Genomic DNA, 223,166 nt, shown 5'->3' with positions numbered 1-223,166 from the left:
GATCCTCGACGCGCACGGTCTGACGATGTGGGCGTACTCGGTGCTGCTGCACCTCGACGAGACACCGATCCGCACACAAGCGGCGCTGGCCGAGGCCATCCGGGCGGACAAGACCCGCATCATCGCCGTGCTCGACGACCTGGAGGCACGGGAGCTGATCTGCCGTCAGCCGGACCCCAAGGACCGGCGGGTACGCCTGCTGTCCCTCACCGCAGCGGGCCGACGACTGCGGGATGCGGTGCAGACTGCGATCCAGCAGGGCGAGGAGCGACTGCTCACCCAGCTGCCGGCTGCCGACCGCGCGGGTTTCCTCAAGGGGCTCCAGGCATTGTCCGAGCTGCCGGAACTGCAGCCTGGACGGGGCTCGCCGCCGTCCTCGTCCGGCTCCGACGCCGCCCGAAGGCGCAGACCCTAGCGGCCGGCCGCACCTGGCAGGGGGCTTCCCGAAGATCCCTTCACGGGCGGCTGCCGAGCACCGGCCCCACCGCCGGTGGCCGCGTCATGGCCCGCAGTGGACGTCTGTCCCCCTCCGGGCCCGGTGCCCATGCACCTATCATGGTGATCGCCAGGGCACCCGCGCGAGAGGTGACGGAACGATGCAGCGGCAACCCGTACTTGTCTATGACGGCGACTGCGCCTTCTGCACGTCCTCGGTGCGGTTCGCGGAGCGGCGTCTGCGGCCGCGCTGTGAGGCAACGCCCTGGCAGTTCACCGATCTCGCAGAGCTCGGCATCGCTCAACAGCGCGCCGAGCACGAAGTGTTGTGGGTGACCCCGGGCGGCGCCGTGCACGGTGGCGCCCAGGCTGTCGCCAAGCTGCTGATGAGCGCACGGGGCGGGTGGCCGGTGGTGGGCGCACTGCTCACGCTCCCGCCCGTGCGGTGGCTCGCCCACGGTGCGTACCGCGTCATCGCCAACAACCGACGGCGGATGCCGGGCGGTACGGCTGCCTGTGCGATGCCGTCCGCCCCGAGTGCCCAGAAGCGGGCGTAGCCGGTTCCGGCCGGACGGAGCCGGTCGGCGTGACGACGGCAGGGCGCCCGGTGGCATTCCCGCCATCGGGCGCTCGGCCCCCCCCCCCCGCGGCGGCGCCCGGCGCCCCCGGTCCGGGGCTCAGGTACCGGACTTACGGCCGTAGACGTAGACGTCGTCACCGTTCTTGAGCAGGGACCAGTACTTCTTGGCGTCGTTGCTGCGCATATTGACGCAGCCGTGCGAGCCGGGGGCCGACCAGACGCTGCCGCTGATGGAGTGGAACGCCTGACCGCCGTCGAAGAACTGGCTGTACGGCATGGCCACGTGGTAGATCGTCGAGACATGGTGCAGGTTGCGCCAGTAGATCTTCTTGGCGCCGGTGCGGGTCTCGTAGCCGTCGCGGCCGCTGCGGATCGGCACCGGCCCGAACACCAGCTTCGATCCGTCCTGGATCCAGCTGAGCTGACGGGTCAGGTCGACACAGGCGATCCGGCCCTTGTCGGTGGGGCACTTACGGGCCTTGTCGGGGTTGCTCCCGGCCGCCTTCTGCTGCGCCACGACGCTCATCACGCCCCAGGTGACGGGACCCGCGTAGCCGATGTTCGGGGTGATGCCGTGGCTGGTCTGGAAGGCACGGATCGCCCGGCAGTCGGCCGCCGACTGCCGGCCGTCCACCGGAAGCCCGAGGAACTTCTCGGCCTGCTTCTGGTAGGGGCCGCGGCTCGCGGTGCACGAGGACGCGGTGGCCGCCTGGGCCGTGGAGCCGAAGGCCACCGTCAGCGGGATGGTCAGCGCCGTGAGGGCGAGCGCCGCGCCCGCCCGGCGACCGGCGCCGGACCGCCGTATACCCACGTTCAGTTGTCTTTTCATGCCCCGTAGGACTGTTTGCCCGACCCGTCGGTTGCAGGCGTGACCGACCCGAAATATCTGATACGTCGCCACGGGCCGGCCGGGCGTGCCACCCCGGCGGACGGACGGGCATCCGGTCCGGTCCGCCGGGGCGACGACCGCGGCTCACAGCACCACGACGGTCTCCTGGCGCGCGTAGCTGAATCCGTCGTCGTCGAAGTAGAAGACAGCCACCTTCACCTTCTCGCCCTTGTCGAAGTGGGAACCGAGGGCGGTGCGCATGGTGATCTGGGCCGCGTGACTGTTGTAGTCACAGGTGAGCTTGTCCGTCTTGAGGGTGCCGGCGGCGACCGGCTCCTCCGGACCGGGCCGGCCAGTCTTGATTGCGTTGGCGACCAGCTGATGGTTCATGCCCGGGTCGCAGGAGTAGGTGACCTTCACCTGTAGGTCGGGCGCGTGCATCGCGACCTTGTTGATGGTCAGGAGGTTGGCCTTGGCGACCGCGGACGGCGCGGCGGCCAGTGCACCCGCGCCGACCAGGACGGTGACGGCTGCGGTACCGGCGAGGCGATGCCGGAGACGGGACGACTTCATGACGGTTTCCTTCCCCCCTGCGCCGCCACCCGGTCCGGTTCGACGGAGGAATATCCGCCTGTGGGGGTGACTGCGACAGTTATTCACTTTGGAGCGCGATCCTATGTGATATCCCTCATGAAATCGCACGTCTTTTCGCCTTAACGGCCTGCCGGTGCTCCACATCACCCCCCTGGCCCGCCACCGCTCCCCATGAGACGGACCCCGAACACGCCACCCCTCGATGACACTCCGCAATCCCGTCGCAACTTACTGTGCTCATGGCGGGTGGTCGCGGCACCCCGCGAACGGCCGCCTCCCCGGGCTCCGCCGGGAGCCACACCTCCGGAAGGACGACGCATGATCAACGATGCCCTGCGTGCCGAGTACGAGCACCGCTTCTCCCTGTACGACACCGATGGCGACGGCTACCTGACCGCGCAGGACTTCACCGAGCGGGCGCGCGCGCTGACGGAAGCGGTGGGCGAACCGGAAGAGTCCGCCAAGGCGCAGGCCTTGCGTGCGGGGATGCGCAACACCTTCGACGAGCTCGCGGCCCTGGCGGAGGTGGACGGTGCGGGGCGCCTGGACCGGGAGCAGTTCATCGCAGCGTTCGCGCGGGCCGGTGAGTCGGGGGCCCTCGGCAGGGTCGTGGGGCCGTCGGTCGCCGCGACCATCGCCCTGGCCGATGCCGATGGGGACGGTGTGGTCAGGCTGGCGGACTTCGCGACGGTGCACCGCGCGGCAGGGTACTCGGACGCCCAGGCGGCGGCGGCTTTCGCGGCGCTGGACCAGGACGGCGACGGGCGGCTGATGGTGGACGCATGGCAGGGACCGTGAACACGTAGGCGTCAGCGGCGTCGGCGGGCTCCGCTCCCCGGCCCGACGGCGGGACGAGGCGACAGCGTGCCCCTCACCCCCTGGCGCTGAGGCTGCCGTCAGCCGGCCGCCGGCAGCCGGGGGTCTGCCGCTACGACCAGCCGTACCCGTGCGAAACGCGCCGTTGCACCAGGGCACAACGGGCCGTTGCACTGCCGGAGGCCCGTGCGCGGTGCATGCGGACCTGCGCAGCGCGTGCATCGAGTGCGCCGGGTGCGCTCGGCGGACACCCCCGGGCCGGGCACATGATCGGCGGACTCGGGGGTGCGATGCGCCTGCGGGGCGAGGGGTGCGCCCCTGCCCGTCTGAACAGGTGCGGATACACCAAGCACGGCCGCGCTCCGACGGCAAGGGGGCAGGCCGGGCCGCGGCGGCGCTACCGCGCGCTCTGCCGAGGCGAACTCTCGGCATGGTTGTCTCTTCCCCGTCAAATTCATGGCGCCGCACGGAAATCGCGGTTCGAGCACCATTCGAACGCGAACACCGCAAACGCGTCAGGTTTCTTGAATGACCGCCAGGAAACTGTGCGGCGAGCGACGGGAGTAGACGCATGGAAATTCCGCAGGTTTCGGAATCGCCTGCCCGGAGTGAATTCCGGGGTTACGGTGTCCGGGGCATCACGGCAGCAGCTGTCCTGCTCGCGGCCGGCGCGCTGAACGTGGCGTCCGGGCAGCCCGCCGAGGCCCGGGGAGGCGGGACCTGGGACCGCCTGGCCGGGTGCGAGAGCGGAGGGAACTGGCGTATCGACACCGGGAACGGATTCTCCGGCGGGCTCCAGCTCGCCCACTCCACCTGGCACTCCTTCGGTGGCGGAGCCTACGCGTCACGGGCGGCGCGGGCGAGCCGGTCCCAGCAGATCCGGGTGGCGGAACGGGTACTGGCACGTCAGGGCTGGGGCGCCTGGCCGGCCTGCTCGTCCTCGCTGGGACTCAACTCGGCCACCGCGCACCGCACTCCGCGGACCACCGCCCCGCGCTCCGCGCCGCAGCGGCAGGCGGACCCGTCGGCCCGGGCGCGGGCCCGCCATCCGCAGTCCCACGAGAAGCGATACAAAGTGGGACGCCATCGGAGTACCAACGGCTCGGTCGTCGTCAACGCCGGCGACACGGTCAGCGGCATCGCCTACGCGCACGGCCTCGGCTGGCGGGAATTCCACCGGCTGAACCGACGGGTGATCGGGTCGAATCCGCACCTGATTTTCCCCGGCATGCGACTGGCCGTGCCTCGTTCCGGAGCTCACTGAACTCCTCACGGAATAGCGGGAATTCCCTGGTCCACCCCAGGGGAATACCGCTGATACTCCGCTCTTTCACGCTGCGGTGGCCCGTCGGTGGGGACGGGCCACCGCGGGGCGTGGCGGCGGGGCCGCACATGTGACGGCCGGTGCAGCGCGGCCCTACGGGGCGGCGGTCTTCCCGCCGACCCGCGTCATGCAGAGGTTCACTGTCTCGTAGTGGCCGTTGAGTTGCCGGTAGCCGGTTTCTCCGGGCTTGCATTCGGACTGTGCCTCGGTCTTGGCGACCTTGTACTTCGCACCCGGCTTCGCGCAGTCGATCAGCCTGAGGACCGGCTCGTCGTCCGTACCGCCCGTTTGCTCCAGACAGTCGCCGACCTTGGCGAGGCCGACGCTGCGCGGGTCGACCTTGGGGCGCTTGTGGGCCTCGGCGTTGTACTCGTCCTGGTGCAGCACCACCCATGCGGCAACCCCACCGAAGATCAGCAAGACGACGAGGGCGCGGACGAAGCCGGGTATGCGCACCTGCCGCGGCGGCCGGCCGCCGGGGCCACCGGACACGGGGCCGCCGCCGGACGGCATCGGGCCACCGGGGTAGCCGCCCTGCTGCGGCATTCCGGGCCCGCCGTACGGGGCCTGCGGCGGCTGGCCGTAGGGCGCCTGGCCCGGCTGCCCGTAGGGCGCCTGGGGCTGCTGCCCGTACGGAGCCTGCGGCGACTGCCCGTACGGCGCCTGGGGCGGCTGGCCGTAAGGGGGCTGACCGCCCTGCGGCGCGTTGTAGCCACCCTGCGGCGGGGAGGGCATGGACACAGAAGAGTCCCTTCGTCATGGCGAATCCGAGGAGGTGCCCAGAGCTGTGGGCGAAAAGTTGATCACCGCAGGTTAACGGGTGGGGCCACCGCCCGCCGCGGTGGCCCATCGGTCGAAGGGGTCGTCCTCGGTGCCTGCCTGCCGTCGCCCGGACAGGCACCTCAGCCGGCGGTCGCGTACACCCGGCTGACGAATTCCGCGATCTGTGCGTCGCTGAGGTTCTTGGCGAGGTTGGCCTCGGTGATCATTCCCACCAGCCGGTGGCCGCCTTTGACGTCGATCACCGGCAGGCGCTTGATGTGTTGCTCCTCCATGGTCCGCAGGACCTCGGAGGCGTCCGCGTCCGCATCGATCCAGTGGACCTTCCCGCCCATGGAACCGGCCTGCACCGTCATCGGGTCGACCCCTTCGGCACAGCAGGTGATGACGATGTCGCGATCGGTGATCATGCCCATGAGCCGGTTGTTGTCGCCGCAGATGGGCAGGCACCCGACACCCAGATCCCGCATCATCTTCGCCGCATCCATCAACGACTCATGTGCACCCACACAGTGCGCTCCGCCGGACATGATGTCTCGGGCTCGCAGCTTGCTGGCCATGATTCCTCCTGCACAGGAGTATTTATTGCTTGCCTCGCTTCGATGACACCACGAATGGCCGCACGACGCTCACCGGGAAGGGCCCGGAAGACCGGGCCGCGGCAGGAGCGGGAGCACTCGTCATACGGCGGGTGCTCCCGGGACGGGACGACGCGTGAGGTCGCGCCCTCGTGCCCCGGCCCGCCGCCGGACATTGCGGGAGGCAACCACCCCCCGCACACCGGCGTGATGGGGCGACTGCGGGACCGGGCATCGCCCCCGGGCGTAGTCTCGGCCCTTGTGACGACGTCCAACCCTTTCTTCGAGCCGAGTGATCTGCCCTACGAACTGCCGCCTTTCGCGCGGATCCGGAACGATCACTTTGCCCCTGCCTTCGCCCGTGGAATGGCCGACCAGCTGGACGAGGTGGCGGCGATCGGTGCCTGCGCCGAGCCGGCGACCTTCGAGAACACCGTGGAGGCGCTGGAGCGCAGCGGCGCGGTTCTGGGCCGGGTGCGCCGAGTGTTCTTCAACAAGACCGCGACGGACACCGACGAGGAGGTCCAGGCGCTCGAGGTCGAGATCGCTCCGCTGCTGGCCGCCCATGACGATGCGCTGCTGCTCGACGCCGCCCTGTTCGCCCGGCTGGACACGCTCTTCGAGCGGCGCGAGCAACTCGGACTGGACACCGAGCAGTTGCAGCTGCTGGAGCGCCACCACACCCACCGGGTCCGGGCCGGTGCGCGGCTCGGCCCGGAGCAGCAGCGGCGGCTGCGCGAGCTGAATGCCGAGATCGCCGCCCTGTGCACCGAGTTCGGGCAGAACCTTCGGTCGGCCACCGCGGCCGCCGCTCTCGTACTGGAGCGTGCCGAGGAGCTGGCCGGCCTGCCCGAGGACCAGATCGCGGCCGCCGCCGCGAACGCCCGGGCGCTGGGGCACGAAGGCAAGTTCGTGGTCAGCCTGAAGAACTTCTCCTGCCAGACCGAGCTCGCCTCGCTCGACGACCCTGCGCTGCGCGAGCGGCTGCTCGCCGCCTCCCTCGGGCGCGGCATCGAGAGCAACGGGCCGGTCGCCGTCGGCCTGGCCACGCTGCGTGCCGAGCGCGCCGCCCTGCTCGGTTACCCCAGCCATGCCGCCTGGGAGGTCGCGGACCGGACGGCCGGCACCACGGACGCGGTCGAGGAGCTGCTCGGCCGGCTGGTCGCCCCCGCCGTCGCCAACGCCGAGCGGGAGGGCGCGGCCCTGGCCGAGGCGGCCGGGGTGGCGGAGATCCGCGCGGCGGACTGGCAGTACTACTCCGAGCGGGTGCGCAAGGAGCGGTTCGACCTCGACGCGGCGGCGCTGCGGCCCTATCTGGAGCTGGAGACCGTGCTGCACGACGGTGTCTTCCACGCCGCCGAGCTGGTCTACGGGATCACCTTCACCCGGCGCCCCGACCTGGTGTCGTACCACCCGGACGCCCACATCTACGAGGTGCACGACACCGACGGCAGCCCGCTCGGCCTGTACATCGGCGACTTCCACGCCCGCGAGTCCAAGCGGGGCGGCGCCTGGATGGACGCACTGGTGCCGCAGTCCCACCTGCTCGGCCACAAGCCGGTAGTGGTCAACAACCTGAATGTCGTCAAGCCTCCGGCGGGCGAGCCGGTGCTGCTGACCTGGAGCGAGGTCCACACGCTCTTCCACGAGTTCGGGCATGCGCTGCACGGCCTGTTCTCCGATGTGCGCTATCCGCTGCTGTCCGGCACCCGGGTGCCGCGCGATTTCGTCGAGTTCCCCTCCCAGGTCAACGAGATGTGGGCGGACTGGCCGGAGGTGCTGGCCCACTACGCCCGGCACCACGTCACCGGCGAGCCGATGCCGCCCGAACTGCCGGTCCGGCTGCGCGAGGCGGAAAACTTTGGTGCGGGCTTCCGGATGGTGGAGCACCAGGCCGCCGCGGTGCTGGACTGGGCCTGGCACACCCTCTCCGCCGACGGCGAGGCACCGGGGACCGACGAGGCCGAGGCGTTCGAGGCGGCCGCGCTGGAGCGCTACGGCCTCGCGCCGGCCGCGATCCCGCCGCGCTATCGCACGGGGTACTTCGCCCATATCTTCAGCGGCGGCTATGCGGCCGGTTACTACGGCTACCGCTGGGCCGAGGTGCTGGACGCCGACACCGTGCGCTGGTTCCGCGAGAACGGGAAGACCATCCGCGAGAGCGGGGAGATCTTCCGCCGGGAGCTCCTCAGCAAGGGCGGCAGTGTCGACCCGCTCGGGGCATTCCGCGCGGTCATCGGGCGGGACCCGGAGCTCGCGCCGCTGCTGGCACGCCACGGGCTGGACGGCTGATCCTCGCCGGCGGTGCCGGGCCCGAGGGCGCCGGGCCGGGGGCTGCGCCGGGCCGGCTGGCCCCCGGCGGTCGTGCCGTGCGGGTCAGCCGGTGACGAACTGCTGGTGCCGTTCACCGTGCAGGCGGCCGGGCGGGAGCTTGCGGCCGAACGCGACCAGCAGCAGATCCTGGGCCGCGCCGGACAGCGGCGTTCCGGTGCCGAAGGACCAGTCGAGGTCGTCGGCCCGGAGCTCGGTACCGCCGAGGTCGGCTCCGAAGAATGCGGCGGACTTGCGGGTGACCTTCTCCAGGAGGATGCGCACCCGGTCCTCGGGAACCCGCCGGTCGAGGCCGAGGGCGACGGTGATGTCCAGGCCGTGGACCACGTCATGCCCCAGCGCCGACGTGATGCCGCCTACCGGCGGCTTCCAGGGGTGGTGCGCATTGTCCCGGAGGTGGTCGGCGAGCTCGCCGGTCGAGGCGGCGGCCGCGTCCCTGCGGGCACACCGGTCGGCCATCCGGTGAATGTTCCCCCTCGCTCTGAAGAGTTCGGCGGCCATCTTGGGGAGCGAATAGCGGAACCCCATCGACATATGGGCTGCGACATCCCGCACCCGCCACCCCGCGCACAGTGTCGGCGCCTCCCACTGCCCGTCCGTCAGGCCGTCCAACAGGTCCGCCAGTTCCCGGCGTTCGGCCGCGATCGCCGCTTCGACAGTCCTCTGCGTCATCCGTGTTCTCCTCCCCCAGGGCATCCGGCTCTCGAACTTCCCCTGATTGCAAGGATCTTGCGCCCTTCGCCATAAGTCCAAGAGCTGGCTGTTCTCCTCTTTAGAATCAGGAGTTATGGAACTTCGGCAGTTGCAGTACTTCGTCGCCGTGGTGGAGGAGGCCAACTTCACCCGTGCCGCCGCTCGGCTGCATCTGGCGCAGCCCGGGGTGAGCGCTCAGATCCGGCAGCTGGAGCGGGAGTTGGGGCAGCCGCTCCTGGACCGCTCCGGCCGTTCGGTGACCCTGACGGAGGTGGGCGAGGCCGTCCTCACGTATGCGCGGGCCGCGCTCGGCGCCGTCGAGGAGATACGGCAGACCGTGGACGAATTCAGCGGGCTGCTCCGCGGTCGCGTCCGGGTCGGCCTGGTATCGGGGGCCAGCACCCGCAGATTCGATCTGGCTTCCCTGCTGGCCGACTTCCACGATGAGCACCCGCAGGTCGAGATCTCCCTCACCGAAGACACCTCCGAGCGGATGCTCGCCGCCCTGCACGACGGTGACCTCGACATCGCCGTGCTCGGCCTCGCGGCCGAGGAACCGCCGCCGGGCGTCTCCTGCCAGGTCGTGGTCGACGAGCCCCTGGTCGCCGCCGTCGCGCCGGGCGACCCCCTCCTGGCGGCGCACGCGGACCGTACGAGCGTCCCGCTGGCCGCCCTCCGCGAGCGCCCGTTGATCAGTCTGCCGCGCGGTACGGGTCTGCGCGGGGTGCTCGAACGTGCCTGCGCGGAAGCGGGGATCCGCCCCCGTATCGCCTTCGAGGCGGCCGCCCCTCATGTGCTGGCGCGGCTCGCGGCCCGGGGCCTCGGCGTGGCCGTCATCCCAGTGCTGCCGGCGGCCGAGGCCTCAGCGGCCGGTCTGCGGATTCTGGAGATCACCGCGCCGCGGCCACGCGGCCGGGTCGCCCTGACCTGGCGGACGGAGGGGCCCGCCGGCCCCGCCGCCAGAGCCCTCCTGGGAAGGCTGCGTACCAGTCTTCCCGTACCGGGAACCGGCGAGGAGCCGCCGGTCGGACCGCACGCCGGGAACCCCCTCCGGCCTGCGGCGACCGGCGGTCCGGATCACCAGGCCGCGGGGGCGTAGTCCTTCAGGAAGCAGCCGAACAGATCCTCGCCCATCTCGCCGCGGACGATCGGGTCGTACACCCGGGCCGCCCCGTCGACCAGGTCGAGGGGAGCGTGGAAGCCCTCTTCGGCCAGTCGCATCTTGTCGGGGTGCGGGCGCTCGTCGGTGATCCAGCCGGTGTCCACGGCCGTCATGAGGATGCCGTCGCTCTCCAGCATCTCCCGGGCGCTGGTGCGGGTGAGCATGTTCAGCGCCGCCTTGGCCATGTTGGTGTGCGGATGGCCCGCGCCCTTGTAGCCGCGGCTGAACTGGCCTTCCATCGCCGAGACGTTGACCACGTACTTGCGGCGTGCGGCGGCCGCGGCCATCGCCGGGCGCAGCCTGCTCACCAGCAGGAAGGGCGCGGTCATATTGCACAGCTGGACTTCCAGGAGCTCGACCGGGTCGACCTCGTCCACCTTCTGGATCCAGGTATTGGTCGCGTGCAGATCCGGTACCAGGCCGCCGGCGTCGATCGCGGTACCCGCCTCGATACGGGCGGGCGAGGTGGAGCCGGTGGTCAGGGCGAGGGCGGTGATGTCCTCGGCAGTCAAGGTGCTGTGTGTGGCGGATGCGGCGGTGAGGGCGGCGGGGGCACCGCTGCCGAAGTGGCCGAGGACGAGGGAGGCGGGCAGTTCCCCGGCGGGCAGCGGGGCGGACTCGGCGGCGAGCAGCTGCCCGTACGCCTCGGGCGACCGGCGGACGGTCTGGGCGGCGTTGTTGATCAGGATGTCCAGGGGGCCCTCGGCGCTCACCGCGTCGGCGAGCCCGATGACCTGGGCCGGGTCACGGAGATCGATGCCGACGATCTTCAGTCGGTGCAGCCACTCCGCGCTGTCCGGCATCGCCTTGAAGCGGCGGATGGCGTCACTCGGGAAACGGGTGGTGATGGTGGTGTGGGCGCCGTCGCGCAGCAGGCGGAGGGCGATGTACATGCCGATCTTCGCCCGGCCGCCGGTGAGCAGCGCGCGCCTGCCGGTGAGGTCCGTGCGGGCGTCGCGGCGGGACCGGTTCTCCTTGGCGCAGGGCGGACAGAGCTGGTGATAGAAGGCGTCGACCTCGACGTAGCGGGACTTGCAGGTGTAGCAGGACCTGGGCCGCTCCAGGATTCCGGCGATCTCCGTGGTCACGGAGCTGGTGAGGGCCAGTCCCTGTGTCTCGTCGTCGATCCGGTCGGGCGCACCGGTGGCCGTGGCCGCGGTCACGGCCCTGTCGTTGGCGGTCTTGGCCGCCCGGCGTTCCTGGCGGCGGCGCTGCTTCACCGAGCGGTAGATACCGGCGGTGGCGCGCCGTATGGCGATCGCGTCCGGGTGGTCGACGGGCAGCGCGTCGAGCTCCTCGAGCACGCTCAGACAGACCGCCATCCGCTCCGAGTCGATACCCGTGCCATCGGCCCGGCCTGTTTCGGTCACCGTCATTGCCGCTGCCGCTTCCCTGGGATCGTGTGTTCTATTCAAGCTTCGGCGGAACTTTACGTAGGGCGGGGCGGCAGCGCCAAACCCGGTGGGGGCGCCCGGCCCGGGAGCGGGGTGCCGCGGGTGCTCCGGCGCCCTGTGCGATAGGCCCCGCGTGCCGGCCGGTCACGGGTGAGGGGCCCGCCGCGCCTTCCCCGCCGGGCCCCTCACCTGCATCGTTCGCCGTTCGTCAGCTCGCCGGGTCGTGGCTGAGCTCGATGTCGAACGCGCTCTGTCCGGCAGCCCCCACATGCAGCGGGGCGGCGACCGGCGGATAGCCGGCGGCGATCAGGGTGTACTCACCGCTGTCGAGGTCGGTGAAGACGTACTCCCCGTCCTGACCGCTGGTGGCGATGGCGACCACGTCGCCTGCCGGGTCCAGCAGGGTCACCCGGGCGTCGTCCACCGGTCCGCCGCGTGCCGTCCGGACGGTGCCACGGACCTGGGCGCCGAGCGTCAGCCGTACCTCGTACCAGTTGCGGTTGCCGGTGGTGACCTCCACCTGGAGGGCGGACGGGCGGTGGTGCTCGGCGCTGACGGCCAGGGTGTAGCTGCCCGGGGTCAGTTCCCCGAACGCGAAGCCGCCGTCCTGGCCGGCCACGCCCGAGGCGACGACCTCGCCGCGTACGTCCGTGGCCACGACGAGTGCGCCGGCCACCGGGTCGTCGCCCTTCTCCTCGCGGACCTCGCCGGAGAGACCCGCCGCACCGCTCAGGGTCAGGTCGAACGAGACGGGCTCGCCGCCCACCACCACGGTCACGGCCTGCGGCCTGCGGGCCCCCGCGGAGCCGATCAGCACATAGGTGCCGGCACCCGTCGTGGGCAGCGCATAGCCACCGTCGGCCCCGGACGACGTACGGCCGAGCTGCCGGCCGCCGACGCTGATGAGGGTGACCGCGGCCTGCGCCACCGGCCTGCCGTCGCCGTCCCGCACCGTCCCGCGGATCACCGGACCGGTCGCACCGGTTCCGCGGTCCGCGGAGCCCGCGGGCATCGCGGCGAGGACCGGCACGGCGTCGGCGACCGGGACATCGGCCGGCTCGGCCGCCGTCCGTGTGTCCGCGCCCTCCGCCGTGCCCTCCGCACCGTGCGCCGCACCGTCGACGGCGCCTGCCGCGTCCTTGGCGGACTCCGCCTCGGCGTCGGCCTGCGCACGGGCCTGCAGACCGGAGATCTGCCGCAGCGGCACCTCCTTGATGAACCACATCAGCAGGAAGGCCACGGCCACGACGATCGCGCCCATGAGGAACACGGTGTGCATCGAGTCGGCGAAGCCGCGCTTGAACGGCTCGGCCAGCCGGGGGTCGAGGTGCTGGATGAACGACGAATCGCTGAGCACACCCGAGGAGTTGCCGTTGCCAGGGTGCTTGAGCATGTCCAGCACGGGCTTGTTGGCGGGGTCGTGCAGCACCGCGGGGTCGTGCAGCGCGGCCTGGAAACGCTCGGTGGAGGCGGCGTCCTTGAACGCCGCGGAGATCTTGTCACCGACCGTGCTGAACAGCACCGACAGGAAGATCGCGGTACCCGCGGTGGCACCCATCTGACGGAAGAACGTGGACGAGGCGGTCGCCACGCCCATGTCCCGCGGGGGCACCGCGTTCTGTACGGCGAGCACCAGGGTCTGCATACAGCCGCCCAGGCCGAGGCCGAAGACCAGCATGTACGCCATGGTCTCCCACAGCGGCGTGTCCCACTGGACCCTGAAGTGGAAGAGCAGCATCGCCGCGATCATCAGCGCGGTGCCGATGATCGGGAAGATTTTGTAGCGGCCGGTCTTGGCGGTGATCTGGCCCGAGGCGATCGAGGCGATCATCATGCCCGCCATCAACGGCAGCATTTCCAGACCCGACTTGGTGGGGCTGGCGCCCTTCACGATCTGGAGGTACTGCGGGATCATCAGCATCCCGCCGAACATGCCCATACCGATCAGCACGGACAGCAGACTGGTCTTGCTGAAGGTGCCGTTGCGGAACAGCCGCATCGGGATCAGCGCGTCATCGCCGATCCACCGCTCGACGAAGATCCAGGCGATGATGCCGACGACACCGATGCCATAACAGGCGATCGACCGGGACGAGTCCCAGCCCCACTCCCGGCCCTGCTCCGCGACGAGCAGCAGCGGAACGACGCCGAGGGAGATGGTGAACGCTCCCCACCAGTCGATGCGGTGATCGCGCCGGGTGTGCGGGATGTTGAGCACCTTCGCGACCACGAACAGCGCGACGATGCCGATCGGCACGTTGACCAGGAAGACCCAGCGCCAGCCGGTGATGCCGAGCAGCTGGTCCTGTCCGGCGAGCGCCCCGCCGATCAGCGGCCCGGCCACGCTGGAGGTGGCGAAGGTGCCCAGCATGTAGCCCTGGTACCGGGCACGTTCCCGCGGCGGGACGATGTCACCGATGATCGCCAGTGCCAGCGACATCAGTCCACCGGCACCCAGGCCCTGAATCGCCCGGAACGCGGCGAGTTCGGTCATCGAGGTGGAGAACGTGCACAGCACCGACCCCGCGACGAAGATGGTGATCGCGGCCAGGTAGTACGGCTTGCGGCCGTACAGGTCGGACAGCTTGCCGTACAGCGGAGTGGCGATCGTCGAGGTGATCAGGTAGGCGGTGGTCGCCCAGGCCTGCTGGCTGAGGCCGTGCAGATCGTCGGCGATGGTCCGGATGGAGGTGCTGACGATGGTCTGGTCGAGCGCGGCGAGGAACATCCCCAGCATCAAGCCGCTGAGGATGGTGAGGATCTGACGGTGGCTCAGGATTCCAGGTTCGGGTATCGCCTCGGCTCCCGCGGCGGGCGGGGAGGTGGCTGTGCTCATGTACGTATGTCTCCCTGCTCCACGGCGGCTCCCTGGTCTCCCCCGGGCGTCAGCCGTGTGTGTTGTCGTCCTGCCATGTCCTCGTTGAGACGGCCCAGCAACCGGATCAGGTCGGCCCGGTCCTGGGGCGACCACGGTTCGAGGAGCCCGGCCAGTTCGGCGTCGCGCTGAGCCCGGTAGTGCGCAAAAGCGGCGCGCCCCGCCCCGGTCGCCGCCAGCAAGGACCCACGGCGGTCTTCCGGATCGGGGCGACGGGCCACCAGGCCCCGCTCGACCAGCGAACGCACCTGACGGCTGACGGTCGACAGATCGAGGAACGCGTCGGCGGCCAGATCGGTCGCCCGCTGGTCCCCGCCGACCACCAGCCTGGCCAGCAGCACCCGGTCGGCGGCGCCGCCGTCGGTCTTGGCCCGCTGCTTCCATGCCGCGATCAGCCGCGAGAAGCGGACGATCTCGGTCCCCAGCCCGGCGGCCGCCTCGTCCAGCCTCGACGAGGCGGTGACCTGCGCGGCAGCCCGGTCGCATGCATGGACCGTGCCCTTACTCATCGTCGTGATCCTTCGCGGTGATGTCGTCGTTCCGCCGAATACATTGCTTGTATCCAGCAAGCATAGCGGCTGGATACAACTGCTGCGCGCCACCCAACACCGGGTCACCGGTGCGGGAATGGGGTGGGAGTGCAGCTGCCCACGGCACCCGGGGAAGAGGACGGCGGACACGAGACCGCGGCCGGCAAGGTCCCGCTTCGGGGCCCTGTCCGTCGGGCCCCTCCCGCGCGCCGCCCGAAGATCACGGCGCGGACCAGCCCGTATATGCTCCACCACGCCCCTCACGAGCAGCGCATGAACACCCGGCGGCACAGGAGCACCACACCGCCGCCGCTCCGACCGGCCGGGAGACCGTTGTGCACCTTCCCTCTGAACTTCTCGCCCTTCTGCGCCGGCCGAGCACCTGCTTTCTGGCCACCTCGATGCCCGACGGTTCCCCTCAGGTGACCCAGACCTGGGTCGACACCGACGGCACCCATGTGCTGATCAACAGCGTCCGGAGCCATGTGAAGACCCGGAACATCGGGCGCGACCCCCGCGTGGCCGTCGCCGTCTCCGACCCGGACAACCCCTCGCGCTACTTCCAGGTGCGCGGCCGGGTGGTGGAGACCACGACCGAGGGCGCGGTCGAGCACATCGAGCAGCTCGCCCAGAAGTACCTCGGCAAGCCCTACCCCTGGTACGGGGGCCGCGACGAGGAGCGCGTGCTCTTCGTCATCGAGCCGGAGCGCATCAGCGGCACGGGATAAGGAGACGTCCTCCGCCAGGAGATGTTTTCTCCAGGGGAGCCTTCCTCCAGGGGGTGTCTCTCCCCTGGGGCGCGTATCGAAAGCGCACCGTCACCCGCACGTCAGCATGACCTTGCCGAACTTTCCCGGGCCGGCGAGCCGGGCGTAACCCTCGGCGTACCGGTCGAGGGAGAAGGCCGTGTCCACGGGGACCCGCAAGCGGCCTTGGGCGAGCAGGGGAACGACCGAGGTGCGAACGAGGTCGGCGAGCAGCACCTTCTCCGCGTGTGTGCGGCCGCGGAGGGTCGTTCCGATCAGATGGCCGCGCACCAGCATGAGGTCGAACATCCGCAGCGGGACCGTGGCGCCGGCCTGCACCCCGACGATGAGAACCTTGCCGCGGCTGCGCAGCAGGGTGACCCGTTGCAGGCAGTCCTGTCCGCCGACGAGTTCCACGATCACGTCGTACGGCCCGTGCTGCGCCTCATCGGCGGGAGTGACGACGTCGACGCGTGCACCGTCCGGGGCGAGCGCCCTCACCTGGTGGTGAAGCTCGGGGCGGCGCACACTTGCCACGGCATGCGCTCCGGAAACCGCGGCAACCTGCACCATGGCCGTTCCCACGCCGCCTGCCGCTCCGGTGATCAGCACCCGGTCGCCCGCGCGGACCTGGGCCTGGGTGACCAGCGAGTCCCAGGCGGTGCTGAAGGCCTCCGGGAAGCCGCCGGCCTCCTGCCAGGACAGGGCATTTGGCACCGGAAGCAGGAGATCGGCAGGGACGGCGATCCGCTCGGCGTGACCGCCGCCACCGACCAGCGCCATGACGCGGTCTCCGGTGGAGATCCCGGTAACGGCGCTCCCCACGTCCTCGACTTCACCGGCGATTTCCAGGCCGGGCACGTCGGCCGGCCATCCCGGCGGTGCCGGATAGTCCCCCCGTGCCTGCTGTAGGTCGGCGGCGTTGAGACCGGCGGCGCGCACGCGGACCACCGCATCTCCCGGTCCCGCCACCGGGTCCGGGCGTTGCTCCAGATGTAAATGTCCAGCAGAGTCGATCACTACAGCTCGCATGAATCGTCCCCTACGGCCAGGCCCTGAGGAAACCGCGAGCGGGACGTCAGACAGTCACAGCCACTCGTCGGTGGCAGCGACGAGGACCGTCGCCTCGTAGCGGGAGGCACACGCCTTGCCGGCACGCATGCGATCGGGCCTGGTACGCGGCCGGCCCGGCCCGGTGCGGGGCACGCGGACCTTCTCCAGGACGGGCGCGAACTGCGGGGAGCCCCCGCTCAGCCCGGCGTGCCGGCCTCGCCCCCGCTCAGCTCCTGCACCGCCTCGTCCGGGTCGGTGAGCAGCCACGTCCACCGGGCGACCGCCGGATGATCCCTGCGGAACTCCGCCACCACGGCGGCCGCATCCCGCAGCGTGCATCCGTCGCGGCCGGACAACTCCCGGGTGAGGACGACCGTGTTCTCGAACCCGATCCGCCGCTCCAGCAGCAGGTCCTGCACCGCGTCCATACCTCGCTCGGCAAGAACCCCGGCGCATTCCGCGGTCAGCGACGCGAACCAGGCGGCCCGCTGCCGGTATTCGGCGGTGGCGCCGCTGCCGTCGTCGCAGGCGAAGGTGGGCTCCAGGGCCGTCACGAGACGATGGACGTACCGGTGCTCGCCATAGGGATCCGCTGCCACGGTCCCGGCGAGCGGCGGGTACTCCTTGCGGAACTCGGACCAGTCGCGTTCGATCTCGGAGATGGTCCGCAGCAGCACCGGAGAGCGGTCGTAGCAGCCGTCCTCCACACCCCGGAACACCTCGCGCAGCAGGGCGAAAGGCAACTCGGTGCTCTCCGCGAGCAGGACGGCGTCGTAGAGGTCCTTGCCCTCGGGGTGCCTGTCGCTCACCAGCCACAACACCTTCCAGGCGAGCGACAGCGCACGGGTCGCCGCTCGGACCACCACAGGTGCCGTGCCCTGGGGCCCGCGGATCTCGGCGGGCTCCGCGGGCGCGGGGAGGCGCTCGTTGAAGACGAAGTCGAGCTGCACGCTGCCCGCCGGGACGCCGTCGGCTTCGGCCGTCCACGGGATGACCAGCCGCCGGCCCGGCACCCGGTCGTACGACCAGATCTCGTCGCCGACGGCGGCACGCGCGTCGAGGCGTACCGGGCCGCCGCGGTGGGACAGCGCCTCGGCCGCGGCGGCGATGCCGTCGAGCATCCGGTCCGTACGGTCGTCCTCCAGCTGCCAGTTCTCGGGTACCACGACGAAGTCGAGGTCCCCCGGCTCGCGTGCCGCGTCCCCGAACCACTCCTTCAGCAGCATGCTGCCGCGGAGCACGAGATGGCCGGCCCAGGGGGACTGCGCGAGCGCGGTGAGTACGTGATGCAGGGCATGCCGCCGCGCCTCGTACCACCGCTCGCCGACCGCCGTGTCCGCGAAGCCGGGCTCACCCAGGCGCATCCCGAAGGCATGGTGGGTCGCCGCGGGGTCGAAGACCGGTCGCTGCACCACACCGTCATCCGGTACGGGAAGCAGGGTGGTGGGCAGATCCATCTCGGCCCGCGTCGCCTCGTCGGGCCTGGCCCGCGGCACGACCTCGGTGTCCGCCCACGGTCCGTACCGGAACGCCTGCCACTCCGACGCCGCACCCGTCTCGTCGGTCCCTGTCACGAGCCGATCCCCTCCCCCGCCATCGCGAACTCCCCGTCCAGCCAGCCGGCGTCGAGCGCCGGATTCCCGTCGTGCACCACGAACTCCCGCTCGACGGAGGCGAGCTGGTATCCCGCGGCGCGCAGCTGCGCCGACAAGGCGTCCAGCCGCCGCCCTGCGGTCGCCAGGCCCACCATCCTGCACCGTTGTGTCACGAACCGCTCCGCCCTGCCGTCGGACCGCACCCGGCGTGCGTTCCGCGAGAGGTGCGCACCGTGCCCGACGACGACGGCGAGCAGGGAGTCGAGGGGAGCGGAGCGCGCGAGCACCAGCTTGAGGTGATGCTCGAAGTAGTACCCGGGGCCGAGCCCCGCGGCCTCGTCGTCCGTGCCGGGTACGCCCGCGGTCCACGGAGTCGCCTCGATCTTCGTCCGCACCACGTCGAAGCCCGCGGCGCGCAGCCCGTCCGCCCGTGCGGCGGCTTCGGTCCGGACCTTCGCGTACGTCCCGGACCCGTGCAGGGTCAGCATCGGTTGCGAGGGCACGTCCCCCTGTTCCAGGAGGATGTGTACGCACGTGAGGCAATGGGCCGCCGCGTATGCGGCCAGCGCCCCGGCCGCCCCGCGGCCCCCGTCGTCCCGGACCGTGAGATGTACCTCGAACTCCCCCACGAAAGCAGGGCCCTCGGCCGCTTCCGTCCCGTACCCGGGCACTGCTGCCCCGCCACTCGCACTCATCCCGAGATGATCACACGGCTTCCGGCAACAGCGCCCCGGTGGGTCTGCCGGGCGGGCTTCAGGCGGTTGCGGCGGTACGGGAGTCCTCGGTGAGGTCCATCTTCGGCGGCGGCCTGCGGAAGCCCTTCGTGAGGTACGTGAGGTAGCAGACGCCCACGGCCAGCCAGATCAGGCCCAGGAGTTGGGCCTTGGAGTCGAGATGGGCCAGCAGCCAGATGTCGACGGCGGCGCCGAGGACCGGGGCGATCACATAGGGCAGCACGCGGGGTCGGCCACCGGCCCGGCGGCTGCGGAGGTAGGTGGCGAGAACGCTGAGATTGACGAAGGTGAAGGCGGTGAAGGCGCCGAAGTTGATGAAGGACGTGGAGGTGGCCACGTTCATGCGCAGGGCGATGAGGCCGACGGCGCCGGTGAGCAGGATGTTGAAGACGGGGGTGCGCAGACGGGGGTGGATCCACCCGAAGGTCCTGCGCGGGAGGACCGAGTCGCGGCCCATGGCGAGCAGCAGCCGGGAGGTGCTGGCCTGGGCGGAGATGCCGGAGGCGAACTGGGCGACGACCAGGCCGGCGAGGAAGACCGACGCGAAGACGTCCCCGCCGATGACCCGGGCGATCTCGAAGGCCGCGGAGTCGGCATCGGTGAAGACGCTGCCCGGGTGGACCAGCTGGGTCGCGTAGGCCACCGCGACGAAGATGCCGCCGCCGATGAGTGCGACGAGGAGGATGGCGCGGGGCATGGTCCGCTTCGGCTCGATGGTCTCCTCGGTGAGGGTGGTGACCGCGTCGAAGCCGAGGAAGGAGTAGGCCGCGATGGCGGCGCCCGCCGAGATGCCGGCCAGGGTGGTGGCGTGGTTGGCGAAGGGCGTGCTGTCGGCGAGTGCGCCTGCTCCGCCGAGCTGGACGACATGCCGCAGGGACAGCAGCACGAAGAACGCGATCACCAGGAACTGGAAGACCATCAGCAGGTCGTTGACGCGTTCCGCGGTCTTGATGCCCCGGACGTTCAGCGCCGTGGTCAGCACGATGAAGCCGAGGATCCACACCCAGAACGGGACGTCGGGGAACTCCGCCTGGAGGTAGGCGCCGCCGATGAGCCAGATGACCATGGGCAGGAAGAAGTAGTCGAGCAGCGTCGCCCAGCCGACGAGGAAGCCGACGCGTCCGTCGATGGCTTCCCTGACGTAGGTGTACGCCGACCCGGCGACCGGGTATGCGGCCGTCATCTTCCCGTAGCTGTGCGCGGTGAACAGCATGGCGCACAGGGCGAGGAGATAGGCCGTGGGAACGGCACCCCCGGTGGTGTCGGCCACGACGCCGAAGGTCCCCAGGACGATCAGCGGGGTCATGTACGCGAGCCCGAACAGGACGACGGACTTGAGGGTGAGGGTGCGGGCGAGCGTGTGCTCGGAGGGGTCCATGGGTGGCTCCGGGGGATGTGCCGCGATACGGGGTGGGAAGGGGTCGGGCGGTCAGCTGCCCGTGCCGCGAGGGAACGGGGCGGGGCCGGCGGGCCGCCAGCGGCGTGGGTCGATGCGTCCGTCGTAGAGCGGGAGTTCCAGCGGAGCGTCGGTGTCGGTGAACTGGTCCCACATACGGTTCAGCCCGGCCGTACCGAACTCCCGTACCCGGGTGACGTCGTCGAGGTCCAGCACATCGGTGAGGACGGCGGGCCCCTGGTCGGGGGCCTCGGTGCGTACCCGGCCTTCGGGGTCGACGACGAGACTGCGGCCGGTGCCGGTGGGTCCCGCGGTGTTGACGCTGAGCACGAACACCTGGTTGACGATGGCGTTGGCGCGGGCGAGCACCAGTTCCTGGGCGCGGTCGGCAGTGGTGGTCATGACGGGGTTGATGATCACCTCGGCGCCCATCCAGGCGAGGTGGCGGGCCACTTCGGGGAACCAGGCGTCGTAGCAGATCGAGAAGCCGACCCGGCCGGTCCCCGGCAGGTCGAGAACGACGAAGCGGTCCCCGGCGTCGTAGGGCTCGTGCGGCCGCCACGGGAAGATCTTGCGGTACGAGGCGGCGGGACGGCCCTCCGGGGAGAAGGCCAGCGCCGTGTTGAACAGTTCGCCGTCCGGTCCCCGCTCGCAGACGCTGCCGGGTACGAGCCAGATGCCCAGATCGCCGGCGAGCTCGGCGAGCTGTCTCGCGCGGGGACCGTCCAGCGGTTCGGCCGCCGCCCGCAGCTCGGCCTCGGACCCGTCGGCGCCCCCGGTCACGCCGCACAGATGGAGCTCGGGATAGACGACGAGCCGGGTCTGCGGGAAGCGCGCGATCAGCTCCCCGACCTCCGCGGCGAAGCCGGACAAGGGCGCCGTGGCCGGGCGGGGCGGTGCCTGGACGAGGGCTACGGGCAGGGGTCGGGACACGGGTCTCACCTGCGTTCTCAGTGGCCGGACGGCGGTGTGGCCGACGGGCCGCGGGGGTGGACTTCAGGACCCGCATGAAATTAGAGCAAGATGAGCTCTTATTCAAGAGATCTCATAATGAGATGTTTGTTAGAGTGAGTCATGCCCGGACACCTTCCCGACGCCACGGACGCCGAGGCCGCGGTGCGGGGCCTGAATGCCCCGCCACTGGGTGGCATCCAACGGCTCTCCGCCCTGGACACGGTGCGCGCCCGTATCGCCCTCGCCGTCGAGCTCGGCCTGCTGGCACCCGGCGAGCGCCTCCCGCCGACCGACGAGATCGCCGCGGCACTGGGCGTCGGGGACATCACCGTCCGCCGCGCACTCACCTCGCTGCACGCCGACGGCGTGCTGGAACGCCGGCGCGGCCGGACCGGCGGCACCCTCGTCGCCGAGCGGCCCGCGAAGGGGACGGTCACCGAGGCCGCGGCCTACCGGGCGGCAGCGGCCGAGGTCCACCGGCTGATCGACCACCGGCTCGTCCTCGAATGCGGGATCGCCCATCTGGCGGCCCTCCAGGCAGGCGAAGCCGCCCTCGACGTCCTCGACCAACTGGTCGGCGAGATGGACGCGGCCGGGAGCTGGACCGAGTTCCGCAGCCACGACGAACGGTTCCACCTCGCGGTGGCGGACGCCACGGGCGTCGCCTTCGCCGCCGCACCGTACGGCGCGGTGCTCCAGGACCTCTACCGCTACTACCTGCCCTATCCGCTCGACACCCTCCAGCGGTCCAACTGCGAACACCGCGCTCTGGTCGACGCCCTGCGCCGCGGTGATCCGGTGGGCGCGACCGAGGTCGCCCGGCGGCATGTCGACCAGCTGCACCGGACGATGTTCGTGGGCCTGATGGACGACGCCGGTGCGGAGGCCGCCGGCTGAAGGGAGCCCGCCGGCGGGCACGGCATGACACGCTGGCGGGCGGACGACGAGATCAGGGCCGACGGAAGGACGTAGCCGATGAGTTCGGGCAGTGGCGCCCCGGCACGGGCAGTGCTCGGGACATGGCCGACCCCGCTGGAGCCGGCGCCACGGCCGGCCCGCGCGCTCGGCCTCGGGCCGGACGACTTCTGGGTCAAGCACGTCATGCTGTGAGGCGACAGCGTCCGGCCGCGACCCTGTCCAGGGGTGCCGCGGGGCGCCGCACGGCGCTCACGTATCCGCCGGTCCGGGCTCCGCACCGCTCTCGCGGGCGGCCGCGGGCGTCTTGTCCTGAACCCCGGTCAGGTCCCGGGCCAGCGCGACGCGGGAGAGCAGCACGGCGCCCCACAGGACCAGCGCGATGCCGAGGCATTCGGGGATCAGCCACCAGGCGGTCCGGACCCGTTCGTCGTAGAGGGTGACGCCCAGCGACAGACTCACCAGCGCGTCTCCGAGGGTGAGGACCGGCTGCGAGGCGGTCAGCGGGCCCGACTGCATGGCGTTCTCCAGCAGGAAGAGGGCCGTCACCCCGGCGGCGGCGAAGCCGTAGGTCTGCCACGCCGTGAAGAACGCGGCGGGGCCGCCGGTCTGCCAGGCGTGGGTGGCGTCCTTCATCAACGCCGCGGTGAGCGCGTAGGCGACCGCCGTCGCCCCGGCGAAGCAGGCCGCCCGTACACCGCCCTCGCCACGGCGGAGTGCGGCAGCGGCCGCCGTGGCGATCACCGCGGCGCAGACCACGAGCGCGGGCACCCAGCTGCTGAACGCGGCATGGTCGGTGCCGATGGTGGGCGCGGCGGCCGCGAGGGCGCAGCCGAGGCCGACGACGAGCAGCGCCACCCCCGTCCATCCACCGCGGGAGATGTGTCCGCCGAGGATGACCCGTCCGATGAGCAGGGCCAGGGGGAGTTCCAGGACGAAGAGGGGCTGCACCACCGACAGCGCTCCCTGCGACAGGGCCAGCGCCTGGAAGCAGGCCGCGGCGATGACCGCGAGCATCCCGCCGAGCCAGACGGCACGGTGCAGCAGATCGACGAGCAGACCGAGGCGCAGCCCGGTGGACAGCGGGACCGTGCGGGCCGCGCGTCGCTGGAGCACCGTGGCCAGCGCATTGCTGGCGGCCGCGAGCAACGCGAACACCACGGCCGCCACGCGCCCACCTCCTCGTCGGCCGCCCGGCACCGCGGCGGGGCCCGCTCCGCCGGTGGCCACGCCTGCTCGGCGGCGGCGCCGGGCGGTGCGGCTCGGGTCGGGGCGGCGTTGTACTGGGCTTCGACGCTATCCGGAGGTCGGCGCGGACCGCCCGGCGACACGGACGCCGGACGGCCGCATTCGCTGGGCCGGACGGCCGCATCCGCGGTGCCGCGGAGCAACCGGAAAGGCGGCCGCGGGAGTATCGGAGGGTCGGCGCGGGGGTTCCGGGCGGCCGTGTCCGGGGTGGCAGATCTTGCCGCGGCAGCGCCGTACTCCCAGGTCACAGCCGCCGTTCGCACGGCGGTAGGTGGCGCAATACTGCGGCAACACCACGGGCCGGATCCGCTCGGTAGGGTCCACCGCATGCCAGCCGAACGCACCCGCCAGCACACCACTCCGGTAGCCGCCGCGCGCCGTCGCCGGCTCCGCGCGGACCGCGCCCGGCAGCTCGCCGACCTGCTGCGGCACCAGGTGCTCGGAGGCCTCTTCCCCGATGGGGTGCTGCCGCACGAGGAGGTGATCGGCGCGGACTACGGCGTGTCCCGCAACACCGTCCGCCAGGCCCTCGACCTGCTCCGTGCCGAGCAGCTCGTGGCGCGCCAGCCGGGCGTGGGAACGGTGGTGGTGGGCCAGAAGTATCCGCATGCGCTCGACCGGTTGATGGGTCTCGCCGAGACCCTGCACTCGCACGGCCGGGTCACCAACGAGGTACGCACCATCAGCCCGGTCGCCGCACCGGCCCCGGTGGCGGACCGGCTGCGGATCCCGCCGCGCGGCGAGGTGCTCTACGTGGAACGGCTGCGCAGGCTCGACGGCCTGCCCCTCTCCCTGGACCTCACCTATATCCCGATGGACATCGGGCTGCCCCTGCTCGACGCCGATCTGGAGAACAACGACGTTTTCCGGCTGATCGAGGAGACGGCGGGACAGCCTCTGGGCACCGCCGAGATCACCCTGGAGGCCGTCAACGCCGATGCGCACTCCGCCGCCGTACTGGAAGCGCCGCGCGGCACGGCCGTGCTGATGCTCGAACGCCTCACCCATCTCGCCGACGGGACCCCCGTCGACCTGGAGTTCATCCGCTTCCGCGGTGACCGTCTCACCATGCGGGGCCTGTTGCACCGCACGATCTGAGCCCCCGCGCCCGCTCCGCCCCGACGACCGCCTTCCCTCCCCGCCCTCCCCTACCCCGCCATGCCCTGGAGACCGCCATGCCTCTTGCGCCCCAACGCACCGATGTGCCCGTGACCATCGACGAATCCAAGTGCATCGACGGCTGCACGCTGTGCGTCGACATGTGCCCGCTGGACTCGCTCGCCATCGACCCGGCGAGCAGCAAGGCGTACATGCACGTCGACGAGTGCTGGTACTGCGGGCCGTGTGCCGCGCGCTGTCCCACCGGCGCGGTCACGGTCAACATGCCCTATTTGTTGCGATGAGAGGCCCCCGTTCATGAGCTCCCGACCCACGGGCTCCCCGTTCGTGCCGTCCCCCTCCCCCTCCCGGCGCCCGCCCGCCCCTTCTTCCGCCACACCCCGTGCCGCTCGCCGCAGGGCGCTCGCCGCGGCGCTCCCGGCCGTTCTGCTGGCGGCCTCGCTCAGCGGCTGCGGCAGCGCCGCGGACGCCTCGGACGACAAGACCGTCACCGTGACCGTCGGCTACCAGTCCAAGACCATCAACACCGTCACCGCCGGTACCCTGCTGCGCTCGCTGGGCTTGTTCGAACGTGCGCTGCGCGCCCAGGGCAAGCGCGACGGCAGAACGTACAAGGTGCGGTGGCAGGACTACGCGACCGGTGCACCGATCACCGCACAGATGGTCGCGGGGAAGGTCGACATCGGCTCGATGGGCGACTTCCCGCTGCTCATCAACGCCGCCCGTGGCAGGCAGCTGCACGCGCCGACCCGGCTGGTCTCCGTCACCGGCTACAACCTGCGCGGGGCGCTCAACACCATTGTGACCAAGCCCGGTTCCGGCCTGCGCTCGCTTGCGGACCTGCGCGGCAAGACGGTGTCCAGCAGCGTCGGCTCGGCCTCCGACGGCACTCTCGTACGGGCCCTGCGGCAGGCCGGGATCGATCCGGAACAGGACATCCACAAACTCAATCAGCAGCCGGCCGTGGGGGCCTCGGCACTCCAGTCGGGCAGCGCGGACGCCCTCTCCCAGTTCGTGGCCTGGCCGGGGCTGCTCGCCTTCCAGGGCAAGGCGCAGGCGCTCTACGACGGGGGCGCGCTCGACCTGCCCACCTTCCACGGTGTGACCGTACGCGACGCCTTCGCCGCGCAGCGCCCGGCCGTGGTGCGGGCGTTCCTCACCGCGCAACGGGAGGCGACGCGCTCGTTGCAGACCCACCCGGTGGATGCCGCCCGGCGGGTCGCCGAGGCCACCGGTCTGCCGCCCGAGGTGGTCTACCTCTACAACGGCGCCGGCGGCCTCGCCACCTTCGATCCGACCCTCAAACCGCAGCTGGTCGCCGCGCTGAAGAAGGATGTGACCGTGCTGCGCGCGGCCAAGCTGACCGGGCCGGTCAATGTTGACTCCTTTGTCAATGACCGTTACGTCAAACAGAGTTACGGCAGCGGGTACGCCAAGGCCCGGAACAGCACCGCCCACCCGTCGCCCGACGAGGTGTGGCTGCGCGGCGAGGACCGTACCCACTCCTTCACCGGCCCGGACGCCCTGCTGCGGTTCGCCGCCGCCCACCACGGCAAGGTACGGGCCGCGTATGTGGCCGACGCGACGACCGGCACCCGCTGGTTCGCCGACAAAGCCGTCTGGGTCCGCGACGGCGCACGGCTGCTGCCCTTCGCCGCACGGGCCACCGCCGACGCCTGGACGCGCAAGCACCGTGGTGCGCGCCCCCTCAGCTACGCCGCCGCTCTGGAGCAGGCCCGGTGAGCGCGCCCACCACCACGGCCGTCCGGACGGGACGGGCGGGCCCGCACCGGCGGGCCTGGGCCCGCCCCGCCCGGCGCACGGCAGCGGTCCTCGCGGCGCTCGCCGTATGGCAGTTGCTCGCCCAGTTCCGGGTGAACCTGTGGCTGCGGTTCTCCCAGTTCCCGACCGTCACCGAGACGGCCCACGAGTTCGCCCGCCGGCTCGGCACCGCCGCGTACTGGCAGGACGTCTCCGACAGCGTGACCCGGATCGTCGGCGGCTTCGCCCTCGCCGCCGTCCTGGGCGTGGCCGTCGGCACCGCCGTCGCCCGCTCCCCGCTCGCCTCCGACCTGCTCGGCCCGCTGCTCGAAGTGCTGCGCCCCATACCGGCGATCGCGCTGGTACCGGTGGCGATCCTGCTGTTCCCCAGCAACGAACAGGGCATCGTCTTCATCACGTTCGCCGCGGCGTTCTTCCCCGTGACGGTCTCCACCCGGCATGCGGTGCGGGCGCTGACGCCCGTCTGGGAGGAGGCGGTCCGCACCATGGGCGGGGGCCGGTGGCGGGTGCTGTGGTCGGTGGTGCTGCCGGGGGCGCTGCCGGGCATCCTCGGCGGGCTGTCGGTGGGCATCGGTGTCTCGTGGATCTGTGTGATCTCCGCCGAGATGATCTCCGGCGAGTACGGCGTGGGCTACCGGACCTGGCAGGACTACACCATCGTCGACTACCCGGGGGTGTTCGTCGGCATGGCCACGATCGGTCTGCTCGGCCGGCTCACCTCCACGGCGGTGGAACTGCTGGGGCGGCGCGTGACGCGGTGGCTGCCGCGGACCGCGGACGACCCCTCTCCGCCCACGGGCGGCCGACTCCGGTGGCGGGTGGCCCGCACGGCGATCGGAGAGCCCTCATGACCCGTACCGAGATCACCGCGGCGGTTCCGGCACAGGAACCCGCCCCGGGCCTCCGGCTGGTCCTCCACGACGCCGTGCTGGGCCGGCCCGGTGCCCCCGTTCTGGACGGCCTGGACCTCGATGTCGCCGCCGGTGAGATCCTCACGGTCGTCGGGCCGTCCGGCTGCGGCAAATCCACTCTGCTGCGCACTCTGGCGGGCCTGCTGCCGCTGCTCGGCGGCCGGCTGAGCCAGGACGGCGATCCGGTCGGTGGGCCCGCCGCCGACCGTGCGCTGATCTTCCAGGAGGATGCGCTGCTGCCCTGGCGCACGCTGCGGGCCAATGTGGAACTCCCGCTGGCCATCCGGGGTGTGGCGCGCGCGGAGCGCCGCGCGCGGGCGGACGACTGGCTGGCCCGGGTCGGACTCACCGAGCACGCCGCACGGCTGCCGCACCATGTCTCCGGCGGCCAGCGGCAGCGCAGCCAGCTGGCCCGTGCGCTGGCCGGGCGGCCGCGTGCGGTCCTGATGGACGAGCCGTTCGGGGCGCTCGACGCACAGACCCGGGCCGGCATGCAGGACTTGCTGGTGACGGCGCTGCGCGGTACCGGCGCCACCGTCGTCTTCGTCACCCACGACGTGGACGAGGCGCTGTTCCTGGGCGACCGGGTCGCCCTGCTGGGCACCGGCCGGGTGCTGGACGTACCGCGGCCACGGGCACGGGCGGCACATGCCGATCCGGCGACGGTCGCGCTGCGCCGCGAAGTCCTCGCGTCGCTGGGTGACCGGCCCGGCCCCTGACCCGGTGTCGAGACCCCGGGATGACCCACGACATGACCGATGTGACGGGCGCGTCATACGACGTGACCCGGCAACCGAAAGGCACCGCCATGCCGCAAGGCACCGCCATGGAGACCACGGAAGCCATGGAGATCCCCTCCCTCGACACCGCCGAGGAGCTGTCCTGCGACGTCCTCGTGATCGGTGGCGGCACCGCCGGGACCATGGCGGCGCTCACCGCCGCCGAACACGGCGCCTCCGTCCTGCTGTTGGAGAAGGCACATGTCCGTCACTCCGGTGCGCTCGCCATGGGCATGGACGGGGTCAACAACGCCGTCGTCCCGGGCCGCGCGGAACCCGACGACTACGTCGCCGAGATCACCCGCGCCAACGACGGCATCGTCGACCAGTCCACCGTCCGCCAGACCGCGACCCGCGGCTTTGCGATGGTGCAGCGGCTGGAGTCGTACGGCGTGAAGTTCGAGAAGGACGAGCACGGCGAGTACGCGGTCCGCCAGGTGCACCGCTCCGGCTCGTACGTGCTGCCGATGCCGGAGGGCAAGGACGTCAAGAAGGTCCTCTACCGGCAGCTGCGCCGGCGCGAGATGCGTGAGCGCATCCGCATCGAGAACCGCATCATGCCGGTGCGGGTGCTGACCTCCGGCGGCCGGGCGGTGGGCGCGGCGGGCTTCCACACCCGTACGGGGCGGTTCGTCACGGTCCGGGCCGGCGCGGTGATCCTCGCCACCGGTGCCTGCGGCCGCCTCGGCCTGCCCGCCTCCGGCTACCTCTACGGCACTTACGAGAACCCCACCAACGCGGGCGACGGCTACGCCATGGCGTATCACGCGGGCGCCGAACTGACCGGCATCGAGTGCTTCCAGATCAATCCGCTGATCAAGGACTACAACGGCCCGGCCTGCGCCTACGTCGCCAACCCCTTCGGCGGCTACCAGGTCAACCGGCACGGCGAACGGTTCGGCGAATCCGACTACTGGTCGGGGCAGATGATGGCGGAGTTCGCGGCCGAGGTCGCCTCCGAACGCGGTCCCGTCTATCTGAAGCTCAGTCACCTCCCGGAGGAGTCCGTCTCCGCCCTGGAGACGATCCTGCACACCACCGAGCGCCCCACCCGCGGCACGTTCCACGCCGGCCGCGGCCACGACTACCGCACGCATGACGTGGAGATGCACATCTCCGAGATCGGCCTGTGCGGCGGTCACTCGGCGTCGGGCGTACGCGTCGACGACCATGCCCGCACCACCGTGCCGGGTCTGTATGCGGCGGGTGACCTGGCCTGTGTCCCGCACAACTACATGATCGGCGCGTTCGTCTTCGGCGATCTCGCGGGTGCGGACGCGGCCCGCCACCGCGCGTATGAGGGCGAGTTGCCCGCCGACCAGCTGCACGAGGCCCACGAACTGGTCTACCGGCCGCTGCGCAACCCCGACGGCCCGCCGCAGCCGCAGGTCGAGTACAAGCTGCGCCGCTTCGTCAACGACTATGTCGCCCCGCCCAAGAGCGGCGCCCGGCTGTCGCTGGCCGTCGAGCACTTCGAGCGGATGCACGCCGATATCGCCGCCATGGGCGCCCGCACACCGCACGAACTGATGCGCTGCGCCGAGGTCGGCTTCATCCGCGACTGCGCCGAGATGGCCGCCCGGTCGTCGCTGGCCCGCACCGAGTCCCGCTGGGGCCTCTACCACGAGCGCACGGACCACCCGAAGACCGATGACGACGACTGGCTGCACCACCTCGATCTGCGCAAGTCCGCCGCGGGAGCGATGGAGTTCACGGCCAGGCCCGTGGCGCCGTATCTCGTCCCGGTCGACGAGTACGCCCCGGTGGGCGGCACCCCCCGGTTCCTCGGCGAGGTCCACCCGGAGCAGGTCGCCACGGCCGGGCGGAGGGACACGCCGCCGGTGGGGTCCACGGGCGCGGGCCCAAAGGGGGTGAGCGCTGCGGCGCCGGACGGCGCGGCATCAGGTGACGGCGCCATGGCCGGGAACCCTCCCGCGACCGGTCCCGTGCCCGGCCCCTCCCCCCGCATCCTCGAACTCCTCGCCCTCGCCGAGGACCAGCCGGACCTCCCGACGCTGCGCCCCTACCTCGCCGACCCCGACCCGGCCGTCCGTCGCGCCGCCGTCGACGCGCTCACCGAAAGCGTCCCGCCCGGCACGGGCCGGGCCCTGGCCGCCGCCCTCGCCGATCCCGACCCGGCCGTACGGGCCGCCGCCGGTGCCTCGCTGCGGGAACTGATCGAGGTCCTGACACCGGAGCCCGACCTGCGCACGCCGCTGGCCGCCGCCGTGCACGGCCCCGACGCCGTCGTCCGCTCGGCGGCCGTGGAGGTGCTGCGCACGCTCCGCCTCGGCGACCGGGCCCTCTTCGTCACCGCGCTCACCGATCCTGCCGTGGAGGTGCGGATCCAGGCCGTCCGCGCCCTGGTCTCCGTCGACGCCTCCGACGCTCTGCAACGCGCTGCCGCGGACCCCTCGCGCGAGGTCCGGGTCGCCGCCGCGCACGGCCTCGGCACGGTCGGCGGCCCCGACGACCTGGCGGTGCTGCTGCACGACGAGGATCTCCTCGTACGGGCCGCGGCGCTCGCGGCGCTGGCCACCACCGGCTGCCCACCGCCGTACGACACGGCGGCCGTCGCGGCGCTCGGCGACCCGGCCTGGCAGGTCCGGGCCGGTGCCGCCACGGCACTGGCGGCCGCCGGCGCCGAACTCGCCGTGCCCGCGCTGCGCTCCGCGCTCGCCGACCCGCACGCGGATGTGCGCAAGGCCGGGGTGCTCGCGCTGCGCCCGCACTCCGGCCGCGAGGAGGCCCGCCAGGCCTGGGCCGCGGTCGCGGACGACCCGGACGCGGATGTCCGTGCCCATGCCCGGCTCGCCTCGAAGGAGTGACACACGTTCGGGCGTCCGGGGTGCCGGTGGCCGCAGGCTGTGGGCCGAGTGCGCACGGCGGGCGGCCCGGCCGGCATCGCCCGACCACCGGAGCGCGCTGTATAAATCGGCCCGGAACAGGCATATTCCTGACTACCCGACATGGATGGCTGGTCAGGAATATCTATGCCTTCTTTCTCCCCACGATGGCCCCGATACGTCGAGTTCGCTCCGAGCGTCCTCGTCGCCGGAGGGCTCGTCTGGGACGCGTTCTCGCCGGCGGACTACTGGGGCGACCCGATGCTGACGGCGGCCAGCGTGACGGCCGGTGCACTGCTCTCCCTGCGGCACACCCTGGCGATCGGCGCCGCCATCATCGTCGGCGTCTTCGCGCTGACGGTGAAGGACGGCACCGCCGACATCCTGGAAGGCCATCTGGAGCTCATCAACACCCTCTTCGCCGCGCTCATGGGCGTCGGGGTCAACCGGGTGATCGCCCGTCACGGACGCCACCTGGATGTCGTCCGGTCGGTGGCGGAGGCCGCCCAGCGCGCCGTGCTGCCCGCGCCACCGGACCGCATCGGTCCGCTGACCATCGCCGCCCGCTACCAGGCCGCGCAGAGCGAGGCCCGGATCGGCGGTGACGCCTACGCCGTCCAGCGCACCCCGTTCGGCGTCCGGCTGCTGATCGCCGATGTGCGCGGCAAGGGACTGGGGGCGGTGAGCGCGGTATCGGTGCTGCTCGGCGCGTTCCGTGAGGCCGCCGAGCAGGAGCCGGAGCTGACGGTGCTGGCCGACCGGATGGAACACGCCCTGTTGCGGGAGAGCGAGCACACCTCCGAGGAGAACCGGCTCGAAGGCTTCATCACGGCCCTGATCTGCGAAATCGCCCCGGGTGCCACGGCGCTGCGACTGCTGAACTGCGGCCACCCCGCGCCGTACCTCTGCCACGACGACGAGGTGCAGGCACTGGAGGTCGGTGATCCGGGCCTTCCGCTGGGGATGGGCACGCTGGGCGCGGCGCGGACCGGCCCCACCGCCTGGCCGTTCCCGGCGGGCAGCACACTGCTGCTGGTCACCGACGGCGTGACGGAAGCCCGGAACCATGCCGGAACGTTCTACGACCCCGCGGCACAACTGGCGGACCACGGGCCGTTTCGGGGGCCCCGGGAATTGATCGACCGCCTGGTGGGGGAGGTCGAGCGCTGGAGCGGCGGGCCGCGCGACGACGATATGGCGGTCCTCGCGATCACCCGGCAGGTGGAGGGCCGCAGAAGAGGCGCACAGAGTGTGCGGAGCGCCGGGCGCTGACCCGTCCTGTGACCGTCCGCCGGCTGTTCGCGGACGCGACGGGATAGCGGAGCTACGACTCGCCGAGACCCGGATGTTCCGCTCGGGCATCGCCCTTTTGCGATATCGGACCGCCTGGCGCCCGGTCCCTGCAAGGCGTTCGGGGTCCGCCTTCTCTCCTCGGCCATAACACGACCCAGAGGCCATATTGATGCTTTCCGTCCCCCTTTCGGAATTTTCTCGCGTGCTGCCGAAAATCCAGGGGGTGAGATGAGAAGATCAGTTAGAGCATCAGCATCCGCACCGAGCGATTCATCGCTCCCGCGCAGATCGGAGTTGATGTGTCCGACAACAGATCAACCCTGCTGAGTCAGCGCGCCGCCGTCATTTTTCTGCTCGGCGCCCTCACTGCTATCGGCGCCGGTGTGCTCACCTTCTTCAATGGGGGAACACCGGCTTCCGCAACCCTCGTCGGCGGCGCTGCCTTCGGCGCCGCCGTCACCTTCTTCCATACGGTCATCGACTGAGATTCCGCCGGGGATTTTGGTCGGATGGCCCGCCCGGTGGCTCGCCGTGGCAAGGACAGCCGTCACGGTCCCGGTCCGCTCGATGACCCGTGCGGGCCGGGACCGTACTCCCCTACGGATGCGGTGCGTCACGGGCGCGGTGCGTCCGGAAACGCCCCGGTGAGCGAGCCCGGCCGACTGTGCGAGGTCATACTCGATGACGAGCACGGTGTTGCCCAAGTCCATGAGTCGACACAGCACTTGGAAGGCGGGCGGCGTCGACGGCCGCGTACCGGCGACGATGACGCCCCTGCCCTCGGGGCGGCGCGTGCCACGGCAGTCCGGGCAGGTCTTCTTGATCAGCGCCTGCCCGGCCTTTTGGCGGTGGGCGCCGTCGTCGATGCGCCGGGCGCAGCGCCGCATCATGGTGGTGACCGCGCCTCGAAACGTCCACAGGTGACCGTGGCGGGCCGGCGGACGGCCAGGCACGGACGGTGACCGATGCACATCCACCGGTGAGCGAGTCGACCAAGGCCTGCCGAGCTGACGGAGCCGGAGACCAGGCGCGGCAAGTCGTCCACCGTCTTTTCCGGAATCCGCGCCACCGCATGCGGTGCGCTCCCGCACCTCAGGTGCCAAACTTGAGACACCGCGCCCGGCCGCCGGCCGGGGCCCTTGTCGCCGAGGGGAACATCATGACCTGGGCATCTTGGACCACTGTCGGGATCCACGCCCTACCCGGCGCGGTTCGCACCGCGGAGATCGGCGTGATCAACGGCGACCTGACCATCCACACGACCTGGTCGGAAGACCTGGCGCATGTAGCTGTGCAGTACACCGGAGCCACGGACTGGTACACCATGGCCGGCAGCCCCGTCCCGTGCCACTCCGAAGAAGCCAGCCGCACCTTCCACCAGGCCGTCGTCGAAGCCGTACGCGGCGGCGAACGCGCCGACGCCTCCCTTGAGGAACTCTTCCACCCGCAGCCCGGCGCCCTCTGATCCCGACGCCGCGATCCCCGGCACCGACCCGGGCACCGGCCCCGGCTTGAGGGACCTTGCGAGCGGCCCTGCCGTGTCGTGCGGATTTACCTCGCCGACGGACTGACCGGCGCCCGGCCCCTCCCCCCCCCGGTTCCGCGCCCGGCAAGGCGCGGCGATCCTCCGGTGCTGCACGACATCGCCTTCGGCGCACCTTCCGAGCAACCATTTCGCGCCACTCCATGTCTCTTCCCATGGAGCACCGTTGGTCACCTTCTGGCTACTTAAAGCTGACCAATTGTTAAATTTCGACCAGGAATCTTGAATCCTGATCATTTCGCTTTACATGCCCATGCCAGACATACCAGGGTTTGCGCGGGGCCCCGCGGCCCCCGTGGTGCACAACAGCACCGCGCGTACGGGCGGTTGGCCAGCCGACCGCCCCCGCAGCGCTAAGGACCCCCAGTAGTGCGTAGACCCCACATACGCAGACACCGCCTGGCCATCGCCGTCGCAGTGACGACGGCCGCAACCCTCACTGCGGGGGTGGCGGGCAATGCCTCCGCCTCCCCCGCGGCCTCGCCGGTCGCTGCCTCCCCCTCCTCCCCCTCCTCCTCAACTCCCGCCCTCCAGAAGGCCGTTGATACGACCCGCGCCGCCGCGTACGCCCACGCCTCGGCCACCGGAGTCGGCAAGAAAGACACCCTCAAGGCCACGGATGCGCTCGTCGACCCCGACGGCCGGCAGCATGTCCGTTTCGTGCGCACCCACCGCGGACTGCCGGTTCTCGGTGGTGACCTCGTCGTCCACCTGACCGCCGAGTCGGCGTACGAGAGCGTGACCCGGGCCTACCGTCACCAGCTCGACGTGTCCGACACGGACCCGAAGCTGTCGGCCGCAGAGGCCCGGACGAAGGCGGCCGCCGTGGCGAAGGGCCACGCCGGTGACGCCGAACTGGTCGTGGATGCCCGCGACAACCGGACCACGCTGGCCTACCGGGTGCAGGTGGCCGAGAGCCGTACCGCTGAGGCCGAGGGCGCCCGTACGGTCGTCATCGACGCGGCCTCCGGAACGGTGCTGAGCAACGTCCTGGCCAACGACTCGTTCCTGTCGCCCGCCCTCCAGGCCAAGCTGCGGGCACGGGGCGAGCGGCTCAACCCCTCGACCAGCCTGCTCGCTCCCACCGCGCCCGCCACCGACAAGGCGGCCAAGGCCAACGGGTTCCCCTCCGCGGCCACCGGCTCCGGCGCGTCGTTCTTCGTCGGCAGTGTGCCGCTGTCGACCACCCGGACCGCGAAGAAGTCCTTCACCCTCAAGGACTCCACCCGCGGCAACACCGAGACCCGGGACGCCGGCGACAAGGAGCTGGAGAAGTTCGCCGACGGCAAGGCGTTCACCAGCACCACCAACCGCTGGGGCAACGGCACCACGAGCAACCGGGCGACCGCCGCCGTCGATGCGCAGTACGGCATCGCCGGCACCCTGGACTTCTACAAGAAGACCTTCGGCCGCAAGGGCATCAAGAATGACGGCCGCGGGGCGCGCGCCCTGGTGCACTTCGGCAAGAAGGTCGGCAACGCCTACTGGTCCTCGGACTGCGGCTGCATGCTCTACGGCGACGGCGACGGCAAGACGTTCGCCAAGCCCCTGGTCGTACTGGACGTCACGGGCCATGAGCTCACCCACGGCGTCGTCGACGCGACGGCCAACCTCCAGCCCACCCGCGTCGACGCCGAAGGGAACCAGTTCGGCGAGCCCGGCTCCCTCAACGAGTCGCTGGCGGACATCTTCGGCAGCGCGGTCGAATTCTCGACCAACAACCCGAAGAACCCGCCGAACTACCTGATGGGCGAGAAGCTCGGCCTGGAGCAGAAGTTCCTGCGCCGTCTGGACAAGCCGTCCCTCGACAAGCTCGAAGGCACGGTCGACTACTGGTCGAAGGCGTCCTACGACACCGAGGTGCACGCCGGCTCCGGTGTCTCCTCGCACGCCTACTACCTTCTCGCCGAGGGAAGCGGCAAGAAGACGATCGGTGGCGTCACCTACAACTCCCCCACGTACAAGGGCTCCAAGGTGACGGGCATCGGCCGGAGCAAGGCGACGGCCATCTTCTACCGGGCGCTCACCCGGTACATGGTCTCCACGACCGACTTCCATGACGCCCGGACCGCGACCCTGCGCGCGGCCAAGGACCTGTACGGCGCCGGGAGCACCGCGTACAAGACGGTGGACAAGGCCTGGGCCGCGGTGAATGTGACGGCGGCCAACACGCCCTCCGCCAAGCACTGATCCGCTCCGGACCAGGCACAGCGTGGTGCCCCCGCCGCTCGCGGGAGCACCACGCCCGGCCCACCCACGGGTCAGGGGGTGTCTCCCCGGCCTCCGTGGAAACACTCCCTGGTCCCCCGCCCGCGGGTCCCTCCAGGGATTCTCGACGGCACGGCCCACGGGACCTACGTTGAGACCATGATCAGCGATCGCACGAGTGGCAGGCGACGACTCGGCTATCCGGTGGCGGCGGGCGTGTTCGCGATCGGCATGGCCGGGACGACCCTGCCCACCCCGCTGTACGGGCTCTACCGCGAGCAGCTCGGGTTCTCCGAGCTGATGGTGACCGTGGTCTTCGCCGTGTACGCGCTCGGCGTCATCACCGTTCTCCTCCTCGCCGGCAACTTCTCCGACGAGGTGGGCCGGCGCCCGGTGCTGTTCTGCGCACTGGGACTGTCGGCGGCGAGCGCACTGTGTTTCGTGTTCGAGGGCGGGCTGCCGATGCTGCTGCTGGGGCGGGTGCTGTCGGGGTTTGCCGCCGGGTTGTTCAGCGGTGCGGCCACGGCGGCCGTGCTGGAGCTCGCGAAGCCCGGCCAGGAAGCACAGGCGGGGTTCGCCGCCACCGCCGCGAACATGGGCGGCCTCGGCTGCGGCCCGTTGCTGTCGGGGCTGCTGGCCCAGTACGCGCCCTGGCCGTTGACCCTGCCGTTCCTGGTGCATCTTGCGCTGGTGGGCGTGGCAGCCGTGGCGACCTGGCGCTTGCCGGAGACCGTCGAACATCCGCACCGCCCCCGGAAACTACAGCCCCAGCGCCTGCGGCTGCCGCCCGAAGTGCGGGGCGTCTTCGCCCCCTCGGCCGTCGCCGCGTTCGCCGGTTTCTCCCTCCTGGGGCTGTTCACCGCGGTCGCGCCGAGCTTCGTCGGCCAGACCCTGGGCGTGCACAACCTGGCGGTCGCCGGGCTCATCGTCTTCACGGTCTTCCTGGGATCGACCGCCGGTCAGTCCCTCACGGAACGGATCGGCGTACGCAGGGCCCTGCCGGGTGGCTGTCTGGTGCTGGTGGTGGGGCTCGTGCTGGTGGCCACCTCGCTGGCCGTGAGTTCACTGCCGGTACTGGTCATCGGCGCGGTGTGCGGCGGAATCGGCCAAGGGCTGGCGTTCCGGGCCGGCCTGACCGCCGTGGGCCACGCGGCACCGCCCGAGCGCCGCGGCGGCACCATCTCGGCCTTCTTCCTCGTCGCCTACCTGGGCATCTCGCTGCCCGTGGTCGGCGTCGGCGCGCTCACTTTGGTGCTCGGGCTGCGCGGCGCGGGCCTGACCTTCTCCGCCTGCGTCATCGTGCTCGCCGTGACCGTCGGCCTCTACGTACTGCGCAGGCCGCCGACGGCCGACGCCTGACCCCTCCGGCTGCCCCACGAACGGCCGGGGCCGGACCTCACCACTGCGCCCGGACCTTCCCTCCTCCCTCTTGACCTCCTCCTGGCGCATCACGGTGCGGACCTCACCGTCCGGATGGGTGAGGGGCAGGTGGCGTGCTGCGGGCTCCCGTTCCCTCACCAGGCGTGAGCCGCACCTGGAGCCGCGCCGGGCCCCGGGTGAACACCCCTGCGTCGGGGGGTGCCGTGTCCCCGGCGAAGTCCATGGCGGGGAAGGCGTCGAGCAGTTGGTTGACGCCGACCTCCATCTCGGTCTTGGCCAGCAGAGCGCCCACGCAGAAGTGCCGGCCGAGGGCGAAGGCCACGTGGTCGGCGGCGGCGCTGAAGGCCGTGGCGGGGGTCAGGTCGGTGCGGAGGACGTTGAATGCGTCGGGCCGGGCGTAGTGGCGCTCGTCGCGGTTCGCGGAGCCGATCAGACAGGTGACCGTGGCGCCCGCGGGGACCGTGCCGCCGCTGAGGGTGACGTCCGCATCGGGCTGACGCATGATCATCTGGACCGGCGGGGTGTAGCGCAGGGTCTCGGCAAAGGCCGCGGGGACCAGCGACCGGTCGGCGCGCACGGCGGCGAGCTGGCCGGGGTGGGCCAGCAGGTTACGGAACAGGGAGCCGAGGGCCTTGTCCGTGGTTTCACCCCCGGCGGCCAGCAGCAGGCTGACGAACGACGTGATGTCCTGGTCGTTCATCCGGGTGCCCTCGACCTCCGCGGTGCAGAGGGTGGAGAGCAGATCGTCGCCGGGCGCGGCTCGCCGTTCGGTCAGGACCGGCCGCAGGTAGGCGGAGAGCTCTTCGCCGGCGCGCAGGCCGGCGGCTGCGACCCCGGGATCCTGGCTCAGGTTGCCCAGGAATCCGACGACGGATTCGTACCAGCCGTGGAAGCGGTCGTGGTCGGCCCGGTCCAGGCCGAGCATGTCGACGATCACGTTGATCGGGAAGCGCGTCGCGAACTGCGCCACCAGATCGACCTCCGCGTCCTCGCGGAAGGCGTCGATCAGCTCCCGCGCGTTGCGCTCGATGACCGGCAGGAACTTCTCCCGCAGCTCCCGCCCCCGGAAGGCGGGGGCCACCAGGGCCCGGCGTACGGAGTGCTCGCGGCCGCTCATCTGGGGCAGCGTCCGGCCGCCGTGCGCCGGTTCGATCTGCCACTCGTAGTTGTCGCTGGTGAACACCGGCTCGCGGAAGGCCCGTGCCACGTCCTCGTACCGCGAGAGCAGATAGCTGTCGGTGCCCTTGTCGTGGAAGAGCGGGTAGTGCTCGCGCAGGATGCGGTACGCGGGGTACGGGTCCGCCGCGAACTCCGGTGACAGGATGTCGGGCGGCGGAGGGATGGTGGTCACAACGCGTCCTCGGCTTCCCTGGGTGGAAATCGGACTCGGACGGTGGTGCACGGCTGGCTTGCGACGCTAAGGCACGGCATCGTGCCCGTCCAGAGCGCCTCCGCGGGAGAGCGCGTGCCCGCAGGTGTCCGCTGCGAGGGGCGGCCGACCAGGACGGGGCCCGGCCTGCGCAGGTCCGCCGGGAAGCCCCGCACGGCCGATCACCACTCGGATGGTCGGCCGTCTTCACCCTTCTGCCTCTCACGACACGCTCTTCCGGCCGACGCCGGAAACGCTGGGATCCACCGATCCTTCGACCCAGCAGCCTCCTTGTCGAGGCGGAGAAGTGAGAATCGCATGGCCGCACCACCCGCCCCGGGCTCGCCGAGCCGCCTCCGCCGTGGGTATGCCGTCACCTTCCTGCTCATCGCGTTGTTCTTCACCACCGCCGGGCCGGCCGCCGCCCACGGCGGTGCCGCCGGGCCGACCGCACCACCCGCCCTGGCGGCGGCGAGCACCAAGCCCCTGGTGTTCATGGGGCTCGGCACGATTGCCGGTCTGGCCGTGGTCGCCGGAGCGGGGCTCATCGCCAGTGTCCGCAGACGGCGTGGCACCGCCGCTCCGCCGACGGACCGCTGCTGACCGTCCCGAGAACAACCGCCTCCCGGCCCCCACGGCCACGTCCCGCACACCGGTGAACGGCAGGAAGGACCGACCGCATCATGGGCACCATCACCACCACCGACGGCACGGAGATCTACTACAAGGACTGGGGGGCCGGCCAACCCGTCGTGTTCAGCCACGGCTGGCCGCTGAACGCCGACGCCTGGGACGACCAGATGCACATGGTCGCCTCCCACGGCTTCCGGGCGGTCGCCCACGACCGCCGCGGGCACGGCCGCTCCGGCCAGCCGTGGCACGGCAACGACATGGACACCTACGCGGACGACCTGGCGCAGCTGTTGGAGGCCCTGGACCTGCGGGATGCCGTGCTGGTCGGGCACTCCACGGGCGGCGGTGAAGTGGCCCGCTACATCGGCCGTCACGGCACCGGCCGGGTGGCCAAGGCGGTCCTGCTCGGCGCCGTCCCGCCGCTGATGCTCAAGACCGAGGCCAACCCGGAGGGGCTGCCCCTCGAGGTCTTCGACGAGATCCGCGCCGGGGTCGCCGCCGACCGGTCACAGTTCTACAAGGACCTCAGCGAGAGCTTCTACGGTGCCAACCGGCCCGGTTCCGCCGTCTCCCAGGGAGTCCGCGAGGCGTTCTGGCTCTGGAGCATGCAGATGGGGCTCAAGGGGGCGTACGACTGCATCAAGCAGTTCTCGGAGACCGATTTCACCGAGGACCTCAAGCGGTTCGATGTCCCCACCCTCATCGTCCACGGTGACGACGACCAGATCGTGCCCTTCGTGGCCGCCGGCCAGAAGTCGGCCAAGCTGGTGCAGAACGCCACGCTCAAGGTCTACCCGGGTGCGCCGCACGGCCTCTCGGCGGTCGGCACGTACAAGGACGACTTCCACGCCGACCTGCTGGACTTCCTCAAGGGCTGACGCACGGGCCCGGGTGTGCGGCCCGCACATGCAGCCGGTGCCGGCCGATCGGACCTGTGGTCGTATCGGCCGGCACCGGCTGGACAGCTTTCTGGCTTACCTCCCGTTGCGGCCGCGGTCGCCCCAGCCCCAGCCGCCGTTCTCGCAGCCCTCGCTGAAGACCGGGCCGACGTGGTCGAGGACGCCCGCGGAGAGCCAGCAGGAGCCGTAGTGGCCGTGGCCGTGGTGGTGCTTGTAGTGGTGGCCGTGGTGCTTGTCCTTGTGGTCCTTACCGTGAGCCAGGGCGGCGCTCGCACCGCCCAGGACGATAGTGGTGGCCAGGGCGCTAGCTGCGATCGCGGCGCGGATGCGCATGTCTGCTCCTCAGGAGGATCAAAGGGGTATATCGACCTTTTCAGGGATCACCTTCACGGAACCTCCCAAAACCTTGCTCCTCGCCAATTGCGCGAGTCGGAGTAACCGTCCGCCGGACCGACAAGAAGAGTGCGCCCGGCCACCGCGGCATCGTCCGGGCCCCCCCACCGAGCCCTCATGCACCCAACTCGCAGACGTGATCGTCCTGTTCACCGTCGGTACGGCGGCCCGACGCGAGGGGGAGCGGGCGCCGCTCCCTGCGCCGGGACCGTCTTCCAGGAATTCCCTTACGGATGTCGACCGTTCGAGGTGACGACCGGCGGCGGAACCGCGCCCCTTTACCTGACCGGACGTCGGCCGGGTGGGCACGGGCGCGGCGGGACCGCCGGCGGGACCGCCGCTGAGCCGAAACGGGCCCGCCACCACTGGGTTGATGCCGCGTCAGCCGTGCGCCCGCTCAGGCCTTCTCCGGCGCCTGTCCGGCCACCTGGGGTACGGGGCGCGCACTCGGGCGCAGCCCCAGTGTCACCAGCGCCACGGCCACGGCGAGGAAGGCGGACAGCACCGCGAAGCCGGTCACGCTGGACCCGGTGACGTCGGTCAGCCAGCCGACCAGGTAGGGCCCGGCGAAGCCGCCGAGGTTTCCGAGGGCGTTGATCAGCCCCATCGCCACGGCCACGACTTCGAAGCGCAACAGCTGGCCGGGGATCGCCCAGAACGGCCCGTACGGCGCATAGACCGCGGCGGCCGTCACGCACAGCAGCAGCATCCGGGGCAGGGCACCGTCCACCGCCTGCCCCAGCAGCAGCGCGGCGATGCCCACGACGAGCGGGACGGCCACCGCTTGGCGCCGTCTGCCGGTGCGGTCGGACCAGGCGGCGTTGGCGATCATCACGATGAGTGCGACGGTGAACGGGATCGCGGTGAGCGCTCCCACCTCGGTGGGCGATCCGTCATGTGTCAGCTCCTTGATGACCGACGGCAGCCACAGGTTGAAGCCGTAGAAGCCGGTGATCCAGAAGAAGTAGACGCCGATGAGGACGAGGACCGATTTCTGCTTGACCGCGTCGAGGTACGAACCGCTGCCCGCCGACGGTTTGGCGGCTTCGTCAGCGGCGATCGCGCCCTCCACATGGTCGGCCTCGGCGCGGGAGATCCACCGGGCCTGGGCGGGCCGGTCGGCGACCGCGAACCACCAGACCACCGCCCACACCAGGGGCGGGATGCCCTGCATCACCAGTACCCAGCGCCAGGTCCCGTGGTCGAGCATCCACCCCGACAGCGGCGCCATCAGCACCGAGGAGAGCGGCAGACACGCCATCCACAGCGCGTTGGCACGGGCCCGCTCGCGCAGCGGGAACCACGAGGCGAGCAGGATGAGGACGGCGGGCCAGACGCCGCCCTCGAAGACGCCGAGTACGAAGCGGGCCACGTAGAACTGCGACTTGGTCTGTACGAGACCGGACAGCGACGCGGCCACGCCCCACGCCAGCATGAGGATGAGGACGGTCTTCCGGGCGCTCCAGCGCTGGGCGAGGATCGCGGCCGGGATCTGGAGGAAGACATAGCCGACGAAGAAGATGCCGCCGACCAGCCCCTTGTCGGCGTTGGACAGCTCCAGATCGCCGTGCATGTACGGGAGGATGACGGAGACATTGTTCCGGTCGAGGTACGCCAGCATGTACATGATCGCGGCGACCGGGATGACATACATCCAGCGCCTGGCGGGGGGCGCAGGCGACGTCTGCGGGATCGACTGCGGATTCGACTGCGGATTGGCGTCCGTCACCGGGCGGCCGCCGTTCCGTACGCGGCCCGGATCCGGTCGGTGAAGCGGCTGAAGCCGGCGGCGGCCCGGAAGGCCGCGGCCATCGTGCCGTGCGAGGCCCGGCCGCTGCCGGCGATGTCGAACGCGGTGCCGTGGTCGACGGAGGTGCGCAGGATCGGCAGGCCCACGGTGACGGACACGGTGCCGTCGAAGTCGACGGTCTTGGCGGGGATATGGCCCTGGTCGTGGAAGTGCGACAGCACTCCGTCGAAGCGGCCTTCGAGGCCCTGGTGGAAGACCGAGTCGGCGGGGATCGGTCCCACGACCCCGAGGCCTTCGGCGGCCGCCTTCTCCACCGCCGGGCGCAGGACGGTGATCTCCTCGTCGCCGAAGTGGCCGCCCTCGCCGCCGTGCGGATTGATCGCGGCGACGGCGAGCCGGGGCTCGTCATGGCCGAAGACGCGCAGTGCGGTGGCGGCGTGACGGATGCTCGCGGCGACCCGTTCCTCGGTGATCTGGTCGAGCGCCTTGCGCAGGGCGAGATGGCGGGTGGTGAAGAAGATCTTGAGGCCGCGGACCACGAACATGGTGTCGAAGTGCGCGGCGCCGGTGAGTTCGCCGAGCATCTCGGTGTGGCCGAGGTGCTGTGAACCGGCCGCCCAGATCGCCTCCTTGTTGACCGGCGAGGTGACGACGCCGTCGACCTCGCCGGCCAGCGCGGCGCGGGTGGCGGCCTCGATCGCGGCCACGGCGGAGCGGCCGGCGACCGCGTCGACCGTGCCCCAGGGGAGGTCGGCGGGGGCGATGCCGAGGTCGAGCACATCGATGGTGCCGGGCTCGAAGCGTGCCTCACCGGGTGTGCCGACGGCGTTGACCTCGACGTCCAGACCGCAGACGGCGACCGCGCGGCGCAGTACGGCGGCGTCGCCGACGGCGAGTCCGCGGCCGAGTGCGGTGGTCGCCGGATCGGCGAGGGTGCGAGCGGTGATCTCGGGGCCGATCCCGACGGGGTCGCCGAGGGTGACGGCGAGGAGCGGCAGCGGGCCGTCGGAGGCGGGACGGCCGGTGACGGCCGTCCGGTCGTCGGTCGCCTGCTGAGGGTGGGTCATGGGGTCGCCTTTCGGGGTGCCGTGTTCAGGTCGTGCTCAAGGTGGGGCCGAGGGTGTGCCGGGTGCAGGCCGCGCGCAGGTGTTCCAGGCAGTCGCGGGCGGCGTCGGGGCCGCCGATGAGACCGCCCTTCGTGGCGAAGAGCAGTCCGTCGTGGGGGCCGCCCACCAGGTGCCCGGCGATGGCGAGCGGCAGCACCTCGGCCTCGATGGCGAAGCCGTCGGCGCCCAGTGCCGAGGTGACCGCCGTGGCCACATCGCCGCCCGAGGCGTAGAGGCCGCCGGGGCACAGCTCGACGACCGCGCGGCGGGCGATCTCGGCGAGCGCGTGGAGGATGCGCTCGGCTGCCCCGGGGTCGGGGGCGGATCCGGCGGTGGTCAGCGGGGCGGGGGCCACCCGGACGCCGAGCACCGTGGCCCCCTCCCGCGCCGCCGCGCACAACTCCGCCAGCACCGCGCCGGGGTCCGGCGCGGCGGGGTCGGGCTCGGCCCAGCGGGCGCCGAGCGCGGTTTCCGTACGGGCGAGCTGGGTGCGGGTGCGGTCGGTGACGCTGCCCACGACCGCCAGGATGCGGGCGGGTGCGCCGCCTTCGGGCCGCAGGCCCAGCTCACCGGCGAGGGCCGCGCCGAACGGTCCCGAGTCCAGCGCCACCCAGCGGATGCGGTCCTCGACGGCGAGGCGGGCGGCGGCCACCGCGACCGTGCGCAGATGAGCGTTCTCGGTGGCGTCGCAGACCACGGTCTCGGCCGGGATCGCCCGCAGCGCCGCGGCCACCGCGTCGGGGCCCCGCTCCACCACGTCCAGGGTGAGTTCGCCCGTGCTGCGCCGGCTCTGTACGCCGAGCACGGCCGCGACCCGTGAGTGCCGGACGGGATCGAACGGATCGCGGGCCACGGCCGTGCGGGTGAGCGGGACACCGTCGACGAGGTGCAGACCGCCCACCGTGCTCCGGCCGGCGTCGGGGAAGGCAGGAACGGCCAGCGTCCGGATCCGGGCCGAGGGCTCGCGGGCGGCGAGGACGTCCACCACCGCGTCGAGTTCGCTGCCGGGGTTGCCGCGCAGGGTGGTGTCGACCCGCTTGACGATCAGGGGTGCTGCGCCCGCTGTTTCGGCGGCGGCCCGGACGGCCGCGTGGGCGCGGTCCGGGGACCAGTGCCGCGAGGCGGTGTTGACGACGAGCACGTCCACCCGGTCCGCGTAGCGCTCCACTTGGGTGAGCGCGCCGACGGTGACGGCCCGCAGGCCCAGGCGCGCATAGAGCGCGCCGGTGGCATTGCTGCCGGTGAGGTCGTCTGCGATGACGAGCACCTGGGCCACGAGGTCTCCTCCTGTCGGCTCCGGTGCCGCCTGCGACCCCGAAGTGACCGGACCACGCATAATTAATTGCGCGGTTCACGCAATTCAGAGTGGCTACTCGGCGAACGGGCTGTCAAGAGGTGTGCACTCAGGCGGTCTCGACGGGCGCCTGGGCCCGTCCGCGGCGATGCGCACCGACCACCCCGCCGCCGTGAACGCGGCCACCTCCGGCTCGTCACCGCCGGAGATCAGGCCCGTGCCGGCCGGCATCGCCGCCCAGTAGGGGAAGCCCCCTCCCCCGCCGAGCTTGGAGTGGTCGGCGAGCACCCAGGCGGCACGGGCACACCCGGCCATCGTCTCCTTCAGCGCGGCCTGTTCGGGGTCGGGGCAGTTGATGCCGCGGCGGGGGTCGAGGCCGTCGACGCCGAGGAAGGCGATGTCCGGGGTGAGCCGGCGCAGCGCCTGTTCGGTCCGGGTGCCCAACAGCGACTCGTTGGGGCGCCGCAGCCGGCCGCCGAGCACCACGACCTCCACCTCCGCGTCCGCCAATTCGACGAGCGTGGACAGGCCGTTGGTGACGACGGTGAGGTCGCTGCGGTCCCGCAGCTCGTGTGCCACCCGGGCGACGGTGCTGCCCGCGTCGAGAAGGACGACGTCACCGCTGCGCACCAGCGCGGCGGCGGTGCGGGCGATGGCGTCCTTCTCGCCCGGCTGCTCGTGTTCCTTGTCGTGCCAGGAGCGTTCCACCGCGCGGTGGTCGACCGCGCCGCCGTAGGTACGGGTGATCCGGCCGAGCGCGGCCAGCGTCGCCAGGTCGCGGCGGACGGTGGACAGCGACACATCGAACTCGGCGGCGAGATCGTGCACGCTGATGTCGCCGGCGCCGAGCAGTTCCACCATCCGCTCCCGTCGGCGCCGGGTGGCCGAGCGTTCCCCAGTGGTCACTTCACTGCCCGCCTCTGTCTGCCGTCGTCCGCCCGAAACACCGTTCAGGGGCGCCCCTCAAGTTGCGCGTTCCGCGCAATTCGAGGTTAGCAGTCGAGGCGACAGCGGCGGGGGTGACCGCGTCACAGTGTCCGCGGTCAGGCGAGGATCTTCGCCTTGGCCTTCTGGAACTCCTCTTCCGTGATGTCGCCTTGGTTCTTCAGGTCGGCGAGCTTCGCCAGGGAATCCGCATGGTTCGTCCCCTCCCCGGTCGCCACGGTGTCCCGGAGGTAGGCATGAAGCTGCTTCTGCTGCCGCTCGGCCTGGGCGACCTCCCGTTCACTCATCCCGTGGCCGCGCGCGATCACATAGATGAAGACGCCCAGGAAGGGCAGCACGAGCACCAGGATCAGCCACCCCGTCTTGGCCCAGTTGTTGAGGTCCCGGCTGCGGAAGATGTCGCCGATGATCCGGAACAGCAGGATCAGCCACAGGACCCACAAGAAGATCAGGCACATGGTCCAGAATGCATTGAGCAGCGGGTAATCCATCACAGCCTCCTCATGCGCTCGGGGCCCCCGGACTCATCCGTCCCTCAGCTCAAGCATCCTCGTCGTCGTCCTCCACCCCGACCACGTCGATGCCGGTGAGCGCCTGCTCCGTCCAGATCACCTTGCCGCTGGTGGTGTAGCGGGTCCCCCAGCGTTCGGCCAGTTGGGCAACCAGGAAGAGGCCGCGGCCGCCCTCGTCCGTGGTGGCGGCCTGCCGCAGATGCGGCGAGGTGCTGCTGCTGTCGGAGACCTCGCAGATCAGGGAGGTGTCGCGGATCAGCCGCACGCGGATCGGGCCGGAGGCGTACCGGATGGAGTTGGTGACCAGCTCGCTGAGGATCAGCTCGGCGGTGAACGCCTCCTCCGCCAGGCCCCATTCGATCAGCTTGCGGACCGAGGCGGCCCGTATCTGGGCCACGGCCGAGGGGTCGGGCGGCACCTCCCAGTCGGAGACATGCGCGGTGTCCAGCACCCGGGTGCGGGCCACCAGCAGCGCAATGTCATCACTGGGGCGCTCGGGCAGCAGCGCGTCGAGCACGGCCTCGCAGGTCTCCTCCGGCGTCCGGCCGGAGTGCTCGGCCAGCGTGTGGCTCAGCAGCCCGATGCCCTCGTCGAGATCCCGGTCCCGGTCCTCGACGAGCCCGTCGGTGAAGAGCACCAGCCGGGTCTCCTCGGGCAGTTGCCGCTGCCAGGTCTCGAAGGGCAGCCCGCCGAGCCCGAGGGGCGGGCCGCCGGGCACATCGACGGTCTCGGCAGTGCCGTCCGGCAGCAGCAGCATGGGCTGGACGTGCCCGGCGCGCGCCATGGTGCATTTCCCGGACGCCGGGTCATAGATCGCATAGAGGCAGGTGGCTCCGGTGACCGAACCCTCGGCTTCCTCGGCGCCCTCGTCCTGGTCGATACGGGTGACGAGTTCGTCGAGGTGCCAGAGGATCTCGTCGGGCGGCAGGTCCAGGGTGGCGAAGTTGTGAACGGCGGTGCGCAGCCGGCCCATGGTGGCCGCGGCGTGCAGTCCGTGCCCCACGACATCGCCGACGACGAGCGCCACCCGGGCACCGGGCAGCGGGATGATGTCGAACCAGTCGCCGCCGACGCCGCCGAGCCCGCCGCGCCCGGCCTGTGCGGGCAGATAGCGGTAGGCGGCCTCGACGGCGTTCTGCTCCGGCAGCCCGCGCGGCAGCAGACTGCGTTGCAGGGTGACGGCCATGGTGTGCTCGCGGGTGTAGCGGCGGGCATTGTCGATGCTCACCGCGGCGCGGGCGGCCAGTTCCTCGGCGAGGGAGAGTTCCTCGTCCTCGAACGGCTCCGGTTTGTCCGAGCGCCAGAAGATCACCACGCCGAGGATGACGCCACGGGCGCTCAGCGGCACCGCGATCCTCGAATGGATGCCGTGCGCGACGATCTTCCTGGCCCGGCCGGGACTCTGGAGATGCCAGCCGGAGAACGCCGCCAGATCCGCTTCGAGGGCCGCTTTGCCGCTGGTGAGGCTGGCGCCGAGGGTGGTGGCCGGCTCGAAGCGGATCAGCTTGCCGACGGGGTAGAGGCCGCTGTCCGCCGGGGCGCCGCTGGTGGCCGTCCGCCGCATCTCGATGGCCGCGCCGGTGGGAGCCGTCGGCTCCTCGCCGATCAGCACGTCCTCGGCCAGGTCGACGGTGACGATATCGGCGAACCGGGTGGAGCCGAACTCCGCGAGTTCCTCGCAGGTGCGCACCACGTCGAGAGTGGTGCCGATCTCCGTGCCGGCGTCGTAGAGCAGCTTCAGGCGGCCGCGGGCCACATCGGCGCGGCCGGTGAGCGCCCGCAACTCGGTGGTGTCCCGTAGCGTCGTGACGCTGCCGGGCGGCCCGCCGGCCTGGTCCGTGGAGCGCTGGTTGATGGCCAGCAGCCGTTCGCCGACCGGGTGGACCTCGTCGGTGACGACCCGGCCGGAGGCCAGCAGACGGCCGGTGGCGGGGTCGAGTCCGAGATCGGCGACCGGGCGCCCCTCGACGTCCGACGGCAGGTCGAGCAGCCGGCGCGCCTCGTCGTTGGCGAGCAGCAGACAGCCGTCGCCGCCCACGATGATCACGCCTTCGCGCACCGCGTGCAGCACCGCGTCGTGGTGCTCATACATCCGGGTCATCTCGGCGGGGCCGAGACCGTGGGTCTGGCGCCGCAGGCGCCGGCTCACCAGCGCCGTACCGCCGGTGGTCAGGAGGAGGATGCCCGCGGCGGCGCCGAACAGCAGCGGGAACTGGTCGTCGACGACGCCGCTCACCCGGTTGACGGTGATACCGGCCGAGACGAGGCCGATGACCTTGCCGTTGTCCTTGCCGCTGTGGCCGTAGACCGGCACCACGGCCTGGACGAGGGGACCGATGGTGCCGGTGATCTTCTCGGTGACCACGTGGCCGGACAGTGCCGGTTGCAGGGTGCCGACGAACTTCTTGCCAATCCGGTTGGGGATCGGGTGGGTGTAGCGGATGCCCTGGGTGTTCATCACGACGATGAAGTCGACCTCGGAGCTCTTGCGCGCGGCCTCTGTCCGCGGCTGGAGCACCAAGGTCGGATCGGCGCTCTTCAGCGCCGTCTCGATGCCCGGAGCATTGGCGAACGCTTCCGCCACGGCGACGGACCTGTTGCGGGCTTCGCGGTCTCCGTCGGCCCTGGATTGCAGCACAAGCGCCGCAATGGCGGCGGCGACGAGCAACACCACGATCGCCACCTGCAGGAGAAAGACCTGACCTGCGACAGTTCGCATCCTGAGAACCGAACGCGGGCGGCCGTAGCGTCCGGCCATGTCCTCTTTCTACACCTCCCGCATACGGTGGGCGAGCCGCGCGATGCGGAGCGCAGCAGCGGTCAGGGCCCGCGCTGCGCCGGGCGGCCTCGCGGGCTGTCCGAGGATGGTCCCGTGATCCGGGGCCGGGCGCCAGAGGGCGGGAAGACCCCCGGGTAGGTTTTACGGCTACGCATATGCGACTGTATTTGACGAAGGGGACATACGCGGCGGCCGCTTCGCGCCACGGCACTGGGTACAAATCGCCCAGGGGCCGCATGGTTCGTGTAACTCTTCCCACAGGCCCGGCGGCTTGCCTGACAGGTGTCTACCCGTCGGGTGAGTTCGGCGCCGGCGCAACATGCCTGGTCAGCCGCTTCGTCCGAGGGACCGAGCCGGCCCGGGGACGGCACCGGCGTCCTCTATACCGTCGTCGGGCCCGGCGCAACGGTATGAGACGTTCGTGGGCATGCATGTTCCCGAGGAGATCCGAGCCGAGGCGGCCGCGCTCATCGACCACCACGCGCTCGGTCTGTGGAAGCCCCACGACGCCGACCGGCGAGCCGCCGTGGCGTTGTACCGCTTCCTCGAAACCGGTCAGCCGCTCACCGGCGAGCAGATCCGGTCCGTCCTGGCGCACGCGGAGCCGACGGCCGACATGAACGAGCGGCTGCGGGAGCTGCTGCACGGCACCGCCGGGCTGCTCGACGACACAGCGATGGCCGAGGGCCCCGACGGGCGGGACGCCGTCGACCACGTATGCCTTCTTCTGGACGCGCTCGCGCTCGCCGCGCTCACCGGCCGGTAAAGAAGAAGGCCCGCCCGGGCCGGGGCCGGGGCGGGCGGTTCCGGGGCCTTCAGGGCCCTACGCAGGCAGCGAGGCCGCGGACGGCGTCTCGACGGGAGCCTGCTCGTCCTCGGGTACCGAGATCACCCAGTGCGTCTCCTGGCGCGAGCGGAGGTAGCACGCCCAGTACAGCGCGGCGACCGCCACGATGACGCCGGTGATGATCAGACTCTTCGCACTCTGCTGGTACAGCACCCAGGCCAGCACCACGATCAGCAGCGCCGGGACCGTCGGCCACAGCGGCATCCGCCAGGCCGGCCGGTGCTTGTGCTCGCCACGGCGCGAGACCAGGGCGCCCAGGGCGACGAAGACGTACATCGCGGCGACGGCCACGCCGGTGACCTCGCTCAGGGTGTCGAGGTTGACGAAGCACAGGGCCGCACCGGGAACGCCGACCGCGAGGGTGGCCGCCCAGGGGGAGCCGAAGCGCCGGCCGACGTGCGAGAAGACCCGGTTCACGGCCGTCGGCCAGGCCGCGTCACGCGCCGAGGCGAAGACCACGCGGGAATTCTGGATCACCATCACGATCGCCGCGTTGATGATCGCCAGGGCGATACAGAGGCTGACGAACGTGCCGACCCCCGAGTTGCTCCAGTCCTGCACCATGCCGGCGACGTCCCCGGCGCCGAGGGTCTTCAGGTCGGGAGCGCCGAGGGTGATCGCGACCACCGGGACCAGCACGACGGCGACGCCGATGCCGAGGGTCCACAGCACGGTGCGGGAGACGTTGCGGCGGGGGTTGTCCATCTCCTCCGCGAGGTACACGGCGGTGGAGAAGCCCTGAAGGATGAAGAGCGCGGTGGCCAGCCCGGTCACGATGAGACCGGCGGTGACGGCGGTGCTGTGCCCGTGTCCGGCGTCGATCACGGGGTGCACGAGCACGGACGCGGACCGCTGGGTGTGCGTGAAGCCGAGAAAGGCGACCACCGCGCAGGCGACGACCTCCAGCACCAGGAAGATGCCGGTGATCCAGGCGTTGGCGCGCAGATCCAGCAGGCCCATGGCGGTGGCCAGCAGCATCACACCGGCGGCGGTGAGCTGCGGATCGAGTCGGACGATCGGTGCCAGATAGTCGGCGGTGCCCAGGGCGATGATGGGCGGCACGATCATGACGACGATCAGCGAGAGTATGAAAACCAGCCACCCGGCGAGGCGCCCCATGAGCGTGCCGACCATGGCGTATTCGCCGCCCGAGCTCGGTATCAGCGTGCCGAGTTCGGAGTAGGTGAAGGCCACCCCGATGCACAGCAGAGCCGCGACGGCGATGGTCAGTGCGGTGCCGGTGCCCAGACCGGCGAACGAGTCCGGCACGATCACGAAGAGCGAGGATGCCGGGGTCAGACAGGACAGCGTGAGCAGGGTGCCACCGACCACGCCGATCGACCGGGTGAGTTTGGGGGAGGTGGAGGCGTCCCCCTCCGTCGCACTACGGGTGTCCCGCTCCGGAGCTGCGGGGGCAACAGGCGTGTAGGGCATATCGGTATCCGTATCCCATCAGTGCTGGCGGCAGAAGGGGCGGCGCCTGGGGAAGAACGCCGTAAAGCGGCCTGAACCCGGATATCCCGCAGGCCTCGCTTTGGTGACCGAATACAACCCCCGCCGACGACTCACGTCAAGGTCTTGTTAAGGCCCGCGGACAACGAAATCCGTAGCCCTCGAGGGCCTTTGGAGCGCTTATCCACACCGCAGCCGCTGAAATAAGCGAATTCCGCGGCCGAACGAGCACTGCACGTCCCTGCCGGGACACCGCCGAATCCGTTGCGGTCCCGCCGGATCCGCTGCCCGTTGATTCAGTCCTCGTGTGCGTGCACGCGGGCGATGAGCAGCGCCACGTCGTCGTGGTCGTGCTCATCGCGCAGCGCGCCGAGGAGGCGGTCGCAGAGGTCCTCCAGATCCCGCTCGGGCTCCGCCAGCAGCTCCAGCAGGATGTCCAGACGGGCGTCGATGGGCTGGTCCCGGGTTTCGATCAGCCCATCGGTGTAGAGCACCAGCAGGTCGCCGTCGCGGAGCGCAACCGTGGTCTGCTCGAAGGGGACGCCCCCGACCCCGAGCGGCGCCCCCGTGGGCAGATCGAGGAGTTCGGGCGGCCGGTCCGGGCGGACCACGATGGGCGGCAGATGCCCGGCGACGGCGATCCGGCACAGGGTGCGGTGCGGGTCGTACACGGCGTACAGACAGGTGGCGAAGGCCGGGTCGAGACCGACCGCGATGTGGTCGAGGTGGCGCAGCACCTCGGCCGGATCGAGGTCGAGGTCGGCCAGCGCGCGGGTGGTGGTGCGCAGTTGGCCCATGGTGGCGGCGGCGTTGATTCCGCTGCCCATGACGTCGCCGACCACCAGCGCGGTCTTGTCGCCGGCCACCGGAATGGCGTCGAACCAGTCACCGCCGACCTCGCTGGCCGCCTGGGCGGGCTGGTAGCGGTAGGCGATCTCCATGGCCGTGGGCTGCGGCGGCCGGTGGTTCATCAGATGGCGCTGGAGGGTGAGCGCGGTGCGGCGTTCGCTCTGGTACGAGCGGGCGTTGTCGATGCAGACCGCTGCCCGGGCGGCCAGCTCGACCGCCAGCACCGCATCGTCCTCGTCGAACGGCTCCTGGTTGCGGACGCGGTACAGCGACAGCGCGCCGAGGACCTCGCCGCGGGCGATCAGCGGTACGGCCAGATAGGAGTGGAGTCCGGCCTTGCCCAGGAGGGCGGCGCCCTGCGGGTCCGCGGCGATGTGCGACAGATCGTCCGGACCCACGTGGGCGATGCGCACCGGACGGGCTTCGGTCACACAGCGGGTGATCAGCCGGTCGGCTTCGTAGGAGGCGATCTGGCCGGTGGGGTCGGCGGCGCGCACGGCCTCGGTGGAGTAGGCCGTGGCCACGGCGAGCGCCCGGAAACGGGCCGGGCCGCCGCGGGACAGCGAGGTCGGGCGGCGGCCCGCGAGCACGGCGTCGAGGACATCGACCGCAGCCAGGTCCGCCAGCTCGGGCACGATGACGTCGGCCAGTTCATGGGCGGTCTGGTCGACGTCGAGGGTGGTGCCGACGGTGGCGGAGGCGTCGGCGATGACGGCCAGCCGCCTGCGGGCGCGGGCGGCCTCGGTGGCGGCGCGGTGCTGCTCGGTGACGTCCACGACGGACGTGGCCAGCCCCAGCACCCGGCCGTGGGCGTCCTCCAGCCGGTAGTACGACACCGACCAGGCCCGGTCCGCGTGGGGGTCGGAGGCGGTGCGGCCGACGGTGAACTGGTCGAGCAGCGGTGTCCCGGTGTCGAGGACCTCGCGCATTCTGGACACGACGGTGCCGGTGTCCAGAAAGGACAGGGCCTCCCCGACGTCGCGGCCGATGTGCTGGTCGGCGGGCAGCTCGTTGATGCGCTCCAGCGCCGGATTGACCATGACGAAGCGCAGCGCGGTGTCCAGGACCGCCAGGCCGATCGGCGACTGGGCGACCAGGCGCACCGACAGCGCCAGATCCCGCTCGACCCGCCGCAGCACGGCCTGGTCGGTGGCGATGCCCAGGGCGTACGACTCCCCGCGCTCGTCCAGCAGCCGCATATTGCGGAACTCGACGAGCCGGGTGCTGCCGTCCTTGTGCTGGACAGGGAAGACCCCCGCCCAGCTCTCGCCGCCCGCCATGACCTGGGAGAAGAGACTCAGCACCAGATCGAAGTGCTCCGGTCCGACCAGCAGCTGCGCGGCGGGCCGGCCGAGTGCTTCCTCCGCGCTCCAGCCGAAGAGCTGCTCGGCCTGGGGGCTCCACAGGGTGATCCGCCCGTCCGCGTCCAGCATCACCGCGGCCACGCCCAGCACGTCCATCAGGCCGCCGGGCTGCCCCGGTGTGGCCCCGACAGGGGGAGCACCCTCGGGGAACGCGTCGGTCGCACCCATCCAGGTACTCCTTCCGCCGGTCACCGCAGACCGACAGCCGTGGCGCTCTCCGTGCATCGGCCGATTCTCGCTGTGCTTTCGTTGCTCTCCATCATCTCTCGCCACGGGACGGACCCGCAGGGAGAGCGAGATCCGCAGGGCATCGGCGCCCCGTGCGCGAGGGAGCATTATCCGTCGCTGTTCCCGGGTCGGCGAGCGCGTTGGCGATATTCGGGGCGATGATTCCGGACGCGCTTGCGAGCGAGGCCGGCGGGGCAGTGGCCGGACGCCGCAAGGGCTGTGCCCCTGCGTGACCGCCGGGCCTCTCCCGGGCGTCACCGTCCGACTTGGAGATGTCGATCTACAGCGACTACCCTGACTTTAGTTGCCTCTAGCAACTAAATACATGCATATCGCATCCGGCGTAGCGGACTGCGCCCGCCGGTGTCAGGAGGAAGCCTCACATCATGCCCACCGCCGCCCGGACATTCCGTACCTACGTGGAGGAGAACCTCGATGTCCTTAGCGCCGACCCGGCGCGCGAAGCCCTGGTCCACCAAGGCCGCCGCGTCACCGCAGGTGAGTTCCGTTCACTGGTCCACCGCATGGCACGTGCCCTGCGCGCCCGCGGCGTCGACCGCGGAGCGACCGTCACGCTGCTGAGCGGCAACCTCCCGGAGATCATCGCCGCCCGTTACGCGGCCAACCTGATCGGCGCCCGGGTCAATTACCTCTACAACAAGCTGTCCGCCGAGTCCCAGGCCGCCATCGTCCGCGATGTCGAGACCCGCGCCCTGATCGTCGACCCGCGCCATGCCGAACGCGCCGCCGAGGTCATCGAATTGGCACCGGTGCCGGAGGTCCTCGTACTCGGCCCCGCCAAGGTGGGCACGGATCTGCTGGAGCTGGCGGCCGGGCAGTCCGACGAGCCGTACGCGAGCCGGGCCCGGCCCGACGATGTGTGCACCATCCGCCACACCGGCGGTACGACCGGCCACCCCAAGGGCATCTGCACCACCTTCGACCAGGCGCGCTGGTTCCACGGCGTGATCCAGCAGGAGCCGGAGTCCGCCCGCCGGCAGCTGGTCTGCACCACCCTCGCGCACGCTGCGGGCCTGATGGCCGACAGCACCCTGCACGCGGGCGGCACCGTCGTCCTGCTCGACGACTTCGACCCGGGCACCGCACTCGCCGCCATCGAACGCGAGCGCATCACCGACCTGTTCCTGCTGCCGCCGCTGCTCTACCAGCTGATGGACCACCCCGACGCCCGCCACACCGACACCTCCAGCCTGCGGCTGCTGACGTACGGCGGCTGCCAGGCCTCCCCCGCCCGGATAGCCGACGCGGTACGGGCGTTCGGCCCGGTGCTGATGCAGGGTTACGGGCAGAACGAGGCCGGCGGCATCAGCGTGCTCACCCAGGAGGACCACGACCCGCAGCGGCCCGAGCGGCTGCGGTCCGCGGGGAAGGTGCTGCCCGACGTCGAGGTGGCGATCCGCGACGAGTCGGGCCGCGATCTGCCGGCCGGCGAGCACGGCGAGGTCTGTGTGCGCTCCGACATGATCATGAAGGGGTACTGGAAGCAGCCCGAGCTGACCGCCGAGGTGCTGCGCGAGGGCTGGCTGCACACGGGGGACATCGGATTCCTCGACGACGAGGGCTACTTGACGATCGTCGACCGGCTCAAGGACATGATCGTCGTGGTCGGCGGCCATGTGTACACCACCGAACTGGAGGACCTGCTGAACTCGCACCCGCAGGTACTGCAGAGCGCCGTTTTCGGTGTCCGGGACGCCGACCGCATGGAGCGGGTGCACGCCACGGTGGTGCGGGCGCCCGGCGGCACCGTCGACGAGCAGCAGCTGCGCGAGATGGTCTGCGCGGAACGGGGCGCGATGTACGAACCGGCCCGGGTCACCTTTGTCGACGCGCTGCCGCTGACCGACGCCGGGAAGCCCGACAAGAAGGAGCTGCGCCGGCGGGCCGAGCAGGAGGCCGGCACCGTGGCATGACAGCGACGAGCCGCCGCAGCCCAGGGCTGCGGCGGCCTGTCAGTGCTACTGCCGGTCAGAGGATGCCCAGCAGGCCGAAGGGGAAGCCCCCGAAGCCGTAGCCGTAGTTGCCGTAGCCGCAGCCGCCGAAGCCGTTGTAGCCGTTGTAGCCGCCGAAACCGCCGAAGCCGCCGAAGCCGCCGAAGCCGTTGAAGCCGTTGAAGCCGCCGTTGTGGTGGCAGTGGTGCCTGTAGTGGTGATGACCGTGGTGGTGACGACCGTGGTGGTCGCCCTTTGACGATGCGGCCGGCGCCTGCGGGGTGGCCGAAGCAATGCCGGCGAGCGGGAGGACGGTAGCGGCGGCAAGGGCCGCGGTGGCCACGGAGCGGCCTATGAACTTGCGCATTGCGTTTCTCCTGTTTGGCAGGAAATCTGACATTCGATGAGTACCGCGCCCCACCGAAAACCCTGCAGACACGGCGTACAGCCACTCCAACGGCCCCAAGAATTGCTCCACTCGCGGCAATGAAACGGCAAAGCGTCCTGGTGAACGGCCTGATCAGAGTCGGATGATGACGAGGGCCGCATCGTCGGTGGCGCCGCCGGGCGGCAGCAGATCCGCCAGCAGCGCGTCGGCCAGCGTCTCGGCGTCGGCGCCCCGATGCCGGGTCAGCGCCTCGGCCAGCCGCGCCAGACCGACGTCGATGTCCTCGTGACGGCGCTCGATCAGCCCGTCCGTGTAGAGGACCAGCACGGCATCGTCGGCGAAGGCGACCTGCGCCTCCGGGCGGTCCACATGCTCGGGCCGCGCCCCCAACGGCGGGTCGGTCGCCCGGTCCAGCAGTTCCACGGTGCCGTCCGGGTGCAGCAGGGCCGGCGGGGGATGACCGGCGCTGCTGTAGGAGAGGGTGTGCGTGGACCAGTCGATGACGGCCTGCACCGCGGTGGTGGACTCCGCGCCGTCCACGGAGCGGGCGTAGATCCCCAGTACCTCCAGCGCCCGGGCGGGGCCGTCGGCGACCCGGGCGGCGGCGCTCAGCGCGCTGCGGAGCTGTCCCATGACGCAGGCGGCGGCCAGGCCGTGGCCGACGACGTCGCCGACCGCCACCGCCATCCGGTCCCCGGGCAGATCGGCCAGGTCGTACCAGTCGCCGCAGACATTGAGCGCGCCGACCGCGGGCCGGTAGCGCACCGCTGCCCGGTGGTGCCCCACGGGCCCGGGCGCGGGGAGCATCGCTTCCTGGAGCGCCAGCACCACCTCCCGCTCCCGGACCCGGGCCCGGCGGAGTCTTTCGTTGACCTCCTGGAGATCCTGGGCGCGGGTGAAGAGCTCGGCCTCCATCCGCACCCGGTCGCCGGGATGGTCACCGGCACCGGCCCGGACGATCTCGGTGACCTCCTCCACCCGGTGCACGATCAGCCGCACCCGTCCGTCGGCGTCGAGCACGGGCACATTGACCGGGCTCCAGTAGCGCTCCTCGAACGTCCCGGGCCGCCCCGGCGCCTCGATGTCGTAGCGCTGCAACGCCATGGAGTCGCGCGCGCCGGTGGCCACCACGCGTTCCAGGGAGGCCCGGAGGTTGCGCATACCCGACGCGCCGGGGTCGTCGGGATTGTCGGGGAAGACGTCGAAGAGGGGGCGCCCGATCAGTTCGTGGCGTTCGCGCCCGGCCCGCTGCAGCAGGGCCGCGTTGGCATCGGCGATCACGAACTGCGGGGTGAGCAGCAGCGCTCCGCCCGGCAGCGCCTGGAAGACCGCCGCATAGTCGATCGGGAATGCGCTCACGTGCTGCCTGCGTCCGGCGAAGGGTGCCGCGTCATCCGGGTCCCCGGACACAGAGGTGCGTGCTGGTGGTCCGCCTCCGGTGCCTTCCTGTCATGCGCCACGTGCGGAATGTTCCCGCGCGGACCGGGCGCGCGCATGCCGGGGTACGGGGACCGGGCGCCCCGTCGGCATACGAACGGCGAGGCCGGTCCCGCCCCGTGACGGCCACGGCCGGTACCCCCGTTCGGGTCGATCGTCCCCGCGCGGCCGGCGGTGGGCGCGCCGGACCTGCGGGCGGTCGGCCGCCTCGGCCGGCCCGGCCAGTCCAGGCGGACTGGCCGGTGCTCTCGGCGACCCTCACCTCGCGGGACCGCTCGGAGGTGACACCGGCCGCCCACAGCTCCATCCGCCCGGCCAGCGGCGGCAACAGCAGAACCTCGTGCTTGCCGTGGGTGGGCCGCCGGACGCGGTGGCCGGCTGCTTCCTCCGCATCGCGGTCGCCGACCATGCCGCCTACGAAGCCTTCCTCACCGGCAAACTGAGCGGACTGCCCGCCGTCCTGCGGCTCGAATCCCCCCTCACCATGAAGAAGATCAAGGAGAAGGGCTGAACCCGGGGGCGGAGCAGCGGAGCAGACGGAGCCGCCCGTTGACCACGTACCTCGCCGCCTTCAGCCCCCAAGGTCGGATGCCTAGCGCTTACGGGCCCGGCTCGGCTGGACCCTGGAAGGCTCCCCCGGCATCTTCGGGTGGTCGGGCGGATACGGCATATCACCCAGTCCTTCGTCCGCCTCCTGACGGTCCGCGAGCTCCAGGACGGATTCCAGGCCGAAGGCATGGTCCGCCATGTCCGCATGCACATCGCCGAGTTCGGCGAACCGCGGGGGGACCGTCCGCAGATCGAAGTCCTCGGGCGCGGCGTCGGGCAGCTCGTCCCAGCGCAGCGGTGTGGAGACGGTCGCGCGAGGCCGGGCGCGCAGCGAGTAGGCGGAGGCGATGGTCCGGTCCCGGGCCATCTGGTTGTAGTCGACGAAGACCTTCGCGCCGCGTTCCTCCTTCCACCAGGCCGAGGTCACCAGCTCCGGCATCCGGCGTTCCAGCGCCCGGGCCAGGGTGATCGCGGCCCGTCTGACCTCGGTGAACGTCCAGCGGGGCTGGATCGGGACATAGACGTGCACGCCACGGCCACCGGACGTCTTGGGCCAGCCGCGCAGCCCGTGCTCCGCCAGCAGCTCGCGCAGGAGGTGGGCGACCCGGACGGCATCCGCGAAGTCGGTGCCGGGCTGCGGGTCGAGGTCGATCCGCAGTTCGTCGGGGTGCTCGGTGTCACCGCGGCGGACGGGCCACGGATGGAACGTCAGACATCCCAGGTTGGCGGCCCAGAGGACCGCCGCGGGCTCGGTGGGGCACATCTCGTCGGCGAACCGTCCGCTGGGGAAGGCGATACGGGCGGTGGGCAGCCAGTCCGGCAGTCCTTTGGGCGCCCGCTTCTGGTAGAAGAACTCGCCCTCGACGCCGTCAGGGAAACGCTGCATGGTGGTGGGCCGGTCCCGCAGCCCCCGCAGCACCCCGTCGGCGACGGCGAGGTAGTACTGCGCGACGTCCAGCTTCGTGAAACCACGCTCCGGGTAGTACGTCTTGTCGGGGTGCGACAGGCGCACGGTGCGCCCCGCAACGTCCAGCTCCACAGCTCCGGCTCCGGCCATGACTCCACGCTAGATTCCGGGCGCCGCCGCCGCGCGCCGGGAAAAACGACGGCCGGCCGGGCGGCCCCCGGGGTTCTGGTCCCGGCGCGCGGGAAGCGGCCTCAGCCTTCAGGATCGGGACCATGGACCTGCCCGTCATGCCCCCGGTCTCCCCCATGCTCGCGAAGCTGGTGACCGACATCCCCGCCGGCATGCAGTACGAGGCCAAGTGGGACGGCTTCCGCGTCATCGTCTTCCGGGACGGCGAGGACGTCGAGATCGCCAGCCGTACGACGAAACCGCTCACCCGCTACTTCCCCGAAGTGGTCACCGCGGCCCGGGCCGAGCTGCCGCGGCGCTGCGTCGTCGACGGCGAGATCGTCATCGCCCACGGCGGCCGGCTGCACTTCGAGGAGCTGCTGGAGCGCATTCACCCGGCGGACTCCCGGGTCCGTACCCTCGCCGAGCGGACGCCCGCCTCGCTGGTCGCGTTCGATCTGCTGGCGCTCGGCTCCGATGCGCTGATGCACGAGCCGCAGTCGGCCCGCCGGGAAGCCCTGGTCGCGGCGCTGCGCCCGGCTCGGGCACCGGTGTACACGGCGCCCGCGACGACGGATCAGGAGCTGGCGCGCAGCTGGTTCACGCAGTTCGAGGGGGCGGGGCTGGACGGGGTGGTCGCCAAGCCGCTCGATCTGCCGTACCGGCCCGGCGACCGCGCCATGTTCAAGATCAAGCATGCCCGCACCGCCGACTGTGTGGTGGCGGGCTACCGCCTGCACAAGAGCGGGCCGGTGGTCGGCTCCCTGTTGCTGGGCCTGCACGACGACGACGGGCAGTTGCAGCACGTCGGGGTGTGCGCCTCGTTCCCCATGGCCAGGCGGCGTGCGCTGGTCGAGGAGCTGGCGCCGCTGCGGATGGACGATGTCTCCGGCCATCCGTGGGGCGCGTGGACCGACGAGACGGCGCATGCCTCGCGGCGGATGCCCGGCGGGCCCAGCCGCTGGAGCGGCGGCAAGGATCTGTCGTGGGTGCCGCTGCGCCCGGAGCGGGTGTGCGAGGTCGCCTACGACCACATGGAGGGCAGCAGGTTCCGCCATACCGCCCAGTTCCGCCACTGGCGCCCCGACCGTACGCCGGAGAGCTGCACCTATGCCCAGCTGGAGGAGCCGGTGGGCTACGACCTGGGGCAGCTGCTGCCGGGCTGACCGGACGGGCCGGCTCGCCGGTCGTCTCGGGGCGCCGGGTCAGGTGTGGTCACCGTCCGGCGGCCAGCGGCGCCGGCTCTCCCCCGGCGCGAGCCGGTCCACCACGTCGGCCAGTTCGCTACAGGCCTGCTCGATCTTGCGGCGGATGCTGTTCTGCTCGGTGACGATCGCCGACAGCAGCAGCGCGGTGAGCGCCGCGGACGCGTTGAGGGCCTGGAGATTGACCATCGCCTCCAGAAGGCTCTGGCCCTCGAACGGTCCGGTCCGGGCCTTCGCCGCCGCGATGACCAGGACGGACACCAGCAGCACACAGGGCGCTGCCCCCGCCAGCTGGAAGCGCAGGGCGGCCCACACGATCAGCGGAAAAACCAGGAAGAGCAGCGACAGCCCACTTCCGATCGCCACGAGCGTCACCATCACCGAGACCACCGTCAGGGCTGCCGCCTCGGCCCACCGGTAGCCGGGGACGCCCCGGGGCCACCGGATCGTACGGCAGGCGAGGACGAGCGGAGTGATGACGAGGATGCCCATCGCATCGCCCACCCACCACGCCGCCCAGGTCGGCCAGAAGCCCCCGGCCGGCAGGGCGCCCTTGAGGAGGAGCATCGCGCTGCCCAGCGTCGCGCTGATCAGCATCCCGGCGAAGGCGCCGAGGGCGACCAGTGCCACCCCGTCGCGCAGCCGGTCGAGTTCGGCCCGGAAACCCACCCGGCGCAGCATCAGGAAGGCGCAGACCGGGGCCAGGGTGTTGCCCGCCATGATCCCGAGGACCGAGATGTCGAGCGGGCTGATCGTGGCCACGACCAGGAGGGTGCCGAGGGCGATGCCCGGCCAGGTCCGCAGGCCCAGGAGGAGCAGACAGCTCAGGGAGATGCCCGTCGGCGGCCACAACGGTGTGACCACGGCACCCGCGATGACCACCTGGTCCAGCAGACCGATCCGGGCGGACGCGTAGTAGATGCCGGCGAGGCCGAGGATCGTCAGGGCCGGTGCAAGACGTCGGAGTTCCCCGGTGCGCACCACGTCGGCCATCAGACAACGCCGAGGGCCGGGCGTCGGCTGCGACACGCGTGCCCGTGCCGCGCTTCACCCGGCTCCGGGCGCGGTCGCGTCGAAGCGCAGCACGATCACCGCGGCGTCATCGGTGTGCCCGGTGAACTCGGCCACGCTCATCACCGCGTCGGCCACCGTGGCCGGATCGCCCCCGGCGTTGGCGCTGACCAGCCGCTTCACCTGCGTCAGCCCCGCCTCTATCGGGAAGGACGGCCCCTCGACCACCCCGTCGGTGAGCAGCACAAAAGCCCCCGCAGTGGCGAAACGGCGGCGGGTGACCGGATATCTCTCGCCCGGCACGATGCCGAGCGGCAGGCCGCCGGGGTCATCGGCGAGGCCGGACCGGCCGTCGGTGGTGGCCCAGATGCCCGGTACATGGCCGGCCCGGGCGCTGGACAGTTCCCAGGCGACCGGGTCGAAGCGGACGAAGGTGCAAGTCGCGAAGAGCCCGCAGTCGACCGAGACCAGCAGGTCGTTGGCCCGGCTCAACACCTCCCCCGGGTCCGCGGCATGACCGGCGACCGCGCGCAGCCCGAAGCGGATCTGTCCCATGAAGGCGGCGGCCTCGACGTCGTGGCCCTGCACATCGCCGATGCAGAAGGCCAGCGAGCCGTCGGGCAGGGTGAAGCCGTCGTACCAGTCGCCCCCGATGTCCAGGCCGTGCCGGGCGGGTGCGTAGGTGGCGGCGGCGCGCAGCCCCGGTGTCCCCGGCAGCACGGCCGGCAGCATCTCGTGCTGAAGCGCCTCGGCCAGCTCCACCCGGGCCCGCTGCTTCTCGGCACCTTCCCGCGCCTGGGCGGTCAGCCGTCCGAGCGTGGTCAACAGGTCGTCAGCGCTCGCGGACCGCGGGGGACGACGCCGAAGCATGGACCGCTCCAAGGTGCATCGGTGTACCGACCAGGGAGCGTGCTCCCGTACGGCAGTCCGCGGTGGCCGCCCGGCCTGGCCTCTCGGGGCTCCCGGGGAGCCCGCCTTTCCCGATTCATCTTATTTCCGGCGGGTGGCTTCCGCTTGACGGCGGCGTGGTCGGCGGGCGGCCACGCGCCCGATGGTGCCTGCCGGTCGTCGGCGTGCGCGGGGGTGCGGCGAGGGGCGCCCCCGCCGCGCCTCCCCGTGATCCCGCCGGGGACCGGCACCCTCCGCAGTCGGATGTGCGTGCGGAGCAGCCCCTTGCTGCGCCTCCCCCTGAGCCCCGGCCGTGCCGCCCGCTGCGCTTCCTCCCGCCGCCCCGCGGCCGGGCTCAGGCGTCCGCGGCCGGGGACACCGCCAGGTGCCGGACGCCGGACCGTACGGCCCAGAAGAAGACCGCGAACGCGAGGGCGGCCACGGTGATCGAGTCGTACGGTGCCGGCAGCCGGCCGGAGCCCTCGAACGTGCCCAGCCAGGAGAGCACGGTCAGCGCGATGAGGTAGACCACCAGCCAGGCACCGGTGCGGAGTTCGGCGCCGAGCGAGCGGTTCCGGCCGGCGCTGTCGCTTTCGTCGTGCGCCCCGGGGCGGCGCATGGCCAGGAAGATCAGCAGCCCCCCGAGCACGAGCGGCAGCGCGAGGCGCAGGTCGTGCCAGCCCGACCAGTAGACGAACTCGCTGGCCACCACGAAGCTGAGCGGCGCGATCCAGCCCAGCCCCGGGATCCAGTCGGCGGTGTGGCCCCCCGGCTCGGCCCGGAACACCGCGACCGCGACCGCGGAGGCGGCGTAGATCAGCAGATACATGTCGCCCATGACGCTGACGATGTCCTGCCAGCCGCCGAACGGCAGCAGGAAGATCATGATGACGACGAGGTTGATCGCCAGGGCCCGGCGCGGGATGCCGAACCGCTCATTGACCTTCATGAAGAACCGGGGAATGGTGCCGTTCTTGGCGAGCGCGTAGGTGTGCCGCGCGTTGATCGCCACACCCACGTACGCCGAACCGCCGGGCGAGATCACCGCGTCCGCGTAGAGCAGGCTGGACAGCCAGTGCAGATTGAGGATCAGGGCGAGCTGGCCGAACGGCGAGTCGAAGGAGACCCCCTTCCAGCCGTGGCCGAGCAGGTTCTCGGGGACGGCGAAGAGGAACGCCAGTTGCAGGGCCAGGTACATGATGACGGCGAGGCCGATGCCGGTGAGGACCGCGGCGGGGATGGTCCGGCGGGGGTTGCGGGTCTCGCCCGAGAAGTCCAGCGGCGCCTGGAAGCCGTTGACGGAGTAGACGATGCCGCCGCCGGCCAGCGCGGTCAGACAGGCGACATAGCCGTACGGCGCGAAGCCGCCGTGGTCCGTCAGACGGCCGGAGTGCCAGCCGGACGCGATCAGTGCGATCACGGTGACCACCGGGACCACGATCTTGAACACCGAGACCAGGTTGTTGAGTTGGGCGAACATCCGCACCGCGAACCAGTTCAGCGCCGTCAGTACGACGCTGAGCCCGGCGGCCAGCGCCAGCCCGGGGAGGGTGAGGGTGTGCCCGTTGTAGATGCCCGGCAGGTAGTGCGCGGCGTACTGCATGATCGCGCTGATCTCGGCCGCGGTTCCGCCCACCGACAGCAGGGTCGACCAGCCGATGAGGGTGCCGACGAGCCGGCCGCTGGCGAACAGCGGCCAGCGGACCGTGCCGCCGCCCTCCGGCCGGGACGCGCCGAGTTCGATCATGACCAGGGCGACCAGGCCGCACAGCAGACCGGCGCCGACCCAGGAGAGCAGCGCCGCGGGGCCGGCGACCTGTGCCGCGTACATCGCGGCGAACAGCCAGCCGGAGCCGACGATGTTGGAGAAACCGATCCCCGTCAGGCCCCAGAACCCCAGATCACGGCGCAATCGGCGCTCCTGCGCCAGCACTTCCGGCGCGCCGGCCCCGTCGCCCCCAACTGACACCTGACGCTCCGACACGGAAACGGCCTCCTTGATTCTCTGTTACGGCTCGCCGGACCCTACTCGACGATCGCCGAAGCGGAATCTTCCGCTCCATCAACGGACACTTCATGCACGCAGCGCATTGATCACGAACTCAGCGCAGTGGTGAGGCGCTCGCCGGACCTCGCCCCCGGCTCCGGCCGACGGCGACGCCGAGGAGCGGGTCCGGATGACGACGCGGCCGCCCCGGGGCGGCCTCAGTCGACCTGGTCGCCCCGGACGCCGAACGTCGTCGCGAGGCCCTCCCGCCCGGCGTCGGTGAGATGGACGACGCGGCGGTACTTCCCGTGCCGGAGCCATTCCAGGTCGAACAGCCGGGCGGTGAGGGCGGCACCGAGCGCGCCCGCCAGGTGGTGGCGCTGCTCGGCCCAGTCGACGCAGTAGCGGACGGACGCCCGGCGGCGGGGGAGGCGGTCCGTCTCGACGCCGAAGGCCGCCAGCTCCTGCCGGCCGTGCGCGGTGAGGACGTAGGCGACGTCGAGCGATCCGGCACCCGCGCCGCCGGCGCCGGCCTCGGCATCGGCATCCGGGGAACCGCCACCGCTCCCCGTCCGCTCGGCGGCGAGAATCTCCCGCTCCTGGAGGGCACTCATCACGGCGACACCGAGGCGGCCCGCCAGGTGGTCGTAGCAGAGTCGGGCGCGCAGCAGGGCCTTGGCGCGGGTGTCCGCGTTCAGGGACCGCACCGGCAGGGGACGGGCGATCAGGGCGAGCTGTTCGAGGGCGCGGGCGACGTCCGTGGTGGCGAGCCGGTAGTAGCGGTGGCGGCCGTCGAGTTCGACGGTCAGCAGCCGGGCATCGAGGAGCCTGGCCAGATGGCCGCTGATGGTGGAGTTGCTGACACCGGCCTCGGCGGCGAGTGCGCTGGCCGGCAGCGCGCCGCCCCCGGCGAGGGCCAGCAGCACCTTGGCACGGGAGGGGTCACCGATCGCCGCCGCGACATGGGCCACGTCGGTCTCGGTCCGGGCGTCCATAGGCCCGACGGTACGCCGATCACGCTTCGGCGGATGGCGAAACGTTCTCCCGCTGCCGCCCCGTATGGCGAGAACGTTTCGGCATCTGCCGAACGGATCCGGCAGAACACTGACCGTATGCCCACGATCTCCACGCCCACCACGGCACATCGGACCGCGCCCCGGCTGTCGCCGCTGCCGCTCGCTGCCGTGTGCCTGGGCTACTTCATGGTCATCCTGGACGTCACCGTCGTCACGGTGGCACTCCCGGCGATCGGCACCGCCCTGCACACCGGGGTGACCGGACTCCAATGGGTGGTGGACGGCTACACCCTGGTGTTCGCCGGGCTGCTGCTCTTCTGCGGCGGGCTCGGCGACCGGCTGGGCGGCAAGGTGGTGTTCCTCGGCGGCTTGCTGGTGTTCACCCTCGGCTCCGCCGGGTGCGCGCTGGCTCCCACCGCCACGGTCCTGGTCCTGGCCCGGCTGGTGCAGGGGCTGGGGGCGGCGCTGATGGTCCCGTCCTCACTGGCGCTGCTGCAGACGGCGTACCAGGACCAGGCGGCGCGGGCCCGCGCCTTCGGCGTCTGGGGCACCGTCGCGGGCCTCGCCGCCGGGGCCGGTCCCGTCCTGGGCGGCGTCCTGGTGGCCGGGCTCGGCTGGCGGTCGGTGTTCTTCCTCAATCTGCCCGTCGGCCTCGCCGCGCTGTTCCTCACCCACCGCCATGTCCCGGCCTCCCCCGCCGACCGCACCCGCCCCGGCCTGGACGTGCCGGCCCAGACCGCCGCGGCGGTGTGCCTGGCCGCCCTTGCCACCGGCTGCATCGAGGCCGGGGCACTGGGCTGGACGCATCCGGCCGTGCTCGGCGCCTTCGCGGGCTGCCTCGCCGGACTCGTCGCCTTCCTGGCGCTGGAGCGGCGCTCGCCCGCGCCGATGCTGCCGCCCGTCCTCTTCCGTACCCGTGCCTTCGCGGCCTCCGCGGTCATCGGCGTGCTGCTCAACACCGGCTTCTACGGGCTGCTGTTCCTCGCCCCGCTGTACTTCCAGCAGGTCCACCACTACAGCGCACTGCGAACCGGCTTCGCGTTGCTGCCCGCCGTCGGCGTGGTGGCCGTCGGCTCCGCGCTGGCCGGGCGGCTCACGGCCCGCACCGGGCCGCGGCTGCCCATGGTGGCGGGCCTGGCCGTGGGCGCAGCCGGTCTGGCCGGCTGGCTCGTCGCCGGCCCCGACACGCCGTACCTCGCGCTGGTGGCCCCCCTGGCCTGCGCCGGCTTCGGTACCGCGCTGACCATGCCGGCCTCCCTCGCGGCGGTGATGGAAGCCGCGCCGGACGAGCGCAGTGGCGCCGCCGCCGCGGTGTTCCACGCCGCGCGCCAGATCGGCAGCGCCCTCGGCGTCGCACTCTTCGGCACGCTGACCGCCACCGGCCTCGTGGCGGGCCTGCACACCGCGGTGGGCATCGCCGCCGCGGGGTTCCTGACCGCGGCGGCCCTCGCCGCCCGCTGCATCCCGGGCAGCGGGCGGCCGGGCCACCGGAGGCGGCGGGAAAGGAACGCGCGGGAGCGGAACGCGCGGGAGCCGAGGGGGCGGGAGCCGAAAGCGCGGGAGGGGAAGGCGCGGGACCGCACGCGGCGAGGCCGCACGGCTCGGCGTACGTGATGCCGCGCCCGGGACCGTACATGGCACTGCGTCATGCCGTGGGCCCCTCGCCCGACGTGCTCTTCCCCGGAGGTTCCCGCGGCCGGGCGGATTCAGCCGCAGGACCAGCAGCCCGACCAGCATGCGGTGTGGCGGGCGTGGTGGCGTCGGCCGGCGGGCCGCTCCTCGGTGGGGCCGCACTCGGCGAGGGCGCGCAGGCGGGCGAGTTGGGCGCACAGCACGACGCTGATCGCGGCGATTTCCTCGGGCTCGGCATGGCCCTTCTCGATGCGCAGCCAGGATGCGGGCAGCTCGTCGGGCGGCGTACTCCCGTCGGGGGACACGACGGCATCGACGGTTGTGCACTCCCCGGCGGCCGTGCCCTCGTCGGTGCCGGCGTCCGCACCGGCGGGTGCGGCGTCGCCGAGGCCCGTGCCGTCGGCGCCGAGCGTGTCTGCGCCGACGGCGGTGCCCTCATCGGTCGAGGGACACTCGCCGAGGGCCGTGCTCGCCTCGGTGGTTGTGCCGTCACCGACAGGTCTGGCCTCGCCGATGACTGTGCTCGCGTCGGTGGATGTGCTCATGTGTGGGGGTCCATGGGCTCGGTGGCGGTGCGTGGTGCGTGACGGGCTGCCCCGGCATGGCGCTGTGCCGTGTCCGGGCAGGTCACAGGGCCGACGCTAGAAGCGCGCCGGGCCCCTGTCGCGCGGGAGGCGCTCCGGCTGCGCCATTCGGACGACCGGCCCGCGGCCAAGGCGTGATATCCGGCGCCGAGGCCGTGTTGCTCCCTGCCGACGCGACATGGGCGACGAGCATCGCGCACAGGTTTGTGCAGGCACGCGGCTGCCGGACGATGCAGTCAGGATGGGCGGGACCATGAGATGTGATCAGGCCGGCGACGAACGTGCCCCTGAGCGGGACGACGGGCGCCGGGGCTTTCTCAAGTGCGCGGCCGGGATCGCCGGTGTGGCGGCCGCGACGGGGCTCGGCAAGGAGGCGGCGGCGGCTCCGGCGGACCGGCCCGTGGGCGGCTTCCGCAACAACGCGGGGCTGCTGCCCGACCGGGTTCCTTTCCATGGACGCCATCAGGCCGGCATCGTGACCCCGATGCAGCTCTTCGCCGGATTCGTCGGCTTCGATGTGCTGGTCCATGACCGCGAAGGCCTGACCGATCTGTTCCAGAAGCTCACCACACGCGCACGGGTGCTGGCGGCCGGGGTGAAGCCACTGGACGAGCAGATCGCCTCGGAGCAGCCCACCCCCGACTCCCTCACCATCACGCTCGGCGTGGGCGCCTCCCTGTTCGACGACCGGTTCGGGCTCTCAGGGCACAAGCCCCGGCATCTCAAGGCCATGCCGGCCTTCCCCGACGACCGGCTGGAGCCGTCGCGCTGTCACGGTGACCTCTCCCTCCAGATCTGCGCCCAGCACCCCGACGCCATCGTCCATGTGCTGCGCGATCTGGCGCGGGAGACGGACGGGCTGCTGCGGCCCCGCTGGCGCGCGGACGCGTTCCTCAACCCTTCGCGGCCCTCGGGCTCGCCGCGCACCTTCGTCGGCTTCAAGGACGGGATCGTCAATCCGGACACCGGCTCGGCCAGGGAGATGAACCGGCTGCTGTGGGTGACCCCGCCCTGCGGGGAGCCGGACTGGGCGCTGGGCGGCAGCTATCAGGTGCTGCGGCTGATCCGCTTCCACATCGAGAAGTGGGACAAGGTGCCGGTGGCGCGGCAGGAGAAGATCTTCGGCCGGCGCAAGGCGAGCGGTGCGCCCCTGGGCAGCCGGAACGAGACGGACCCGCCGAGGTACCGCGACGATCCGCACGGCAGGACGATCCCGCTCGACGCGCACATCCGACTGGCCAACCCGCGCACCGAGAAGACCGACGACTCCCGTTTCCTGCGCCGGAGTTACAACTACGACCGGGGCTACGACCACTCCGGGCGGATGGACCTCGGGCTGGTCTTCTGCGGCTACCAGCAGGATCCGGAGCGGCAGTTCGCCACCGTACAGCGGCGCCTGCGGCACGAGCCGCTGTCGAAGTTCATCACCCCGCTCGGCGGCGGCTACTTCTTCATCCTGCCCGGGGTACGGGACGCCGACGACTGGTTCGGGTCCCAGCTGTTGAAGAAGGTCTGAGCAGCGGCACACGGAGCGAGAGCGGCCCACGGAGCGAGGGCGGCGCCGGAACGGGCGCCGCCCTCGGACGTGTGCCGGGAGATCCGCTCAGCAGATCCGCGGCAGCTGCTCGCCAAGCGGCAGATCGACGACGCGGGTGCCGCCCAGCGGCGTGCGGGCCACCACCATGCCGGGATGGGTCGCAACGGCCTCGCCGATGATCGCGGCGCCGGCGCCCAGAGGGTGCGCACGCATGGCGTCCAGGACGGCATCGGCGTGCTCCCGGGGGACGAAGGCCACCAGTTTGCCCTCGTTGGCGACGTACATCGGGTCCAGGCCGAGGATGGCGCAGGCGTTGGCGACGGCCGGCGGGACGGGGATGGCACGTTCCTGGATGACGATGCCGGTGCAGGAAGCGGTGGCGATCTCGCACAGGGCGGCGGCCAGGCCACCGCGGGTGGGATCGCGCAGCACATGCAGGTCGGGGGTGACCGCGAGCATCGTCTCGACGAGACCGCCGAGGGCCGCGCAGTCGCTCTCGATCTCGACACCGAATTCCAGGCCCTCGCGGACGCTCATGATCGCCACGCCGTGGAGGCCGATGTCTCCGCTGACGATCACCACGTCGCCGGGGGCGACACGCTGCGGGCGCAGATCGACGCCCGCCGGGATCAGCCCGATGCCGGCGGTGTTGAGGTAGACACCGTCACCGTGGCCCGCCTCGACGACCTTGGTGTCGCCGGTGGCCACCTCGACCCCGGCGGCCCGCGCGGCCGCGCCCATGGCGTCGGCGACACCGGCGACCACCGGCATCTCCACACCCTCCTCCAGGATGAAGCCGCAGGAGAGGTAGGCGGCCCTCGCGCCGCTCATGGCGAGGTCGTTGACGGTGCCGTTGACCGCGAGGTCGCCGATGCAGCCGCCGGGGAAGAAGAGCGGCCGGACGACATAGGAGTCGGTGGTGAACGCGAGGCGTACGCCGCCGAGGGACACCGCCGCGGAGTCGCCGAGCTGGGCGAGGATCTCGCCGCCGAAGGCGGGGGCGAAGATCTGCTGGACGAGTTCGGCGGACAGTGCGCCGCCCCCGCCGTGCCCCATGACGACGCGGGGCTGGTCGCGCAGCGGGGTGGGGCAGGTCCAGCCGGAGATGTCGACGGTGGGCAGGCCGCGGTCGGCCGGTGTGGGGCCGCCGCGGGTGGGGCCGCCGGGAGTGGGGTGGATGGTGTCAGACAACGGGGCTCGCCTCCTGTGGGGTGGGCGTGGTGCCGAGTCGGCGGTAGAGGTAGTAGGCGGCGCAGGCGCCCTCGCTGGAGACCATGGTGGCGCCGAGCGGGGTGCGCGGAGTGCAGACGGTGCCGAAGGCCGCGCACTCGTGCGGCTTGATCAGTCCCTGGAGGACTTCCCCGCTGCGGCAGGCGGCGGGCTCCTTGGTGGTGATGCCGTCGACGGAGAAGCGGTACTCGGCGTCGTATTCGCGGTAGCGCTCCGACAGCCGCCAGCCGCTGGCGGGGATGGTGCCGATGCCGCGCCAGGCACGGTCGGTGACCTCGAAGACGTCCGCGAGCATGGCCTGGGCGGCCGGGTTGCCCTCGCTGCGCACCGCGCGCGGGTAGGCGTTGTCCACGGTGTGTTCGCCGCGCTCCAGTTGGCGGACGGTGCGGCGGATGCCCTCCAGGATGTCCAGCGGCTCGAAGCCGGTGACCACGATCGGCACCCGGAAGCGGTCGGCCAGTTCGGGGTACTCCCCCATGCCCATCACACTGCACACGTGTCCGGCGGCCAGGAAGGCCTGGACCCGGCAGCTGGGCGACGTCATGATCGCCTCGATCGCGGGCGGTACCCGGACGTGCGAGACCAGCAGGCTGAAGTTGCGGATGCCGAGCTTGCGGGCCTGATGGACCGTCATCGCATTGGGCGGTGCGGTGGTTTCGAAGCCGATCCCGAAGAACACCACCTCGCGCTCCGGGTTCTGCTGCGCGATCTTCAGCGCGTCGAGCGGGGAGTAGACGACCCGTACATCACCGCCGCGGCTGCGCACCTGGAACAGATCCCGGTCGCTGCCGGGTACGCGGAGCATGTCGCCGAAGGAACAGAAGATCACGTCGGGGCGGGAGGCGATCTCCAGGGCCTTGTCGATGACCTCCAGCGGTGTCACACAGACCGGACAGCCCGGACCGTGGATCAACTCGACGTCGGCGGGCAGCAGTTGGTCGATGCCGTGCCGGATGATGGTGTGGGTCTGACCGCCGCAGACCTCCATCAGGGCCCAGGGCCGGGTCACCGTGGAGCGGATGTCGTCGAGCAGCCGGCGGGCGAGCTCGGGGTTCTGGAATTCGTCGAGGTACTTCACCGGTTCGCCTCCCGCGCTCCGTCGCCGACCGCGGCCGCGGGTGCGGATGCGGATGCGGATGCGGATGCGGAGCCGGGGGCGGCGCCCGCCCCGGCGCCCGCCTCGTCCCACCCCGGGGGCGCGCCGGCCGCCTCCCATGGGTCACCGAACTCCTCCTGAAGCAGGCCCAGTTCCTCGAAGAGGGCCAGGGTCTGCCGGGCGGATTCCTCGTCCAGCCGCTGAAGCGCGAAGCCGACATGGACGATGGCGTACTCGCCGACCTGTAGGTCGGGGACGTACTCCAGGCACACCTCCTTGACCACGCCGCCGAAGTCGACGGTGGCCATACGGGTGCCGTCCCGTTCTTCGATGTCCAACACTTTGCCGGGTACCGCCAGGCACATGGGGGCCTCTCCTCGTCGTGGGTACGTTGCGTCTGCCGCGCGGGGGCGCCGCTCAGCGCGCGGCGGCTCCTGCGGTGCGCGCCGCCACGACGATCTGGCCGAGCGCCAGTCCCCCGTCGTTGGGCGGGACGCGACGGTGGCGCAGGACGGTGAAGCCGTCCTGCCGCAGGAGGCGGGCGGTGGCCTCGGCCAGCAGGGTGTTGGCGAAGACGCCACCGGTCAGTGCCACGGTCGTCAGGCCCGCGCGTTCCCGGGCCAGCACGCAGCCGTGCCGGACGAGGTCGGCGACCGCGGTGTGGAAACGGGCCGCGATCAGCGCCGGGGCGGTGCGTGCGCGCAGGTCCGCGACAACGGCGGTGAGCACCGGCGTGGGGTCGGCGACGATGTCGGCGCCCGCCTCGCCCGGCGGTGCGGCGCGCAGCGCGAACGCATAGCCGGGTCCGCGGTCCTCCTCCGCGGTCAGGGCCGCGGCTTCGAGTGCGACCGCGGCCTGGGCCTCGTATCCGGCCTGGTGGCAGATCCCGGCCAGGGAGGAGACGGCGTCGAAGAGACGGCCCATGCTGGAGGTGGGCACACAATTGAGGTGGCGTTCGAGCTGCCGTGCCAGCAGTCGTCGCTCCTCCGGCGGGCAGGCCGCCACCGGGGGCAGGTCCTCGGCCCAGTCGATGCCGGCGGCGCGCAGATGGGCGAGGGCCATGCGGTAGGGGCGCCGTACGGTCGTGTCGCCGCCGGGCAGCGGGACGTAGGCGAGCTGTCCGAAGCGGCGGTATCCGTCGTAGTCGGCGAGCAGGATCTCGCCGCCCCAGACGGCCTGGTCGTCGCCGTAGCCGGTGCCGTCGAAGGCGACGCCGATGACGGGGTGGCCGTCCTGCAGGCCGTGTTCGGCCATGGCCGCGGCGATATGGGCATGGTGGTGCTGCACGCGTACCAGCGGCCGGCCGTCGGTGTGGCGCTGTGCCCACTGCCCGGAGCGGTAGCCGGGGTGCCGGTCGGCGGCGAGGAGCTTCGGGCGCACCCCGGTCACCGTCTCCAGATGCGCCTCGGCCCGCTCGAACGCGAGCTGGGTCGCCAGATCGTCCATGTCGCCGATGTGTGCGGACAGCCAGGCACGGTGCCCTTCGGCGAGACAGAGCACGTTCTTGAGGTCGCCGCCGGCCGCCAGCGCGGGCTGCACCGGCACCGGGAGGTCGATGGGCAGGGGCGCGTATCCACGGGAGCGGCGGACCAACAGCGGTTCCCCGTCGCTGATGCGGACCACGGAGTCGTCGCACGGAATCCTGATCGGCCGGTCGTGGGTGAGCCAGGCGTCCGCCAGGTGCGCCAGACGCGCTACGGCTTCGTCGTCATCGGTGACGATCGGTTCGCCCGCGACATTGCCACTGGTCATGACGAGCAGCCGGGGTCCGTGGGGGTCCCCCCGCTCGAGCGATGCCGGGAGTGGGGGAGGGTCACCGGGCAGCCCGAGCAGCAGGTGGTGCAGCGGTGTGTACGGCAGCATGACGCCCAGGTCGGGGCTGCCGGGGGCGACGGCGGCCGACAGCACCGGCGCGTCCGGGGCGGGCGCGGGGACCGGGAGGCGGCGCAGCAGGACGATGGGGCGTACCGGCCCGGTGAGCAGGGCGCGTTCCTCGGGACGGACGCGCACCAGATGCGCGATGTCAGTGAGCTGACGCGCCATCAGGGCGAAGGGCTTGTCGCCGCGGGCCTTGCGGCGGCGCAGCAGGGCGACGGCGTCGTCGTCGGAGGCGTCACAGACGAGGTGGTAACCGCCGAGTCCCTTGACCGCCACGATCGCGCCCTCGGCGAGCAGCCGGCGGGCGTCGGCGACCGGGTCGGGGCCGGGCGCCGGCCGCGGTGGGCGGGTGCGGTCGGCCGGGTCCGCGGTCAGCAGCCGCAGGCGGGGGCCGCAGTCGTGGCAGGCGATGGGCTGGGCGTGGAAGCGCCGGTCGGCCGGGTCCGCGTACTCCCGTGCGCAGCGGGGGCACATCGGGAAGCGGTCCATGGTCGTCAGCGCACGGTCGTAGGGGACCGCGGTGACGATGGTGAAGCGCGGACCGCAGTGGGTGCAGGTGAGGAAGGGGTGCCGGTGGCGGCGGTCGGCCGGGTCGGTCAGCTCGGCCAGGCAGGCGTCGCAGGTGGCGGCGTCCGGGGAGACCAGGGTGCGGGAGAGGCCGTCGGCGCGCGAGGGGAGGATGCGGAATCCGGCGTCGCCGGTCGGCGCGATGTCCTCGCCGTCGACGGCCTCGACCACGGCCAGCGGTGGCGCGTCGGCCCCGATCCGCCGGGCGAAGCGGGCGAGCGCCGCGGGGGCGCCCTCGACCTCGGCGACGACGCCCTCGCCGGTGTTGGTCACATGGCCCCTCAGACCCAGTTCCGTGGCGAGGGTGTGGACGAACGGGCGGAAGCCGACGCCCTGGACGACGCCGCGCACGGTGATCCGGCGGCGTGCGGCGGCCGTCGCGGGCGCCGTCGCGGTGACCCCGCCGACCTGCCCTGTGGTCATGAGCGGCTCGACGCCACGGTGTCGGAGTCGGTCGTGTGCGCGTGGCCGCGGTCCTGCGCCCGCGCGGCGTGGGCGTGCTCCCCGTGGTGGGTGTGGCCCTCGTCGTCGTGGGTGTGCCCCTCGTGGGTGTGCCCCTCGTGGGTGTGCCCCTCGTGGGTGTGCCCCTCGTGGGTGTGCCCCTCGTGGGTGTGCCCCTCGTCGTGCGGCTGGCCGTCCTCGGCGTCGTGGACGTGGTGGGACTTGCGGGTCATGACCGGGATGTGCACCGGCGCGCCGTCGCGCGCGGCCAGCGCCCGGTCCAGCAGCAGACCGTCTCCCTCACCGCCGCGCGCCGAGGTGAGGACGACTTCCACGCCCGGGTTGATGCGTTCGACGTTGGCGCGGAACTCCTTCTCGTCGAACGAGACCGCCTCGGCGATATCCATCTTGGTGACCACGACCAGATGGGCGAGCCCGAAGGCGGTGGGGTACTTCAGCGGCTTGTCCTCGCCCTCGGTCACCGACGCCAGCACGATGCGCAGCGTCTCCCCCAGGTCGTAGGAGGCCGGGCAGACCAGATTGCCGACGTTCTCGATGAACAGCAGCCGGGTGTCCGCGGGGAGCCAGCCGTGGAGGTGGCCGCCCAGCATCTCGGCCTCCAGGTGGCACAGCCCGTCGGTGAGCACCTGTTTGACGGGCACTCCGGAGCGGGCCAGCCGTACGGCGTCGTTCTCGGTGGCGAGGTCGGCGGTGAGCGCCGCGACGGGGATGCCCCGGCTGCGGGCGAGGGTGAGTTCGCGCTCCAGGAGGGCGGTCTTGCCGCTGCCGGGACTGGAGAGCAGGTTGACGACCGCGGTGCCCCGGGCGGCGAGGTCCTCGCGGAGGGTGTGGGCGCAGGCGTCGTTCTTGGCGAGGACCGCCTGTTGCAGGTCGACGACACGGCACATGGTTCAGCGCTCCTCGTGCATAGGGACGTGTACCGGGGCGTCGTTCCAGCACACACTGACGATCTGCAGTTCACGGCCGGTCAGCAGCTCCGCCGTCGCCCCGCCGCATCCGGGGCAGCTGAGCTGTGGCGGCATGCCCACCCGCCAGGTGTCCGCGCAGGGGCCGCAGCGGGCGCGGGCCGGGACGGGTTCGGTGACCAGTTCCGCGCCCTCCAGCACCGTTCCGGCACAGGCGAGTTCGAAGGAGAAGGCCAGCGCGTCGGAGACCACCCCGGCCAGTTCGCCGACCTGGAGCCGGACGCTGTTGACGGTGGTGGCCCCGGTGGGCCGGGCCGCGCTCTCGACCTGCTCCACGACCGCGAGCGCGATGGACATCTCGTGCATCGGTCCCTCTCTGGTGCGGGGACGACCGGGGGCCTCTCGGCTTCATTAGACGGCGTGTCCGGAGGGCCGCCGCGGTGCCTCGCCGCGGCGGTGCGGTGGCGTACACCGTTCGGTGCAGCGCCGCCCGGTCACATGGAGCGGATACGCATGTAGCGCTTGAGGTCGGGCAGTACGGCCTTGAGGGCGAGGGCGAGCGCGGCGGCGAACGCCCCGCTCAGGGCGAGCTTCAGCATGGTGTCGTGTTCCTCTCACTGGTGTGCGGTCCGGCGGCGGACGGTGCCGGCTCCGCCGCGCCGACCAGCCGCAGGATCAGCCCCACGGCCTCGTCGACCGCGGCGTCGACCGGTTCGCTGAGCCCGATGCCTTCGGCGACATCGGCGGGTTCACAGCCGACGACCAGGACGCGCTCGGGGCGCCGGCCGTCGGTGCCCGCGCTGAGCGTGTCGAGCAGCGCGAGCACGGCATCGGGGGTCATGTGGTGGCCGTCGAGCGCGGTGTCCGGCGGGCGGGTGCCGGCCGGAGTGGTGGCGTCGAGGAGGTAGACGGTGCCGGGTTCGCCGCCGCGCGCGGAGGCGTCCACGAGGAGCACCGTGTGGTAGCCGTCCAGCATCTGGTAGGCGAGGTGTACGCCGCGTACGCCGATGTCGACGACCTCGACCCCGTCGGGAAGCGGGTGCTCGCCCAGCCGGCGGACGGCCTCGACGCCGAAGCCGTCGTCGCCGAGGAAGATGTTGCCGACCCCGGCGATCAGGGTCTTCGCGGGCGGCCCGGCGACGGGTGCGGCGGCGTTCACGCGTCCTCCAGCGGAGCGATCTCGTCGGGTTGGAAGTACAGGAAGCGGCCCTGCTCGCGACGGATGTCGGCACCCGGGTCGCCCTCCACGGTCACCGCGAGGTGCACTCCGCCGTCGACGTCGTGCAGGACGGCCTCCACCTGGGCGGTGCGGCCCTGGAGGAAGAGGTCCTGGGCGTCGGTGCGCCGCAGACCGGGCCGCAGCAGCACCCGGCTGCCGGCGCCGACCGAGTGCCCGTCGACCGTGATCCGGTCGCGTACGGGATCGACGCTGCGGTCGCTCGCGGGGTCCCACCAGGGGGTGTCGGGGCGCAGTCCCGGCACGTCGGGGGTCAGGTCGTCGGGGGCGGCCGGACCGGGCCCGGTGACCTCGCGCAGTGCCCGTACGGCGCCGTGCAGGCGCTCCAGCACCTCGGGCGGCATGGTGTCGGCGAGCTCGATGACCTCGGCGGCGCGGGGGTCGGTGCCGCGGGCCTCGCGCTTCTCCTGGTCGGTGAGGGCCGCGGTGCGCAGGGCGAGGATCTCGTCGATCTCCAGGGCGTCGTAGAGCGCGCCGGGGCTCTCGGGGGCGATGGCCGGGTGGTCCTCCAGGATGATCGGGGAGGACAGGACCACGTCGGCGCGGCCGTCCGCACCGGCGAGCACCGGCCAGGCGTGTTCGTTGCGGCAGGCCGCGACGGCGCCTCGGGCCCACTCCGGCGGGTCGGTCATGGACACGAACGAGCCCGCGCTCAGGCCGAGGAGGAGATGGGCGCCGACCAGGGAGTGGGGCAGCGCCGCATCACGGTCGGCGCCGGTGGCGTCCGGCTGCCAGCCGCTGGTGTTCTCGACGGTCGCGGCCAGCCGCAGCGCCGCGTAGGGACCGTCGAGTTCGCTCGCGGAGAGCCGTACTTGTCCCCTGGCCTCCGCGCAGCGGCGCACCAGCCGGCCGACGAGCTTCCCGTCGGCGTCGTGCACCGGCTCGGTCTCCTCCCGCGCGGGCCGGGTGAAGGGGACGGTGACGCCCTCCCCGGTCAGCTTGGAGATGTCGGCCACGAGCGTGACGCGCTCCTCGGAGCCCTCGTCCCAGGGGACCAGTACCCGGTCGGGCAGTTCGAGTTCCTCGACGGTCTCGAACCCGCCGCCCGGGCCCAGGCGTTGGACGGTTCGCCGCTGGGCGTGCAGAAACCGCAGCTCGGCCGAGAGCCGGGCGCCGGACCGGGGCTCCATGAGGCATTCGGTGCGCTGGAAGGAGTGCTCCGCGCTCTCGGCACCCCAGTGGGGCGGTACCAGGACGCCGAACTGCCAGCGGAGTTTGTTCTTGGCGGCGGAGGCGCGGTACGGGTAGAGCACATAGCCCTCGAACAGCACGGCGTCGGCCACCTGGCGGGCGGTGGCGAAGTGGTCCGCCGTCTCGTCGGGCAGGACGCTGGTCGTCACGGCGCGGTCCTTTCGCTGACGGGGCGGGCGACGGCGCCGGGGAAGAGGCGGGCGCGCGGCGCGGGCGGTTCGGGGTCGCCGGCCGTGGCGAGCAGCGACTCGACGGTCGCCTGCCAGGAGGGCAGGGCGTGCCGGGAGCGATAGGCGAGCAGCGCATCGAGGGTCTCGCGGGGCAGCCGGAGCCAGCCGCAGCCGGGGAAATGCGTTTCGGTCATCTCCTGCCAGACCGCCACCGGCATCCGCACGGACGCCTCCTTGCTCCAGGGCACCGGCTCGACGTGGAAACCGCCGGCGCCGGCGAACACCGTGCCGGAGAACAGCAGCAGCAGCGGGACCTCGCCGTCGCGCAGCGCATGGAAGTAGCGGCCGACCGCGACGTCCAGGTCGTAGCTGCACGGGACCGGGAGGTCCACCTCGGTCTCGCCGGTGAAGCCGGGGACGACCAGGGAGACCTGGGCGAACTGGAGGGGGTGCAGGGTGCTGCCCCAGCGGGACCGCTCGCCGAAGAGGTCGGACAGCGCCTCGGCCTCGTCGGACCGGTAGCCGCGCCGGGCCGGTTCGATGCGGAGCTGGCAGCGCAGCGCGAGGGCGTGCACCCGGTCCGCTGCGGCGGCGGTGATGCGCAGCCGGAAGAGGAGGGTGGGGGCGGCGGCGTAGCGGTCGGCGCGTACACCGGTGCAGATGAAGGACAGGTCGGTCACGTCCGGTCGTCCTCCTTCGGCTCGCGGGCCCGGCGGGCGACCTTGGTGAAGAAGTCGGAGAGTGCGGCGCGCGCCTCGGCGCCGCCGTCGAAGCCCTGCCACAACAGGCGCATCCGGCCGACGAGTTCGTAGCAGATGTCGACGGGCACCAGATAGCAGTCGATACGACCCTCGGAGCGGCGCAGCAGCAGCGCCTCCACATCGGACCGGAGGAGGCCGGCGAGCCGGCTGGCGGCGAGCACGGCCTCCCAGGTCGACGGGTCGAGTTCGCTCTCCGTGGCGCCGGCCGGGCTGGGGTAGAGCGCGACCAGCCGGTCGAGGTCGGCATTGCGCAGGAAGAAGGCGACGCCGACGGGGATCTGGAGCAGGTCCCAGGCCGCGTCGTCGAGGGTGTGGCCGGAGTCGACGAGATAGCGGTCCGGAACCGTACGGAACTGTCCGGTGCCGGCGCCGGGCCGCTCGAAGAGCAGCGCACAGGGGATGCAGGCGCAGGCCAGTGCGCGGCGTTCGGTGTGGACCAGGTGGCGGTGGTTGTGCTCGCCGAGCACCACGCCGCACAGCTCACAGCGTTCCGGAGCGGGGGGCACCGGTGCGCGGAAGCGGCGCAGGCCGCGGTGGGCGGTCGACGGTCCGAGCCGCGGGGGCGCCGTCTGCCGGGCGCTCACGAGGCGGTGGCGGCGGTCGGCGGGCGACGGGAGATCTGAAGCAGCGCCGGTTCGGTGCCGGCTCCCGCCGCCTCCCACTGCACCGAGGTCACCTCGGGCGCGAAACAGGACACGGCGGCCTCGACGGCCTGTTGGGCCTGCTGGTTCGTGCTCGGACAGCCGCAGCCCCCGGAGTCGCCGGAGCGCAGTCGCAGCACCCCGCTGTCCGCGTCGAACGCCGCCACCTCGGCGGGGTGTTGCCGGCGGACGCTGTCCAGGGCGCGGCCGATGCGTGCCGCGGTGTCCTCCGGGTGCAGATCGTGCAGCACCAGCAGGCTGGTCACCAGCTCGTCGCGGAGCAGCGCCGACCGGGGGCCGCCGTCGTCCGTGCCGCTGCCCAGGAGGTGCATGATCCGGGCGAGTCCCGCGCCGTAGAAGTCCATCAGGACGCGGACGAGCTCCTCGGCGGCGGCGCCGGCCTCGCGGTCGTCGCGCTGTGCGAGGCGGTCCAGTACCTCTTCGACGCGCCGGCCGGTCGCCTCGGCGTTGGGGGCGGCGGCGTCGGGCGCGGCGGCGTGGGGTGCGTGGGGCGCGCCTGCCTGCCCGGTGGCGGCCTGCGGTGCGTCGGCCGGTGCGGCGGCGGCCGGTGCCGCGGTGGTCCGGGCGCTCATCCGGACAGCCCGCTCAGGCCGGTGGGCACATGCATCTTCTGTACGGACTTGCCGTTGCCGACGTACATGTGGACGCCGCAGGGCAGACACGGGTCGAAGCTGCGCACCGTGCGCATGATGTCGATGCCCTTGAAGTTCTCCGGGGAGTTCTCCTCGAAGATCGGGGTGTTCTGGACGGCGTCCTCATAGGGGCCGGGGGTGCCGTAGGTGTCGCGGGTGCTGGCGTTCCACGGGGTCGGCGGGTATGGGTGATAGTTGGCGATCTTCCCGTCCCGGATGACCATGTGGTGCGAGAGGACGCCGCGTACCGCCTCGGTGAAGCCGCAGCCGATGGACTCGTCGGGAACCTCGAACTTCTCCCACGTCTGGGTGCGTCCGGCGCGGACCTCTTCGAGCGCCTGCTCCGCGAAGTGCAGGGCCATGGCGGCCGTGTATGCCTGGAAGTAGGTGCGGGAGCGGTTGCGTTCCAGCGCGTTGCTCCACTTCGGGATCTTCCACTCGAAGCGGGTCGCGGGCTTGGTCATGCTGCGCGGCAGGTCGATGACGACGCTCTGGCCGGTGGCCTTGACGTACGGGGTGTCGACGAGCCCGGACAGCGCGGTGGACCACAGCCGGGCGATCGGGCCGCCGCCGGTGTCCAGCGCCAGGTGCTCCTTGCCGTCGAACCAGCGCGGGGACATCACCCAGCTGTACTTGTCGTTGAAGTCGCGTTTCTGCGGGGCCGGGATGGTGTGCTGGTTCCACGGGTGGCGGGGGTCGACGGGGTTGCCGAGCGGGTCGTGGGTGACGAACTGCTCCTGGCCCTCCCAGTCCTGGTAGTAGGAGCTGCCCAGCAGGATCCGGATGCCGAGGTTGATCTCGGTGAGGTCGTTGGTGACCAGCTTGCCGTCGACGATGATGCCGGGGGTGACGAACATCTTCCGCCCCCAGTCCGTCATGTTGCGATAGGTGAAATCGCAGTGGTCGGGGTCGTTGAGCGCGCCCCAGCAGCCGAGCAGCACCCGCCGCCGGCCGACTTCCTCGTATCCGGGCAGCGCCTCGTAGAAGAAGTCGAACAGGTCGTCATGGAGCGGGACGACACGCTTCATGAACTCGACGTAGCGCATCAGCCGGCTGAGGTAGTCGGTGAACAACTGGACGCTGGCGACAGTGCCGACGCCGCCCGGGTAGAGCGTGGAGGGGTGCACATGGCGGCCCTCCATGAGGCAGAACATCTCCCGGGTGTAGCGGCTGACCTGGAGCGCCTCGCGGTAGAACTCGCCCTCGATGGGGTTGAGGGAGCTCATGATGTCGGCGATGGTGCGGTAGCCGTGGTCGGCCGCGTGCGGGGCCTCGGTGCGCTGGGCGAGTTCCCAGACGCCGGGGTTGGTCTCGCGGACCATCTTTTCGCAGTAGTCGACCCCGACCAGGTTCTCCTGGAAGATGTTGTGGTCGAACATGTACTCGGCGGACTCGCCGAGGTTGATGATCCACTCCCCCAGATGCGGGGGCTTCACCCCGTAGGCCATGTTCTGCGTGTACACCGAGCAGGTGGCGTGGTTGTCACCGCAGATGCCGCAGATCCGGCTGGTGATGAAGTGGGCGTCGCGCGGGTCCTTGCCCCGCATGAAGACGCTGTAGCCGCGGAAGACGGACGAGGTGCTGTAGCACTCGGCGACCCGCTTCTGCTTGAAGTCGATCTTGGTGTGGATACCGAGGCTGCCCACGATCCGGGTGATCGGATCCCAGGACATCTCCGTCAGACCGCTGCCGTCACCGGCCGCCTTTGTCTTCGGTGCCATCGTGAGTGCCGTGCCCTTCTGTTGCGCGCGGAGGTGGGGTCGGACGGAGGTGGGGTCGGACGGAGGTCCGGGGGGGCCGGACGCCTACCGGCGGGGTGCGCTCACCACGGCTTGCGGTAGCCGGTGGTCAGTTGGTCGCCGCGATGGCGCCACTTGGGCTCGTGGTCGACGGTCTTGGCCGTGATGTCCCGCAGCCTGCGGATGACGCTGCCGTACGCGGCACTGGCGGTACTGGAGATCTTGCCGCCGGGCGGCTCGTCCATGAACGGCATGAACTTGTCGGGGAAGCCGGGCATGGTGCAGGCGATACAGATACCGCCGACGTTCGGGCAGCCGCCGATACCGTCCATCCAGCCCCGCTTGGGCACGTTGCATTTGACCACGGGGCCCCAGCATCCGATCTTCACCAGACACTTGGGCGAGTCGTAGGTGGTGGCGAACTGGCCCTGTTCGTAGTAGCCGGCCCGGTCGCAGCCCTCGTGCACGGTCGCCCCGAAGAGCCAGGTGGGACGCAGCTGGTCGTCCAGCGGGATCATCGGGGCCGAGCCCACCGCCTGGTAGAGCAGATAGACCAGCGTCTCCGAGAAGTTGTCCGGCTGGATCGGGCAGCCGGGCACACACACGATCGGGATCCCGGCCTTGGACGTCCAGTCCCAGCCCAGGTAGTCGGGCACACCCATGGCTCCGGTCGGGTTGCCCGCCATCGCATGGATACCGCCGTACGTGGCGCAGGTGCCGATCGCGACAACGGCGAGCGCCTTGGGGGCGAGCCGGTCGATCCACTCACTGGTGGTGATCGGCTGACCGGTCTCGGGGTTGTCACCGAAACCGCACCAGTAGCCTTCCGGCTTGATGGACTCGTTGGGGATCGACCCCTCGATGACCAGCACGAACGGGTCGATCTCGCCACGTTCGCCCTTGAAGAACCACTCGATGAAATTGTCCGCGCCCTGGACCGGGCCGCACTCGAAATCGATCAGTGGCCAGTGGACGGCGACCTTGGGCAACCCCGGCAGCACACTGAGCGCGATCTCCTCAATGCTCGGCTGGGTCGCGGCGGTGAGCGACACGGAGTCGCCATCGCAGCTCAGGCCGGCGTTGATCCAGAGAATGTGGATCGGGGACTCGTCCTCGGCGGACGGCTTTCCGTTCGCAGCGGCCTGGTCGGCCACGCTCGAAGCTGCAGACATGGGGATGTCTCCTAGGCAGATACGCAACGAAAGCGCTCATTCAACGCTTCCATCCACCTTGGTAACACCGATCAGGAGCGACGGGGCGGTCGCAAGGGGCCGTTGTGGTGACACACCACCCGAGCGCCCGCTCCGAGGAGCGCCTTCCTCCCGACGGACAACGCAAGGAGCCGGACAACCGCCCTCGCGGCCGCCCGGCTCCCGTGTCGCCGTGGCGCGGATCAGCCCAGCGCCCCGGCCTCCACCGCGGTCACATCGAACCGTCCGCCGCACACCCGCAGTCCGTCGCTGCCCGTGGTCATCGACTCCTTGGAGCCGGGCGGGTAGACGAAGACGAGCTGCGAGCGGTCCCAGCACGGGGTGTCCGAGACGCCGTCGTTGAGGGTGTGCAGCAGGGCGTGGGCGCTCTGCCCCGGCTGGAGCCGGACGACGGGGCCGGAGCCGCCCTCGCGGGTGGCGGGCTTGCCGACGGCCGAGCCGTCACGCTTGATGAGCGAGACCCCGGGGAAGCCGCGCAGCGTACAGGCCTTCTTGCCCTTGTTCGTGAAGACGAGGGGGTAGCGGATGTTGCCCGCACCGATGTCGGAGCGCCCCAGGCGCAGCGACATATCGGCGGCGTTGCAGCGGTCCGAGGCCGTCATGGCGGAGGCCTGGGACTGTGCGGCGCTCGGGGTCTTGTCCGTCGGCTTGCCGCCGGGGGATGCCGCCTTCGCCGGCGCCGACGGCCGCTGGCCGTTCGCCGAGGACTGCGGCTTCGCGGCGGACGACTGTGCGCTGCCACCGGCCGACTGTGCGCCGTTGCCGCGCTCCGTGTCCTGGGACGTGACGGGTGCGGCGGCCGACGAGGGGCGGGATGCAGCGTCGGGCCCGCCCTTGCAGGCGGTGAGCCCGAGCGCCGCGACGGCGATCAGCGATCCCGCGGCGACACGACGGCCGCGGCCGAGTGTCTTGGTGGTGAGCGACATAAGTGTCCCCCTCGTCTGGTAGGTGCGAGCTCTCGTCGTGGGTGTCTACGGTCCGTGCGGTGCTCCAGCCAGCGTGGCCCCGGGCACTGCCGGTCCGCTAACGAGGCACTAACACACCACTAACGACCCGGTGCGCTCGGCACGCCGGTAGCCCCGGCAATCGGTGTGACCAGCCGGTATTCGGGGCGTGTCGCTCAGAATCGCAGAAAATTCCCGAGTTGCGGATGCGGCACCGCCAGGTTCGGCCGTTCCGTCGATCGAGATCACCTGCCCCGCGCATCGCTGCAGGCCCACCGGCCCCGGTGGACCTGCCGGTCGCGTGACCCGCTACACCCCGTGTCCCTGATCGGCGCCGACGTCCGGCGGGTCGCGGACCGGATGGCCGTGGAAGTCGCAGTCGCCCCCCGGGACGGGCACGCCCCGCCCAGCGCCGGGGAGCCGGTGCGCAGCCGCACGCCGTGCCCGGGGGCGGCTGCGCACCGCGGATCGGCGCGCACCGCGCCGGTGTCCCCCGCAGGAATCCCCGCGATGCGGGCGTAGAGATTGATGCGGGCGAAGAGATGGCGGTCGTAGGCGTGGCGCGGATCGGCGATCGGGAGCGCCTCCGGGGGCCGACGAAGATGTTGTTACGGAACGTGACGCCGCCGGGGGCCGTTGCCGCTGACCATGGCCGGGCCCGGGGCGTCGATGATGAGGGTGTTGTTGTACCACCGGGGTACGGGCTGCGGGCCCGCAGACGACCGAAACGACGCCATCGGGCGCGGAGGTGTTGCGGTCGTTGACGCTGGCGTTGTAGCGGACGGTGTGGCGGTCCGACACGATCCCCGCGCCGACGTCGCGCACGGTGTTGTGGTGGCCCCCCCGCACAAACACCCGCCGATTACCGCTGAGCCGGCGGTTTCGACAGGATGGGCGGATGACCGAGATCCGCACCCCCCGCCTCATCCTCCGCCGCTGGACCGACGACGACCTCGCCCCCATGGCGGACATCAACGCGGACCCGGTGGTCATGCGCTGGATCGGCGACGGTTCCGTCCTCGACCTGGACGGGACCGCCGAGGAGATCGAACGGTGGGAGGAGGAGTGGGACGACGAGGGCTTCGGCCTCTTCGCCGTCGAACTGCTCGCCTCGGGTGAACTGGCCGGCTGCGCCGGTCTGTCCGTCCCCGAATTCCTGCCGGAAGCGCTGCCCGATATCGCGATCAGCTGGCGCTTCGGCCGGCAGTACTGGGGCCAGGGTTACGCATCCGAAGCCGCCCAGGCCGTGCTGGAGTTCGCCCTCCAGGACCGCGGCCTCGACCGCGTCATCGCCATCAACCGGCTCGGCCATGAGTCCTCGGAAAACGTGGTGCGCAAGCTCGGCATGGCCTTCGAGCGGGAGGCCACGCATCCGGAGTACGGCCATGCGCTGACCGTGCACAGCATTGACCTCACGGAGTACCAGGGCTGAGAGGGACCGGCGGCCACGCCCCCTTCCCCGGGGATCCCACCCGGGGAAGGGGCGCCACACGTCCGGAAGGCGCCGGCCCGGGCACGCGGCACCATGAGCGCGCCGCACGCCGACAGGTACGCGCCTATGCCTCCGTGCCCGTCACGCCTCTGTGCGTGGACAGCTACGCGCAAGTCAGCCGGTGGACACCGACGGCTGGGCGAGGTCCAGGTCGAGGATCTCGTGGGCGCCGCCGGCGAGGGATATCGGGACCGCGTGTGGCGGGTAACCGGCTGCCGTGAGGGTGTAGTGAGGGCCGCTCAGGTCGGAGAAGGCAAAAGCACCGTCCGGGCCGGTGACGGTATGCGCCGTGACCGTGCCGTCCTCGACGAGGGTTACTGCGGCGTCGGCGAGCGGCCCGCCGTTCGGGCCCCGGACCGTTCCGCGGACGGTGGCGGTCGGCTGTAGGCAGGTGTCCTGCCGTTCCGGCTCGCCACCGGACAGTTCGACGGCGCGGGCCTGCGGCTGGTGGCCGGGGGCGCTGAGGACCAGGGTGTACGGGCCGGGCGGCAGCGGGGCCGTCTCCCACCTCCCGTCGGTGCCGGAGGTCGTACGGGTCACCACTTCGCCCTCGGCGTCGGTCAGGACGATGCTCCCGCCGGCCAGCGGGGCGCCTTCGAGGCCCCCGAGCAGCACGCCGCCCAACCGGCCGGTGCCCGCGAGGATCAGATCGACGTGGGACGAAACGCCCTCGCCGCGGTACATGGCAGAGGCGGCATACGGGGTGTGGCCGGGCGCTGCGCCCGTAAGGACGTAGGTGCCGGCCGCGGGGGCGGCGAGCGCATAGTGCCCGTCGGGGCCGGCCGTGGTGACGTCGGCCTGGCGGCCCTGCCGGTCGATCAGGGTGACACTCGCGCCCGGGACCGGGGTGCCGGAAGCATCCAGGACGCGGCCGGCAAAGCCGGACGGCGCCTCGGCCGGTCCGGTCGTGGTCGCCTCGGCGGGCGTGGAGGGTAGACGGCCGGCCTGCGCTTCGGTGGCCGGCCGGGCCCAGGACGGCGCGGACTTCACGAGCCCGGCCGGCCCATCGGCCGGTGGGACCGCCGCTCCGTCGGCGCCGGCGTCAGCGGCGAGCACCTCCTCGGCACCGCTGTCCGTGCTCTGCGCGACCAGGGTCGGACGGGACACCTTGCGCTGCGACGGGAGGAAGGACGCCAGGACGACACCGACGAGGACCGCGGCCGTGGCGATCAGGAAGGAGACCCGGAAGCCGGCCATCGTGGGCACCGTGACCGTCCCGACGCGCTGGGACATATGGGCCAGCACCATGCCGATCACGGCACTGGACACCGAGGTGCCGATCGAGCGCATCAGGGTGTTCAGCCCGTTGGCCGCGCCGGTCTCGGACGGGTCGACGGCGCCGATGATCAGCGCGGGCAGCGAGGAGTACGCCAGGCCGATGCCGGCGCCGACGACCACCGCGATGATGACGGTCTGCCAGGGGGCGTTCATCAGGCCGATGCCCGCGCCGTAGCCGATCGCGATGACCAGCATGCCGAGCAGCAGCGTGACCTTGGGGCCGCGCCGGGCGGCGATGCGCGCATACAGCGGGGCGACGAACATCATCGTCACGCCCAGCGGCGCCACGCACAGCCCGGCCACCACCATGGACCGGCCGAGGCCGTAGCCGGTCGACTCGGGCAGTTGCAGCAGCTGCGGCAGCACCAGGGAGATCGCGTAGAAGGCCACACCGACGGTGATCGAGGCGAGGTTGGTCAGCAGCACCTCGCGCCGGGCGGTGGTCCGCAGATCGACCAGTGGGTCGGCGATGCGCAGCTCCATCACGCCCCACAGCACCAGGATCAGGGCCGCGACGCCGAACAGGCCGAGGGTCGTGGGCGAGCCCCAGCCCCAGTCGCTGCCCTTGGTGATGGGCAGCAGCAGGGCGACCAGCCCGGCCGACAGCCCGAGGGCGCCCACCACGTCGAAGCGTCCCTGGGCTCGTACCGCGCTCTCCGGTACGACGAGGAGGGTGAGCAGCATCGACAGCACGCCGAGCCCGGCGGCGCCGAAGAACAGGGTGTGCCAGTTGGCGTGTTGGGCGACCAGGGCCGCGGCCGGCAGCGCGAGTCCGCCGCCCACGCCGATCGACGAGCTCATCAGGCCCATGGCCGAGCCGAGCCGTTCGCGCGGCAGCTCGTCGCGCATGATGCCGATGCCGAGCGGAATGGCGCCCATGGCGAAGCCCTGTAGCGCCCTGCCCACGATCATGGTGATCAGGTCGCTGGTGAATCCGCAGATCAGCGAGCCGACGACCATGATCGCGAGGCTGGTCAACAGCATCCGCCGCTTGCCGTAGAGGTCGCCGAGCCGTCCCATGATGGGCGTCGAGACGGCACCCGCGAGGAGGGTGGCCGTCATGACCCAAGTGGCATTGCTGGGTGCCGTGTTGAGCAGCACCGGCAGGTCCTTGATGACCGGCACGAGCAGCGTCTGCATCACCGCGACGACGATGCCGGAGAAGGCGAGAACCGGGACGAGGCCGCCGCGGGTTCTGTGGCGCCCGCCCGCGGCCGGGTCGGGCGTCGGGGGCGCGGCAGCGGTGGCCGCCGCCCTTCCGGGAAGCTGGTCCGTCGTCGTCCGGGTCATGCGTGCGGCCTCCAGGGCGGCAGAGGGTGAACGTCAGGGAGAGTGGGGTGAGCGTGTGTCATGAGGAATGGCGGAGCAGGGGTGAGCAACGGGCGTTCGAGGTGCGGGCATCGCCCACGGGCATCGGCACGATCAGGCCATTGATACGTGCATGCCGAACGTTTTATCTCGCGGGCCTATTCCGGCGCACCGGCCGGCGTCTCCCTGCAACGGTCGTGATCTGCCTCACGCCGCCCCGCTCCTGGCTCCCCTTCACCCCGTTCATCGGGCCTCCCCCGGCCTCGCCTTCGATGCGGAATCCGCTGAACCCGCCGAATCCAGTGAACAGCACGCCACTGACAATCCGGCCCGGGAATGACCGCCGTAGACCGTTGCCACCGCTCACGGCGTATCGCTCACCGCTTCCACCGTCAACGGCGAGAGGCGCCGCGGGCCCACCGCGACGCCTGCGGGAGGCGTTCACACACCATTGGCCTGCCCGCGCCCACCCCACCAATGAACACCGTCTGCGCGGTATGTTTTCCCTCCGGGATGCCGCGGATAATCCCCGTTGCCCGGCTCCTGCCACCCGGCGCATTCGGATCGACCCGGCTCGGACCGGTCAACTCACTGCGACATCGGCCCCTGCGTCCGCCAGGGCCTTCCCCTGGAGAGCGGCATCGAGTTCCGCGCCGCGTTCCGGATCAAGTTTGAGCTTGGCGAGCACGGCCGGCACCGCGATGCTGGGGAGGGTGTGCTCGAAAAAGATGGTCAGCCGGTGACTGAGGTCGGCCTGGTTGGTCAGGGCGTTCGACATCAGCTGGAGGCCGGCGAACGCTCCGACGAAGAGCTCGGCGGTCTCGGTCACGACGACACTCTCCAGGACCTCGCCGCGATCCCTCGCCTGATTCAGCAGCTTCTCGACGAATCGCGTCCACGCGATCATCGACTGCTTGCGGTCAAGGTGATTGGAGCCCTGCTCCACCGCAAGCCGGGCCGCCCCGCGCTGGATCGGGTCACTGCGCAGGCGGTATGCCAGCACCTGCCCCGCGTCGACGAACTCCTGCAACTTGATCTTCTGCGGCTGCACGGCGATGTCCAGTACGTGCTCATCGAGCACCGCCAGCGCGAGCTGTTCCTTGGACGCGAAGTGGAAATACAAGGCGCCCTTCGTGACGCCGGCACGGTCGAGGACTTCGGCGATGGTCGCGCGGTCGTAGCCGAGGTCGTCAAACACCGAGGCGGCTGCCTCCAAGATCAGTCGCCGGGTCCGGATCGCGCGGTCCTGTTGTGGCACAGGACGCCTCCTGTCTCTCGTGTTTTCCATTTCCGCATCAGTTAGCTACCGCTCAAGTCGCCTCTGGGTCAGCTACTTACTCCAATTCACCGCCCGGCATTGAAAATAAAACCGGATGGTACGTATCTTAACAGCGATGTACCTCATCCCGTAGAGACGCCTGGGGGCACTCATGAGCGACACGATGCAGGTCAGCGGCACGGTTCAGCCCAGAGCTCCACTCCAGACGCGGTCGAACCGGAACCAGCGCACCACCACCGGGCATCACGGCAAGCCCGGCGTCCCCCAGGAGTTCGTGCACCGCCCCTTCGTCGACGACATTCTGGTCACCTCATGGCGCCGACTGGACGACTCCCGCTTCTCCCTGACCGCCCAGTGGCCACACGATCACGGGTACTTCACTCCGGTGCACGGCCACCACCATCTCATTCTCACCGGCGAGACCATTCGCCAGGCCGGGCTGCTCCTGTGCCACACCGAACTCGGCGTACCGGTCGGCCACCACTTCATCCTCGGCGACCTGGTGTACACAACCCACCCCGAGCACCTGGCCGTCGGCAGCGGACCCACCCGGCTGACGATCGACGTCACTTGCAGCAGGATCCGTATGCGGGCCGGCACGCTGGCCGGCGGGCACTTCCACATGACCATCCGCAAGGCGGGCCGGATCGTCGCGACGGGCTACTCCGACGTCACCGTCACCTCCCCTGCCGTATACCGCCGGATCCGCGGCGAGCGGCTGACCGCCCGCCGCACCCTGGGCCCGCTCCCCCTACCCGTCCCGCACCAGCAGACCGGAAGCGCCAAGGACCGCGATGTCCTGCTCTCCCCCACCGACCGGCCCGATCAGTGGCAACTGCGCATCGCGCCCGGCCATGCCGCGATGGTGAATCCGGCGAACGATCACATTCCAGGAATGCTGTTGCTCGACGCCGCGCAGCAGGCCGCCCGAGCTCTGACCACCCCTCAAGTCTTCGTGCCCTACGCCTTCGGCACCGAATTCCGCCGCTACGCCGAGCACGACATGCCCTGCACTATCGTGGCCCAGCGCGTCCCGTCCGCGCTCCCTTCCACCACAACGGTCCAGGTCACCGGCTCCCAGGAGGGCAAGCCGGTGTTCGTCTCCACCCTGACCGCACTGGACGCCCGGCGCTGAGCGCGCAGCTCACGGCAACGCCCTTCTCGACGGGCACGCACACCTCACAAGCCACCGGACCGCGCGACATGAGCACGTAGTGAGCGACAGCAGCTCGTGAAGCATGGGCAGCCGGCATCCGGCTGCCGGAAAACATCACAGCAATCGACAGCAACCGGCGGCAGCACGCCCCAGCAGGAAACTGAAAGGCCGAACGAGCATGGGTGACCTCAACGGAAAGACCGCGCTAGTGACGGGATCCAGCCGCGGCATCGGCCGGGGCATCGCCCGGCGCCTCGCCGAGGACGGTGCGCTGATCGCCGTCCACTACGGCAGTAATGACGTCGCGGCAAAGGAAACGGTCGAAAGCATCACGAGCGCGGGCGGCCGGGCCTTCCCCATCCGTGCCGAACTGGGGGTTCCCGGTGATGTCGAAGCCCTCTTCACTGCCTTCGACACCGAACTCGCCGCCTGCGGTGCGGAACCGGGCCTCGACATCCTCGTCAACAACGCGGCGCTCAACTTCCCCGCGCGCATCGATGCGGTGACCTACGAGGAGTTCGACCGCACCATCGCGGTCAACACCAGGGCCCCGCTCTTCATCATCCAGAACGGTCTGCGCCGGATGCGGGACGGCGGACGCATCATCAACATCTCGTCAGCGGTGACGAGCACGGCGCACCCGTCGCAGATGGCCTACAGCATCTCCAAGGGTGCGGTGGAGACCCTCACCCTCACCCTCGCCAAGGACCTCGGTGAGCGCGGGATCACGGTGAACACCATCGCCCCCGGCTGGGTCGAGACCGATGTGACCGCGGCGCGGCGGGCGACGCCCGAGGGGCGGGCCGCGCTGGCGGCCTATTCGGTGTTCAACCGGATCGGCCGCCCCACGGACATCGCGGACGTCGCCGCGTTCCTGGCCTCGGACGACTCCCGCTGGATCACCGGTCAGCGCTTCGACGTCACCGGCGGCTCCATGCTCTGACCCGGCGGGACGGCCCTGGGCGCGGCGTCGTCAGGCGTCATGGAAGACCAGGCCCAGGGAGTGCCGTCGGCCCGAGCGGACGGTGCTCACACCGTGGCGTACCGGGCCGGCCGACCAGCCGCGGGCGGAGCGCACGGGGCGGTCGCGGGTGGTGAAGATCAGGCCGTGGCCCTGCGGCAGGACGGTGGTGGTGCCGCGGGACTGTGCGCGGGGCCGCTGCTCGACGAGCAGGAACTCACCGCCGGTGTAGTCGGTGCCCTGCTCGTCCAGGCCGATGACGACCTGGAGGGGGAAGACCATGTCACCGAAGATGTCCCGGTGCAGCGCGTTCCAGTCGCCCGCCCCGTAACGCAGCAGAATCTGCGAGGACTTGGCCTGCCCGGCCTCATGGCACAGGGTGAGCCACTCCCCCAGGGTGTCCGGCCAGGGCGCCGGTCTGCCGAGCTTGTCCGCCCAGTCACGCGCCGTCCGCAGCAGGTACGGGTAGAACGCCTCGCGCAGGGCCCGGACCGGTTCGGGCAGCGGGTCGGCGAAGTAGCGGTACTGGCCCGAGCCGAAGCGGTGCCGTGCCATGTCGATGGTCGAGCGGAAGCGGGAGGGCCGGTCGTACAGCGCGATGAGGTCGCGGCACTCGGCCGGGCTGAGCAGACGAGGGGTCAACGCACAGCCCAGCGCGTCGAGTTCGTCGGCCAGCGCCGCCCAGTCGGCGGCCCCGACGCGCTCGGCGAGCCTGGTAGTGCGGGCTCGGCGCTTGGTGGTCGTGGTGGTCGTGGTGGTCATGGTGTGCTCCAGGGGGGCTTCGGGCGGGGCGGTTCACGAGGAGCGGGGGCGCGTCCCGTACAGCGGGCTCAGCCGGCGTCCGGCGCGACACCCTCGATGCCGAGGAGTTGCCGCTTACGGACGGGGCCGGCCGCGTAACCCGACAGGGACCCGTCCGCGGCGATCACACGGTGGCAGGGCCGGACGACGAGCAGCGGGTTCGCGCCGATCGCCGTGCCGACGGCGCGCACCGCGCCCCGCGCCGCACCGACATCGGCGGCAATCGCCCCGTACGTGGTCGTGCTGCCGTACGGAACGGCCTCCAGAGCCTTCCACACGCGCCGTTGGAAGTCCGTGCCCCGGGCCGGTGCGTACTCGATGCCGAAACGGGTCAGCTTCCCGTCGAAGTAGGCGCGGAGCTGGCGGGCGATCTCGGCGAAGGCGTCGGGGTCGTACGTCCAGCCGTCCTGGACGGTCGCACCGCCCTTCTGGCCGGGCACGGTCAGCGAGACGAGCGCGGTACCGCCCGGTGCGGTCGCCGATTCCTCGCCCACCAGCAGGAGTTCGCCCAGCGGGCTGTCGAGGGTGGTGTAGAGCGTCATGGTCCTGTGCTTTCCGTGGTGGAGGGGCGGGTGCGCGCCGGCTTGGTGGCCGGCACGTTCCAGAAGTGGTGCATGGCGTAGGAGCGCCAGGGGCGCCAGGTATTCGTCCGCGCTGCCGGACCGGCCGTCGGGACTCCGGCCCGGCGCATGCCGGCCCGTACGGCCACATCGCCGGTCAGCAGCACGTCAGGGTCCCCGAGGGCTCGCATCCGGATGTAGCCGGCGGTCCACGGGCCGATGCCGCGCAGCCCGAGCAGCGCGCGCTCGGCCTCGTCCCGGTCGGCTCCGGTGTCCAGCGTGACGGTGCCGTCGGCGAGTGCGGAACCGAGGGTGCGCAGGGTCGTCCGTCGGGACTCGGGCATGCCGAGTTCCGCGAGCGAGGCCCCTGCCAGATCGTCGACGCGAGGGAAGAGACGGGTGAGCGCGCCGGCCGGCTCCGGCAGCGGTTCGCCGTACGCGGCGACCAGGGCGGCGCCGAGTGTGCGGCCGGCCGCGACGGAGACCTGCTGGCCGAGTACGGCACGGACCGCGAGCTCGTCCGGGGCGGCGGCGCCCGGGGACCGCAGTCCGGGGCGCTCGGCCACCAACCGTGCCAGGACGGGGTCCTCGGCGAGCCGCTCGGCGACCGCGTACGGGTCGGCGTCCAGGTCGAAGAGGCGCCGCACCCGCTGGCCTGCGGTGGTGAGATCGCGAAGTTCGGTGAGGCGCAGCCGGCAGTCCAGCCAGCCGTCGCCGGCCGCCTCGTCGACCTCGGCGATACCGGGGCCGTTCGGCAGCCGCAGGGTGCGCCGGTAGGTGCGGGCGCCGGGCCCTCCGCTGACCTCCTCGACGCCGGTGATGGCGCGCCGCTGGAGGTGGTCGAAGAGCTGCCGTGCCGCGTACGGACCGCGGAAGGCCAGCCGCAGCGGCAGCACCCCGGGCAGGGTATGCGGCGCCACCGGGCCGTATCGGGCCGTCTTTCCGGGGCGGGCGGCGCGCAGCTCGCCCGGGGTCAGTGCGTAGATCTCCTTGATGGTGTCGTTGAACTGCCGCACGCTGGCGAACCCGGCCGCAAAGGCGATCTCGGCCGCCTGCAGACCGGTGGTCTGGAGCAGGATCCGGGCGGTGTGCGCGCGCTGTGCCCGCGCCAGTGCCACGGGACCGGCGCCCAGCTCGGCATTCAGCTGCCGCTGCACCTGCCGGGCGCTGTAGCCGAGCCGGGCCGCCAGCCCGGAGACCCCTTCCCGGTCGACCACGCCATCGCTGATCAGCCGCATCGCCCGCCCGACGACATCGGCGCGGGCATTCCACTCCGCGGAGCCGGGCACCGCATCGGGACGGCAGCGCCGGCAGGCGCGGAAGCCGGATCCCTGGGCGGCCGCGGCGGTCGGGAAGAAGGCGACATTCCGGCGTCGGGGCGTGGTGGCGGGGCAGCTCGGCCGGCAGTAGATCCCGGTCGTGGACACCGCGAAGAAGAAGGCGCCGTCGAATCTGGCGTCCCTGCTGCGCACCGCCTCGTACCTGCTGTCCTCATGCATCACAGAGTCCACTGTGCAGCAGGTCAGACGGCGACGCTGGCGGAAATCGGACGGAGCGTTGGGCAGCCCGGAGAGCCTTGGCACGGGGGTAGGGGACGCGGGCGTCGGTTAACGGGCAGACGGGTCGCGGCCGGACCGGACGGGGGCACGGGACATGGCGGTGCTCGGGGTACGAAGTCCCCGGCGGTCGACCTCAGTTCCGTGGAGAAGGCCGGGCCGGAACGTCCCGGCGCGGCGCACACTCGCGCCAGGCGGCCTGTGCGGGACGCCCTACGACGCTATCGCTGCCACGACCACCAGGAACACGACCAGCGCGAACGTCTCCCAGCGCATTGCCCTCCGCAGGACGCTCACGCTCGGGAGGCTGCTCGACGACGAGCTGCGGCTGCTCATACCGTCGTCACCGTAGCCGCTGTCCCCCGAGTCTCCGCTGTCACTCACGCCGTACTCCCGCCCTCTTCTGCCGCACCTCATGAACTGACAGCCTTTCGACCGCCACGCAGCAGCGTATGCCTTGCGACCAGCACTGGTTTCAGGAGGTGCGGCTATGGCTCCGCTCCGGCTCCGGACGGTGGCTACGGCTACGGCTACGGCTAGCTAGGACTACGGCTACGGACGGTGGCGTACCCGTCGTGGCCCGTCCGTCCGAGCCTCGGCCCCGCCGACCGCCCCGCCGACTGCCCTGCCGCTGCCCGGAGGCACGGCACGCCGCGTCAGGCGGGCGGCATCGGCCAGTCGTCCAGTGAGCCGCCGCGCCACTCGACGAGCTGGGGGTCGTCCAGCGCAATGTCCTCTGCCTGGCCGGCGACGCCCGCGCGGCGGAGGAATTCGGCGACATCGCCACGACCGTGGGCCAGGCCGACGATCTGCCCACGTACGGTCACCCGTCGGCCACCGGAGGGCGTCGGCGGGTGCACGATGACGGGCGGGTGCTCGGTCATGCATCCAGCGTGCGCCGGGCTCCGCGCTCGCGCATTTCGACAGCCGCCGTGAGCATCAGTAACCGCCGTGCGCACCCATCCTTGCCCCTGCAAGCATTCACTAGGCTGGCCGGGTGGCAGGGGCATGGAGCGGGCGGGCGGTTGGTCCGTGGGGCCCCGGAACCTACCTCCCGCGACGAGGAGCAAGAGGCCGACCGTGAACAACCCCATGGACTCAGCGGAGTTCTCCCGGGACCCGTACCCGCTGCTCGCCGCCCTGCGTTCGCGCGGCCCCGTGCAACAGGTGAGGACGGGCAACGGCCGTACGACATGGGTCGTGACCGGATGGGCGGAGGCCCGGTCCGCGCTGGCGGACGCGCGGCTGTCGAAGGACACCGCCCGCTACTTCGCCGACCGTCCGGGCAAGCGCAACCTGGCCCCCGCCGTCAGCCGGACCATGCTCGCCACCGATCCACCGCACCACGGCCGGCTGCGGAAGCTGGCGATGAAAGCATTCACTCCGGCGGCCGTCGCACGGCTGGAGCCCCGTATCCGTGCGATCGCGGAGGAGCTGGCCGACGCACTGGCCGCGCGCGGGTCGGCGGATCTGGTCGAGGAGTTCGCCGCGCCGCTGCCGATCGCGGTGATCAGCGAGCTGCTGGGGGTACCGGAGCCGGACCGTGCGGCGGTCCGGCGCTGGTCCCATGACCTGTTCGCCGCGGCGGCCCCGGACACCGTGGACCGCGCGTCGCACGCCCTCAGCGACTACATGACCCGGCTGATCGCGGCCCGGCGCCAGGACCTCGGGGACGACGTTCTCAGCGGTCTGATCGCCGCCCGCGACGAGGCGGACCGGCTGTCCGAGACCGAACTCATCTCCCTGGCCGTGCTGTTGGTGGTCGCGGGCCACGAGACGACGACCCACCTCATCGGCAACGGGATGCTGGCACTGCTCCGGGACGACGCGCTCCGCTCCCGCCTCCGTGCCGATCCCGGCCTGCTGCCCGCCGCGGTCGAGGAGTTTCTGCGTCACGACGCCCCGATCACCCTCGCGACCTTCCGTTTTGCCACCGAACCGATCGAACTCGGCGGCGCCCGGATCGGTGCGGGAGAGGTGGTTCTGGTGTCCCCCGGAGCCGCCAACCGTGATCCGGCGCAGTTCTCCGCGCCGGACGAGGTACGACTGGACCGTCACGTCCGTACGGCGCACCCGGACCGTCCCGAGCGCCCGGGTGGACATCTCTCGTTCGGACACGGTCCGCACCACTGCCTCGGTGCACCGTTGGCCCGTATCGAGGCCCGGATCGCCTTCGAGGTGCTGCTGACGCGTTTCCCCGGCATCCGTCCGGCGGTGGCCAGTTGGGAGACGCTTGAGTGGCGGCGCACGCGTTTGATGCGCGGTCTGGCAAGCCTTCCGGTGCTCCTCGGCCCGTGAATCGGGCCGTACGCGAAAGTCCCGGCCGTCGAGCCGCCCCACATCGCCCCGTCAGGCAGCCACGCAGCATCCCAGCAAACCGCCGCCACACATCGCCCCACCGGGGCCGTTCCCACCGGCCCCGCAAGTGCCCTCCCCGTAGGTGCCTCTCCGGGCAAGTGCCCTCCCGGCAAGGGGCGCCCCACAGCAGACCGGCGCCGCGACTGCGGGTACGGCAGTCGCGGCGCCGGCCGATCCCGTGCGGCAACGGAGCGGTCCCGCGGAGCGGTTCAGTCTTCGGTGGTGTGTCCGGAGAGTCGTTCGACGCCGCGCAGGAGGGCGGAGTGGTCGAGGCCGCCGTCGCCTTGTGCGCGCAGGGAGGCGACGAGGTTGGCGACGAGGGTGCCGACGGGGAGGGCGGCGCCGACGGTGCGGGCGGCGTCGGTGACGATGCCCATGTCCTTGTGGTGGAGGTCGATGCGGAAGCCGGGCTGGAAGTCGCGGTTTTTGAAGTTGTCCTTTTTGCGGGTGAGGACGGTGGAGCCGGCGAGGCCGCCGTTCAGGACGTCGAGGGCGGCGGTGAGGTCGACGCCGGACTTTTCGAGGAAGACGACGGCTTCGGCGCAGGCTTGGATGTTGACGGCGACGATGAGCTGGTTGGCGGCCTTGACGGTCTGGCCGGCGCCGTGGGGTCCGCACAGGACGATGGTCTTGCCGAGCGCTTCGAGGATCGGGCGGGCGGCGTCGAAGTCGGCTTGGTCGCCGCCAACCATGATGGACAGGACGGCTTCGACGGCGCCGGCTTCGCCGCCGGAGACGGGGGCGTCCAGGACGCGGATGCCCTTGTCGGCGGCGGCCTTGGCCAAGTCGATGGAGGTCTGGGGGGTGATCGAGGACATGTCGATCAGCAGGGCGCCGCGCCGGGCGTGGGCCAGGATGCCGTCGGGTCCGTAGGCGATGGCCTCGACGTGGGGGGAGGCGGGGACCATGGTGATGATGATGTCGGCGTCGGTGACGGCTTCGGCGGCCGAGGCGGCCGTGGTGCCGCCGGCTGCGGCCAGGCGCTCGAGTTTGTCGGCTTCGAGGGTGTAGCCGGTCACCGTGTAGCCGGCCTTGATCAGGTTCTCGGCCATGGGGGAGCCCATGATGCCGAGACCGATCCACGCGATCTTGGGCAGATTGCTCATGAGGGTGCCTCTTTCGAAAAGCTGTGGGACGTCAGGAGCGGGCAGCACACGCAGGGATGACGGAGAGGTCGGGCGCGAGGACCGAGCGCACCCGGCTCATCGGCGAACCGGAGCCGGTCTCAGACCTTGAGCGGCTTGATCGCGGTGGGCGCGTGACCCGGCTCGGTCGCGATGTCCTCCCACTCGTTGACACTGGCGATATCGGAGCCACTCATCGAGATGTTGGTGATCCGCTCGAGGATGGCCTCGACGACGACCGGGACGCGGTGCTCGGCCGCCAGCTTCTTGGCCTCCTCGAAGGCGGCGCCCAGCTCGCTCGGGTCCGTGACGCGGATGGCCTTGCAGCCGAGCCCCTCGGCGACCTTGATGTGGTCCACGCCGTAGACGCCCAGCTCCGGTGCGTTGATGTTCTCGAACTCCAGGTTGACCTGGAAGTTGATGTCGAGGTTGCGCTGCGCCTGACGGATCAGGCCCAAGTACGCGTTGTTCACCAGGACATGCACATACGGGATCTTGTGCTGGGCGCCGACCGCCAGCTCTTCGAGCATGAACTGGAAGTCGTAGTCGCCGGAGAGCGCGACGACCGGCGTCTCGGGATCGGCGGTGGCCACCCCCAGCGCGGCCGGGATGGTCCAGCCGAGCGGGCCGGCCTGGCCGCAGTTGATCCAGTGGCGCGGCTTGTAGACGTGCAGCATCTGCGCGCCGGCGATCTGGGAGAGACCGATGGTGGTGACGTAGCGGGTCTCCGGGCCGAAGGCCTTGTTCATCTCCTCGTAGACCCGCTGCGGCTTCATCGGGATGTCGTCGAAGTGCGTACGGCGCTGCAGTTGCGCCTTGCGCACCTGGGTGGCGGCGGCCCAGTCACCGCGGTCGGGCAGCTTGCCTGCGGCCTTGAGTTCCTTCGCCACCTCGACGAACAGCTCCAGCGCGGCCTTGGCGTCCGAGGCGATGCCGTAGTCCGGGGCGAAGATCTTGCCGATCTGGGTCGGCTCGATGTCGACATGGACGAACTTGCGCCCCTGGGTGTAGACGTCCAGCTTGCCGGTGTGGCGGTTGGCCCAGCGGTTGCCGATGCCCAGGACGAAATCGGACTCCAGGAAGTTCGCGTTGCCGTAGCGGTGCGAGGTCTGCAGGCCGACCATTCCTGCGTTGAGCTCGTGGTCGTCGGCGACGATCCCCCAGCCCATCAGGGTGGGGACGACCGGGGTGCCGGTCAGCTCGGCGAACTCGACCAGCAGCTCGGAGGCGTCGGCGTTGATGATGCCGCCACCGGCGACGATCAACGGGCGCTCCGACTCGTTGAGGAGCGTGAGCGCCTTCTCGACCTGGGCGCGGGTCGCGGCCGGCTTGAAGGCCGGCAGCGGCTCGTACGTCTCGGGGTCGAAGTCGATCTCGGTCAGCTGGACATCGATCGGCAGGTCGATGAGGACGGGGCCGGGGCGTCCCGAACGCATCAGGTGGAAGGCCTGCTGGAAGACGCCGGGGACCTGCGCGGCCTCCATCACCGTGGTGGCGGCCTTGGTGACCGGCTTGGCGATCGAGGCGATGTCGACGGCCTGGAAGTCCTCCTTCTGGATCACCGCGGTCGGGGCCTGGCCGGTGATGCACAGGATCGGGATCGAGTCACCGATCGCGGAGTAAAGGCCGGTGATCATGTCCGTGCCGGCCGGACCGGAGGTGCCGATGCAGACGCCGATGTTCCCCGGGTGGGTCCGGGTGTAGCCCTCGGCCATGTGCGAGGCGCCCTCGACATGGCGGGCCAGCGTGTGGTCGATCCCGCCCGCGCCCTTGAGGGCTGCGTAGAACGGGTTGATCGCGGCACCCGGCACCCCGAAGGCGTTGGTCACGCCCTCACGCTTGAGGATCTCCACCGCGGCGCGGGCGGCTGTCATTCGAGGCATCGAGTACTCCTGCGTCGACCTGTCACGGGCAAGCTCCGACGAAGGGCCGGAGGTACTTAATTCCGCATCATGGAATTAATGTTTTGCTTTATGGAAGGAACGTAGAACGCGGCGCCCCCTCCGTCAAGGGGATGCCGGGCGGCTGGCACCGGAAGGTCCGCGACGGGGGCAGGCGCGGGCGATGCCGCGAGGGCACGCGAGACCCGCAGCACGAGGGAGTGAGGGAGCGGCCCGGGGGCGAGGCGTGCCCCACCCCCGCGGACGGCCCGGCGGAAACCGTCGACGGCGCAAACGGGCACCCCATGACCGGAGTTGTCCCGGCGTTGCCCGGACCGCACCACGAGGCACGACAAAGCCCCACCACACTCGCCTTGCGGTGGGGCCCCTTCACCGGCGGTCAACAGGTCCCGCTGACGGGAATCTCTCCCGCCTCGCCCCAAACGGCGACCATGACCAGCCCGTTCTCCGAGTGCTGCCATTCAGGGACGGCAGCACGCCAGACAATTGGCTGTCACCCCCACCAAGACCGAAGTCCGCCGATGCGGTCGGTGCACATCCCGAGCGGAGGGCAAGATCCCGCTTACCTCGTCGGCCAAGGCGACGCGGAGCCGGCCGCTATGCACTGATTGAACGTTGAATGAGCACTTTTCGACAACGCCCCCCATCGTTGTCGACAACGCCCGCCATCGTTCTCGACAACGCCTGCCATCGCTGTCGGCGACCTCTGACATCGCTGTCAGCGAGGCCGGATCGGCGGCACACGGAAGCGCCGCGCCCGCCGGGCCTTCCGCGCTTCGACATCCACCTCCACGGCGCCCGGCCGGCGCCGCCGGGCCCATGCGGCAAGCGCGTTCCGGTCGTGGCGGCGGGGCGCCGTACCCCGCCATCGAGGGATCTTTCCAGTGCGCCGCAGCCGTCGAATCGAGCTTCCGCCTATCTCCGAAAACCCGTTTCCAGGGTGCGACAGGAACAGGAGAAGCCCCGCCCGGTAACCGAGCGGGGCCCTATGCAAAAAACCGCTACACGCGTCCTACTGCACGCATCCCTCAGCGGATCGGCATTCCCGAAAGCGTACGAGCGATCACCAGTCGCTGGATTTCGCTGGTGCCCTCGAAAATGGTGTAGATGGCGGCGTCGCGGTGCATCCGCTCGACCGGGTATTCACGGGTGAAGCCATTTCCGCCGAGGATCTGTACGGCCTGAGCGGTGACCTTTTTGGCGACCTCGCTGGCGAAGAGCTTCGACATGGAGCCCTCGGCGGAGGTGAAGGGCTTGCCGGTCACCGCCATCCAGGAGGCGCGCCAGACCAGCAGGCGGGCGGCGTCGATCTGGGTGCGCATATCGGCGAGCTGGAAGGCCACGCCCTGGTTGTCGATGATCGGACGGCCGAACTGGGAGCGGGTTTTCGCGTACTCCAGGGCCTCTTCGTAAGCCGCGCGGGCGGTACCGACGGCCATCGCGCCGACGGCCGGGCGGGAGGCCTCGAAGGTGGCCATGGCGGCGTTCTTCACCCTCCCCCCCTCTCGGCTTCGCTCGAGCGAGGGGACCCCCACGCCACCGCTCTTGGCCTTCTCGTGGGCACGGGCGAGGCGCTCATCGAGCTTCTCCTTGCCGCCGAGCAGACAGTGGCCGGGGACCCGGACGTCTTCCAGGACGACCTCGGCGGTGTGCGAGGCGCGGATGCCGTGCTTCTTGAACTTCTGTCCCTGGGAGAGGCCGGGGGTGTTCGGGGGGACGATGAAGGAGGCGTGCCCCTTCGAGCCGAGGCCGGGGTCGACGGAGGCGACGACGACATGGACGTTGGCGATGCCGCCGTTGGTGGCCCAGGTCTTGGTGCCGTTGAGCACCCACTCGTCCTTGGCCTCGTCGTAGACCGCGCGGGTGCGCATCGCGGCGACATCCGAGCCGGCGTCCGGTTCCGAGGAGCAGAAGGCGGCGACCTTGACATCGTTGGCGTCGCCGTACATCTGCGGGACCCAGGTGCCGATCTGCTCCTCGGTCCCGTTCGCGAGCACCCCGACGGCGGCGAGCCCGGTGCCGACGATCGACAGACCGATGCCGGCATCCCCCCAGAAGAGTTCCTCCATGGCCATGGGGATGCCGAGGCCCGTGGGGTCGAAGAACTGCTGGGCGTAGAAGTCCAGGGAGTACAGACCGATCTTGGCGGCCTCCTGGATCACGGGCCAGGGGGTCTCCTCGCGCTCGTCCCATTCGGCGGCGGCGGGGCGCATGACGTCCGCGGCGAAGCCGTGAACCCAGTCACGGACTTCCTTCTGCTCGTCGTTGAGCTCCATGGTGAACTCGGCCATGTCCCCTCCAGTGCTGCACGCATTACGATGTTACTAGCGGTAACCCGCAGTGTGTTACTCGCGAGTAAGCTATGTCAACTCCTCTGGCGACATTCACGGAGGAGTTCGGGTGTTACGTTGCGCGAGCGCCACGGATTCACAAGGGTGGGGAGCACGACCATGGAAAGCACAGAACATCGCGGCCGCCAGCAGACGGCGACCGAGCGCAGACGGCGGGAGTTGTTGGAGGCCGCCGAGCGCATTGTGCTGCGCGACGGCCCGGACGCGTCGATGAACGCCATCGCCGCCGAGGCCGGTATCACCAAACCGATCCTCTACCGGCACTTCGGCGACAAGGGCGGGCTGTACCGCGCGCTCGCCGTACGGCACACCGATGCCCTGCTGGCCAATCTGGCGACCGCACTGGACGCACCCGTCCTGCGCCGGGACCGGGTCGAGGCCACCCTCGACGCCTACCTGCTCGCGATCGAGGCCCGGCCGCAGGTGTACCGCTTCCTGATGCACCCGTCGGACGGGGACAACGCGTCCGAGTCCGGCTTCGACGTGGGACGGCACTCCGCACCGCTGCTGCGCCGGCTCGGCGAGGAGCTGGCCAAGGTGATCACCGACCGGCTCGACCTGGGGCCGGGCGGCGAGCTGACGGCACGCGTATGGGGACACGGCATCGTCGGCATGATGCACGGCGCCGGCGACTGGTGGTTGCGGGAACGCCCTTGCACGCGCGAGCAGTTGGTCAAGCAGCTGGCCGACCTGCTCTGGGGTCAGCTGGTCGCGGTCGAGGACCGCGCGGACGGCCCGGGCTTCTGAGCCGCGGACCATGATGCGGCGGGAGGCGCCGCCCGCTCAGCGGCCGGACGCCCCCGCCGTCGCCGCCCACGGGGCCTTGGCCGCGGCGCGCAGCGCCCGGCGGCGGCGCAGCCCGGTGAGGCGGTCGACGTACAGCCCGCCGTCGAGGTGGTCGCACTCGTGCTGGAGGCAGCGGGCGAAGAAGCCGGTGCCGGTCACCGTCCTGGGCTCGCCGGTGACGCTGAACCCGGTCACGACGGTGTGGTCGTGGCGCGGGGTGCCGGCCTCGATGCCGGGAACCGAGAGACAGCCCTCGGGACCGCGGACGACCGGGCCGTCGACCTCGACGAGCCGGGGGTTGACGAGATGCCCGAGATGACGGCGGTCCTCGTCGTCGGGGCAGTCGTAGACGAACACCCGCAGCGGGACGCCGATCTGATTGGCGGCAAGGCCCACACCGTCCGCGGCGTACATCGTCGCGTACATGTCCTCGACCAGCCGGGCCAGCTCACCGTCGAAGGCGGTGACCTCCTGACAGGGCCCGGTCAGGGCCGGATCGCCGAGCAGGCGCAGCGGGCGGGGGCGGCCGGAACTGCCGGGGATGGTGCGGGGAGACATGAGGGCAAGGGTACGGTCCGGCGCGCCCGGGATGTCGCCGGACGGGTGGCGGGGTTCGGGCCCGGGGCCGGATCTCGATAGGCTGATCCCCGACCGAAGCCTCGGCCGGTCATCGGCTGCGGAGGAAGCGTTCCACCGGCAGCCTCAGGGCAGGCGGGCGCCGGATGCAAGGAGGATCAAAGACGATGGCAGGCAACACGGAGCCGCTGTCGCCGCGGGCCAAGCTGGCCGTGACGGCGGGCAAGGCCGCGGCGGCGGTGTCGCGCGCGGCGGGCCGCGGCAGCGGATCGGTGATCGGTGGCCGGGTGGCGCTCAAACTCGACCCCGACCTGCTGGCGCGGCTGGCCCGGCACTTGGACGTCATCCTGGTGTCGGCGACCAACGGCAAGACGACCACGACGCGGCTGATCGCAGAGGCGCTGCGGGCCAGCGGTCCGGTGGTCTCCAACGCGCTCGGCGCCAACATGCCGGCGGGCATCACGTCCGCGCTGGCCGGTGGATCGGACGCCCGCTACGGCGTCATCGAGGTGGACGAGAAGTACCTTTCCGGCGTGGCACGCGATGTGACGCCCAAGGCCATAGCGCTGTTGAACCTCTCGCGCGACCAGCTCGACCGCGCCGCGGAGACCCGGATGCTGGCCGAGCACTGGCGCGAGGGCCTGGCCGGTTCCAAGGCCCTGATCATCGCCAACGCGGACGACCCGCTGATCGTGTGGGCGGCCTCGTCGTCCGCGAATGTGGTGTGGGTCGCGGCCGGGCAGGAGTGGAAGGACGACGCCTGGTCCTGCCCCTCGTGCGGTGGCGTGATGCAGCGGCCGAGCGACGACTGGTTCTGCGGCGAGTGCGGCTTCCGTCGCCCCACGCCGAGCTGGGCGCTCTCCGGCGACCATGTGCTCGACCCGCACGGCAGCGCGTGGCCGATCAAGCTCCAGCTGCCGGGGCGCGCCAACAAGGCGAACGCCACCACGTCCGCCGCGGTCGCCGCCGCGTTCGGGGTGCCGCCGCAGGTGGCCCTGGAGCGGATGTACTCGGTGCAGGCAGTGGCCGGCCGCTACGACGTGGTCACGTTCATGGAGCGGGAGCTGCGGCTGCTGCTGGCGAAGAACCCGGCCGGCTGGCTGGAGACGTTCTCGCTGATCGACCCGCCGCCGACCCCGGTGATCATGTCGGTGAACGCGCGCGGCGCGGACGGCACGGACACCTCCTGGCTGTGGGACGTCGACTACACCCGGCTGGCCGGGCACCCGATCTTCGTGCTCGGCGACCGCAAGCTGGACCTGGCGGTGCGCCTGGAGGTCGCGGGACTCGACTTCCATGTCTGCGAGAGCCTCGACGAGGCGGTGGGCATGGCGCCGCCCGGCCGGATCGAGGTCATCGCCAACTACACGGCCTTCCAGGACCTGCGCCGGCGCGTGGGCAACTGAGTGTGGTCCACCGACGCTACGGACAAGGACGAGCGAGCATGAGTGACAACAGCCTGCGCCTGGTGTGGATCTACCCGGACCTGCTGAGCACGTACGGCGACCAGGGGAACGCCCTGGTGGTGGAGCGGCGGGCGCGCCAGCGCGGTCTGGACGTCCAGCGCCTGGACGTACGGTCCGACCAGCAGATCCCCACCTCCGGTGACATCTACCTGATCGGCGGCGGCGAGGACCGGCCGCAGCGGCTGGCCTCGGAGCGGCTGATCCGCGACGGCGGGCTGAGCCGTGCGGTCGCCAACGGCGCGATCGTCTTCTCGGTGTGCGCCGGCTATCAGATCCTGGGGCACGAGTTCATCAATGACCTCGGGGAGCGCCAGGAGGGCCTGGGGCTGCTGGACGTGGTCAGCACCCGCGGCGAGGCCGAGCGCTGCGTCGGCGACGTACTCGCCGATATCGACCCGCAGTTGGGGCTGCCGCCGCTGACCGGCTTCGAGAACCACCAGGGCGTGACGCATCTGGGCGAAACCGCCCGGCCGTTCGCCAAGGTGCGGTTCGGCAAGGGCAACGGCGTCGGGGACGGCTACGAGGGCGCGTGGAACGACACCGTCTTCGGTACGTACATGCACGGGCCGGTGATGGCGCGCAATCCGCACATCGCCGATCTGCTGATCAAGCTGGCGCTGGATGTCAATGCGCTGCCTCCGGTCGAGGACCGCTGGTACGAGGCGTTGCGGCAGGAGCGGATCGCCGCAGCGACCCAGCCTGCTTGATACCGCTTCCTCCCGGTTCAGGCGGTTCGTCGATATACGTCATCCGCCGGAATTCAACCCTTTTCGTACGCCCGCAGTCCGCACTGCGGGCGTACGTGTGCCCGGCGGCCCCGCGCTTGTAGGGTGAGCGGAATCCAACCGGACGACGGGGTCCGGGCCCCCGGTTGAGTTGCAGAGGGTTTTTCGAGCAATGCGTATTGGTGTACTCACCTCCGGCGGAGACTGCCCCGGTCTGAACGCCGTCATCCGCTCCGTCGTCCACCGTGCCACCGCCGATCACGGCGATGAGGTGATCGGCTTCCGTGATGGCTGGAAGGGCCTGCTGGAGTGCGATTACCGCAAGCTCGACCTCGACGCCGTCGGCGGCATCCTGGCGCGCGGCGGCACCATCCTCGGGTCCTCGCGGGTGCAGCCCGCGCATCTGCGGGACGGCGTCGAGCGGGCCCGCGGCCATGTCGCCGAGCTGGGCCTGGACGCGATCATCCCGATCGGCGGCGAGGGCACGCTGAAGGCGGCGCGGCTGCTGTCGGACGCCGGGCTGCCGATCGTCGGCGTACCGAAGACCATCGACAACGACATCGCCGTCACGGATGTCACGTTCGGCTTCGACACCGCGGTGGGTGTGGCCACCGAGGCGCTGGACCGGCTCAAGACCACCGCCGAGTCCCACCAGCGAGTGATGATCGTCGAGGTGATGGGGCGGCACACCGGCTGGATCGCGCTGCACTCGGGCATGGCGGCCGGTGCGCACGCGATCGTGGTGCCGGAGCGGCCCTTCGACATCGACGAGCTCACCGCACGGGTCTCCGAGCGCTTCGAGGCCGGCAAGAAGTTCGCCATCGTGGTCGTCGCCGAGGGCGCCAAGCCGCGCGAGGGCACCATGTCCTTCGACATCGGCGGCAAGGACATGTACGGCCATGAGCGGTTCGCCGGCGTCGCCCGGCAGCTCTCCGTGGAGCTGGAGAACCGCCTCGGCAAGGAGGCCCGTCCGGTCATCCTCGGGCACGTCCAGCGCGGCGGCACCCCGACCGCCTACGACCGCGTGCTCGCCACCCGCTTCGGCTGGCACGCCGTCGAGGCCGCGCACCGCGGCGACTTCGGGATGATGACGGCGCTGCGCGGCACGGACATCACGCTGGTGCCACTGGCCGAGGCCGTCGAGACGCTCAAGACGGTGCCCGTGGAGCGCTACGCCGAGGCCGAGTGCGTGCTGTGACCTCGCCGCCCGCGGCGTGATGGTCCGCGCGCCACGAACCGCCCCCGGCCGCTCTCTCGGCCGGGGGCGGTTCTAGTCTTGTCGCCGGAGCATTGGTACGAATCAGGAGCGAGCGGATGGATCACAGCGGGCACGGCATGGACGGCATGAACATGGATCTGCCGCCGTTCACGCTCGCGCGAGGCCTGGAGTTCGGTGGTGATCCGTTCTTCCTCGTCGGCTGCCTGCTGGGGCTGGGGCTGTACGGCTGGGCGGTGGTCCGGCTGCGACGGCGGGGTGATGCCTGGCCGGTGGGCCGGACCGTCGCCTGGGCCGTGGGCGTGCTGTCGGTGGCACTGGTGATGTGCACGGCGCTCAACGACTACGGCATGGCGATGTTCAGTGTGCACATGGTCCAGCACATGGTCATCAGCATGCTCTCGCCGATCCTGCTGCTGCTCGGGGCACCGGTGACGCTGGCGCTGCGCGCGCTGCCGGCTGCCGGGCGCGGCCGCAAGGGACCGCGTGAACTGCTGGTGGCGCTGCTGCACAGCCGCTACATGCGGATCATCACGCATCCGGCGTTCACCATCCCGCTGTTCATCGCGAGCCTCTACGCGCTCTACTTCTCACCGCTGTTCGACTTCCTGATGGAGTCCCGGGCCGGGCACATCGGGATGATGGTGCACTTCCTCGCGGTCGGCCTGGTGTTCTTCTGGCCGATCATGGGCGTCGACCCGGGCCCGCACCGGCCGGGCTATGTGATGCGGATGCTGGAGCTGTTCGCAGGGATGCCGTTCCACGCCTTCTTCGGTATCGCGCTGATGATGGCCTCGGAGCCGATGGTCACCACCTTCGTGCACCCGCCGGCCTCGCTCGGGATCGAGGCGCTGGCCGACCAGTCGGCCGCCGGGGGCATCGCCTGGGCCTTCAGCGAGATCCCGTCCGTAGTGGTGCTGATCGCCCTGGTCTTCCAGTGGTACAAGTCCGAGGAGCGTCAGTCGCAGCGCGCGGACCGGGCCGCCGACCGCAACGGCGACAGGGATCTGGCCGACTACAACGCCTATCTCGCCTCGCTCAACGCACGGGGGCAGTGACGGCGCGTCGCGACTCTGGCGGTACGGGCCGCGGCCGGGGACGATGGTCCCATGGCCGCGGCCCGTGGCGTTGGTGTTCCGGGCCGCCGTGAGGAGGTTGCGGGTATGCCCGGATCTGCTAGGACGATGGCCGTGTGCACGGTGGGCGGACTGGTGGTGGCGACCGCCTACACCGTGGCGATGGGCGCCAATGGCTGGCTCTGGTTCTCCTGGGTGGTGCTGGCGCTGGTGACGATCGGCGTGGTGGCGGCGCGGCCGGTCTGAGAGTTCCGGTGCGGCGGCGGTGCCGGGGCCTCGGAACGCGGTGCCTCAGAAGCGGAAGAGCGGCCCGGTCGCGGAGTCCATCGAGCAGGCGTTGGGGAACTCCTTGTGCCAGTTCACCTGGGCACCGCGATAGGTGCCGGTCGCGGTCGCGGTGACCGGGTCGAACTCCCTGGTGCAGGTACGCGGCTCGCCGGGCAGGGCGTCCAGGTCCCCGCGGGCCCAGGCCAGCGCGTTGCAGGCGGCACCGGCGTGCGGATGTCTGCCGTGGATGTCCGGGCAGCTGAGCCGCACCCCGCGGCTCCAGGTGTTGCCGGTCCCGGACACCGTGAGGAGCAGGCCCTGATCGGCGGACGGCGGCTCGTCGGCGTGGGACGGGCCGACGGAGAGGGTGCCGAGCAGGACCCCCGACAGGGCGGCAAGCACGCTCACGGTCATGGTCACGGTGGCAGGGGTGGATCGGCGTCGACGGCTCACGGGCATCGATGTCTCCTGGGAACACTCGGTGGGGTCGCATGCGGGAGCCTGACAAGGACGCGCGGCGCCCGGTGGCCCCAGGCCACCTCGCCGGGCCCCGGCGGGCAAGCGGCCACGCCGTGAGGTCGCCCGTACGGCCTGCGGCTGCCACCCCGGAGACAAGGGTGGCCGGCAGCGGAGGAGGCGGCACCGCTGCCGGCCACCGGACCGGGGCTACCCCACGCGCTCGATCCGGGCGTTGCGGATCAGGAACTTCCCTGCCTCACGCACCTGTTCGAATGCCGCGTTGTTGAGCAGTGCGCAGCTGCCCGACGTCGAGGTCACGGAGACGGTCGTCGACTTGTTGTTGTCCAGGTTGGTCACCTTCAGTTTGGTCCCGGTGGGGAACTCGCTGCTGGATGCCGCGGGGGCCCCGCCCTCTCCGGAGAGGGTCACCGTCGAGCCGGCGCAGACCACCTCCCCGTCGGCGGCGGGCGGGTTGTCCCCTGCGGGCGGGGCCGCGGAGGCGGAGGAGTCATCGGACGCGGGCGGGTCGTCCGATGCGGGCGGCTCCGCCGACCCTGACGGGGCGCCGGAGGCGGGCGGCTCGTTCGCCGCCGGTGGAGCGCCCGCGGCGGCGCCCCCGCCTTCCCCGCCGGAGCAGCCGGCGGCTTTCTGCTTGTTCTGGATCTCCTTGATCACGGCTTGGCGGTTGGCGATCCGGGCCTCTGACTGGGCATCCGGGTTGGCCTGCTGGTCGGCGATGAACTTCTCGTTGTTGCTCAGGGCGGTGGCCAGTCCGTCGCACGCCACGGAGGCCTGGCTGGTACCCGCGGTGGCGATGGCGATACCGCCGACCAGCGCGCCGGCACTGACACAGATGATGATCTTCTGACGCCGGCCGACTCTCTTCTTCCGGGACATCTCGCACTCCAATCATCGGCCTGGACCCTGGGCTCAGGCATGGTTGCCGGGCAGTACGCCGAGTGAACCCGCCCTCGTTCAAGGCGAGTTGAAAGTTGTCCACGGATGCCAAAGCGGATACCGAAAGGAAACACCCGCCTGCGATGATGTTCCGGTGCGCGTGCTGATGCCGGTCCCCGACCGCGATTTCGATGTCACCGAGGTGGCGGTGCCCTGGCGGCTGCTCACCGACGCCGGCCACCAGGTCGTCTTCGCCACCGAACGGGCCGGCACCCGGCCCGCATGCGACCCGCGGCTGCTGACCGGTGTCCTCTTCGGCCGGCTCGGCGCCGAGGAGGAGCCCAGGCGCTTCTACCGAGAGCTCACCCGCAGCGAGGAGTTCACCGCGACCGTCAGCTGGGCGGAGCTGGTTCCGGAGGAGTACGACGGGCTGATTCTGCCGGGCGGACATGCTCCCGGAATGCGGCAGTACCTGGGCTCGGAGGTGCTGCGGCAGCAGGTCGCCGGGTTCTGGGCGCTGGACCGGCCGGTCGGAGCGATCTGCCACGGCGTGCTGGTGGCGGCGCGGGCACGGGAGGCGTCCACCGGCCGCAGCCTGCTGGCGGACCGGCGTACGACCTGTCTGCCGAAGTACATGGAGCGGTCGGCGTATCTGGCCACGGCCTGGCGGCTCGGACGCTACTACCGTACGTATCCGGCCTATGTGGAGGACGAGGTCAGGGCCGCACTGGCCGGTCCGGGCGCCCGCTTCGAGCGGGGGCCGAGGGTCCTGGCCGCGCGTGGCACCGCGACCGACGACTCCGCCGCGTTCGTCGTACAGGACCGCCGCTATCTCTCGGCGCGCTGGCCGGGCGACGCCTACCTCTTCGGGCGCCGGTTCTGTGCGCTCCTGGAAGCCTGATAGGGGCCGCCCGGCGAGCAGGTGCGGTCAGCGGCACAGGGCCCTGTCCACCAGACGCTCGACACGCTTCATGGCTGCCTCGTCGGTCGGCTGCATGGTCACCGCGACGTCGGCGGCGCGGCCGTCGTCGGTGGCACCGCCCCGCGTCTCGTAACCCGGGAGGCTGCCGCCGTGGCCCCAGGAGACACCGCCGCACGACAGTGGCTTGCTCACGAGACCCAGTCCGTAGCGGGCGCCGGAGCCGAAGTACGGAGCGGGGACGGTGGTGCGCATCTGGGCGAGCTGGGCCTCAGGGAGGAGGCGGCCGGCCAGGAGCGCGGTGAAGAACTGGTTGAGGTCGGAGTTGGTGGAGATCATCTGGCCTGCCGCCCAGCCCCAGGAAGGGTCCATTTCCGTGACGTCGCGCAGAGGGGCGCCCACTGAATCCCTGTAGTAGCCCTGGGGATGGGGTTCTCGGATGGTCATGTCACCGGGGGCGGGGAAGTAGGTGTGGCGCAGCCCGATGCGCTGGATGACGCGCCGGTGCATCTCCTCGGCGAGGGGCCGGCCGGTGACCTTCTGGATGATCAGGCCGGACAGCACGTAGTTCGTGTTGCTGTACTCCCATTTCGTCCCGGGGGCGAAGCGGGCCTTGTGCTGGAGGGCGATGTCGAGGAGGTCGCGGGGTTCGAAGTACCTGACGTCGTCGCCGAGGTATGCGGTGTAGTTGGGAAGCCCGCTGGTGTGCTGGAGGAGCTGACGGACGGTGATGCGGCGTCCGTCGATGCCCTCCCCGCGGACGAGCCCCGGCAGATAGGTGTCGACCGTGGCGTCGAGACCGATCTTCCCTTCACCGACCAGTTGCAGCACGACCACCGCGGTGAACACCTTGGTGTTGCTGCCGATCCGCACCTGACCGTCCCTCGGCACCTTCGAGCCGGTGGCCAGGTCGCCCACCCCCGCGGTGTAGGTACGGGTGCGGCCCGCACGGTCCTTGACGCTCGCCAGCGCAGCGGGCAGGCCATCGGAGCGCACCAGCGCGCTCAGGCCCTGCTGGACGGTATCCGGGCCGGTGGCAGCGGACGCCGCGGGCGGCGCCAGGACACCCATCGTCATCACGCCCACGGCCACCGCGGCCGCGGCCGGAACGGCTCTGCGCCGGCCGCCCGGCCGCCGCCCGGAAGAACGAAACCTCTGCCATGCCTGCTCACGCACGGGCCAACTCCTAAGGAAACATGGGGAAACCAGCAAAATGTGCCGGGTCCAGCATTTCCGGAGGCGACCGCCCGGGACGATCCTGCTACCCGCCCGGCCCGGGTGGGGCCAGCCCCCGGGTGCGCGCAGCCGATGGGGAACAGGGGCGAGCAACAAGTGAACCCGGCCCTGCGTCACGTCAAACACAGGCTCTCCCCGGCAACGGATGCTCCGGACGGCGACGTGATCGCCCCACGCACCCCACGGCAGAGCGAGTCGCGCGGCACCGACGCCACGACCAGCGAAGCGGAGTGACCTCTCGGCTTTACCGCACGCAGTACGGCACAGCGCGAGCGCGGCGGTGGTGCCCTCCTCGCCTTGCGTACCAGGCGGCGGCGCTCACCTCACCTGCCTCGTGCGTGGCCGGGACCGGAAAAGAGTCAGCATCGATCCGGCCGAAGGTGGTTACCCGCGAGGGCACTTGCCCATAAACTCACTGGCCGTCCCCAGGGGCCCTTGTGACCTGGAACGATGTGGCCGCCCGGGCGAGCCGACGGAATGGGGAGCTGCCCTGTGCTCTACCAGGTGCTGAAGTACCTGCTGCTCGGGCCGTTGCTGCGGCTGGTGTTCCGGCCGCGGATCGAGGGGCTCGATCATGTGCCGGAGGAGGGCGCGGCGATCATCGCGGGCAATCACCTGTCGTTCGCCGATCACTTTGTGATGCCGGCGATCCTGCCGCGCCGGGTGACGTTTCTGGCCAAGGCGGAGTACTTCACCGGGCCCGGTCTGAAGGGGCGGCTGACCGCGGCGTTCTTCCGGGGCGTCGGGCAGATTCCGGTGGACCGCTCCGGAGGCCGCGCCTCGCAGGCGGCCATCTCCTCGGGCCTCTCCGTCCTGCGCAAGGGCCGGCTGCTGGGCATCTACCCGGAGGGCACCCGCTCGCACGACGGCCGGCTCTACAAGGGGCGTACCGGAGTCGCTTCGATGGCCATCAAGGCCGGGGCGCCGGTGGTGCCGTGCGCGATGATCGGCACGTTCGAGGCGCAGCCGACGGGCCGGCGGCTGCCGCGCATCACGCGGATCACCATCCGCTTCGGCGCACCGCTGGACTTCTCGCGGTATGCGGGGCTGGAGGACGAACGCGCCGCCCTGCGCGCCGTCACCGACGAGATCATGTACGCGATCCTCACCCTGTCCGGCCAGGAGTACGTCGACACCTACGCGGGCGAGGCCAAGGCCGCGGCGCAGGCCCAGGCGCGGGCACACGGACGGCGTGGGCACGGGAAGGGGGCCGCGGGCTGAGCCGCCGGCCCGGGTCCGCGCCCGGTGGTCTCCTTGCGCTGTGGGCGAATCGTCCTGCCGCCGTCGGATGACGGTCCGTAGGGTCCGGTCATGACCTCAGGCAGTGCAGTGGTGATCGGGGCGAGCGGGCAGATCGGGCGTGCGGCGGTGCGGGCCCTGGCGCGGAACGGCTGGGAGGTGCGGGCCGCGTCCCGGCGCGGCGGGCGCGATGACTCCTGGCCCGGCGAGGTCCGGACGGTGGCGGTGGACCGGGAGGACGACGCGGCGCTGGCCGGGCTGATCGGCGAGGGCTGTGACGTGCTGCTGGACTGTGTGGCGTACGGGACGGCGCACGCACGGCAGTTGGCGGCGCTGGCGGACCGGATCGGTTCGGCCGTGGTGGTCTCCAGTTGTGTGGTGTACGAGGACGACCGGGGGCGCAGCTTCGCGACGATGGGCGAACCGGACGGCTCCCCCGTCTATCCGCTGCCCGTCCCGGAGTCCCAGCCGACCGTGCGGCCCGGCGACGAGAACTACGGCACCCGCAAGGCCGCCCTGGAACGGGCGCTGCTGGCGCTGGGCGACCGGCTGCCGGTGACGCTGCTGCGGGCCTGCGCCGTGCACGGCCCGTACAGTCCGCTGCCCCGTGAGCTGCACTTCGTCAAACGGGTGCTGGACGGGCGGCGGGTGCGGGTGCTCGCCTACGGAGGCAGCAGCCGTTTCCATCCGGTGCATGTGGACAACATCGCGGAGCTGGTCCGGCTGGCGGCCCGCCGGCCGGGCTCGCGGGTGCTCAACGCGGCCGATCCGCAGGCGCCGACGGTGGCCGAGATCTCGGCGGCGGTGGATGCGGCGATGGGCGCGCCGGAGAGCGAGATCGTGCGGATGGACGGCGCCCCGCCGTCGTCCGGCGTCGGCGACACCCCGGTGGTCGGTCCCGCACCCCCTCGTCTACGACATGACCGCGGCGGAGCGCGAGTTGGGCTATCGCGCGGTGACGACGTACGAGGAGTCGCTGCCCGCGACGGTGGCCTGGCTGGCCGACCGGGTCAAGGGGCGGGACTGGTGGGAGGTGTTCCCCACGATGGCCGGCTTCTATCCGGACGAGAAGCTGTTCGGGTATGCGGCCGAGGACCGGTGGCTGGCGGAGCGGGGCGGGAAGCGCTGAGGCCCGCGGCGGGCGGGCGGCGATATCCGCTCGCGGGGCGCGCGGCCGGGCCCGTACCTTGATCGCTATGAAGCATCGGATACGGGGGTGCCGACGATGAGCGCCCGGCTGCGTGGCATGGCACAGGAAACGGAACGGATCGTCGCGGCGGGTGCGTACCACGCCCCGAGCGGACGCCTGGTGGAGATCGCGGCAGCGGTCGGACGGGCGCGGGCCGCAACCCGGCTGTACGGCCCGGAGCCGGTCGCCGTGGAGCAGCCGTCGCCGGGAGCGCGCACGGTGTTCGAGGTGACGGGGGAAGGCAGCCTCACGGCGGGGCGGCGGCTGGCCGAGACGGGTGAGGGGCCGCTCGCCGTGCTGAACTTCGCCTCCGCGCGCAATCCCGGCGGCGGCTATCTGAACGGCGCGCAGGCCCAGGAGGAGGCGCTGTGCCGGGGGTCGGCGCTCTACACCTGTGTGCGCGCGGCCCCGGACTTCTATGCCGCGCACCGGGCCGGGCCGAGTCCCTTCTACAGCGACCGGGTGATCCTCTCCCCCGGTGTACCGGTGTTCCGCGACGACCGCGGCCGGTTGCTCGAGGTGCCGTACGAGGCGGGCTTCCTGACGGCCGCGGCGCCGAACGCGGGAGTGATCGCGCGGCAGCGGCCGGCCGAGACGGGCCGGGTGGCGGCGGCGCTGGCGGCGCGTGCGGAGCGGGTGCTGGAGGTCGCGGCGGCCGGCGGGCACCGTCAGCTGGTGCTCGGTGCCTGGGGCTGTGGGGTCTTCCGTAATGAACCGGCCGATGTGGCCGGGGCGTTCGCGGCCGCATTGCTGGACGGGGGCCCGTTCTGGGGCTGGTTCGACCGCATTGTGTTCGCCGTGCTGGACCGTCGCGAGGACTCCCCCACCAGGGCCGCCTTCTCCGAGGCGTTTCCCGCGTAAGCGGCGCGCGGAGGAGCACTGACGACGACAGGGGCGGCCGGGAGGATTCCCGGCCGCCCCTGCGTGCCGTCACTTCCGTGCCGGCATGTTCAAGGCGTCACTAGGGGGCGACCGGAAGGATGGAGGCACCCTTGGCGGCGGCCTTCGCCGTCGGCTTGGCCGGCTGGGGCGTGGCGTGCGGAGCGCAGGTCACGTCCTTGGCGTCGGTCTTCCCTTCCAGGAAGTACGCGTCGACCCGGTTGTTGATGCAGGGGTTGACCTGACCGGTGACACCGTGCGATCCGGCGTCCCGCTCGGTGATCAGGCGCGAGCCCTTGAAGCGGTGGTGCAGCTCGACCGCGCCGCCGTAAGGCGTCGCCGCGTCACGGGTGCTCTGCACGATCAGGACGCTCGGCAGACCCTTGCCGGTCTTGACGTCGACCGGTCGCTGCTGCTTGACCGGCCAGGTGGCGCAGGGCAGGTTCATCCAGGCGTTGGACCAGGTCATGAACGGTGCCTGCTGGTGGATGCGGGTGTTGTCGCGGTCCCACTTCTTCCAGCTGGTGGGCCACTTGGCGTCGGTGCACTCGACGGCCGTGTAGACGGCGTTGCCGTTCTCCGCGGAGGCGTTGCCGGCGAGGTCCAGGAGGTTCGGCCCGGCGTTCTCCACCAGCGGCTTGCTGTTACCGGAGAGGTACGCGCTCCAGACCTCGGCGACCGAGGCCCACATCGAGTCGTAGTACGGCGCGTTCTGGAAGAAGCCGGTGAGCTCGGCGGGGCCGACCACACCGCTGATGGGGTTCTTCTTGGCGGTCGCCCGCAGCTTCTCCCACGCCGCCTGGACCTTCTCGGGCGTGGCACCGATGTGGTACGTGGCGTCGTGCTTGGCGACCCACTTCTTCCAGTCGCCCCAGCGGGTCTCGAAGGCGATGTCCTGGTCGAGGTTGGCCTGGTACCAGACCTTCTCGCGGGACGGATCGACGACGCTGTCGACGAGCATCCGGCGGACATGGTTCGGGAAGAGCGTCCCGTAGACGGCACCCAGGTAGGTTCCGTAGGAGACGCCCAGGTAGTTGAGCTTCTTGTCACCGAGCGCGGCACGAATCACATCGAGGTCGCGGGCGGTGTTCTTGGTCGTCATGTACGGCAGGAGGCCGCCGCTGCGCTCGGCGCAGCCGTCGGCGTACTCCTTGGCGAGCTTGCGCTGGGCGCGCTTGTCGGCCTCGCTGCCCGGTACCGGGTCGGCCTTAGGGGCCTTGACGAACTCCTGCGGGTCCATACAGGAGATCGGCGCGGAGTGGCCGACACCCCGGGGGTCGAAGCCGACAAAGTCATACGCCTTGGCGGTCTTGACCCAGAGGGGGCTCTTGGTGGTGATACGGCTCGGGAACTTCATGCCCGAACCGCCGGGGCCACCGGGGTTGTAGACGAGGGAGCCCTGTCGCTCCTTCTTGCTGCCGGTGCTGACGGCGCGGTCCACGGCGATCTTGATGGTGCGGCCGTTGGGCCGGGCGTAGTCGACCGGGACGGTGACATAGCCGCACTGGATGGGCGACTTGAAGCCCCAGTCGGCGGGGCATTCCTGCCAGTCGATGCCCTTCTTGGCCGCGCGCGCGGCGGCGGTCGCCACACCGCGTGCTTCGGCCGAACCGCGCTGGTGCTGCTCGCCCGCGCTGGCGGGCGTGGCGGATATCGCTCCGGCGAGGAGCGCTCCGGTCACCATGGTGCCGGCGGCGCCGAGCGCTGCTGTTTTTCTCACGTGGTTAATTCCCCCTGCATGGTGTGCCACTTGTGGCGGCGTTGATCACAGGCTTACGAAGGGATCCTGACGTGTGGCGTCCCCTCTTGAACAGGTTCGACCCACACTTCTTTACCAAGCTGTAGGTTTCCGGCCGCGCCGGCTCCGGCCTGTTGGAGTGCGGCAGACCGCGCAGCCGTGGACGCGCGCGGGCGCGACGACGGAATACGGCGGAATACGGGTGGCGCGGAGGGAGAGCCCCGTAAGCCTGCCGGTGAACGGCCGGACATCGCAGCGGAACCTCACGATTCCGGCCAAGGCCGCCGGACAGTGCCGCACGCGCCCGCGTCACACCAGCCACACTCAGGAGGAGCATCAACTTCGCCCGCAAGAGGAGCAGTTGACGAGCCCTTAAAGCACCTCACACCCGGTCGGGACGGCGCGGCGGAGAGGTTCCCGCCGTGGCCGGCCCGGTGGAGTGCGGCACGGCGCGATGGCTCCCGGAGGGGCGCGCAGGGGCGAGAATACGTCAATTGCCGTAGACCTGCCCTTCAGGCATGTGCCAGCCGCACACCTTCAGTAACCTTCCGTGAAGGCTCTCCCACTCACCGCCACAAGGGAGGGCTTCGGCGTTTTCGCGCCCCGTCCGAGCCGTCGCGAAGGAGATCCGAAGTGCCGGGTATCGATCAGGTGTTGTCCCAAGCCATGGGGATCCCCGGCGTTCGGTGTGCCGGACTGATCGACTGGACCAGTGGTCTGACACTCGGCACGGCGGGGCAGGCGCCGCACGACGATCATGACGCGGCCGCCGCGGACACCGCGGAGGTGGTGCAGGCCGTGGTGCGCAACGCCACCTTCGACACCACGGGCACCGCGGGCCCGGCCCTCGAAGACCTCATCATCACGGCTGCGGGCTGCTACCACCTGATCCGTTTTGTGCACACGGCCTTCGACAGCCAGACCTATCTCTACCTCTGGCTGGACCGCACGCAGGCCAATCTCGCCGTCGCCCGGCTACGGCTGCGCGCGCTGGCCGCGGAGCTGGTCGCGTCCTGACGGCGCCCTCCGCCACACCGCACGAACGGTAAGGGAACCAGCCATGGGCCTGCCCATATCTCCTCACCCGCCCGCCCCGGCCGGGCTGCTCGACCACTGCGCCGCCGAACGCGTCACCGGCACCCTCAGCGGCCCGCACGGCTGCTTCTACCTTCTCGACGGTGCGGTCTACTGCATCGAGGGCACCGCCGCCCCTGGGCTCGACATACGTCTCACCGCGGCCGGCAAGCTGCCGCCGCGGGGCTGGCAGTACGCCGCCGAAACGGCAGGGCCGCAGCAGAGCGGCGGCCGATTCCTGGTCAGCGAGGGCTGGTTGACGCAGGGCGAACTGGAGATATGCCATCTTGCCGCCCTGCTCGACGCCGCGTTCTTCGCCCTTCCACTGGCGCCGGAGGCCACCTCCTTCACCCCCGGGACCGGGCACTGGCTGGGTGTCATACGCCCCATCAGCGCCACCGCCCTCCAGCAGGCGACGGCCCGCCGCCGGATACTGCTCGACCGGCTGCACCCCTGGGCGGCGGTCGACTCCTCCCCCGTCGTCCCCGTCCGCCCGCGCACCTCGGCCCCCACCACGGGCCGCCAGCGGCGGCTGCTCGACCGCGCCGACGGCCGGCACACTCCCCAGGAACTGGCCCGCGTGCTGGGCCAGTCCGCGTTCGGGACGCTGCTCGACATCCGCCGCCTCGCCGCCGCCGGCCTCGTCCACGTCCCCCGGGCACCGGCAGCGCTCCCCCGGCGTCATCCCGGCGCCTGCCTGGACGGTCCCGCCCCCGTGCCCGAAGCGGGCCCCGCCGCGACCTGGCAACTACCGGTACCGGATGTCCTCGATACCGCCGATCCGGATATTGCCCTCCTTGTCCGACTGCGTACGGCGTTGGAGGAAAGCCTGTGAACCCTTGCGCACGAAGACCGTGCACCCCATGAGGCGCGTCATCAGAAGGCACGCCTCGAAAAGGAGACTGATGACGATCGAACCCCGGATACGGGAGGAATTGCACACGCTGCGCGACCAAGTACGCCATTTCCAGGGCGGGATGGTGGCGAGCGTGGACGGCATGGTGATCGCCCATGATCTGCCGGATATCGAGCCGGACGGCCTGGCCGCCCTCACCGCCGCGGCGATCGGCGTCGCCAAACGCCTCACCGATGCGACCGGACAGGGCGACTTCGAGGAGTCCCTGACGCGTGGCGCGGACGGCTATATCGCGGCCTATTCGGCCGGACGCCGCGCGGTCCTGACCGCCGTGGCCAGCCCCGACACCAACGTGGGCCGGCTTCATCTGCAGGCCAGAAGGGCTGCGGCCCGGATCGGCGCCCTCGTGGACGCACAGCCCCACCGGTAGGAGACCTCCCCCACGCACCCGCGGAACACCACCCGGAAACCCGGAAACCGAGAAACACCGTCAAGGAATCGAAAGGTCTGAACCCCTCATGGCTCAACTGGAATCCGCTCTCGCCGACGCGATGTCGACCATCGAGGGCGCGGTCGGCGTCGCCCTGGTCGACTACACCAGCGGAATGGCCCTGGCCACCCTGGGCGACAAGCAGGCACTGGACCTCAATGTCGCGGCGGCCGGCAATACCGATGTCGTACGCGCCAAGATGCGCACCATGGAGATGCTGGAACTCCAGGGCGCCATCGAGGACATGCTCATCACTCTGACCTCGCAGTACCACATCATCCGCCCGGTGACGGGCAAGAGCGGTGCCGGCCTCTTCCTCTACCTGGTGCTGGACCGCAAGCGCGCCAATCTTGCGCTGGCGCGCCTCCGCCTTTCCCGGCTGGAGGCCGATCTGGAGGTATGAGGCGGTGCGGCCGCCGTCACCCGGCGGCGGCCGCCACGGCGGCCTCGTCCAGAAGGCGCCGCAGCCGTAGCGCGTCCGGGGCCACAGCGGTGGCCAGGGCCCCGGGGCCCGCAAGCGGCGCCAGTACGCCCTGTCCCGCGCCGCCGTCGGAGCGCTCGCCCGCCGCGGCGCCGAGCAGCCGCACCTCGGCCGCTCGCGCCTCGGATGCCGGTCCGATGAGCAGGAGTTGACCGACGGCCCGGTGCCCGCCCAGGACGGCCGGGGTGTCCCAGCCCGGGGCGCCGGGCCCGTACGCGGTCTCCTGGTCGAGCAGCGTACGGCCGGCCCGGCGGACGATGAGGCGGCTGCGCAGCGCGCCGGTCTCCTCGCCACTGCGTCCCAGAACCTGTTCCTCGCGGAGCACCAGGCGTGCGGTGGGGGCCAGTTCGACGGTGGTGGTCATCCGCAGGTCGCTGCCCGCCGCGGAGATCAGCGGTTCGGGCAGCCAGTCGAGCCGCGCGCCGTCGCCCACCGTCAACCGCACGTCGTAGCGGGCGGGTTCGCCCGTCCGGCCGGGCAGCGCGACGGTCGCGGCGGCAGCGGTGAGACGCAGCGCGCTGCCCGCCTCGGCGGTGGCTTCGACGGCCAGCAGGTCGCCGCCGAGCGGGGCGCTCATCGCACCCACGACACAGACCTTGGCCTGGTTGCCGTGCGCGCGCAGGCGGCGCAGCGCGAACGGGCCGTCGCCGTCGAGGACGGGCAGCCGGGTGGTGCCGTGGGCATCGGTCCGCGCGAGGATGCGGGCGGTGGCGCGCAGCCCGGCGGCGGAGCGGGCGTCGGCCCGCGGTGCCGCCGACGTCGGGGGTGCGAGGGTCATGCCGGGCCCGCGGTCCAGTCCGCCAGCCGCTCGCGGACCCAGTCCGCCACGGGGCGGACGCCGTTCTCCGCCTTCAGGGCGGTGAAGGCGACGGGGAGTTCGCCGCGCTGCGCCTTGGCGTCGCGGGCCATGCCTTCCAGGTCGACACCGACGTACGGCGCGAGGTCGGTCTTGTTGATGACGAGCAGGTCGGAGGTGGTGACGCCGGGGCCGCCCTTGCGCGGGATGTCGTCGCCGCCCGCCACGTCGATGACGAAGATCTGGGCGTCGACGAGGCCCTTGGAGAAGGTGGCGGTCAGGTTGTCGCCGCCGGATTCGACCAGCACGAGGTCGAGCGGGCCGACCGCTTCCTCCAGGTCCTCGACGGCTTCGAGGTTGGCGGAGATGTCGTCCCGGATGGCGGTGTGCGGGCAGGCACCGGTCTCGACGGCGGCGATCCGCTCGGCGGGCAGCACGGCCGCGCGGAGCAGGAACTCGGCGTCCTCACGGGTGTAGATGTCGTTGGTGACCACGGCGATGGACAGCTCGTCGCGCAGCGCCCGGCACAGCGCGGCGACGGTGGCGGTCTTGCCGGTGCCGACCGGGCCGCCGAGGCCGATGCGCAGCGCGCGGCGGGTGCCGCTCCGCCGCACTCCGTCCCGGCTCTCCTGTTGGTGCCCGGAGGCCGCACCGACCCGCTGCGGGCCGGCGGCGCTGTAGGTGTAGCGCTCGGGGAAGGGGTCCTTGTGGTCACGGTGCATGGTTACTCCGGTGGTGAGTACGGCGGCGGGCGGCGCGGGGCCGCCGGCAGGGTCAGGACGCGAAGAGCCGGACCGGCCAGGCGGCGTGCTGTTGGGCGGTGATGTCGAGCAGTGGCGCGGAGGCGGCGGGCAGTGCGTCGGTTCCTTCGGCCGCGATGCGCAGCGCGGCTTCGGTGGCCTGTTGCGCCACCTCGTCGAGCTCGGCGGCGAGCCGGGCGAGCACGGCGGTGGCATCGAAGGGGTCCAGGCTCAGCAGGCGGACGGCCGCCGTGGCCGGGCCGCTGATGTTCTCGTAGGCCACGGCGTACGCGGCATCGAGCGGCGGCAGGCCCGCGGACCGGGCGGCCAGGCCCAGGACGACGGGCTGGTGGGCGCCGCGGGGGCGGGCCGCGGCGAGTGCGTCGAGGGCGGCGCTCGGCCAGGTCGCCCGGGCGGCCCGCATCATCTGCCGCCCCAGCTTGCGGGCGGTGGCCCGCAGTGCCGGTACGGGGGTACGGGCGTCGGCCGCGTCGTCCAGGAGCAGCGGGTCGTGACCGGCCGCGGCCGCGGCGGCGAGCCCCGCGGCGACCAGGCCCGCGGTGTGCAGCCGGCCCCGGCAGAAGGTCTCCAGGGTGGCGGCGTCCTTGATGCGTCCCGCGGTGACGGCCGGTTCGGCGCCGCCCGAGTGGGCGTGCCCTCCGGCGGGGAACCGGCCGTCGGCGAGGACGAGCAGCGCTGCGCGGCTCATCGGTGGTACGTGCCCTTCATCGGGGTGTTCATCGGCGACCTCAGAAGAGGAAGTACCGCTGGGTCATGGGGAGTTCGGCCGCGGGATGCGGCTCGACGACCTCGCCGTCGATGGTCACGGTGAAGGTGTCGGGGTCGACCTGGACGCGCGGCAGGGCGGCGTTGTTGCGCATATCGGCCTTGGTGATGCCGCGGGTGCTGTGGATCGCCTCGAAGGACTTGGCCAGCACCAGGCGCTCGGGAAGCGCGTCTTCCAGGGCCTGCCGGGAGACGAAGTTGACCGAGTTGCTGCCCGGGGCCTTGCCGGTGGCGCCGAACATCGGACGGGGCAGCACCGGCTGCGGAGTGGGGATGGACGCATTGGCGTCTCCCATCTGCGCATACGCGATCTGGCCGCCCTTGATGACCAGCTGCGGCTTGACGCCGAAGAACGCCGGGTCCCACAGCACGAGGTCGGCGAGCTTGCCGTCCTCTACGGAGCCGACGACATGGTCGATGCCCTGGGCGAGGGCCGCGTTGATGGTGTACTTCGCGACATAGCGGCGGGCGCGGTGGTTGTCCGCACCGCCGTCGCCGGGGAGGGCGCCGCGGCGCCGCTTCATGACGTGCGCCGTCTGCCAGGTCCGCAGCACGACCTCGCCGATGCGCCCCATGGCCTGGGCGTCGGAAGCCATGATCGAGATGGCGCCGAGGTCGTGCAGGATGTCCTCGGCGGCGATGGTGGACGGCCGGATCCGGGACTCGGCGAAGGCGAGGTCCTCGGGGACGGCCGGGTTGAGGTGATGGCAGACCATCAGCATGTCGAGGTGCTCCTCGACGGTGTTGACGGTGTGCGGCCGCGTGGGGTTGGTGGAGGCGGGCAGCACATTCGGCTCGGAGACCATCGCGATCATGTCGGGGGCATGGCCGCCGCCGGCGCCTTCGACATGGAACGCGTGGATCGAGCGGCCGGCGATGGCGGCCAGGGTGTCGCCGAGGAAGCCGGCCTCGTTGAGGGTGTCGGTGTGGATCGCGAGCTGGGCGCCGCTCTCCTCACAGACGGTCAGACAGGCGTCGAGGACGGCGGGCGTGGCGCCCCAGTCCTCATGGATCTTGAAGCCGAGGATGCCTGCCCGCAGCTGGTCGCGCATCGACGCGAGGGAGGTGGTGTTGCCCTTGCCGAGCAGACCGACATTGACCGGCAGCGAGTCCATCGACTCGAACATCCGGGCCACGTGCCAGGCGCCGGGGGTGATGGTGGTGGCCTTGCTGCCCTCGGCCGGTCCGGTGCCGCCACCGATCATCGTGGTGACACCGGAGGCCAGCGCCTCGTCCGCCTGCTGGGGGCAGATGAAATGGACGTGGGTGTCGATGGCGCCGGCCGTGAGGATCTTGCCGTTGCCGGCGATGATCTCGGTCTCGGGGCCGATGACCAGGTCGGGGTGGACGCCGTCCATGGTGTCGGGGTTGCCGGCCTTGCCCAGGGCGGTGATCCGTCCGTCGCGGATGCCGACGTCGGCCTTGACGATGCCCCAGTGGTCCAGCACGACCGCGCCGGTGATCACGGTGTCGGGGGTGCCCTCGGCGCGGGTGGCGCGGGACTGGCCCATCGATTCGCGGATCACCTTGCCACCGCCGAAGACGGCCTCGTCACCGGCCCGTCCCGGCCCGCCCGAGCGGTCCTCGGTGATCTCGATGACCAGGTCGGTGTCGGCGAGCCGGATCCGGTCGCCGGCGGTCGGGCCGAAGAGATCGGCGTATGCCTGGCGGGTCAGCTCAGCCATCGAGAGTTCCTCCGGTCTCGCCCCGCAGGCCCATGACGATCCGCTTGCCCCCGAGGGGAACGAGTTCGACCTCGGTGGGGATGCCGGGCTCGAAGCGCACGGCGGAGCCGGCCGGAACGTTCAGCCGCTTGCCGTGCGCGGCCACGCGGTCGAAGTCGAGGCCGGGATTGGCCTCGGCGAAGTGGTAGTGGGAGCCGACCTGAACGGGGCGGTCGGCGGAGTTGAGAACGGTCATCCGCGTGCAGGGAAGGCCTTCGTTGAGGCGCACCGGCTCGTCGGCGTGGAGGATCTGTCCCGGGATCATTGTCTGCTGTCCCCGTTCAGTTGATGGGTTCGTGAACGGTGACGAGCTTGGTGCCGTCGGGGAAGGTGGCCTCGACCTGCACGTCGTGGATCATCTCGGGCACGCCGTCCATGACCTCGTCGCGGGTGAGCACCTTGCGGCCGGAGGACATGAGCTCGGCGACGGTTCGGCCGTCCCGCGCGCCTTCGAGGATGTGCACGGTCAGCAGTGCAATCGATTCCGGGTGGTTCAGCTTCACCCCCCGGGAGCGGCGTTTTTCAGCCACATCTGCCGCCACATGAATCATCAAGCGTTCCTGCTCATGCGGGGTCAGTTGCATACGATCCACCTCACAGTCTTCCCGCCCGGACACATTCGCCCAGGTCGCAGGCGTGGAGACACCCGTGACGATAGATGTACCACGCAATAATTAAAGGAGGAGCAAACCGACTTCCAGCACTTGGCCATCAACAGCCCCACTATCGGAGACTAGTTCGGCGGGATTTCGTCGGCGTTACAACCAGGGACACATCAGCGTCCCCTCTTACGCCTGATGTAACGCGGCGTCACTACCGCCCGTTACGGCACGGCAACCGACCCCCGTGACGGCCCCATCCCGCCCATTTCCCCAAAAGTGCCCGGAATCCGAGGGCCGGATCCGCACCCCGTGGGCCGGCGACACCCGGGGAACAGAGGCGCTTCATGCACCATCAACCGCCCTGATCGCCGCAAACCAGACACGCCCCGCTCGGCGAACTCCACTGTCCGGTATGCGCTCTTGACGGTTTCCGCGGTGATCGCAATTCTCGTGTGCGCGTTAAACATGTGCGCGTCAAAGCAGCTCCGCGCCATTCCCCCCACACCAGTATCGGAGCCACACAGTGCCTCGTTCCACACGAATACGCCGGGCCGCGCTGGCCACGGGCGCCGTCACCGCCCTGGCCGCCACCGTCTTCACCGCGGCCGGCGCCTACGCCGAGTCCGCGCCGGCGGCCGCCCCGGACATCGACGTCAAGGCCGTCAAGGCCGACCTCGACCAGTTGCAGTCCATCGCCGACGCCAACGGCGGCAACCGGGCCCACGGACAGCCGGGCCACAAGGCGTCCATCGACTTCCTCAAGGGCAAGCTGGACAAGGCCGGATTCACCACCAAGGTCCAGGAGTTCGACAGCAACGGCACCAAGGGCTACAACCTGGTCGCCGACTGGCCGGGCGGCGATGAGGGCAAGACCGTGATGGCCGGCGCCCACATCGACTCGGTCCCCGACGGCCCCGGCATCAACGACAACGGCTCGGGTTCGGCCGGCATCCTCGAGGTGGCGCTCGCGGTCGCCAAGGCGGAGCTCAAGCCCGCCAAGCACCTTCGGTTCGCCTGGTTCGGCGACGAAGAGGACGGCATGGTCGGCTCGCAGGCCTACGTCGACAAGCTCGGCGCCGACAAGTCGAAGATCGACGCATATCTGAACTTCGACATGATCGGCTCGCCGAACCCGGGCTACTTCGTCTACGACGACGACACCCGTCTGGAGAAGGTCTTCAAGGACTGGTACGCCAAGAAGAACATCGCCACCGAGAAGGAGACCGAGGGCGACGGCCGCTCGGACCACGCCTCCTTCAAGGATGCGGGCATCGCCGTCGGCGGTCTCTTCTCCGGCGCCGACTACAAGAAGACCGAGGAGCAGGCGAAGAACTGGGGCGGCGAGGCCGGCAAGGCCTTCGACGCCTGCTACCACCAGGCCTGCGACACCTCGAAGAACATCGACGAGAAGGCGCTCGACACCAACAGCGACGCCATCGCCCACGCGATATGGGAGCTCAGCTCCTGAGCCACCCGCCCCGCCGCACGGTCAGCACCCGCTGAACCGTCAGCTCTCGCGACCCGGCCGCCGGTCCCCGGCAGCCGGGTCGCGGTGTTCTGCGGCGATACCGAACCGCCGCCGTTCGCCCGGAGCGGACGGGAGCGGCCGCACGGTGGAGACCGTGCTGATCACCTGCTCGTCCTCCGCGCCCTGTTCGCGCCGCCCCAGCTCTTCAAGTAGCTCCAGGTCAGCGGCAGATACCAGCGCCACCAGCGGCTTGCCGTGGCGAGTGACGACCACCCGCTCGCCGCCGTAGACAACGCGGTTGATCAGATCGGCCAGCTCCGCACGAGCTTGCGTCACCGGAATTTCGTAGGCCATGCTCCCATTCTAACTGGATGTACATCCTGTACATTTTGTACGGAGGAGAGGAGCAGACATGCTGCGACCGACGGCCCGCTATGTCCTTCCGGAGTTCACCGAGCGCACCTCACAGGGGACGCGCACCATGGACCCGTATTCCAAGCTGCTCAGCGAGCGCATCGTCTTCCTGGGCACCCCGATCGACGACGCCTCCGCCAATGACGTGATGGCGCAGTTCATGCACCTCGAACACGCCGCGCCCGAGCAGGACATCTCGCTCTACATCAACTCCCCCGGCGGCTCGTTCACCGCGATGACCGCCATCTACGACACGATGCACTTCGTGTCGTGCGACGTGGAGACCGTCTGCCTGGGGCAGGCCGCCTCCTCCGCCGCGGTACTGCTGGCCGCCGGCGCGCCCGGAAAGCGGCTGGCGCTGCCCGGGGCCCGGATCCTGATCCACCAGCCGTCGTTCAGCGAACCCATCCAGGGGCAGGCCACCGATCTGCAGATCCAGGCGGAGGAGATGCTGCGCACCCGCGACGTCCTGGAGGAGATGCTGGCCAAGCACACCGGGCAGCCCCGCGAGCGGATCGCCGCCGACATCGAGCGGGACAAGATCTTCGACGCCATCGCCGCTCAGGAGTACGGCCTGATCGACGGACTCACCCGCAACCGCAAGCAGTCGGCCCACCTGCCCGTGGCGCGGTGAGCCCGGTGCTGCCCCCCGAACCGCCGCCGCTGCCCGCGCTGACCCGCGCCGAGGGCGAGCTGATCGACAGCTATCTGGAGGTGATCGACCTGCTGGGCCGGATCAACCCGACCCGCTGCGGTGGCACCTACAGCGGACTGCGCGCCGCCCAGGCACTGGTGGGCAAGGCGACCCGTCTACGGGACGCGCTGACACTGATGCACAGCCGGGGCGAGAGCGAAGTGCACCGCGGAACACTGACCCGGGCACTGCGGGTGCTGGACGGCGAACGCCGGACCGGGCTCGTGACGGTGCCGCCACCCGAGGAAATCTGACACGACACGCGCCAGAGGCTGCACATACGGCGTAGCGTCCGCGCCCGATGTGGGGAGGTGACGAATTGCGCGGGGCGGATACATTTTCTCCGGCCCTTGATGTTTCGCCCCTGGTCCGGGGGGTGCAAGACCCCGCGCCGCGGCACCTGAGGGAACAAATCTAACCATTCGGGTCAATTGTGACCCATCTCACATACGGCATTTTCAGCTCGGAATTCGGGTCCCGAGTGCGTGACGATCCCTTCGACGACAAGACCCCGCCACAGCGACGGGGCGGTCCGGACGGGCGCCTAATCCCGCCGCCGTGCGGATGTCCGGTCGACGATGTGGATCGGCGGGAGCGGAGGACCCGAGCAGAGCGGGGTCCCGGCCTTCACGGCCGAGGGCTCCTTGGGGTGAAGCCGTACATACGGCCGGGCATCTTCGCCTGCCCGAACCCGACAGGTCTTCCTTCGCAGGCGGCTGACGAAGGGTTTGCGCATGACCGTGCGCATGCATACGCCGAATCTGCTGGCACGCGCCGGCACTGTCACCGCTCTGACGCTGGTCACCCTCGGCGGGACCACCATGGCTCCAGGAGCGGCCGGGAACGCCGAAGCCGCCTCCGTATCCGTCCATGCGCTGCGGGTCGCGGCTTCCAAGGGAGGATCTCCCTACCGGTACGGCGCCCAAGGGCCGCACGCCTTCGACTGTTCCGGGCTGACGCTGTACTCGTTCAAGCGCGCCGGGCGGGCCCTGCCACGCACCGCCGCCGCGCAGTACAGCCGCACCCGGCACATCTCGGCCGCCTCGCGCCGCCGCGGTGATCTGGTCTTCTTCTACTCGCGCGGCGGCATTTACCACGTCGGTATCTACGCGGGCCGGGGCCGGATGTGGCATGCGCCCAAGGCCGGGAGCGTCGTGCGGCTGGAACGGATCTGGAGCCGCTCGGTCTGGTACGGGCGGGTGCACTGACCTGACCATTCCTCTCACGATCGGTCAATTGCCAGTAGGTTTGGGCCATTTGGCCGGGTGACTTCGCGACTGGGCGAGCTGCTGATGTCCGCGGCCCGCGGGAGCTTCCCGCCCACGGACGGAGCGGTGACCGTGCATTCTGGCCGCCGGGCTCGTGCCGGTGGGCGCCAAGGTGCCGAGGGTGCCGCACGGCGGTCGCGGCTGAGGCGGAGCGGCCGTAGAAGGTTCTGTGGGCGCCCCTTCAGGCGAGCGCCAGTTCCACCAGCAGGATGCCTCCAAGCGCCGTGAGCAGCGCTCCGGTGGTGGCTTCCAGGGCACGGGCCGCCCGCGGGCGGCGCAGCCAGACGCCCAGCCGGTCGACGAGCAGTGCGACGGCGGGGAACCACACCAGTGCCATGGCGACGACCATCGTGGCGAGCAGCAGCGTCCGGGGCAGCGCGGGCTGTCCCGCCGGGACGAACTGCGGGAGCAGGCTGAGGAAGAGAACAGGGGCCTTGGGGTTGAGCGCATTGGTCAGAAAGCCCTGACGCAGGCTCTGTGTGGTGCCCAGGAGAGCGACGGGCCGGGGGACGTCGGCCGGTGCGGTGGCGGCCGGGCCCGCGGTGCGGTCCGTGGTGGCCACAGGGCGGCGGAAGGCCGCGGCCAGGGCGCGGACACCGAGGTACAACAGGTAGCCGCCGCCGAGGAGTTGGACGGCTCCGAAGAGCGTGGGCACGGCGACCAGCACCGCCGCGAGCCCGGCCACCGCCAGCGCGGTGTGCACCAGCAGCCCGCCCGCGACTCCGACGGCGGTCGCCACCCCCGCCCGGCGCGAGTCGAGCGCATTGCGCACCACGACCGCGAAGTCCGCGCCCGGCATGGCGACCATGCCCGCGGCGACTCCGGTGAAGGCGATCAGCTGTCCGTCCATGAGAGCAGCATCGCCGGTCCGAGCCTTTAATAGGTATTGGCAATGTTCTTGGAGAGCCTAAAGAGATTCTTATGTACGATCCCACACGGCTGGCCGCCCTGGTAGCGGTGGCGGAGGCCGGTTCGATCACCCGGGCCGCCGCCCGGCTGGGCTACACCGCTCCCGCGCTCTCCCAGCAGCTCGCCAAGCTGGAGCGGGAGGCCGGAACGGCGCTCCTGGTGCGCCACCATCGCGGGGCTCGGCTGACGGCCGCCGGTGAGCTGCTGCTCGTACGGGCCCGGCGGGTCCTCGACGAGCTGGATCAGGCGCGGCACGAGCTGTCCCGGCTGGCCGGGCTGTCCGGCGGCCGGCTGCGGGTCGGCACGTTCATGACCGCCGGTACGCATCTGCTGCCGCCCGCGCTCAGCGCGTTCCGGCGGGCGCACCCCGATGTGGAGCTGAGCGTGACGGAGTACGTACCGCCACAGGCGACCGCGGCGGTGGCGCTGGGCGAGGTCGATCTGGCGCTGACGCATGAGTATGTGCCGGGCGAGGCGATGCCGGCGCCGGAGGGGGTGCGCCTGGAACCGCTGCTGACCGAGGAGCTGGTGCTGGTCACGGCGCCCGGCCATGCCCTCTCGGCGGGCTCCGGACGGCTGCCGCTCGCGGAGCTGGCCGGTCAGCCGCTGGTCAGCATGGCGCCGGCCAATCCCAACCGGCGGGAGGTGGAGGCGGCACTGGCGGCCGCCGGGGCCAGTGAGGCGGTGCGCTGTGAGTCGCCGAGCTATGCCGTGGTGTGTGCACTGGTGAGCGCGGGGCTCGGAGTGGCGGTGGTCCCGGAGATGGTGGCGGAGGGGGCGCTGACACCGCTGGGGGCCCGCCGGCTGGACCCACCGGAGCTGCACCGCCGGATCTCGGTGGCCTACCGCCTCGGCGGCACCCCGGCCGCGGACACCTTGCGGGCCCTGCTGCGCGGGGCCTTCACCCGCCACTCCCCCGCGCCATGACGGCGGACGGCCGCGGCGGACGGCCGGTTCCGTGGACGGCGGCCTGCCAAGGGGCCGGCCGCCGTACCGCTCCGCACGGTCGCCGGCTCAGCCCGTCGGCGCTGTGGCCACGATCGTGCCGACCGCCCGGTCGAGCTGAGCGTCCGTCAGGTCCGCGCGGGCGGTGAGCCGCAGCCGGGAGATTCCGTCGGGCACGGACGGCGGCCGGAAGCAGCCGACCGCGAGTCCGGCCGCACGGCAGTCGGCGGCCCAGCGGAGCGCCGCTTCCGGCGAGGGGGCACGTACGGAGACCACGGCCGCGTCCGGGCGTACCGCCGTCAGACCCGCCGCGGTGAGCCGCTCGTGCAGCCCCTGAGCGATCCGGACGGCCCGGGCGGCGCGTTGCGGTTCACGGCGCAGCAGCCGTAGCGCGGCGAGGGCGCCACCGGCCGCCGCCGGGGCGAGACCGGTGTCGAAGATGAACGAACGGGCGGTGTTGACCAGATGCTCGATGACCCGGGCCGGGCCGAGCACCACACCGCCCTGGGAGCCGAGCGACTTGGAGAGCGTCATGGTGGCCACCACATCACCGTCACCGGCGAGCCCGGCCGCCGACAGCGCGCCGCGGCCGCCTTCGCCCAGCACCCCCAGGCCGTGTGCGTCGTCGACGAGAAGCCCGGCTCCCCGGGCCCGGCAGACCTCGGCCAGCGCGGGGAGCGGCGCGGCGTCCCCGTCGACCGAGAACACCGAGTCGGTCACGGCGAGCGCCCGGCCGTCGTGGCCGGTCAGCGCGGCACGTACGGCCTCCGGATCGGCGTGCGGGACCACTTGGGTACGGGCCCGGGAGAGCCGGCAGCCGTCGATGAGGGAGGCGTGGTTGCCCGCGTCGGAGACGATCAGGGTGCCCGTGGCGGTGAGTGCCGTGACGGCGGCGAGATTTGCGGCATAGCCGGAGGACAGCACCAAAGCGGCCTCGAAGCCGCAGAATGCCGCGAGTTCCTTCTCCAGCAGGGCGTGCAGCTCGGTGCTGCCGGTGACCAGCCGGGAGCCGGTCGCGCCGGCGCCCCAGCGGTGTGCGGCGCGGCCCGCACCACGGGTGACCTCAAGATGCCGGGCGAGTCCGAGATAGTCGTTGCCGGCCAGATCGAGCAGCGGGGAGTCGGCGGGGCGGGGGCGCAGGGTGCGGACAAGTCCGGCGTCCCGGCGCTCGGCACAGGCCGTATCGAGCCAGTCGAAAGCCGCGTCGTACGCCGCACGGGCGGGCTCGGCGGAGGGCTCGGTGAGCCTCGCCGGGGAGGTGTCGCGAAGCAGCGACGGGGCGGAGTCCTGCGGCATCGGCTTCCTTCGTCTGTCGGCCTCGATTGTGGGCTGTCGATAGACGTTAGCGGTCGTTCCGCAGGCGCACGGTGTGGCGATACACACACCTCGATCGCAGCTCGTTGTGGGAATCCTCCTTTGCCGGGAGCGGTGACGTGCGTCAGGATCAACGCCATGGACCTGCTGAACACACTGGTGGACAAGGGACTGCGGCGCGAGTTGCCGACCCGTGAAGAGGCACTGGCTGTATTGGCCACCTCCGATGACGAACTGCTCGATGTCGTGGCCGCGGCCGGAAAGGTGCGCCGCCAGTGGTTCGGGCGGCGGGTCAAACTCAACTATCTCGTCAACCTCAAGTCGGGGCTGTGCCCCGAGGACTGCTCCTACTGCTCCCAGCGGCTGGGGTCGAAGGCCGAGATCCTCAAGTACACCTGGCTCAAGCCCGACGACGCCTCCAAGGCGGCCGCCGCCGGGGTGGCCGGCGGCGCCAAGCGCGTCTGTCTGGTGGCCAGTGGCCGGGGCCCCACGGACAAGGACGTGGACCGCGTCTCGGAGACGATCTCCGCCATCAAGGAGCAGAACGAGGGAGTGGAGGTCTGCGCCTGCCTCGGTCTGCTCTCCGACGGCCAGGCCGGCCGGCTGCGTGCGGCGGGCGCCGATGCGTACAACCACAACCTCAACACCTCGGAAGCCACATACGGCGACATCTGCACCACGCACGACTTCTCGGACCGGGTCTCCACCGTCCAGCAGGCCCAGGCAGCCGGTATGTCGGCCTGCTCAGGGCTGATCGCCGGTATGGGCGAGAGCGACGCCGACCTCGTCGATGTGGTCTACGCGCTGCGCGAGCTGGACCCTGACTCCGTCCCGGTGAACTTCCTGATTCCGTTCGAGGGCACCCCGCTCGCCAAGGAATGGAACCTCACCCCGCAGCGCGCGCTGCGCATCCTGGCGATGGTGCGGTTCGTCTGCCCGGACATCGAGGTACGGCTGGCCGGCGGCCGTGAGGTGCATCTGCGCAGCATGCAGCCGCTCGCCCTGCACCTGGTCAACTCCATCTTCCTGGGCGACTACCTGACCAGCGAGGGGCAGGCCGGCCAGGACGACCTCGCGATGATCGAGGACGCCGGCTTCGAGGTCGAGGGCACGGACACCACCACACTGCCCGAGCACCGCAGGCAGGGCTGCGACGGGGCGGCCGACGGGGCCGCTGCCGACGCAGAGGCGCCGGCCGCCACCGTCCCGGCACCGTCCGACGAGACCCGCCGCGACCTGGTCTCGGTGCGCCGCCGTGGCGCCGGTACCGACCTGCCCCCCAATGCCTGAGCCGCTCACCCCCGGCGAACTGCTCGCGCTCGACCGGCAGCATGTGTGGCATCCCTACGGGCCGATGCCCGGCAAGGCCGCACCGCTGCTGGTCGAGTCGGCGTCCGGCGTCCGGCTCCGGCTGGCCGAACCGGTCGAGGGCCAGGACGAGTTGGTCGACGGCATGTCCTCCTGGTGGTCGGCCGTACACGGCTACAACCACCCGGTGCTCAATGACGCCGCGCGTGGTCAGCTGGATCGGATGAGCCATGTGATGTTCGGCGGGCTCACCCACGAGCCCGCCGTGCGGCTGGCGAAGCGGCTGGTCGACATCAGCCCGGAGCCGCTTCAGCACGTCTTCCTCGCCGACTCCGGTTCGGTGTCGGTCGAGGTCGCCGTCAAGATGTGCCTCCAGTACTGGCGCTCGCTGGGAAAGCCGCGCAAGCAGCGGCTGTTGACCTGGCGGGGCGGCTATCACGGCGACACCTGGCAGCCGATGTCGGTCTGCGACCCGGACGGCGGCATGCATGAGCTGTGGCAGGGGGTGCTGCCGCGGCAGATCTTCGCGGACACGCCGCCGGCCGGCTTCGATGCCGCGCCCGACGAGGCGTACACGGCACATCTGCGGGAGCTGATCGGCCGGCACGCCGAGGAGCTGGCGGCGGTGATCGTGGAGCCCGTGGTGCAGGGGGCGGGCGGGATGTCGTTCCACTCCCCCGAATATCTTCGGGTGCTGCGGGAGGCCTGCGACGAGCACGGCGTGCTGCTCGTCTTCGACGAGATCGCGACCGGCTTCGGCCGTACCGGCGCGCTCTTCGCCGCCGAACACGCGAGTGTCGCACCCGATGTGATGTGTCTCGGCAAGGCACTGACCGGCGGTTATCTGACCCTGGCGGCGACGCTGTGCACGACGGCCGTCGCGGACGGCATCTCCCGCGGCGCGCTGCCGGTGCTGGCGCACGGCCCCACCTTCATGGGCAATCCGCTCGCCGCCGCCGTCGCCGACGCCTCGATCTCACTGCTGCTGTCCCAGGACTGGGGACAGGAGGTCAAGCGCATCGAGGCGGGGCTGCGGAACGGTCTGGCACCGGCCGCGGACCTCCCCGGGGTGCGCGAGGTACGCGTACTCGGCGCGATCGGTGTCGTCCAGCTCGACCACGAGGTGGACATGGCGGCCGCGACCCGGGCGGCCGTCCGGGAGGGCGTGTGGCTGCGCCCGTTCCGGGATCTGATCTACACCATGCCGCCGTACATCACCGGCGACGACGACGTGGCGCGCATCTGCGCCGCGGTGTGCGCGGCGGCACGGGAAGGCTGAACGCACGGGCGGCGGTGGCCGGTCGAGGACGCTTCGGCCCGCCACCGCCGCTCCCCCTCCCCCGCACGAACCGCTCCCGCACGAGCCGTTCACCCAACAACCATTCGCCGTAACCGCGCGGGATCGGCCGCGCAGAGTCGGAGGCACACCATGTCGGTGCTGTTCGTGACGGGCACGGGCACGGAGATCGGCAAGACCGTGACCACTGCCGCGATCGCCGCGGCGGCGCTCGCCCAGGGGCGTTCGGTGGCGGTGCTCAAACCGGCCCAGACCGGTGTCACGGCGCACGAGAGCGGCGATGCGGCGGAGGTCGAGCGGCTGGCCGGCCCGGTCACCACGGCCGAACTCGCCCGCTTTCCCGACCCGCTGGCGCCCTCGACGGCCGCGCTGCGGGCCGGTCTGCCGCCGGTGCTCCCCCACGAGATCGCCGAGGCGGCCGCCAAACTGGACGCCTCGCACGATCTGGTCCTGGTCGAGGGGGCGGGCGGACTGCTCGTCCGCTTCGACGCGGACGGCCATACCCTCGCCGATGCCGCGCGGCTGGCTGGCGCCCCCGTGCTGGTGGTCGCGCAGGCGGGCCTGGGCACCCTCAACGCCACCGCACTGACCGCGCTGGCGCTGCGTTCGTACGGGCTCGACTCCCCGGGCGTCGTCGTCGGCAGCTGGCCGGCCGAACCCGACCTGGCCTCCCGCTGCAATCTCGCGGACCTCCCGGACGCCGCCGGCGCCCCGCTCCTCGGCCTGATCCCGGAGGGCTCCGGCGGGCTCCCGCCCCGGGCCTTCCGCGCCGCGGCCCCTGGCTGGCTGGCGCCGGTGCTCGGCGGATCGGGCGCGTTCCGTATCCCCGCGTGACGCCGGCGCATCCTTTCGCGTCGGCGCATTCCCTTGTGGCGTCGGCAGCGCACTGCCGCGATGGAGGAACACGCGGAGGAACACGCCTACTCCGGTGCGTCTCGACGCATGGCCACGCACCCAGGACGTGAGCTGCGCAGCGCACCCGCGGCGGTCCGCTCGGATCCCGCCGTCAGCTCGTACAGATGTCCGCACGGCGGATGAGTGCGCTCGTGGCGGCTGGCGGTCCGCCCGGTGGGGAGACTGACAGCAGGAGCGGGCATCGTCGGCGAAAGGGTCGGTCATGTGGCAGCGCAGGAGAGTTCCGCAAGGCAGCGTCCATCACCCCGTGTTCGCCCGCTTCTATGCGAGCTGCTGTGGTCCGGCGGCGGACGCGCGGGCGGGTGTGGCCGCGCTCCGCAGGGAGTTGCTGGCGGGCGCCACGGGGCGGGTCATCGAGGTCGGCGCGGGCACCGGGCTGAATTTTGCGCACTACCCGGGGACGGTCTCGGAGGTGGTGGCGATCGAACCGGAGGCCACACTGCGGGAGGTGGCCAGGTCGGCGGCGGCGCGTGCGGAGGTGCCGGTGGATCTGGTGCCGGGCGTGGCGGAGGCCCTGCCGGTCAAGAGCGAGGCGTTCGATACGGCGGTGGCGTCGCTGGTGCTGTGTTCCGTGCGAGAGGTGCAGCGGGCGCTGGTGGAGCTGCGACGGGTGTTGCGTCCAGGCGGTGAGCTGCGGTTCTTCGAGCACGGGCGGGCCGCGGGGCGCGGGCTGGCGGCGGTGCAGTGGTCGTTGGACCGGACGGTCTGGCCGCTGCTGATGGGCGGCTGTCACACCGGCCGGGACCCGCTGGGCGAGATCCGGACGGCCGGGTTCGAGGTGCTGCGGGTGCGCCGGCTGAAGGTTCCGGAGCGCGGGCCGACGCTGCCCACGTCACCGGCGGTGCTGGGCGTGGCACGGCGGCCGGCCGACTGAGCGGGCCTCGCTACGGCGGGCTGACGGAAGGCCCCCGCGGTGGCCGACCGACTGCCGGGTCCTCGCCACGGCCTTCACACCGTCCAGGTGCGCAGCTCGTCCGCGATGGTGTGGACGTCGGCCGTGCCCTCCTTGACGAGGCGGGCGAGTTCGCGGACCTGCTCGGGAGAGGTGGCGATCTTCAGTCCGCTGGCGACGAGATAGCCATAGGCGACGGCGGTCGCGAACATCGCATTCGAGCGCTCCAACGCCGGTACCTGAAGCAGGAGTTGAAGGAGCGAGGCGGCGCGGTCCTGTGGTTCGGTGTAGACGGGGACGCCGAATATCTCGGCTTCATGGCGGCTGACGGCGGCCACCAGAGCGCCCCAGTCGGTGACCTGGGGGTCTCCGGGGGTGTGCTGTTCGGCGATCAGAAGGAGCCAGGCGAGGTCGATGCGCAGCGTCACGTGGTGCCCGGCAGTCCTTCGTGGTTGGTGGTGGTCGCGGCGCGCGGGGCGCCGCCTGGTTCCAGGCCGAATTCCTCGGCGAAGACGCGCTCGTACTGCTTCATGAAGTCGGAGGCGGCCTCGACGAAGGTCTGGCCGACCTCACCGGCGTCCTTGAGGACGAGCTCCTCGATATAGCGATTCATGCTCACTCCCCGCTGTAGGGCACGCTCTCGCGCCGCTTCGGCGGTGGCCTCGTCCACGCGGACGTTCAGCTGCGTCTTCGCCACCCCTCCAAGCTAGCGCGCATCCGCTAGCAGCGGCAAGCTTCGCAGGTCTGCGCCCGGCCCGAAGAATCGCGCGGGTCAAGGGCCCGGATGCCCGGGGGCGGGGGCCGGAGCAGATCCGGTGTGCGCGCGAGCTGCTCGCGCGGCCCGTACCACCGACCCTGCACACAGCAACTCCGCTCCCCCTTACGTGAGTTGGCACCAGGCCGGGCGTCCAGCCGGTCGTCATGATCCCCGCGCCGTAGCCGGGGCCGCCCGCGACCCCCGCGTGCCGTTGCCGACGCCGCCGAAGCGGATGCCGCACGATGTGTCCGTTGTGCGGCGGGGGCCCACCGGCGGGCTCAGCGACTGACCGGACCGCCCACGACCGCTCGGCCCCAGGAGGACCACCGCAGTGTCCGTCCCAGCCCCCGTCCCGCATCTCAAGCGCAGCCTGCGGCGCTTCGACATCATGGCGATCGGCGTCGCCGCCGTGATCTCCTTCGATGTGATCGGGCAGATCGCCGCCGGCGGTGGCGAGGCCGTCACCTGGATCGCCGTGATCGCGGTGGCGTTTCTACTGCCCTATGCCCTGGTCTTCGCCGAGACCGGAGCCGCGTTCCCGCAGGAAGGCGGGCCCTATGTCTGGGTGGAGCTGGCCTTCGGCCGGCTGGTGGCCGCGCTGACCACCATGTTCTATTGGGTCACCAATCCCGTCTGGCTCGGCGGCTCGCTGGTCTTCGTGGCCGCGCAGGCATGGGACGGGTTCGTCTTCCCGCTCGGCTCGGGCACAGTGGCGGACCACGCCTTCAAGCTGGTCTTCATCTGGGCCGCCATTCTCACCGCGGTGGTCTCGCTCCGCCGCGGCAAATGGATCACCACGGCCGGCGCCGGTGCCAAGGTGTCGGCGCTGGCGTTCTTCACGGGTACGGCGGTGGCATACGGCATCCAGCACGGCTTCCGCGGACTGGCGAGCGCCGGCTTCTCCCCCACCGGGGCGGGATTTCTGGCGCTGGTGCCGGTGTTGCTGTTCGCCTTCGTCGGCTTCGAGGCGCCCAACGCGGCGGGGGACGAGATGCTGGACCCCCAGCGCGATGTACCGGTCGCGATCGGGATGTCGGGAGCCATCGCCACCTGCTGCTATCTGCTGCCGGTGCTGGCCATTCTCTCCGCCGTACCGGCCGGCCATATCACCGGCGTCGGCGGCTTCATGGATGCCGCCCGGCTGGTCTTCGGCATCTACGGGAGCTGGCGCGGCCCGCTGCTGACCGGTGTCGCCGTGCTGTTCGTGGTGGCGTTGCTGACGCAGGGCAGCGCCTGGATGATCGTCGCCGACCGGATGCAGGCCATGGCGGCCGCCGACGGCGGGTTCTTCAGCCGGGGCCTGGGCGCCTTCCATCCACGGCTGGGCACCCCGGTGCGGATGAACCTGCTCTCCGGTGTCACCGCCACCGCCTTCATGGCGGCCGCGATGAACCTGGCGAACGGGGATGCCTCGGCCGTCTTCGGCGTGGTGCTGGCCGTCGCGATCACCACCCTGCTGCTGTCCTACCTCGCCCTGGTCCCCTCCCTGCTGGCGCTGCGGCTGCGCCACCGCGAGGTGCCCCGGCCGTACCAGGCCCCGTTCGGCACCCGGGGCTTCGCCGTCGCGACGCTGCTCGTCTACGCGTGGATCCTGCTCGGGTCGTGGGTGGCCCTGTTTCCCGGCACCCTGGAGCAGCTCTTCGGGATCCCGTACGACTTCCGGGCGATCTGGGGCGTCTCCCGGCTCACCTTCGAGACGTTCACCCTCGGCACCGTCGTCCTGCTGCTCGTGGTCGCGGCTGCCGGTTACCTGATCCAGCATCTGCGCGCCCGGCCCCGCGACGAGGGACACAAGGGTGGACCGGGCCGACGGCGCCGGTACCGGAGGAGCTGACGGGCGGTCGGCTCCGGCGCGTCGGAGCCAGGGGGTCGGGGCCGGGGGTCGGAGCGGGGGGCAGAGCCGGGGGGTCGGAGCCGGGGCGTTCGCACGCGTAGACGGTTTCCACGCCGCGTTCGGCCCGGTGAGAGATCCGCGTCCGGGGCGTGGCCCGATGCTCTCGACGGGCTCAGTCGTCCAGGCGCCGCTTGCCGAGCCAGTCGGCGATCTCCGGGTCGCGGTGGTCGAAGAACAGCGACGTTCCGGTGTCCAGGGTGGCGATGGCCGCCATCTGGTCGTCGGTGAGCGCAAAGTCGAAGACGTCGATGTTCTCCGCCATGCGCTCGGCGCGGACCGACTTGGGGATCGCGACGATGCCGCGCTGGATCAGCCAGCGGAGCGCGACCTGCGCCACGGACTTGCCGTGCTTCTCGCCGATCCCGCTCAGGAGCGGATTCGTGAACAGGTCGTTCCTGCCCTCCGCGAACCCGCCCCACGACTGAATCTGGACCCCGCGCCCGCGCATGACCTCCTGGTCGGCGGTGCGCTGGAAGAACGGGTGGGTTTCGATCTGGTTGACCGCGGGGGCGACCTCGTTGTTGATGATGAGGTCGACGAGCCGGTCGGGGTGGAAGTTGGCGACGCCGATCGCCTTGATGCGGCCCTCGCGGTGCAGGTCCTCCATGGCGCGCCACTGGCCGTAGACGTCGCCGTAGGGCTGGTGCATCAGGTACAGGTCGAGGTATTCGACGCCGAGCTTGTTCAGCGACGCCTCGAAGGCGCGCCGGGTGTGCTCCTGAGCGGGAGCGTCCTGGATCCACAGCTTGGTGGTGAGGAACAGCTCCTCGCGCGGGATGCCGCTGTTCCTGAGGGCCCGGCCGACGGCCGCCTCGTTCTGGTAGGCGGCGGCGGTGTCGAGCAGCCGGTAGCCGGCCGCGAGGGCCTCGGTGACGGCCTGCTCGGTCTGCTCCGGCGGAATCTGGTAGACGCCGAAGCCGAGGATCGGCATCTGGACGCCGTTGTTCAGGGTGACGTGCTGCATGGGATTGCCTTCTGCGCGGGATGAGGGGGATGGGCGGTAGGGGCGGGGTCAGCGTTCGAGCAGGTGCAGGCCCGCTTCCGTATGGGTGGCTCCGGCTGCCGGAGGGAGGCCGGTCAGCCTGTCGCGCTGTTCGGCGGTCAGCTGGACGGCGTCGGCTGCGGTGTTCTCCTCGACCCGGTGGACGCGTTTGGTACCGGGGATGGGGGCGATGTCGTCGCCCTGAGCCAGCAGCCAGGCCAGGGCGACCTGGGCCGGGGTGGCCTCGGCTTCGGCGGCGACGGCCTGGACCTCGTCGGCGATGCGCAGGTTGCGCCGGAAGTTCTCGCCGGTGAAGCGCGGGTTGCCGTGCCGGAAGTCGCCCTCCGTGAAGCCGTCGGTGGAGCGGACCGTGCCGGTGAGAAAGCCGCGGCCCAGGGGCCCGAACGGCACAAACCCGATGTTCAGCTCGCGCAGCAACGGCAGCACCCGTGCCTCGGGATCGCGGGTCCACAGGGAGTACTCCGACTGCACCGCGGTGACGGGATGGACGGCGTGCGCACGGCGGATGGTGTCGGGCCCGGCCTCGGACAGGCCGATGGCGCGGACCTTGCCCTCGGCGACCAGCTCGGCCAGCGCCCCGACGGTCTCCTCGATCGGGGTCTCCGGGTCGACCCGATGCTGGTAGTACAGGTCGATGTGGTCCGTGCCGAGGCGTTCGAGGGAGCCTTCGACGGCGGTGCGGATGTTGGCCGGACTGCTGTCCAGGGTCCACGCACCCGCGCCGGCACCGCCGTGGGAGACGAGGCCGAACTTGGTCGCCAGCACGACCTGGTCACGGCGTCCCTTGAGGGCCCGGCCGAGCAGTTCCTCGTTGGCGTAGGGGCCGTAGATCTCGGCGGTGTCGATGAGGGTGACGCCCAGGTCCAGGGCGCGGTGGAGGGTGCGGAGGGATTCCGCCTCGTCGGTCCCGGAATCGGTGTACCCGTGGGACATCCCCATCGCGCCGAGACCGATCCGGGAAACGTCCAGGTCACGCAGTTTGATGTAGCGCATCAGTATTCTCCGGTTCCTTGCCTCCGGGCGGTTCCACTCTGGCTTGATCACCCTGTGACCGCTCGCTGTGGCGCACGCTGGGACTGCTCACCGTGGGCGCACGGCGTGCGTGCCCGCTCGTGCAGCCGGCCGGCAGCCCTTGCATCTGTCCAGCTCACGATCCCTCCGCGGTGGTACTCGCGGACGGTGCGAGGGCGTCGTGAATCCACCTTCGCGCGGTTTTCGCCCCCGAGGCAGGCCGGGCTCTTCGGGGGTAATGGCAGGGCCCCCCACGGTGCTGCCGCGCAGGCCGGTCCGGTGTGACACTGAAGCCATGGCACCAGAGCGCACCCCCACCAGCGGTGGAAGCGGTGGTATGGAGCTGGGCCGGTTCCTGCGTGCCCGCCGTACCCAGACCACTCCGGAGCAGGTCGGCCTCGCCGTCGGCGCCGGGCTGCGCCGCACCCCGGGGCTGCGCCGGGAAGAACTGGCCACCCTGGCCGGGATCAGCATCGACTACTACGTACGCCTGGAACGCGGCAAGGAGACCCGCCCCAGCCCCTCCGTCCTCGACGCTCTCGCCCGCGCCCTGCACCTCGACGACCAGGAGCACCACCATCTGCGGGAGCTGGCCGCCCGCGCCGCCCGGTACGCCCCCGAACCGCCGCCCGCACCGAGCCGCACCGTGCGCCCCCACCTGAAGCTGCTGCTGGAGTCGATGCGCCCGAACCCGGCCTACATCATCAGCCGCAGCATGGACTTCCTCGCCTGGAACCCCGGCGGCCTCGCCCTGTACGCGGGCCTGGACGACTGGCCCGCCAAGCAACGCAACCTGGCCCGCTACCTCTTCCTCCACCCCACCGCCCGCGAGCTGTTCCCCGACTGGACACCCAGGTACGCGCCTGCGTCTCCCGCCTCCGCGCCATCGCCGGCACCGCGCCCGACGCCCCCGACCTGACCAACCTCGTAGGCGAACTCCTGCTCAAGAGCCCCGACTTCGCCAAGCTCTGGGAACGCTACGACGTGACCGGACGCAAACCCGCGCACAAGACCTTCCACCACCCCCACGTCGGCACGATCACCCTCACCGCCCAGGCCATGCACCTGGAGGGCAACCCCGGGCCAGCGCCTCGGCGTCTACGTCGCGGACCCCGGCACCCCCGACCACGACGCCCTGCTCCTGCTGGACCTGACCGCACCGCAGCCGGCTCCACGACCCGCGGAGCGAAACCCGGAGCAGTCCCACAGACCGTCCTGACCCCGGACGCCGTCAGGCTGTGCGGGGGCTCGCCGGTCAACGCGCCGACCTTTGCTGAGCGTCTGAGCGTGTGCGGACCACCTCGGTTGCCGTTATTGAGGTGATCGCGGCGGGGGTGGCCGGCCAGACTGGCGCTGTGATGCACGAGGAAGAGCAGCCGTTGACCGGTGGGAACGTCAGCGGCGGCGTCGTCCAACCTCGTGGTCGGCGAAGAGAGCGAGTGGGCCTTCATCGACTGGGACACGGCCGCCCCGGGATCCCGGCTGTGGGATGTCGCGTATGCCCTGCACGGCTTCATCCCGTTGTCGGCGCATCCCGGCCGACGGCGCACCGATGCCGGGGGCCGGCTGCGGATCTTTGCCGACGCTTACGGTCTCGACGAGGCCGAACGGCGTCAGCCCCTCTGCTGGGGCGCCGTACGCGCTCCATGCATGACTTCCTGCGGGATCAGTCCACCCTGGGCAACCAGCCCTGGGCGACCCTGTGGGCACAAGGTCACGGCGACGCCTGGCGAAGTGACGCCGAATACACCGAGCAGCGGGCAGAACGATGGGCGAGTGCCCTGCTCGCCGGCTGACGAGCCGGCTGACGAGCCGAACCTGCCGCAGGATCAGGAATCAGGAATCAGGAATCAGGAATCAGGAATCAGGAATCAGGAATCAGGTGGAGTGTTCTCACTGGGCGCGCAGGTGGTCGTGCATGGTCCGTGCGACCTGGGCCATGACCGCTTCGGCGGCCGGTTGAGTTGCCGCCGGGACCATGGACTCGGTCAGTGCGGCGATGGCGAAGGTGCCGCCGTCGTCGTGCTCGACCACGCCTGTTTCGTGGCGGAGGTTCAGCAGGGTGCCGGTCTTCGACGACCACTTCGAGGCGTCCGAGCTGAAGTCGGGCGCCAGTCGGTGCCGGATCACGTTGTGGCCCATGAACGAGCGCACCTGCGCGGCAACGCCGGGCGGAAAGCGTGCCGAGAGCCACAGGGCTTCCAGAAGGTCGACGAAGGCGCGCGCGGAGCCCGAGTTCGCTCTGCTCACATCGAGTTGTGGGATCGGGTGGCCTCGTCCTGCCGTACGTGATCCGATCGCGAGCGAGTGGGCAAGGTGCACGTCGCCCGGGTCGAATTGCTCGGCCGGGGTTTCGACAAGGTCACGCATGCGGTGCCGAACTGCGATGCCGCTGATTCCGGTGGCGCGCAGGGTCCGGGTGACCTCGGTGGGCGAGACCAGGTCGAACAGCGCGTCCGAGGCGGCGTTGTCGCTGAGCGCCGTACTGAGGTAGAGCAGGTCGTCGACCGCGATCCGCGCGGGGTGACGGAATCTGCTGAGTCCCACCGGCCCCGGGGACGCGATGCGCCCCGGCTCGACGTCGATCATCGCGGCTCCGTCGATGCGCCCGTCGTGGATGCGGTCCAGCACGGCGACGGCGAGCGGCACCTTCACCAGCGATGCCACCGGGAACTCGATATCGGGATCGATGCCGATCTCCTCGCCGGTGGACAGATCGCGTACCAGGAAGGAACCCGACAGGCCCGCTGTGGCAAGAACACCGCGGAGTTCCTGTGTGAGTCGCTCGGCGCTCATGCACGCTCCTTTGTATCCGTGGGCGCTCCCAGGGCGCGGGCCACCTGCGTCCAGAGGCCGGCCTGCACCCGGTCCGCATCGTCACCGGCCACCGCTGACACGCTGTAGCCGCGGGCAACGGGCGCTCCCGCCAGCCGGCGCCAGCACAGCCCCAGATCATCCGCTTGCGCCGCCGAGCACAGGAGAAAGTCGTCCGTGTGCATCGTCGCGGCCACGGCGGCGGTCAGCGATGCGGCGACCGCGACCTGTGCAGGCACGAGCGCGACACGATGACCGGTCTGCGCCAAACGGTCCCGGATATGGGGAACATCGTCTTCCGGCTGGATCCAGATGCGCCGGAACGAGCGTTGCGCCCTGCCGGGCCGCAAGGTCTCGAGGTGGAGCGGCCCCCTGCCGCTGTCCGCCGGGGAAGCGACACCGAGCGGCACCGTCCAATCGGCGCCTGCCGGTGGCACCGCGACGAGGGCGGCCCGGACTTCGCGGGACCGGAGCAGTTCCGTACGTTCCGCCGGGCCGGCGGTACGGAAGTCCAGGACGGTGTCCTCGTCGCGAGCGGCCGCGTCGAGCATCGCCAAGTGCCGGACCGAGCAGGTCTCGGGCACCGCGAGACCGAACGGCCGGAGCTTCGCCTGCTCGGCGTGGTACTCCAGCGCCTCCGCCAACTGCACGAGCCGCTTCGCCGACGGAAGCATGTCGCGCCCGAACGCGGTGAGCGCCGCCCGCCGCGTGGAGCGATCGAACAGCCGCTCCCCGAAATGCTCCTCGAGCGCGGCAACCCGTCGGCTCGCCACGGACTGCGGCACGCGGACAGCCTCGGCGCCGAGGGTGAAGCTGCCACGCTCGCCCACTTGTACGAACACCCGACACGCCGCCACCAGATCCACAACCGTCACCGTATGCCAAAACAGCATGCGAAGGCACGTTTGCGTCTTTGACCGCATGAACTGCTGCCGGAAAGGGTGTCGGACATGATCTCTTCCAAGCGCAGGACAGCCCTCTCCGCAGCCACTCTCGTGCTCGCATCGGGCCTGCTGAGCGGATGCACGGGGAGCAGCGACACCGGTCCGGCCGGGCCGGCGTCCTCAACCGCCTCGGCATCAACCGACTCGGCCCCCTCGCGGGACCGCGCCGCCAAGGCCCTCGCGCAGGTCGAGCGCCGATTCCATGCCCGCCTCGGTGTGTACATGCTGGACACCGGGACGGGCCGCACGGTGACGTACCGAGCGGGCGAGCGGTTCGCGCACGCCTCGACCTTCAAGGCCCTCGCTGCCGGGGTCGTGCTCAAGCGCAGCACGGACGACGAGCTCAACCGTGTCATCCGCTACAGCGCCTCGGACCTCGAAGACTACGCACCGATCACCAAGCGGCACGTGGACCAGGGAATGACGCTGCGCGACCTCGTCAAGGCCGCGCTGCAGTACAGCGACAACACGGCCGCCAACCTGCTCCTGGACCAGCTCGGTGGGCCTGCCGGGCTGCAAAAGGCGCTCCGCGCGATGGGAGACGCGACGACTCGGGTCAACCGGACCGAACCGACGCTCAATGAAGCGAAGCCCGGCGACACCCGGGACACCAGCACTCCGCGCACTCTCGGCACCGATCTGCGCGGGTTCGTCCTCGGAGACGTGCTGCCCGAAGGCCGGCGGCAACTGCTCACGGGGTGGCTCCGCGGGAACACGACCGGGGGCCCCTACATCAGGGCAGGAGTCCCCTCCGGATGGAAGGTCGGTGACAAGACGGGCAACGGCGGGTACGGCACGCGCAATGACATCGCGATCGTCTGGCCGGCCAGCGGGGCTCCGGTCGTCGTCGCCGTCCTGTCCGACCGCGGCTCCAAGGACGCGGCCTCCGATGACGCCCTGATCAAGGACGCCACGAAGGCCGGCCTCGCAGCCCTCCGCTGAACACCCGCCGTCGAGCACCCGCCCGCCGCGCACCCTCCAACGGCCGGCCCCGGCCCGTCTGCCCACGTGGCCGGGACCGCGTCAGTCGCTCTCCGGTGACCCTCCCGGTTCATGTCGCCGCGCGAACCTGGCACGAGCCGCGTCGTGGGCACCGCGCAGAAGCTGCAGCACCGTGTCCGTGTTCTTCTCGCCGGGATTGACGACAGCGAGCCAGCCGAGTGCCCCGTATACCGGATGCGGCATCACCGTGTCGGCGGCGGTGTAGTCGCGAGGTCGGGTGAGGCTGCGTGGCTCCTCAGCCGTGAACTCCCGGAACGTCGCACGCTCGACGTGGATGTTCACCCGCCACCGTCCCGGAGCGTCGAGGTCGCAAGCGGTGTCGTCGGGGTAGTTCTTGACGACGATCGTTCCGTAAGGCTGAACGTTCTGCGGAAGCTGACCGTCGGGGGCGAAGTAGAAGAAGGCGTCGCCCCACGCGAGCTCGGGAAAGTCGCCGCCCGGCTCCGGGACGACCACGAGCGCGCCGTCGAAGCCCCGCACGGTCGCAATGATCTGTTCCATACTCATGGTTCAAGCATCACCTTCAAGTGCTTATGTGGGGTTGGCCGATGGGCGAGCTGGTGAGCGGTTCGCCACGCGTACCGCTCCGAACCGTCGATGTCGCCAGAGAGTCGGGGTACTCGGTACAACAGGTGCGCGACCTGGAGCGGCTGGGAGTCATTCCCGCGGCCGCTCGATCGAGCAACGGCTACCGCTCCTACACACCGCTTCACGTGCACGCTCTTCGGGCCTACCGAGGACTCGCGGGTGCGGTGGGGCCGGTCGCGGCCCGGCAGTTGCTGGCGGAGCTGCGAACGGCGACGACCGCGGAGGCCGCGTCGGCGGTCAACACGGTGCATGTCCGGCTCGCCCGGGAACGCGAGGAGGTTCTGCGCGCTCAACGGGCCTTGCGGGCGATCCAGGCCGAAGCGGACACCAGCGAGTTCGAGCAGGAGAGGGACGCGATGACGATCACGGAGCTCGCCGAAGCGCTCAACGTACGACCCTCGACCCTGCGGTTCTGGGAGCAGGAAGGACTTGTCACCCCCGAGCGGGTGACGTCACTGCGCGCCCGCCGCTACGGCCTGTCAGCCATCGGAGCGGCACGCATCGTCGTGGCTCTCCGCGGCGCCGGCTACGGCATTCCCGCAGTGCGCGAGGCCATGGACTCCCTGCAGCGGCTCGACGGCCTGGAAGAGACCCAACGCATCCTGCGGCACCGTGCGGACCAGATCGCCACACGCACCATGGAGCTCCTCCGTGCGGGCTCGGACCTGGCCACCGTCGTTGCGTCGGCCCAGGATCCCGCGACCACCTAGGGCCTGATCCAAACGGCAGGACCTGGGCCATGGGGGCGGTGGGGAATTGCTCACGGCATTCCGTCACGGCGTCCCGTCACGGCGTCCCAGGGAACATTGGTTTCCGCAGGTCAGAGGCGCTACGAACGTTCCGGTGTCCCATTTTCCGCGTCGGCCGTGGCAGCCGGGACGGAGGGCGCCGCAAGCTGAGGTCAGCAAGCAACCACGACCTCATGCCGAAGGAAGAAGTCATGCGGATCCGCTTCGTACGCCGCCGGTTCCGCAACGCCGATGTCGCCGATGCGGTGGCTGTGGCCGTGCTCGCCGCATCAGCCGCGACCGTCTTCCTCCTGGTCGTCAGCCGTCTTTGACGGCACGCATTCCGACCCCAGCCAACCGAACAGAAGGCACCCACTCGCCATGCGCACCACCCGTCGCGCCACCCATGTCGTCGCCTCCGCCGCCGCCCTGACGGCGGTCCTCGCACTGACCGCCTGCCAGAACGACACCAAGGACACCGGCAGCCCTGCCCCGTCCGCGTCCTCCCAGTCCGCGGCCGGTGGGCAGGGTGCCCCGTCCCCCTCGGATGGGAAGGGCCCGGCCGAGGGCGGTCACGCCTCAAAGACCGCCGCGGCGGGTGCCGCCGGCAACGGGAACGCCGGCAAGAAGGGTTCGGGGCAGCCCTCCGGCCAGGGCTCCGGAAGCCGGACCACGACCGTCGCCTGCACCGGTGCGCACGTCAAGGTCACCGTGACCAAGGTCAAGCGCCCCCTCAACCACATGCTGCTGACCGCGACCAACACCGGCTCCGCGCCCTGCAACGCCTACGGCGCGCCCTACCTCCGCTGGGACGACGCCCAGGCCGCCACCACGTTCCTCGAGGCGTCCAAGCCGCAGGCCGTGGTCACGCTCGCGCCGGGCGAGTCGGCGTACGCGGGGATCATGTACCAGTCGGCGGACGGCTCGGGCAACAGCGGCCACACTGCCCGCACTCTGGGCGTCCTCTTCGGCAACCGGGCGGGCAACGGCTCCACCGGCCCGGCTGTGCAACTCCCCCTGCCCAACGGAGGCGTCCTCACCGACAGTTCGGCCTGGGTCACCTACTGGCAGTCCCGCGCCCAGGACGCGCTGACCTGGTGAACGATCGCCACTGATCGCTGACCTGGTGAACCCGTCACTGATCACGGCCGGAGCCTGACCACGGCCGGGAACCTGACCACGGCCGGGAACCTGACCACGGCCGGAACCTGGCCCCGGTAGCTGCCCGGGGCCGGGTTCAGCCGTTCTCCTTCGGAGTGGGAATCCATTCGTTGCCGCCCAGCGGGTAGTCGTACTGCGGCCGGCCCTCCATCCCAGCGGTGTGGAACGGCTCCCCGTTGTCGTCGATGCGGAGCGTGCCGTGCCGGTTGCCGCTGGACCACTCCAGCTCCATGTACCAGCGCACCGCTCGGGCCCCCGCCCGCGCGGTGACCTTGAAGACCTCGGGGTCCCGCTCGGTCACCTTGTAGGGGAAGTCCCGCTGTCCGCCCTCCGGCGCGACCCTCGGCTGCGCCGCGGCCAGGGCCACCCCGAACGTCTTCGGGGTGATGCCGCCCCCGCAGCCCACGCCCATGCTGAAGGCGTTCCAGGCGGGCGGCGCGGAAGTACTCACCACCCGCACCCGCAGCGCATGCAGCACCACGGTCCCCTCCCCCGCGCCCTGCACCGACACCTGCACCAGCTGACTGCCCGCAGAGACCGCCCCCAGCGCCGCAATCCAGCCCCGGGCGTCCTGTTCGGGGGGCGGCGGAGGCATCTTGCCCGGTTCCCGGTCGACCAAGTAGCGCTGGCTGCACGGGTCCTCCCAACGGTACGGGCGGACATCCACACTCACCGGAAGCCCGGCCCGGTCGGCCGTGCCCGGAGTGGTCGCCCGGCCGCCGCCGGACGCCTTGCCTCCAGGCGTACGGGACGGGGACGGACTCACGCTCCCCCTCCCGGTCGGCTTCGCGGACGACGACGGCGACCGGCCGTCCTCGGTCCTCGCCGCCTCGTGACCGCTCTCCGGGCTCGTGGTCCGCCCCACTGCCGCCTTCCGGCCGGGCCCGCCCCCGTCGGCGACCAGTCCGGCGGCCAGCGCGGCGGACGCGGCCACGGCGGCCACGGCGATTCCGGCCGCCAGTGCGAAACGCCGCCGGCCGCCCCCGGGCCCCACCTGGGCCACGGGCCGCCCCTCGGGGCGGATCACTGCGCCCCGGCCGGGGGCGGATACGGAGGCGGCGTCGGAGTCGGAGTCGGTGTCGGATCCGGTGTCGGTCGCGAGGGGAGCCGTTGGCGGCACGGGTGCGGCCTCGGGCTCGGCGTCGGATTCGGGTGCAGGCTCAGGCCCGGAGTCGGGCTCAGGCCCGGACTGCTGCTCGGACGCAGGCTCGGCCTCGCGCCCGGCCCCGGGCCCGGCAACCATCCCTGCCCCCGCGGCAACACCCGCCCTGTCGCCGCCCCCTTGCTTACGGTCCCGCTCCCGGCGTCGCGCCTCGTCCGCCAGGATCCACTGCCGGTGCAGCTCCACCAGCTCGTCCGGCGTCGCCCGGCACAGCCGTGCCAGCCGCTCCAGCGGAGCGTATTGCGTCGGTACCGCATCACCGTTGCAGTAGCGGTGCAGCGTCGACGTGCTCATGTGCAGCCGCTTGGCGAGCACCCCGTAGCTTTTCCCGGAGCGGTCCTTCAACTCCTTGAGCAGCGACGCGACGCCGGACGTTCCCTCAGCCCCCTGCACTGTCAACTCCCTCCCCGCCCATGCGCACCGCGCACGGACCATTCACCCGACACAACCGCCCCGAGCCTCCCCGAGCCGCCCCCACATCGCCAACTTCCCTCCCATTTTCGGACTCTCCAGGCGGCGGGCCGGCAGCTGACCGGGCGGGCCGCTGCGGGCCTCCGACGTCCCCTACGTGAGGACCATGATCGCGCAAGCCCGACCGGATCGGTATGTGACGCCATCACCGTGCTCTGGCCCCCGCACCGGCCGACGCTCCCCCACCGCGGTCCTGGGCACCGGCTCCACGGGACTCAGGGGCGGGCCGTCCAGTACCGCTTGAACACTTCCATCTGCAGGGAGCATTCCAGGGAGGTGACTTCCTCGCTGCCCTCGAAACCGCCGGTGAGGAAGTCGGCGAGGTGCTCTCGTCGCGAAAGACACCTCCGTAGGTGAAAACCGAAGCGGCTGCCGTGAGGGCGAGGAACCGCGTCGCCGGGTGATCCGCGAGGGAGGCGGCGAGGCGCCGTACGGCCCCGGGGCGACAGCCGATGCTCAGCACCACCTCGACCGCGTAGCCGATGTCCCGTGGGTCGACCTCGACGCGGGGACGCAACAGGCCGGATTCGAGCAAGGCGGCGACGGTGCGGCGGGCGCGGGACTCGGTGATGTCGAGGGTGCGGGCAAGGGTGGAGAAGGGCATCCGGGCGTCGTGGCGCAGGACGGCGACGGTGTCGCGTTCCAGGCCGGTCAGCGGGGTGTCGCGCGGGTGGGCGGAATACTGGACGGTGTTCTGCCCGGCGAGCGCGTCGATTTGACCGGACGTCAGGCGAGGTAGTCGCCAGGCCGAAGTGCTGGTGAGCCGGCGCAGCATCCACTCGGTGCGCAGAGTGCGGGCCCCCGGCACCGCGGGCAGTTCGGTGGTGAGGGCCCGGGTCGTGTCGGCCCGGGTGGGGCCGTGCAGCATGCAGAAGACGTCTGCCGCTCCGGACGCGAGCGCCACGAAGGGGGTGTCGGCGCGCGCGGCGAGGGCTCGTGCCACCTCGGGGGCCCGCCCGGGGGCGGTGCCGATCCACACGGTGGCGGGCAGGCCTTCGGCCAGCAGCGACCACTCGATTTCGCAGATCACCCGCATCGCCCCCTCGTCGACGAGGCGGGCGTAGCGGCGGGCGACGGTGCGGGCCGGAATGCGGCACGGACGGCACGCCATGCGCATGAAAACGGCACGCAGCGCAGTAGGGCTGAGGCCGCGCCGACGGCCACCACCACAACCGCGGCAAGCGCGGCGGCTGCGTCCCGCGCCTGCCGCCACCTGCCCCGGAGAACTCATGAATGCGATCACCCTCGGAGACGTCTCGGTGCTGCGGACGGTGGAGTACGAAGGCACGACCCGGCTGCCGGAGGAGATGTTCGGCGACATACCGGGCGAGGCCTGGGAAGCCCACCGGCCCTGGCTCTCCCCCGACTTCTGGGACGTGCGGACGGGACTGCTCAGGTCGTGCGTGCAGACCTGGGTGCTGCGCACCGCCGGCCGGACGATCCTGATCGACACCGGGCTGGGCGACGCCAAGGAACGCCCCGCCATGCCGGCCTTCCACCGGCTGAACACGTGATACCTCCCCCGCACGCCGACCGCACGCCGACTGCCTTGCCGACGCCCCGTCAGTTCCGCCCGGAGGGCCCCGGTCTCGTCGGCCGGAAGGGCGTCGTTCCAGAAGGTGTGCCACGAAGGCGTCCCAGGAAGGCGTTCCAGGCAAAGGGCCTTTTCGCAGGTCAAAGCCCATCTCGGCATTCCAGCGTTCTTAGTTGGCCCGGAATCGTTGCCGTGCGGACCACCCGCCCCGCAGGCTGTCCACGGCATTGCCGAACGGGGAGCCGCGCCGCGCAGCCGCATCCGTCCCCACTACGTACCCACTCCGTGCCCGCTTCCGCATCGACGGCTTTCTCGCCCTCGCCGCCATCACCGGCAGTGCCGACCCGCTCGCCAACCGCTCAACCGCCACCGAAGTCCCACGGGGAGACGTACCACCATGCACCGCAACCGCAACTCCGGGGCCGGAGCGTTCAGACACGGCACCGGACTGACGGGACTTACTGAACCAGCGGCTCCAGCGGCTCCAGCAGCTCCAGCGGAACTGGCTTGACGAGTTGGACTAGTCGGACTGTGCGGGCTTCTCCGCAGGATTCGTGAACGATTCGCAATATTCCCGATTCAGCGGGTGTGGGAGACGCCCACCGCCCGGACCGGGCGCGGCGGCCCCGGGGCGGCGTCCCGGCAGGCAGCTCTTGGGCCTCTCGCCATAGCGGCGCGCCGGAGGGCGGGCGGGGCAAGGCCGGAGTCGGGGGCTCCAGGAAACGAGGTAACCCATATGCACACGACCGAGCACCAGAGCGAACCGAGGATATCCGTCGTCGTCCGCGCGCCGGACCCGATCTCCCTGGCGGGCGTGACCAGCCAGCTCAGCCAGCAACGGGGAGTGCGGGTGGTGGAGGGCGGCGGGGAGTTCCGGGCCCCGGTGGCCGTTGTTGTCACCGCAACGATGGACGACTCCACGATCGCTCAGCTGCGCCGTCTCGTCCGGATCGACGGGGCACGGGTCGTGCTGGTGGCGGACCAGATCCGGGAGGCCGAGCTGCTCGCCGTCATCGAGTGCGGCGTCGGAGCGATCCTCTGGCGCCACCAGGCCACCCCGCGCCGGCTGTACCGGGCCGTGCTGGCGGCCTCCCGCGGGGAAGGGGACTTACCCTCGGATCTGCTCGCCCGGCTGCTCCATCAGGTCGGACAGCTCCAGCGCAGCGCCGACGACCGGCCCGGCACGCTGGCAGGGCTGGCGCCGCGCGAGGTCGACGTCATCCGTCTGATTGCCGAAGGCCTGGACACCGCGGAGATCGCAAGCAAGCTCTCGTACTCCGAACGCACGGTCAAGAACGTGCTGCACGGCATGACCACCCGGCTCCACCTGCGCAACCGCGCCCACGCCGTCGCCTATGCGCTACGGGAGGGCCACATCTGACCGGCTTGCGGGGGGGGGAGGCAGGGGGCACGAGCCGGCCCGGTCCGGCCCCCACCACACGGCCCCATCGGCCCGGATCGGCCCGGCCGTCACCCCCGATCCCGGTGAGGAGCTGCGGCGCCCGGATAACGGGCCGGTCCGGTGGGCGATGCGGCGCGAACCGCGCCGCCCGCCCGGCCGGCGCCCAGAAGGTGCTGGTCACAGCCGCTCGTTGACGACTGCGGACCAGAACCATCGCTTCGTGGCCGGGTGTTACTTGCCCAGTTTCTTGGCCAGGGCGGCACGGCGGGCGAACTTCTCTTCCTTGGACTCGGCCATCTCGCGAAGGGCCGCCTTCCGCTCCCGCTGGGCAAGCCGGTCCAGATACAGGCGACCGTGAAGGTGATCCGTCTCGTGCTGTAGGCACCGTGCGAAGTACCCCCTGCCCTCGATCACCAGTGGCTCGCCGTTCTTGTCACGGCCTCGTACGACGGCACGGTCGAGACGGGGCACCACCCGGTAGGGGCCGGGAACGGACAGGCACCCTTCGGGTTCTTCGACCAGCCTGCGCTGCTCGGCCGGCACCTCCGCCAGGACGGGGTTGGCGATGTGCCCGACATGACGCACCCCCCAGTCGTCCGTGATGTCCCACACGAACAACTGCAGATCCACGCCGACCTGATTGGCGGCCAGCCCCGCGCCTTCCGCCACCTGGTTCGTGGCGAACATGTCGTCCACCAGCCGCGACAGCTCCGGTGTGCCGAACTGTGTGACCTGCCGGCACCGGCGTCGCAGGATTTCCTCCCCGGCGACGGTGATGCGGCGCACCGAACCCCGTTCCACCTCCGGCGCGAGCCGCGGATAGGAAGCGACGGGGTGTCCCAGCACGCGCACCCGGCGGTCCTGCGAGGTGTCACCGAACCCGACCGTCATGGAATATCAACGCCTTCCGCACATGTCCGGACGGACAGGGCTGAAGGCCCCGGCCGACCCGCGCCCACCTTGACCGAATGCTTTGCAAAGTAGCACCCTTTGCAAAGTGAGAGACGAAAACCGTGCAGCCTCGTCCGCGGCCCCGCTGCCGCATCGCAACCGGCAGCCCCTTCCCGACCACTCCGTGCGCGTCGCCCTGCTGGACCTGCTCGCCGAGGTCGGCACAGTCACGTCCACCCAGGCGGCCGCCCGCCTCGGCCACAGCTCCGGCCTCTGCTCCTTTCATCTGCGCCAACTCGCCCGGCACGGCCTCATCGAAGAAGCGCCGCACAACGGCGGCCGGGCCCGGCCCTGGCAGCTCCGCTGGACGCCCTCCGGTCCGCCGGAAGGGGAAGCGCCCGCAGAGTTCGCCGCGCTCGCACGGGGACTGGAAGATGAGAGCTATCAACACTGGCTGGCGCACCGGGAGCAGGCACCGAGCGAGTGGCAGCACGATGAGTCCTTCAGCGCCGTGCTCCACCTCACGCCGGCGGAGATGACCGAACTCGCCATGTCCATCCGCGGCCTGCTGGCCGACTACCGCGAACGGGACCAACGCCCCGCCACGCGCCCCGCAGGCACCATGGCCGTAGCCGCGGTCACCCGGCTGTTCCCGCTCCTCGGCCAGTGAGCCTGGCGGCAGCCGTGCGGGAATCGGGTGTCCAGGCCGCACTCCGGCTCGGCAGGGATCCGTCCTGGTCGGCTTCGTCAGCAACCACGGAAACCGTTCGCCGGCCGGACCGGCTCTCTGCTTGGCTCGCCCCATGAGCGATCTCCACATCCGCCACGCCACCCTCCCGGACATCGACACCGTGTTGCAGTTCTGGCGCGAAGCCGCGGAAGGAACGAGCATCAGCGACGACTACGACGGAGTGGCCCGGCTGGTGACACGAGACCCCGAGGCCCTGCTCCTGGCAGAGTGCGACGGCGTCCTCGCCGGGACCGTGATAGCCGGCTTCGACGGGTGGCGCTGCCATCTCTACCGGCTGGCCGTACATCCCGGCCGCCGCAGGCAGGGCATCGGCGGCGCGCTGCTGACGGCCGCCGAGGAGCGGTTCCGTGCGCTGGGCGGCCGGCGCGGCGACGCGATGGTGCTGGACCGCAACGAACCGGCGCGGCAGGCGTGGCGCGCGGCGGGTTACGCGCCCGAGCCGCAGTGGAGCCGCTGGGTCAGGCACCTCGACGGCTGAGCGACGACCCCGAAGCACGCCATGAGCCCGCCCCAGTGAGGGGCGGGCACTTCCCTGACCACCAACTTTGCTGATCCTTTACCATGGAGTCTCCTCTCCCCCAAGTGAAAGGTGTGTGAGCGTCCAGCCATGGACGAGCCTCCTAGTTGTCGAGCACCCTCCCGACAGAGCGCGAACCTCCCGATCCTGTTCGATCATGGGACGGAGGTGACTCGATGACCGACCTGCTCTTTCTGGGCGTGGCGCTCCTCCTGACCCTGGCCTGTGGTGTCTTCGTCGCCGCCGAGTTCTCGTTGACGACCGTCGAGCGCAGCGACCTCGAACGCGCCGCCGAGCGCGGTGACCGGGGCGCGGACAGCGCCCTGAAGGCAGTGCGCAGCCTGACCTTCCAGCTCTCCGGTGCCCAGCTGGGCATCACCGTCACCGGCCTGGTCATCGGCATGCTGTCCAAACCGGCGATCGCCACCCTGCTGGCGGGGCCGCTGGACGCGATGGGCCTGTCGCGCACGGTGGCGGATTCGGTGGCCGTGGTTCTCGGTACCGCGATCTCCACGGTCGTGCTGATGGTGGTCGGCGAGCTGGTCCCGAAGAACTGGGCCATCTCCCATCCGCTGGTGATCGCGAAGAAGGTCGCCACCGCCCAGCGCGGCTTCAGCGCCGCCTTCAAGCCGTTCATCCGGCATCTCAACAACACCGCGAACCACATGGTCCGCAGGATGGGCCTGGATCCCGCCGAAGAGCTGGCCTCGGCGCGCGGCCCGCAGGAGCTGGTGGCGCTGGCCCGGCACTCCGCCAAGGAGGGCGCGCTGGAGCCCGACACCGCCGAGCTGTTCGTCCGCACCCTCAATCTCGCCGATCTGACCGCGGAGAACGTCATGACGCCGCGGGTGCAGGTCATCGCGCTGGAGGTGCAGTCCACCGCGGAGGACGTGGCCAATGCGACCCGGGCAACCGGGCTGTCCCGCTTTCCCGTCTACCGCGGCAGCCTGGACAGCGTCGTCGGGGTGGCGCACATCAAGGACGTCCTGACCGTCCAGGCCGAGCGCCGCCCCCGGCACCCGGTCTCCGAGCTGGTGCGCGAGCCGTTGCTGGTGCCCACGACGCTGACCGTGGACCGGCTGCTCGACCGCCTCTCCGGCAGGCGCACGATGGCCGTGGTCATCGACGAATACGGCGGCACGGCCGGTGTGGTGACGCTGGAGGACATCGTCGAGGAGGTGGTCGGCGAGGTCCGCGACGAACACGATCCGATGGAGACCCCCGACCTGGCGCCGGCCGGCACCGACACCGAGGGGCGCAGCGTCTATCAGGCCGACGGCGCCGCCCGTACCGACCAGCTGAAGCGGATCGGCCTGTGGCTGCCGGAGGGCCCGTACGAGACCCTCGCCGGGCTGATCGCCACCGAACTCGGCCGGATACCGGTCGCCGGCGACACGCTGGAGGTGGCCGGCTGGCGGATGGACGTGCTCGACGCCGCCGGCCATCGCGCGGCCCGGGTGCTGCTGCACGCCCCCCGCCCCGGCAGCACCGACGAGCAGGAGAAGGAGGCCCGCCGATGACCGCGCTCCAGCTTTTCGTGGGCCTGCTGACGCTGGTCGTCAACGCCTTCTTCGTGGGCGCCGAGTTCGCCCTGATCTCGGTGCGCCGCAGTCAGATCGAGCCGTACGCCGAGCGCGGTGACCGCCGCGCGACCAGTGTGCTGTGGGGCCTTCAGCATGTCTCGGCCCTGCTCGCGGCCGCCCAGCTGGGCATCACGCTGTGCACCCTGGTACTGGGTGCGGTCGCCGAGCCGGCCATCGCGCACCTCCTGGAGCCGGTGTTCCATGCGGTGGGGATCTCGGAGACGCTGATCCACCCGATCTCGTTCGTGATCGCACTGTCGCTGGCCACCTATCTGCACATGCTCTTCGGCGAGATGGTGCCGAAGAACATCGCGCTGGCCGAGCCGGTCCGCAGCGCTCTGATGCTCGGTCCGCCGCTGGTCGCGCTGACCCGGGCGCTGCGCCCGGTGATCTTCGCGATCAACGCACTCGCCAACGCGCTGCTCAAGGTGCTGCGCGTGGAGACCAAGGACGAGGTCGCCGCGACGTTCTCCGACGACCAGCTGGCGAAGATGGTCGAGGACTCCCGGGCGGCCGGGCTGCTCGACGAGCGGGCGCAGGAGCGGCTGCGGGACGCCCTGGAGCTGGGCCGCCGCCCGGTCAGGGACGTGGTACTGCCGGTCGAGAAGGTCGTCTCCGCACGGATGGGGACGACCCCCGAGGAACTGGAGCAGCTGGCCGCCGATTCCGGCTTCTCCCGCTTCCCCGTCGTCGACGACACCCGCCGCATCCTCGGCTATCTGCACGTCAAGGACGCGCTGGACGCCTCCCCCCGCACGGTCCCCTTCCCGGTGTCCGCACTGCGCCCGATCGCACGGGTCAAGGCCTCGACGCTGCTGGACGACGTCCTGACGGCGATGCGCGGGTCCCGCACGCATCTGGCCGCGGTGATCGGCGAGGACGGGCGGCTGGCCGGGCTGGTGACGATGGAGGACGTGCTCCGGGAGTTGGTGCTCCAGCAGCGGCCCGCGGCCTGACGCGGGGTTTCGGGAGCGACGGCCTGACCGATCGGTTAGATTACTGACCGATCGGTCGGGCGCGTCGCGTCCTCGCCGGTCGCCATCGCATTCGTGCGCGAGGAGGGGGCAAGGGCATGGAACGCACCACCTGCTGCATAGCGGGCGGCGGACCCGCAGGAATGATGCTCGGGCTGCTGCTGGCCAGGGCCGGCATCGAGGTGACCGTGCTGGAGAAGCACGGCGACTTCCTGCGCGACTTCCGCGGGGACACCGTCCATCCGTCGACCCTGCGGCTGCTGGACGAGCTGGGGCTCGGCGAGGCGTTCGCGCGGCTGCCGTTCGCCGAGCTGACGGAGATGCGGGCGCAGATCGGCAGCACCACGGTGGTCATGGCCGATCTGCGGCGCATCCCCGGCCGGCACAAGTACCTCGCCATGGTCCCGCAGTGGGACTTCCTCGATCTGCTCGCCAGGGCGGCGGCCGAGGAGCCGTGCTTCACGCTGCGGATGCGGACGGAGGTCCGCGGGCTGCTGACCGAAGACGGCCGCATCACGGGGGTGCGGTTCCTCGACGAGCACGGCACCCCGCGTGAGCTGGCCGCGGATCTGACGGTCGCCTGCGACGGCCGGGACTCCGTGGTGCGGCAGGCGGCCGGGCTGCGGCAGCAGCTCTTCGACGTACCGATGGACGTCTGGCAGGTGCGCGTGGACGCTCCCCCAAGCTCTCAACTGCTCCCCCACTCTCGGCTTCGCTCGGGCGGGGGGACCCCCATGCGCAGGGGGGATCCCCATGCCGACACCCTCAAGGACGGCCGGGTCTTTGCACGCTTCGGCGGGGGCCAGGCAGCGGTCACCATGGACCGCGGCACGTATTACCAGACCTCCTATCTGATCGAGAAGGGCCGGGACGCGGAGCTGCGCGCCCACGAGATCCAGTGGCTGCGCGACCGCCTCGGGGCGCTGTTCGACTGGGACGACGAGGTGACCGCGGCGATCGGCTCGTGGGACGACGTCAAGCTGCTGGAGGTGACCTTCGGGCGGCTGCGGCACTGGTAGCGGCAGGGTCTGCTGTGCATCGGGGATGCGGCGCACACCATGTCGCCGGTCGGCGGCGTGGGGGTGAATCTGGCACTCCAGGACGCGGTCGCGGCGGCGCGGATCCTGGCGGCACCGCTGCGGCGCGGCACGGTCGGGACGGCCGAGCTGGCGCGGGTGCAGAAGCGGCGGCAACTGCCGGTGAAAGTGGTGCAGCGGTCCCAGCAGGCCGAGCACACGATGATCCGGGACGCGCTGGCCGGCACGCTCGACGGCGATCGGCTGCCGGTGCCGATGCGTCTGCTGCGGAGGGTGCCGCCGCTGCGGACGGTGACCGGCTATCTGGGCGGGATCGGTGTACGCCCCGAGCGGGCCCCCGCCTTCGCCCGCGTCAAGCCCGGCGCTCGATCGCGTGGAGGGTGAACTCCTCCAGCTCCGCGGCCGCGGCGTCCAGGTCGAGCTCCGGGTGGACCAGCCAGTGCGCGATCACGCCGTCGATCGCCCCGCCGATCGCCAGGGCGACGGTCCGGGTGTCGAACTCCCGCAGCGCACCTGCCTGCTGGCCTTCCCTCAGCAGGGCGGCGAGGGCCTGCCAGCGGCCGTGGGTGTCGTGGGAGCCGGGCGTCTTCAGCCGAGTGCCTCCCTCGTCGTCGAGCAGCATCTCGGTGATCACGCGCACCTGGCGGCGGTGGGCCTGCTGGTAGCCGATCATCGCCCGTACGTAGGCGACGATCGCGTCCCGCGGGCCGGCCGCCTGCGCCACCCGCTCGGTGACATACGCACCGAACTGCTCCATCACCTGTTCCAGGGTCGCGCGGGTCAGGTTGTCCTTCGAGGAGAAGTGGTAGAGCACCGCGGCCTTGGACAGCCCGGCCCGCTCGGCGATCGCCGACAGCGAGGTGGCGGGGTACCCGCGGGTGGAGATCAGGTCGATGGTGGCGTCGATGAGCTGCTGGCGGCGGGCCCGTTCGGTGAAGGTCAGCGCGTCGGGGCCGGCGCCCCGGCGAGGAGTCATCGTGCGTCCACCCGTACCTTTCCTCGCCCTTCCGACGAGATCAGACCGTACACCGCGGGGCCCGGCGCACCCCCGGGGGCCGGGACATACCGCACGGTATGGCGAGCGGTAGGATCTTCCCGCCATGGAAATGAATGCTCGCTACACCAGTTTCGTCGCGGTCGGCGACAGCTTCACCGAAGGAATGTCGGACGGCCTGCCGGACGGCTCGTACCGCGGCTGGGCCGATCTGCTCGCCGCCCGGCTGGCGGCCGGCTCGCCCGGCTTCCGGTACGCCAATCTCGCGGTGCGCGGCAAGCTCATCGGGCAGATCGCCGACGAGCAGTGCGGGCCGGCGTCCGCGATGGGCGCCGACCTGGTGACGCTGGTCGGCGGGCTCAATGACGTCCTGCGGCCCAAGTGCGAGGTGGACCAGGTCTGCGCGCGGTTCGAGGACGCCGCCGGGCAGCTGGGCAGGGGCGGCGGGCAGCTGGTGCTGATGCGCAGTCCGGGACGGCAGGGGCCGGTGCTGGAGCGCTTCCGGCCGCGCATGGAGCAGCTCTTCGCGCGGATCGACGACGTGGCCGCGCGGCACGGTGCGGTGGTCGTGGACCTGTACGCCTCGCGGGCGCTGTCCGATCCGCGGCTGTGGGCCGACGACCGGCTGCATCTGAACGCCGAGGGGCACCGCCGGGTCGCGGAAGCCGTCTGGCAGGCGCTCGGGCTGCCCGCCGCGTCGGACTGGGACACGCCGTTGCCGGCCGCCGCGCCGCCGGGCTGGGGTGCGCGGCGCACCGCGGATCTGCGCTTCGCGCGCGAGCATCTGGTGCCGTGGATGGCCCGGCGGCTCACCGGCCGCTCCTCGGGGGACGGCCGCCCCGCCAAGCGCCCCGAGCTGCTGCCGTACGAGGGCTGACGGCCCGGCCGGCGCAGGGTGCCGCGCCTCCGGGCGCGGCTTGGAGGAAAGTACAGCCGGGACCGGGGCGCTGGCCTGCGTAAACCGCCAGTAGACTCTGACCACGTGACTGCTGTGTCTGCGAAGCCTCGCATCCCCAATGTCCTGGCCGGCCGCTACGCCTCCGCGGAGCTGGCTGTGCTGTGGTCCCCCGAGTACAAGGTCAAGCTGGAGCGGAAGCTGTGGCTTGCCGTGCTGCGTGCGCAAAAGGACCTGGGGGTGGAGGTCCCCGAGCAGGCGCTGGCCGATTACGAGCGAGTCCTGGAGACCGTCGACCTGGCCTCCATCGCCGAGCGCGAGAAGGTCACCCGGCACGACGTCAAGGCCCGCATCGAGGAGTTCAACGCCCTCGCCGGCCATGAGCAGGTCCACAAGGGCATGACCTCCCGCGACCTGACGGAGAACGTCGAGCAGCTCCAGGTGCGGCTGTCCCTGGAGCTGATGCGGGACCGTACGGTCGCCGTGCTGGCGCGCCTGGGCTCGCTGGCCGCCCAGCACGCCGAGCTGGTGATGGCGGGCCGCTCGCACAACGTCGCCGCCCAGACCACGACGCTCGGCAAGCGCTTCGCGACCGCGGCCGACGAGCTGCTGGTGGCGTACGGCCGGCTGGAGGACCTGCTCTCCCGCTACCCGCTGCGCGGCATCAAGGGCCCGGTCGGCACCGCTCAGGACATGCTCGATCTGCTGGGCGGAGGACCTGATGGGGCGTCCAAGCTCGCCGACCTGGAGCAGCGGATCGCCGGGCACCTCGGCTTCGGCCAGGCCTTCACCTCCGTCGGCCAGGTCTACCCGCGCTCGCTCGACTACGACGTGGTGACCTCGCTGGTGCAGCTGGCCGCCGCGCCCTCCTCGCTGGCGAAGACCATCCGGCTGATGGCCGGGCACGAACTGGTCACCGAGGGCTTCAAGCCCGGCCAGGTCGGCTCCTCGGCGATGCCGCACAAGATGAACACCCGCTCCTGCGAGCGCGTCAACGGCCTGATGGTGATCCTGCGCGGCTACGCCTCCATGGCCGGTGAGCTCTCCGGTGACCAGTGGAACGAGGGCGATGTGTCCTGCTCCGTGGTGCGCCGGGTCGCCCTGCCGGACTCGTTCTTCGCGCTGGACGGCCTGCTGGAGACGTTCCTGACCGTGCTCGACGAGTTCGGCGCCTTCCCCGCCGTCATCGCCCGCGAGCTGGACCGCTACCTGCCCTTCCTCGCCACCACGAAGGTGCTGATGGGTGCCGTGCGCGCCGGTGTCGGCCGCGAGGAGGCGCACGAAGCGATCAAGGAGAACGCGGTCGCGTCGGCGCTGGCCATGCGCGAGCAGGGCGCGGAGCGCAACGAACTGCTGGACAAGCTGGCCGCCGACACGCGGATCCCGCTGGACAAGGCGCAGTTGGACGCCCTGATGGCGGACAAGCTCTCCTTCACCGGCGCCGCGGCCGACCAGGTGGCATCCGTCGTCGCCCGGATCGAGGAGATCGCGGGGCAGCACCCGCAGGCCGCGGCGTACACCCCCGGCTCGATCCTCTGACGCGAGGACCTGTGCGCTTCACCCCCGAAGAGCTGGAAGCCGCTCGCGACCGCCTCGTCCCCGACGTGGCCGCGAGCGGCCTTCGCGTGCTCTTCTGCGGCATCAACCCCGGACTGATGACGGCCGCCACCGGCCATCACTTCGCCCGGCCCGGCAACCGTTTCTGGCCGGTGCTGCACGCCGCCGGGTTCACCCCGCGCCAGTTCCGGCCCGCCGAGCAGGAGGAGTTGCTCGCCCACGGCCTCGGCATCACCAACGTCGTGGCGCGGGCGACGGCCAAGGCCGACGAGCTGACCGCGCAGGAGTACCGCGAGGGCGGCCGGCTGCTGGACGAGAAGGTCGCCCGGCTGCGCCCGCGCTGGCTGGCCGTCGCCGGTGTCACCGCCTATCGCATCGCCTTCGACGACAAGCACGCCGCGATCGGGCCCCAGGAGCGCACCCTGGGCGACACCCGTATCTGGGCGCTGCCGAACCCGAGCGGGCTGAACGCCCATTGGACACCGGCGACCCTGGCGGAGGAGTACGGACGGCTGCGCGCCGCGGCGTTCGCGCCGGACGACGACGCGTGAGGCGCTGACGGCGAGTACGGCTGACGGCGCGTGCCCGGCCGATGCCCGGCGACGCGGGTGCGGAGACCGTGCGCCGTGGCCATAGGCCGTCTCTACGCCGTCCGCAGGCGGCCCGTAAGCACACGGCCCCGATCGCTCAGCGACCGTTCGGCTGCGCGTCACCCACTAGCCGTGTACATGTCGACGTGACGGTTCTACGCTATCGCCGCCCGCGCGCCCCCTCTCCCGTCGGAGGCCCCCGTGCCCGCTCCGTCGTCCTCGCGTTCCGGCTCCTCCTCCCACCGCATCCGCCGCTCGCGCCGTCGCAGGGCCGGCGCGCTCGCCGGGGCGTTCGCCCTTGCCACCACAGGCCTCGGCATCTGGGCGGGCACCGGCTTCGGCGCCGAGCCGGCCGCGGCCGCCGTACCCACCCCCGACCATGTGGTCGTGGCGTACCCACCCCCGACCATGTGGTCGTGGTGGTCTTCGAGAACCACGCCTACGGCCAGGTGATGGGCAGCTCCAGCGCCCCGTACCTCAACTCCCTGGCCTCCGGCGGTGCGAACCTCACCGCGTCCTACGCCGAGACGCACCCCAGCCAGCCCAACTACTACGCCCTCTTCTCCGGCGACACCCAGGGCGTCACCGACGACAGCTGCGTCGACCCGGGGTTCAGCGACGCCCCCAACCTCGCCTCCGAGCTGACGGCGGCCGGAAAGTCCTGGGCGAGCTACAACGAGTCGCTGCCGTCCGAGGGCTCCACCACCTGCAAGAGCGGCAAGTACGCGCAGAAGCACAACCCGTGGTTCGGCTTCGGCAACGTCTCCACCGCCTCGGCACACACCTTCGACGCCTTCCCCACCGACTTCTCGAAGCTGCCCACCGTCTCCTTCGTCGTCCCGAACCTGTGCAGCGATATGCACGACTGCTCGGTGTCCACCGGTGACACCTGGCTGAAGGACCACCTCAAGGCCTATGCCGACTGGGCAAAAACCCACAACAGCCTGCTGCTGGTCACCTTCGACGAGGACAACCGGCTCAGCGGCAACCGCATCCCGACGGTGCTCTACGGCCGGCCGGTCACGGCCGGCGCCACCTCGGCCACCACCTACAACCACTACGACGTACTGCGCACCCTCGAGGACATGTACGGCACCTCGCATGCGGGGAACGCCGCCGACGCCAAGGACATCAGCGGCATCTGGGCCGGCTGACGTGTACCTCGCGGACCGCGGCTCCGCTGCCTCGACCTCCGCTGCGCCGGGCGACCGGCGCGCCGTACCGGGCCGGCGTCCGGGCCGGCGCGCCGGGTCCGCCCTCCCCTCGACGGTGCTCGTCCTGGGCACCGTCAGTCTCATCACCGACATCTCCTCGGAGATGGTCACGGCCGTGCTCCCGCTGTATCTCGTCGCCGAACTCGGGCTGTCGCCTTTGGGGTTCGGGGTGCTGGACGGGGTCTACAACGGAGTGAGCGCGCTGGTCCGGCTGGTGGGCGGCCGGCTGTCGGACCGGGGCGGGGGCAGCGGCCACAAGGCGGTGGCCGTGGTGGGGTACGCGCTCTCCGCCCTCTGCAAGCCGTTGTTGCTGATGGTGCACTCGCTGCCGTTGATCGGGGCGGTGTTGGCGGTGGACCGTACCGGCAAGGGGCTGCGGACCGCGCCGCGGGACGCGATGATCTCGCTGGCCGCCGAACCGGGCGCCCGCGGACGGGCGTTCGGGGTGCACCGCGCCATGGACACGGCAGGCGCACTGTGCGGGCCGCTGGTGGCGTTCGTGCTGCTGCGGGCCGCGGCCGACGGCTATGACGCGGTGTTCACGGTCAGCTTCTGTGTGGCCGTGGTGGGCGTGGTCGTGCTGCTGCTGTTCGTCCCGCGCCGCGCCACCACTGCCACGGAAGGCATCGTTGCGGCCGGGCCCGCCGTTGTCGCCGAGGACGCCGCCGGCGTCAAGCCCGCTGCTGCCGTCGAGGACACCGGCGGGCGGGCCCCGGCCGGACCACGGACGCCGGTGCGCGCACTGCTCGGCCGGGCGGAGGTGCGCCGGCTGACGGGGTGCGCGGTACTGCTGGGGCTGACCACCCTCAGCGACTCCTTCCTCTATCTGACCCTGCAACGGAGGCTGGATCTGCCCGGTGCGTGGTTTCCGCTGCTGCCGCTGGGCACCGCCGCCGTATTCCTGTTGCTGGCGGTGCCATTGGGGGCGGTCGCCGACCGGATAGGCCGCCGGCGGCTCTTCCTGGCGGGGCATCTGGCGCTGCTGTGCGCCTACGGACTGCTGCTCGTCCCCTCGGCCGGGGGCGCGGCCGTGGTCTGTGGCGTGCTCGCGCTGCACGGCTCGTTCTACGCCGCGACCGACGGGGTGCTGGCGGCCGCGACCGCCGATGCGGTGCCCGAGGACGTCCGCGGCAGCGGGCTCGCCGTGGTCCAGACCGGCCAGACCGCCGCACGCTTCGTCTGCTCGATCGCCTTCGGTACCGTCTGGACCGCCTGGGGCGACGACACCGCCGTCCTGGCTGCCGCCGTCGGCCTTGCCCTCGCCGCGGCCGTCAGCGCCCGCCTCCTCCGCCGTGTCGGCACGCCACCGCCCCTCGCCTCGCCATCGGAGCAAGCATCGTGAGCCGCCCCCCGCTGAGTCGCACCGCACGTCTCCTCGTCCTGCTGGCCACCGTCCTCGTACTCGGCGGGGTCGCCGTCGGCGCCACCCTGCACGCTGCCGGGCGGGCCGCCCAGAAGGACCGCTCCCAGGCCGGCGGGCCGGCCGTGGCCCCCGGAAGCGTCCGCCTGGACGACCCGCGCCACACCCTGTTCCGCAATATGGCCTGGGGCCCGCACCGCGACGAGATCACTGCGGTCCCGGCCGGCCGGCTCTCCGGCCCGCGCACCGCCTCCGGCGTCCGCTGCCTGCGCTTCCACGAAGCCTCCGGCACCGGCATCTGCCTGCGGGCCGTCCACGGCAAACTCCGCGACACCTACCGCGCCGTCCTCCTCGACAGGCGCCTGCGCGAACTGCGCCACTACGACGTGGCCGGCACCCCGACCCGCGCCCGGGTCTCCCCCGGCGGCCACACCGTCGCCTGGACCGTCTTCGTCAGCGGCGACTCCTACGCGGGCACCGCCTTCTCCACCCGCACCTCCCTCCTCGACACCCGCACCTGGCGCCTGGACGCCAATCTGGAGACCTATGCACTGACCGTCGACGGACACCCGGTCCACGCGGTCGACATCAACATCTGGGGCGTCACCTTCGCCGACGACAACCGCTTCTACGCCACCGCCGCCACCGGCGGAAAGACCTACCTCGTCCGCGGTGACCGGGCCGCCAGGACGCTCACGGCACTGCACACCAACGTCGAATGCCCCTCGCTCTCCCCCGACGGCACCCGCATCGCGTACAAGAAGCGCGTCAACGTCGCCGACCCGGACGCTCCTTGGCGGCTGTACGTCCTCGACCTGCACACCCTGCACGAGACCGCGACCGGCGAACACCGCAACGTCGACGACCAGGCCGTCTGGCGCGACGACCGCACGCTGGTCTACTCCCTGCCGGGCGACTTCGGCTCCGACCTGTGGACCGTTCCCGCCGACGGCACCGGAACACCGCGGCGCCTCGTCACCGCGGCGCTCGCCCCCGCCTTCCCCCGCTAGGTCCTGTCGTTTGGATCAGGCCCTCTCACCCCGTCTGCGCCACCTCCCCCTCCCCCACCGCGACCAGCAGCTGGAAGGGCAGCTCACGGTCGCCCTGCCCCACGCCCACGCCGATCCACCGGCTCTGCACCCGCCAGCCGTACATGCGCGGAACATAGCCGCACAGCGTGTCCAGCGGCGGCCGGACCGGTATGCCCCTCGCGGACCGTTCCAAGTCGTCGGCGAGGTCCGTCACTTCGGGCTCGCCCCACCGTAAGGACAGCGCCTGCACCAGCGCCGTCAGTTCGGCCTCGAACTCCTCCGCGGCCTCCGCCACCTCGGCGAGGTCCGCGTCCCAGAACTCCTGGCTGACCCGCAGGCCGGCTATGTGGAAGCCCGGACCGCTCTCGACCAGGGCGGAACGCCCCGGAGCGGCCGGGAAATCCCGCAGCCGCCAGCGGTCGATGACGGTGAGGTACGCGTCGATGGTCATGCCGTCAGTAAACCGCCCGGGTCTGACAATTGACTCGCGCCCGGACCCTCAGACGTCCCTGCGCAGCAGTGACCACAGCCCCGCCGCCGCGGCCGGCGCCGCCCAGCCGGCCATCACCGCGATACCGGCCCCACGCCCCGAGCGCCCCCTCGGGCGCAAGGTGCAGAATCTGCTGTCCCGCCCGGTCCGGCAGAGACCCGGATGGAGCCGCTGGGCCACTCCCCCGCGACCACGAGGACGCCGCAGACGATCGCCCCGAACTGGCCGATGTTGAGCCCGAAGTAGGCGGGGAAGACCGGGTCGAAGGGTGCCTCCGGTCCGTCGTGGCCGCCGCAGACGAAGCAGGCGATCGCGACGGTCACCACCAGGTGGCGGAGAGGCTGTACGACAGGGAACGCAGCGAGCGGATCTTCGTCCACTCGGAGCGGAGCACGGCGGTGAAGTGCATGACGTCAGACCTCCTGGGTCTTCGCGGCCCAGCACGATCAAGTGGTCGGCGGTCAGGGCGGTCTCGGTCATCAGACGGCTGGAGACCAGCACCGTACGGCCGTCGGCGGCGAGGCGCTTGAGGAGCGTACGGATCCAGATGATGCCCTCCGGGTCCAGCCCGTTGGCGGGTTCGTCCAGCATCAGCACGGCCGGATCGCCGAGCAGTGCGGCCGCGATGCCGAGCCGCTGCCGCATGCCGAGCGAGAAGGTCCGCACCCGCTTGCCCGCCACCGCCGACAGCCCGGTCTCCTCCAGGACCTCCGCCACGCGCCGTACCGGGAGGCGGTTGCTGTGCGCGAGGGCGAAGAGGTGGTCGCCGGCGCGCCGGGCCCCATGGGCGACGCCCGCGTCGAGCAGCGCCCCGACGTGCCGCAACGGGTGCTCCAGGGCGCGGAAGGCACGGCGCGCCGACGGTGACGGTGCCCGAGGTGGGACGGTCCGGACCCACGACCATCCGCATGGTGGTGGACTTGCCGGCGCCGTGGGGACCGAGGAACCCGGTGCCCCGCCCCGGCTCCACTCGGAAGGTGAGATCTTCCACGGCGCGCACGGTTCCGTAGACCTTCGTCAACTACTGCACTTCGATGGGGGTCATACCGCAAGGCTGTCGGCCGTACCCGACCGCCGACCTCCCCCGCCGTCGGGGATCGCCTCCCCCGGGCGGGGGAGGCCACGGGCCGGTGGCCGCTGCCACGATGAGGGGGTGCCCTCCTCGCTCCCCGGCGTTCTCCGTCCGCTCTCCCGGGCCGTCACCTACACCCGCTGGCTGCATCTGCTGATCGCCTCGGTGGCCGGGGTGCTGACCGGCTTCCTGTACAACGAACCGTTTTTCGCGGGCGGATGGCTGACGTGGCTGTGGATGGCGGTGCTCCCCCTGCCACTGCTCGTACTCGCCGCCCTGATACCGGTGGTCCGCCGCGTCGAGGGGCTCCAGGCCCAGCTGCTGCTGACTCCGGGCCCGCACGACCGCACGGCGCGCGCCGCGTCCGGGATCGCCACGACCCCGTCGGGATCCTGGCGCGAACGTGGCCGTACGGCGGCGTGGCTGCTGCTGCGGCTCGAGGCGGGCGTTGCCCTGTCAGCCCTGACTGTTCAACTTCCCTTGCTGGCCTGGGCGTTCACCTTGGCTGCCGCAGGACGCCGCACGCACCTCAAGGGCCTGCCGGCGATCGAGGCACCCCACTGGTGGTACGGGCTGCTCGCACCGCTTCCCCTCGTCCTGCTGTCGGCCGTCGCCGTCGGGGCGGGCGCACTGATGGCCGCCGCCGCACGGCTGCTGCTGGGCCCCTCGGCCGCCGAGCGGCTGGCCGAACTGGAGGCCCGTACGGAGCGCATGCTGGAGCACAACCGGCTGGCCCAGGAGCTGCACGATGCGATCGGCCACGCGCTGACCGTCACAGTCGTCCAAGCGGGCGCGGCCCGTGCCGCCGGCTCGCCCGAGTTCACCGAGCGGGCGCTGGCCGCCATCGAGGACACCGGACGCCAGGCGCTGACCGATCTGGAGCGGGCGCTGCGGCTGCTGCGCGAGGACGCTCCCCGGCCCGCCGACCGCCCCACGCTCGCCGATGCCGAGCGCCTGCTGGAGTCGGCACGGGCCGCGGGCTCGACGGTGCGCGCCGAACTGAGCGGCCCGTTGGAGACGTTGCCCGGTCCGGTGTCCCGTGAGGGGTACCGCATGGTGCAGGAGGCCCTGACGAATGTGCTGCGGCACGCGGGCCCGGTGCCGGTGTCCGTACGGATGGCCGTCGGCACCGACGTACTGGAACTGGAGGTACGCAACCCACTGCCCGCCGCGCCCCCGGAGCCCGCCGGTGGCGGCCGTGGCCTGCGCGGCCTCCGCGAACGGGCCGCGCTGCTCGGTGGCGAGGCCGAGACCGGGCCGGACGGCGGCGAGTGGCGGGTGCGCGCCCGTCTCCCCCTTCGCCAACTACGCTGACCCCGTGCCGATTTCCGTACTCCTGGTCGACGACGAGCCGCTGGTACGCGCGGGGCTGCGCGCCATCCTGGAAGCGCAGAGCGATATCGAGGTGGCGGGCGAGGCGGCCGACGGGGCGTCCGTCGTCCCGCTGGTGCGGAAGCTACGGCCCGATGTGATCGCCATGGACGTACGGATGCCGCTCCTGGACGGTATCGAGGCGACCCGCGCAGTGCTGCGCTCGGTGCCCGAGCCGCCCCGTATCCTCGTCGTCACCACGTTCGAGGAGGACGAGTACGTCTACGAGGCGCTGCGCGCGGGAGCGGACGGCTTTCTGCTCAAGCGCTCCCGGCCGGCCGAGATCGTGCACGCGGTGCGGCTCGTTGCCGAGGGCGGGTCGCTGTTGCTCCCCGCGGCGCTGCGCAGCATGGCGGCCGGCCGCCGCAACGACCGCGCCCGGGCGGGCTTCGAGCGGGCGGCGCTCACCGCGCGGGAGCAGGAGGTGCTGCGGCTGATGTCCCGTGGGCTGTCGAACGCGGAGATCGCCGGCGAGCTCGTGCTGGGAGCCGAGACCGTGAAGACGCATGTCAGCTCGGTCCTGGGCAAGCTGGGGGCCAGGGACCGCACCCAGGCCGTGATCGCCGCGTACGAGTCCGGGTTCGTCTCGCCCGGCTGACCGCGGAAGCAGCCCCTGCGGGACTCGCCGCCCCTCAGGTGACCGGCTACGATCCGCCACACACGCAAAGTGAGGGAGACGTACGTTGGGGCGGCTCACCGGCGGGGACCCCTCCCTGCTGCGACGGATCAACTCCGCTGTGGTGCTGCATGCGCTGCGCGCCGCGGACTCCCCCACGCTCACCCACCTCGTCCAGGTGACGGGCCTGTCCCGGCCGACGGTCGAGGGCGTGGTCGAGGGGCTCATCGAGACCGGCCTGGTGGTCGAGGCGGCCGCCGAGGAGGGTGAGACGCGCCGCCAGGGGCGGCCGGCCCGCAGGTTCCGGTTCCGTACGGAGGCCGGCCATCTGCTGGGCATCGAGATCGGCCCGCACCGCGTCGCGGCCCTGCTGTCCGATCTGAGCGGGCGGGTTCTGGACACCGCACAGCGCGCCGTCGAAGAGACCGCGCCGGCCGACGAGCGACTGGAGCGGGTCCGTGCCGTGGTGGCCGATCTGCTGCGCCGCACGGGCGTGCCCCGCAGTTCGCTGCGGGCCGTCGGTGTGGCCGGGCCCGGCATCGTGGAGGCGGACGGCACGGTACGGCTGAGCACCGCGCTGCCCGGCTGGACGGGTCTGCCGCTGGGTGAGCGGCTGCGGCGGTCGTTCCGCTGTCCGGTGCTGGTCGAGAACGACGCGAATGCCGCCGCGGTGGCCGAGCACTGGCAGGGCGCGGCCACCGGCTCCGATGACATCGTTTTCGTGCTGGCCGGGCTCAGTCCGGGGGCCGGCTCGCTGATCGGCGGACGCCTGCACCGTGGCTTCGGCGGGGCCGCCGGGGAGATCGGTGCGCTGCATCTGCTCGGCCGCGAGGCGACCCCGGAGAAGCTGCTGTCGACGACCGGAGAGCCGCTGCACCCCCTGGACGAGGCGCAGGTCGCGGCGGTCTTCGCGGCGGCGCGGGAGGGCGACGCACAGGCGCGGGAGGCGGTCGACCGTTTCCTCCGGCGGCTGGTGCACGATGTCGCGGCGCTGGTGCTGGCGCTCGACCCGGAGTTGGTGGTGATCGGCGGCTGGGCGGCGGAATTGGACGGTGTACTGGCGCCGCTGCGCAGCGAGTTGGCGCGCTACTGTCTGCGCCCGCCGCAGGTCGCCCTGTCGCAGCTGGGCGAGGCGGCGGTCGCCACGGGCGCGCTGCGGCTCGCGCTCGATCACGTGGAGGGCGAACTCTTCGCGGTGGAGGGCACGGTGACGGGCCGCCGTCCCAGCCGTGACGCGGTCACGGGCCGCCGCTGACCGGACGGCAGGCGACCGGCCGCCGCTGCCCCGCGGCACAGGACGGCCGCGTCCCGGCCTGCGGCCGCCACAGCACGAAGAACGGGCCCGCACCGGAGCGCTGCCCGGAGTGGGCCCCTACCTCGTCCGCCGGGCGGCTCAGCTCGCGAGCAGGGCCGCCGCGTCGCTCTCGCCGAAGGTCAGACGGCAGGTGTCCGCACGGTAGGTGGAGACCGCGACGGCAGTCGTGCGTCCCCCGGAGACATAGCGGGTGGTGACGACCAGGACGGGCGCGCCCGGCAGCCGGTCCAGCTGCTTGGCGTCCTCCGCACGGGCCGAGCCGAGCTCGACGGTACGGTCCTGGCCCCCCAGCTCCAGCGTCTGGAGCTCCTGAAGGACCGCACGGGCCCGGGCCGGGGCGCTGAGCGAGGCCGCCGGCGGGCAGCCCGGGACCGCCTCCGCCGGGACGTAGAGCAGCTCGGCGGCGACCGGCCGGCCGTGTGTGACCCGGCTGCGGCGCACGATGTGCACCGGGTCGCCGGGGGCGGTCGCGAGCAGGCCGGCCACGGTGGCGGGCACCGTGTCGCTCTCGACGGCGTCGACCGGCTGCCAGTCGTCGCCGGCGGCACCGGGCCAGGTGTGGCGGACGGGGTCCACGGCGACGCCGACGCGCGGCGGTGCGACCGTGGTGCCGACACCGCGGCGGCGCTGGAGTCTGCCTTCCAGCTCCAGCTGTTCGAGCGCCTGCCGCAGCGTGGCACGGGCGACGCCGAACCGCGCCGCCAGTTCACGCTCGTTGGGCAGAATCTCGCCGACCGCGAACTCCGAGTCCAGCGCATCGCTGAGCACGGTCTTGAGGTGCCAGTACTTCGGCTCCGGCACCGTTTCGAGCTGCGTGGTCCCCACCCTGTCCTCCGCACTGGCCGTTACCGGGGCTGCTCCCCCATGGGGCTCGGGCCCGCGCACGGGGCCCTGTCTCCGCCGGGCCGCCTGCGCGCCCGATTATGAGCGCTTCTTTATTAAAGGTTGTTGCAGTATCCCGACGATATGGCCGCCCCTACCCTTGGTCAAGACCAATCCGGCATCCGTTTCGGATCGGAGCAAGCGCCCACACGACCGCCCCACCCCCGCCCTTTGCGCCGCCGCGCGCTACTGTCGCCGGCATGCTCGCCCTGCTGCACACCTCGCCCGTCCACGTCCCGGTCTTCGACGCGCTGCGCGACGAGGAGGCCCCCGGGCTGGCGCTGCATCACCTCGTACGTCCCGAACTCCTCGACCGCGCACGGGCGCAGGGGCCCGACGCGGTGACCGAGGACGTCTCCGCCGAGCTCGCCGCTGCTGCCCGGGGCGGGGCGCGGGCCGTGCTGTGCACGTGCTCGACGATCGGTTCGGTCGCCGAGGCCGCCGGTGCGGCGCTCGGCCTCCCCGTCCTCCGGGTGGACCGGCCGATGGCCGCGGCCGCCGTCGCCATCGGCCCGCGCATCACCGTGCTCGCCGCCGTGGAGAGCACGTTCGCGCCCACCGAGGCCCTGATCGCCCAGGAGGCCGACCGCGCCGGCCGTGCGGTGCGCGTGCGAAACGTGTTGGTGCCGGGCGCCTGGGAGCGCTTCGAGGCCGGCGACGGCGACGGCTACCGGGCGGCGGTCGTCTCCGCGGCGCGGGAGATCCGGGACACCGACGTGATCGTCCTGGCGCAGGCCTCCATGGCCGCGGCGGCCGAGGGGCTCGACGCCGGTGTGCCGGTGCTGTCCAGTCCGCGGCCCGGTCTGCGGGCCGCCGCTCAGCCGGCCGCGAGCGACTCCAGCTTCTCCGGATTGCGGACGATGTAGACCGTCTGGATCTTGCCGTCCCGGACGCCGAGCTGGATGACGGTGTCCGGCACCCCGTCGTTGCGCGCCAACAGCGCGATCCCGCCGTTGAGTTCGAGGACGGTGAACTCCATGCCGGGCGGCACGGACCTGGTGACGCCGAAGAGGAAGCGGGCGACCTTGTCCGCGGACTCGATGATCCGCAGCGGGGCCTTGGCCTTTCCGCCGCTGTCCCCGACCAGCCGCGCGTCCGCCGCCAGCAGGTTCAGCAGCCCTGCCAGATCGTCGCCGGCCGCCGCGGCCATGAACCGCTCGGTCAGCTCGCGCTGCCGGTCCTGGTCGACCTCGAAGCGCGGTTTGCCGTCCTCCACGTGCCGCCGGGCGCGGCCCGCCAGTTGGCGTACCGCCGCCTCAGTGCGGTCGAGGGCGGTGGCGATCTCCGCGTACGGATAGCCGAAGGCCTCGCGCAGCACGAACACGGCGCGCTCCAGAGGGGAGAGCGACTCCAGGACGACGAGCACGGCGAGGGTCACGGATTCGTGGAACACGGCGCGGTCGGCGGTGTCCGGGGCGGTGCCGCCGATGTCGGTCGCCAGCGGCTCCGGGAGCCACGGACCCACGTAGGACTCACGTCGCGACTGGACCTGACGCAGCCGGTCGATGGCCAGCCGGGTGGTGATCCGTACGAGAAAGGCGCGCGGTTCGCGCACCTCCGACCGGTCCGCTGCCGACCAGCGCAGCCAGGCGTCCTGCACCACGTCCTCGGCATCGGCCACCCGGCCGAGCATCCGGTAGGCCACCCCGAACAGCACGGGGCGGTGTTCCTCGAAGACATCGGTCACATCGGTCGTGGATTCGCTCAGCACCCCTCCATCCCACCGGCCCGTCCCGGCCTTGTCCAGCGGAAACCACGGAGTGCGGCGGCATGGGCGCGTGGTGTGCAGCACATCGCGTGCTCGCCCCGGCCGCCCCATACCGCTCAGTAGCCTCAGCTGGCATCGTGTCAGCGCATGCCCGGCCCCACCGAAAGCACCGCACCCCCCCGAGGAGTTCTGATGGCCACCCCCGTCTCCTTCGCCCGTGTCACCCCCGCGGACCGGCCTCCGTTCACAGTCGCGTACGAGCGCAAGGGCGCGGGCGAGCCCGTGGTCCTGCTGCACGGCATAGGCCACCACCTCCAGGCCTGGCGCCCGGTGTGCGACATCCTGGCCGCATCCCACGAGGTCATCGCCCTCGATCTGCCGGGCTTCGGCGCCTCCCCCGCACTGCCCGACGGCTCCTCCTACGACCTGCCGTCGGTCGTCCCGCTGCTCATCGCGGCGTTCGCGGAGCTCGGGGCCGACCGCCCGCATGTGGTGGGGAACTCGCTGGGCGGGCTGCTCGCCCTGGAGCTGGGGCGCGCGCGGGCGGTCCGGTCGGTCACCGCGCTCTCGCCCGCGGGATTTTGGACCCCGGCCGAGCGGCGTTACGCCTTCGGCGTGCTGCGCGGCATGTACGCGGGGGCGCAGGCACTGCCCCATCCGGTGGTGGAGTCCCTGGCCCGGACCGCCCTCGGCCGCGCCTCGCTGACCGGCACCATCTACGCTCACCCCGGCCGCCGTTCGGCCGAGGCCGTCGTGGCGGAGACCCGGGCCCTGCGCGAGGCGCCCGGCTTCACCCCGACGCTGGCGGCCGGCCGCGCGGTGCGGTTCACCACCGATGTGCCGGACCTCCCCGTGACGATCGGCTGGGGCAGCCGGGACCGCCTGCTGCTCCCGCGCCAGGGCGTCCGCGCCAAGCACACGATTCCGGGCGCGCGGCTGGTCCGGCTGCCGGGCTGCGGGCATGTGCCGATGCACGACGACCCGGCGCTGGTGGCGCGGGTCATCCTCGACACGGTGAACCAGGGCGTGTCCTGGACGGCGGCATCCTGAGGCGGTGGCGGCCTCCCCTGCGGCGACGGGGACGATCCAGCGGCGTACGGCGCCGGGCAAGGCCCGAGCGCACCGGCCCGCCCACGGATCCGGTGAGTTGCCACCAGGAACGTAAACGTCCCGGCCTCATCCTGGCGGTCGGCCGGTGGTCTTGCGACCATGGCCCGGGTCCGGTGGGTCACAGGGCCCAGGATCCGTTCGGGCCGCGGACCGGGAACGGACCGCTGTTCACCGTCCGTTCGGCTGCGGGGCACCGGACAGCGATACGAACGGGGCGGCAGTGAAGTCGGTCGAGGCATGGAGGTTGGAAATGGCGCAGGGATCCGGCGGCGGCTTCGGACGGCGGTCGCTGCTACAGGGCGCGGCGGCGGGCTCGGCGGCGCTGGCACTGCCCGCGATCTCCTGCGCCTCGCCGGCCCAGGCCCGCAGCGGGCGGCCGAGCGCCGACTGGGGCGTGCAGGTCGGCGATGTGACCACGTCCTCGGGTCTGGTGTGGGTGCGCTCGGACCGGCCGGCCCGGATGGTGGTGCAGACCGCGGCCACCGAGTCGTTCCGTAACGCCAGGTCCTGGCGCGGACCGGTGATCGGGGCGGGGACGGACTTCACCGGCGTCACCTCGTTGCACGGACTGCCCGCCGGTGAGCAGATCCACTACCGGGTGCTGCTCGCGGACCCGGACGACCCCCGGCGCACCGGCGAGCCGGTCACCGGCACCTTCCGCACGGCGCCCACCGGCCGCCATCCCACCGGCGTGCGCTTCCACTGGTCGGGCGATCTGGCCGGGCAGGGCTGGGGCATCAACCCGGACCGCGGCGGCTATCGCATCTACGAGGACATGCGCCGCCGGAACCCGGACTTCTTCCTGTGCAGCGGCGACAACATCTACGCCGACAGCCCGATCCCCGAGCGGGTGACACTCCCGGACGGCCGGATCTGGCGGAACGTGACGACGGAGGAGAAGGCGAAGGTCGCCGAGACGCTGGCGGAGTTCCGTGGCGCGTTCCGCTACAACCTGCTGGACGGCAATCTGCGCCGCTTCAACGCGCAGGTGCCGACGATCACCCAGTGGGACGACCACGAGGTGCACAACAACTGGTATCCGGGGCAACTGCTCGATGACGACCGGTACACGGTGAAGGAGACGGATGTGCTCTCCGCGCGCTCGCTGCGCGCCTTCAGTGAGTATTTCCCGATCCGCACGCTGCGGCCCGACCGGGGCGGCCGGGTCTATCGCGTGGTGCACCACGGACCGCTGCTCGATGTGTTCGTGCTGGACATGCGCCGTTACCGCAATGCGAACTCACCCGGCCGGCAGACCGAGGACCCGCAGGGCATTCTCGGGGCCGAGCAGCTGCGCTGGCTCAAGCGAGAGCTTTCCCGCTCGCATGCGGTGTGGAAGGTGATCGCCTCCGACATGCCGCTGGGACTGGTCGTCCCGGACGGCAAGACCAACTTCGAGGCGGTGGCGCAGGGCGATCCGGGCGCTCCCCTGGGACGCGAGCTGCAGCTGGCGGAGCTGCTGCGGCACATCAAGCACGACCGGGTGACCGGCACGGTGTGGCTGACGACGGACGTCCACTACACCGCGGCGCAGCACTACGCTCCGGAGCGGGCCGCGTTCAAGGATTTCGAGCCGTTCTGGGAGTTCGTGTCGGGGCCGCTGAACGCGGGCGGATTCCAGGCGTTGAAGCTGGATGGAACATTCGGGCCCGAGCAGCCGTTCATCAAGGCGCCGGACCGTGCCAACACCTCCCCCGCGGAGAGTCCGCAGTACTTCGGCGAGATCGATATCGACGGAGGGAGCGGGGAGCTGACGGTGCGGCTGTGCCAGGAAGGCGGCGAGGTGTTGTTCAGCAAGGTGCTGCAACCGGGACAGGTAGGACAGTAGAGGCCAATGCGTCGATTGCGTCTTTTACCCGTCGGACACAAGGTGTTGGCGATCAGGCAACACCTGTCCGCCAGGCTTGTGTGCATGACTGAAGCATCCTCTGCCCATGCCATCCGCCGCCCTCACTGGCGGCGGGACGTCGTCGAGCTGGCCGCCCTGTTCACCGCCGTGGCGGTGGCCGACATCATCGCCAATATGGTCGCGCACGGCCCGTCGGGCCCGGTCATGCTGTGCTCCGCCGCGGTCGCTCTGCTGGCCACGGCCGGGTTCCACGTCTGGTGGTCACGACGCCACGAAAACGCCTCGCCGCCGACCGATACCGGCGCCACAGCGGCGTCCCCTGACGGGCAGGCCCCTGGGGCCGAAGGCCAGGAGACGGTGCTGTGGCGGATGCGGACCACGGTCCGGGACGAGCCCGGCAGCCTGGCCGCACTGTGCACGGCACTGTCCGCGCGGCGGGTGGACATCCTCAGCCTGCAGACCCACCCGCTGTCCGACGGCACGGTCGACGAGTTCCTGCTGCGCGCACCCGACGCGCTGACGTCCGCGGCGCTGACCCGTACGGTCGCCGACGCGGGCGGCGCGCACAGCTGGCTGGAGCGCGCCGATACGCACGATCTCGTCGATGCGCCGACCCGGATGCTGGGGCTGGCCACCCGTACGGCCCTGGATTCCGCCGAACTCCCCCTGGCACTGCGCCAGTTGCTCGGGCGCTGCACAATCCGTTCGGTGCCCGCGCGCTCGCTGAGCGGTCAGCCGCTCGCGGAGCAGGTGCCCACGGAAGGTGTATTGGAGGAGCACATCATGAAGTTCCGCGACCCCTCAGGGGGTTCGCTCACCCTCGAAAGGCCGCAATTGCCGTTCACCCCGACCGAGTTCGCCCGCGTTCGCGCACTGGTCGACCTGGACGCCAGACTCGGCCAGCGCGTGCCGCCGCGGCGTGAGGTGCTGACACTGCCCGAGGGCAACGAGATCACGGTCCGCCGTGCCGACACCTCCGATCTGGCCGCGGCGCGCGAGATGCACGACCGCTGCTCGTCGAAGACCCTCGGTCTGCGCTACCACGGCCCGGTCGGTGACGCGGACCGCTATCTCGGCCATCTGCTCAGCCCGCGGTTCGGCCGCACCCTGGCGGTGGAGACCGCGTCCGGCCGGCTGGTGGCCCTCGGCCATCTGCTGTGGGACGGCGATGAGACCGAGGTCGCGCTGCTGGTCGAGGACACCTGGCAGCAGCGCGGCATCGGCGCCGAGCTGCTGCGCCGGCTGGTGGCGATGGCGGCCGAGGCCGGCTGCGCGAGCGTCTACGCGATCACCCAGGCCTCGAACACCGGCATGGTGGCGGCAATGCGCGGCCTCGGGCTGCCGCTCGACTACCAGATAGAGGAAGGCACTCTCGTGATCACCGCCCGCCCGACGGGTGTGCCCGCCCGGCGGGAGCACCGGGAGAGCGTACGGGCCCAGGACGGCACGGCGCGCCGCTGAGCACCCCGCGCGGCGCCCCGCCGAGCACGAAGTCCTCCGGCCGGCCGGGCGTTCCGACGCACGGCCGGCCGCCGCATGAAGGCAAGGGCAGCGCAAAGCGACAGGAACGTAAAGCCTCTTGATGGTGACGCGGCGGGGCCATCCGTACGAGGATGGCCACATGTCCCACACCACTTCTTCCGAGGGCGGTCCGCTGCCCCGCCAGGTCGCCGATGCCTATGTCGACGCCCTCGTCGACCTGGACCCGATCACCGGCACCTTCCTCGGCATCGCCGAGAGCTCCCACAAGCTCCCCGACTTCTCACCGACGGGCCAGGAGGCGGTGGCCCAGCTCGCCCGGACGACGCTGGAGAAGCTCACCGAGGCCGAGGCCCGGCCGGGTGCGGACACTCCCGCCGAGCAGATCTGCGCGCGGCTGCTGCGCGAGCGGCTGACCGCGGAACTGGCGGTCCACGAGGCGGGCGAGGGCCTGCGCACGGTCAGCAACCTCAGCTCGCCGCTGCACCACGTCCGTGAGGTCTTCACGGTCACCCCGGCCGAGACCGACGAGGACTGGGCAGCGATCGCCCAGCGGCTGCGGGCCGTACCGGCCGCGCTGGAGGGATACCGTGCCGCCCTCGACGCCGGGCTGAAGCGTGACCTGCCCGCCGGTCCGCTCCAGGTCCGCACCGTCATCGGCCAGTTGGACGAGTGGATCGGTACGGACCGCAGCTGGTTCGCCGAGTTCACCGACCCGGGCCCGGACAGCCTGCGCGCCGAACTCACCGAGGCCGCCGGAGTGGCGACCGGCGCCCTGGTGGAGCTGCGTGACTGGTTCCGTGACAGCTATGCCCCCGCCATCGCGGGCGCACCGGACGTGGTGGGCCGCGAGCGCTACGCCCTGCTCGCCCGCTACTTCAACGGCGCCGACCTCGACGCGGACGAGGCGTACGCCTACGGCTGGTCGGAGTTCCATCGGCTGCTGGCCGAGATGGAGACCGAGGCCGGGAAGGTCCTGCCCGGGGCAAAGACGCCCTGGGAGGCGCTGGCCTGGTGCGATGAGCACGGCGAGGCGATCGAGGGCGTCGAGGAGACCCGGCAGTGGCTCCAGTCGCTCATGGACGAGGCCATCGAGGGGCTCGACGGCACCCACTTCGAGCTGGCGGAGCGGGTGCGCCGGGTCGAGTCGCGGATCGCCCCGCCCGGTGGCGCCGCCGCCCCCTACTACACCCAGCCGTCGCTGGACTTCTCCCGTCCCGGCCGCACCTGGCTGCCGACGATGGGCGAGACCCGCTTCCCGGCCTACGACCTGGTCTCCACCTGGTACCACGAGGGGGTGCCGGGCCACCACCTCCAGCTGGCCCAGTGGGCCCATGTCGCCGACCAGCTCTCGCGGTACCAGACGACGGTGGGCATCGTCAGCGCCAACGCCGAGGGCTGGGCACTGTACGCCGAGCGCCTCATGGACGAACTCGGCTTCCTGACCAGCGCCGAACGACGCCTGGGCTATCTGGACGCCCAGATGATGCGGGCCGTCCGGGTCATCATCGACATCGGGATGCATCTGGAGCTGGAGATCCCGGCGGACTCCCCCTTCCACCCGGGTGAGCGCTGGACCCCGGAGCTGGCGCACGAGTTCTTCGCCCGGCACAGCAGCCGCCCGGCCGACTTCGTCGAGAGCGAGATCACCCGCTACCAGGGCATGGCCGGCCAGGCGATCGGCTACAAGCTCGGTGAGCGGGTGTGGCTACAGGGCCGGGAGGCGGCCCGCGCCAGGCACGGCGCGGAATTCGACCTCAAGGCCTGGCACATGGCGGCGCTGTCACAGGGCTCGCTGGGCCTGGACGACCTGCTGAGCGAGCTGTCGGCGCTCTGACCGCGGCCCGGGTGGACGGCGGCCGGCCACTTCGAGCGGTGTTGTGGCCGGCCGTCGCCGTCCGTAGGGTCCGCTGACATGACAGTGGACCTCGCGGCGGACCGGCCGCTGCTTCTGTTCCCCGGCGACCCGCTCCGCCCTCGCCGTACTGATCCGCACTTTGCGACGGAGGCGGCTGCGGCGCGGTCGGCCGGTGCGGCGACCGCGGTGCTGGACCACGAGGCGCTGGCCGCCGGGGACGCCGAAGGGGCGGTGGCCCGGGTTCCGCACGATGCCGGACCGGTCTGGTACCGCGGCTGGATGCTGCCCGCCGGCCGCTATGCCGAGCTGTCCGCGGTGCTCGACGCCCGCGGCTGCCGTCTGCTGACCTCGCCCGCCGCCTACCGGTCCGCCCATGAGCTCCCGGGCTGGTACGCCACCTTCCGCGCGCTCACCCCGCACAGCGTCTGGCTCCCCTGCGCGCCCGGCCGGCCCCCGGAGAGGGCGGCCCTGGCGGCGCTTGCCGAGGCATTCGGCGCGGCGGGCGGGCCCCGTCCGCTCGTCGTCAAGGACTGGGTCAAGTCCCGAAAACACGAATGGGACGAGGCCGCCTACGTGCCGGACGCGGCCGACACCGAGCGGCTGGCCTCGGTCGTCGGCCGCTTCGTCGACCTCCAGGAGGAGTTCTTGACCGGGGGCGTGGTGCTGCGCGCCTTCGAGTCGTTCTCCGGAGTGGGTGAGGCGCGGGTGTGGTGGGTGGACGGCGAGCCGGTACTGATCGGTCCGCACCCCGACACTCCGGCGCTGCGCCCCGCCCCCGGCCTCACCCATGTGGCGCCTGCTGTACGGGAGTTGGGCCTGCGCTTCGTCACCACCGATCTGGCGCTGCGCACCGACGGCGTATGGCGGGTGGTGGAGGTCGGCGACGGACAGGTCAGCGGGCTGCCGGCGGGGGCGGACCACCGTCCGCTGTTCGAGGCGCTGGTCACCGCGGGCGCCGGATACCCGCTGGCGCTCACGGCGGGCCGGGTGGCCCTGCGCGCCCTGCTGCCGGCCACCGCCGCTCGGGTCGCGGACGGCGATCCCGCGGGCTTCGACTGGATCGACGGCTCACCGCCCGAGGCCACCTCCGGCGGCGCCGGTATCGCCGTACGAGCCGCCGCGGCCGGCCGCTACCGTCCCGGCTGGGGCGTCTTCGTCCTGTCCGACGCGGCAGCCGGGACAGCACTCGGCAGCATCGGCTTCCACGGCCCGCCGGATGCCGAGGGCTTCGTGGAGATCGGCTATGACCTCTCCCCGTCCGCCCGCGGCGCCGGATGGGCGACCGACGCGGCGCGACTGCTCGCCGGCTGGGCGGCCGCCCACCCCGAGGTACGGACGGTGTGCGCCCTGACCGAGCCGGAGAACGTGCCGTCCCAGCGTGTTCTGGTCCGGGCGGGCTTCCGGTTCGTCGGGGAGCGCGACGGGATGCGCGCCTACGAGATCGACGCGTCCGGAGCCACCGCCGCTGCCGCTGCCACTACCGCTACCACTGCCGGGGTCAACGCCGGAAACCGCCCTCCGAGTTGATGACCTCCCCGGTGATCCAGCCCGCCTCGTCGGTCGCGAGCCAGGCGATCAGCCGGGCCGGGTCGTCGGGCGTGCCCCACTCGCCCCCGGGGAAGCGCCCGGCGACCCGCTCGCGCAGCGTGCCGACCGCGTAACCGGTGTCCACCGGGCCCGGGTTGACGGTGTTCACGGTCACCCCGAGGTCGGCGAACGTGGTGGCGAGGCTGCGGGTGGCCGAGGCGAGCGCCCCCTTGGCCAGGCCATAGGCGATCTCCTCCGGCATACCGTCGCCCAGGTCCTGTCCGGAGGTCAGCATCACGATCCGCCCGCCCGGCAGACCTGGTTGGCGCCGACGGGCGTAGGCCTGCGCGAGGAGGATCACCGAGCGGGTGTTGACCGCCCAATGGGCGTCGAGCATCGCCGCGTCGAGGGTGCCCAGGGGGCCGTCGCTGCCGCTGAGCGCGTGGTTGGCGACGAGGATGTCCAGTCTGCCGCCGAGCGCCTCGGCCGCGGTGTCGAGGAGGCGGGCGGGGGCGTCCGGCCGGGCCAGATCGGCCGGCCCGTGGGCCACCTCCGCTCCGGGTACGGCGAGTTCCCGTACCCCGGCGGCGACCGCGTCCGGGCCGCCCGGGTCCGCTCCCCAGGGCTGCCCGCTGTCGTGCGGAACGTGGTGGTGCAGATAGACGCCGGCTCCGTATGCGGCCAGCCGCCGGGCGACGGCGTAGCCGATGCCGCGGCGCCGGCTCGCTCCGGTGACCAGGGCGGTACGGCCGAGGAGCGGCAGCGGGTCGCGCCGCGGTACGCCAGGGTCCGCGGCGGGCCGGGGGCTCTCGGCAGGGCGGCTGCTGTTGTCGTAGGTCACGACACACCAGCCTGGTGGCCGCCGGGCGAGGCTGTCACCCGCATTTCCGCCCGCCGGATCGCCGTCCTGCGCACACACCACGCGCGCCTTTCCCCACACCGGCACCGTCCTGCGCACACACCACGCGCGCCTTTCCCCACACCGGCACCGTCCTGCGCACACACCACGCGCGCCTTTCCGCACACCGGCGCCGTCCTGCGCACACACCACGCGAAGCGCTTCCCCCGCCCCCTCCCCCTCTCCCCCTTCGGGGGAGGGGGCGGGGGTGGGTTCGGGGGTGGGGGGAGGCTCAGCAGCCGCAATCCCCCGCCCCCACGGGAGCCGTCAGAGGATCGGCCCCAGGATCCGTCACAGGAACCGACAGAGGAGCCGACACAGGCGCCGTCAGCGGATCGGCCGGCCGCCGTTCCCTGCCCTGCCGGGTCTCGACCTCGTAGCCCTCCCGGATCCAGTACTCGATACCGCCGAGCATCTCCTTGACCCGGTGGCCGAGCCGGGCCAGCGCGAGGGCGGCGCGGGTGGCACCGTCGCAGCCGGGCCCCCAGCAGTACACGACGACCGGGACCGCCGGATCGAGCAGCTCCCCCGCGTCCTGCGGGATGCGGGCGGCCGGCAGGTGAACGGCGCCCGGGACATGGCCCTGGTCCCAGGCCTCGGAACTACGGGAGTCGACGACGACGAAGTCGGTGGCACCGCCCGCGAGGGCGGTGTGCACATCGGCGACATCGGTGTGGAAGGCGAGCCGGGCGGCGAAGTAGGCGGCGGCGTCGGCGGGCGCAGCCGGCGCGGTGGCCAGGACAGGGCTGGGGGCGGCGGGCCGCGGCGTCTGTAGGGGCATGGCCGATAATTTACGGTCCCGTTTCGGGGCCGAGAAGTGATGATCACCAGCGAAACTCTTGATCTGCCGGTGATTCCACTGCTAGACAGCCCGGATGACCGGCTATTCCCCTGACGCCACCGACTGGCGCATCCTCGACGTCCTCCAGCACAACGGCCGCGCGGGCTACGCCGAGCTCGCCCGCGCCGTGAACATGTCCGCCAGCGCCGTCACCGAACGGGTCCGCCGGCTGGAGGAGGCCGGGGTGATCTCGGGCTACGCGGCGGTGATCGACCCCGAGCGCATCGGGCTGCCGGTGCTGGCCTTCGTGCGACTGCGGTACCCGAACGGCAACTACAAGCCGTTCCACGATCTGCTGGAGACGACTTCGGAGATCCTGGAGGCGCACCACGTCACGGGCGACGACTGCTTCGTCCTCAAGGTCGCCGCCCGGTCGATGAGGCATCTGGAGGAGGTGTCCGGCCGGATCGGCGCGCTGGGGGCGGTGACCACCAGCGTCGTCTACTCCTCGCCGCTCTCCCGCCGCGCCGTCAGCCGGTGACCCGCGGCCCCGTGACGCCCCCGCCCGGCACGCTCAGCCCCGTACCCGATGCCGGACCGTCGAGCCCGACCGGTCCTTGACGACCTCCAGCTGGGAGGGGATCCGCGCCTTGAGGTCGGTGACGTGGCTGACGATCCCGACGCTGCGGTCGCGTTCGCGCAGTGAGTCCAGAACGTCCAGTACCTCGTCCAGGGTCTGTTCGTCCAGGCTCCCGAACCCCTCGTCGATGAAGAGGGTGTCCAGCCGGGTGCCGCCCGCCTCGTCGGTGACGACATCGGCGAGGCCGAGCGCCAGCGCTAGCGAGGCGAAGAAGGTCTCGCCGCCGGAGAGGCTGGAGGTGTCCCGTTCGTGGCCGGTCCAGGCGTCGACGACGTGCAGGCCGAGGCCGGAGCGCCGGGCGCCGCCGGCCCGTTCGTCGGAGTGGACGAGGGTGTAGCGGCCGCCGGACATCCGGTGCAGCCGGGCCGTGGCGGCGGCCGCGACCTGTTCGAGCCGGGCGGCGAGCACATACGATTCCAGGCGCATCCGCCGCTCGTTCTCCGTGGACGTTCCGGAGGCGAGTGCGGCAAGACGGGCGATGCGGTCGTGGGCGGCGCGCACCGGGGCCAGGGCACGGGCATCGGCCTCGGCGCGGGCGGAGAGCCGGTCGAGCTCCGTACAGCGTTCCAGGGCCGCGGCATGGGTGGCGGACGCCGTTCGCAGCCGCGCCGTCGCGGCTTGGTGAGCGGCCTGCGCGGCGACCGGGTCCGCGGGCGGCAGGGCCGCGGCGGCGGAGGTCCCGGGGTCGGCCAGCTCCGCTTCCACCGCGGCGGATTCGGCCTGCCAGTCGTCGAGTTGCTGTTGCAGCACGCGCCATTCGTCGTCCCGGAGCAGCGCCTCCGCGGCGGCCTGCGGGGTGTCGAATCCTGCGCGGTAGGCGGCGTCGGACAGCCCGGCGTCGGCCTCCTTGAGCCGCTCGGCGCAGGCGTTCGCCGTCCGGGCCGCCTCCGCCGCCGCGGCGAGCAGGGCGACCTGCCGCTCCAGCCGTGCGGCCCGGTCGGCCACGCTCGGGCAGTCGCCCCGCGCCCGGGTCAGCTCCTCTTCCAAGGCGGCCCGTTCGCGGTCCAGCGCCTCACGGTGGGAGGTACGCGCAGCGGCCCGGCGCTCGGCCTGCTGCTGCTCGTCGCGGCGCCGTTCGTACTCACGCTCGGCGCGTCCGAGCGCCTCGCGGGCGGCATGGAGGTCAGCGCCGAGCGCATGGGCGCGGGCGAAGTCGGCGCGCAACTCCTCGACCTGCGCGGCGAGTTCACCGGTCGGGGCGTCCCCCGCCGTGGCGGCCGCTGCGGCCAGCGCCTCCTTGGCCGACTGCTGGTGGTCCGCCGCCTGCTGACGGGTCTCCTCGGCCTGACGGTGGGCTTCCAGGGCGGCCTCCTCGGCCGTCCGGTCGACGTGGTCCGCGTCGGCGCGGGCCGGGTCGGGGTGCTCGGTGGCGCCGCACACCGCGCATGCCTGACCGTCGCGCAGCCCGTCCGCGAGCTCGGCGGCGATCCCGCGCAGCCTGCGGTCCTTGAGGTCGAGCCAGTGCTCATGGGCTGCCGCGGACCGCTCCCGGGCGGCGAGCAGTTCGCCTTCCGCCGACCGCACGTCGGCACCGAGCCGGTCGCGACGACGGGCCGCCTCCCATCGTTCGGCGGCGGGTTCGATCCGCGTGCCGAGCTGTTCGGCCCGGGTGGCGGCCTCCTGTGCCGTCTCGATGCGCTGCCGGTGGGCGCGCTGGGCCTCGCTCCAGGTGGCGAGCCACTCGGCGGCGTCCAGCAGCGTCTGCTCGTCGGCCCGCGCCTCGCGGTCGAGGCCGGCCCACTCCCGGCTGATGTCGGCGGCTCGCCGCTCGGCCCGCCGGGCCGCCCCGAGCGAGCCCAGCTCCTCCCGCACCTGCCGTTCCTGTGCGGCGAGTTGATCACCCTCGGCGTCGGCGAGGCCGGCCGGCAGCGGGCTTCTGTGCTGTCGCTCGGCCCGCTGCGCCGCGTCCAGTTCGCGCCAGGCGGCGTCGCGCAGGGCGAGTGCGGGCGCGACCTCCGCGGCCGCACGCGCCCGCGCCAGCCTGTCGCGGGTGCGCTCCCGCTCCTCGGCACGGTCATCGAGCCGGGCGGCCCGCCGCCGGGCGTCCGCGTACCGCTGCTGGAGCCGGTGCCGCTCGCGGGCCTCTTCCCAGCGCCCGGCCGCCTGGTGCTCCGCGGCCTCCGCGGCGTGCACCGCGGACCGAGCCACCGCCAGCCGCTCCCGTGCGCTCACCCGGGCGACGGCTGCCCTGACCAGCACCGCCTCAGCGAAGCCCGGCTCGCCGGGACCGGGTGCGGCCGGGTCCTGCGCAGCGGCGGTACGGACCGACGCGGCCTGCCCGCCCCGTCCACCGCCCTCCACGGACCCGGCCTGCCCCGGTACGGTCGCCGTGACCGTCGTCCTTGCCGCGGCCGTCGCCTGCGCCCGGCCGCGCCCGCCGGCCGCGGCACCGCGTCCGCGCGCCGCTGCGCCCGCCGTCGCCTGCCCGGTCCGGTCCGGCGCCGGGACCGACGGATCGGTGAGATCGGAACTCTCACCCGCCGCCTGCGCCATCCGGTGCGCCAGCGCCAACAGCCGTTCGTCGCCCGCCGTGACCGTGTCAGCGGCCGTCTTGCGGCGCGCATTCAACTGCTCTTCGAGGGCCGCGAACCGCCGGGTGTCGAAGAGCCGCCCCAGCAGCCGGGAGCGGGCCTCCGCGTCGGCCCGCAGAAAGCGCGCGAAGTCGCCCTGCGGAAGCAGCACCACCTGACAGAACTGCTCCTTGCTCATCCCGAGCAGCTGGCTGATCTCCTCGCCGATCTCCTGGTGCGAGCGGCTCAGCGCCTTCCAGTGGCCGCCCGCGCCGTCCGTCGGCCCGTCGCCGCCCGCGCCGTCCGCCGGCCCGTCGCCGCCCGCCACTCCCCCGGCCCCGGTCCCCGCCGGAACGAATTCCCGCAGCCTGCTCTGCGCCTTCTCCTTCGTCGTGCCGCTGCCCCGCTTCTTGGGGCGTGGCTGCTCGGGGAGCCTGGTGATCTCCAACCGCCGCTCGCCCACGGTCAGTTCGAGGACGACTTCGGTGAGGGTCAGCGGGTCGGCCAGATCGCTGCGCAGCGCCTGGCCGCTCTGCCGCGCCCCGGGCACCGATCCGTACAGCGCAAAGCACACCGCGTCCAGGACCGAGGTCTTGCCCGCGCCCGTCGGGCCGTGCAGCAGAAACAGGCCGTCCCGCGACAGCCGGTCGAAGTCGATGGTCTGCGAGCCGCCGAAGGGTCCGAAGGCGGTGAGGGTGAGCCGGTGCAGCCTCAACGCGCCACCTCGGCCGCCATGTCGTCGACACGCACCTCGTCGATCGCCGAGCGCAGTTCGTCCCGCTCCTGCTCATCGGCCGCCCGGCCGGACCGTACGTGTTCCACGAAGTCCTCGGCGATCTCCTGGTCGCTGCGCCCGCGCAACCGCTGCGCGTACGAGGCCGGCGAACGGGTGGGCCCCTCGTCGGGATCGAAGACGAGGCTGACGATGTGCGGGAAGCGCCGGGCGAGCCGGGCCATGGGCTCATGCGGGCGGGCGGTGTCGGTGAGCGTCGCCTCGACCCAGGACTCCTCGTGCCGGCCCGGCTCCGGGTCGTCGAGCAGCTGCTCCAGCGGTCCCCGGATACGGGCCAGCGGCCGCGGCACCGGGCAGTCCACCCGCTCCGCGTGCACGGCGCCGTCCGCGTCGAGATCCACGATCCATGACGACTTGCGGTGACCGGCCTCGGAGAAGGAGTAGGCGAGCGGCGATCCGGAGTAACGAACCCGCTCGGTGAGGGTCTGACAGCCGTGCAGATGCCCGAGCGCGACGTAGTCCACGCCGTCGAACACGGCGACGGGGACGGAGGCGACCCCGCCGACCGTGATATCGCGCTCGCTGTCGCTGACCGCGCCACCGGTGACAAAGGCATGCGCAAGGACCACGGAACGGGTCCCCGCGGGCCGGTCCGCGAGATCGGCCCGCACCCGGCCCATCGCCGCGCCCAGCACCTCTGCGTGGTCGGCCCGCCGTGCGCCGAGGGTGTCGCGCACCATGGCGGGTTCGAGGTACGGCAGTCCGTAGAGCGCCACCGGGCCATGGGCATCCGCAAGCAGCACCGGCGTGCCGCAGCCGGCCGGGTCGGTGCGGAGATGGATGCCGGCCTGCTCCATCAGTCCGGAGCCGACGCCCAGCCGGCGGGCCGAGTCATGGTTGCCGGAGATCATCACCGTCGGGACACCGAGACCGGCGAGCCGGTGCAGGGCGTCATCGAAGAGCTCGACGGCGGCGAGCGGCGGCACGGCACGGTCGTAGATATCGCCGGCGACGAGCACCGCGTCGATCTCCCTGGCCCGCACCGTCTCGACGAGATGATCGAGGAACGCCCGCTGGGCGGAGAGCAGGCTCACCCGGTGGAAGGACCGTCCCAGATGCCAGTCGGAGGTGTGCAGAAATCTCACCTAGCGGCTCCGACCTGCATGTTTTCCCTCCGAGAGCACACGAACCCACACCGGTCCAGGCGGTTACGGCGACCGGTCCCAGCCCCCACGGCTGCCGACCGCACCCCGCCTGTCACGGCCCACATTCTTGCATCCACACCAGCGCCGATGTGCGCGGAAGCCACTTCGGACCCGCGTCACGGACCAGCAGTGCCCTCTGCACCCGGTTGGCCGGCCCCAGCTTGGCGAGCGCCCGGCTGACGTGCGCTTTCACTGTCGCCCGAATCATCGCTCCGTCGCTGATCGGCATAGCCCTCGCCGCAGTGCCGGCCGCGATGTGGCCGGCCCGCCGGGCGGGCCCGTACGCACATGCTGGCGGCGATCGCCACCGAGTGGCCCTCGTCGGGAACGGCAGCTCCATGGCAAGGCGGGCACGCTCGCCGAGAAGGGAGGGCTCAACTGCCCCCGGCGGCGCCCACCGTGCCCGCGGCTCCCTTCTCCCCCTTGTCTCCTCCGGCCCCCTCGGCTCCTCCGGCCCCCTCGGCGTCCGGATCCGCGCCATGCAGATACTCCTCGCTGATCTGCTTCGGCCCGAACGGCCACTCCTTCTCGTAGCGGGCCCAGGCGAGGAAGGCCACGACGCCCGCCCCGACCCACGCCAGCGACCATTCGATGGGGTGCCTGCCGGGCGAGTTGCGGTCCGCGTAGCCGTAGATCACCAGCCAGCCGGCCAGCGCCACGACGCTCGGCAGCGGATAGAGCCACATCCGGTACGGACGGCGCAGCCCCGGCTGACGGCGGCGCAGCACAGTCACCGCCGCGACCTGGGCCAGCGACTGCACGATCACCATGACGGTGGTCAGCAGCTGGATGATGGTGGCCAGGTCGGTGTGCCGTCCGATGAGGAAGCCCACCGCCATCACGGCTCCCATGGTCAGCAGGCCCAGCACGGGGAAGCGGTGGCGGGGGTGCAGCTTGCCGTACGGGCGGAAGAAGACCCGGTCGCGGGCGGCGTCGTAGGGGACCCGGGAGCCGCCCAGGAGTCCGGTGAAGACGGAGGCGACGGCGGTGATGAGGATGAGCACGGTGACGGTGTCGGCGGCGCCCCTGCCCCAGGCCTTCTCCAGCACCGCGGAGGCGACCGAGGAGGACGCCGTGGAGTGCGGGTCGAGCATGTCCTGCCAGTTCACGACGCCCAGGGTGCCGATCTGCAGCAGCAGATAGATCGTCATGATGCCCAGGATCGAGGTGATGACGGCGCGGGGGATGGTGCGGCCGGGCTGTCTGATCTCGGCGCCCATGTACGCGATGGTGTTGTAGCCGAGGTAGTCGTAGATGCCGATCGTCAGGCCGGCTGCGAAGCCGATCCAGAAGTGACTCGCCGTCAGCTCGAAGGCGTGGGCCGGGTAGGTGAAGGCACGCTCCGCGCTGAAGTGGGTGAAGGCGGCGACGATGACCAGGAGGACGGAGGCGATCATCACCGTCCACAGGATGACGGTGAGCTTGGCGATGTTCTCCACCCGTCGCCACAGCAGGCCGATGATGCCCACGGTGAGGACGAGTCCGACGAGGTCGCCCTGCCCCGGGCTCATGTCCGGCCACAGATAGCCGAGGTACTGCACAAAGCCGATCACGCCGGTGGACATCCCCAGCGGGATGAACAGCATGGCCGTCCAGACGAACAGAAACGGCATCAGCTTGCCGGTCCGGTACTGGAAAGCCTGCCGCAGATAGACATAGCTGCCGCCCGCCCCGGGCAGCGACGCACCCAGCTCGGCCCAGATCAGCCCGTCAGCGAGCGCCAGGACCGCGCCGGCGAGGAACCCGGTCACGGCCTGCGGCCCGCCGAACGCCGCGACCATCAGCGGGATGGTCACGAAGGGGCCGATGCCGCACATCTGACTCATGTTGATGGCGGTGGCCTGGAACAGCCCGATCCGGCGGACGAATCCCACGCGCTCATCGAGGAGTTCAGGCATGGAGAAGCCTTTCTCGTGCCGGCACGCACACGGTTTCGCGGCCTGTTCCCACCGCGCCACAGGCTGACACGATCCGCGCCCCGGCGCACCGGTCCGTACCGGACTTTCCGGCGCAACAGGCCCACCTCCTGGCCGCCGAACCCCGCCGTCCCAGGGGCAGGCCGGACCGCCCGCCTCAGAGCTCCCCGTACGCCTCGCCGCCGAGCTCCAGCCGAGCGGTGCCGGCGGTGGTGTCCGCGAGCCAGCCGCGGAAGGCGTCCAGATCGGCCTCCGGCAGCCCGATCTCGATGCGTACCTCCGCCCCGTAGGTCACCTCGCGCACCGCCCGTCCCGTCGTGCGCAGATCGTTCTCCACCCGGCCCGCGCGCTGGTGGTCGACGGTGACCGTCACCAGGCGGAAGCGCTGCCGGGTGACCGTGCCCAGCACGTCCAGCGCCTCGCCGACGACGCCTCCGTACGCACGGATGAGGCCGCCCGCGCCCAGCTTGACCCCGCCGAAGTAGCGGGTGACGACGGCGACGACGAAGCGCACCTCGCGGCGCACCAGCATCTGAAGCATCGGTACGCCCGCGGTGCCGCCCGGCTCGCCGTCGTCGCTCGCCTTCTGGATGCCGCCGTCGGCGCCCAGGACGTAGGCGAAGCAGTGATGGCGGGCCGTGGGGTGCTCCTTGCGGATGCGCGCGATGAAGTCCTGGGCCTCGGCCTCGGTCGCGACCGGCGCGAGCGCGCAGAGGAAGCGGGACTTGTTGATCTCGATCTCGTGGACGCCCTCGCGCGCGAGCGTGCGGTACTGCTCCTGCATCCGGCCAGCCTATGCGGCCCCTGTGACCGGCGGACACCGGCCGCTCCCCCGGACCGCGCCGCGCTGGGGTGTCCGCCGTAAGGGCGCGGGTGTCCGCCGTACGGGCGCGTTCCGCGCGGCCAGGCGGCGTACCCACCCCGTCCGCACGGTGCGTCGGTGAGACGTCCGCCCCGGCCGTGGGCACTGTGAGGTCAGTGCGAGAGCCTCGTGTTTCCGGGGCCCCGCTCGTACGTGTAGGAACGGCGGGTTTGCGGAGGGCTGCATGGAAGAGAGCACACAGTCGGCGATGACGGCGGGAGTTCCGGTGACGGGCGAGGAGATGCCCGAGCCCCCGCCGGAGGTCATCGAGGCGGCACGCAAGGCACCCGACCACTGGCTGGCCATGGTGGATCTGACCTGGCAGGGCGAGGGACCACCGCCCCTGTGGGCGCTGATCGGACAATGGCGCTCGAGCCCGACGGGCGAGATCGTGGAGTGGCGGGACAACCCGGAGTACCGGCCGTCACCCCAGATGCTGGACTGGGCGGAGCCGACCGACGCGGTCGACAGCGCAATCCAGCTCGCCGCGACCGGCTACGGACCGGGCGAGGCCGTCTCCGAGGCGCTGGCACGCGCGGAGGTCTCCGTCCTGGTCACCGCGACCGGTACGCCACTGGCTGCCGCCTCACCCGAGGGCACCCCGGTGATCCCCGTCTACACCTCGCAGAGCTACCTCGAATCGGTGGGCCGTCTGCTGTACGACCGACGGCCGGTGGCCGAACTCGTCGAGCAGCTGCCGCCGGGGCATGCGCTGTACCTCAACCCGACCGGCCCGGTGAGCATGCTGGTGGACACCGAGGAACTGCGCGCCACGCTGGGCGGAGCATCCGGTACGACGGCCGAGACGCGGGAACCCGTGGCGCCGCGGCCCGGTACCGGAGCCGGCGGCGCCGAGCCGGTGGGCAGCGGCCGGGCGATCGGCAAACCGGCCCGTGCCGCGACGGGCAGCACCGTCGTCGGGGCCGGGCTGGCCGGCAGCGGAAGGTCCCGCGGCGCGAACTGAGCCGCGGGCGCAGAGAACCCGCCCCGCCCGTCTTCCCCTTCGGGCGGGGCGTCTGCCGTCCGGCGCACACCCACCGCTGCACGCCGCACGGTCCGAGGGCCGCGCGTGTGGATCGTGCCGGCCTGAGCCAAGCGAAAGCCCCTGGTCGTCTCCCGCGACGGGAATCTCCGGGTCGCGCCGTCCGTTGATCCGCACAGGACCCTTCCATCCGCAGGAGGCAGTGCGTGTACGGCGACCCCAGCACGATCCGCAAGATCCTCACCGAGCTCGGCGAGACCTGGGCCGTCGTGGGCCTGTCCCACAACGAGCAGCGCGCCGCGCACGGCGTCGCGGAGGTGTTGCAGCGGTACGGCAAGCGGATCGTGCCGGTGCATCCGAAGGCCGAGACGGTGCACGGCGAGCAGGGGTATCCCTCGCTGGCGGCGATTCCGTTTCCGGTCGACGTGGTCGATGTGTTCGTCAACAGCGAGCATGCGGGCGGCATCGCCGACGAGGCCGTTGCGGTCGGGGCGAAGGCCGTCTGGTTCCAGCTCGGGGTGATCGACGAGGCGGCCTGGGACCGGGTGCACGACTCCGGGCTCGACATGGTGATGGACCGCTGTCCGGCGATTGAGATTCCCCGTTTGGGCTGAGCGGCGGGTGCGTTAGCGTCCGGGCATGATCGTGACCCGAGCCGCTGTTCCCGAGGACGCCACCGAACTCGTCCGGCTGCGTCGGCTGATGTTCCTTGCGATGAACGGGCGCGATTCTCCGGGGAGTTGGGAGCGGGACGCGGAGACGACGGTGCGGCGGCAGCTGGCCGGCCCGGCTGCCCGGCTGGCCGGATTCGTGGTGGCGGGTGACGAGGCGGGTGCGCCGCATCTCGCGGCGTGCGCACTTGGGACCATCGAGGAACGGCTGCCGTCACCGAGCCACCCGTCGGGGCACTTCGGCTTCGTCTTCAACGTCTGTACGGACCCCCGCTACCGGGGCCGCGGCTATGCGCGCGCCACGACGGAGGCACTGCTGGGCTGGTTCGCCGAGCGGGGCGTCACCCGGGTCGATCTGCATGCCACCGACGATGCCGAGCCGCTGTACCGCAGCCTGGGTTTCGCCGAACACTCCCTGGCGCTGTCACTGGACGTGCGGTCCGGCGAGTGCGCCGTCCCGTAGGCCTCGGCCCCCGGGCCGTAGGCCCCGCCCCCCGGGCGCGCCACGGAACTCCCGCGAGCCATCCCGCCCCCGAGCGGGGTGGCTCTTTCGCACCGTGAACTCCGCCCGGCCGAACTGCCTCCGGTCGGCTTCCGTTGGGTTTCCGCACGCTTGCCTGACCTGAGGACACGACCGCCCCGACCCGGCGGCGCACCCGTGTCTCAGGTGGGACGGCGCTGATCGTCGCTGTTGAGGCGCAGCTGAGCGGCGTGGCGGGTGAAGGTGGCGACGCGGGTGGCGAGGTCCGGGTGGTCGTGCTGGAGGTGCGGCTGAGTGGCGGCCAGGGGGATGAGGAGCTGGGCGGCGTCATTGTCGGCGAGGGCCTGGTCGAGGTGGGCGAGGGGGGCGCGGGCGCCGGCCGGGAGGTTGGTGAGGGCGGTGATCTGGCCGGCGAGCCGGCGCAGGTCGGCGGCGTTGTGGCGGGCCCAGGCGGTGACGGTGCGGTCGGCGGCGCGGCGGTCGCGGGTGGCTTTGACGCGCTCTTCGCCGGTGGTGTTGGCGGCGCCGGGCCGCAGGCGGAGGTAGCGGCGCTCGGCTGCCTGGCGGCTGGCGACGCCGAGGGGCTGGGCAAGGTCCGCCCAGCTGGCGCCCGCCTCCCGGGCCGCTTCGATCAGTCCGCTCTCCCAGCCCGCCAGGTGTTCGCGGACTTCCCTGAGCAGCAGGAGAGAGGCCAGGGCCTCGTCCTGGGGTACTGCGCCGGGCCCCTGCGGTTCGTCGTCCTGCACGGTGTGGGCGGCGCGCAGCGCTTCCCTGATGGCGCTCAGCGCAGCGGCGGTCGCGAGGAAGGACCCGGGGGCAGCGTTCGGGCCGGTAGCAGGGCTGGGCTGGTCGGCTGTGGGCACCGTGACCTCCTTCATCGCGTCATCGATTCGACGACACTCCACTTGTCATCCATTGGATGACATGCTACAACGGGTGTCAGGTGAAGCGCATTGGCAGTTACTGCCTGAGTCCTCTGGAGGTGTTTCGCGATGTTGATGCGCACCGACCCGTTCCGCGAGCTCGATCGGCTCACCCAGCAGCTCATGGGCACGTCCGGCACGTGGTCCCGGCCGTCCCCGATGCCGATGGACGCCTATCGCGAGGGCGACGAATACGTCATCGCTCTCGACCTGCCCGGCGTCTCCACGGACGCGATCGATATCGACGTCGAACGGAACATGCTGACCGTCAAGGCCGAACGCCGGCCGGTCACCAAGGGCGACACCGTGCAGATGGAGCTCTCCGAGCGCCCCCTGGGCGTCTTCTCGCGCCAGCTCATGCTGGCCGACACCCTCGACACCGAGCACATCAAGGCCGATTACGACGCAGGCGTCCTGACCCTGCGCATCCCGATCGCCGAGCGCGCCAAGCCCCGCAAGATCGCCATCGGCCGGGACTCCACGCAGAAGCAGATCAGCGGCTGAGCCGATCACACCCGTATCAGCGGCGGAGGACAGGGCAGATCTCCCCTCCCTCCTGGCCCCGTCCTCCGCGCACGCTCCGAAGGGGGCATCCGCGATGACCCTGCGGTGGGAGGCGTTCCTGACCCACGTCCAGGAACGCGGCGAATACGGCACCCCACAGGAGGCGGACCGGGCGACCCGAGTCGTCCTGGCTCTGCTCGGCGCCCACCTGGTGGGACACGAACGAGCCGAGCTCGCCGCCCGGCTGCCGGAAACCTACGCCCTGATCCTTCTCAACCCGCTACAGGCCGATGAACCGCTCTCCGCCGAGCGGTTCGTGCAGGCGACCGCGGCCTGGATCGAGGGAGCCACCAAGGAGACCGCCCAGTGGGACATCGGCGCCGTGCTCAGCGTCGCCGCGGACGCGGCGGGCGAAGAGCTCATGCAGCGCATCCTGCTCCAGCTCCCACCGGGCTACGACCTCCTCTTCGGCCACCCCCAGCCCATGTGAGCCCCGAACACGGGCAAGGCGCCCAGCACACGACAACACGATTCCCTTGAGGAGAAAGGCGACGTTCCCCCATGTCCCTGCAGCCTGAAGCGGTCCGTCCAGCACCGGGCATGACCTTTGACCAGTTGCTGGAACGGGTCCGGTACGACGGTGCGTACCCCACCCGCGAGCGGGCCGAAGAAGTCGTGGGCGCCGTGCTGGCCGCACTGGGCCGCCAGCTCACCGGCGAGGAACGCGTCGACCTGGCAGCCCGGTTGCCCGTCGAGGCCGCCTTGCTTTTCACCGCCCAGATCCCCGGCACCGAGCAGTTGACCGGCTGGGGCTTCGTCAAGGACCTCGCCACCCGCACCGGTGGCACACCGGCCACCGCACGCTGGGATGCCGGCGCCGTCCTCACCAGCGTCGCCCAGCTCGCCGGGCCCGGCCTCCTCACCCGTGTCCTCGCCCAGCTGCCCCCCGGGTACGCGCTTCTGTTCGGCCGCGCCGAACTCACTCAGACCGCCGGAAGACAGCCGCTGAGCGCGCCCTGCCGGTGAGTACCCCCTCCCCGTGAGACGCCCGTCTCCCGTAAGTACGCCCTTCCGGCCGACAGCGGGCCGGCCTTAGAGGAGCTAACAGAAAGCCTCTGTGTGGCCATGCCTCTGTCTGTGGTGGCTCGTTGGGTAGGTCATGGGGAAGGGGAAGCATCCGCCGTGGGTGGTAACGGATGACTTGTGGGGGCGGTTCGAGCCTCTGTTGCCGGTGCGTGAGCGCAGGTCCCGCAACGCTGGTCGTTTGCCGTTGGACGACCGGCGTTGTCTGCAGGGGATTCTGTTCGTGCTGCATACCGGTATCCAATGGGAGTGGCTGCCGCAGGAGCTCGGCTTCGGTTCAGGTATGACGTGCTGGCGCCGACTGCGGGACTGGAACGAGGCCGGGGTGTGGGACCGACTCCACCAGGTGTTGCTGACCGAGCTGCACCAGGCGGGGAAGCTGGACTGGTCGCGGGCGGTGATCGACGGCTCGCACCGGCAGGCACGTCGCGGCGGCCCAAAACCGGCCCGAGCCCGGTCGACCGTGCCAGACCGGGCTCGAAGCACCACGTGATCACTGATGCCCATGGCACCCCGCTGGCCATCACGCTCACCGGCGGCAACCGGCACGATGTCACCCAGCTGCTGCCCCTGCTCGACGCGATACCCCACATCAAGGGACGCACCGGCAGACCTCGTCACCGGCCGCGGAAGCTGTTCGCCGACCGCGGCTACGACTTCGACAAGTACCGCCGCCTGCTGTGGAAACGTGGAATCAAGCCGGTCATCGCACGACGCGGCATACCGCATGGTTCCGGGCTCGGCACCGTCCGCTGGGTCGTTGAGCGCACGAATGCCTGGAGCCATGGCTTCCGTCGACTGCGGATCCGTTGGGAGATCCGCGACGACGTCCACGAAGCCTTCCTCAAACTGGCCTGCTGCGTGATCACCTACCGACGCGTCCAAGCATTCTGTTAGCTCCTCTTAGTCCAGGTGGGAAACCTGGTAGTGGCTGATGTACCAGCCGCCCTCCATGTGCCTTACCAGCACGGCGAGATGAACGGCGAGCGCAGGCCGGTCGGTGAACGAGAAGTCGACGCTCAGGTAACCGAGCACGAGGTCGTCGGCGAGCCGCCTGGTTTCGAGAATCCGGTACGCGGCCGTCATGCCGAGCGGCTGGGAAGCGTAGTAGTCGGCGACGCCCCGTCGTCCGACGCTGTAGGGGTGCAGCCCCTGGAAGATCGTGTCTTCGGTGAAGTACGAGGCGACCCGCTGGGGTTCGTGTGCGTCGACGGCCGCCTGCCACCGGTCGAGAACGCCGCGCAGGATGGATTCGTCGTCCTTCGTGCTGTTCATCGGGGCCTCCTGTCGGGTGGAACGAGATCCGGTCGGTGTCCGGGTAACGGCCCCCGGGCGCCGCCGTGTTCGATCGCGGCGGCGCACTCCGGCCCCGGCCGATCCGGACGGCCGGGGGTAGGCGGCACCTAAAAGCCTGGGTCATTCGGGTGCGGGGACAGCGGCGTCACCGTGTCGTGCCGCCACACCCGCAGCGGCATCGACGCGAGCATCTGCTCCAACTGCTCCGCGCCGTCCGCACGGAAAAGCCCCCAGGTGCGCCATTCACCCGGGGCATGCGGCGGACGCCACAGCCGCGCCAGGCTTCCCTGCGCGGCCAGTTCCCGCGCCCGCGCCGCTTCCCGGGCCCGGAGCTCCTCCACGGACTCCTCCGACGTGCCCTCCGGAACGGTGGTCACCATGTCGACCAGGAACTCCATGCGCGGCCCTTCTCGTCACGTCACGTCACGCCATGTCGTGTCATGTCGTGCCCGATGACGCAAACCCTAGACGCGGCCGCCGCTCATCGGTGATCACGTACGGGCGCGGCGCGCCGGATGATGACCCGGACGAAACGGCCTGGGGGGAGACAGCCCCCAGGGAGTGGCTCCCCTAGGCGATGCCCAGCCCGTCCAGGACCGTGGCGCCGGGCAGTTCGGCCAGTGCCTTGCCGGGAACGATGAGCTTGCCGCGGCGGCTGCCGCTGCCGATCAGGGCGTAGGGGATGTCGGCGACGGCGGCGTCCACCAGCAGCGGCCAGCCGACGGGCAGGCCGATCGGGGTGATCCCGCCGTACTCCATCCCGCTGTCGCCGACCGCCTTGTCCATCGGCGCGAACGACGCCTTGCGGGCGCCCAGTTGACGCCGCACCACGCCGTTCACGTCGACGCGGGTGTGGGAGAGCACGACACAGGCGGCCAGGGTGGTTTCGCCGCCGCGCTTGCCGGCCACCACCACACAGTTCGCCGACTGTTCCAGGAGCCAGGCACCGTGGTGCTCGACGAGCAGTGCGGTGTCCGCGATGGCCGGGTCCGTCTCGACGTAGCGCAGTTCGCCGACCGGCACGGATCCACTCCAGGCGCGGATCGCGGTGGCCACCGGCTCGACCAGCAGATCCAGGCACTCGGCAGCGGGGCGGACATCGTCGAAAGCATCCATCGGCACACGCATGGCGCCAAGCTAACAGCCCTGCCGGGGCGGTGGCGGACCGTCTCAGCGGGCGGGCGGGATGATCACCGACATGGTCATCTCGACAGGTTCCGCACCGTCGTTGCGGTAGCCGTGCGCGACCTTGGCCTCGAAGGTCGCCGAGGCGCCGGCGGCCACCGTGTGCTCCTCACCGTCCACGACCAGCGTCAGCGTGCCGGCCCGGACATGGAGCAGTTCCACGGTGCCGGACGGATGCGGATCCGAGGCGCTGCTGTCGCCGGGCATCAGGCGCCAGTCCCACAGTTCGTACGGCCCGGGTGCCTCGGCGCCGACAAGGAGCGTGGTGAAGCTGCCGGCCTCGGTGGACCACAGGCGGACCGCCTCGCTCGGCTCCACGATGCGCACCTGCGCGCCCTGTTCGTAGTCGAGGAGCGTGGTGATGCTGACGCCGAGCGCGTCGGCGATCTTGACGGTGGTTCCCACGCTCGGATTCGTCCGGGCCTGCTCGATCTGGATGATCATCCCGCGGCTGACCCCGGCACGGGCCGCCAGTGCATCGAGGGTGAAGCCGCGCTCGGCGCGCCAGTGCTTGAGGTTGCGGGCGAGCGACTGCGTGAGCTGGTCGAGGTCCGTCACGGTCCGTCCAAGTCGGAGGGCAATATATTGGATGCCGCGATGCAGTTCACTGCACTACGGTGTGGTGTACTTCAGCGTCCGGTTCACTGTACTGCGAGGTTTCACCATGACAGCGGTCTTCGCCCTGGCCACCAGCCTTCTGTGGGGGCTCGCCGACTTCGGCGGTGGACTGCTCACCCGACGCCTGCAGGCGCTGACCGTGGTGGTCGTCTCGCAGACCCTGGCCGCCGTGGTGCTGGGCGCCATCGTGCTGGCCACCGGCGGCTGGCGGGAGGCCGGACCGCAGCTGTGGTTCGCCGTCGGGGCGGGCGTCGTGGGGCCCGCCGCCATGCTCTGCTTCTACCGCGCCCTGGCGCTCGGCCCGATGGGCGTGGTCTCCCCGCTCGCCTCGGTCGGCACCGTCCTCGTACCGCTCGGCGTCGGGATCGTGGCGGGCGAGCGGCCGGGGCTGCTCCAGGCCTCCGGCATGGTCGTGGCCGTGATCGGTGTCCTGCTGGCCGGTGGCCCACGGGTCAGCGGGGCGTCCGTGGCCCGCCAGACCATCGTGCTGACGCTGGTCTCGGCGCTCGGGTTCGGCGCGGTGATGGCGCTGATCTCGGAGGCGTCGACGACCCTGACCGGGCTCTTCCTCGCCCTGTTCGTACAGCGGGTGTGCAACGTCGCCGTCGGCGGCGCCGCCCTGTACGCGTCGGTACGGCGCGGCACCCCGGCGCTGCCCGAGGGCGGGCTCCCGGCCCTGCGGGGTGAGCTGCCCGCGCTCGGTTTCGTCGGGATCGCCGATGTCGCGGCCAACGGCACCTACGCCCTGGCCGCCCAGAACGGGCCGGTCACCATGGCGGCGGTGCTCGCCTCCCTCTATCCCGTCGTCACCTCGCTCGCCGCACTCGGCGTCCTCAAGGAGCGGCTGCGGGCGATCCAGACGGCCGGCGCCTCCCTCGCACTGGTCGGCTCGGTGCTGCTCGCCTCGGGAAGCTGACACGGACGGGGCCGACAACGGCGGCCCCGTTCTGCCTGACGGCGCCTCAGGACGCTTCGTACGCCTCCTTGGCTTCCTCCGCCTGCCAGGCGCGCAGCGCGACCAGCTGGTCAGAGGTGACACCCTCGGGGATCGGCACCGGCGCCGGCGTGCGCAGCGGCGGCTGCCAGCCCTGCTGGGGATCCCAGCTGCGGACGACCTTGGCGGGCGCACCGGCGACCACCGCGTGATCGGGGACCTCACCGCGGACCACGGCCCCGGCGGCGACCACGACATTCCGCCCCAGCCGCGCCCCGGGCAGGATCACCGCCCCGGTACCGATCCAGCTGCCGGCGCCGATGGCCACCGGGTCGGTGCGCGGCCACTGCTTGCCGACCGGCACGTCGGGGTCGTCGTAGCTGTGGTTGGTGGTGGTGACGTAGACACCGGGGCCGAAGAAGCAGTCGTCGCCGATCGTCAGCCGGACATCCGCGATCACATGGCTGCCGCGGCCGAGCACCACACCGTTTCCCAGGGTGAGGATGGGGTCCGGGCCGAGATCGAGGTCCGGCATCATGCCGGCCGTGAGCGTCACGTCCTGGGCGATGATGCAGTAGTCGCCGAGCTCGATCCACGGGTCGCCGAAGAGCGTGCCCTGCGGAAAGGCGAGCCGGGTGCCGGTACCGATCCGCCGGAAGCGGTAGGGGCCCGGGCGTTCGGCCGTGACGGCCGCGACTTCTCTCACCCAGCGAGCGCCACGGTGGACCGCGCGCGACACCGCCCGGCGCCGCCAGGCCGCGACGGATGAGAACACGTTCTGGTTTATCGGCACTCGCACACCGTACTCAGCCTGCGGACAGCGGGCCCCGCGCCGGGCTGTGATCTTCGCCCCACCGGCGGCCGTCCCTGCCCGGCGCGGCGGCCGTCGTCTACGGTGCTGTTGGCGCGGCGCACAACGGCAAGGAGATCCAGAGATGGCGGGACGGGCGTTGGTTTCACCGGTGGGCGGCAAGGAGCCGAAGGTCGATCAGGAGGCATTCACCGCCCCGACGTCCGTCGTACTCGGCGAGGTCACCATGGCCGCGGGCGCCAGCGTCTGGTACCACGCGGTGCTGCGGGCCGACTGCGGCCCCATCGTGCTCGGCCCGGACAGCAACATCCAGGACAACTGCACGGTGCATGTGGATCCCGGCTTCCCGGTGACCGTCGGCGCGCGGGTCTCGGTCGGGCACAACGCGGTCCTGCACGGCTGCACCGTCGAGGACGATGTCCTGATCGGCATGGGTGCCACGGTGTTGAACGGGGCGCACATCGGCGCCGGCTCGCTGATCGCCGCGCAGGCGCTGGTCCCGCAGGGCATGCGGATTCCGCCCGGCTCACTGGTCGCCGGGGTACCGGCGAAGGTCAAGCGGGAGCTGACCGGTGAGGAGCGCGAACTCCTCACCGTCAACGCCACGATGTACGTGGAACTGGCGGCACAGCACCGGGAAGCATTCACGGCCTCCGAGGAGTGAGCCGGACACGCGGCCGAGCGGAGCCCGGCCGCCCGCCGCGGTGCGGACCGTGGAAGGGCCCGCACCGCGACCGGCGTCAGCGCCGGGCGGAGGCAGCGACGGTCAGCGCGGAGGACAGCAGCTCGGCGTCGAACAGGGTGGCGTCCGCGAGGCGGTTGGCGTTGGCGTACGCGTTCAGCATCAGCTTCGCGGTCCGCAGGGCCGAGGGGGAGCGGCGGACCAGCGGCTTGATCCACCGCGTGACGGCGCTGTCGAGCTGATCCTCGGGGACGACCTTGTGGAGGATGGACAGCTCCTGCGCGGTGGCGGCGTCGAAGTTGTCCGCGGTCAATATCAACTCACGGATCCTCGCCGCGCCCGCCTCGTGCAGCAGCCGCGGCATGATCCCGCCCCAGGCGGGCGGCACCCCCAGTCCCAGCTCCGGCAGCCGGAAGCGGCAGGTGTCCGCGCCGACCCGCAGATCGCAGAAGACCGCGAGCCCCACTCCGGCCCCGACCACCCCGCCGTGCAGCCGCGCGATGGTCACCGCGTCGGTGCTCGCAAGGGCGTCACACACCCGTCGCGCCTTGTTGCCGAGGGCCCGCAGCCCCACTCCGCTGGGGTCCTCGGCGAGCAGGGCGGGGAACTCCGCCCGGTCCCCGCCCAGACAGAAGTCCTCGCCCGCGCCGGAGAGGACCAGGACCCTGATACCGGCCTCGTCGTCCAGGGCTCCCAGTACGGCGAGCAGCTCGTCGAGGATCTCCCCGGAGATGGCGTTGCCCGTCTCGGGGCAGTTCAACTGCACGGTGAGGACGGGCCCCTCGTGTGTCACGAGGAGGGACTTGAAGTCGTGCATCATGGCCGTTCCTTGTTTCGTTGTTCCGCTGTGCGGGAGACCGGTGCGCCGGGTGTGTCAGACACGGACGACCGGAAGCGTGATCAGGCGGCGGAAGGCCACGCGTGGCTCCCAGAGGGGAGGAGCGCTGATCCGTAGTCCGGGCAGACGCTCGAGCAGCGCGGTGAGCAGGCACTCCGCCTCCAGACGGGCCAGCGCGTTGCCCAGGCAGTAGTGGATTCCCCCGCCGAAGCTGAGGTGGGAGGCGCGGCGGCTGATGTCGAAGACTTCGGGGGCGGCAAAGTGGTCCGGGTCGTGATGGGCGGCGCCGACCATGATCTGCACCATCTCGTTCTTGCGGACGGTCACCCCGGCGAGATCGGTGTCCTCGGGGGCCACCCGGCTGATCATGTGGATCGGGGGGTCGTGGCGGAGCACCTCCTCGATCGCGTCCGGTATCTGCTCGGGGTGGACGCGCAGCCAGTTCAGCTGGCGGGGGTGCTCCAGGAGCAGCCGGACCATGCTGGAGAGGACATGTGCCGTGGTCTCCAGCGCCGCCAGGACCATGAACAGCGTGAGGAAGTAGACGTCCTCGTCGGCGGCTTCCCGGTCGGGTTCCTGCTTGTCCCAGGCGCTGAGCCACGACGAGACCGGGTCATCCCCCGGATTTCTCCTGCGCTCGTTCACCAAAGAAGTAAAATATTCATGCAATTGGCGGGTCGACTCGTCGGAGAGCGAGAGCTGGCTCGGAGTCGGAAACAGTTCCTGGGTATACACCTGGTCGTGGGTGAGCGAGCGCAAAAGCGCGTAGTCGGCCGGCGGGATCTGTAGCCATTCGCCGATGGTAATCACCGGAAGTTCTTCGCTGACCAGTGCACAGAAATCGGCCGGTCCCTGCGTGAGTTCCTCTTCGAACCGGTCGAGCAGTCGGTTTGTCGTCTGCTCGACCGACACCCTCATCCCGGCCAGGGAGTTGCGGTCGAAAACGTTGCCCACCAGCCGCCGCACACGGGTGTGGTGCGGCGGGTTGAGCATGGGCATGGTGCCGCCCATCTGGCGTGACGCGCTGGCGCTCCAGCGGGCCGCATCGACCTGGCGGGCCCGCCAACCACGGTCGGGGACCCGCCAGGATCTACTTCGCAAAAGCTGGTGACACAGGCCGAAAGAGATCACCAAATGGCCGCCCCATGGCGCCGGGACAATATCCCCCATCGCCCTGAGTTTCGCGTACAGCGGCAACGGATTCGACTGGCCGTCGGCCGTGCGCAGACGGGAAAAAAGCGAAACCACACTGCGCCGGTCGACGGGGGCTGCGGCCAGAGCGGGCTGCAAGGCGATACCTTCTTTCAGAAGATCACTCGATAGTGGCCAGCCCTGCATACCCCTGCTACTGAACGTTCATGCGAACAACGAACATTCAAGCTGTAGTAAAGGTCACACTCGCCACCAGCTGAGGAACCCGCTCCACCAACTGCCTTTCTGAGGCTTGCCCTGGTGTTCCCGGGCCCGGGTGTCTCCCCCGTCGGGGCCGCCCGTCGAGGCGGGCACGGAACCCCGCCTCGTGCTGCGTACCGGAGTGAAGCGGGCGGGCAGCGCGTTGAGCGCACGGTGGAAGGGGCCGGGCCGCCAGGTCAGCGTCTCCGCGGGAACGCCCAACTCGATGTCGGGGAGCGCGTTCAGCAGCTTCTCGATCGCCCGTATGGAGATCAGCAGCGCCGGGTCCTTCGCCGGGCAGGCGTGCGGCCCGGCGCCCCAGGCCAGATGGGCCCGCTTGCTGAACGTCTGCCGGCTCGCGGACAGGCTCGGGTCCGCGTTGGCCGCCGCGAAGCTGATGAGCACCGGGGTCCCGGCTGCCAGCTTGTTCCCGGCGAGTTCCACATCGTGCACCGGGTAGTGGGTGGCGTAGTTGGCGATCGGCGGGCTGTTCCACAGCACCTCGTTGATGGCGTCCTCGACCAGGAGGTCGCCGCCGCCCTGCGGGCCGCCGGCGAACTGCTCGTCGGACAGCAGCAGCCGCAGCGCGTTGGCGATGATGTTCTGTACCGGCTCGGTGCCCGCCCCGATGAGCAGAGCGAGCTGGTGGACCATCTCCTCGTCGGTCAGCCGCGACTGGTGCTGCATCAGCCAGGAAGTGATGTCGTCGCCCGGCGTGCTGCGCTTCAGGGTGACCAGCTCGAACAGGGAACCCGCCATGACCTTGTTGGCCCGCTCCACATCGACACCGTCGAACAGGTTGGAGATGGCGCTGATCAGCCGGTCGCCTATCTCCGCCGGGCAGCCGAAGAGATCGTTGAAGACCAGCAGCGGCAGCAGCTGCGCGTAGTCGCTGATCAGGTCGGCTTTGCCGCGGACGCTGAACTGGTCGACGAGGTACGTGGCGACGCGGTCGACATGCCTGCTCACCCGGTGCATGTCCAGACGCGCGAAGCTCTCCGTCACCGCCTGGCGCAGCCTCAGGTGCTCGGCGCCGTCGGAGAACATGCAATTCGGCCGGTACATCATCATCGGCAGCACCGGGCTGTCCAGCGGCACGCGCCCCTCGTTCAGCGCGCGCCAGCGGCGCGAATCCCGCGCGAAGGTGTCCGGATTCTGGAGGACATGGAGCGCGGTGGCGTAGTCCGTGACGAGTTCGGCCTCCACACCGGGAGCCAGCTCGACGGGCGCGCTCGGTCCGTGCTGCCGCAGCATGCCGTAGAAAACGTCCGGCGCGGCGGCGAATTCCGGCCCGTGCAGGGGCGCCCTTTCGCCACCGGCGTGCGCGGGGCAGCCGGGTGGCGGAGTCTGGAATTCCGAGTGAGATTGCATGCCTGAGCTCCTAGTTGACGCGGGACTGTAGATATCGGACGAGGGCGATCAGGGAATCCGCCGAGGAACGCTGATCCCGTGCGTCACAGTTGACGACGGGCGTCTCAGGAAGCAGGTCCAGCGCCTCCCGTATCTCATCGAGCGAATGCGAGGGAGTCCCGTCGAACCGGTTCACGGCGATGGCGTACGGGATTCCGTAGTGTTCCACCAGGTCCATGACAGGGAAGGACTCGTCGAGACGCTGTGGGTCGACCAGGACCAGCGCACCGAGCGCCCCCCGCGTCATGTCTTCCCACACCTGAACGAACCGCTGCTGTCCGGGCGTTCCGAACAGATAGAGGACCAGCCTCTCGCTGAGCGTGAGCCGGCCGAAGTCCATGGCGACCGTGGTCGTGGTCTTGTGGGGCGCGCCTTTCGGGTCGTCAATTCCTGCGCCCGCCTGGGTCATTACTTCTTCGGTCCGCAGCGGAGGAATCTCGGACATGGTCCCGATGAATGTGGTCTTGCCCACGGCGAAATGCCCGACCACGAGGATCTTCGCCGCGGTCTGCACTGAATTGCGCAGGTACACGCCGTCATCCAAAGCGAGCCTGGAGCCCATTCAGCACCTCCTCAAGAATCTGCCGGTCGACAAGCTGAGCGCTAGGTATGGGTGCGCGGGAGTAGAGATAGCCCTCCCGCGCGAGATCGAACACCAGAATCTTGACGACGCCCACCGGCAGCCGGGTGTGCCCGGCTATCTCGGCGATCGAGAGGAAACCTCCCGAACACAGCTCCAGGAGGCGGAGCTTCTCCGGATCGAGGGGATTCGTCCGGGGCGGCTCCGTATGCATGGTCACCAGAGTGATCAGTGAGAAGTCGCTGTCGTCAAGAAGATCCCGGCCGTTGGTGATGACGTACGGCCGCACTAATTCCGCTGCTTCGTGTTCCAGCTCCGGCTCGTCATCTGTCGTCATGGCTGGATATCAGCCCTCTCACGAGGCGGGCTTGTCAACGCCTTACCGAGCTGGCCGACAAGCTGTTGCATGCGGAACGTGATCTCTGCCATGTCGACATCGGGCGACGCCGAAACCGCGAGATACGCCCCTTCGCCGGCGGAGATGAGAAAGACCCAGCCATGGTCGAATTCGACCAGCGTCTGCCGCCATTGCGGCCGGCTGGCGGGCGCACCGCCGTGGCAGAAGTCGGCGACCGTACGGCTGAGCGACTGCATTCCGCTCATCGCGGCGGCAACGGTGTCGGCATGGTCCCGGCCGACTTCCTTCGAGCGGGCCATGAGGAGGCCGTCGGCGGAGACGAGAATGGCGTGCTGCGCTTCGGGCAATTCCAGAGCACTGTCAAGCATCCACGACAGATCGTAGTTCACTGAACCTCATGCCCTTCATTGCTTGCATCGGTGGAACGGCGGCCGGATTGCGTGCCGCGCTGGAATGCGCCCATGACGGACGCGGCCCTTGCGCTGTCGCGGGCCGGGGTTTCGGTGCTTTCGTTCTCGGTCGGCACGATGGATATCGCACCGCGGCGGCGGCGCTTCGGCAGACCGCCGGCCGTCGTCTCGGGAACCGGGTGAGCGGGAGCCGGCTGCCCCAGGGGCGGAGCACTGGCAGCCGGGTGGCCGCCGGCCGGGTACCCAGGGGCGGCGGGGGCCGGAGCCGGGCCTCCGGAGGCCGGATGACCAGGAGGGTTCTCGGGCGGCAACGGGGCGGAGGCGGCCACGGCAGGACTCTCCTCGGGCTCGTGCAGGGACGTCAGCAGATCGTCGGGGAGCAGGACGACCGCGCGCACGCCGCCGTAAGGAGAGGTGGAATCCACCGAAACGCTGAACCCGTAGCGGGCGGCGAGCACACCGATGACGGTGAATCCGAACTGCGGCGGATTACCGAGGCTGGAAACGCTGGCTGTATTCTCGCTCGACAGCAGCTGAGCGGCCCGCGCCTTCTCCTCCTCGTTCATACCGACACCGGCATCGTCGACAACGATGCACACACCCTTGGGCACCGGCCGGATATTGATCTCGATCATCGTTTCCGGCGCCGAATAGCTGGTGGCGTTGTCCAGCAGTTCGGCGAGCACGAGCGCAACCGGTTCAACGGCACGGCTCACGATGGCGAAATTACTCTGCGACCGGATCTCGACGCGCGTGAAATGGCGAATGCGGCCCTTGGCACTGCGGACCACATCGTAGAGCGAGGCATTGTGCCGCCGCCGGCCGAGCCAGCCGTCACACAGGACGGCGATGGACTGGGCACGCCGCGCAAACTGCGAGTTCATGTGGTCGATGTCGAGCAGATCCTGAAGGATCTTGTGCTCGCCATAGGTCTCCTGGAGCTTGGAAATCGCCAGCTGCTGCTCGCTCGCCAGGCCCTGAAGCGTCCGCATGGCGGACTTCAGCGTGGTCTTGGTGGCCTCTTCGGCCCGGTCCTTGGCCTCTTCCACCGCCTCCGTGTAGTGATCTTCAAGATTGGCGTAGTGCTGCTTGAGCTCAGTCTTTTCTTGTCGAAGCTCCGTGATCTTTTTTCTGCCGCGAATAATCGCGGTTGCGGCGACAGGGGTACCAGCGATCAAACCCCAGAACGCTGGATCCTGGAAGTATTGCGTCATAGGACTCTCTTCGGACGACGGAGCCACCAGGTGTCGTATGTCTGGCCGCGACGTGCGGAATCAATCGCGCTCCCAGAGATACATGAACGGCCACGCACAGTCGCCTGCCAGAAAGCCATCAAAGGGCCGGCTAATGGCATAGTTCTCCCCGGGGTGGCGGTTTTCTTAGGCCAATGCGCGGAATTTCTTTCCTGCCATATCAGGTGACTACCCCGTTGGCAAGTGCGATGATCTTAGCATCACAGCAACACCCGTCGTCCAACGGCGATCTGAACACCCGGCACATCTGAAGCAGATTCAACAAAGGCCTGCTTCGGGGCCATTGGGCGCATTGCCGGACCTCGGAGCAAGAGTCCCGGCCAGCTCCTGACGAACCGTCAGGGCATACGCGTGTGACGTGGCCCACACCGAAACCGGGGGCCGGTCAGCGCAGTTCAGCGATGCGGGGTGTCGTGGACATAAGTGATCTCGCCGCCGCGGACCCGGACGACGCGTACGGTCATGTCGCGGTCGGTCCCGCGCAAGTAGTGCGCCGTGCAGTGGGTCCACGCCCCCTTGACCGCGCGCAGGTCCTTGGCGCAGTCGACCGAGCGCGGCCCCCGGGGAATCACCGGAAGCGACAGATGGCCCGAGATCGAGCGGGCGACCTCGTCGCGCGGGACGGTGTCGGTCGTCCCGTCCACCTCACTGGTCGCGTCCCGCTCCCCCAGCCACTGGTTGCCCGCCGTGATGCTCCCTGCCAGCAGAGCCGTGCCCGCCAGCGCCAGACCGACGACTCGCAGATTTCGCACGGTTCTCCCTCCAGCGGGCCGACATCATCACCGGCCGCGCTCCCATGGCCGGGTCACGGACAATTCTTACGGGTGGCCCGGCGTCGGCAACAGGAAGACCCCTGCCGTGCGACCACCTGGGCGACGGTGCGTCAAACGGACGGCACGGGGCCCTGCATCTGTTCGCTGATCCAGTGCAGCGAGTCGGCCATCCGCTGGATGTAGGTGTGACCGCTGTGCACACCATCCGGTATCTCGAAGAGCGTGGAGTGCACCGGCCCGCCGGTGTAGTCCTTGATGAAGCGCTTCACATCGGGCACCGCCGCCTCCTTGCTGCCCAGCTCGAAGGCCAGGTAGACGGGCAAGCCCTTGTGCGCGGTCAGCTGCCGCGCCAGATGGCGTGGGTCATTGGCACGCATCTCGGCCGGATGCCCCTGCCACATCGGCGAATCCGGCCTCGTGTCGGGCCCGTTGACGATGGCCGCCTTGAACTTCTGCGGCTTTTTGAGCACGGCCTTCAGCGCGGCGAACCCGCCGGACGAGGACCCCATGAACGCCCAGCCGTCACGGCTGTCGAGCGTACGGAAGTTGGCCCGCGCGAAGTCCGGTACATCCTCGGTCAGCCACGTGCCCATCTTCGGCTGCCCCGGGATGTCACTGCCGTCGTAGTACTTCCTGCCCGGATTGAGCACCGGCATGACGACGACGAACGGCAGCGTCTTGCCCTGCCGCGACCACTCCGCGATCCGCTCCTGGAGCGCAAAGGCGTCCCCGGCCCAGTAGTTGAACGGATAGCCATAGGCACCGGGCAGCGCGATCAGCACCGGAAACCCGCTCCTGGCGTACTGCGGCTCGTGGTACTCCGGCGGCACCCAGGCCCAAATGTCGCCGGTGAAACCGGACTTCCGCCCGTGCCACTTCGTCCTCACGACCTGGGTGCCGTCGTCCCCCGTGGTACGGAACGGCGTGAAGGAGGAGCGCGGGCCGCGGGGCACCACCGCCCGGGGCTTGCCGTTGACGGCATCCGCCGCATGATGGGCCCGCAGCCGCGGCACACTCGATGCGTCGACGATGTCCCTGCCGTGGCCGCAACCGGACAGCAGCCCCAGAGCCACCACACTCACGGCAGCACGGACACGCAGGCGCTTCATCGGGACGTTCTCCTTGGATTCTTGGGCCGGCCGCGGGCAGCCACGCTGCCACCGCGGCGCCGGTCGAAAGACACCACTTTAAGATCGTCCGAAGCACCCTCGGCGCCGACCCCGGCCACCGTGACCTGGTGGTCCCTCCTCCCGGCCCCCTGGGCGAGAGGTCCGGCCGCGTCAAACACAGCGGCGGAGTTTCCCTCGTTCGATGAGCCCGCTGGTTGTTTACCGGACGGTCGGTTCTGGCATCGTTGGTTCCCTATTCGGAAGGGCGCGGCGCTGTGCCGTGGTTGGGGATGACCGATGACCGCGTGGGCAGATCGCCGGCCACTGCCCGGCGTAGTGGGACGGGCCGTTGAGCATGAGCAGATGTCCGGGCTGCTGGACAGTGCTCCGCTGGTGACGCTCACCGGAGCCGCCGGCGTGGGCAAGAGCGTGCTGGCCCGCGCCGTCCTGGAGGAGCACACCGCTCGGCACGGCGGCACGGTCATCCGGGTCGGCTGCTGGGACGGTCTGGCCGAGGGCGGTCTGGCCGACGCGCTGCTGCGGGCGGCCGGCCAGGCGGACACCGCCTGCCGCAACAGCGCCCGGCCCCTCGCCCGGCGTACGGCTCCCCCCTGCGTCGGCACACCGGTGCCCGGCCGGGCGGACCGGACGGAGACCGCAGCGGGGTGCACCCCCGCGGGCGGCACGGCACTCGCGGCGCTGACCGCACACTGCCGGGGGCATCGCGTGACCGTGCTGCTGGACGACTGCGACCCGGTGCTCGCCGAGTGCGCACAGCTGGTGCGCCGGCTGCTGCGGGCCGATCCGGCGCTGCACATCGTGGCGACCGCACGGGGCCGGCTGGGACTGGCCGAGGAGCGCGTCGTCGAGATCGCGCCGCTTCCGGTGACGCTGGGCGAGGGGATCGCCGGACCGGCCGTCGAGCTGCTGGCGGCGCGGACCGGCGCCGCGACGCCCGAGCTCCTGGTCGCGGTGTGCCAGGCCCTGGAGGGCTCACCGCTGGCGATCGCCCTGGCCGCGCACCAGCTGGACCGGATGTCGTTGCCGCAGCTCGCGGCGCAGGTGGGCACGGACGGTGCGCTGTTCTACTCGGGTCCCGCGGCGACCGCCCGGCACACCTCGCTGCACGCCGCGCAAGCCGCGGGCTACGCCCTCTGCTCGCCCACCGACCGGCGCGTATGGGCGAGACTCTCCGTGCTTCCCGACGATTTCGATCCCTGGCTCGCCGGATGCGTCTGCACCAGCAGTGACGTTCCTTCAGCCGCGGTCGACGGCGCACTGGAACGGCTCCGTACCGCCTCGGTCGTCGAACGCGTACGGGACGGGGGCGGCGCTCGCGAGGACACCGGGGCCGCGCTGCCGCCACGCTACCGACTCCCGCGCGCCGCCCGCGACTTCGGGCGGACGCAGCTGCGGGAGGCGGGCGAGGAGCCCGCGGCGCTGCGGCGGTTCCGGCAGGCCTGTGCGGCACTCGCGGCCGAGGCCCAGATCGCCTGGCAGGGCCCGAACCAGCAGGTCGCCGTGCGGCTGGTGGAGGACGAACAGGCCAATCTCGACGCGGCGCTGACCCGGCCGCCGCAGGACGCGGAGGATGCGCTCGGGGCGCTGGAGATCGCGGTGTCGCTGTGGTTCCGCTGGGCGGCCTGTGGCTTTCGTCGGGAGGGGCGGGCCCATCTGGACCGGCTGCTGCTGCTCTGCCGGGACGACACCGCGCTGCGGGCCAGGGCGTTGTGGCTGGCCGGCTATCTCGCCGCGCAGGAACATGCGCTCACCACCGCGGAGGGGCTGCTCGACCAGGCGTGGACGGCGGCGGTGATGCATGCCGACGGCGACGGGCTGGCCCGTATCGCGCATGCGCACGGGGTGCTGGCGCTGTACCGCGGGAACACCACGACGGCCGTGGCGTGTCTGGAGGACGCCGCCCGGCACCACTCCAGGGACCCGTGGTTCGGTCCGGGGCCCGCCCACAGCTGGGCGCTGCTCGCCATCGCCCTGGCGCCGCTCGACGCGGAGCGGGCCAGGGCGGCGGCCGACCGCGCCTGGGAGACCCGGCACTCCGACGGCGACTTCTGGCTGTACTCGACGATCCTGTACGCCCATGCCCGGACCGAGAGCACCCATGGGAAGCCGGCGGCGGCGCTGCGGGCGTGTCACAAGGCGCTGGTGGCCAAGAAGGTGATCGGTGACCCGCTGTTCATCGCGGGGGTCCGCAACATGCTGACCGGTCTGCGGCGGACGGTGCGTCGCGGGATGCCGCCGCCGGACGGCGACGAGGAGGAGGCCCCGTGGTGGCTGCGCGCCGGGCCCGGCGTACGGGCCCGGCCGTTCTTCTCGCGGCTGCGGGCACGGTCCTGAAGGCCGGGCCGGTGTCGCAAAGAGGCCGGTGGACACGTTCCGTGACGCGCCGACCGCGTTCGGGATGCGGGAGCGCCGGGCCGGTCGCATGCTGGGAAGCATGAAGCGTGCCCCCGTGATCGTGCATCCGCCCTCCTCGGGCGGCCGCCGTGTGACGCTCTACGGTCAGGATCTGGGCCGGGCGCTGCGCCCGGGTGATGTGGCCGCGATCCTGCGCCGGGCCGGTTTCTGCACCACGAAGTTCGTCTGGGACGACGCCGGTGTCTTCGAATGGCGCGACGGCGGACCGGACGTCTGGCTGATGCCCTGAGGCGACGCCGGTCCTCGGCCCGTCTGTGTCATCAGGTGAGTTGAGCCGGGCGAGCGCCTGACTTCCGCCTGAAGAGCGCCCGTTGAAGAGCTTCCGTTGCGGGCCCCGTACGAGCTGCGCGGAGGTGGCGCAGCGGCTCCGGGACGGTCAGTCGACCGTCGCGCCGACCGGGGTCTCCGCCGCCTCGCGCGCGACGGCCGCCTTCTTCGCGCGGTGCTTCATGAGCAGGAGCGAGCCGATGCCGAACAGCAGGGCGGCGACCAGTCCGAGCCAGGAGAAGCGCTTGAGCCACGACTCGGCGACGACGCCCACGCTGTAGATCAACGCGGTGGTGCCGCCGGCCCAGACGATGCCGCCGAGGACGTTGGCGATCAGGAACTTCCAGTACGGCATCTTCAGTACGCCGGCGAGCGGGCCGGCGAAGATGCGCAGCAGCGCGACGAACCGGCCGAAGAAGACCGCCCACATGCCCCACTTGTCGAACTTCGCCTCGGCCATCGCGACATGGTCGGGGCCGAAGTGCTTGGGGAACCTGCGGCCCGCCCACTGCAACAGGGGCTTCCCGCCCTTGCGCCCGATCAGATACCCGATGGAGTCACCCAGGATCGCGCCGGCGGACGCACAGGCACCCAGCACATACGGGTTGATGTGATCCTGGGTCGCCGCGAGAATCGCCGCACTGACGAGGACGATCTCACCGGGGAGCGGAATACCCACGCTCTCCAGGCCGATGACCACCCCCACCAGGAGGTAGACGCTCACGGCCGGTACCGTCTCGAGCCACTCCTGGATGTGCAACGCCGCTTCCTCCGCTGGTGTAGGGCCCCCGTGGGCCGTGCCCCGGCATCCATGAAACCGGTGCCGGTCGATCCCCTGGCGCGCCGCAGCACGCCCGGGAAGCGTACTCGATGGCGCCGTCCGGGAGCCGAATCCGCATGCGGTACGCAACGACCTGCTCCGCGGCCCGGTCCGGTGCCGCGGGCCCGCTCAAAACAGCGGCGGCCCGCCGTGCGGCGCACGACGGGCCGGGGAGAACCCCACTGTGAAGCAGCTCACTTGTTGGGGCGCAGGGTCCACACGATGCTCATCTCGCCGGTGACCGCGCCGTCCTCGCGGGTGATGGCGATGTTCACGGGGAACTCCGGGCGCTCACCGGCGTCGAGCTCGGCGATCACCTCGGCCACCGGCCGGCCCAGTTCCGCAGTGGCGGTGACCGGTCCCATGGCGAGCTTCTTGTAGCCGATCTCGGCGCGCACCGCGAGCGGCACCGCCCGGCCGAGCTGGTCGCCGAAGGCCGCCATCACGATGGCACCGCTCGCCGACTCGGCGAGGGTGAACATGGCGCCGGCGTGCGGTCCGCCGACGTGGTTGTGGAAGTCCGGCTGGTCGGGCATGCGGACCACGGCGCGCTCGGCGGTGGTCTCGGTGAACTCGAGGTTCAGGGTGCGGGCCATCGGCACGGATGCCGCCATCATTTCGCCGATCGACGGCAGGGTCTCGGAGGACATGGGCGCCATGTTACCTAGCGGTAGCTTAGGTGTGAAGGGGTGCGTGCTCCCCGGCCTCGGGGCGTGCAGGGCGACAGACCTCATACCTGTGACGTACGCCAGGCCCCTGACGGAATCCGGGCCCGAGCGGCCGCCGGAAACCCCTGTGCGGCCGGCTCGCCACCCTCCGTATCGTTGACGCCCATGTGGCCAGGACAGCAGCACAGCGAAGACGGGCGGGTGACCTGCCCGGAACGCGGCGTGCGCCGAGCAGCAGGCAGCCCCGGCCGGAAGCGGTCCCGCACGGTCCCCGCCCCGCGGGTGCTCGCTTGGTGAGGACCCGCCCCGCGTGGGCGGGGCGGAACTATCTGCTGCTCACCGGCGCCACGGTGATCGCGAACCTCGGCAGCTCCGGTGCGCTGATCGCCACCGCTTTCGCGGTGCTCGCCGCCGGCGGTTCCGCCACCGACGTCGGGCTGGTGGCCGCCGCGCGGACCATCCCGCTCGTCCTCTTCCTGCTGATCGGCGGCGCGGTCGCCGACCGGCTCCCCCGGCATCGCGTGATGGTCGCCGCGAACGCCCTCAGCTGCGTCTCCCAGGGCCTGTTCGCACTGCTCGTCCTGGCCGGCGAGCCGCGGCTGTGGCAGATGGCACTGCTGGCCGCCCTCGGTGGCACGGGGCAGGCGTTCTTCGCGCCGGCCTCCGAGGGCATGGTGCTCGCCAGTGTCTCCGGCGAGCAGGCGGGGCGCGCCTTCGCCGTGTTCCGTATGGGCATGAACGGAGCGAACATCGGCGGCACGGCGCTCGGCGGCGCACTGGTCGCCGCGGTCGGCCCCGGCTGGGTGCTGGCCATCGACTCCGCGGCCTTCGCCCTCGCGGGCGCGCTGCGCGCCTTCCTCGACGTCAGCGGCGTCCCCGTGCGGGCTGCCGGCGGCGGGGTGCTGCACGACCTGCGGGACGGCTGGCGCGAGGTCGCCTCCCGGCGGTGGCTGTGGGCGGTTGTCGTGCAGTTCTCCATCGTCAATGCGGTGGTGGCGGCCGCCGAGGCGGTCTACGGGCCGCTCGTCGCCGAGCAGCATCTGGGCGGCCCCGGGCCCTGGGGTCTGGCGCTGGCCGCCTTCGGTGCGGGCACCGTGGGCGGCGCCCTCATGATGACCCGGGTCAGACCGCACCGCCTGCTGCTCATCGGTGCGCTGTGCGTTTTCCCGCTCGCCCTCCCGTCCGCCGCGCTCGCCGTCCCCCTTCCGGCGGGCGGGCTCACCGCGGTCATGTTCGGCACCGGGATCGCGGTCGAGGTCTTCGCGGTGACGTGGATGACGGCACTGCACCAGGAGATCCCCGAGGAGAAGTTCTCCCGGGTCTCGTCCTACGACTGGCTCGGGTCCCTGGCCGTGGTCCCGCTCGCCACCGCGCTGGCCGGCCCCGTACAGGACCTCGTCGGCCGGACGGCCGCACTGTGGGGCTGCTCGGCGCTGATCGCGCTGCTGACGGCGGCGGTGCTGTGTGTGCCCGAGGTACGGCGGCTCACCCGGCGTACGAAGCCGGAGCCCGCAGCGGGCGGAGCGGTCTCCCGTGCCGCCGGGGCGACGGAATCGCACACCGCGCAGGCGGAATGAGCGGACGACGCCGACCTGGTGCGAAACCGCGGCGGGCCGCGCTCAGCCGACGCTGAACGCGCCGTCCGGTGGCACCGGGGACGCCACCGCCTCGGCATCGCGTACGGGGACCGCGTCCGCGATCAGCCGCCGCAGCGCCGCGCCGTGCTCGACCCGGGCCGGGAACGCGTCACCGGCCGTCCGCCGGGCCAGCGCGGCGATCGGCAGCGGTGCGCGCGAGGCGAGCAGCACGGCGTTGCCGAACCGGCGGCCGCGCAGCACCGACGGCTCGGCGATCAGCGCGAGGTGCTCGAAGACCGTGGCGAAATTGGCGAGTTGACCGCGCAGAAAGCCGAACGGAGCGCCGTCCGCGAGGTTCGCGGCATAGCAGCCGTCCGGCCGCAGCACCCGGGCGGCGGCCTGCGCGTACTCGACCGAGGTGAGATGCGCGGGCACCCGCGAGCCGCCGAAGACGTCCGCCACGATGACATCGGCGCTGTCCTCCGGCGCCGCCTCCAGCGCCGTACGGGCGTCCTCGGCGTGCACCGTGATCCCGCAGTCGGCGGGCAGCGGGAGATGCTCCGTGACCAGGGCGAGCAGCCCGCGGTCGGCCTCGATGACCTCCTGCCGGGAGTGCGGACGGACGGCGGCGAGATAGCGCGGCAGGGTCAGCGCCCCGCCGCCGAGGTGCAGCGCGTCCAGCGGCCGGCCCGGGGCGGCCGCCTCGTCCAGGACGTGTGCCAGCCTGCGCACGTACTCGAATTCCAGATGTGTGGGCGCGTCGAGGTCCACGTAGGACTGCGGTGCACCGTCCACGGTGAGCAGCCAGGCGCGCGGCCGGTCGACGTCCGGCAGCAGCTTGGCGGTGCCGCAGTCCACGGCCCGGGTGACGGGTATCGGCTCGGGTGCATCGTCCACCGTCCCATTGTGCCGGTGCGGTCACCGGGCCCCGGCAGCCGGTCCGGCCGGCCGCTCAGTCCGACCAGACCCGCTGGATCTGCGCCGCATGGGCCACTGCCTGCCGGCGCCCCGCGCGGGCCGCGTCGGCGCGCTTGGCGGGGTCGAGGACATTGCGGCCGAACGCCGCCCTGGCCGCGCGGTCGGGGGTGAGCACGCACACCCGGGCGCCCTGGCGCGCCAGTCGTTCGCCCTGCGCCCGCGGTCCGGCGATCGGCCCGCCACTGGCGGCCATCGGCGCGACGATCACCACCCGGCCGTATCCGGCGGCCAGATCGGCGTTGGCGCTGGAGTGCACCCCGCCGTCGATCCACCGGGTGCCGTCGATGGTGACCGGCGGATAGATGCCGGGGACCGCGCAGCTCGCGCCCACCGCGTCGAGCAGCCGCACCCCGCTCGTGTCGTCGAAGGCGGTCCGCTCCCCCGTCGCCGCATCCACCGCCGTGATCACCAGCCGGCGGGCCGGCCAGTCGGTGAGGTTCAGGGTCCGGGCGATCGCCGTGCGCTGTTCCGCCTCGGTGACGGTGCGGGCCGCGAGCGCCAGCCTGCCCATGCGTATGCCGAAGGAGACCGTGTCCCGGGAGCGCAGCGCGATGGCCGCGAACCGGGCCAGTGCGGCCGGGCCCATACGGGCCGCCGAGCGGTTCTCGGGCACCGCGAGCTGGCGTTCGTACATCTCGTCCAGGCCGAGATGCCCGGAGGTGAGGTGGGCGCCGACGATCGATCCGGCGGAGGTACCGATGACGACGTCGGCGTCGGCGAGGTCGAGGCCCGCCTCGGCGAGACCGGCGAGCACACCGATCTCCCAGCCGATGCCGGTGAGCCCTCCGCCGCCCAGGACCAGTGCCGTACCCGCCATCAGGTCTTCCTCCTGTCTCCGGCCGACCGCCCGCACCGTCCGGCGCAGGGGTCGTCCTCGTGGCCGTTCCACCGGGCGAGCAGTCTTGCACCCGGGCGTCCGCCGGGACAGCAGGAGGCTGCGCCCCGCACCGGAAAGGTGCCGGACGCAGCCTGCTGACCTGCGGTGTCTCACTCCTCGACGGTGCGCACCGTGCCCGCGCCGACGGTCCTGCCGCCCTCGCGGATGGCGAAGCCCAGGCCCCTCTCCAACGGCACGTCCCGGCCCAGTTCGACCGACACCGTCACCGTCTCACCGGGACGGGCGATGCCCCGCTCGCCGAGGTCGAGGTCGCCGACCACGTCCGCGGTACGGATGTAGAACTGCGGCCGGTAGCCGGTGGACAGCGGCGTACGGCGGCCGCCCTCCTCGGTGGAGAGCACATACACCTCGGCGGTGAAACGGCGCCGCGGTGTGACGCTGCCGGGCGCCGCGACCACATGCCCGCGGCGCACCTGGTCGCGGTGCAGACCGCGCAGCAGCAGCGCGACATTGTCCCCGGCCTCGGCGGACTCCATGGGCTTGCCGAACGTCTCCAGCCCGGTGACCGTCGTCTCGGTCTCCGCACCGAGCACCGCCACCCGGTCGCCGACCCGCACCGTGCCGCGCTCGACGGCTCCGGTGACGACCGTGCCGCGCCCGGTGATGGTCAGCACGTTCTCCACCGGCAGCAGGAACGGCGCGTCGACATACCGCTCGGGCATCGGGACATAGGTGTCCACGGCGTCCAGCAGCGCGTCGATCGCCTCCGTCCAGCGCGGGTCGCCTTCCAGAGCACGCAGCCCGGAGACCCGTACGACCGGTACGTGCTCCCCGTCGTAGCCGTGCGCGCCGAGCAGTTCGCGCACCTCCAGCTCCACGAGGTCGGTGAGCTCGGGGTCGCCGGCGTCGGCCTTGTTGAGGGCCACGACGATGTGCCGAACGCCCACTTGTTTGGCGAGCAGCACATGCTCGGACGTCTGCGGCATGATCCCGTCGAGCGCGGAGACGACGAGGATCGCCCCGTCGAGCTGCGCCGCGCCGGTCACCATGTTCTTGATGAAGTCGGCATGGCCGGGCATGTCGACATGGGCGTAGTGCCGGGTGCCGGTCTCGTACTCGACATGCGAGATGTTGATGGTGATACCGCGTGCGGCCTCCTCCGGGGCCCGGTCGATCCGGTCGAAGGGCACGAACGTCCCGCTCCCCCGGTCGCTGAGGACCTTGGTGATGGCCGCGGTCAACGTGGTCTTGCCGTGGTCGACGTGGCCCATGGTGCCGATGTTCAGGTGCGGCTTGGTACGCACGTATGCCGTCTTGGGCATGATGTTCTTCCTCGCAACAATGCGGTGAGGACGGCGACTTGGCGCCGTGGGGACCCCTGAGCCCCGCCGACCCTCCCCCTGCGGGGTCCGCCGGACGATCCGGAGAGGGTCAGCTTCGTGCGCCGTCGGCCGCCGCGGCGGCCTGGACGTCGGCTGCTGCGACGGCAGTGACTGCGGGCGCGCAGTGGGCCGCGGCGATGGCCGCGAAGGGATCGACGGCAGCCTTCGGCTCGTCCGCGGCTGCGGACGGGAGCGGGAGGAAGGCATGCCGGATCATGCGTCATATGGTGCCGGGCGGCCGCTCCGGCGTCGAACGATTTATCCGGCAGCCGCCTTGGCACCACGGCTCCTCGGCCTTGGCATTACGGCTCCTCGGCACCCTTGTCGGTTACGCTCCCGGGATGCTTCCGCCCGCCGCAACGCCCGACGGCCTCGCCGCGCGCTGCACGCGTGTGCTCTTCTCCCCGTGGTGCCGGCTGGGCCTGCTGCTCGCCCTGCTGGCCTGCGCCGCGGCCATGACGCTGTGGTGGCAACCGCAGCACCTGCTGACCGGGGGCCGGCCCGCGCAGCTGTCCGGCCCGACGGCTCTGGTGGTCTTCGCGCTGGCATACGGGGCATGCACCACCGCTTTCGTCCCGCGCCCGGTCCTCAATCTCGCGGCCGGGGCCCTCTTCGGCAGTCAGGCCGGCCTGGCCGGCGCGCTGGCCGGTACGGTACTGGGCGCCGCTCTGGCCTTCGGGCTCGGCCGGCTGCTCGGGCAGGACGCCCTGCGCCCGTTGCTGCGCGCCCGGTGGCTGACCGCCGCCGACCGGCAGTTGAGCGAGCACGGCTTCCGGTCGATGCTGGCGATCCGTCTCTTCCCGGGTCTGCCGTTCTGCGCCACGAACTACTGCGCCGCGGTCTCCCGTATGGGCTGGCTCCCCTACCTCCTCGCGACGGCCCTCGGCAGCATCCCGAACACCGCGGCCTACGCCGTTGCCGGTGCGCGGGCTTCCTCGCCCACCTCACCTGCGTTCCTCGTCGCCATGGGTTTCATCGGCGTCAGCGCTCTGGGCGCGCTGGTGGTGGCCTGGTACAAACGCAAGGCACTGCGAGGACACTGACAACGGATCGGGCGGGCGACGGACTCACCAGCGAAGGCCGCGGAGGCCGGTCGGGTGCCGTACGACCCGGCCCCTTTGGTCACCCGTATACCTCCGGACGTTACGCTGCCCCCTGTCGGCGATGATCCGCATCCGCCGCCACCGTCCGCTTTCTCCCATCTTGCGCAGGTCAGCGCTTGATCACCCTTGGATAGCGTGTTTTCCATGTCTTGGTTTGAATCTTTCGTCCTCGGACTCGTCCAAGGGTTGACCGAGTTTCTGCCGATCTCCTCCAGTGCGCATCTTCGTCTGACCGCCGCGTTCGCCGGCTGGCAGGACCCCGGTGCGGCGTTCACCGCCATCACGCAGATCGGCACCGAAGCGGCCGTCATCATCTACTTCCGCAAGGACATCGGGCGGATCATCTCGGCCTGGGCCCGCTCCCTCTTCAACCGGGAGCTGCGGCACGATCACGATGCCCAGATGGGCTGGCTGGTGATCGTCGGCTCGATCCCGATCGGCGTCCTGGGCATCACGCTCAAGGACGCCATCGAGGGCCCGTTCCGCGATCTGCGGCTGATCGCCACCACCCTCATCGTGATGGGCGTGGTCCTCGGCATCGCCGACCGGCTGGCCGCCCGCGACGAGACCGGCGGCCGGCACCGCGCCGCGAAACAGCGCAAGAGCCTCACCGACCTCAGCGTCAAGGACGGCCTGCTGTACGGCGTCTGCCAAGCCATGGCACTCATCCCCGGCGTCTCCCGCTCGGGCGCCACGATCAGCGGCGGCCTCCTCATGGGCTACACCCGCGAATCCGCGGCCCGCTACTCGTTCCTGCTCGCCATCCCTGCGGTCCTGGCCTCCGGCGTCTTCGAGCTCAAGGACGCCGGCCAGGGCCATGTCGCCTGGGGTCCCACCGTCTTCGCCACGGTCATCGCCTTCGTCGTCGGCTATGCCGTGATCGCATGGTTCATGAAGTTCATCTCCCACAAGAGCTTCATGCCCTTCGTCATCTACCGCATCCTGCTGGGCATAGTCCTGTTCGCCCTGGTCGCGGCGGGGACGCTGACGCCGCATGCGGGCGAGACGGCGGGCTAGCCGGCTCGCCCAGGGCTCCGGCGGAAGGGTTCCCTCCCCCCTTCAGGGCCCGGAACAGGCACCCGCCAGCGCCGCGCGGCCTCCCCGTGACGGGCGGCCGTCAGCGATAGCCGGTGTCGTCGGCCGGGAGGCCCCGGTCCTGGACCTCGACGACGTAGCGCCAGCAGTCCGGCCGGGTGCCGTCGGTGTCGGTGAATCCGTAGAGGGGCGCGAGTTGCCCGCTGGAGACGACCGTGCCCGTCCAGCGCGCGACGTCCGGGGCGGCGGCGAGGGCGACGACCGCCCGCGCGACATAGACCGGGGATTCGGCGATGCAGAAGTGCGGCACCTTCACGGTCGCCTCCCGCCAGTTGTCCTCGGTCACACCGAAGGCCTCGAGCATCTTCTCCGAGCGCAGCCAGCCGGGGGTCACGGCGACGGCGCAGCCGTGGTGCGGGGCGAGTTCATGGCTCTGGGCCAGGGTCATCCGCTGCACGGCGGCCTTGACCAGGTCGTAGAAGAAGCCCTCGTGGTGCCGGTAGGCGACGTTGTACTCCGCGGTGCCGTCAGTCATCTCGATCACCAGCCCGCCGGGGCGGCGGATGAGCAGTGGCAGCGCGTGGTGGCTGGTGATCGCGTGGGTGTCGATGCCCATGCGCAGCATCCGCAGGCCGCCGGTGAGATCGTGCTCCCAGAGGGTGGTGCCGAACTGGGCGTAGGCATCGCCGCCGAAGATGTCGTTGACGAGGATGTCGAGGCGGCCGTGGTCGCGGTCGATGCGCTGGACGAGATCGCGGACCTGGTCGCTGTCGAGGTGGTCCACCCGTAGAGCCGTACCGGTGCCCCCGGCCTCGGTGATCAGTTCACCGGTCTTCTCGATCGTCTCCGGCCGGTTGATCTCCGAGCGGCCCGCGGTCCGGCTGCTGCGCCCGGTGGCGTACACCACGGCGCCCGCGCGGGCGAGTTCCACCGCGATCGCCCGCCCGGCACCTCGCGTGGCCCCGGCGACCAGCGCGACCTTTCCGTCCAGCGCACCGGCCCGCGCTTCCTCGGTCGCCATGGCCTCGGCCTCCTCCTCTCATCGTCCCCGCTCAGGAATCCGGGCGGGGACGTGTCGTCCTCGGCAGGCCCGGTGACGGCCTGCGGGGGCGGGGTACGTACGTAGTGCCGGGGAATCGTGTCGAAGTCAGGAACTGAGGTGGTATTGGGCCCAGGGCTGATGGGCCGGTGCGGAATCCTCGTGCGAGGGCGCGAGGGTCCCCCACGGGGCGAGGGCGTTGTCCCATTCCGAGGCAAGAGCGGCCATGTCCGGGACGGAATCGGCGGACGGCATCGTGCCGGTGTGCCAGGCCGATGCCATCTGGTATCCGGAGGGCGCGGCGTTCCAGGCGGCCGTCTGCTGTGCGGGGATGGTGTATTCGGCCTCGTGCACATCGCCGGGGCCGCGCCGGTGGCGTCCTGCATGGTTCTCGGCCGGGCCCGGATAGAACCGCCCCTGGGCGGACAGCTGTTGGGCGCGGGTGACCAGGCGGGTCAGGTCGAGCCCGAATTCGGCGGCAAGTTCACGCAAATCCACCCCGGTCTGCCAACTGCCGATGAGGACCGCGTCCATCGCCGGGGACCAGTTCTGTTCCGGGGCTCCTGCGCCGCCGGCACCCTCACGGGGCGAGCCGGCGGGGCGCGTTCCGGCAGTCGGGTTCTGGTGGGGATATTCGGCAGCGGGATCGGGCGCCGGCGAGGCCTCGTCCGGCTCCCTCGCCGGCGCAGCGGGAGTGGCGGCCGCCAGCAGCTCTTCGGCCACGGCGCGGGCGTCGTCCTTGCCCACCGTGCGCCGGGCGATCCGCACTTCACGCTCGTTCAAACCGAACAGACCGGCCACCGCGCCGGTACTGCCCACCGTTACCGCAAACGCCGCCAAAACCCGTGACCGGTCGGCCTGCGCCTCGTCAAGCCTGGCCTGCGCCTCACGCACCCGCTCATCGCCCAGACAAAACGCTTCTGCCAGCACGGCGTTGCGGTCCCACAACTCTCTAGGATCCATACTCATTCAACGCCTCTTGGGCAGAGGTGTCCCGATCTGACTCAGCAAAGCACCCCAAAGCACCCATCGAACCACCAGATGAAAATCACCCCGGTGCGCGGCCCTCGATCGCGCTCGACGTGGTCCGGATGTCATATTCCCTGGTCACGTGGCTGCGTAAATACGCAACGCCGATTGTCGGTGTCGTGGGCTAGTGTCGTGATCGACGACATTTTTATCGTTCCATGTGCTCATGGGGGGGCCATGACTCGTTTTTCCCGTACCTCGTCCCGCGTCGTGGGGACGCTGCTCACCGGAGCCGTCCTGTGCGGCACGGCGGCATGCACGGCGTCCGGCGGCGCGTCCGACGACCGCAGAGCCGCGTCGGGGAACCTCAACGCCATGCCGGTCGCCGCGGTGCAGAAGGCCGTCAACAAGGGCGCCAAGCTCAGCTCCGTGTCGTATCACCTCTCCGGCAAGGTCCCGGGCCAGGGGACCGTCGAGGGCAAGGTGGCGTTCAGCCTCCGTCCGCGCGCCATCGATATGCGGATGAAGGCCTCCGGGGGCAAGGAGGAGGGCGAGTTCTCGGTGCGGCTCGTCGGGGACGCGGTGTATCTCGGCGGGGGCCGGCAGGCTGCAGACGCGATGGACGGGAAGCACTGGCTCAAGTTCGCCATGAAGGGCAAGAAGGGCGCGGGGGGCGGCGGCCTCGGGGGGATGGAGCGGCAGGCCGACCAGGACCCGGCGGCGCAGGCGTCGTTGCTCCCGCAGTCGGACCACGTCAAGAAGGTCGGCGAGGAGACCGTCGGCGGGGTGCGGACGACGCACTACGCCGGTGTGGTCGATGTGACGGAGCTGCTGACCAAGCGGGCCTCCAAGAGCGCGCTGAACACCGAGCGCCGCAAGAGGGTCATCGAGCAGTACAAGCAGCTCGGCGTGACCAAGCTGAGCCTCGACATGTGGGTCGGTCCCGACGACCGCACCGTGAAGTTCCGTGAGCGTGCGCAGGCGGCCCAGGGCCCGCTGGACGTGACCATACGGTTCTTCGACGTCAACAAGCCGGTCACGGTCCAGGCGCCGCCCGCATCCGACACGGTGGATCTCCAGCAGAAGCTCAAGGAGGCCGGAAAGCGGCTGGGCTAGCGGGAGTTGGCGCTGCGCGGCGTGGGCTCGTCGAGGTGCGGCAGACCGATCGGGTTGGGGAAGGGCAGCACATCCGCGGCCAGGATGCGCCGGACCACGGGTTCCAGCGTGTGCAGCATGCGCTCGGTCTCCGCCTCGGGCAGTGGATGCAGCAGTCGGCCGGCCAGCCGGTCGGTTGCCGCCTCGATGCGCTCCCGTTCCTGCCGGCCGTGTTCGGTTGCGTCGCCTTGTGCGTCCACGAGGCCACGGGAGCGCAGCCGGTCGGCCGCTGCGGACCACTCCTCCTCGCTCCATCCGCGGTCCTGCCGCATGGTGTCCCGGGGAACACGGCCCGATGCGGCGGCCAGGACGAGGGCCTCGCAGCCGTCGAGGCCTTCGTCGGCGAGCACGGCGATATGCGCAT

At 71.3% G+C, this 223,166-nt stretch carries 212 protein-coding genes, 5 pseudogenes and 1 riboswitch (2 of these 218 only partly in view); of the genes and pseudogenes, 100 read left to right on the top strand and 117 right to left on the bottom strand.

The genetic code is table 11. The features are described 5' to 3' along the window. Both K7C20_RS34745 and K7C20_RS34740 read left to right on the top strand, forming a co-directional pair. Positions 1 to 415, top strand: partial view of a MarR family winged helix-turn-helix transcriptional regulator gene (locus tag K7C20_RS34745; RefSeq protein WP_030087359.1) — the 3' portion only. 113 nt of this gene lie to the left of the window's left edge; only the last 415 of its 528 coding nucleotides appear in the window; the start codon falls outside the window, past its left edge; the stop codon is at positions 413 to 415. A 181-nt stretch (positions 416 to 596) separates the two neighbouring features. Then, a complete protein-coding gene (locus K7C20_RS34740) occupies positions 597 to 992 on the top strand; it encodes a thiol-disulfide oxidoreductase DCC family protein (protein WP_030087360.1) in 396 nt (131 codons plus the stop codon). A gap of 120 nt (positions 993 to 1,112) precedes the next feature. On the opposite strand, the gene K7C20_RS34735 is transcribed toward K7C20_RS34740, so the two are convergent. Together K7C20_RS34735 and K7C20_RS34730 are read right to left on the bottom strand one after the other, a co-directional pair. Further along, positions 1,113 to 1,844: a L,D-transpeptidase family protein gene (locus tag K7C20_RS34735; RefSeq protein WP_053208968.1), complete on the bottom strand. Its 732-nt coding sequence runs from the start codon at positions 1,842 to 1,844 to the stop codon at positions 1,113 to 1,115. A gap of 144 nt (positions 1,845 to 1,988) precedes the next feature. Continuing rightward, positions 1,989 to 2,417, bottom strand: a complete 429-nt coding sequence (locus K7C20_RS34730) for a hypothetical protein (RefSeq protein WP_030077283.1) — start codon at positions 2,415 to 2,417, stop codon at positions 1,989 to 1,991. Between the two features lie 339 nt (positions 2,418 to 2,756). Between K7C20_RS34730 and K7C20_RS34725 the strand changes: the two genes are divergently transcribed. Both K7C20_RS34725 and K7C20_RS39135 read left to right on the top strand, forming a co-directional pair. Continuing rightward, positions 2,757 to 3,236 carry an EF-hand domain-containing protein gene (locus K7C20_RS34725; protein WP_053208969.1) on the top strand — a complete coding sequence of 160 codons (480 nt, stop codon included), beginning with the start codon at positions 2,757 to 2,759 and terminating at the stop codon, positions 3,234 to 3,236. A gap of 589 nt (positions 3,237 to 3,825) precedes the next feature. Continuing rightward, a complete protein-coding gene (locus K7C20_RS39135; protein WP_030077280.1) occupies positions 3,826 to 4,518 on the top strand; it encodes a transglycosylase family protein in 693 nt (230 codons plus the stop codon). Positions 4,519 to 4,671: 153 nt separating this feature from the next. Here the strand turns inward: K7C20_RS39135 and K7C20_RS39130 are convergent, their stop codons facing one another. After that, positions 4,672 to 5,313 (bottom strand): LppU/SCO3897 family protein, encoded by a 642-nt coding sequence (locus K7C20_RS39130; protein WP_053208970.1) that lies wholly within the window; start codon positions 5,311 to 5,313, stop codon positions 4,672 to 4,674. Between the two features lie 167 nt (positions 5,314 to 5,480). After that, on the bottom strand, positions 5,481 to 5,918 hold the full coding sequence (locus tag K7C20_RS34710; RefSeq protein ID WP_030077276.1) for a CBS domain-containing protein: 438 nt from the start codon (positions 5,916 to 5,918) through the stop codon (positions 5,481 to 5,483). A 279-nt stretch (positions 5,919 to 6,197) separates the two neighbouring features. On the opposite strand from K7C20_RS34710, the gene K7C20_RS34705 reads away from it, so the two are divergent. Continuing rightward, on the top strand, positions 6,198 to 8,228 hold the full coding sequence (locus K7C20_RS34705; RefSeq protein WP_053208971.1) for a M3 family metallopeptidase: 2,031 nt from the start codon (positions 6,198 to 6,200) through the stop codon (positions 8,226 to 8,228). 84 nt (positions 8,229 to 8,312) lie between these two features. On the opposite strand, the gene K7C20_RS34700 is transcribed toward K7C20_RS34705, so the two are convergent. After that, entirely contained in the window at positions 8,313 to 8,939 is a 627-nt protein-coding gene (locus K7C20_RS34700; RefSeq protein ID WP_030077273.1) for a maleylpyruvate isomerase family mycothiol-dependent enzyme, read from the bottom strand. Positions 8,940 to 9,054: 115 nt separating this feature from the next. On the opposite strand from K7C20_RS34700, the gene K7C20_RS34695 reads away from it, so the two are divergent. Continuing rightward, positions 9,055 to 10,059, top strand: coding sequence for a LysR family transcriptional regulator (locus K7C20_RS34695; RefSeq protein ID WP_030077271.1), 1,005 nt, complete (start codon positions 9,055 to 9,057; stop codon positions 10,057 to 10,059). On the opposite strand, the gene K7C20_RS34690 is transcribed toward K7C20_RS34695, so the two are convergent. The 3 genes from K7C20_RS34690 to K7C20_RS34680 all read right to left on the bottom strand — a co-directional run bounded on the left by K7C20_RS34690 (position 10,038) and on the right by K7C20_RS34680 (position 14,900). Next, positions 10,038 to 11,498 carry an SDR family NAD(P)-dependent oxidoreductase gene (locus K7C20_RS34690; RefSeq protein ID WP_030077269.1) on the bottom strand — a complete coding sequence of 487 codons (1,461 nt, stop codon included), beginning with the start codon at positions 11,496 to 11,498 and terminating at the stop codon, positions 10,038 to 10,040. The genes K7C20_RS34695 and K7C20_RS34690 overlap by 22 nt on opposite strands. A 226-nt stretch (positions 11,499 to 11,724) precedes the next feature. Then, positions 11,725 to 14,352: an MFS transporter gene (locus tag K7C20_RS34685; RefSeq protein ID WP_030077267.1), complete on the bottom strand. Its 2,628-nt coding sequence runs from the start codon at positions 14,350 to 14,352 to the stop codon at positions 11,725 to 11,727. Further along, on the bottom strand, positions 14,349 to 14,900 hold the full coding sequence (locus K7C20_RS34680) for a MarR family winged helix-turn-helix transcriptional regulator (RefSeq protein WP_053208972.1): 552 nt from the start codon (positions 14,898 to 14,900) through the stop codon (positions 14,349 to 14,351). The genes K7C20_RS34685 and K7C20_RS34680 overlap by 4 nt, the downstream gene beginning before the upstream one ends. Positions 14,901 to 15,256: 356 nt before the next feature. Here K7C20_RS34680 and K7C20_RS34675 point away from each other — a divergent pair, with 356 nt between their 5' ends. After that, complete coding sequence (locus tag K7C20_RS34675; RefSeq protein ID WP_030077265.1) at positions 15,257 to 15,649, top strand: PPOX class F420-dependent oxidoreductase; 393 nt, start codon at positions 15,257 to 15,259, stop codon at positions 15,647 to 15,649. 90 nt (positions 15,650 to 15,739) lie between these two features. Here K7C20_RS34675 and K7C20_RS34670 read toward each other — a convergent pair whose 3' ends face one another. The 5 genes from K7C20_RS34670 to K7C20_RS34645 form a co-directional block, all read right to left on the bottom strand. After that, on the bottom strand, positions 15,740 to 16,699 hold the full coding sequence (locus tag K7C20_RS34670) for an alcohol dehydrogenase catalytic domain-containing protein (protein WP_030077259.1): 960 nt from the start codon (positions 16,697 to 16,699) through the stop codon (positions 15,740 to 15,742). 218 nt (positions 16,700 to 16,917) lie between these two features. Then, entirely contained in the window at positions 16,918 to 18,294 is a 1,377-nt protein-coding gene (locus K7C20_RS34660) for a nucleotidyl transferase AbiEii/AbiGii toxin family protein (RefSeq protein WP_052414258.1), read from the bottom strand. Next, the gene (locus tag K7C20_RS34655) at positions 18,291 to 19,010 is read right to left on the bottom strand and encodes a hypothetical protein (RefSeq protein WP_030077255.1); all 720 of its coding nucleotides are present in this window, start codon (positions 19,008 to 19,010) and stop codon (positions 18,291 to 18,293) included. Before K7C20_RS34655 ends, K7C20_RS34660 begins: the two co-directional genes overlap by 4 nt. Positions 19,011 to 19,068: 58 nt before the next feature. Next, entirely contained in the window at positions 19,069 to 20,427 is a 1,359-nt protein-coding gene (locus tag K7C20_RS34650; protein ID WP_030077253.1) for an APC family permease, read from the bottom strand. A 51-nt stretch (positions 20,428 to 20,478) separates the two neighbouring features. Further along, positions 20,479 to 21,378, bottom strand: coding sequence for a carbon-nitrogen hydrolase family protein (locus K7C20_RS34645; RefSeq protein ID WP_030077251.1), 900 nt, complete (start codon positions 21,376 to 21,378; stop codon positions 20,479 to 20,481). Between the two features lie 141 nt (positions 21,379 to 21,519). On the opposite strand from K7C20_RS34645, the gene K7C20_RS34640 reads away from it, so the two are divergent. After that, positions 21,520 to 22,296: a FadR/GntR family transcriptional regulator gene (locus K7C20_RS34640; protein WP_053208973.1), complete on the top strand. Its 777-nt coding sequence runs from the start codon at positions 21,520 to 21,522 to the stop codon at positions 22,294 to 22,296. A 78-nt stretch (positions 22,297 to 22,374) separates the two neighbouring features. Beyond that, entirely contained in the window at positions 22,375 to 22,509 is a 135-nt protein-coding gene (locus tag K7C20_RS39125; protein WP_280921986.1) for a hypothetical protein, read from the top strand. Positions 22,510 to 22,566: 57 nt separating this feature from the next. Here K7C20_RS39125 and K7C20_RS34630 read toward each other — a convergent pair whose 3' ends face one another. Then, positions 22,567 to 23,484 (bottom strand): DMT family transporter, encoded by a 918-nt coding sequence (locus K7C20_RS34630; RefSeq protein WP_053208974.1) that lies wholly within the window; start codon positions 23,482 to 23,484, stop codon positions 22,567 to 22,569. A 405-nt stretch (positions 23,485 to 23,889) separates the two neighbouring features. Here K7C20_RS34630 and K7C20_RS34625 point away from each other — a divergent pair, with 405 nt between their 5' ends. The 7 genes from K7C20_RS34625 to K7C20_RS34595 all read left to right on the top strand — a co-directional run bounded on the left by K7C20_RS34625 (position 23,890) and on the right by K7C20_RS34595 (position 32,271). Continuing rightward, positions 23,890 to 24,660 carry a GntR family transcriptional regulator gene (locus tag K7C20_RS34625; RefSeq protein ID WP_030077247.1) on the top strand — a complete coding sequence of 257 codons (771 nt, stop codon included), beginning with the start codon at positions 23,890 to 23,892 and terminating at the stop codon, positions 24,658 to 24,660. Positions 24,661 to 24,737: 77 nt separating this feature from the next. Continuing rightward, positions 24,738 to 24,965, top strand: coding sequence for a 4Fe-4S dicluster domain-containing protein (locus K7C20_RS34620; RefSeq protein ID WP_030077246.1), 228 nt, complete (start codon positions 24,738 to 24,740; stop codon positions 24,963 to 24,965). A gap of 13 nt (positions 24,966 to 24,978) precedes the next feature. Next, positions 24,979 to 26,424: an ABC transporter substrate-binding protein gene (locus K7C20_RS34615; protein WP_078953076.1), complete on the top strand. Its 1,446-nt coding sequence runs from the start codon at positions 24,979 to 24,981 to the stop codon at positions 26,422 to 26,424. Next, positions 26,421 to 27,314: an ABC transporter permease gene (locus K7C20_RS34610; protein ID WP_030077243.1), complete on the top strand. Its 894-nt coding sequence runs from the start codon at positions 26,421 to 26,423 to the stop codon at positions 27,312 to 27,314. The genes K7C20_RS34615 and K7C20_RS34610 overlap by 4 nt, the downstream gene beginning before the upstream one ends. Continuing rightward, a complete protein-coding gene (locus tag K7C20_RS34605) occupies positions 27,311 to 28,093 on the top strand; it encodes an ABC transporter ATP-binding protein (protein ID WP_107083364.1) in 783 nt (260 codons plus the stop codon). Before K7C20_RS34610 ends, K7C20_RS34605 begins: the two co-directional genes overlap by 4 nt. Positions 28,094 to 28,200: 107 nt before the next feature. Continuing rightward, complete coding sequence (locus tag K7C20_RS34600) at positions 28,201 to 30,981, top strand: fumarate reductase/succinate dehydrogenase flavoprotein subunit (RefSeq protein WP_053208993.1); 2,781 nt, start codon at positions 28,201 to 28,203, stop codon at positions 30,979 to 30,981. Positions 30,982 to 31,146: 165 nt separating this feature from the next. Next, entirely contained in the window at positions 31,147 to 32,271 is a 1,125-nt protein-coding gene (locus K7C20_RS34595; protein WP_030077241.1) for a PP2C family protein-serine/threonine phosphatase, read from the top strand. Between the two features lie 335 nt (positions 32,272 to 32,606). Here K7C20_RS34595 and K7C20_RS34590 read toward each other — a convergent pair whose 3' ends face one another. Next, positions 32,607 to 33,182 carry a hypothetical protein gene (locus tag K7C20_RS34590; RefSeq protein ID WP_160328703.1) on the bottom strand — a complete coding sequence of 192 codons (576 nt, stop codon included), beginning with the start codon at positions 33,180 to 33,182 and terminating at the stop codon, positions 32,607 to 32,609. Positions 33,183 to 33,451: 269 nt separating this feature from the next. Between K7C20_RS34590 and K7C20_RS34585 the strand changes: the two genes are divergently transcribed. The 3 genes from K7C20_RS34585 (at position 33,452) to K7C20_RS34575 (ending at position 37,402) form a co-directional block, all read left to right on the top strand. Continuing rightward, a complete protein-coding gene (locus K7C20_RS34585; protein ID WP_048828891.1) occupies positions 33,452 to 33,757 on the top strand; it encodes a hypothetical protein in 306 nt (101 codons plus the stop codon). Positions 33,758 to 34,204: 447 nt separating this feature from the next. Next, positions 34,205 to 36,025, top strand: coding sequence for a M4 family metallopeptidase (locus K7C20_RS34580; protein WP_030077236.1), 1,821 nt, complete (start codon positions 34,205 to 34,207; stop codon positions 36,023 to 36,025). 177 nt (positions 36,026 to 36,202) lie between these two features. After that, positions 36,203 to 37,402, top strand: coding sequence for an MFS transporter (locus K7C20_RS34575; RefSeq protein WP_053208975.1), 1,200 nt, complete (start codon positions 36,203 to 36,205; stop codon positions 37,400 to 37,402). Between the two features lie 103 nt (positions 37,403 to 37,505). Here the strand turns inward: K7C20_RS34575 and K7C20_RS34570 are convergent, their stop codons facing one another. Continuing rightward, complete coding sequence (locus tag K7C20_RS34570) at positions 37,506 to 38,774, bottom strand: cytochrome P450 (protein WP_048828890.1); 1,269 nt, start codon at positions 38,772 to 38,774, stop codon at positions 37,506 to 37,508. A 336-nt stretch (positions 38,775 to 39,110) separates the two neighbouring features. Here K7C20_RS34570 and K7C20_RS34565 point away from each other — a divergent pair, with 336 nt between their 5' ends. Together K7C20_RS34565 and K7C20_RS34560 are read left to right on the top strand one after the other, a co-directional pair. Continuing rightward, the gene (locus K7C20_RS34565; RefSeq protein ID WP_030077229.1) at positions 39,111 to 39,395 is read left to right on the top strand and encodes a hypothetical protein; all 285 of its coding nucleotides are present in this window, start codon (positions 39,111 to 39,113) and stop codon (positions 39,393 to 39,395) included. Between the two features lie 80 nt (positions 39,396 to 39,475). After that, entirely contained in the window at positions 39,476 to 40,303 is an 828-nt protein-coding gene (locus K7C20_RS34560) for an alpha/beta fold hydrolase (RefSeq protein WP_053208976.1), read from the top strand. Between the two features lie 96 nt (positions 40,304 to 40,399). Here K7C20_RS34560 and K7C20_RS34555 read toward each other — a convergent pair whose 3' ends face one another. From K7C20_RS34555 to K7C20_RS34525, 7 genes are all read right to left on the bottom strand, one after another. Continuing rightward, the gene (locus K7C20_RS34555; RefSeq protein ID WP_030982475.1) at positions 40,400 to 40,657 is read right to left on the bottom strand and encodes a hypothetical protein; all 258 of its coding nucleotides are present in this window, start codon (positions 40,655 to 40,657) and stop codon (positions 40,400 to 40,402) included. A 457-nt stretch (positions 40,658 to 41,114) separates the two neighbouring features. Next, positions 41,115 to 42,446: an MFS transporter gene (locus K7C20_RS34550; RefSeq protein WP_107083365.1), complete on the bottom strand. Its 1,332-nt coding sequence runs from the start codon at positions 42,444 to 42,446 to the stop codon at positions 41,115 to 41,117. Continuing rightward, positions 42,443 to 43,534, bottom strand: coding sequence for a 4-hydroxythreonine-4-phosphate dehydrogenase PdxA (gene pdxA, locus K7C20_RS34545; RefSeq protein ID WP_048828889.1), 1,092 nt, complete (start codon positions 43,532 to 43,534; stop codon positions 42,443 to 42,445). Before pdxA ends, K7C20_RS34550 begins: the two co-directional genes overlap by 4 nt. A gap of 25 nt (positions 43,535 to 43,559) precedes the next feature. Beyond that, entirely contained in the window at positions 43,560 to 44,849 is a 1,290-nt protein-coding gene (locus K7C20_RS34540) for a four-carbon acid sugar kinase family protein (RefSeq protein ID WP_053208977.1), read from the bottom strand. Between the two features lie 93 nt (positions 44,850 to 44,942). Further along, positions 44,943 to 45,773: a DeoR/GlpR family DNA-binding transcription regulator gene (locus K7C20_RS34535; protein ID WP_048828888.1), complete on the bottom strand. Its 831-nt coding sequence runs from the start codon at positions 45,771 to 45,773 to the stop codon at positions 44,943 to 44,945. Positions 45,774 to 45,910: 137 nt separating this feature from the next. Next, a complete protein-coding gene (locus K7C20_RS34530; RefSeq protein WP_030077215.1) occupies positions 45,911 to 46,303 on the bottom strand; it encodes an SHOCT domain-containing protein in 393 nt (130 codons plus the stop codon). Positions 46,304 to 46,352: 49 nt separating this feature from the next. Further along, positions 46,353 to 49,082 (bottom strand): SpoIIE family protein phosphatase, encoded by a 2,730-nt coding sequence (locus tag K7C20_RS34525; RefSeq protein WP_053208978.1) that lies wholly within the window; start codon positions 49,080 to 49,082, stop codon positions 46,353 to 46,355. Positions 49,083 to 49,530: 448 nt separating this feature from the next. Here K7C20_RS34525 and K7C20_RS34520 point away from each other — a divergent pair, with 448 nt between their 5' ends. Continuing rightward, a complete protein-coding gene (locus K7C20_RS34520; protein WP_030077211.1) occupies positions 49,531 to 49,869 on the top strand; it encodes a hypothetical protein in 339 nt (112 codons plus the stop codon). Positions 49,870 to 49,926: 57 nt separating this feature from the next. Here K7C20_RS34520 and K7C20_RS34515 read toward each other — a convergent pair whose 3' ends face one another. Next, the gene (locus tag K7C20_RS34515; RefSeq protein ID WP_245171032.1) at positions 49,927 to 51,384 is read right to left on the bottom strand and encodes an APC family permease; all 1,458 of its coding nucleotides are present in this window, start codon (positions 51,382 to 51,384) and stop codon (positions 49,927 to 49,929) included. Between the two features lie 314 nt (positions 51,385 to 51,698). Next, the gene (locus K7C20_RS34510; RefSeq protein ID WP_030077207.1) at positions 51,699 to 53,783 is read right to left on the bottom strand and encodes a SpoIIE family protein phosphatase; all 2,085 of its coding nucleotides are present in this window, start codon (positions 53,781 to 53,783) and stop codon (positions 51,699 to 51,701) included. 446 nt (positions 53,784 to 54,229) lie between these two features. Between K7C20_RS34510 and K7C20_RS34505 the strand changes: the two genes are divergently transcribed. Further along, on the top strand, positions 54,230 to 55,777 hold the full coding sequence (locus K7C20_RS34505) for an AMP-binding protein (RefSeq protein ID WP_053208979.1): 1,548 nt from the start codon (positions 54,230 to 54,232) through the stop codon (positions 55,775 to 55,777). A 55-nt stretch (positions 55,778 to 55,832) separates the two neighbouring features. Here the strand turns inward: K7C20_RS34505 and K7C20_RS34500 are convergent, their stop codons facing one another. After that, positions 55,833 to 56,162, bottom strand: coding sequence for a hypothetical protein (locus K7C20_RS34500; protein ID WP_053208980.1), 330 nt, complete (start codon positions 56,160 to 56,162; stop codon positions 55,833 to 55,835). Between the two features lie 153 nt (positions 56,163 to 56,315). After that, on the bottom strand, positions 56,316 to 57,542 hold the full coding sequence (locus K7C20_RS34495; protein WP_030077201.1) for a PP2C family protein-serine/threonine phosphatase: 1,227 nt from the start codon (positions 57,540 to 57,542) through the stop codon (positions 56,316 to 56,318). A 418-nt stretch (positions 57,543 to 57,960) separates the two neighbouring features. Between K7C20_RS34495 and K7C20_RS34490 the strand changes: the two genes are divergently transcribed. Beyond that, positions 57,961 to 58,131, top strand: coding sequence for a hypothetical protein (locus tag K7C20_RS34490; RefSeq protein WP_280921987.1), 171 nt, complete (start codon positions 57,961 to 57,963; stop codon positions 58,129 to 58,131). A gap of 81 nt (positions 58,132 to 58,212) precedes the next feature. Here the strand turns inward: K7C20_RS34490 and ligD are convergent, their stop codons facing one another. Next, positions 58,213 to 59,226 (bottom strand): non-homologous end-joining DNA ligase, encoded by a 1,014-nt coding sequence (ligD, locus tag K7C20_RS34485; protein ID WP_030077199.1) that lies wholly within the window; start codon positions 59,224 to 59,226, stop codon positions 58,213 to 58,215. Between the two features lie 122 nt (positions 59,227 to 59,348). Between ligD and K7C20_RS34480 the strand changes: the two genes are divergently transcribed. Next, entirely contained in the window at positions 59,349 to 60,410 is a 1,062-nt protein-coding gene (locus tag K7C20_RS34480) for an ATP-dependent DNA ligase (protein ID WP_053208981.1), read from the top strand. Between the two features lie 39 nt (positions 60,411 to 60,449). Here the strand turns inward: K7C20_RS34480 and K7C20_RS34475 are convergent, their stop codons facing one another. The 4 genes from K7C20_RS34475 to K7C20_RS34460 form a co-directional block, all read right to left on the bottom strand. After that, the gene (locus tag K7C20_RS34475; RefSeq protein ID WP_107083366.1) at positions 60,450 to 61,442 is read right to left on the bottom strand and encodes an MASE1 domain-containing protein; all 993 of its coding nucleotides are present in this window, start codon (positions 61,440 to 61,442) and stop codon (positions 60,450 to 60,452) included. A gap of 54 nt (positions 61,443 to 61,496) precedes the next feature. After that, positions 61,497 to 62,330: a PP2C family protein-serine/threonine phosphatase gene (locus K7C20_RS34470; protein ID WP_030077193.1), complete on the bottom strand. Its 834-nt coding sequence runs from the start codon at positions 62,328 to 62,330 to the stop codon at positions 61,497 to 61,499. Positions 62,331 to 62,703: 373 nt separating this feature from the next. After that, positions 62,704 to 64,332, bottom strand: a complete 1,629-nt coding sequence (locus K7C20_RS34465) for an APC family permease (protein ID WP_030077191.1) — start codon at positions 64,330 to 64,332, stop codon at positions 62,704 to 62,706. Between the two features lie 221 nt (positions 64,333 to 64,553). Continuing rightward, entirely contained in the window at positions 64,554 to 65,330 is a 777-nt protein-coding gene (locus tag K7C20_RS34460; protein WP_053208982.1) for an ArsR/SmtB family transcription factor, read from the bottom strand. 117 nt (positions 65,331 to 65,447) lie between these two features. Here K7C20_RS34460 and K7C20_RS34455 point away from each other — a divergent pair, with 117 nt between their 5' ends. Beyond that, entirely contained in the window at positions 65,448 to 66,965 is a 1,518-nt protein-coding gene (locus K7C20_RS34455; protein WP_078953077.1) for an MFS transporter, read from the top strand. A gap of 92 nt (positions 66,966 to 67,057) precedes the next feature. Here the strand turns inward: K7C20_RS34455 and K7C20_RS38645 are convergent, their stop codons facing one another. Continuing rightward, positions 67,058 to 67,528 (bottom strand): acyl-CoA carboxylase subunit epsilon, encoded by a 471-nt coding sequence (locus K7C20_RS38645; RefSeq protein ID WP_048830201.1) that lies wholly within the window; start codon positions 67,526 to 67,528, stop codon positions 67,058 to 67,060. Positions 67,529 to 67,820: 292 nt separating this feature from the next. Here K7C20_RS38645 and K7C20_RS34445 point away from each other — a divergent pair, with 292 nt between their 5' ends. Next, complete coding sequence (locus K7C20_RS34445; protein ID WP_053208983.1) at positions 67,821 to 69,083, top strand: Dyp-type peroxidase; 1,263 nt, start codon at positions 67,821 to 67,823, stop codon at positions 69,081 to 69,083. Positions 69,084 to 69,170: 87 nt separating this feature from the next. Here the strand turns inward: K7C20_RS34445 and hypE are convergent, their stop codons facing one another. From hypE to K7C20_RS34375, 15 genes are all read right to left on the bottom strand, one after another. Then, the gene (gene hypE / locus K7C20_RS34440) at positions 69,171 to 70,295 is read right to left on the bottom strand and encodes a hydrogenase expression/formation protein HypE (RefSeq protein ID WP_030087671.1); all 1,125 of its coding nucleotides are present in this window, start codon (positions 70,293 to 70,295) and stop codon (positions 69,171 to 69,173) included. Further along, entirely contained in the window at positions 70,288 to 71,412 is a 1,125-nt protein-coding gene (gene hypD, locus K7C20_RS34435; protein WP_053208984.1) for a hydrogenase formation protein HypD, read from the bottom strand. Before hypD ends, hypE begins: the two co-directional genes overlap by 8 nt. Then, entirely contained in the window at positions 71,409 to 71,795 is a 387-nt protein-coding gene (locus K7C20_RS34430; RefSeq protein ID WP_048830200.1) for a HypC/HybG/HupF family hydrogenase formation chaperone, read from the bottom strand. Before K7C20_RS34430 ends, hypD begins: the two co-directional genes overlap by 4 nt. A gap of 52 nt (positions 71,796 to 71,847) precedes the next feature. Next, complete coding sequence (gene hypF / locus K7C20_RS34425) at positions 71,848 to 74,298, bottom strand: carbamoyltransferase HypF (RefSeq protein WP_053208985.1); 2,451 nt, start codon at positions 74,296 to 74,298, stop codon at positions 71,848 to 71,850. Then, positions 74,295 to 75,224, bottom strand: a complete 930-nt coding sequence (gene hypB / locus K7C20_RS34420) for a hydrogenase nickel incorporation protein HypB (protein ID WP_053208986.1) — start codon at positions 75,222 to 75,224, stop codon at positions 74,295 to 74,297. The genes hypF and hypB overlap by 4 nt, the downstream gene beginning before the upstream one ends. Positions 75,225 to 75,227: 3 nt before the next feature. Next, the gene (gene hypA, locus K7C20_RS34415) at positions 75,228 to 75,608 is read right to left on the bottom strand and encodes a hydrogenase maturation nickel metallochaperone HypA (RefSeq protein WP_030087661.1); all 381 of its coding nucleotides are present in this window, start codon (positions 75,606 to 75,608) and stop codon (positions 75,228 to 75,230) included. A 128-nt stretch (positions 75,609 to 75,736) separates the two neighbouring features. After that, positions 75,737 to 75,841 carry a DUF6893 family small protein gene (locus K7C20_RS39550; protein WP_400851238.1) on the bottom strand — a complete coding sequence of 35 codons (105 nt, stop codon included), beginning with the start codon at positions 75,839 to 75,841 and terminating at the stop codon, positions 75,737 to 75,739. Beyond that, positions 75,835 to 76,401, bottom strand: a complete 567-nt coding sequence (locus K7C20_RS34410; RefSeq protein WP_053208987.1) for a hydrogenase maturation protease — start codon at positions 76,399 to 76,401, stop codon at positions 75,835 to 75,837. Before K7C20_RS34410 ends, K7C20_RS39550 begins: the two co-directional genes overlap by 7 nt. Continuing rightward, positions 76,398 to 77,819, bottom strand: coding sequence for a hypothetical protein (locus K7C20_RS34405; RefSeq protein WP_030087657.1), 1,422 nt, complete (start codon positions 77,817 to 77,819; stop codon positions 76,398 to 76,400). The genes K7C20_RS34410 and K7C20_RS34405 overlap by 4 nt, the downstream gene beginning before the upstream one ends. Continuing rightward, complete coding sequence (locus K7C20_RS34400) at positions 77,816 to 78,520, bottom strand: DUF6084 family protein (RefSeq protein WP_053208988.1); 705 nt, start codon at positions 78,518 to 78,520, stop codon at positions 77,816 to 77,818. The genes K7C20_RS34405 and K7C20_RS34400 overlap by 4 nt, the downstream gene beginning before the upstream one ends. Next, on the bottom strand, positions 78,517 to 79,185 hold the full coding sequence (locus K7C20_RS34395) for a DUF5947 family protein (RefSeq protein ID WP_048830198.1): 669 nt from the start codon (positions 79,183 to 79,185) through the stop codon (positions 78,517 to 78,519). Before K7C20_RS34395 ends, K7C20_RS34400 begins: the two co-directional genes overlap by 4 nt. Continuing rightward, positions 79,182 to 79,835, bottom strand: coding sequence for a hypothetical protein (locus K7C20_RS34390; RefSeq protein ID WP_030087652.1), 654 nt, complete (start codon positions 79,833 to 79,835; stop codon positions 79,182 to 79,184). Before K7C20_RS34390 ends, K7C20_RS34395 begins: the two co-directional genes overlap by 4 nt. Then, positions 79,832 to 81,616, bottom strand: a complete 1,785-nt coding sequence (locus K7C20_RS34385; protein ID WP_030087650.1) for a nickel-dependent hydrogenase large subunit — start codon at positions 81,614 to 81,616, stop codon at positions 79,832 to 79,834. The genes K7C20_RS34390 and K7C20_RS34385 overlap by 4 nt, the downstream gene beginning before the upstream one ends. A 101-nt stretch (positions 81,617 to 81,717) precedes the next feature. Next, positions 81,718 to 82,806, bottom strand: coding sequence for an NADH-quinone oxidoreductase subunit B family protein (locus K7C20_RS34380; protein ID WP_030087648.1), 1,089 nt, complete (start codon positions 82,804 to 82,806; stop codon positions 81,718 to 81,720). A gap of 221 nt (positions 82,807 to 83,027) precedes the next feature. Further along, a complete protein-coding gene (locus tag K7C20_RS34375; protein WP_053208989.1) occupies positions 83,028 to 83,771 on the bottom strand; it encodes a DUF4232 domain-containing protein in 744 nt (247 codons plus the stop codon). Positions 83,772 to 84,687: 916 nt separating this feature from the next. Between K7C20_RS34375 and K7C20_RS34370 the strand changes: the two genes are divergently transcribed. Beyond that, positions 84,688 to 85,221, top strand: a complete 534-nt coding sequence (locus tag K7C20_RS34370; RefSeq protein ID WP_030087642.1) for a GNAT family N-acetyltransferase — start codon at positions 84,688 to 84,690, stop codon at positions 85,219 to 85,221. Positions 85,222 to 85,395: 174 nt separating this feature from the next. Here the strand turns inward: K7C20_RS34370 and K7C20_RS34365 are convergent, their stop codons facing one another. Together K7C20_RS34365 and K7C20_RS34360 are read right to left on the bottom strand one after the other, a co-directional pair. Further along, positions 85,396 to 87,849: an MFS transporter gene (locus K7C20_RS34365; RefSeq protein ID WP_053208990.1), complete on the bottom strand. Its 2,454-nt coding sequence runs from the start codon at positions 87,847 to 87,849 to the stop codon at positions 85,396 to 85,398. Positions 87,850 to 88,450: 601 nt separating this feature from the next. Continuing rightward, complete coding sequence (locus K7C20_RS34360) at positions 88,451 to 89,125, bottom strand: ScbR family autoregulator-binding transcription factor (RefSeq protein WP_048830196.1); 675 nt, start codon at positions 89,123 to 89,125, stop codon at positions 88,451 to 88,453. A gap of 172 nt (positions 89,126 to 89,297) precedes the next feature. Here K7C20_RS34360 and K7C20_RS34355 point away from each other — a divergent pair, with 172 nt between their 5' ends. Both K7C20_RS34355 and K7C20_RS34350 read left to right on the top strand, forming a co-directional pair. Continuing rightward, the gene (locus tag K7C20_RS34355) at positions 89,298 to 90,281 is read left to right on the top strand and encodes a ScbA/BarX family gamma-butyrolactone biosynthesis protein (RefSeq protein ID WP_078953078.1); all 984 of its coding nucleotides are present in this window, start codon (positions 89,298 to 89,300) and stop codon (positions 90,279 to 90,281) included. Positions 90,282 to 90,480: 199 nt separating this feature from the next. After that, entirely contained in the window at positions 90,481 to 91,245 is a 765-nt protein-coding gene (locus tag K7C20_RS34350) for an SDR family oxidoreductase (protein WP_030087632.1), read from the top strand. A gap of 30 nt (positions 91,246 to 91,275) precedes the next feature. Here the strand turns inward: K7C20_RS34350 and K7C20_RS34345 are convergent, their stop codons facing one another. From K7C20_RS34345 to K7C20_RS34325, 5 genes are all read right to left on the bottom strand, one after another. Next, positions 91,276 to 92,025 carry a 2OG-Fe(II) oxygenase gene (locus tag K7C20_RS34345; protein ID WP_030087630.1) on the bottom strand — a complete coding sequence of 250 codons (750 nt, stop codon included), beginning with the start codon at positions 92,023 to 92,025 and terminating at the stop codon, positions 91,276 to 91,278. 68 nt (positions 92,026 to 92,093) lie between these two features. After that, complete coding sequence (locus K7C20_RS34340) at positions 92,094 to 92,606, bottom strand: methylated-DNA--[protein]-cysteine S-methyltransferase (protein WP_030087628.1); 513 nt, start codon at positions 92,604 to 92,606, stop codon at positions 92,094 to 92,096. Continuing rightward, positions 92,603 to 94,123, bottom strand: coding sequence for an AlkA N-terminal domain-containing protein (locus tag K7C20_RS34335; protein WP_053208991.1), 1,521 nt, complete (start codon positions 94,121 to 94,123; stop codon positions 92,603 to 92,605). The genes K7C20_RS34340 and K7C20_RS34335 overlap by 4 nt, the downstream gene beginning before the upstream one ends. 270 nt (positions 94,124 to 94,393) lie before the next feature. Continuing rightward, positions 94,394 to 94,564 (bottom strand): hypothetical protein, encoded by a 171-nt coding sequence (locus K7C20_RS34330; RefSeq protein ID WP_167352504.1) that lies wholly within the window; start codon positions 94,562 to 94,564, stop codon positions 94,394 to 94,396. Between the two features lie 272 nt (positions 94,565 to 94,836). Further along, a complete protein-coding gene (locus tag K7C20_RS34325; protein WP_030089478.1) occupies positions 94,837 to 95,064 on the bottom strand; it encodes a hypothetical protein in 228 nt (75 codons plus the stop codon). 196 nt (positions 95,065 to 95,260) lie between these two features. Between K7C20_RS34325 and K7C20_RS34320 the strand changes: the two genes are divergently transcribed. Beyond that, positions 95,261 to 96,478 (top strand): cytochrome P450 family protein, encoded by a 1,218-nt coding sequence (locus K7C20_RS34320; RefSeq protein WP_409351333.1) that lies wholly within the window; start codon positions 95,261 to 95,263, stop codon positions 96,476 to 96,478. A gap of 269 nt (positions 96,479 to 96,747) precedes the next feature. Here K7C20_RS34320 and K7C20_RS34315 read toward each other — a convergent pair whose 3' ends face one another. The 3 genes from K7C20_RS34315 to K7C20_RS34305 form a co-directional block, all read right to left on the bottom strand. Further along, entirely contained in the window at positions 96,748 to 97,644 is an 897-nt protein-coding gene (locus tag K7C20_RS34315) for a 2-hydroxy-3-oxopropionate reductase (RefSeq protein WP_030076248.1), read from the bottom strand. A gap of 119 nt (positions 97,645 to 97,763) precedes the next feature. After that, entirely contained in the window at positions 97,764 to 99,545 is a 1,782-nt protein-coding gene (gene gcl / locus K7C20_RS34310; RefSeq protein WP_030076247.1) for a glyoxylate carboligase, read from the bottom strand. Positions 99,546 to 100,591: 1,046 nt separating this feature from the next. Continuing rightward, on the bottom strand, positions 100,592 to 101,854 hold the full coding sequence (locus tag K7C20_RS34305) for an acyl-CoA dehydrogenase family protein (RefSeq protein WP_030076245.1): 1,263 nt from the start codon (positions 101,852 to 101,854) through the stop codon (positions 100,592 to 100,594). Between the two features lie 159 nt (positions 101,855 to 102,013). Here K7C20_RS34305 and K7C20_RS34300 point away from each other — a divergent pair, with 159 nt between their 5' ends. Continuing rightward, on the top strand, positions 102,014 to 102,661 hold the full coding sequence (locus K7C20_RS34300) for a TetR family transcriptional regulator (RefSeq protein WP_030076243.1): 648 nt from the start codon (positions 102,014 to 102,016) through the stop codon (positions 102,659 to 102,661). A gap of 36 nt (positions 102,662 to 102,697) precedes the next feature. Here K7C20_RS34300 and def (K7C20_RS34295) read toward each other — a convergent pair whose 3' ends face one another. Further along, a complete protein-coding gene (gene def, locus K7C20_RS34295) occupies positions 102,698 to 103,258 on the bottom strand; it encodes a peptide deformylase (protein WP_053209228.1) in 561 nt (186 codons plus the stop codon). A 185-nt stretch (positions 103,259 to 103,443) separates the two neighbouring features. On the opposite strand from def (K7C20_RS34295), the gene K7C20_RS34290 reads away from it, so the two are divergent. From K7C20_RS34290 to K7C20_RS34270, 5 genes are all read left to right on the top strand, one after another. Further along, positions 103,444 to 104,682 (top strand): MurT ligase domain-containing protein, encoded by a 1,239-nt coding sequence (locus tag K7C20_RS34290; protein ID WP_030985256.1) that lies wholly within the window; start codon positions 103,444 to 103,446, stop codon positions 104,680 to 104,682. A 38-nt stretch (positions 104,683 to 104,720) separates the two neighbouring features. Then, entirely contained in the window at positions 104,721 to 105,449 is a 729-nt protein-coding gene (locus K7C20_RS34285) for a type 1 glutamine amidotransferase (protein ID WP_030076239.1), read from the top strand. A 190-nt stretch (positions 105,450 to 105,639) separates the two neighbouring features. Further along, positions 105,640 to 106,665, top strand: coding sequence for a 6-phosphofructokinase (locus K7C20_RS34280; protein WP_030076237.1), 1,026 nt, complete (start codon positions 105,640 to 105,642; stop codon positions 106,663 to 106,665). 116 nt (positions 106,666 to 106,781) lie between these two features. Further along, positions 106,782 to 107,741: a cytochrome c oxidase assembly protein gene (locus K7C20_RS34275; protein WP_030076235.1), complete on the top strand. Its 960-nt coding sequence runs from the start codon at positions 106,782 to 106,784 to the stop codon at positions 107,739 to 107,741. Between the two features lie 105 nt (positions 107,742 to 107,846). Continuing rightward, positions 107,847 to 108,005, top strand: a complete 159-nt coding sequence (locus tag K7C20_RS34270; protein ID WP_030076233.1) for a hypothetical protein — start codon at positions 107,847 to 107,849, stop codon at positions 108,003 to 108,005. Between the two features lie 45 nt (positions 108,006 to 108,050). On the opposite strand, the gene K7C20_RS34265 is transcribed toward K7C20_RS34270, so the two are convergent. Both K7C20_RS34265 and K7C20_RS34260 read right to left on the bottom strand, forming a co-directional pair. Then, positions 108,051 to 108,440 (bottom strand): SSI family serine proteinase inhibitor, encoded by a 390-nt coding sequence (locus K7C20_RS34265; protein WP_245171150.1) that lies wholly within the window; start codon positions 108,438 to 108,440, stop codon positions 108,051 to 108,053. Between the two features lie 252 nt (positions 108,441 to 108,692). Then, a complete protein-coding gene (locus K7C20_RS34260) occupies positions 108,693 to 109,382 on the bottom strand; it encodes a hypothetical protein (RefSeq protein WP_053209227.1) in 690 nt (229 codons plus the stop codon). Positions 109,383 to 109,536: 154 nt separating this feature from the next. On the opposite strand from K7C20_RS34260, the gene K7C20_RS34255 reads away from it, so the two are divergent. Next, positions 109,537 to 110,283 (top strand): type 1 glutamine amidotransferase domain-containing protein, encoded by a 747-nt coding sequence (locus K7C20_RS34255; RefSeq protein WP_030076225.1) that lies wholly within the window; start codon positions 109,537 to 109,539, stop codon positions 110,281 to 110,283. Positions 110,284 to 110,310: 27 nt separating this feature from the next. Here K7C20_RS34255 and K7C20_RS34250 read toward each other — a convergent pair whose 3' ends face one another. After that, positions 110,311 to 111,378 (bottom strand): serine hydrolase domain-containing protein, encoded by a 1,068-nt coding sequence (locus K7C20_RS34250; RefSeq protein ID WP_078953180.1) that lies wholly within the window; start codon positions 111,376 to 111,378, stop codon positions 110,311 to 110,313. 651 nt (positions 111,379 to 112,029) lie between these two features. Here K7C20_RS34250 and K7C20_RS34245 point away from each other — a divergent pair. The 3 genes and pseudogenes from K7C20_RS34245 (at position 112,030) to K7C20_RS34235 (ending at position 114,826) form a co-directional block, all read left to right on the top strand. After that, positions 112,030 to 112,758: a lysophospholipid acyltransferase family protein gene (locus tag K7C20_RS34245; protein ID WP_053209225.1), complete on the top strand. Its 729-nt coding sequence runs from the start codon at positions 112,030 to 112,032 to the stop codon at positions 112,756 to 112,758. 90 nt (positions 112,759 to 112,848) lie between these two features. Next, positions 112,849 to 113,905 (top strand): annotated as a pseudogene (locus K7C20_RS34240) (NAD-dependent epimerase/dehydratase family protein). Between the two features lie 96 nt (positions 113,906 to 114,001). Continuing rightward, complete coding sequence (locus tag K7C20_RS34235; RefSeq protein WP_030076217.1) at positions 114,002 to 114,826, top strand: TIGR02452 family protein; 825 nt, start codon at positions 114,002 to 114,004, stop codon at positions 114,824 to 114,826. 100 nt (positions 114,827 to 114,926) lie between these two features. Here the strand turns inward: K7C20_RS34235 and K7C20_RS34230 are convergent, their stop codons facing one another. Next, positions 114,927 to 116,564 carry an alpha/beta hydrolase gene (locus tag K7C20_RS34230; protein ID WP_030076216.1) on the bottom strand — a complete coding sequence of 546 codons (1,638 nt, stop codon included), beginning with the start codon at positions 116,562 to 116,564 and terminating at the stop codon, positions 114,927 to 114,929. A 651-nt stretch (positions 116,565 to 117,215) separates the two neighbouring features. On the opposite strand from K7C20_RS34230, the gene K7C20_RS34225 reads away from it, so the two are divergent. The 4 genes from K7C20_RS34225 to K7C20_RS34210 all read left to right on the top strand — a co-directional run bounded on the left by K7C20_RS34225 (position 117,216) and on the right by K7C20_RS34210 (position 119,405). Continuing rightward, the gene (locus K7C20_RS34225) at positions 117,216 to 117,599 is read left to right on the top strand and encodes a hypothetical protein (protein ID WP_030985229.1); all 384 of its coding nucleotides are present in this window, start codon (positions 117,216 to 117,218) and stop codon (positions 117,597 to 117,599) included. A 43-nt stretch (positions 117,600 to 117,642) separates the two neighbouring features. Next, complete coding sequence (locus tag K7C20_RS34220; RefSeq protein ID WP_053209224.1) at positions 117,643 to 118,491, top strand: hypothetical protein; 849 nt, start codon at positions 117,643 to 117,645, stop codon at positions 118,489 to 118,491. 70 nt (positions 118,492 to 118,561) lie between these two features. Continuing rightward, positions 118,562 to 118,942 (top strand): roadblock/LC7 domain-containing protein, encoded by a 381-nt coding sequence (locus K7C20_RS34215; RefSeq protein WP_030076212.1) that lies wholly within the window; start codon positions 118,562 to 118,564, stop codon positions 118,940 to 118,942. 88 nt (positions 118,943 to 119,030) lie between these two features. Next, positions 119,031 to 119,405 carry a roadblock/LC7 domain-containing protein gene (locus tag K7C20_RS34210; RefSeq protein ID WP_030076211.1) on the top strand — a complete coding sequence of 125 codons (375 nt, stop codon included), beginning with the start codon at positions 119,031 to 119,033 and terminating at the stop codon, positions 119,403 to 119,405. Positions 119,406 to 119,421: 16 nt separating this feature from the next. Here the strand turns inward: K7C20_RS34210 and K7C20_RS34205 are convergent, their stop codons facing one another. From K7C20_RS34205 to K7C20_RS34180, 6 genes are read right to left on the bottom strand one after another with little or no spacing between them, the layout of a single operon-like run. Further along, entirely contained in the window at positions 119,422 to 120,261 is an 840-nt protein-coding gene (locus tag K7C20_RS34205) for an urease accessory protein UreD (RefSeq protein ID WP_053209223.1), read from the bottom strand. Then, positions 120,258 to 121,001, bottom strand: coding sequence for an urease accessory protein UreG (gene ureG / locus K7C20_RS34200; RefSeq protein ID WP_053209222.1), 744 nt, complete (start codon positions 120,999 to 121,001; stop codon positions 120,258 to 120,260). The genes K7C20_RS34205 and ureG overlap by 4 nt, the downstream gene beginning before the upstream one ends. A 52-nt stretch (positions 121,002 to 121,053) precedes the next feature. Continuing rightward, complete coding sequence (locus K7C20_RS34195) at positions 121,054 to 121,728, bottom strand: urease accessory protein UreF (protein ID WP_053209221.1); 675 nt, start codon at positions 121,726 to 121,728, stop codon at positions 121,054 to 121,056. Positions 121,729 to 121,768: 40 nt separating this feature from the next. Further along, the gene (locus tag K7C20_RS34190) at positions 121,769 to 123,490 is read right to left on the bottom strand and encodes an urease subunit alpha (RefSeq protein ID WP_030076207.1); all 1,722 of its coding nucleotides are present in this window, start codon (positions 123,488 to 123,490) and stop codon (positions 121,769 to 121,771) included. Then, positions 123,483 to 123,794 (bottom strand): urease subunit beta, encoded by a 312-nt coding sequence (locus K7C20_RS34185; RefSeq protein ID WP_030076206.1) that lies wholly within the window; start codon positions 123,792 to 123,794, stop codon positions 123,483 to 123,485. The genes K7C20_RS34190 and K7C20_RS34185 overlap by 8 nt, the downstream gene beginning before the upstream one ends. A 16-nt stretch (positions 123,795 to 123,810) precedes the next feature. Next, positions 123,811 to 124,113 carry an urease subunit gamma gene (locus K7C20_RS34180; RefSeq protein ID WP_026170153.1) on the bottom strand — a complete coding sequence of 101 codons (303 nt, stop codon included), beginning with the start codon at positions 124,111 to 124,113 and terminating at the stop codon, positions 123,811 to 123,813. 541 nt (positions 124,114 to 124,654) lie between these two features. Between K7C20_RS34180 and K7C20_RS34175 the strand changes: the two genes are divergently transcribed. Beyond that, positions 124,655 to 125,599 (top strand): M28 family metallopeptidase, encoded by a 945-nt coding sequence (locus tag K7C20_RS34175; RefSeq protein WP_030076205.1) that lies wholly within the window; start codon positions 124,655 to 124,657, stop codon positions 125,597 to 125,599. A gap of 39 nt (positions 125,600 to 125,638) precedes the next feature. On the opposite strand, the gene K7C20_RS34170 is transcribed toward K7C20_RS34175, so the two are convergent. Further along, entirely contained in the window at positions 125,639 to 125,953 is a 315-nt protein-coding gene (locus tag K7C20_RS34170; RefSeq protein WP_030076202.1) for a type II toxin-antitoxin system Phd/YefM family antitoxin, read from the bottom strand. A 58-nt stretch (positions 125,954 to 126,011) separates the two neighbouring features. Here K7C20_RS34170 and K7C20_RS34165 point away from each other — a divergent pair, with 58 nt between their 5' ends. The 3 genes from K7C20_RS34165 (at position 126,012) to K7C20_RS34155 (ending at position 127,915) form a co-directional block, all read left to right on the top strand. Further along, positions 126,012 to 126,647, top strand: coding sequence for an ATP-dependent Clp protease proteolytic subunit (locus K7C20_RS34165; RefSeq protein ID WP_030076200.1), 636 nt, complete (start codon positions 126,012 to 126,014; stop codon positions 126,645 to 126,647). A gap of 5 nt (positions 126,648 to 126,652) precedes the next feature. Beyond that, positions 126,653 to 126,961: a hypothetical protein gene (locus tag K7C20_RS34160; protein WP_030076198.1), complete on the top strand. Its 309-nt coding sequence runs from the start codon at positions 126,653 to 126,655 to the stop codon at positions 126,959 to 126,961. A 287-nt stretch (positions 126,962 to 127,248) separates the two neighbouring features. Continuing rightward, positions 127,249 to 127,437: riboswitch (cyclic di-AMP (ydaO/yuaA leader) on the top strand. Between the two features lie 4 nt (positions 127,438 to 127,441). Continuing rightward, positions 127,442 to 127,915 (top strand): C40 family peptidase, encoded by a 474-nt coding sequence (locus K7C20_RS34155; RefSeq protein WP_030076197.1) that lies wholly within the window; start codon positions 127,442 to 127,444, stop codon positions 127,913 to 127,915. A gap of 241 nt (positions 127,916 to 128,156) precedes the next feature. On the opposite strand, the gene K7C20_RS34150 is transcribed toward K7C20_RS34155, so the two are convergent. Then, positions 128,157 to 128,825 carry a LysE family translocator gene (locus tag K7C20_RS34150; protein WP_030076195.1) on the bottom strand — a complete coding sequence of 223 codons (669 nt, stop codon included), beginning with the start codon at positions 128,823 to 128,825 and terminating at the stop codon, positions 128,157 to 128,159. Positions 128,826 to 128,896: 71 nt separating this feature from the next. On the opposite strand from K7C20_RS34150, the gene K7C20_RS34145 reads away from it, so the two are divergent. Then, on the top strand, positions 128,897 to 129,811 hold the full coding sequence (locus K7C20_RS34145; RefSeq protein WP_053209220.1) for a LysR family transcriptional regulator: 915 nt from the start codon (positions 128,897 to 128,899) through the stop codon (positions 129,809 to 129,811). Positions 129,812 to 129,898: 87 nt separating this feature from the next. On the opposite strand, the gene K7C20_RS34140 is transcribed toward K7C20_RS34145, so the two are convergent. Continuing rightward, the gene (locus tag K7C20_RS34140; protein ID WP_030076193.1) at positions 129,899 to 131,125 is read right to left on the bottom strand and encodes an 8-amino-7-oxononanoate synthase; all 1,227 of its coding nucleotides are present in this window, start codon (positions 131,123 to 131,125) and stop codon (positions 129,899 to 129,901) included. A 156-nt stretch (positions 131,126 to 131,281) separates the two neighbouring features. Between K7C20_RS34140 and bioB the strand changes: the two genes are divergently transcribed. From bioB to K7C20_RS34120, 4 genes are all read left to right on the top strand, one after another. After that, complete coding sequence (gene bioB / locus K7C20_RS34135) at positions 131,282 to 132,433, top strand: biotin synthase BioB (protein ID WP_030076191.1); 1,152 nt, start codon at positions 131,282 to 131,284, stop codon at positions 132,431 to 132,433. Beyond that, entirely contained in the window at positions 132,426 to 133,730 is a 1,305-nt protein-coding gene (locus tag K7C20_RS34130) for an adenosylmethionine--8-amino-7-oxononanoate transaminase (protein ID WP_053209219.1), read from the top strand. Before bioB ends, K7C20_RS34130 begins: the two co-directional genes overlap by 8 nt. A 102-nt stretch (positions 133,731 to 133,832) precedes the next feature. After that, complete coding sequence (bioD, locus tag K7C20_RS34125; protein WP_280922000.1) at positions 133,833 to 134,582, top strand: dethiobiotin synthase; 750 nt, start codon at positions 133,833 to 133,835, stop codon at positions 134,580 to 134,582. A 283-nt stretch (positions 134,583 to 134,865) separates the two neighbouring features. Continuing rightward, positions 134,866 to 135,537, top strand: a complete 672-nt coding sequence (locus K7C20_RS34120) for a class I SAM-dependent methyltransferase (protein WP_030076183.1) — start codon at positions 134,866 to 134,868, stop codon at positions 135,535 to 135,537. Positions 135,538 to 135,611: 74 nt separating this feature from the next. On the opposite strand, the gene K7C20_RS34115 is transcribed toward K7C20_RS34120, so the two are convergent. Together K7C20_RS34115 and K7C20_RS34110 are read right to left on the bottom strand one after the other, a co-directional pair. Beyond that, entirely contained in the window at positions 135,612 to 135,983 is a 372-nt protein-coding gene (locus K7C20_RS34115; RefSeq protein ID WP_030076181.1) for a hypothetical protein, read from the bottom strand. Beyond that, positions 135,980 to 136,252 (bottom strand): toxin-antitoxin system HicB family antitoxin, encoded by a 273-nt coding sequence (locus K7C20_RS34110; RefSeq protein ID WP_048828755.1) that lies wholly within the window; start codon positions 136,250 to 136,252, stop codon positions 135,980 to 135,982. The genes K7C20_RS34115 and K7C20_RS34110 overlap by 4 nt, the downstream gene beginning before the upstream one ends. Positions 136,253 to 136,643: 391 nt before the next feature. Between K7C20_RS34110 and K7C20_RS34105 the strand changes: the two genes are divergently transcribed. Further along, the gene (locus K7C20_RS34105; protein WP_048828754.1) at positions 136,644 to 138,146 is read left to right on the top strand and encodes an APC family permease; all 1,503 of its coding nucleotides are present in this window, start codon (positions 136,644 to 136,646) and stop codon (positions 138,144 to 138,146) included. 172 nt (positions 138,147 to 138,318) lie between these two features. Here K7C20_RS34105 and K7C20_RS34100 read toward each other — a convergent pair whose 3' ends face one another. Together K7C20_RS34100 and K7C20_RS34095 are read right to left on the bottom strand one after the other, a co-directional pair. Continuing rightward, positions 138,319 to 139,170: an aldo/keto reductase gene (locus K7C20_RS34100; RefSeq protein ID WP_030076175.1), complete on the bottom strand. Its 852-nt coding sequence runs from the start codon at positions 139,168 to 139,170 to the stop codon at positions 138,319 to 138,321. Between the two features lie 48 nt (positions 139,171 to 139,218). Further along, positions 139,219 to 140,202: an aldo/keto reductase gene (locus K7C20_RS34095; RefSeq protein WP_030076173.1), complete on the bottom strand. Its 984-nt coding sequence runs from the start codon at positions 140,200 to 140,202 to the stop codon at positions 139,219 to 139,221. Between the two features lie 313 nt (positions 140,203 to 140,515). On the opposite strand from K7C20_RS34095, the pseudogene K7C20_RS34090 reads away from it, so the two are divergent. Further along, positions 140,516 to 141,439 (top strand): annotated as a pseudogene (locus K7C20_RS34090) (helix-turn-helix transcriptional regulator). A 194-nt stretch (positions 141,440 to 141,633) separates the two neighbouring features. Continuing rightward, positions 141,634 to 142,016 (top strand): annotated as a pseudogene (locus K7C20_RS39545) (aminoglycoside phosphotransferase family protein); the annotation flags it as partial. Positions 142,017 to 142,113: 97 nt separating this feature from the next. Here the strand turns inward: K7C20_RS39545 and K7C20_RS34080 are convergent. After that, positions 142,114 to 143,016 (bottom strand): serine hydrolase, encoded by a 903-nt coding sequence (locus K7C20_RS34080; RefSeq protein WP_030076171.1) that lies wholly within the window; start codon positions 143,014 to 143,016, stop codon positions 142,114 to 142,116. After that, entirely contained in the window at positions 143,013 to 143,900 is an 888-nt protein-coding gene (locus K7C20_RS34075; RefSeq protein ID WP_030076169.1) for a LysR family transcriptional regulator, read from the bottom strand. The genes K7C20_RS34080 and K7C20_RS34075 overlap by 4 nt, the downstream gene beginning before the upstream one ends. 84 nt (positions 143,901 to 143,984) lie before the next feature. Between K7C20_RS34075 and bla the strand changes: the two genes are divergently transcribed. Continuing rightward, the gene (bla, locus tag K7C20_RS34070) at positions 143,985 to 144,920 is read left to right on the top strand and encodes a class A beta-lactamase (protein ID WP_030076167.1); all 936 of its coding nucleotides are present in this window, start codon (positions 143,985 to 143,987) and stop codon (positions 144,918 to 144,920) included. Positions 144,921 to 145,001: 81 nt separating this feature from the next. Here bla and K7C20_RS34065 read toward each other — a convergent pair whose 3' ends face one another. Then, positions 145,002 to 145,481 (bottom strand): DUF6194 family protein, encoded by a 480-nt coding sequence (locus tag K7C20_RS34065; protein ID WP_048828753.1) that lies wholly within the window; start codon positions 145,479 to 145,481, stop codon positions 145,002 to 145,004. 47 nt (positions 145,482 to 145,528) lie between these two features. On the opposite strand from K7C20_RS34065, the gene K7C20_RS34060 reads away from it, so the two are divergent. The 3 genes from K7C20_RS34060 to K7C20_RS34050 all read left to right on the top strand — a co-directional run bounded on the left by K7C20_RS34060 (position 145,529) and on the right by K7C20_RS34050 (position 147,397). After that, a complete protein-coding gene (locus tag K7C20_RS34060) occupies positions 145,529 to 146,278 on the top strand; it encodes a MerR family transcriptional regulator (RefSeq protein WP_030076163.1) in 750 nt (249 codons plus the stop codon). A 212-nt stretch (positions 146,279 to 146,490) separates the two neighbouring features. Further along, complete coding sequence (locus tag K7C20_RS34055; protein ID WP_160328713.1) at positions 146,491 to 146,628, top strand: hypothetical protein; 138 nt, start codon at positions 146,491 to 146,493, stop codon at positions 146,626 to 146,628. A 49-nt stretch (positions 146,629 to 146,677) separates the two neighbouring features. Beyond that, positions 146,678 to 147,397, top strand: coding sequence for a DUF4232 domain-containing protein (locus K7C20_RS34050; protein ID WP_030076161.1), 720 nt, complete (start codon positions 146,678 to 146,680; stop codon positions 147,395 to 147,397). A 136-nt stretch (positions 147,398 to 147,533) separates the two neighbouring features. On the opposite strand, the gene K7C20_RS34045 is transcribed toward K7C20_RS34050, so the two are convergent. Beyond that, entirely contained in the window at positions 147,534 to 149,012 is a 1,479-nt protein-coding gene (locus K7C20_RS34045) for a transcriptional regulator (protein WP_245171144.1), read from the bottom strand. Between the two features lie 223 nt (positions 149,013 to 149,235). Next, positions 149,236 to 150,201, bottom strand: coding sequence for an Lrp/AsnC family transcriptional regulator (locus K7C20_RS34040; RefSeq protein WP_209443912.1), 966 nt, complete (start codon positions 150,199 to 150,201; stop codon positions 149,236 to 149,238). Between the two features lie 118 nt (positions 150,202 to 150,319). Between K7C20_RS34040 and K7C20_RS34035 the strand changes: the two genes are divergently transcribed. Both K7C20_RS34035 and K7C20_RS34030 read left to right on the top strand, forming a co-directional pair. After that, positions 150,320 to 150,604: a hypothetical protein gene (locus K7C20_RS34035; protein WP_030076159.1), complete on the top strand. Its 285-nt coding sequence runs from the start codon at positions 150,320 to 150,322 to the stop codon at positions 150,602 to 150,604. A gap of 756 nt (positions 150,605 to 151,360) precedes the next feature. Beyond that, a complete protein-coding gene (locus K7C20_RS34030) occupies positions 151,361 to 152,005 on the top strand; it encodes a helix-turn-helix transcriptional regulator (protein WP_030076157.1) in 645 nt (214 codons plus the stop codon). A 252-nt stretch (positions 152,006 to 152,257) separates the two neighbouring features. Here the strand turns inward: K7C20_RS34030 and def (K7C20_RS34025) are convergent, their stop codons facing one another. Further along, complete coding sequence (gene def / locus K7C20_RS34025) at positions 152,258 to 152,917, bottom strand: peptide deformylase (RefSeq protein WP_048828752.1); 660 nt, start codon at positions 152,915 to 152,917, stop codon at positions 152,258 to 152,260. Positions 152,918 to 153,023: 106 nt separating this feature from the next. Here def (K7C20_RS34025) and K7C20_RS34020 point away from each other — a divergent pair, with 106 nt between their 5' ends. The 6 genes from K7C20_RS34020 (at position 153,024) to K7C20_RS39120 (ending at position 158,163) form a co-directional block, all read left to right on the top strand. Beyond that, positions 153,024 to 153,587, top strand: a complete 564-nt coding sequence (locus K7C20_RS34020) for a winged helix-turn-helix domain-containing protein (protein WP_030076153.1) — start codon at positions 153,024 to 153,026, stop codon at positions 153,585 to 153,587. Positions 153,588 to 153,720: 133 nt separating this feature from the next. After that, the gene (locus K7C20_RS34015; RefSeq protein WP_053209217.1) at positions 153,721 to 154,146 is read left to right on the top strand and encodes a GNAT family N-acetyltransferase; all 426 of its coding nucleotides are present in this window, start codon (positions 153,721 to 153,723) and stop codon (positions 154,144 to 154,146) included. Positions 154,147 to 154,361: 215 nt separating this feature from the next. Next, a complete protein-coding gene (locus K7C20_RS34010) occupies positions 154,362 to 155,705 on the top strand; it encodes a hemolysin family protein (protein WP_053209216.1) in 1,344 nt (447 codons plus the stop codon). Next, complete coding sequence (locus K7C20_RS34005) at positions 155,702 to 156,724, top strand: hemolysin family protein (protein WP_030076142.1); 1,023 nt, start codon at positions 155,702 to 155,704, stop codon at positions 156,722 to 156,724. Before K7C20_RS34010 ends, K7C20_RS34005 begins: the two co-directional genes overlap by 4 nt. A gap of 116 nt (positions 156,725 to 156,840) precedes the next feature. Beyond that, positions 156,841 to 157,761: an FAD-dependent monooxygenase gene (locus K7C20_RS34000; protein ID WP_280921998.1), complete on the top strand. Its 921-nt coding sequence runs from the start codon at positions 156,841 to 156,843 to the stop codon at positions 157,759 to 157,761. 9 nt (positions 157,762 to 157,770) lie between these two features. Beyond that, positions 157,771 to 158,163, top strand: a complete 393-nt coding sequence (locus tag K7C20_RS39120) for an FAD-dependent monooxygenase (RefSeq protein ID WP_342452570.1) — start codon at positions 157,771 to 157,773, stop codon at positions 158,161 to 158,163. On the opposite strand, the gene K7C20_RS33995 is transcribed toward K7C20_RS39120, so the two are convergent. Continuing rightward, the gene (locus tag K7C20_RS33995; protein WP_053209215.1) at positions 158,132 to 158,755 is read right to left on the bottom strand and encodes a TetR/AcrR family transcriptional regulator; all 624 of its coding nucleotides are present in this window, start codon (positions 158,753 to 158,755) and stop codon (positions 158,132 to 158,134) included. The genes K7C20_RS39120 and K7C20_RS33995 overlap by 32 nt on opposite strands. Positions 158,756 to 158,879: 124 nt before the next feature. Between K7C20_RS33995 and K7C20_RS33990 the strand changes: the two genes are divergently transcribed. The 6 genes and pseudogenes from K7C20_RS33990 to K7C20_RS33965 all read left to right on the top strand — a co-directional run bounded on the left by K7C20_RS33990 (position 158,880) and on the right by K7C20_RS33965 (position 165,399). Further along, on the top strand, positions 158,880 to 159,650 hold the full coding sequence (locus K7C20_RS33990) for an SGNH/GDSL hydrolase family protein (RefSeq protein WP_053209214.1): 771 nt from the start codon (positions 158,880 to 158,882) through the stop codon (positions 159,648 to 159,650). Between the two features lie 114 nt (positions 159,651 to 159,764). After that, the gene (purB, locus tag K7C20_RS33985; protein ID WP_030076136.1) at positions 159,765 to 161,207 is read left to right on the top strand and encodes an adenylosuccinate lyase; all 1,443 of its coding nucleotides are present in this window, start codon (positions 159,765 to 159,767) and stop codon (positions 161,205 to 161,207) included. Positions 161,208 to 161,218: 11 nt separating this feature from the next. Next, positions 161,219 to 161,776 carry a G/U mismatch-specific DNA glycosylase gene (gene mug / locus K7C20_RS33980; protein WP_053209213.1) on the top strand — a complete coding sequence of 186 codons (558 nt, stop codon included), beginning with the start codon at positions 161,219 to 161,221 and terminating at the stop codon, positions 161,774 to 161,776. 240 nt (positions 161,777 to 162,016) lie between these two features. Then, positions 162,017 to 162,969: pseudogene (locus tag K7C20_RS33975) on the top strand (alkaline phosphatase family protein). Position 162,970: 1 nt separating this feature from the next. Next, entirely contained in the window at positions 162,971 to 164,371 is a 1,401-nt protein-coding gene (locus K7C20_RS33970) for an MFS transporter (protein WP_053209212.1), read from the top strand. An 11-nt stretch (positions 164,372 to 164,382) separates the two neighbouring features. Further along, a complete protein-coding gene (locus K7C20_RS33965; protein WP_030076126.1) occupies positions 164,383 to 165,399 on the top strand; it encodes a TolB family protein in 1,017 nt (338 codons plus the stop codon). Between the two features lie 25 nt (positions 165,400 to 165,424). On the opposite strand, the gene K7C20_RS33960 is transcribed toward K7C20_RS33965, so the two are convergent. Next, on the bottom strand, positions 165,425 to 165,871 hold the full coding sequence (locus tag K7C20_RS33960; RefSeq protein WP_030076124.1) for a hypothetical protein: 447 nt from the start codon (positions 165,869 to 165,871) through the stop codon (positions 165,425 to 165,427). Between the two features lie 471 nt (positions 165,872 to 166,342). Next, a pseudogene (locus tag K7C20_RS33955) lies at positions 166,343 to 166,931 on the bottom strand (ATP-binding cassette domain-containing protein); the annotation flags it as partial. A 132-nt stretch (positions 166,932 to 167,063) separates the two neighbouring features. Here K7C20_RS33955 and K7C20_RS33950 point away from each other — a divergent pair. From K7C20_RS33950 to K7C20_RS33940, 3 genes are all read left to right on the top strand, one after another. Next, positions 167,064 to 168,296, top strand: coding sequence for a sensor histidine kinase (locus K7C20_RS33950; protein WP_053209211.1), 1,233 nt, complete (start codon positions 167,064 to 167,066; stop codon positions 168,294 to 168,296). 4 nt (positions 168,297 to 168,300) lie between these two features. Beyond that, on the top strand, positions 168,301 to 168,951 hold the full coding sequence (locus tag K7C20_RS33945) for a response regulator transcription factor (RefSeq protein ID WP_053209210.1): 651 nt from the start codon (positions 168,301 to 168,303) through the stop codon (positions 168,949 to 168,951). An 85-nt stretch (positions 168,952 to 169,036) separates the two neighbouring features. After that, entirely contained in the window at positions 169,037 to 170,224 is a 1,188-nt protein-coding gene (locus tag K7C20_RS33940) for an ROK family transcriptional regulator (protein ID WP_030076112.1), read from the top strand. Positions 170,225 to 170,362: 138 nt separating this feature from the next. On the opposite strand, the gene K7C20_RS33935 is transcribed toward K7C20_RS33940, so the two are convergent. Then, the gene (locus K7C20_RS33935; RefSeq protein WP_053209209.1) at positions 170,363 to 171,109 is read right to left on the bottom strand and encodes a GntR family transcriptional regulator; all 747 of its coding nucleotides are present in this window, start codon (positions 171,107 to 171,109) and stop codon (positions 170,363 to 170,365) included. Between the two features lie 257 nt (positions 171,110 to 171,366). Between K7C20_RS33935 and K7C20_RS33930 the strand changes: the two genes are divergently transcribed. Then, positions 171,367 to 172,032 (top strand): aspartate/glutamate racemase family protein, encoded by a 666-nt coding sequence (locus K7C20_RS33930; protein ID WP_053209208.1) that lies wholly within the window; start codon positions 171,367 to 171,369, stop codon positions 172,030 to 172,032. Here K7C20_RS33930 and K7C20_RS33925 read toward each other — a convergent pair. Then, positions 171,984 to 172,877 (bottom strand): RNA polymerase sigma-70 factor, encoded by an 894-nt coding sequence (locus K7C20_RS33925; protein WP_030076110.1) that lies wholly within the window; start codon positions 172,875 to 172,877, stop codon positions 171,984 to 171,986. The genes K7C20_RS33930 and K7C20_RS33925 overlap by 49 nt on opposite strands. A gap of 189 nt (positions 172,878 to 173,066) precedes the next feature. Between K7C20_RS33925 and K7C20_RS33920 the strand changes: the two genes are divergently transcribed. The 5 genes from K7C20_RS33920 (at position 173,067) to K7C20_RS39335 (ending at position 180,697) form a co-directional block, all read left to right on the top strand. After that, the gene (locus tag K7C20_RS33920) at positions 173,067 to 173,924 is read left to right on the top strand and encodes an alpha/beta fold hydrolase (RefSeq protein WP_053209207.1); all 858 of its coding nucleotides are present in this window, start codon (positions 173,067 to 173,069) and stop codon (positions 173,922 to 173,924) included. 310 nt (positions 173,925 to 174,234) lie between these two features. Next, complete coding sequence (locus K7C20_RS33915; protein ID WP_053209206.1) at positions 174,235 to 175,812, top strand: alkaline phosphatase D family protein; 1,578 nt, start codon at positions 174,235 to 174,237, stop codon at positions 175,810 to 175,812. 84 nt (positions 175,813 to 175,896) lie between these two features. Beyond that, positions 175,897 to 177,294 (top strand): GNAT family N-acetyltransferase, encoded by a 1,398-nt coding sequence (locus K7C20_RS33910; RefSeq protein ID WP_030089140.1) that lies wholly within the window; start codon positions 175,897 to 175,899, stop codon positions 177,292 to 177,294. A 160-nt stretch (positions 177,295 to 177,454) separates the two neighbouring features. Beyond that, on the top strand, positions 177,455 to 179,149 hold the full coding sequence (locus tag K7C20_RS33905; protein WP_030089139.1) for a DUF885 domain-containing protein: 1,695 nt from the start codon (positions 177,455 to 177,457) through the stop codon (positions 179,147 to 179,149). Between the two features lie 78 nt (positions 179,150 to 179,227). Further along, the gene (locus K7C20_RS39335; protein WP_053209205.1) at positions 179,228 to 180,697 is read left to right on the top strand and encodes a GNAT family N-acetyltransferase; all 1,470 of its coding nucleotides are present in this window, start codon (positions 179,228 to 179,230) and stop codon (positions 180,695 to 180,697) included. On the opposite strand, the gene K7C20_RS33895 is transcribed toward K7C20_RS39335, so the two are convergent. Both K7C20_RS33895 and K7C20_RS33890 read right to left on the bottom strand, forming a co-directional pair. After that, complete coding sequence (locus tag K7C20_RS33895; RefSeq protein ID WP_078953170.1) at positions 180,669 to 181,538, bottom strand: SDR family oxidoreductase; 870 nt, start codon at positions 181,536 to 181,538, stop codon at positions 180,669 to 180,671. The genes K7C20_RS39335 and K7C20_RS33895 overlap by 29 nt on opposite strands. 289 nt (positions 181,539 to 181,827) lie before the next feature. After that, a complete protein-coding gene (locus K7C20_RS33890; RefSeq protein WP_048830401.1) occupies positions 181,828 to 182,376 on the bottom strand; it encodes a rhodanese-like domain-containing protein in 549 nt (182 codons plus the stop codon). A gap of 94 nt (positions 182,377 to 182,470) precedes the next feature. Between K7C20_RS33890 and K7C20_RS33885 the strand changes: the two genes are divergently transcribed. Further along, positions 182,471 to 182,917 carry an Lrp/AsnC family transcriptional regulator gene (locus tag K7C20_RS33885; RefSeq protein ID WP_030089237.1) on the top strand — a complete coding sequence of 149 codons (447 nt, stop codon included), beginning with the start codon at positions 182,471 to 182,473 and terminating at the stop codon, positions 182,915 to 182,917. Positions 182,918 to 182,950: 33 nt separating this feature from the next. Here the strand turns inward: K7C20_RS33885 and K7C20_RS33880 are convergent, their stop codons facing one another. The 4 genes from K7C20_RS33880 to K7C20_RS33865 all read right to left on the bottom strand — a co-directional run bounded on the left by K7C20_RS33880 (position 182,951) and on the right by K7C20_RS33865 (position 190,164). Continuing rightward, the gene (locus tag K7C20_RS33880) at positions 182,951 to 186,241 is read right to left on the bottom strand and encodes an AAA family ATPase (RefSeq protein WP_053209829.1); all 3,291 of its coding nucleotides are present in this window, start codon (positions 186,239 to 186,241) and stop codon (positions 182,951 to 182,953) included. Beyond that, positions 186,238 to 187,404 (bottom strand): exonuclease SbcCD subunit D, encoded by a 1,167-nt coding sequence (locus K7C20_RS33875; protein ID WP_030089231.1) that lies wholly within the window; start codon positions 187,402 to 187,404, stop codon positions 186,238 to 186,240. Before K7C20_RS33875 ends, K7C20_RS33880 begins: the two co-directional genes overlap by 4 nt. 434 nt (positions 187,405 to 187,838) lie before the next feature. Then, a complete protein-coding gene (locus tag K7C20_RS33870; protein ID WP_030089229.1) occupies positions 187,839 to 189,362 on the bottom strand; it encodes an APC family permease in 1,524 nt (507 codons plus the stop codon). Between the two features lie 175 nt (positions 189,363 to 189,537). Then, a complete protein-coding gene (locus K7C20_RS33865) occupies positions 189,538 to 190,164 on the bottom strand; it encodes a YigZ family protein (RefSeq protein WP_053209828.1) in 627 nt (208 codons plus the stop codon). 262 nt (positions 190,165 to 190,426) lie between these two features. On the opposite strand from K7C20_RS33865, the gene K7C20_RS33860 reads away from it, so the two are divergent. The 3 genes from K7C20_RS33860 to K7C20_RS33850 all read left to right on the top strand — a co-directional run bounded on the left by K7C20_RS33860 (position 190,427) and on the right by K7C20_RS33850 (position 192,358). Beyond that, positions 190,427 to 191,206, top strand: coding sequence for a type VII secretion system-associated protein (locus K7C20_RS33860; protein WP_030089225.1), 780 nt, complete (start codon positions 190,427 to 190,429; stop codon positions 191,204 to 191,206). 224 nt (positions 191,207 to 191,430) lie between these two features. Then, the gene (locus K7C20_RS33855) at positions 191,431 to 191,838 is read left to right on the top strand and encodes a CoA-binding protein (protein ID WP_030089223.1); all 408 of its coding nucleotides are present in this window, start codon (positions 191,431 to 191,433) and stop codon (positions 191,836 to 191,838) included. 25 nt (positions 191,839 to 191,863) lie between these two features. Then, complete coding sequence (locus K7C20_RS33850; RefSeq protein WP_053209827.1) at positions 191,864 to 192,358, top strand: GNAT family N-acetyltransferase; 495 nt, start codon at positions 191,864 to 191,866, stop codon at positions 192,356 to 192,358. 200 nt (positions 192,359 to 192,558) lie between these two features. Here K7C20_RS33850 and K7C20_RS33845 read toward each other — a convergent pair whose 3' ends face one another. Next, positions 192,559 to 193,239 (bottom strand): type III effector protein, encoded by a 681-nt coding sequence (locus tag K7C20_RS33845; protein WP_107083472.1) that lies wholly within the window; start codon positions 193,237 to 193,239, stop codon positions 192,559 to 192,561. A gap of 129 nt (positions 193,240 to 193,368) precedes the next feature. On the opposite strand from K7C20_RS33845, the gene K7C20_RS33840 reads away from it, so the two are divergent. The 4 genes from K7C20_RS33840 to K7C20_RS33825 all read left to right on the top strand — a co-directional run bounded on the left by K7C20_RS33840 (position 193,369) and on the right by K7C20_RS33825 (position 195,783). After that, positions 193,369 to 193,803, top strand: a complete 435-nt coding sequence (locus K7C20_RS33840; RefSeq protein ID WP_030089214.1) for an Hsp20/alpha crystallin family protein — start codon at positions 193,369 to 193,371, stop codon at positions 193,801 to 193,803. A 94-nt stretch (positions 193,804 to 193,897) separates the two neighbouring features. Further along, a complete protein-coding gene (locus K7C20_RS33835) occupies positions 193,898 to 194,293 on the top strand; it encodes a DUF2267 domain-containing protein (RefSeq protein ID WP_030089212.1) in 396 nt (131 codons plus the stop codon). Between the two features lie 71 nt (positions 194,294 to 194,364). Next, a complete protein-coding gene (locus K7C20_RS33830) occupies positions 194,365 to 194,829 on the top strand; it encodes a DUF2267 domain-containing protein (RefSeq protein WP_030089209.1) in 465 nt (154 codons plus the stop codon). A 133-nt stretch (positions 194,830 to 194,962) separates the two neighbouring features. Continuing rightward, positions 194,963 to 195,783, top strand: a protein-coding gene (locus tag K7C20_RS33825; protein WP_209443987.1) for an IS5 family transposase whose coding sequence is annotated in 2 segments (ribosomal slippage) — positions 194,963 to 195,326 and positions 195,326 to 195,783 — 822 coding nt in all. Because the reading frame shifts where the segments join, the coding sequence is not laid out codon by codon here. A gap of 6 nt (positions 195,784 to 195,789) precedes the next feature. Here K7C20_RS33825 and K7C20_RS33820 read toward each other — a convergent pair. From K7C20_RS33820 to K7C20_RS33805, 4 genes are all read right to left on the bottom strand, one after another. Continuing rightward, complete coding sequence (locus tag K7C20_RS33820; RefSeq protein WP_030083881.1) at positions 195,790 to 196,161, bottom strand: YybH family protein; 372 nt, start codon at positions 196,159 to 196,161, stop codon at positions 195,790 to 195,792. A 128-nt stretch (positions 196,162 to 196,289) separates the two neighbouring features. Further along, complete coding sequence (locus K7C20_RS33815; RefSeq protein WP_030083879.1) at positions 196,290 to 196,580, bottom strand: muconolactone Delta-isomerase family protein; 291 nt, start codon at positions 196,578 to 196,580, stop codon at positions 196,290 to 196,292. A gap of 172 nt (positions 196,581 to 196,752) precedes the next feature. After that, the gene (locus K7C20_RS33810; protein WP_053209823.1) at positions 196,753 to 197,310 is read right to left on the bottom strand and encodes a YbaK/EbsC family protein; all 558 of its coding nucleotides are present in this window, start codon (positions 197,308 to 197,310) and stop codon (positions 196,753 to 196,755) included. Positions 197,311 to 197,352: 42 nt separating this feature from the next. After that, positions 197,353 to 197,925 carry a helix-turn-helix domain-containing protein gene (locus K7C20_RS33805; protein WP_030083876.1) on the bottom strand — a complete coding sequence of 191 codons (573 nt, stop codon included), beginning with the start codon at positions 197,923 to 197,925 and terminating at the stop codon, positions 197,353 to 197,355. A 106-nt stretch (positions 197,926 to 198,031) separates the two neighbouring features. On the opposite strand from K7C20_RS33805, the gene K7C20_RS33800 reads away from it, so the two are divergent. After that, the gene (locus K7C20_RS33800) at positions 198,032 to 198,901 is read left to right on the top strand and encodes a DMT family transporter (RefSeq protein ID WP_030083874.1); all 870 of its coding nucleotides are present in this window, start codon (positions 198,032 to 198,034) and stop codon (positions 198,899 to 198,901) included. 46 nt (positions 198,902 to 198,947) lie between these two features. Here K7C20_RS33800 and K7C20_RS33795 read toward each other — a convergent pair whose 3' ends face one another. Continuing rightward, the gene (locus K7C20_RS33795; protein ID WP_030083872.1) at positions 198,948 to 199,712 is read right to left on the bottom strand and encodes an acyltransferase; all 765 of its coding nucleotides are present in this window, start codon (positions 199,710 to 199,712) and stop codon (positions 198,948 to 198,950) included. A 142-nt stretch (positions 199,713 to 199,854) separates the two neighbouring features. Here K7C20_RS33795 and K7C20_RS33790 point away from each other — a divergent pair, with 142 nt between their 5' ends. Beyond that, positions 199,855 to 200,394: a gamma carbonic anhydrase family protein gene (locus K7C20_RS33790; RefSeq protein WP_030083870.1), complete on the top strand. Its 540-nt coding sequence runs from the start codon at positions 199,855 to 199,857 to the stop codon at positions 200,392 to 200,394. A 76-nt stretch (positions 200,395 to 200,470) separates the two neighbouring features. On the opposite strand, the gene K7C20_RS33785 is transcribed toward K7C20_RS33790, so the two are convergent. From K7C20_RS33785 to K7C20_RS33745, 9 genes are all read right to left on the bottom strand, one after another. Continuing rightward, positions 200,471 to 201,232: an enoyl-CoA hydratase/isomerase family protein gene (locus K7C20_RS33785; protein WP_030083868.1), complete on the bottom strand. Its 762-nt coding sequence runs from the start codon at positions 201,230 to 201,232 to the stop codon at positions 200,471 to 200,473. Positions 201,233 to 201,286: 54 nt separating this feature from the next. After that, a complete protein-coding gene (locus K7C20_RS33780; RefSeq protein WP_030083866.1) occupies positions 201,287 to 202,540 on the bottom strand; it encodes a cytochrome P450 in 1,254 nt (417 codons plus the stop codon). Positions 202,541 to 202,642: 102 nt separating this feature from the next. Next, the gene (locus K7C20_RS33775) at positions 202,643 to 204,013 is read right to left on the bottom strand and encodes a cytochrome P450 (protein ID WP_030083864.1); all 1,371 of its coding nucleotides are present in this window, start codon (positions 204,011 to 204,013) and stop codon (positions 202,643 to 202,645) included. Positions 204,014 to 204,023: 10 nt separating this feature from the next. Further along, positions 204,024 to 204,614 (bottom strand): GTP-binding protein, encoded by a 591-nt coding sequence (locus K7C20_RS33770; RefSeq protein WP_030083862.1) that lies wholly within the window; start codon positions 204,612 to 204,614, stop codon positions 204,024 to 204,026. Beyond that, positions 204,589 to 204,969, bottom strand: a complete 381-nt coding sequence (locus K7C20_RS33765; RefSeq protein WP_030083860.1) for a DUF742 domain-containing protein — start codon at positions 204,967 to 204,969, stop codon at positions 204,589 to 204,591. Before K7C20_RS33765 ends, K7C20_RS33770 begins: the two co-directional genes overlap by 26 nt. Continuing rightward, on the bottom strand, positions 204,966 to 205,379 hold the full coding sequence (locus K7C20_RS33760) for a roadblock/LC7 domain-containing protein (RefSeq protein WP_053209822.1): 414 nt from the start codon (positions 205,377 to 205,379) through the stop codon (positions 204,966 to 204,968). Before K7C20_RS33760 ends, K7C20_RS33765 begins: the two co-directional genes overlap by 4 nt. Beyond that, on the bottom strand, positions 205,376 to 206,614 hold the full coding sequence (locus K7C20_RS33755) for an ATP-binding protein (protein WP_053209821.1): 1,239 nt from the start codon (positions 206,612 to 206,614) through the stop codon (positions 205,376 to 205,378). Before K7C20_RS33755 ends, K7C20_RS33760 begins: the two co-directional genes overlap by 4 nt. A 434-nt stretch (positions 206,615 to 207,048) precedes the next feature. Continuing rightward, positions 207,049 to 207,405 (bottom strand): DUF4333 domain-containing protein, encoded by a 357-nt coding sequence (locus K7C20_RS33750; protein WP_030083852.1) that lies wholly within the window; start codon positions 207,403 to 207,405, stop codon positions 207,049 to 207,051. Between the two features lie 131 nt (positions 207,406 to 207,536). Then, positions 207,537 to 208,535 carry an alpha/beta hydrolase gene (locus K7C20_RS33745; RefSeq protein ID WP_053209820.1) on the bottom strand — a complete coding sequence of 333 codons (999 nt, stop codon included), beginning with the start codon at positions 208,533 to 208,535 and terminating at the stop codon, positions 207,537 to 207,539. 297 nt (positions 208,536 to 208,832) lie between these two features. On the opposite strand from K7C20_RS33745, the gene K7C20_RS33740 reads away from it, so the two are divergent. Continuing rightward, entirely contained in the window at positions 208,833 to 210,890 is a 2,058-nt protein-coding gene (locus K7C20_RS33740; RefSeq protein ID WP_053209819.1) for an ATP-binding protein, read from the top strand. Between the two features lie 100 nt (positions 210,891 to 210,990). After that, entirely contained in the window at positions 210,991 to 211,200 is a 210-nt protein-coding gene (locus K7C20_RS33735) for a hypothetical protein (protein WP_030083845.1), read from the top strand. Between the two features lie 147 nt (positions 211,201 to 211,347). Here the strand turns inward: K7C20_RS33735 and K7C20_RS33730 are convergent, their stop codons facing one another. Together K7C20_RS33730 and K7C20_RS33725 are read right to left on the bottom strand one after the other, a co-directional pair. After that, a complete protein-coding gene (locus tag K7C20_RS33730; RefSeq protein ID WP_030083844.1) occupies positions 211,348 to 211,998 on the bottom strand; it encodes a DedA family protein in 651 nt (216 codons plus the stop codon). A gap of 254 nt (positions 211,999 to 212,252) precedes the next feature. Further along, positions 212,253 to 212,708, bottom strand: coding sequence for a DUF4442 domain-containing protein (locus K7C20_RS33725; protein ID WP_030083843.1), 456 nt, complete (start codon positions 212,706 to 212,708; stop codon positions 212,253 to 212,255). Positions 212,709 to 213,019: 311 nt separating this feature from the next. Between K7C20_RS33725 and K7C20_RS33720 the strand changes: the two genes are divergently transcribed. After that, a complete protein-coding gene (locus K7C20_RS33720; protein ID WP_048829708.1) occupies positions 213,020 to 214,303 on the top strand; it encodes an MFS transporter in 1,284 nt (427 codons plus the stop codon). Positions 214,304 to 214,345: 42 nt separating this feature from the next. On the opposite strand, the gene K7C20_RS33715 is transcribed toward K7C20_RS33720, so the two are convergent. The 4 genes from K7C20_RS33715 to K7C20_RS33700 form a co-directional block, all read right to left on the bottom strand. Then, entirely contained in the window at positions 214,346 to 215,200 is an 855-nt protein-coding gene (locus tag K7C20_RS33715) for a spermidine synthase (RefSeq protein ID WP_030083839.1), read from the bottom strand. A gap of 55 nt (positions 215,201 to 215,255) precedes the next feature. Continuing rightward, positions 215,256 to 216,098: a patatin-like phospholipase family protein gene (locus K7C20_RS33710; RefSeq protein WP_053209818.1), complete on the bottom strand. Its 843-nt coding sequence runs from the start codon at positions 216,096 to 216,098 to the stop codon at positions 215,256 to 215,258. A 170-nt stretch (positions 216,099 to 216,268) separates the two neighbouring features. Continuing rightward, on the bottom strand, positions 216,269 to 217,441 hold the full coding sequence (gene tuf / locus K7C20_RS33705; RefSeq protein ID WP_053209817.1) for an elongation factor Tu: 1,173 nt from the start codon (positions 217,439 to 217,441) through the stop codon (positions 216,269 to 216,271). Between the two features lie 109 nt (positions 217,442 to 217,550). Beyond that, positions 217,551 to 217,718, bottom strand: coding sequence for a hypothetical protein (locus tag K7C20_RS33700; RefSeq protein ID WP_167352530.1), 168 nt, complete (start codon positions 217,716 to 217,718; stop codon positions 217,551 to 217,553). A gap of 124 nt (positions 217,719 to 217,842) precedes the next feature. Between K7C20_RS33700 and K7C20_RS33695 the strand changes: the two genes are divergently transcribed. Beyond that, positions 217,843 to 218,544, top strand: a complete 702-nt coding sequence (locus tag K7C20_RS33695; RefSeq protein WP_030083832.1) for a TVP38/TMEM64 family protein — start codon at positions 217,843 to 217,845, stop codon at positions 218,542 to 218,544. Between the two features lie 204 nt (positions 218,545 to 218,748). Next, positions 218,749 to 219,621 carry an undecaprenyl-diphosphate phosphatase gene (locus tag K7C20_RS33690; RefSeq protein WP_030083830.1) on the top strand — a complete coding sequence of 291 codons (873 nt, stop codon included), beginning with the start codon at positions 218,749 to 218,751 and terminating at the stop codon, positions 219,619 to 219,621. A 100-nt stretch (positions 219,622 to 219,721) separates the two neighbouring features. Here the strand turns inward: K7C20_RS33690 and K7C20_RS33685 are convergent, their stop codons facing one another. Together K7C20_RS33685 and K7C20_RS33680 are read right to left on the bottom strand one after the other, a co-directional pair. Further along, positions 219,722 to 220,660 (bottom strand): SDR family oxidoreductase, encoded by a 939-nt coding sequence (locus tag K7C20_RS33685; protein WP_030083828.1) that lies wholly within the window; start codon positions 220,658 to 220,660, stop codon positions 219,722 to 219,724. 126 nt (positions 220,661 to 220,786) lie between these two features. Beyond that, on the bottom strand, positions 220,787 to 221,647 hold the full coding sequence (locus K7C20_RS33680) for a hypothetical protein (protein WP_245171560.1): 861 nt from the start codon (positions 221,645 to 221,647) through the stop codon (positions 220,787 to 220,789). A gap of 237 nt (positions 221,648 to 221,884) precedes the next feature. Between K7C20_RS33680 and K7C20_RS33675 the strand changes: the two genes are divergently transcribed. Next, positions 221,885 to 222,763, top strand: a complete 879-nt coding sequence (locus K7C20_RS33675) for a hypothetical protein (RefSeq protein ID WP_048829707.1) — start codon at positions 221,885 to 221,887, stop codon at positions 222,761 to 222,763. Here the strand turns inward: K7C20_RS33675 and K7C20_RS33670 are convergent. Next, a protein-coding gene (locus tag K7C20_RS33670; protein WP_030083820.1) for an SCO6745 family protein crosses the window boundary here: on the bottom strand, positions 222,760 to 223,166 show its 3' end. It continues 475 nt past the right edge of the window; 407 of the gene's 882 nt are visible here — the last part of the coding sequence; its start codon lies off the right edge, out of view — the gene reads right to left on this strand; it ends in the stop codon at positions 222,760 to 222,762. The two genes, K7C20_RS33675 and K7C20_RS33670, sit on opposite strands and share 4 nt — an antisense overlap.

Origin of the sequence: Streptomyces decoyicus (assembly GCF_019880305.1) — a bacterium.
GTDB lineage: Bacteria > Actinomycetota > Actinomycetes > Streptomycetales > Streptomycetaceae > Streptomyces > Streptomyces decoyicus.
This window is presented reverse-complemented; position numbering and strand designations above follow the sequence as displayed.

What these genes read in the sequence shown, in the direction of transcription:
- K7C20_RS33910 (WP_030089140.1), top strand. Translation starts at nt 175,897, where the DNA reads ATGACTGAAGCATCCTCTGCCCATGCCATCCGCCGCCCTCACTGGCGG.
- K7C20_RS33860 (WP_030089225.1), top strand. Translation starts at nt 190,427, where the DNA reads ATGGAAGAGAGCACACAGTCGGCGATGACGGCGGGAGTTCCGGTGACG.
- K7C20_RS34145 (WP_053209220.1), top strand. Translation starts at nt 128,897, where the DNA reads ATGTACGATCCCACACGGCTGGCCGCCCTGGTAGCGGTGGCGGAGGCC.
- K7C20_RS34365 (WP_053208990.1), bottom strand. Translation starts at nt 87,849, where the DNA reads ATGACCCGGACGACGACGGACCAGCTTCCCGGAAGGGCGGCGGCCACC.
- K7C20_RS34190 (WP_030076207.1), bottom strand. Translation starts at nt 123,490, where the DNA reads ATGGCTGAGCTGACCCGCCAGGCATACGCCGATCTCTTCGGCCCGACC.
- K7C20_RS34640 (WP_053208973.1), top strand. Translation starts at nt 21,520, where the DNA reads ATGCCCGGACACCTTCCCGACGCCACGGACGCCGAGGCCGCGGTGCGG.
- K7C20_RS33695 (WP_030083832.1), top strand. Translation starts at nt 217,843, where the DNA reads ATGCTTCCGCCCGCCGCAACGCCCGACGGCCTCGCCGCGCGCTGCACG.
- K7C20_RS34265 (WP_245171150.1), bottom strand. Translation starts at nt 108,440, where the DNA reads ATGACCGTGAGCGTGCTTGCCGCCCTGTCGGGGGTCCTGCTCGGCACC.
- K7C20_RS34250 (WP_078953180.1), bottom strand. Translation starts at nt 111,378, where the DNA reads ATGACGATGGGTGTCCTGGCGCCGCCCGCGGCGTCCGCTGCCACCGGC.
- K7C20_RS34655 (WP_030077255.1), bottom strand. Translation starts at nt 19,010, where the DNA reads ATGAGTGCGAGTGGCGGGGCAGCAGTGCCCGGGTACGGGACGGAAGCG.
- K7C20_RS34445 (WP_053208983.1), top strand. Translation starts at nt 67,821, where the DNA reads ATGAGATGTGATCAGGCCGGCGACGAACGTGCCCCTGAGCGGGACGAC.
- K7C20_RS34515 (WP_245171032.1), bottom strand. Translation starts at nt 51,384, where the DNA reads ATGCCCTACACGCCTGTTGCCCCCGCAGCTCCGGAGCGGGACACCCGT.
- K7C20_RS34370 (WP_030087642.1), top strand. Translation starts at nt 84,688, where the DNA reads ATGACCGAGATCCGCACCCCCCGCCTCATCCTCCGCCGCTGGACCGAC.
- K7C20_RS34315 (WP_030076248.1), bottom strand. Translation starts at nt 97,644, where the DNA reads ATGAGCAATCTGCCCAAGATCGCGTGGATCGGTCTCGGCATCATGGGC.
- K7C20_RS33755 (WP_053209821.1), bottom strand. Translation starts at nt 206,614, where the DNA reads ATGACGCAATACTTCCAGGATCCAGCGTTCTGGGGTTTGATCGCTGGT.
- K7C20_RS34725 (WP_053208969.1), top strand. Translation starts at nt 2,757, where the DNA reads ATGATCAACGATGCCCTGCGTGCCGAGTACGAGCACCGCTTCTCCCTG.
- K7C20_RS34480 (WP_053208981.1), top strand. Translation starts at nt 59,349, where the DNA reads ATGGACCTGCCCGTCATGCCCCCGGTCTCCCCCATGCTCGCGAAGCTG.
- K7C20_RS34740 (WP_030087360.1), top strand. Translation starts at nt 597, where the DNA reads ATGCAGCGGCAACCCGTACTTGTCTATGACGGCGACTGCGCCTTCTGC.
- K7C20_RS34290 (WP_030985256.1), top strand. Translation starts at nt 103,444, where the DNA reads ATGGCAGGCAACACGGAGCCGCTGTCGCCGCGGGCCAAGCTGGCCGTG.
- K7C20_RS34385 (WP_030087650.1), bottom strand. Translation starts at nt 81,616, where the DNA reads ATGGCACCGAAGACAAAGGCGGCCGGTGACGGCAGCGGTCTGACGGAG.
- K7C20_RS33785 (WP_030083868.1), bottom strand. Translation starts at nt 201,232, where the DNA reads ATGATGCACGACTTCAAGTCCCTCCTCGTGACACACGAGGGGCCCGTC.
- K7C20_RS34270 (WP_030076233.1), top strand. Translation starts at nt 107,847, where the DNA reads ATGCCCGGATCTGCTAGGACGATGGCCGTGTGCACGGTGGGCGGACTG.
- K7C20_RS33710 (WP_053209818.1), bottom strand. Translation starts at nt 216,098, where the DNA reads ATGGCGGGTACGGCACTGGTCCTGGGCGGCGGAGGGCTCACCGGCATC.
- K7C20_RS33790 (WP_030083870.1), top strand. Translation starts at nt 199,855, where the DNA reads ATGGCGGGACGGGCGTTGGTTTCACCGGTGGGCGGCAAGGAGCCGAAG.
- bla (WP_030076167.1), top strand. Translation starts at nt 143,985, where the DNA reads ATGATCTCTTCCAAGCGCAGGACAGCCCTCTCCGCAGCCACTCTCGTG.
- K7C20_RS33680 (WP_245171560.1), bottom strand. Translation starts at nt 221,647, where the DNA reads ATGAGTATGGATCCTAGAGAGTTGTGGGACCGCAACGCCGTGCTGGCA.
- K7C20_RS34325 (WP_030089478.1), bottom strand. Translation starts at nt 95,064, where the DNA reads ATGACCGAGCACCCGCCCGTCATCGTGCACCCGCCGACGCCCTCCGGT.
- K7C20_RS33745 (WP_053209820.1), bottom strand. Translation starts at nt 208,535, where the DNA reads ATGAAGCGCCTGCGTGTCCGTGCTGCCGTGAGTGTGGTGGCTCTGGGG.
- K7C20_RS34345 (WP_030087630.1), bottom strand. Translation starts at nt 92,025, where the DNA reads ATGACCACCACGACCACCACGACCACCAAGCGCCGAGCCCGCACTACC.
- K7C20_RS33920 (WP_053209207.1), top strand. Translation starts at nt 173,067, where the DNA reads ATGGCCACCCCCGTCTCCTTCGCCCGTGTCACCCCCGCGGACCGGCCT.
- K7C20_RS34060 (WP_030076163.1), top strand. Translation starts at nt 145,529, where the DNA reads ATGGGCGAGCTGGTGAGCGGTTCGCCACGCGTACCGCTCCGAACCGTC.
- K7C20_RS33700 (WP_167352530.1), bottom strand. Translation starts at nt 217,718, where the DNA reads ATGATCCGGCATGCCTTCCTCCCGCTCCCGTCCGCAGCCGCGGACGAG.
- K7C20_RS34165 (WP_030076200.1), top strand. Translation starts at nt 126,012, where the DNA reads ATGCTGCGACCGACGGCCCGCTATGTCCTTCCGGAGTTCACCGAGCGC.
- K7C20_RS34100 (WP_030076175.1), bottom strand. Translation starts at nt 139,170, where the DNA reads ATGCAGCACGTCACCCTGAACAACGGCGTCCAGATGCCGATCCTCGGC.
- def (WP_053209228.1), bottom strand. Translation starts at nt 103,258, where the DNA reads ATGTCTCCCCGCACCATCCCCGGCAGTTCCGGCCGCCCCCGCCCGCTG.
- K7C20_RS34680 (WP_053208972.1), bottom strand. Translation starts at nt 14,900, where the DNA reads ATGAGTAAGGGCACGGTCCATGCATGCGACCGGGCTGCCGCGCAGGTC.
- K7C20_RS34285 (WP_030076239.1), top strand. Translation starts at nt 104,721, where the DNA reads ATGAGTGACAACAGCCTGCGCCTGGTGTGGATCTACCCGGACCTGCTG.
- K7C20_RS34585 (WP_048828891.1), top strand. Translation starts at nt 33,452, where the DNA reads ATGACCTGGGCATCTTGGACCACTGTCGGGATCCACGCCCTACCCGGC.
- K7C20_RS39125 (WP_280921986.1), top strand. Translation starts at nt 22,375, where the DNA reads ATGAGTTCGGGCAGTGGCGCCCCGGCACGGGCAGTGCTCGGGACATGG.
- K7C20_RS33770 (WP_030083862.1), bottom strand. Translation starts at nt 204,614, where the DNA reads ATGGGCTCCAGGCTCGCTTTGGATGACGGCGTGTACCTGCGCAATTCA.
- K7C20_RS33775 (WP_030083864.1), bottom strand. Translation starts at nt 204,013, where the DNA reads ATGCAATCTCACTCGGAATTCCAGACTCCGCCACCCGGCTGCCCCGCG.
- K7C20_RS34095 (WP_030076173.1), bottom strand. Translation starts at nt 140,202, where the DNA reads ATGCGCTACATCAAACTGCGTGACCTGGACGTTTCCCGGATCGGTCTC.
- K7C20_RS34620 (WP_030077246.1), top strand. Translation starts at nt 24,738, where the DNA reads ATGCCTCTTGCGCCCCAACGCACCGATGTGCCCGTGACCATCGACGAA.
- K7C20_RS34735 (WP_053208968.1), bottom strand. Translation starts at nt 1,844, where the DNA reads ATGAAAAGACAACTGAACGTGGGTATACGGCGGTCCGGCGCCGGTCGC.
- K7C20_RS33820 (WP_030083881.1), bottom strand. Translation starts at nt 196,161, where the DNA reads ATGAACAGCACGAAGGACGACGAATCCATCCTGCGCGGCGTTCTCGAC.
- K7C20_RS34170 (WP_030076202.1), bottom strand. Translation starts at nt 125,953, where the DNA reads ATGGCCTACGAAATTCCGGTGACGCAAGCTCGTGCGGAGCTGGCCGAT.
- K7C20_RS33810 (WP_053209823.1), bottom strand. Translation starts at nt 197,310, where the DNA reads ATGCGTGTGCCGATGGATGCTTTCGACGATGTCCGCCCCGCTGCCGAG.
- K7C20_RS33840 (WP_030089214.1), top strand. Translation starts at nt 193,369, where the DNA reads ATGTTGATGCGCACCGACCCGTTCCGCGAGCTCGATCGGCTCACCCAG.
- K7C20_RS33915 (WP_053209206.1), top strand. Translation starts at nt 174,235, where the DNA reads ATGGCGCAGGGATCCGGCGGCGGCTTCGGACGGCGGTCGCTGCTACAG.
- K7C20_RS33990 (WP_053209214.1), top strand. Translation starts at nt 158,880, where the DNA reads ATGGAAATGAATGCTCGCTACACCAGTTTCGTCGCGGTCGGCGACAGC.
- K7C20_RS33865 (WP_053209828.1), bottom strand. Translation starts at nt 190,164, where the DNA reads ATGCAGGAGCAGTACCGCACGCTCGCGCGCGAGGGCGTCCACGAGATC.
- K7C20_RS33905 (WP_030089139.1), top strand. Translation starts at nt 177,455, where the DNA reads ATGTCCCACACCACTTCTTCCGAGGGCGGTCCGCTGCCCCGCCAGGTC.
- K7C20_RS39335 (WP_053209205.1), top strand. Translation starts at nt 179,228, where the DNA reads ATGACAGTGGACCTCGCGGCGGACCGGCCGCTGCTTCTGTTCCCCGGC.
- K7C20_RS34350 (WP_030087632.1), top strand. Translation starts at nt 90,481, where the DNA reads ATGGGTGACCTCAACGGAAAGACCGCGCTAGTGACGGGATCCAGCCGC.
- K7C20_RS34590 (WP_160328703.1), bottom strand. Translation starts at nt 33,182, where the DNA reads ATGATGCGGCGCTGCGCCCGGCGCATCGACGACGGCGCCCACCGCCAA.
- K7C20_RS33885 (WP_030089237.1), top strand. Translation starts at nt 182,471, where the DNA reads ATGACCGGCTATTCCCCTGACGCCACCGACTGGCGCATCCTCGACGTC.
- K7C20_RS34335 (WP_053208991.1), bottom strand. Translation starts at nt 94,123, where the DNA reads ATGCATGAGGACAGCAGGTACGAGGCGGTGCGCAGCAGGGACGCCAGA.
- K7C20_RS34210 (WP_030076211.1), top strand. Translation starts at nt 119,031, where the DNA reads ATGGCTCAACTGGAATCCGCTCTCGCCGACGCGATGTCGACCATCGAG.
- K7C20_RS33835 (WP_030089212.1), top strand. Translation starts at nt 193,898, where the DNA reads ATGACCCTGCGGTGGGAGGCGTTCCTGACCCACGTCCAGGAACGCGGC.
- ligD (WP_030077199.1), bottom strand. Translation starts at nt 59,226, where the DNA reads ATGGCCGGAGCCGGAGCTGTGGAGCTGGACGTTGCGGGGCGCACCGTG.
- K7C20_RS33995 (WP_053209215.1), bottom strand. Translation starts at nt 158,755, where the DNA reads ATGACTCCTCGCCGGGGCGCCGGCCCCGACGCGCTGACCTTCACCGAA.
- K7C20_RS34260 (WP_053209227.1), bottom strand. Translation starts at nt 109,382, where the DNA reads ATGTCCCGGAAGAAGAGAGTCGGCCGGCGTCAGAAGATCATCATCTGT.
- K7C20_RS34185 (WP_030076206.1), bottom strand. Translation starts at nt 123,794, where the DNA reads ATGATCCCGGGACAGATCCTCCACGCCGACGAGCCGGTGCGCCTCAAC.
- K7C20_RS34080 (WP_030076171.1), bottom strand. Translation starts at nt 143,016, where the DNA reads ATGAGCGCCGAGCGACTCACACAGGAACTCCGCGGTGTTCTTGCCACA.
- K7C20_RS34355 (WP_078953078.1), top strand. Translation starts at nt 89,298, where the DNA reads ATGAGCGACACGATGCAGGTCAGCGGCACGGTTCAGCCCAGAGCTCCA.
- gcl (WP_030076247.1), bottom strand. Translation starts at nt 99,545, where the DNA reads ATGCCTCGAATGACAGCCGCCCGCGCCGCGGTGGAGATCCTCAAGCGT.
- K7C20_RS34600 (WP_053208993.1), top strand. Translation starts at nt 28,201, where the DNA reads ATGGAGACCACGGAAGCCATGGAGATCCCCTCCCTCGACACCGCCGAG.
- K7C20_RS34595 (WP_030077241.1), top strand. Translation starts at nt 31,147, where the DNA reads ATGCCTTCTTTCTCCCCACGATGGCCCCGATACGTCGAGTTCGCTCCG.
- K7C20_RS34065 (WP_048828753.1), bottom strand. Translation starts at nt 145,481, where the DNA reads ATGGAACAGATCATTGCGACCGTGCGGGGCTTCGACGGCGCGCTCGTG.
- K7C20_RS34690 (WP_030077269.1), bottom strand. Translation starts at nt 11,498, where the DNA reads ATGACGGTGACCGAAACAGGCCGGGCCGATGGCACGGGTATCGACTCG.
- K7C20_RS34650 (WP_030077253.1), bottom strand. Translation starts at nt 20,427, where the DNA reads ATGGACCCCTCCGAGCACACGCTCGCCCGCACCCTCACCCTCAAGTCC.
- K7C20_RS34695 (WP_030077271.1), top strand. Translation starts at nt 9,055, where the DNA reads ATGGAACTTCGGCAGTTGCAGTACTTCGTCGCCGTGGTGGAGGAGGCC.
- K7C20_RS39130 (WP_053208970.1), bottom strand. Translation starts at nt 5,313, where the DNA reads ATGCCCTCCCCGCCGCAGGGTGGCTACAACGCGCCGCAGGGCGGTCAG.
- K7C20_RS34710 (WP_030077276.1), bottom strand. Translation starts at nt 5,918, where the DNA reads ATGGCCAGCAAGCTGCGAGCCCGAGACATCATGTCCGGCGGAGCGCAC.
- K7C20_RS33800 (WP_030083874.1), top strand. Translation starts at nt 198,032, where the DNA reads ATGACAGCGGTCTTCGCCCTGGCCACCAGCCTTCTGTGGGGGCTCGCC.
- K7C20_RS34055 (WP_160328713.1), top strand. Translation starts at nt 146,491, where the DNA reads ATGCCGAAGGAAGAAGTCATGCGGATCCGCTTCGTACGCCGCCGGTTC.
- K7C20_RS34555 (WP_030982475.1), bottom strand. Translation starts at nt 40,657, where the DNA reads ATGCGCATCCGCGCCGCGATCGCAGCTAGCGCCCTGGCCACCACTATC.
- K7C20_RS33850 (WP_053209827.1), top strand. Translation starts at nt 191,864, where the DNA reads ATGATCGTGACCCGAGCCGCTGTTCCCGAGGACGCCACCGAACTCGTC.
- K7C20_RS34430 (WP_048830200.1), bottom strand. Translation starts at nt 71,795, where the DNA reads ATGTGCCTGGCGGTACCCGGCAAAGTGTTGGACATCGAAGAACGGGAC.
- hypF (WP_053208985.1), bottom strand. Translation starts at nt 74,298, where the DNA reads ATGACCACAGGGCAGGTCGGCGGGGTCACCGCGACGGCGCCCGCGACG.
- K7C20_RS33735 (WP_030083845.1), top strand. Translation starts at nt 210,991, where the DNA reads ATGAAGCGTGCCCCCGTGATCGTGCATCCGCCCTCCTCGGGCGGCCGC.
- K7C20_RS34180 (WP_026170153.1), bottom strand. Translation starts at nt 124,113, where the DNA reads ATGCAACTGACCCCGCATGAGCAGGAACGCTTGATGATTCATGTGGCG.
- K7C20_RS34340 (WP_030087628.1), bottom strand. Translation starts at nt 92,606, where the DNA reads ATGACGCTCTACACCACCCTCGACAGCCCGCTGGGCGAACTCCTGCTG.
- K7C20_RS33765 (WP_030083860.1), bottom strand. Translation starts at nt 204,969, where the DNA reads ATGACGACAGATGACGAGCCGGAGCTGGAACACGAAGCAGCGGAATTA.
- K7C20_RS34575 (WP_053208975.1), top strand. Translation starts at nt 36,203, where the DNA reads ATGATCAGCGATCGCACGAGTGGCAGGCGACGACTCGGCTATCCGGTG.
- K7C20_RS34205 (WP_053209223.1), bottom strand. Translation starts at nt 120,261, where the DNA reads ATGACCCTCGCACCCCCGACGTCGGCGGCACCGCGGGCCGACGCCCGC.
- hypB (WP_053208986.1), bottom strand. Translation starts at nt 75,224, where the DNA reads ATGTGCCGTGTCGTCGACCTGCAACAGGCGGTCCTCGCCAAGAACGAC.
- K7C20_RS33725 (WP_030083843.1), bottom strand. Translation starts at nt 212,708, where the DNA reads ATGTCCTCCGAGACCCTGCCGTCGATCGGCGAAATGATGGCGGCATCC.
- K7C20_RS34305 (WP_030076245.1), bottom strand. Translation starts at nt 101,854, where the DNA reads ATGGCCGAGTTCACCATGGAGCTCAACGACGAGCAGAAGGAAGTCCGT.
- K7C20_RS33675 (WP_048829707.1), top strand. Translation starts at nt 221,885, where the DNA reads ATGACTCGTTTTTCCCGTACCTCGTCCCGCGTCGTGGGGACGCTGCTC.
- K7C20_RS33890 (WP_048830401.1), bottom strand. Translation starts at nt 182,376, where the DNA reads ATGCCCCTACAGACGCCGCGGCCCGCCGCCCCCAGCCCTGTCCTGGCC.
- hypA (WP_030087661.1), bottom strand. Translation starts at nt 75,608, where the DNA reads ATGCACGAGATGTCCATCGCGCTCGCGGTCGTGGAGCAGGTCGAGAGC.
- K7C20_RS34380 (WP_030087648.1), bottom strand. Translation starts at nt 82,806, where the DNA reads ATGTCTGCAGCTTCGAGCGTGGCCGACCAGGCCGCTGCGAACGGAAAG.
- K7C20_RS34460 (WP_053208982.1), bottom strand. Translation starts at nt 65,330, where the DNA reads ATGGACGCCCGGACCGAGACCGACGTGGCCCATGTCGCGGCGGCGATC.
- K7C20_RS34685 (WP_030077267.1), bottom strand. Translation starts at nt 14,352, where the DNA reads ATGAGCACAGCCACCTCCCCGCCCGCCGCGGGAGCCGAGGCGATACCC.
- K7C20_RS34035 (WP_030076159.1), top strand. Translation starts at nt 150,320, where the DNA reads ATGAATGCGATCACCCTCGGAGACGTCTCGGTGCTGCGGACGGTGGAG.
- K7C20_RS33870 (WP_030089229.1), bottom strand. Translation starts at nt 189,362, where the DNA reads ATGCCTGAACTCCTCGATGAGCGCGTGGGATTCGTCCGCCGGATCGGG.
- K7C20_RS33815 (WP_030083879.1), bottom strand. Translation starts at nt 196,580, where the DNA reads ATGGAGTTCCTGGTCGACATGGTGACCACCGTTCCGGAGGGCACGTCG.
- K7C20_RS34140 (WP_030076193.1), bottom strand. Translation starts at nt 131,125, where the DNA reads ATGCCGCAGGACTCCGCCCCGTCGCTGCTTCGCGACACCTCCCCGGCG.
- K7C20_RS34300 (WP_030076243.1), top strand. Translation starts at nt 102,014, where the DNA reads ATGGAAAGCACAGAACATCGCGGCCGCCAGCAGACGGCGACCGAGCGC.
- K7C20_RS39550 (WP_400851238.1), bottom strand. Translation starts at nt 75,841, where the DNA reads ATGCTGAAGCTCGCCCTGAGCGGGGCGTTCGCCGCCGCGCTCGCCCTC.
- bioB (WP_030076191.1), top strand. Translation starts at nt 131,282, where the DNA reads ATGGACCTGCTGAACACACTGGTGGACAAGGGACTGCGGCGCGAGTTG.
- K7C20_RS34605 (WP_107083364.1), top strand. Translation starts at nt 27,311, where the DNA reads ATGACCCGTACCGAGATCACCGCGGCGGTTCCGGCACAGGAACCCGCC.
- K7C20_RS38645 (WP_048830201.1), bottom strand. Translation starts at nt 67,528, where the DNA reads ATGAGCACATCCACCGACGCGAGCACAGTCATCGGCGAGGCCAGACCT.
- K7C20_RS34375 (WP_053208989.1), bottom strand. Translation starts at nt 83,771, where the DNA reads ATGTCGCTCACCACCAAGACACTCGGCCGCGGCCGTCGTGTCGCCGCG.
- K7C20_RS34000 (WP_280921998.1), top strand. Translation starts at nt 156,841, where the DNA reads ATGGAACGCACCACCTGCTGCATAGCGGGCGGCGGACCCGCAGGAATG.
- K7C20_RS33830 (WP_030089209.1), top strand. Translation starts at nt 194,365, where the DNA reads ATGTCCCTGCAGCCTGAAGCGGTCCGTCCAGCACCGGGCATGACCTTT.
- K7C20_RS34615 (WP_078953076.1), top strand. Translation starts at nt 24,979, where the DNA reads ATGAGCTCCCGACCCACGGGCTCCCCGTTCGTGCCGTCCCCCTCCCCC.
- K7C20_RS39135 (WP_030077280.1), top strand. Translation starts at nt 3,826, where the DNA reads ATGGAAATTCCGCAGGTTTCGGAATCGCCTGCCCGGAGTGAATTCCGG.
- K7C20_RS34455 (WP_078953077.1), top strand. Translation starts at nt 65,448, where the DNA reads ATGCCCACGATCTCCACGCCCACCACGGCACATCGGACCGCGCCCCGG.
- K7C20_RS34215 (WP_030076212.1), top strand. Translation starts at nt 118,562, where the DNA reads ATGACGATCGAACCCCGGATACGGGAGGAATTGCACACGCTGCGCGAC.
- K7C20_RS33930 (WP_053209208.1), top strand. Translation starts at nt 171,367, where the DNA reads ATGCTCGCCCTGCTGCACACCTCGCCCGTCCACGTCCCGGTCTTCGAC.
- K7C20_RS34050 (WP_030076161.1), top strand. Translation starts at nt 146,678, where the DNA reads ATGCGCACCACCCGTCGCGCCACCCATGTCGTCGCCTCCGCCGCCGCC.
- K7C20_RS34120 (WP_030076183.1), top strand. Translation starts at nt 134,866, where the DNA reads ATGTGGCAGCGCAGGAGAGTTCCGCAAGGCAGCGTCCATCACCCCGTG.
- K7C20_RS34005 (WP_030076142.1), top strand. Translation starts at nt 155,702, where the DNA reads ATGACCGCGCTCCAGCTTTTCGTGGGCCTGCTGACGCTGGTCGTCAAC.
- K7C20_RS34220 (WP_053209224.1), top strand. Translation starts at nt 117,643, where the DNA reads ATGGGCCTGCCCATATCTCCTCACCCGCCCGCCCCGGCCGGGCTGCTC.
- K7C20_RS34700 (WP_030077273.1), bottom strand. Translation starts at nt 8,939, where the DNA reads ATGACGCAGAGGACTGTCGAAGCGGCGATCGCGGCCGAACGCCGGGAA.
- K7C20_RS33690 (WP_030083830.1), top strand. Translation starts at nt 218,749, where the DNA reads ATGTCTTGGTTTGAATCTTTCGTCCTCGGACTCGTCCAAGGGTTGACC.
- K7C20_RS34015 (WP_053209217.1), top strand. Translation starts at nt 153,721, where the DNA reads ATGAGCGATCTCCACATCCGCCACGCCACCCTCCCGGACATCGACACC.
- K7C20_RS34235 (WP_030076217.1), top strand. Translation starts at nt 114,002, where the DNA reads ATGAGCGCCCGGCTGCGTGGCATGGCACAGGAAACGGAACGGATCGTC.
- K7C20_RS34155 (WP_030076197.1), top strand. Translation starts at nt 127,442, where the DNA reads ATGACCGTGCGCATGCATACGCCGAATCTGCTGGCACGCGCCGGCACT.
- K7C20_RS34475 (WP_107083366.1), bottom strand. Translation starts at nt 61,442, where the DNA reads ATGGCCGACGTGGTGCGCACCGGGGAACTCCGACGTCTTGCACCGGCC.
- K7C20_RS34010 (WP_053209216.1), top strand. Translation starts at nt 154,362, where the DNA reads ATGACCGACCTGCTCTTTCTGGGCGTGGCGCTCCTCCTGACCCTGGCC.
- K7C20_RS33960 (WP_030076124.1), bottom strand. Translation starts at nt 165,871, where the DNA reads ATGACCATCGACGCGTACCTCACCGTCATCGACCGCTGGCGGCTGCGG.
- K7C20_RS34500 (WP_053208980.1), bottom strand. Translation starts at nt 56,162, where the DNA reads ATGCGCAAGTTCATAGGCCGCTCCGTGGCCACCGCGGCCCTTGCCGCC.
- K7C20_RS34470 (WP_030077193.1), bottom strand. Translation starts at nt 62,330, where the DNA reads ATGCTTCGGCGTCGTCCCCCGCGGTCCGCGAGCGCTGACGACCTGTTG.
- K7C20_RS34510 (WP_030077207.1), bottom strand. Translation starts at nt 53,783, where the DNA reads ATGGGTGCGACCGACGCGTTCCCCGAGGGTGCTCCCCCTGTCGGGGCC.
- K7C20_RS34625 (WP_030077247.1), top strand. Translation starts at nt 23,890, where the DNA reads ATGCCAGCCGAACGCACCCGCCAGCACACCACTCCGGTAGCCGCCGCG.
- K7C20_RS34520 (WP_030077211.1), top strand. Translation starts at nt 49,531, where the DNA reads ATGCATGTTCCCGAGGAGATCCGAGCCGAGGCGGCCGCGCTCATCGAC.
- ureG (WP_053209222.1), bottom strand. Translation starts at nt 121,001, where the DNA reads ATGCACCGTGACCACAAGGACCCCTTCCCCGAGCGCTACACCTACAGC.
- K7C20_RS34565 (WP_030077229.1), top strand. Translation starts at nt 39,111, where the DNA reads ATGGCCGCACCACCCGCCCCGGGCTCGCCGAGCCGCCTCCGCCGTGGG.
- K7C20_RS34530 (WP_030077215.1), bottom strand. Translation starts at nt 46,303, where the DNA reads ATGGATTACCCGCTGCTCAATGCATTCTGGACCATGTGCCTGATCTTC.
- K7C20_RS33685 (WP_030083828.1), bottom strand. Translation starts at nt 220,660, where the DNA reads ATGGCGACCGAGGAAGCGCGGGCCGGTGCGCTGGACGGAAAGGTCGCG.
- K7C20_RS34525 (WP_053208978.1), bottom strand. Translation starts at nt 49,082, where the DNA reads ATGGCCGGACGCTACGGCCGCCCGCGTTCGGTTCTCAGGATGCGAACT.
- K7C20_RS34670 (WP_030077259.1), bottom strand. Translation starts at nt 16,699, where the DNA reads ATGCGAGCTGTAGTGATCGACTCTGCTGGACATTTACATCTGGAGCAA.
- pdxA (WP_048828889.1), bottom strand. Translation starts at nt 43,534, where the DNA reads ATGACCCACCCTCAGCAGGCGACCGACGACCGGACGGCCGTCACCGGC.
- def (WP_048828752.1), bottom strand. Translation starts at nt 152,917, where the DNA reads ATGACGGTCGGGTTCGGTGACACCTCGCAGGACCGCCGGGTGCGCGTG.
- K7C20_RS34195 (WP_053209221.1), bottom strand. Translation starts at nt 121,728, where the DNA reads ATGAGCCGCGCAGCGCTGCTCGTCCTCGCCGACGGCCGGTTCCCCGCC.
- K7C20_RS34030 (WP_030076157.1), top strand. Translation starts at nt 151,361, where the DNA reads ATGCACACGACCGAGCACCAGAGCGAACCGAGGATATCCGTCGTCGTC.
- K7C20_RS34560 (WP_053208976.1), top strand. Translation starts at nt 39,476, where the DNA reads ATGGGCACCATCACCACCACCGACGGCACGGAGATCTACTACAAGGAC.
- K7C20_RS34150 (WP_030076195.1), bottom strand. Translation starts at nt 128,825, where the DNA reads ATGGACGGACAGCTGATCGCCTTCACCGGAGTCGCCGCGGGCATGGTC.
- K7C20_RS34130 (WP_053209219.1), top strand. Translation starts at nt 132,426, where the DNA reads ATGCCTGAGCCGCTCACCCCCGGCGAACTGCTCGCGCTCGACCGGCAG.
- K7C20_RS34505 (WP_053208979.1), top strand. Translation starts at nt 54,230, where the DNA reads ATGCCCACCGCCGCCCGGACATTCCGTACCTACGTGGAGGAGAACCTC.
- K7C20_RS34390 (WP_030087652.1), bottom strand. Translation starts at nt 79,835, where the DNA reads ATGAGCGCCCGGACCACCGCGGCACCGGCCGCCGCCGCACCGGCCGAC.
- K7C20_RS34275 (WP_030076235.1), top strand. Translation starts at nt 106,782, where the DNA reads ATGGATCACAGCGGGCACGGCATGGACGGCATGAACATGGATCTGCCG.
- K7C20_RS34040 (WP_209443912.1), bottom strand. Translation starts at nt 150,201, where the DNA reads ATGGCGTGCCGTCCGTGCCGCATTCCGGCCCGCACCGTCGCCCGCCGC.
- tuf (WP_053209817.1), bottom strand. Translation starts at nt 217,441, where the DNA reads ATGCCCAAGACGGCATACGTGCGTACCAAGCCGCACCTGAACATCGGC.
- K7C20_RS34280 (WP_030076237.1), top strand. Translation starts at nt 105,640, where the DNA reads ATGCGTATTGGTGTACTCACCTCCGGCGGAGACTGCCCCGGTCTGAAC.
- K7C20_RS33740 (WP_053209819.1), top strand. Translation starts at nt 208,833, where the DNA reads ATGACCGCGTGGGCAGATCGCCGGCCACTGCCCGGCGTAGTGGGACGG.
- K7C20_RS34730 (WP_030077283.1), bottom strand. Translation starts at nt 2,417, where the DNA reads ATGAAGTCGTCCCGTCTCCGGCATCGCCTCGCCGGTACCGCAGCCGTC.